General features: G+C 74.1%; 202 protein-coding genes and 1 tRNA gene (1 of these 203 cut by a window edge). 108 read left to right on the top strand and 95 right to left on the bottom strand.

Annotated elements, in window-relative coordinates; translation table 11 throughout:
- Together ACQZ2A_RS05350 and ACQZ2A_RS05345 are read left to right on the top strand one after the other, a co-directional pair.
- Window positions 1-421, top strand: the 3' portion of a protein-coding gene (locus tag ACQZ2A_RS05350; RefSeq protein ID WP_430208032.1) for a fumarate reductase/succinate dehydrogenase flavoprotein subunit. The gene continues 1580 nt to the left of window position 1, outside the view; the window shows 421 of its 2001 coding nt (coding positions 1581-2001); its start codon lies off the left edge, out of view; the stop codon is at window positions 419-421.
- A 49-nt stretch (window positions 422-470) separates the two neighbouring features.
- On the top strand, window positions 471-1208 hold the full coding sequence (locus tag ACQZ2A_RS05345; RefSeq protein ID WP_430208030.1) for a succinate dehydrogenase/fumarate reductase iron-sulfur subunit: 738 nt from the start codon (window positions 471-473) through the stop codon (window positions 1206-1208).
- A gap of 74 nt (window positions 1209-1282) precedes the next feature.
- Here ACQZ2A_RS05345 and ACQZ2A_RS05340 read toward each other — a convergent pair whose 3' ends face one another.
- From ACQZ2A_RS05340 to ACQZ2A_RS05330, 3 genes are all read right to left on the bottom strand, one after another.
- Window positions 1283-2212 (bottom strand): hypothetical protein, encoded by a 930-nt coding sequence (locus tag ACQZ2A_RS05340; protein ID WP_430208028.1) that lies wholly within the window; start codon window positions 2210-2212, stop codon window positions 1283-1285.
- Window positions 2209-2757, bottom strand: coding sequence for an RNA polymerase sigma factor (locus tag ACQZ2A_RS05335; RefSeq protein ID WP_430208026.1), 549 nt, complete (start codon window positions 2755-2757; stop codon window positions 2209-2211). Before ACQZ2A_RS05335 ends, ACQZ2A_RS05340 begins: the two co-directional genes overlap by 4 nt.
- Window positions 2758-2897: 140 nt before the next feature.
- Window positions 2898-3644 (bottom strand): CPBP family intramembrane glutamic endopeptidase, encoded by a 747-nt coding sequence (locus ACQZ2A_RS05330; protein ID WP_430208023.1) that lies wholly within the window; start codon window positions 3642-3644, stop codon window positions 2898-2900.
- Window positions 3645-3809: 165 nt separating this feature from the next.
- On the opposite strand from ACQZ2A_RS05330, the gene ACQZ2A_RS05325 reads away from it, so the two are divergent.
- The gene (locus tag ACQZ2A_RS05325; RefSeq protein ID WP_430208021.1) at window positions 3810-4559 is read left to right on the top strand and encodes a hypothetical protein; all 750 of its coding nucleotides are present in this window, start codon (window positions 3810-3812) and stop codon (window positions 4557-4559) included.
- A gap of 61 nt (window positions 4560-4620) precedes the next feature.
- Here the strand turns inward: ACQZ2A_RS05325 and ACQZ2A_RS05320 are convergent, their stop codons facing one another.
- Complete coding sequence (locus ACQZ2A_RS05320; protein ID WP_430208018.1) at window positions 4621-4806, bottom strand: hypothetical protein; 186 nt, start codon at window positions 4804-4806, stop codon at window positions 4621-4623.
- A 131-nt stretch (window positions 4807-4937) separates the two neighbouring features.
- Between ACQZ2A_RS05320 and ACQZ2A_RS05315 the strand changes: the two genes are divergently transcribed.
- Complete coding sequence (locus tag ACQZ2A_RS05315) at window positions 4938-5552, top strand: TetR/AcrR family transcriptional regulator (RefSeq protein WP_430208015.1); 615 nt, start codon at window positions 4938-4940, stop codon at window positions 5550-5552.
- A gap of 4 nt (window positions 5553-5556) precedes the next feature.
- Window positions 5557-6291, top strand: coding sequence for a hypothetical protein (locus ACQZ2A_RS05310; protein WP_430208014.1), 735 nt, complete (start codon window positions 5557-5559; stop codon window positions 6289-6291).
- A gap of 30 nt (window positions 6292-6321) precedes the next feature.
- Here ACQZ2A_RS05310 and ACQZ2A_RS05305 read toward each other — a convergent pair whose 3' ends face one another.
- Window positions 6322-6924 (bottom strand): DUF4126 domain-containing protein, encoded by a 603-nt coding sequence (locus tag ACQZ2A_RS05305; RefSeq protein ID WP_430208011.1) that lies wholly within the window; start codon window positions 6922-6924, stop codon window positions 6322-6324.
- A 274-nt stretch (window positions 6925-7198) separates the two neighbouring features.
- Between ACQZ2A_RS05305 and ACQZ2A_RS05300 the strand changes: the two genes are divergently transcribed.
- From ACQZ2A_RS05300 to ACQZ2A_RS05270, 7 genes are all read left to right on the top strand, one after another.
- Window positions 7199-7993, top strand: coding sequence for a GNAT family N-acetyltransferase (locus ACQZ2A_RS05300; protein ID WP_430208008.1), 795 nt, complete (start codon window positions 7199-7201; stop codon window positions 7991-7993).
- Window positions 7994-8053: 60 nt separating this feature from the next.
- Entirely contained in the window at window positions 8054-9853 is a 1800-nt protein-coding gene (gene metG, locus ACQZ2A_RS05295; RefSeq protein WP_430208006.1) for a methionine--tRNA ligase, read from the top strand.
- Window positions 9854-9910: 57 nt separating this feature from the next.
- Entirely contained in the window at window positions 9911-10711 is an 801-nt protein-coding gene (locus ACQZ2A_RS05290; protein WP_430208094.1) for a TatD family hydrolase, read from the top strand.
- A gap of 327 nt (window positions 10712-11038) precedes the next feature.
- Complete coding sequence (locus tag ACQZ2A_RS05285; RefSeq protein ID WP_430208003.1) at window positions 11039-12166, top strand: transglycosylase family protein; 1128 nt, start codon at window positions 11039-11041, stop codon at window positions 12164-12166.
- A gap of 85 nt (window positions 12167-12251) precedes the next feature.
- Window positions 12252-13124, top strand: a complete 873-nt coding sequence (gene rsmA, locus ACQZ2A_RS05280; protein ID WP_430208000.1) for a 16S rRNA (adenine(1518)-N(6)/adenine(1519)-N(6))-dimethyltransferase RsmA — start codon at window positions 12252-12254, stop codon at window positions 13122-13124.
- A 76-nt stretch (window positions 13125-13200) separates the two neighbouring features.
- On the top strand, window positions 13201-14130 hold the full coding sequence (locus ACQZ2A_RS05275) for a 4-(cytidine 5'-diphospho)-2-C-methyl-D-erythritol kinase (RefSeq protein WP_430207997.1): 930 nt from the start codon (window positions 13201-13203) through the stop codon (window positions 14128-14130).
- The gene (locus ACQZ2A_RS05270; protein ID WP_430207994.1) at window positions 14130-15950 is read left to right on the top strand and encodes an ABC-F family ATP-binding cassette domain-containing protein; all 1821 of its coding nucleotides are present in this window, start codon (window positions 14130-14132) and stop codon (window positions 15948-15950) included. Before ACQZ2A_RS05275 ends, ACQZ2A_RS05270 begins: the two co-directional genes overlap by 1 nt.
- Before the next feature lie 12 nt (window positions 15951-15962).
- Here ACQZ2A_RS05270 and ACQZ2A_RS05265 read toward each other — a convergent pair whose 3' ends face one another.
- Window positions 15963-16520 carry a PadR family transcriptional regulator gene (locus ACQZ2A_RS05265; protein ID WP_430207992.1) on the bottom strand — a complete coding sequence of 186 codons (558 nt, stop codon included), beginning with the start codon at window positions 16518-16520 and terminating at the stop codon, window positions 15963-15965.
- A gap of 71 nt (window positions 16521-16591) precedes the next feature.
- Between ACQZ2A_RS05265 and ACQZ2A_RS05260 the strand changes: the two genes are divergently transcribed.
- Window positions 16592-17383, top strand: coding sequence for a hypothetical protein (locus tag ACQZ2A_RS05260; protein WP_430207989.1), 792 nt, complete (start codon window positions 16592-16594; stop codon window positions 17381-17383).
- 11 nt (window positions 17384-17394) lie between these two features.
- On the opposite strand, the gene ACQZ2A_RS05255 is transcribed toward ACQZ2A_RS05260, so the two are convergent.
- Complete coding sequence (locus tag ACQZ2A_RS05255) at window positions 17395-17895, bottom strand: MarR family winged helix-turn-helix transcriptional regulator (RefSeq protein ID WP_430207987.1); 501 nt, start codon at window positions 17893-17895, stop codon at window positions 17395-17397.
- 88 nt (window positions 17896-17983) lie between these two features.
- On the opposite strand from ACQZ2A_RS05255, the gene ACQZ2A_RS05250 reads away from it, so the two are divergent.
- Window positions 17984-18793, top strand: a complete 810-nt coding sequence (locus ACQZ2A_RS05250; protein WP_430207985.1) for a methyltransferase domain-containing protein — start codon at window positions 17984-17986, stop codon at window positions 18791-18793.
- 29 nt (window positions 18794-18822) lie between these two features.
- Here ACQZ2A_RS05250 and ACQZ2A_RS05245 read toward each other — a convergent pair whose 3' ends face one another.
- Window positions 18823-19425, bottom strand: a complete 603-nt coding sequence (locus tag ACQZ2A_RS05245) for a TetR/AcrR family transcriptional regulator (protein WP_430208092.1) — start codon at window positions 19423-19425, stop codon at window positions 18823-18825.
- A 121-nt stretch (window positions 19426-19546) separates the two neighbouring features.
- Here ACQZ2A_RS05245 and ACQZ2A_RS05240 point away from each other — a divergent pair.
- The 4 genes from ACQZ2A_RS05240 to ACQZ2A_RS05225 all read left to right on the top strand — a co-directional run bounded on the left by ACQZ2A_RS05240 (window position 19547) and on the right by ACQZ2A_RS05225 (window position 22542).
- Window positions 19547-19625, top strand: a tRNA-Gln gene (locus ACQZ2A_RS05240).
- A 431-nt stretch (window positions 19626-20056) separates the two neighbouring features.
- Window positions 20057-20305 carry a hypothetical protein gene (locus tag ACQZ2A_RS05235; protein ID WP_430207983.1) on the top strand — a complete coding sequence of 83 codons (249 nt, stop codon included), beginning with the start codon at window positions 20057-20059 and terminating at the stop codon, window positions 20303-20305.
- 220 nt (window positions 20306-20525) lie between these two features.
- On the top strand, window positions 20526-21998 hold the full coding sequence (locus ACQZ2A_RS05230; protein ID WP_430207980.1) for an MFS transporter: 1473 nt from the start codon (window positions 20526-20528) through the stop codon (window positions 21996-21998).
- A 16-nt stretch (window positions 21999-22014) separates the two neighbouring features.
- On the top strand, window positions 22015-22542 hold the full coding sequence (locus ACQZ2A_RS05225) for a universal stress protein (protein ID WP_430207978.1): 528 nt from the start codon (window positions 22015-22017) through the stop codon (window positions 22540-22542).
- 6 nt (window positions 22543-22548) lie between these two features.
- Here the strand turns inward: ACQZ2A_RS05225 and ACQZ2A_RS05220 are convergent, their stop codons facing one another.
- A complete protein-coding gene (locus ACQZ2A_RS05220) occupies window positions 22549-23430 on the bottom strand; it encodes a LysR family transcriptional regulator (protein WP_430207975.1) in 882 nt (293 codons plus the stop codon).
- An 81-nt stretch (window positions 23431-23511) separates the two neighbouring features.
- Here ACQZ2A_RS05220 and ACQZ2A_RS05215 point away from each other — a divergent pair, with 81 nt between their 5' ends.
- The 3 genes from ACQZ2A_RS05215 to ACQZ2A_RS05205 are packed head-to-tail and all read left to right on the top strand — an operon-like array spanning window position 23512 to window position 27332.
- Window positions 23512-24810 (top strand): MFS transporter, encoded by a 1299-nt coding sequence (locus ACQZ2A_RS05215; protein ID WP_430207973.1) that lies wholly within the window; start codon window positions 23512-23514, stop codon window positions 24808-24810.
- A gap of 45 nt (window positions 24811-24855) precedes the next feature.
- The gene (gene glmU / locus ACQZ2A_RS05210; RefSeq protein WP_430207972.1) at window positions 24856-26331 is read left to right on the top strand and encodes a bifunctional UDP-N-acetylglucosamine diphosphorylase/glucosamine-1-phosphate N-acetyltransferase GlmU; all 1476 of its coding nucleotides are present in this window, start codon (window positions 24856-24858) and stop codon (window positions 26329-26331) included.
- The gene (locus ACQZ2A_RS05205) at window positions 26328-27332 is read left to right on the top strand and encodes a ribose-phosphate diphosphokinase (RefSeq protein ID WP_430207971.1); all 1005 of its coding nucleotides are present in this window, start codon (window positions 26328-26330) and stop codon (window positions 27330-27332) included. Before glmU ends, ACQZ2A_RS05205 begins: the two co-directional genes overlap by 4 nt.
- A gap of 158 nt (window positions 27333-27490) precedes the next feature.
- On the opposite strand, the gene ACQZ2A_RS05200 is transcribed toward ACQZ2A_RS05205, so the two are convergent.
- Window positions 27491-28045, bottom strand: coding sequence for a CGNR zinc finger domain-containing protein (locus tag ACQZ2A_RS05200; protein WP_430207970.1), 555 nt, complete (start codon window positions 28043-28045; stop codon window positions 27491-27493).
- An 88-nt stretch (window positions 28046-28133) separates the two neighbouring features.
- Between ACQZ2A_RS05200 and ACQZ2A_RS05195 the strand changes: the two genes are divergently transcribed.
- From ACQZ2A_RS05195 to ACQZ2A_RS05150, 10 genes are all read left to right on the top strand, one after another.
- The gene (locus ACQZ2A_RS05195) at window positions 28134-29105 is read left to right on the top strand and encodes a DMT family transporter (protein WP_430207969.1); all 972 of its coding nucleotides are present in this window, start codon (window positions 28134-28136) and stop codon (window positions 29103-29105) included.
- A 201-nt stretch (window positions 29106-29306) separates the two neighbouring features.
- Window positions 29307-29999 carry a 50S ribosomal protein L25/general stress protein Ctc gene (locus tag ACQZ2A_RS05190; RefSeq protein WP_430207968.1) on the top strand — a complete coding sequence of 231 codons (693 nt, stop codon included), beginning with the start codon at window positions 29307-29309 and terminating at the stop codon, window positions 29997-29999.
- Window positions 30000-30120: 121 nt separating this feature from the next.
- Entirely contained in the window at window positions 30121-30735 is a 615-nt protein-coding gene (gene pth / locus ACQZ2A_RS05185) for an aminoacyl-tRNA hydrolase (protein ID WP_430207966.1), read from the top strand.
- A 251-nt stretch (window positions 30736-30986) separates the two neighbouring features.
- Window positions 30987-32516: a sugar transferase gene (locus tag ACQZ2A_RS05180; RefSeq protein WP_430207965.1), complete on the top strand. Its 1530-nt coding sequence runs from the start codon at window positions 30987-30989 to the stop codon at window positions 32514-32516.
- On the top strand, window positions 32516-33301 hold the full coding sequence (locus ACQZ2A_RS05175; RefSeq protein ID WP_430207963.1) for a 3'(2'),5'-bisphosphate nucleotidase CysQ: 786 nt from the start codon (window positions 32516-32518) through the stop codon (window positions 33299-33301). Before ACQZ2A_RS05180 ends, ACQZ2A_RS05175 begins: the two co-directional genes overlap by 1 nt.
- A complete protein-coding gene (cysD, locus tag ACQZ2A_RS05170; protein ID WP_430207960.1) occupies window positions 33298-34209 on the top strand; it encodes a sulfate adenylyltransferase subunit CysD in 912 nt (303 codons plus the stop codon). Before ACQZ2A_RS05175 ends, cysD begins: the two co-directional genes overlap by 4 nt.
- On the top strand, window positions 34209-35465 hold the full coding sequence (locus tag ACQZ2A_RS05165; RefSeq protein WP_430207958.1) for a sulfate adenylyltransferase subunit 1: 1257 nt from the start codon (window positions 34209-34211) through the stop codon (window positions 35463-35465). Before cysD ends, ACQZ2A_RS05165 begins: the two co-directional genes overlap by 1 nt.
- 106 nt (window positions 35466-35571) lie before the next feature.
- Complete coding sequence (locus ACQZ2A_RS05160; protein WP_430207956.1) at window positions 35572-38964, top strand: PKD domain-containing protein; 3393 nt, start codon at window positions 35572-35574, stop codon at window positions 38962-38964.
- Window positions 38965-39176: 212 nt separating this feature from the next.
- A complete protein-coding gene (locus ACQZ2A_RS05155; RefSeq protein WP_430207954.1) occupies window positions 39177-40607 on the top strand; it encodes a hypothetical protein in 1431 nt (476 codons plus the stop codon).
- Window positions 40604-41464 (top strand): sulfotransferase family protein, encoded by an 861-nt coding sequence (locus ACQZ2A_RS05150; protein WP_430207953.1) that lies wholly within the window; start codon window positions 40604-40606, stop codon window positions 41462-41464. Before ACQZ2A_RS05155 ends, ACQZ2A_RS05150 begins: the two co-directional genes overlap by 4 nt.
- Before the next feature lie 28 nt (window positions 41465-41492).
- On the opposite strand, the gene ACQZ2A_RS05145 is transcribed toward ACQZ2A_RS05150, so the two are convergent.
- Together ACQZ2A_RS05145 and ACQZ2A_RS05140 are read right to left on the bottom strand one after the other, a co-directional pair.
- The gene (locus ACQZ2A_RS05145; protein ID WP_430208089.1) at window positions 41493-42440 is read right to left on the bottom strand and encodes a sulfotransferase family protein; all 948 of its coding nucleotides are present in this window, start codon (window positions 42438-42440) and stop codon (window positions 41493-41495) included.
- A 33-nt stretch (window positions 42441-42473) separates the two neighbouring features.
- Window positions 42474-43754, bottom strand: a complete 1281-nt coding sequence (locus tag ACQZ2A_RS05140; protein WP_430207951.1) for a glycosyltransferase — start codon at window positions 43752-43754, stop codon at window positions 42474-42476.
- Window positions 43755-44134: 380 nt separating this feature from the next.
- Between ACQZ2A_RS05140 and ACQZ2A_RS05135 the strand changes: the two genes are divergently transcribed.
- The 3 genes from ACQZ2A_RS05135 to ACQZ2A_RS05125 all read left to right on the top strand — a co-directional run bounded on the left by ACQZ2A_RS05135 (window position 44135) and on the right by ACQZ2A_RS05125 (window position 48810).
- Window positions 44135-45637: an O-antigen ligase family protein gene (locus tag ACQZ2A_RS05135; protein WP_430207949.1), complete on the top strand. Its 1503-nt coding sequence runs from the start codon at window positions 44135-44137 to the stop codon at window positions 45635-45637.
- Window positions 45624-47204, top strand: coding sequence for a flippase (locus tag ACQZ2A_RS05130; RefSeq protein WP_430207946.1), 1581 nt, complete (start codon window positions 45624-45626; stop codon window positions 47202-47204). The genes ACQZ2A_RS05135 and ACQZ2A_RS05130 overlap by 14 nt, the downstream gene beginning before the upstream one ends.
- A 286-nt stretch (window positions 47205-47490) precedes the next feature.
- Window positions 47491-48810, top strand: coding sequence for a hypothetical protein (locus tag ACQZ2A_RS05125; RefSeq protein ID WP_430207943.1), 1320 nt, complete (start codon window positions 47491-47493; stop codon window positions 48808-48810).
- Between the two features lie 76 nt (window positions 48811-48886).
- Here ACQZ2A_RS05125 and ACQZ2A_RS05120 read toward each other — a convergent pair whose 3' ends face one another.
- The 5 genes from ACQZ2A_RS05120 to mtrA form a co-directional block, all read right to left on the bottom strand.
- Entirely contained in the window at window positions 48887-50185 is a 1299-nt protein-coding gene (locus ACQZ2A_RS05120; protein WP_430207940.1) for a Wzz/FepE/Etk N-terminal domain-containing protein, read from the bottom strand.
- 181 nt (window positions 50186-50366) lie between these two features.
- Window positions 50367-51203 carry a sulfotransferase domain-containing protein gene (locus ACQZ2A_RS05115; protein ID WP_430207938.1) on the bottom strand — a complete coding sequence of 279 codons (837 nt, stop codon included), beginning with the start codon at window positions 51201-51203 and terminating at the stop codon, window positions 50367-50369.
- Window positions 51204-51788: 585 nt separating this feature from the next.
- Window positions 51789-53555, bottom strand: a complete 1767-nt coding sequence (locus ACQZ2A_RS05110; RefSeq protein ID WP_430207935.1) for a GerMN domain-containing protein — start codon at window positions 53553-53555, stop codon at window positions 51789-51791.
- Complete coding sequence (gene mtrB, locus ACQZ2A_RS05105) at window positions 53552-55222, bottom strand: MtrAB system histidine kinase MtrB (RefSeq protein ID WP_430207932.1); 1671 nt, start codon at window positions 55220-55222, stop codon at window positions 53552-53554. Before mtrB ends, ACQZ2A_RS05110 begins: the two co-directional genes overlap by 4 nt.
- A gap of 2 nt (window positions 55223-55224) precedes the next feature.
- A complete protein-coding gene (gene mtrA / locus ACQZ2A_RS05100; protein ID WP_430207929.1) occupies window positions 55225-55902 on the bottom strand; it encodes an MtrAB system response regulator MtrA in 678 nt (225 codons plus the stop codon).
- A gap of 109 nt (window positions 55903-56011) precedes the next feature.
- On the opposite strand from mtrA, the gene ACQZ2A_RS05095 reads away from it, so the two are divergent.
- Both ACQZ2A_RS05095 and ACQZ2A_RS05090 read left to right on the top strand, forming a co-directional pair.
- Window positions 56012-57610, top strand: a complete 1599-nt coding sequence (locus tag ACQZ2A_RS05095) for a sensor histidine kinase (protein ID WP_430207927.1) — start codon at window positions 56012-56014, stop codon at window positions 57608-57610.
- A gap of 17 nt (window positions 57611-57627) precedes the next feature.
- Window positions 57628-58284, top strand: coding sequence for a LuxR C-terminal-related transcriptional regulator (locus ACQZ2A_RS05090; RefSeq protein WP_430207924.1), 657 nt, complete (start codon window positions 57628-57630; stop codon window positions 58282-58284).
- Window positions 58285-58429: 145 nt separating this feature from the next.
- On the opposite strand, the gene ACQZ2A_RS05085 is transcribed toward ACQZ2A_RS05090, so the two are convergent.
- From ACQZ2A_RS05085 to ACQZ2A_RS05055, 7 genes are all read right to left on the bottom strand, one after another.
- Entirely contained in the window at window positions 58430-59338 is a 909-nt protein-coding gene (locus tag ACQZ2A_RS05085; RefSeq protein WP_430207922.1) for a type II secretion system F family protein, read from the bottom strand.
- A gap of 1 nt (window position 59339) precedes the next feature.
- On the bottom strand, window positions 59340-61346 hold the full coding sequence (locus ACQZ2A_RS05080) for a type II secretion system F family protein (RefSeq protein WP_430207920.1): 2007 nt from the start codon (window positions 61344-61346) through the stop codon (window positions 59340-59342).
- Window positions 61343-62749: a CpaF family protein gene (locus ACQZ2A_RS05075; protein WP_430207918.1), complete on the bottom strand. Its 1407-nt coding sequence runs from the start codon at window positions 62747-62749 to the stop codon at window positions 61343-61345. The genes ACQZ2A_RS05080 and ACQZ2A_RS05075 overlap by 4 nt, the downstream gene beginning before the upstream one ends.
- The gene (locus tag ACQZ2A_RS05070) at window positions 62746-63924 is read right to left on the bottom strand and encodes an AAA family ATPase (RefSeq protein ID WP_430207916.1); all 1179 of its coding nucleotides are present in this window, start codon (window positions 63922-63924) and stop codon (window positions 62746-62748) included. The genes ACQZ2A_RS05075 and ACQZ2A_RS05070 overlap by 4 nt, the downstream gene beginning before the upstream one ends.
- Window positions 63921-64700 (bottom strand): RcpC/CpaB family pilus assembly protein, encoded by a 780-nt coding sequence (locus tag ACQZ2A_RS05065; RefSeq protein ID WP_430207914.1) that lies wholly within the window; start codon window positions 64698-64700, stop codon window positions 63921-63923. Before ACQZ2A_RS05065 ends, ACQZ2A_RS05070 begins: the two co-directional genes overlap by 4 nt.
- Before the next feature lie 175 nt (window positions 64701-64875).
- Window positions 64876-65076, bottom strand: coding sequence for a Flp family type IVb pilin (locus ACQZ2A_RS05060; protein ID WP_430207912.1), 201 nt, complete (start codon window positions 65074-65076; stop codon window positions 64876-64878).
- Window positions 65077-65173: 97 nt separating this feature from the next.
- Window positions 65174-65353 (bottom strand): Flp family type IVb pilin, encoded by a 180-nt coding sequence (locus ACQZ2A_RS05055; protein ID WP_430207911.1) that lies wholly within the window; start codon window positions 65351-65353, stop codon window positions 65174-65176.
- A gap of 211 nt (window positions 65354-65564) precedes the next feature.
- On the opposite strand from ACQZ2A_RS05055, the gene ACQZ2A_RS05050 reads away from it, so the two are divergent.
- Window positions 65565-66986, top strand: coding sequence for a hypothetical protein (locus ACQZ2A_RS05050; protein ID WP_430207909.1), 1422 nt, complete (start codon window positions 65565-65567; stop codon window positions 66984-66986).
- Here the strand turns inward: ACQZ2A_RS05050 and ACQZ2A_RS05045 are convergent.
- Window positions 66983-68350, bottom strand: coding sequence for a hypothetical protein (locus ACQZ2A_RS05045; protein ID WP_430207908.1), 1368 nt, complete (start codon window positions 68348-68350; stop codon window positions 66983-66985). The genes ACQZ2A_RS05050 and ACQZ2A_RS05045 overlap by 4 nt on opposite strands.
- Window positions 68351-68407: 57 nt before the next feature.
- Between ACQZ2A_RS05045 and ACQZ2A_RS05040 the strand changes: the two genes are divergently transcribed.
- Window positions 68408-70615 carry a hypothetical protein gene (locus ACQZ2A_RS05040; RefSeq protein WP_430207906.1) on the top strand — a complete coding sequence of 736 codons (2208 nt, stop codon included), beginning with the start codon at window positions 68408-68410 and terminating at the stop codon, window positions 70613-70615.
- A 27-nt stretch (window positions 70616-70642) separates the two neighbouring features.
- Here ACQZ2A_RS05040 and ACQZ2A_RS05035 read toward each other — a convergent pair whose 3' ends face one another.
- Together ACQZ2A_RS05035 and ACQZ2A_RS05030 are read right to left on the bottom strand one after the other, a co-directional pair.
- Entirely contained in the window at window positions 70643-71086 is a 444-nt protein-coding gene (locus tag ACQZ2A_RS05035) for a GtrA family protein (RefSeq protein ID WP_430207903.1), read from the bottom strand.
- 137 nt (window positions 71087-71223) lie between these two features.
- Entirely contained in the window at window positions 71224-72954 is a 1731-nt protein-coding gene (locus tag ACQZ2A_RS05030; protein ID WP_430207900.1) for a hypothetical protein, read from the bottom strand.
- Window positions 72955-73155: 201 nt separating this feature from the next.
- On the opposite strand from ACQZ2A_RS05030, the gene ACQZ2A_RS05025 reads away from it, so the two are divergent.
- The 9 genes from ACQZ2A_RS05025 (at window position 73156) to ACQZ2A_RS04985 (ending at window position 82787) form a co-directional block, all read left to right on the top strand.
- The gene (locus ACQZ2A_RS05025; protein WP_430207899.1) at window positions 73156-74193 is read left to right on the top strand and encodes a glycosyltransferase family 2 protein; all 1038 of its coding nucleotides are present in this window, start codon (window positions 73156-73158) and stop codon (window positions 74191-74193) included.
- A complete protein-coding gene (locus ACQZ2A_RS05020; RefSeq protein WP_430207897.1) occupies window positions 74190-75191 on the top strand; it encodes a glycosyltransferase in 1002 nt (333 codons plus the stop codon). The genes ACQZ2A_RS05025 and ACQZ2A_RS05020 overlap by 4 nt, the downstream gene beginning before the upstream one ends.
- 11 nt (window positions 75192-75202) lie before the next feature.
- Window positions 75203-76282, top strand: coding sequence for a glycosyltransferase (locus tag ACQZ2A_RS05015; RefSeq protein ID WP_430207895.1), 1080 nt, complete (start codon window positions 75203-75205; stop codon window positions 76280-76282).
- On the top strand, window positions 76279-77430 hold the full coding sequence (locus ACQZ2A_RS05010; RefSeq protein WP_430207892.1) for a DegT/DnrJ/EryC1/StrS family aminotransferase: 1152 nt from the start codon (window positions 76279-76281) through the stop codon (window positions 77428-77430). Before ACQZ2A_RS05015 ends, ACQZ2A_RS05010 begins: the two co-directional genes overlap by 4 nt.
- Complete coding sequence (locus tag ACQZ2A_RS05005; RefSeq protein ID WP_430207891.1) at window positions 77427-78074, top strand: class I SAM-dependent methyltransferase; 648 nt, start codon at window positions 77427-77429, stop codon at window positions 78072-78074. Before ACQZ2A_RS05010 ends, ACQZ2A_RS05005 begins: the two co-directional genes overlap by 4 nt.
- A gap of 19 nt (window positions 78075-78093) precedes the next feature.
- A complete protein-coding gene (locus ACQZ2A_RS05000; protein WP_430207889.1) occupies window positions 78094-79542 on the top strand; it encodes an oligosaccharide flippase family protein in 1449 nt (482 codons plus the stop codon).
- Window positions 79535-80575 carry a glycosyltransferase gene (locus ACQZ2A_RS04995; RefSeq protein WP_430207886.1) on the top strand — a complete coding sequence of 347 codons (1041 nt, stop codon included), beginning with the start codon at window positions 79535-79537 and terminating at the stop codon, window positions 80573-80575. The genes ACQZ2A_RS05000 and ACQZ2A_RS04995 overlap by 8 nt, the downstream gene beginning before the upstream one ends.
- Window positions 80568-81212: an acetyltransferase gene (locus tag ACQZ2A_RS04990; protein ID WP_430207883.1), complete on the top strand. Its 645-nt coding sequence runs from the start codon at window positions 80568-80570 to the stop codon at window positions 81210-81212. The genes ACQZ2A_RS04995 and ACQZ2A_RS04990 overlap by 8 nt, the downstream gene beginning before the upstream one ends.
- Before the next feature lie 129 nt (window positions 81213-81341).
- Complete coding sequence (locus ACQZ2A_RS04985; protein ID WP_430207881.1) at window positions 81342-82787, top strand: hypothetical protein; 1446 nt, start codon at window positions 81342-81344, stop codon at window positions 82785-82787.
- Window positions 82788-82850: 63 nt separating this feature from the next.
- Here the strand turns inward: ACQZ2A_RS04985 and ahcY are convergent, their stop codons facing one another.
- Together ahcY and ACQZ2A_RS04975 are read right to left on the bottom strand one after the other, a co-directional pair.
- Window positions 82851-84299, bottom strand: coding sequence for an adenosylhomocysteinase (gene ahcY, locus ACQZ2A_RS04980; protein WP_430207879.1), 1449 nt, complete (start codon window positions 84297-84299; stop codon window positions 82851-82853).
- 158 nt (window positions 84300-84457) lie between these two features.
- Complete coding sequence (locus ACQZ2A_RS04975) at window positions 84458-85474, bottom strand: cation diffusion facilitator family transporter (RefSeq protein WP_430207878.1); 1017 nt, start codon at window positions 85472-85474, stop codon at window positions 84458-84460.
- A 42-nt stretch (window positions 85475-85516) separates the two neighbouring features.
- On the opposite strand from ACQZ2A_RS04975, the gene ACQZ2A_RS04970 reads away from it, so the two are divergent.
- A complete protein-coding gene (locus tag ACQZ2A_RS04970; RefSeq protein ID WP_430207876.1) occupies window positions 85517-86053 on the top strand; it encodes a YbaK/EbsC family protein in 537 nt (178 codons plus the stop codon).
- Window positions 86054-86066: 13 nt separating this feature from the next.
- On the opposite strand, the gene ACQZ2A_RS04965 is transcribed toward ACQZ2A_RS04970, so the two are convergent.
- Together ACQZ2A_RS04965 and ACQZ2A_RS04960 are read right to left on the bottom strand one after the other, a co-directional pair.
- Window positions 86067-87218, bottom strand: coding sequence for an SIS domain-containing protein (locus ACQZ2A_RS04965; protein WP_430207874.1), 1152 nt, complete (start codon window positions 87216-87218; stop codon window positions 86067-86069).
- A 47-nt stretch (window positions 87219-87265) separates the two neighbouring features.
- Window positions 87266-87472, bottom strand: a complete 207-nt coding sequence (locus ACQZ2A_RS04960) for a Trm112 family protein (RefSeq protein ID WP_430207872.1) — start codon at window positions 87470-87472, stop codon at window positions 87266-87268.
- Window positions 87473-87619: 147 nt separating this feature from the next.
- Between ACQZ2A_RS04960 and ACQZ2A_RS04955 the strand changes: the two genes are divergently transcribed.
- Window positions 87620-90619 carry a BTAD domain-containing putative transcriptional regulator gene (locus ACQZ2A_RS04955; RefSeq protein ID WP_430207870.1) on the top strand — a complete coding sequence of 1000 codons (3000 nt, stop codon included), beginning with the start codon at window positions 87620-87622 and terminating at the stop codon, window positions 90617-90619.
- A 25-nt stretch (window positions 90620-90644) separates the two neighbouring features.
- Here ACQZ2A_RS04955 and ACQZ2A_RS04950 read toward each other — a convergent pair whose 3' ends face one another.
- From ACQZ2A_RS04950 to ACQZ2A_RS04930, 5 genes are all read right to left on the bottom strand, one after another.
- Window positions 90645-92078 carry a phosphomannomutase/phosphoglucomutase gene (locus ACQZ2A_RS04950; protein WP_430207868.1) on the bottom strand — a complete coding sequence of 478 codons (1434 nt, stop codon included), beginning with the start codon at window positions 92076-92078 and terminating at the stop codon, window positions 90645-90647.
- A 59-nt stretch (window positions 92079-92137) separates the two neighbouring features.
- The gene (locus ACQZ2A_RS04945; RefSeq protein ID WP_430207866.1) at window positions 92138-93784 is read right to left on the bottom strand and encodes a pilus assembly protein TadG-related protein; all 1647 of its coding nucleotides are present in this window, start codon (window positions 93782-93784) and stop codon (window positions 92138-92140) included.
- Window positions 93781-94347, bottom strand: coding sequence for a TadE/TadG family type IV pilus assembly protein (locus ACQZ2A_RS04940; protein ID WP_430207864.1), 567 nt, complete (start codon window positions 94345-94347; stop codon window positions 93781-93783). Before ACQZ2A_RS04940 ends, ACQZ2A_RS04945 begins: the two co-directional genes overlap by 4 nt.
- Window positions 94348-94349: 2 nt before the next feature.
- A complete protein-coding gene (locus ACQZ2A_RS04935) occupies window positions 94350-94892 on the bottom strand; it encodes a TadE/TadG family type IV pilus assembly protein (RefSeq protein WP_430207861.1) in 543 nt (180 codons plus the stop codon).
- Between the two features lie 167 nt (window positions 94893-95059).
- The gene (locus tag ACQZ2A_RS04930; RefSeq protein ID WP_430207858.1) at window positions 95060-95431 is read right to left on the bottom strand and encodes a DUF3499 domain-containing protein; all 372 of its coding nucleotides are present in this window, start codon (window positions 95429-95431) and stop codon (window positions 95060-95062) included.
- A 61-nt stretch (window positions 95432-95492) separates the two neighbouring features.
- Here ACQZ2A_RS04930 and ACQZ2A_RS04925 point away from each other — a divergent pair, with 61 nt between their 5' ends.
- On the top strand, window positions 95493-95909 hold the full coding sequence (locus ACQZ2A_RS04925) for a metallopeptidase family protein (protein WP_430207855.1): 417 nt from the start codon (window positions 95493-95495) through the stop codon (window positions 95907-95909).
- A gap of 16 nt (window positions 95910-95925) precedes the next feature.
- Here ACQZ2A_RS04925 and ACQZ2A_RS04920 read toward each other — a convergent pair whose 3' ends face one another.
- The 3 genes from ACQZ2A_RS04920 to ACQZ2A_RS04910 are packed head-to-tail and all read right to left on the bottom strand — an operon-like array spanning window position 95926 to window position 100797.
- Window positions 95926-97401: a DUF5719 family protein gene (locus ACQZ2A_RS04920; protein ID WP_430207852.1), complete on the bottom strand. Its 1476-nt coding sequence runs from the start codon at window positions 97399-97401 to the stop codon at window positions 95926-95928.
- Window positions 97398-100517, bottom strand: coding sequence for a hypothetical protein (locus ACQZ2A_RS04915; RefSeq protein WP_430207849.1), 3120 nt, complete (start codon window positions 100515-100517; stop codon window positions 97398-97400). The genes ACQZ2A_RS04920 and ACQZ2A_RS04915 overlap by 4 nt, the downstream gene beginning before the upstream one ends.
- Window positions 100518-100548: 31 nt before the next feature.
- On the bottom strand, window positions 100549-100797 hold the full coding sequence (locus ACQZ2A_RS04910) for a WhiB family transcriptional regulator (RefSeq protein ID WP_204131598.1): 249 nt from the start codon (window positions 100795-100797) through the stop codon (window positions 100549-100551).
- Between the two features lie 226 nt (window positions 100798-101023).
- Between ACQZ2A_RS04910 and cofD the strand changes: the two genes are divergently transcribed.
- The 3 genes from cofD to ACQZ2A_RS04895 all read left to right on the top strand — a co-directional run bounded on the left by cofD (window position 101024) and on the right by ACQZ2A_RS04895 (window position 103891).
- A complete protein-coding gene (gene cofD / locus ACQZ2A_RS04905) occupies window positions 101024-102001 on the top strand; it encodes a 2-phospho-L-lactate transferase (protein ID WP_430207847.1) in 978 nt (325 codons plus the stop codon).
- Window positions 101998-103059, top strand: a complete 1062-nt coding sequence (locus tag ACQZ2A_RS04900; RefSeq protein WP_430207844.1) for a coenzyme F420-0:L-glutamate ligase — start codon at window positions 101998-102000, stop codon at window positions 103057-103059. The genes cofD and ACQZ2A_RS04900 overlap by 4 nt, the downstream gene beginning before the upstream one ends.
- Before the next feature lie 163 nt (window positions 103060-103222).
- Window positions 103223-103891: a hemerythrin domain-containing protein gene (locus tag ACQZ2A_RS04895; RefSeq protein ID WP_430207841.1), complete on the top strand. Its 669-nt coding sequence runs from the start codon at window positions 103223-103225 to the stop codon at window positions 103889-103891.
- Window positions 103892-103910: 19 nt separating this feature from the next.
- On the opposite strand, the gene ACQZ2A_RS04890 is transcribed toward ACQZ2A_RS04895, so the two are convergent.
- The 6 genes from ACQZ2A_RS04890 to ACQZ2A_RS04865 all read right to left on the bottom strand — a co-directional run bounded on the left by ACQZ2A_RS04890 (window position 103911) and on the right by ACQZ2A_RS04865 (window position 110686).
- Complete coding sequence (locus tag ACQZ2A_RS04890) at window positions 103911-104846, bottom strand: DNA-3-methyladenine glycosylase family protein (RefSeq protein ID WP_430207839.1); 936 nt, start codon at window positions 104844-104846, stop codon at window positions 103911-103913.
- A complete protein-coding gene (locus ACQZ2A_RS04885; RefSeq protein ID WP_430207836.1) occupies window positions 104846-105652 on the bottom strand; it encodes a methyltransferase domain-containing protein in 807 nt (268 codons plus the stop codon). The genes ACQZ2A_RS04890 and ACQZ2A_RS04885 overlap by 1 nt, the downstream gene beginning before the upstream one ends.
- Window positions 105649-106584, bottom strand: a complete 936-nt coding sequence (locus ACQZ2A_RS04880; protein ID WP_430207833.1) for a lysylphosphatidylglycerol synthase domain-containing protein — start codon at window positions 106582-106584, stop codon at window positions 105649-105651. Before ACQZ2A_RS04880 ends, ACQZ2A_RS04885 begins: the two co-directional genes overlap by 4 nt.
- A 10-nt stretch (window positions 106585-106594) precedes the next feature.
- On the bottom strand, window positions 106595-108478 hold the full coding sequence (locus ACQZ2A_RS04875) for a glycosyltransferase (RefSeq protein WP_430207830.1): 1884 nt from the start codon (window positions 108476-108478) through the stop codon (window positions 106595-106597).
- Entirely contained in the window at window positions 108471-109544 is a 1074-nt protein-coding gene (locus ACQZ2A_RS04870; protein ID WP_430207827.1) for a glycosyltransferase family 2 protein, read from the bottom strand. The genes ACQZ2A_RS04875 and ACQZ2A_RS04870 overlap by 8 nt, the downstream gene beginning before the upstream one ends.
- A 155-nt stretch (window positions 109545-109699) precedes the next feature.
- A complete protein-coding gene (locus tag ACQZ2A_RS04865) occupies window positions 109700-110686 on the bottom strand; it encodes a DNA topoisomerase IB (RefSeq protein ID WP_430207824.1) in 987 nt (328 codons plus the stop codon).
- Window positions 110687-110840: 154 nt separating this feature from the next.
- On the opposite strand from ACQZ2A_RS04865, the gene ACQZ2A_RS04860 reads away from it, so the two are divergent.
- Window positions 110841-111638, top strand: a complete 798-nt coding sequence (locus ACQZ2A_RS04860; protein WP_430207821.1) for an inositol monophosphatase family protein — start codon at window positions 110841-110843, stop codon at window positions 111636-111638.
- A gap of 10 nt (window positions 111639-111648) precedes the next feature.
- Here ACQZ2A_RS04860 and ACQZ2A_RS04855 read toward each other — a convergent pair whose 3' ends face one another.
- The gene (locus tag ACQZ2A_RS04855; RefSeq protein WP_430207818.1) at window positions 111649-113679 is read right to left on the bottom strand and encodes a hypothetical protein; all 2031 of its coding nucleotides are present in this window, start codon (window positions 113677-113679) and stop codon (window positions 111649-111651) included.
- Window positions 113676-114080, bottom strand: a complete 405-nt coding sequence (locus ACQZ2A_RS04850) for an adenylyltransferase/cytidyltransferase family protein (protein WP_430207815.1) — start codon at window positions 114078-114080, stop codon at window positions 113676-113678. Before ACQZ2A_RS04850 ends, ACQZ2A_RS04855 begins: the two co-directional genes overlap by 4 nt.
- 44 nt (window positions 114081-114124) lie before the next feature.
- Here ACQZ2A_RS04850 and ACQZ2A_RS04845 point away from each other — a divergent pair, with 44 nt between their 5' ends.
- Window positions 114125-114853, top strand: a complete 729-nt coding sequence (locus ACQZ2A_RS04845; RefSeq protein WP_430207812.1) for a TIGR03089 family protein — start codon at window positions 114125-114127, stop codon at window positions 114851-114853.
- 9 nt (window positions 114854-114862) lie between these two features.
- Here ACQZ2A_RS04845 and ACQZ2A_RS04840 read toward each other — a convergent pair whose 3' ends face one another.
- Complete coding sequence (locus ACQZ2A_RS04840; RefSeq protein WP_430207809.1) at window positions 114863-116701, bottom strand: peptidoglycan-binding domain-containing protein; 1839 nt, start codon at window positions 116699-116701, stop codon at window positions 114863-114865.
- Window positions 116702-117010: 309 nt separating this feature from the next.
- Here ACQZ2A_RS04840 and ACQZ2A_RS04835 point away from each other — a divergent pair, with 309 nt between their 5' ends.
- Together ACQZ2A_RS04835 and ACQZ2A_RS04830 are read left to right on the top strand one after the other, a co-directional pair.
- On the top strand, window positions 117011-117793 hold the full coding sequence (locus ACQZ2A_RS04835; RefSeq protein ID WP_430207806.1) for a CoA transferase subunit A: 783 nt from the start codon (window positions 117011-117013) through the stop codon (window positions 117791-117793).
- Window positions 117794-117796: 3 nt separating this feature from the next.
- Window positions 117797-118435: a CoA transferase subunit B gene (locus tag ACQZ2A_RS04830; RefSeq protein WP_430207803.1), complete on the top strand. Its 639-nt coding sequence runs from the start codon at window positions 117797-117799 to the stop codon at window positions 118433-118435.
- A 30-nt stretch (window positions 118436-118465) separates the two neighbouring features.
- On the opposite strand, the gene ACQZ2A_RS04825 is transcribed toward ACQZ2A_RS04830, so the two are convergent.
- Window positions 118466-120526 carry a SpoIID/LytB domain-containing protein gene (locus ACQZ2A_RS04825; RefSeq protein WP_430207800.1) on the bottom strand — a complete coding sequence of 687 codons (2061 nt, stop codon included), beginning with the start codon at window positions 120524-120526 and terminating at the stop codon, window positions 118466-118468.
- The gene (locus ACQZ2A_RS04820; protein WP_430207797.1) at window positions 120510-123215 is read right to left on the bottom strand and encodes an FG-GAP-like repeat-containing protein; all 2706 of its coding nucleotides are present in this window, start codon (window positions 123213-123215) and stop codon (window positions 120510-120512) included. Before ACQZ2A_RS04820 ends, ACQZ2A_RS04825 begins: the two co-directional genes overlap by 17 nt.
- 188 nt (window positions 123216-123403) lie before the next feature.
- Between ACQZ2A_RS04820 and ACQZ2A_RS04815 the strand changes: the two genes are divergently transcribed.
- Together ACQZ2A_RS04815 and ACQZ2A_RS04810 are read left to right on the top strand one after the other, a co-directional pair.
- Window positions 123404-124090 carry a glycosyltransferase family 2 protein gene (locus tag ACQZ2A_RS04815; protein WP_430207795.1) on the top strand — a complete coding sequence of 229 codons (687 nt, stop codon included), beginning with the start codon at window positions 123404-123406 and terminating at the stop codon, window positions 124088-124090.
- A complete protein-coding gene (locus ACQZ2A_RS04810; RefSeq protein ID WP_430207792.1) occupies window positions 124087-124461 on the top strand; it encodes a DUF2304 domain-containing protein in 375 nt (124 codons plus the stop codon). Before ACQZ2A_RS04815 ends, ACQZ2A_RS04810 begins: the two co-directional genes overlap by 4 nt.
- 18 nt (window positions 124462-124479) lie before the next feature.
- Here ACQZ2A_RS04810 and ACQZ2A_RS04805 read toward each other — a convergent pair whose 3' ends face one another.
- Both ACQZ2A_RS04805 and ACQZ2A_RS04800 read right to left on the bottom strand, forming a co-directional pair.
- Complete coding sequence (locus ACQZ2A_RS04805) at window positions 124480-125232, bottom strand: ABC transporter ATP-binding protein (protein WP_430207790.1); 753 nt, start codon at window positions 125230-125232, stop codon at window positions 124480-124482.
- Window positions 125232-126041, bottom strand: coding sequence for an ABC transporter permease (locus ACQZ2A_RS04800; RefSeq protein ID WP_430207788.1), 810 nt, complete (start codon window positions 126039-126041; stop codon window positions 125232-125234). The genes ACQZ2A_RS04805 and ACQZ2A_RS04800 overlap by 1 nt, the downstream gene beginning before the upstream one ends.
- Window positions 126042-126184: 143 nt before the next feature.
- Between ACQZ2A_RS04800 and ACQZ2A_RS04795 the strand changes: the two genes are divergently transcribed.
- Together ACQZ2A_RS04795 and ACQZ2A_RS04790 are read left to right on the top strand one after the other, a co-directional pair.
- Window positions 126185-127978 (top strand): CDP-glycerol glycerophosphotransferase family protein, encoded by a 1794-nt coding sequence (locus tag ACQZ2A_RS04795; protein ID WP_430207786.1) that lies wholly within the window; start codon window positions 126185-126187, stop codon window positions 127976-127978.
- Entirely contained in the window at window positions 127975-129768 is a 1794-nt protein-coding gene (locus ACQZ2A_RS04790) for a hypothetical protein (RefSeq protein ID WP_430207783.1), read from the top strand. Before ACQZ2A_RS04795 ends, ACQZ2A_RS04790 begins: the two co-directional genes overlap by 4 nt.
- Before the next feature lie 3 nt (window positions 129769-129771).
- Here the strand turns inward: ACQZ2A_RS04790 and ACQZ2A_RS04785 are convergent, their stop codons facing one another.
- Together ACQZ2A_RS04785 and ACQZ2A_RS04780 are read right to left on the bottom strand one after the other, a co-directional pair.
- Window positions 129772-131424: a glycosyltransferase family 2 protein gene (locus ACQZ2A_RS04785; RefSeq protein WP_430207780.1), complete on the bottom strand. Its 1653-nt coding sequence runs from the start codon at window positions 131422-131424 to the stop codon at window positions 129772-129774.
- A gap of 17 nt (window positions 131425-131441) precedes the next feature.
- The gene (locus tag ACQZ2A_RS04780) at window positions 131442-132926 is read right to left on the bottom strand and encodes an SDR family NAD(P)-dependent oxidoreductase (RefSeq protein WP_430207778.1); all 1485 of its coding nucleotides are present in this window, start codon (window positions 132924-132926) and stop codon (window positions 131442-131444) included.
- Window positions 132927-133051: 125 nt separating this feature from the next.
- Between ACQZ2A_RS04780 and ACQZ2A_RS04775 the strand changes: the two genes are divergently transcribed.
- Window positions 133052-134974, top strand: coding sequence for a DUF6541 family protein (locus ACQZ2A_RS04775; RefSeq protein WP_430207775.1), 1923 nt, complete (start codon window positions 133052-133054; stop codon window positions 134972-134974).
- Between the two features lie 4 nt (window positions 134975-134978).
- Here the strand turns inward: ACQZ2A_RS04775 and ACQZ2A_RS04770 are convergent, their stop codons facing one another.
- Window positions 134979-136133: a CDP-glycerol glycerophosphotransferase family protein gene (locus ACQZ2A_RS04770; RefSeq protein WP_430207772.1), complete on the bottom strand. Its 1155-nt coding sequence runs from the start codon at window positions 136131-136133 to the stop codon at window positions 134979-134981.
- Window positions 136134-136193: 60 nt separating this feature from the next.
- Between ACQZ2A_RS04770 and ACQZ2A_RS04765 the strand changes: the two genes are divergently transcribed.
- Window positions 136194-137213, top strand: coding sequence for a glycosyltransferase family 2 protein (locus ACQZ2A_RS04765; protein WP_430207769.1), 1020 nt, complete (start codon window positions 136194-136196; stop codon window positions 137211-137213).
- Between the two features lie 241 nt (window positions 137214-137454).
- Here ACQZ2A_RS04765 and ACQZ2A_RS04760 read toward each other — a convergent pair whose 3' ends face one another.
- Together ACQZ2A_RS04760 and ACQZ2A_RS04755 are read right to left on the bottom strand one after the other, a co-directional pair.
- The gene (locus tag ACQZ2A_RS04760) at window positions 137455-139779 is read right to left on the bottom strand and encodes a CDP-glycerol glycerophosphotransferase family protein (protein WP_430207766.1); all 2325 of its coding nucleotides are present in this window, start codon (window positions 139777-139779) and stop codon (window positions 137455-137457) included.
- 48 nt (window positions 139780-139827) lie between these two features.
- Window positions 139828-141345: an LCP family protein gene (locus ACQZ2A_RS04755; protein ID WP_430207763.1), complete on the bottom strand. Its 1518-nt coding sequence runs from the start codon at window positions 141343-141345 to the stop codon at window positions 139828-139830.
- A 132-nt stretch (window positions 141346-141477) separates the two neighbouring features.
- On the opposite strand from ACQZ2A_RS04755, the gene ACQZ2A_RS04750 reads away from it, so the two are divergent.
- Window positions 141478-142737 carry an LCP family protein gene (locus ACQZ2A_RS04750; RefSeq protein WP_430207760.1) on the top strand — a complete coding sequence of 420 codons (1260 nt, stop codon included), beginning with the start codon at window positions 141478-141480 and terminating at the stop codon, window positions 142735-142737.
- Window positions 142738-142848: 111 nt separating this feature from the next.
- Window positions 142849-144369 (top strand): LCP family protein, encoded by a 1521-nt coding sequence (locus ACQZ2A_RS04745; protein ID WP_430207758.1) that lies wholly within the window; start codon window positions 142849-142851, stop codon window positions 144367-144369.
- A 6-nt stretch (window positions 144370-144375) separates the two neighbouring features.
- Here the strand turns inward: ACQZ2A_RS04745 and ACQZ2A_RS04740 are convergent, their stop codons facing one another.
- On the bottom strand, window positions 144376-145281 hold the full coding sequence (locus tag ACQZ2A_RS04740; protein WP_430207755.1) for a serine hydrolase: 906 nt from the start codon (window positions 145279-145281) through the stop codon (window positions 144376-144378).
- Entirely contained in the window at window positions 145274-146170 is an 897-nt protein-coding gene (locus ACQZ2A_RS04735) for a LysR family transcriptional regulator (protein WP_430207752.1), read from the bottom strand. Before ACQZ2A_RS04735 ends, ACQZ2A_RS04740 begins: the two co-directional genes overlap by 8 nt.
- Window positions 146171-146274: 104 nt before the next feature.
- On the opposite strand from ACQZ2A_RS04735, the gene bla reads away from it, so the two are divergent.
- The 3 genes from bla (at window position 146275) to ACQZ2A_RS04720 (ending at window position 148816) form a co-directional block, all read left to right on the top strand.
- Entirely contained in the window at window positions 146275-147183 is a 909-nt protein-coding gene (bla, locus tag ACQZ2A_RS04730) for a class A beta-lactamase (protein WP_430207749.1), read from the top strand.
- A 98-nt stretch (window positions 147184-147281) separates the two neighbouring features.
- Entirely contained in the window at window positions 147282-147818 is a 537-nt protein-coding gene (locus ACQZ2A_RS04725; protein WP_430207747.1) for a PAS domain-containing protein, read from the top strand.
- Window positions 147815-148816, top strand: coding sequence for a methyl-accepting chemotaxis protein (locus ACQZ2A_RS04720; protein WP_430207744.1), 1002 nt, complete (start codon window positions 147815-147817; stop codon window positions 148814-148816). Before ACQZ2A_RS04725 ends, ACQZ2A_RS04720 begins: the two co-directional genes overlap by 4 nt.
- A 96-nt stretch (window positions 148817-148912) precedes the next feature.
- Here ACQZ2A_RS04720 and ACQZ2A_RS04715 read toward each other — a convergent pair whose 3' ends face one another.
- From ACQZ2A_RS04715 to ACQZ2A_RS04705, 3 genes are all read right to left on the bottom strand, one after another.
- On the bottom strand, window positions 148913-150373 hold the full coding sequence (locus ACQZ2A_RS04715) for a DUF222 domain-containing protein (RefSeq protein ID WP_430207741.1): 1461 nt from the start codon (window positions 150371-150373) through the stop codon (window positions 148913-148915).
- A 106-nt stretch (window positions 150374-150479) separates the two neighbouring features.
- Window positions 150480-150728 carry a hypothetical protein gene (locus ACQZ2A_RS04710; protein WP_430207738.1) on the bottom strand — a complete coding sequence of 83 codons (249 nt, stop codon included), beginning with the start codon at window positions 150726-150728 and terminating at the stop codon, window positions 150480-150482.
- Window positions 150729-150845: 117 nt separating this feature from the next.
- Window positions 150846-152012 (bottom strand): acyl-CoA dehydrogenase family protein, encoded by a 1167-nt coding sequence (locus ACQZ2A_RS04705; protein ID WP_430207735.1) that lies wholly within the window; start codon window positions 152010-152012, stop codon window positions 150846-150848.
- Between the two features lie 141 nt (window positions 152013-152153).
- On the opposite strand from ACQZ2A_RS04705, the gene ACQZ2A_RS04700 reads away from it, so the two are divergent.
- From ACQZ2A_RS04700 to ACQZ2A_RS04685, 4 genes are all read left to right on the top strand, one after another.
- Window positions 152154-154340 (top strand): FG-GAP-like repeat-containing protein, encoded by a 2187-nt coding sequence (locus ACQZ2A_RS04700; RefSeq protein WP_430207732.1) that lies wholly within the window; start codon window positions 152154-152156, stop codon window positions 154338-154340.
- 111 nt (window positions 154341-154451) lie between these two features.
- Entirely contained in the window at window positions 154452-155531 is a 1080-nt protein-coding gene (gene wecB / locus ACQZ2A_RS04695) for a non-hydrolyzing UDP-N-acetylglucosamine 2-epimerase (protein ID WP_430207730.1), read from the top strand.
- Window positions 155532-155541: 10 nt separating this feature from the next.
- Window positions 155542-156684, top strand: coding sequence for a glycosyltransferase (locus tag ACQZ2A_RS04690; protein WP_430207728.1), 1143 nt, complete (start codon window positions 155542-155544; stop codon window positions 156682-156684).
- Between the two features lie 8 nt (window positions 156685-156692).
- On the top strand, window positions 156693-158207 hold the full coding sequence (locus ACQZ2A_RS04685) for a lipopolysaccharide biosynthesis protein (protein WP_430207725.1): 1515 nt from the start codon (window positions 156693-156695) through the stop codon (window positions 158205-158207).
- Between the two features lie 18 nt (window positions 158208-158225).
- Here the strand turns inward: ACQZ2A_RS04685 and ACQZ2A_RS04680 are convergent, their stop codons facing one another.
- The 12 genes from ACQZ2A_RS04680 to ACQZ2A_RS04625 form a co-directional block, all read right to left on the bottom strand.
- Window positions 158226-159404 carry a glycosyltransferase family 4 protein gene (locus ACQZ2A_RS04680; RefSeq protein WP_430207722.1) on the bottom strand — a complete coding sequence of 393 codons (1179 nt, stop codon included), beginning with the start codon at window positions 159402-159404 and terminating at the stop codon, window positions 158226-158228.
- A gap of 37 nt (window positions 159405-159441) precedes the next feature.
- Complete coding sequence (locus tag ACQZ2A_RS04675; protein ID WP_430207719.1) at window positions 159442-161589, bottom strand: acyltransferase family protein; 2148 nt, start codon at window positions 161587-161589, stop codon at window positions 159442-159444.
- 52 nt (window positions 161590-161641) lie between these two features.
- Window positions 161642-162637, bottom strand: a complete 996-nt coding sequence (locus ACQZ2A_RS04670) for a Gfo/Idh/MocA family protein (RefSeq protein ID WP_430207716.1) — start codon at window positions 162635-162637, stop codon at window positions 161642-161644.
- Between the two features lie 2 nt (window positions 162638-162639).
- A complete protein-coding gene (locus ACQZ2A_RS04665) occupies window positions 162640-163728 on the bottom strand; it encodes a DegT/DnrJ/EryC1/StrS family aminotransferase (RefSeq protein ID WP_430207713.1) in 1089 nt (362 codons plus the stop codon).
- A complete protein-coding gene (locus tag ACQZ2A_RS04660) occupies window positions 163725-164324 on the bottom strand; it encodes an acyltransferase (RefSeq protein WP_430207710.1) in 600 nt (199 codons plus the stop codon). Before ACQZ2A_RS04660 ends, ACQZ2A_RS04665 begins: the two co-directional genes overlap by 4 nt.
- The gene (locus ACQZ2A_RS04655) at window positions 164324-165625 is read right to left on the bottom strand and encodes a nucleotide sugar dehydrogenase (RefSeq protein ID WP_430207707.1); all 1302 of its coding nucleotides are present in this window, start codon (window positions 165623-165625) and stop codon (window positions 164324-164326) included. Before ACQZ2A_RS04655 ends, ACQZ2A_RS04660 begins: the two co-directional genes overlap by 1 nt.
- Before the next feature lie 78 nt (window positions 165626-165703).
- Window positions 165704-167281, bottom strand: a complete 1578-nt coding sequence (locus ACQZ2A_RS04650) for a hypothetical protein (RefSeq protein ID WP_430207704.1) — start codon at window positions 167279-167281, stop codon at window positions 165704-165706.
- Window positions 167278-167823 (bottom strand): hypothetical protein, encoded by a 546-nt coding sequence (locus ACQZ2A_RS04645; RefSeq protein WP_430207701.1) that lies wholly within the window; start codon window positions 167821-167823, stop codon window positions 167278-167280. Before ACQZ2A_RS04645 ends, ACQZ2A_RS04650 begins: the two co-directional genes overlap by 4 nt.
- Window positions 167820-168425: a hypothetical protein gene (locus ACQZ2A_RS04640; RefSeq protein WP_430207698.1), complete on the bottom strand. Its 606-nt coding sequence runs from the start codon at window positions 168423-168425 to the stop codon at window positions 167820-167822. Before ACQZ2A_RS04640 ends, ACQZ2A_RS04645 begins: the two co-directional genes overlap by 4 nt.
- A gap of 86 nt (window positions 168426-168511) precedes the next feature.
- Entirely contained in the window at window positions 168512-169300 is a 789-nt protein-coding gene (locus ACQZ2A_RS04635) for a TlpA family protein disulfide reductase (RefSeq protein WP_430207695.1), read from the bottom strand.
- A gap of 2 nt (window positions 169301-169302) precedes the next feature.
- The gene (locus tag ACQZ2A_RS04630) at window positions 169303-169851 is read right to left on the bottom strand and encodes a MauE/DoxX family redox-associated membrane protein (protein WP_430207692.1); all 549 of its coding nucleotides are present in this window, start codon (window positions 169849-169851) and stop codon (window positions 169303-169305) included.
- 1 nt (window position 169852) lies between these two features.
- A complete protein-coding gene (locus ACQZ2A_RS04625) occupies window positions 169853-170914 on the bottom strand; it encodes an LLM class F420-dependent oxidoreductase (protein WP_430207689.1) in 1062 nt (353 codons plus the stop codon).
- Window positions 170915-171004: 90 nt separating this feature from the next.
- On the opposite strand from ACQZ2A_RS04625, the gene ACQZ2A_RS04620 reads away from it, so the two are divergent.
- Together ACQZ2A_RS04620 and ACQZ2A_RS04615 are read left to right on the top strand one after the other, a co-directional pair.
- Entirely contained in the window at window positions 171005-172174 is a 1170-nt protein-coding gene (locus ACQZ2A_RS04620; RefSeq protein ID WP_430207687.1) for a nucleotide sugar dehydrogenase, read from the top strand.
- Window positions 172175-172223: 49 nt separating this feature from the next.
- Window positions 172224-172679, top strand: a complete 456-nt coding sequence (locus ACQZ2A_RS04615; protein ID WP_430207684.1) for a CoA-binding protein — start codon at window positions 172224-172226, stop codon at window positions 172677-172679.
- A gap of 12 nt (window positions 172680-172691) precedes the next feature.
- Here ACQZ2A_RS04615 and purE read toward each other — a convergent pair whose 3' ends face one another.
- Both purE and ACQZ2A_RS04605 read right to left on the bottom strand, forming a co-directional pair.
- Entirely contained in the window at window positions 172692-173225 is a 534-nt protein-coding gene (gene purE, locus ACQZ2A_RS04610) for a 5-(carboxyamino)imidazole ribonucleotide mutase (protein WP_430207682.1), read from the bottom strand.
- Entirely contained in the window at window positions 173222-174394 is a 1173-nt protein-coding gene (locus ACQZ2A_RS04605) for a 5-(carboxyamino)imidazole ribonucleotide synthase (protein ID WP_430207679.1), read from the bottom strand. The genes purE and ACQZ2A_RS04605 overlap by 4 nt, the downstream gene beginning before the upstream one ends.
- Before the next feature lie 39 nt (window positions 174395-174433).
- Here ACQZ2A_RS04605 and ACQZ2A_RS04600 point away from each other — a divergent pair, with 39 nt between their 5' ends.
- Window positions 174434-174910 carry a GtrA family protein gene (locus ACQZ2A_RS04600; RefSeq protein WP_430207676.1) on the top strand — a complete coding sequence of 159 codons (477 nt, stop codon included), beginning with the start codon at window positions 174434-174436 and terminating at the stop codon, window positions 174908-174910.
- A gap of 18 nt (window positions 174911-174928) precedes the next feature.
- Here ACQZ2A_RS04600 and ACQZ2A_RS04595 read toward each other — a convergent pair whose 3' ends face one another.
- From ACQZ2A_RS04595 to ACQZ2A_RS04580, 4 genes are read right to left on the bottom strand one after another with little or no spacing between them, the layout of a single operon-like run.
- Window positions 174929-175912 (bottom strand): sensor histidine kinase, encoded by a 984-nt coding sequence (locus ACQZ2A_RS04595; RefSeq protein WP_430207673.1) that lies wholly within the window; start codon window positions 175910-175912, stop codon window positions 174929-174931.
- Window positions 175913-175918: 6 nt separating this feature from the next.
- A complete protein-coding gene (locus ACQZ2A_RS04590) occupies window positions 175919-176599 on the bottom strand; it encodes a response regulator transcription factor (protein ID WP_430207670.1) in 681 nt (226 codons plus the stop codon).
- Between the two features lie 13 nt (window positions 176600-176612).
- Entirely contained in the window at window positions 176613-177725 is a 1113-nt protein-coding gene (locus ACQZ2A_RS04585; protein ID WP_430207667.1) for an adenylate/guanylate cyclase domain-containing protein, read from the bottom strand.
- Between the two features lie 13 nt (window positions 177726-177738).
- On the bottom strand, window positions 177739-178506 hold the full coding sequence (locus ACQZ2A_RS04580) for a biotin--[acetyl-CoA-carboxylase] ligase (RefSeq protein ID WP_430207664.1): 768 nt from the start codon (window positions 178504-178506) through the stop codon (window positions 177739-177741).
- A 23-nt stretch (window positions 178507-178529) separates the two neighbouring features.
- On the opposite strand from ACQZ2A_RS04580, the gene ACQZ2A_RS04575 reads away from it, so the two are divergent.
- From ACQZ2A_RS04575 to ACQZ2A_RS04565, 3 genes are all read left to right on the top strand, one after another.
- Window positions 178530-180158: an acyl-CoA carboxylase subunit beta gene (locus ACQZ2A_RS04575; RefSeq protein ID WP_430207661.1), complete on the top strand. Its 1629-nt coding sequence runs from the start codon at window positions 178530-178532 to the stop codon at window positions 180156-180158.
- A 38-nt stretch (window positions 180159-180196) separates the two neighbouring features.
- A complete protein-coding gene (locus ACQZ2A_RS04570; protein WP_430207658.1) occupies window positions 180197-180415 on the top strand; it encodes an acyl-CoA carboxylase epsilon subunit in 219 nt (72 codons plus the stop codon).
- Between the two features lie 318 nt (window positions 180416-180733).
- Window positions 180734-181534, top strand: coding sequence for a DUF559 domain-containing protein (locus ACQZ2A_RS04565; RefSeq protein ID WP_430207656.1), 801 nt, complete (start codon window positions 180734-180736; stop codon window positions 181532-181534).
- Between the two features lie 98 nt (window positions 181535-181632).
- Here ACQZ2A_RS04565 and ACQZ2A_RS04560 read toward each other — a convergent pair whose 3' ends face one another.
- Window positions 181633-182292 (bottom strand): MOSC domain-containing protein, encoded by a 660-nt coding sequence (locus tag ACQZ2A_RS04560; protein WP_430207655.1) that lies wholly within the window; start codon window positions 182290-182292, stop codon window positions 181633-181635.
- A 28-nt stretch (window positions 182293-182320) separates the two neighbouring features.
- Here ACQZ2A_RS04560 and ACQZ2A_RS04555 point away from each other — a divergent pair, with 28 nt between their 5' ends.
- The 6 genes from ACQZ2A_RS04555 to ACQZ2A_RS04530 all read left to right on the top strand — a co-directional run bounded on the left by ACQZ2A_RS04555 (window position 182321) and on the right by ACQZ2A_RS04530 (window position 188250).
- On the top strand, window positions 182321-184063 hold the full coding sequence (locus ACQZ2A_RS04555; RefSeq protein ID WP_430207652.1) for a DUF885 domain-containing protein: 1743 nt from the start codon (window positions 182321-182323) through the stop codon (window positions 184061-184063).
- Window positions 184064-184158: 95 nt separating this feature from the next.
- Entirely contained in the window at window positions 184159-184764 is a 606-nt protein-coding gene (locus ACQZ2A_RS04550; protein WP_430207649.1) for a TetR family transcriptional regulator, read from the top strand.
- Window positions 184765-184822: 58 nt separating this feature from the next.
- Window positions 184823-186709, top strand: a complete 1887-nt coding sequence (locus tag ACQZ2A_RS04545; protein WP_430207646.1) for a Na+/H+ antiporter — start codon at window positions 184823-184825, stop codon at window positions 186707-186709.
- A 29-nt stretch (window positions 186710-186738) separates the two neighbouring features.
- Window positions 186739-187389 carry a Maf family protein gene (locus ACQZ2A_RS04540; protein WP_430207644.1) on the top strand — a complete coding sequence of 217 codons (651 nt, stop codon included), beginning with the start codon at window positions 186739-186741 and terminating at the stop codon, window positions 187387-187389.
- Between the two features lie 85 nt (window positions 187390-187474).
- Window positions 187475-187936: a hypothetical protein gene (locus ACQZ2A_RS04535; protein ID WP_430207642.1), complete on the top strand. Its 462-nt coding sequence runs from the start codon at window positions 187475-187477 to the stop codon at window positions 187934-187936.
- Window positions 187933-188250: a winged helix-turn-helix domain-containing protein gene (locus ACQZ2A_RS04530; RefSeq protein ID WP_430207639.1), complete on the top strand. Its 318-nt coding sequence runs from the start codon at window positions 187933-187935 to the stop codon at window positions 188248-188250. The genes ACQZ2A_RS04535 and ACQZ2A_RS04530 overlap by 4 nt, the downstream gene beginning before the upstream one ends.
- A 23-nt stretch (window positions 188251-188273) precedes the next feature.
- Here the strand turns inward: ACQZ2A_RS04530 and ACQZ2A_RS04525 are convergent, their stop codons facing one another.
- Both ACQZ2A_RS04525 and ACQZ2A_RS04520 read right to left on the bottom strand, forming a co-directional pair.
- Window positions 188274-189842: an acyl-CoA carboxylase subunit beta gene (locus ACQZ2A_RS04525; protein ID WP_430207637.1), complete on the bottom strand. Its 1569-nt coding sequence runs from the start codon at window positions 189840-189842 to the stop codon at window positions 188274-188276.
- Window positions 189839-191053: an acyl-CoA dehydrogenase family protein gene (locus ACQZ2A_RS04520; RefSeq protein WP_430207635.1), complete on the bottom strand. Its 1215-nt coding sequence runs from the start codon at window positions 191051-191053 to the stop codon at window positions 189839-189841. The genes ACQZ2A_RS04525 and ACQZ2A_RS04520 overlap by 4 nt, the downstream gene beginning before the upstream one ends.
- Before the next feature lie 101 nt (window positions 191054-191154).
- Between ACQZ2A_RS04520 and ACQZ2A_RS04515 the strand changes: the two genes are divergently transcribed.
- Entirely contained in the window at window positions 191155-191577 is a 423-nt protein-coding gene (locus tag ACQZ2A_RS04515) for a MerR family transcriptional regulator (RefSeq protein WP_430207632.1), read from the top strand.
- Here the strand turns inward: ACQZ2A_RS04515 and ACQZ2A_RS04510 are convergent.
- Window positions 191528-192187: a TetR/AcrR family transcriptional regulator gene (locus ACQZ2A_RS04510; RefSeq protein ID WP_430207630.1), complete on the bottom strand. Its 660-nt coding sequence runs from the start codon at window positions 192185-192187 to the stop codon at window positions 191528-191530. The genes ACQZ2A_RS04515 and ACQZ2A_RS04510 overlap by 50 nt on opposite strands.
- A gap of 88 nt (window positions 192188-192275) precedes the next feature.
- On the opposite strand from ACQZ2A_RS04510, the gene ACQZ2A_RS04505 reads away from it, so the two are divergent.
- The 3 genes from ACQZ2A_RS04505 (at window position 192276) to ACQZ2A_RS04495 (ending at window position 195463) form a co-directional block, all read left to right on the top strand.
- Window positions 192276-192719, top strand: coding sequence for an SgcJ/EcaC family oxidoreductase (locus tag ACQZ2A_RS04505; RefSeq protein ID WP_430207627.1), 444 nt, complete (start codon window positions 192276-192278; stop codon window positions 192717-192719).
- A gap of 1 nt (window position 192720) precedes the next feature.
- Window positions 192721-193416 carry a hypothetical protein gene (locus ACQZ2A_RS04500; protein ID WP_430207624.1) on the top strand — a complete coding sequence of 232 codons (696 nt, stop codon included), beginning with the start codon at window positions 192721-192723 and terminating at the stop codon, window positions 193414-193416.
- Window positions 193417-193522: 106 nt separating this feature from the next.
- On the top strand, window positions 193523-195463 hold the full coding sequence (locus tag ACQZ2A_RS04495; RefSeq protein ID WP_430207621.1) for a VWA domain-containing protein: 1941 nt from the start codon (window positions 193523-193525) through the stop codon (window positions 195461-195463).
- Here the strand turns inward: ACQZ2A_RS04495 and ACQZ2A_RS04490 are convergent.
- The 3 genes from ACQZ2A_RS04490 to ACQZ2A_RS04480 are packed head-to-tail and all read right to left on the bottom strand — an operon-like array spanning window position 195436 to window position 198150.
- Window positions 195436-196746: a protein kinase domain-containing protein gene (locus tag ACQZ2A_RS04490; RefSeq protein ID WP_430207618.1), complete on the bottom strand. Its 1311-nt coding sequence runs from the start codon at window positions 196744-196746 to the stop codon at window positions 195436-195438. The two genes, ACQZ2A_RS04495 and ACQZ2A_RS04490, sit on opposite strands and share 28 nt — an antisense overlap.
- On the bottom strand, window positions 196739-197188 hold the full coding sequence (locus ACQZ2A_RS04485) for a DNA-binding protein (RefSeq protein WP_430207616.1): 450 nt from the start codon (window positions 197186-197188) through the stop codon (window positions 196739-196741). The genes ACQZ2A_RS04490 and ACQZ2A_RS04485 overlap by 8 nt, the downstream gene beginning before the upstream one ends.
- Window positions 197189-197220: 32 nt before the next feature.
- Window positions 197221-198150, bottom strand: a complete 930-nt coding sequence (locus ACQZ2A_RS04480; RefSeq protein WP_430207613.1) for a PfkB family carbohydrate kinase — start codon at window positions 198148-198150, stop codon at window positions 197221-197223.
- A gap of 158 nt (window positions 198151-198308) precedes the next feature.
- Here ACQZ2A_RS04480 and ACQZ2A_RS04475 point away from each other — a divergent pair, with 158 nt between their 5' ends.
- Window positions 198309-200177 carry a vWA domain-containing protein gene (locus ACQZ2A_RS04475; RefSeq protein WP_430207611.1) on the top strand — a complete coding sequence of 623 codons (1869 nt, stop codon included), beginning with the start codon at window positions 198309-198311 and terminating at the stop codon, window positions 200175-200177.
- Between the two features lies 1 nt (window position 200178).
- Here ACQZ2A_RS04475 and kynA read toward each other — a convergent pair whose 3' ends face one another.
- From kynA to ACQZ2A_RS04460, 3 genes are read right to left on the bottom strand one after another with little or no spacing between them, the layout of a single operon-like run.
- Complete coding sequence (gene kynA, locus ACQZ2A_RS04470) at window positions 200179-201039, bottom strand: tryptophan 2,3-dioxygenase (protein ID WP_430207608.1); 861 nt, start codon at window positions 201037-201039, stop codon at window positions 200179-200181.
- Window positions 201040-201061: 22 nt separating this feature from the next.
- Entirely contained in the window at window positions 201062-201619 is a 558-nt protein-coding gene (locus tag ACQZ2A_RS04465) for an AAA family ATPase (RefSeq protein WP_430207606.1), read from the bottom strand.
- The gene (locus ACQZ2A_RS04460; protein ID WP_430207603.1) at window positions 201616-202650 is read right to left on the bottom strand and encodes a hypothetical protein; all 1035 of its coding nucleotides are present in this window, start codon (window positions 202648-202650) and stop codon (window positions 201616-201618) included. Before ACQZ2A_RS04460 ends, ACQZ2A_RS04465 begins: the two co-directional genes overlap by 4 nt.
- Window positions 202651-202735: 85 nt before the next feature.
- On the opposite strand from ACQZ2A_RS04460, the gene ACQZ2A_RS04455 reads away from it, so the two are divergent.
- From ACQZ2A_RS04455 to ACQZ2A_RS04420, 8 genes are all read left to right on the top strand, one after another.
- Window positions 202736-203686, top strand: coding sequence for a 1-phosphofructokinase family hexose kinase (locus ACQZ2A_RS04455; RefSeq protein ID WP_430207600.1), 951 nt, complete (start codon window positions 202736-202738; stop codon window positions 203684-203686).
- A complete protein-coding gene (locus tag ACQZ2A_RS04450) occupies window positions 203683-204690 on the top strand; it encodes a LacI family DNA-binding transcriptional regulator (RefSeq protein WP_430207598.1) in 1008 nt (335 codons plus the stop codon). The genes ACQZ2A_RS04455 and ACQZ2A_RS04450 overlap by 4 nt, the downstream gene beginning before the upstream one ends.
- Window positions 204687-206102, top strand: coding sequence for an FGGY-family carbohydrate kinase (locus ACQZ2A_RS04445; protein ID WP_430207595.1), 1416 nt, complete (start codon window positions 204687-204689; stop codon window positions 206100-206102). Before ACQZ2A_RS04450 ends, ACQZ2A_RS04445 begins: the two co-directional genes overlap by 4 nt.
- On the top strand, window positions 206099-207001 hold the full coding sequence (locus ACQZ2A_RS04440) for a hypothetical protein (protein ID WP_430207592.1): 903 nt from the start codon (window positions 206099-206101) through the stop codon (window positions 206999-207001). Before ACQZ2A_RS04445 ends, ACQZ2A_RS04440 begins: the two co-directional genes overlap by 4 nt.
- Complete coding sequence (locus ACQZ2A_RS04435) at window positions 206998-207762, top strand: ATP-binding cassette domain-containing protein (protein ID WP_430207589.1); 765 nt, start codon at window positions 206998-207000, stop codon at window positions 207760-207762. The genes ACQZ2A_RS04440 and ACQZ2A_RS04435 overlap by 4 nt, the downstream gene beginning before the upstream one ends.
- Window positions 207759-208793 carry an ABC transporter permease gene (locus ACQZ2A_RS04430; protein WP_430207586.1) on the top strand — a complete coding sequence of 345 codons (1035 nt, stop codon included), beginning with the start codon at window positions 207759-207761 and terminating at the stop codon, window positions 208791-208793. Before ACQZ2A_RS04435 ends, ACQZ2A_RS04430 begins: the two co-directional genes overlap by 4 nt.
- A gap of 58 nt (window positions 208794-208851) precedes the next feature.
- Window positions 208852-209841, top strand: coding sequence for an ABC transporter substrate-binding protein (locus ACQZ2A_RS04425; RefSeq protein WP_430207583.1), 990 nt, complete (start codon window positions 208852-208854; stop codon window positions 209839-209841).
- Window positions 209842-210104: 263 nt separating this feature from the next.
- Window positions 210105-211913: an acetyl/propionyl/methylcrotonyl-CoA carboxylase subunit alpha gene (locus ACQZ2A_RS04420; RefSeq protein ID WP_430207581.1), complete on the top strand. Its 1809-nt coding sequence runs from the start codon at window positions 210105-210107 to the stop codon at window positions 211911-211913.
- A gap of 1 nt (window position 211914) precedes the next feature.
- On the opposite strand, the gene ACQZ2A_RS04415 is transcribed toward ACQZ2A_RS04420, so the two are convergent.
- From ACQZ2A_RS04415 to ACQZ2A_RS04405, 3 genes are all read right to left on the bottom strand, one after another.
- Window positions 211915-212136 (bottom strand): hypothetical protein, encoded by a 222-nt coding sequence (locus ACQZ2A_RS04415; RefSeq protein WP_430207579.1) that lies wholly within the window; start codon window positions 212134-212136, stop codon window positions 211915-211917.
- Window positions 212137-212146: 10 nt separating this feature from the next.
- Complete coding sequence (locus ACQZ2A_RS04410) at window positions 212147-212425, bottom strand: antitoxin (RefSeq protein WP_430207577.1); 279 nt, start codon at window positions 212423-212425, stop codon at window positions 212147-212149.
- Between the two features lie 76 nt (window positions 212426-212501).
- Complete coding sequence (locus ACQZ2A_RS04405; protein ID WP_430207575.1) at window positions 212502-213914, bottom strand: NAD(P)H-quinone dehydrogenase; 1413 nt, start codon at window positions 213912-213914, stop codon at window positions 212502-212504.
- 150 nt (window positions 213915-214064) lie between these two features.
- On the opposite strand from ACQZ2A_RS04405, the gene ACQZ2A_RS04400 reads away from it, so the two are divergent.
- The 5 genes from ACQZ2A_RS04400 to map are packed head-to-tail and all read left to right on the top strand — an operon-like array spanning window position 214065 to window position 218800.
- Window positions 214065-215207, top strand: a complete 1143-nt coding sequence (locus tag ACQZ2A_RS04400) for an ABC transporter substrate-binding protein (RefSeq protein WP_430207574.1) — start codon at window positions 214065-214067, stop codon at window positions 215205-215207.
- Entirely contained in the window at window positions 215200-216093 is an 894-nt protein-coding gene (locus tag ACQZ2A_RS04395) for an ABC transporter permease (protein WP_430207571.1), read from the top strand. Before ACQZ2A_RS04400 ends, ACQZ2A_RS04395 begins: the two co-directional genes overlap by 8 nt.
- The gene (locus ACQZ2A_RS04390; RefSeq protein WP_430207568.1) at window positions 216090-216941 is read left to right on the top strand and encodes an ABC transporter permease; all 852 of its coding nucleotides are present in this window, start codon (window positions 216090-216092) and stop codon (window positions 216939-216941) included. The genes ACQZ2A_RS04395 and ACQZ2A_RS04390 overlap by 4 nt, the downstream gene beginning before the upstream one ends.
- Entirely contained in the window at window positions 216938-218005 is a 1068-nt protein-coding gene (locus tag ACQZ2A_RS04385) for an ABC transporter ATP-binding protein (protein ID WP_430207565.1), read from the top strand. The genes ACQZ2A_RS04390 and ACQZ2A_RS04385 overlap by 4 nt, the downstream gene beginning before the upstream one ends.
- 27 nt (window positions 218006-218032) lie before the next feature.
- The gene (gene map, locus ACQZ2A_RS04380) at window positions 218033-218800 is read left to right on the top strand and encodes a type I methionyl aminopeptidase (protein WP_430207563.1); all 768 of its coding nucleotides are present in this window, start codon (window positions 218033-218035) and stop codon (window positions 218798-218800) included.
- Here map and ACQZ2A_RS04375 read toward each other — a convergent pair.
- Both ACQZ2A_RS04375 and ACQZ2A_RS04370 read right to left on the bottom strand, forming a co-directional pair.
- Window positions 218787-219281: a DUF2306 domain-containing protein gene (locus tag ACQZ2A_RS04375; RefSeq protein WP_430207560.1), complete on the bottom strand. Its 495-nt coding sequence runs from the start codon at window positions 219279-219281 to the stop codon at window positions 218787-218789. The two genes, map and ACQZ2A_RS04375, sit on opposite strands and share 14 nt — an antisense overlap.
- Before the next feature lie 2 nt (window positions 219282-219283).
- Window positions 219284-219697: a MarR family winged helix-turn-helix transcriptional regulator gene (locus ACQZ2A_RS04370; RefSeq protein WP_430207557.1), complete on the bottom strand. Its 414-nt coding sequence runs from the start codon at window positions 219695-219697 to the stop codon at window positions 219284-219286.
- 180 nt (window positions 219698-219877) lie between these two features.
- Between ACQZ2A_RS04370 and ACQZ2A_RS04365 the strand changes: the two genes are divergently transcribed.
- The 6 genes from ACQZ2A_RS04365 (at window position 219878) to ACQZ2A_RS04340 (ending at window position 226517) form a co-directional block, all read left to right on the top strand.
- Window positions 219878-220717: a purine-nucleoside phosphorylase gene (locus ACQZ2A_RS04365; protein WP_430207554.1), complete on the top strand. Its 840-nt coding sequence runs from the start codon at window positions 219878-219880 to the stop codon at window positions 220715-220717.
- An 11-nt stretch (window positions 220718-220728) separates the two neighbouring features.
- Entirely contained in the window at window positions 220729-222405 is a 1677-nt protein-coding gene (locus tag ACQZ2A_RS04360) for a phospho-sugar mutase (protein ID WP_430207551.1), read from the top strand.
- Window positions 222406-222556: 151 nt separating this feature from the next.
- Window positions 222557-223042, top strand: a complete 486-nt coding sequence (locus ACQZ2A_RS04355) for a hypothetical protein (protein WP_430207548.1) — start codon at window positions 222557-222559, stop codon at window positions 223040-223042.
- A 105-nt stretch (window positions 223043-223147) separates the two neighbouring features.
- Window positions 223148-224137, top strand: a complete 990-nt coding sequence (gene deoC / locus ACQZ2A_RS04350; RefSeq protein ID WP_430207547.1) for a deoxyribose-phosphate aldolase — start codon at window positions 223148-223150, stop codon at window positions 224135-224137.
- Window positions 224138-224163: 26 nt separating this feature from the next.
- Window positions 224164-225612, top strand: coding sequence for an aldehyde dehydrogenase family protein (locus ACQZ2A_RS04345; protein WP_430207544.1), 1449 nt, complete (start codon window positions 224164-224166; stop codon window positions 225610-225612).
- On the top strand, window positions 225609-226517 hold the full coding sequence (locus ACQZ2A_RS04340) for an aldehyde dehydrogenase family protein (RefSeq protein WP_430207541.1): 909 nt from the start codon (window positions 225609-225611) through the stop codon (window positions 226515-226517). The genes ACQZ2A_RS04345 and ACQZ2A_RS04340 overlap by 4 nt, the downstream gene beginning before the upstream one ends.
- The last annotated feature ends 47 nt before the right edge of the window (window positions 226518-226564 follow it).

Raw genomic sequence — 226564 nt, 5'->3', positions numbered from 1 at the left:
CGAGCTCGGCAACATCATGTGGGAGTACTGCGGGATGGAGCGCTCCGAGGAGGGGCTGCTCAAGGCCATCGACCTCATCCGCGGTCTGCGCGAGGAGTTCTGGCGCAACGTGCGCGTCCTCGGCTCCGCCGACACGCTCAACCAGAGCCTCGAGAAGGCCGGCCGCGTCGCCGACTTCCTCGAGCTCGGCGAGCTGATGTGCATCGACGCCCTGCACCGTCGCGAGTCCTGCGGCGGCCACTTCCGGGCGGAGTCGCAGACCGAGGACGGCGAGGCGCTGCGCCACGACGACGAGTTCCTCTACGTCGCGGCCTGGGAGTTCACCGGCGGCGACGGCGACGGCGAGATGGGCCAGCCGGTGCTCCACAAGGAGGACCTCGTCTACGAGGCCATCGAGCTCAAGCAGCGGAGCTACAAGTGACGGCTCGCTGCCCGCACCACATCCCCGACACCCCCCGAGGACTTCGCGCATGAACCTCACCCTCAAGATCTGGCGCCAGGCCGGACCCCGGCACCCGGGCGAGATGGTCACCTACAAGGTGAAGGACATCAGCGAGGACATGAGCTTCCTCGAGATGCTCGACGTCCTCAACGAGCAGCTGAACGCCAAGGGCGAGGAGCCCATCGCGTTCGACTCCGACTGTCGCGAGGGCATCTGCGGCATGTGCGGCCTGATGATCTCCGGCGACGCGCACGGCCCCGAGAAGACCACCACCTGCCAGCTGCACATGCGCAGCTTCACCGACGGCGAGGTCATCACGATCGAGCCGTGGCGGGCCGACGCCTTCCCGGTGATCAAGGACCTCGTCGTCGACCGCGGCGCCTTCGACCGCATCATCCAGGCCGGCGGCTACATCTCGGCGAACACCGGCTCGGCCCCCGACGCCCACGCGGCGCCGGTGCCCAAGCCGCACGCCGACCGCGCGTTCATGGCGGCCGAGTGCATCGGCTGCGGCGCCTGTGTCGCCGCCTGCCCGAACGCCTCCGCGATGCTCTTCATGGGCGCCAAGGTCACCCACCTCTCCGAGCTGCCGCAGGGCCAGCCCGAGCGGATGGCCCGGGTCGTCTCGATGGTCGACCAGCACGACAGCGAGGGCTTCGGCGGCTGCACCAACGTCGGCGCCTGCTCGCAGGCCTGCCCCAAGGGCATCCCGCAGGACGTCATCTCCACGCTCAACAAGGACCTGCGCGCGGCCCTGCGCGGCTGAGCCCTCCTGGACGCTCCCGCGGCAGGCGCCACCGAGTGCGCGCCGCGGGAGCTTCTGCGGGTGGGGCCTCGGCGTCAGCCCTGCGGGGTGTCGGCGCCCTTCTCGACGACCTCGGCCGGCACCTCGTCGACCAGGTCGCGCGCGGTGACCACCGACGAGAACACGGTCCGACCGTCGATGACGTCGCCGGACTCGACGAACTCCGCCGTCGCCTCGTCGAAGCACAGGTACGAGACGCGCCCACCGCGCTCGGCGGTGGTGAAGGACACCCGCAGGCAGGGTCGACCGTCGCCGGAGCGGCTGCGCACGGCGCCGCTGACGTCGAGCCGCGACAGGGCGTCGACCAGCGCCCGCTGCACGGGCGGCGGCGCGTAGCCGACCCGCACCGCCTCCACGAGGTAGAGGAAGGGCGGCTCGTCACCCCCGCGCCCTCCGAGGCGGCGCCGCACGGTGCGCAACAGCTCCTCGCCGTCGTGCGGCAGGCCGGCCAGCGTCGACGGGCTGACGTCCGAGAGCGACCCGTCGGCGGCCTGGTGGTCGAACCGGTAGAAGTACTCCCGGCCGTCGTTCTCGGTGTCGTGGCGCCAGATCGTGCCGTCCGCAGCGGTCCAGCTCTCGAGCCGCCGGGGGTAGACGTCACGCCCGGGGGACCCGGTGATCCAGAACTCCCGGCCGTCGGGGTTGTCGACCGTCACCAGGTGCATGAAGCGGCCGGGGGCGAGGGGGGTCGCCGGGCGGGAGCCGGCCGTCACGGCGATGCGCCGGAGCGCCTGGACCGCCGCGTCCTCACGGCGCAGAGCCGCGGGGAGGGCGACGGCGCCGGTGGTGAGCGCGGCGACGCCGGCCCCGAGGAGCACCCGGCGGCGGACCCGGGGCCCGGGCAGCACGCGGCGCGGGTGGTCGTCGGCCAGCACCCGGGCGAGGACGGCATCCATCGACGGGTCGTCGGAGGGGTCGAGCACCGGGGCGTGACGGGTGAGGAGGTCGGTGGGCGTGGGGGTCATGGCTGCTCCAGGAGGGCGAGGAGGCGGGCGGTCTCGGAGGCGTCGTCGTGGGGACCGGCCGCGGACGCGCGGTCGAAGCGGGCGCGGGCCCGACTGAGCCGGACCGTGAACGCACGGGTCGAGCAGCCGGCGACGCGGGTGGCGTCGGTGTGCGACAACCCGTCCCACGCAACGAGGAGCAGCGCCTCGCGCTCGAGGTCGCTGCACTGCGCGAGGGCGGCCAGCGCGTCGTCGCGGCGCAGGACACCGTCCTCGGGGGAGGGGTCGGGACGGTGCCAGTGCGCGCGGACCGCCTCGAACCAGAGCGCCTCGGAGCGGCGGCGGCTGCGCCAGTGGTGGCGGGCGGTGTGGTGGGCGACGACGAGCAGCCACGGCAGCGCGGCCTCGGGCACCCGGTCCAGCCGCCGCCAGGCGACGACGAAGGTCTCGGCGAGGGCATCGTCGACCGCATCGGCCTCGACGTGCCGGCGGAGGTACCTGCGCACTGCGGGCGCGGTGGACCGGAAGAGGTCCTCGAAGCGGTCAGGTGTCCACGGTGGGCTCATACCCCGTCATGCCCCCTCGACCCCCGGATGTCACGCGCCGGGCGCCATCTTCCTCCCGCATCGGGACCTATTGCGCATGACCCACCTCCACAGGGCCTTACGACGCCCTCCGAGGTGGGTCTTGGGCAATACGTCGGGCGTCAGAGCCAGGAGACGTGCGGCTTGACGAGCGCGTACCCGACGAAGGCGACGACGTCGAGGACCGTGTGCGCGACCACGAGCGGCATCACCCGCTTGGTGCGCGTGTACAGCCAGCCGAAGAGCAGGCCCATGACGACGTTCCCGACGAACCCGCCGAAGCCCTGGTACAGGTGGTAGGTCCCCCGGATGAGCGCCGAGGTGACGATGACGCGCCACGTCCCCCAGCCGGCCTGCCCCCATCGCCGGAAGAGGTAGCCGACCATGATGGTCTCCTCGAGGACGGCGTTCTGCGCGGCGGCGAGGACGAGGATCGGCACCGTGAACCACGCGGCCCCGACGAGGTTGGCCGCGGCCACGGTCGCGTTGAGACCCACCGCCTTCGCGACGAGGTAGAGCCCGAGCCCGGGGATGCCGACGAGCGCCGCGAGCCCGAGGCCGCGCAGCAGGTCCTGCCCGGGCCGGCGCAGGTCGAAGCCCATCGTGTGCGGCTCGTCGGGGTAGTCGCGGCGCAGCAGGTGGATGGCCAGCAGCACCGGCACCAGTGCCAGCCCGATGCCGACGAGCTGGTAGGCGACGTCGAGCCACGGCCGGTCGGGCGTGACCGAGGAGTTCATCGCGGCGGTCTGCTGCGACAGGGCCTCGGGCCGGGTCAGCCGGTCGACGATGCGCAGCAGCGCGTAGATCGCGGACGAGCCGAGCGAGACACCGAGCACGAGCCAGGTCTCGGTGAGGTGCCGACGTCGCATGGCGGCCAGCGTAGGTGCCGGAGCCCGATGATCCGCCGGGAGCCCGCTGGACGTGGGCTGGGTGTCTGCTGTCGACGAGTCGCCGCGCCGAGGCCCATGCCACGGCTACGATGAGCCGCCGCCCCGCATCCGGGCGCCATCCACGACACCGGGGGACCCCACGCCATGAACCGATCTTTCGCCGCCGTCGCGGCCTCCACCGCCCTCGCCGGCCTGCTCCTCACCGGCTGCGGCTCGTCGGACGAGAAGACGCCGGCCGCCACGACCTCGGGCGGTGCGTCGACGTCGGCGTCGCCGAGCCCGAGCAGCACCGAGCCGGAGCAGCCCACCGTGGGCGACCTCTACAAGAAGACGCGCACCGCCTCGCTCGCCGCGAAGTCCGGCCGGGTCAAGGGCAGCGTCACCTCCGACGGGCAGAAGGTCACCGTCGACATCCGCGGCGCCGCCGACGGCAGCAACCAGCGCGCGGCGATCGGCATCGGCAAGGGCACCGCCGAGATCCTCACCGTCAAGGGCAAGTACTACATGTCCGGTGACGCGGCGTTCTGGAACGAGCAGACCGGCGACGCCTCCGCGGCCAAGCTGCTCGTCGGCAAGTACGTGGCGGTCTCCTCGAAGGACGCCAAGGACATCGGCGACCTCAGCCTCGGGAAGATCCTCGAGGAGATGTTCTCCGAGAGCGAGCTGAGCACCCTGGAGACCCTGACCTCGTCGGTCGAGACGCGCACGGTGAGCGGCAAGGAGGTCTGGGTGGCCTCCGACCCCTCCGGCGCCGAGATCTGGGTGGACCCGAAGACCTCGCTGCTCTCGAAGATCGTCATCACCGGCGACGACGCCGGCGAGGTGTCCTTCAGCGAGTGGAACGCCGCCAAGACCGTCACCGCTCCGCCGGCCTCCAAGGTCGTCACGCCCTGACGGGCTCCACCACTGCATGCGCGCGGGCGCCCCGGGACCTCCCGGGGCGCCCGCGCCGCTGTCAGTGGGCGGGGGTGAGCCGGTAGTACGCGGGGATGCTCAGGTGCTGCCGGCGGCGCTCCTCGCGGGTGCGCGTCAGGGTGGGCAGCACGACGGCGAGCAGCAGGCCGGCGACGACGACGCCGAGGACGACGCTCGTCCAGAGGAGGGTGGTGGCGATGGTGGACAGTCCGGTGATCGGTCCCATGACCGTCTCCTTTCTACGGATGTAAAGGATTCTACAGAAGTAGAACCTCCTTCGCCAGCCGGATGTTCCCGCCCCGCCCGTGGGGGTGCGTCCGGGCGTCCCCGTGGCCCGGGCCCGGCAGAATGGCCGCGATGCCGCCCTTCTCGCTCCCGCGCCCCGACGCCCGGCCGCCGGCCCCGACCGGTCGGCGGGCCGAGCTGCTCGCCGCCGCGGTCGAGGTCGTCGCCGACGCGGGCCTGCGAGGCCTGACCCATCGCGCGGTGGACCGGCGGGCCGGGCTCCCCGAGGGCACCTGCTCGGCGTACCTGCGCACGCGCGGTGCGTTGCTCGTCGCGCTCGCCGAGCACGTGGGCGGGGCGCTTGAGGACCGCGTCTCGGCCCTGTCCGAGGAGCTCGCCGACTGCATGGGAGACCCGGACGCCGTCGCCGCCGCCGTCACCGAGCTGACCCTCGGGTGGGTCCGCGAGCCCTCGCTCGTGCGGGCCCAGGCCGAGCTGTCGCTGGAGGCCGCTCGCCAGCCCGAGCTGATGGAGGTCTTCGAGCGCTGGCGCCGCGGGCTCCTCGCGACCGTCGAGGGTCTGGGGGAGCGGGCCGGTGCGCCGGAGCCGTCCGACGACGCGGTCGTCCTCGTCGCCGCCGTCGAGGGGCTGCTCGTCACCGCCGTCCGGCTGCCCGGCGCCGAGCGCGAGCCCCTGCTGCGGGGCGCGGTGCCGCGGCTCGTGCACTCCTTGCACGAGGCCCGGTGAGGGAGTGCGACGTCGGGGGGCGGTCGCGGCGGTGGTGCTCGTCGTCCTCGGGGGCCTCGCCGCGGGGTGTTCGGACCTGCGCCCGCCCCGTGTGCCGACCGCCTCGAGCACCGCGCCGGCGCCGGAGCCCTCACTGCCCTCGACCGCCGACGCCTTCCGGGAGGCGCGCACCTTCGCCCTGTCGGCCGGATCCGCCCACCTGGTGGGCACGCTCGGTGCCGGGCGCTCGACGGTGCGGGTGGACCTGGAGGGATCGGCGTCTGCCGCGAACGAGCGGCTCGTGCGGCGCGCGCCCGGCCGGGGCGTGGCGGTCGTGCTCGTCGTCGGCGACGGGCACTGGCTCGCCGGCGACGCGGCGTTCTGGCGCACCCGGACCCGTTCCGCGGCGGCGGTGACGGCCCGGGTGGGGCGCTGGCTGCCGGTGAGCGCGGCGCAGGCGTCGGCGGTCGGCCCCGAGCGGGTCCGCGACGTGCTGGCGACCGTCTTCTCGGCTCCCTCGGTCGCCGCGCTCGAGGGCGTCCCCGACCCGGTCGTCGCGACCGAGGTCGACGGACGACCCGCCTGGCTCCTCGGGTCCGAAGCACGCGGGGCCCGCGTGTGGGTGGCGGCCGACAGCGGCGGCGAGGTGCTGCGCATCGCGGTCTCGGGCGAGCGCGCTCTCGACCTCGTCGCGTCCGGCTGGGAGCGCGCGAGGACCTGGTCGGCGCCGGCGGCGGGCGAGGTGCCCGACCTCGGCTGAGGTCGGGTCGAGGCCGCGGCGACGACGAGGTCAGGGTCCGGCGTAAGACGGGGGCCGGCGCGAGCGCCGCCACTCCCGGACCCTCAGCCACATCCACACGAGCAGCCAGACCAGCAGCCCCAGAGCCACCACGACGAAGACCGGCGCCAGCAGCGCGACGACCGACAGGCCGACGGAGGCGCCGTCCTCGACCGTGGAGACGACCGGTCCGCCGAAGCCCACCGTCGCGCCGTTGACGATCGGGCGGGCGGCCATCTTCCCGGTGTGCACGAGGCCCGCGACGACCACGCCCAGGACGACCCCGACCCACGGGTGCTCCGACATCCACGTCGAGTTGTCCAGCTCGGAGGCGGCGTTGGTCGCGGCGAAGACGAGACCGCCCATGCTCGGGCGGATGAAGGTCTGGATGGCGTCGTTGACGGTGTCGACCGCCGGCACCTTGTCGAGGACGACCTCGGCGAGCAGGAGCACCGCGCCGACACCGATGGCCCAGCCGCTCTCCATCCACTCGTAGCCCACCGGCAGCGTGACGACATCGGTGAAGCGGGCGAGGAGGGCGACGACGAGGAACGGGATGTAGGCGTTGAGGCCCGCGGCGGCGGACAGACCCATCCCCGTGAGGGCAGCCAGCACGGCGACCTCCTGACCTGCGGCGACCGCCCGTCGCGGCCGCACCGTGAGCGGACCCCGCTCCGACGTCAGGGTAGCGCCGGGCGTTCCGTCGCGACGGGAGCTCGGCCCGCCGGCCGGGTGGGCGCTCGGACAGGCAGAACGGGTCCGACGCCGAGGGCTCCCGCACGGTCGTGGCCGCCACCAAGCGTTCTGCCTGTCGTAGCGCCCGTGCGTGGTCGGCGGCGGCCGGGGAAACGGGATGGCGGCCGGCGCCGCGCCGAGGCAGGATCCGGGCGTGACCGATGTCGACCCCGCCGCCCTCCTCCGCATCTACGACGACCAGCTGCGCACCGACGCCGAGACGCCCGGCGCGCAGGAGGTGCTCGAGCACGGCCCCCTGCGGCTCGCGACCTTCAACGGCGGGCGCGGCTTCATCAGCTACCGCGACCTCGGCGGCGCGGACGACGCCGGGGTCCGTCGGCTCGTCGCCGAGGCGCTGGAGCACTACCGGTCCCGGCCCGAGGTCGTCGATGTCGAGTGGAAGACCCGTGGGCACGACGACGCCCCGGGTCTGCACGACGCGCTCGTCGAGCACGGGTTCGTCCCGGGGGAGGTCGAGTCCGTCATGATGGGCGCCGCCGAGGGGCTGGCCGTCGACGTCCCCCTACCCGAGGGCGTCACGCTGCGGCAGGTGCGCTCCGAGGAGGACGTCCGGGCGATGAGCGCCGCCGCCGACGAGGCGTTCGAGGAGCCGGTGTCCGTGCGACGTGCCGACGACCTGGTCTTCCGGGTCTCGCGTGACCCGCTCATCGAGATCTGGGTCGCCGAGGCCGACGGGCTGGTCGTCAGCTCGGGTCGGCTCGAGCCGGTTCGCGGTACCGAGGTCGCCGGCGTCTGGGGCGGCTCGACCCTGCCCGCGTGGCGCGGCCAGGGGATATACCGGGCACTCACCGCTGTCCGCGCCCGGTCCGCCCTGCGGCTCGGGTACCGCTACCTGCACAGCGACTCCACCGAGTACTCCCGGCCCATCCTCGAGCGCTCGGGCCTGGTGCGGGTGACGACGACGACCCCGTACGAGTGGACCCGCTGACCGGGGCCCGCCCGGGTGGCCGCCGGAACCCGGTTGCGGCGCACGCCTAGGATTCTCGGCATGAAGGTCCTCTCCGCCGTCGCCTGGCCGTACGCCAACGGCCCCCGCCACCTCGGCCACGTCGCCGGGTTCGGGGTGCCGTCCGACGTCTTCAGCCGGTACATGCGGATGGCCGGGCACGACGTGCTGATGGTCAGCGGCTCCGACGAGCACGGCACGCCCATCCTCGTGCTCGCCGACCAGGCCGGCGAGACCCCGCGTGAGTTCGTCGACCGCAACCACGCGGTCATCGCCGGCGAGCTCGCCGACCTCGGCTGCTCCTACGACCTCTACACGCGCACGACCACGGCCAACCACTACGGCGTCGCCCAGGAGCTGTTCCGCCAGGTGTGGCAGAACGGGTACATGGTCGAGCAGACCACCCAGGGCGCCATCTCGCCCTCCACCGGCCGCACCCTGCCCGACCGCTACATCGAGGGCACCTGCCCGATCTGCGGCTACGCCGAGGCCCGTGGCGACCAGTGCGACAACTGCGGCAACCAGCTCGACCCCACCGACCTCATCGAGCCCCGCAGCCGGATCAACGGCGAGACACCGGACTTCGTCGAGACCCAGCACTTCCTGCTCGACCTCCCGGCCCTCGCCGACGCGCTGCGCGCCTGGTTGGAGGAGCGGGACGCCTCCGGCACCTGGCGCCCGAACGTCATCAAGTTCAGCCTCAACATCCTCGACGACATCAAGCCGCGGGCGATGACCCGCGACATCGACTGGGGCATCCCCGTGCCGCTCGACGGCTGGCGTGACCTGCCCACCAAGCGCCTCTACGTCTGGTTCGACGCCGTCGTCGGCTACCTGTCGGCGTCGGTCGAGTGGGCCCGCCGGCTCGGCGACCCCGAGCGCTGGCGCGAGTGGTGGAACGACCCCGAGGCCCTGTCGTACTACTTCATGGGCAAGGACAACATCACCTTCCACTCCCAGATCTGGCCCGCCGAGCTGCTCGCCTACGCCGGGAAGGGTTCTCGCGGAGGCGAGCCCGGCGCCTACGGGGTGCTCAACCTCCCCACCGAGGTCGTCTCCAGCGAGTACCTGACGATGGAGGGCCGCCAGTTCTCGACCTCGCGCGGCTACACGGTGCTCGTCCGCGACGTCCTCGACCGCTACGGCCCGGACGGCATCCGCTACTTCATCTGCGCCGCCGGCCCGGAGAACCAGGACGCCAACTTCACCTGGCGCGAGTTCGTGCAGCGCAACAACTCCGAGCTCGTCGCCGGGTGGGGCAACCTCGTGTCGCGGACGGCGGCGATGGTCGCGAAGAACTTCGGGGAGATCCCGCAGCCGGGCGCCCTCGAGCCGGTCGACGAAGAGGTCCGCGCGGCCGTGGTCAACGGGTTCGGTTCCGTCGGAGGGCTACTCGAGCGCCACCGGCAGAAGGCGGCCCTCGCCGAGGCCATGCGCGTGGTCGGCGAGGTCAACGCCTACGTCTCGCGCACCGAGCCGTTCAAGCTCAAGGGCGAGGACCAGCGCGAGCGCCTGGCCACCGTGCTCCACACGCTCGTCCAGTGCGTCAGCGACCTCAACACGATGCTCGCGCCGTTCCTCCCGCACGCGGCCAACCGGGTCCACACGGTGCTCGGCGGCGAGGGCGAGCTCGTCCCGATGCCGCGCCTCGAGACCGTCGCCGGCCTCGACGCCGCCGACGAGGGCCGGGAGTACCCCGTCATCACGGGTGACTACTCGGCGACCCCGCGGTGGGAGTCGCGCCCGGTCGTCGTCGGCACGCCGATCAGCAAGCCGGCCCCGGTCTTCACCAAGCTGGACGAGTCGGTCGTCGACGACGAGCTCGCGCGCGCCGGCGCCTGAGCCGTGACGTCCCAGCCGAGCCGTCGAGGGGAGCCCGAGGCGCCCGACCCGTTACCGATCGCGGTCGTGGACAACCACACCCACCTCGACATCAGCCGCGAGGGCGCCGAGGTGGCGGTCGACGACCTCGGGCCGGTCCTGCGGGCAGCGGCGGCCGTCGGGGTCGACCGGGTGGTCCAGATCGGGTGCGACCTGCCCGGCGCGGAGTTCGCGGTCAACGCTGCCGAGCGCTACCCGTCCGTCCTCGCCGGCGTCGCCCTGCACCCGAACGAGGTCCCCGACCTCGCCGCGGCCGGCCGCCTCGACGCCGCGCTGGCCCGCATCGAGGAGCTCGCCGCCCACCCGCGCGTCCGCGTGGTGGGGGAGACCGGGCTCGACCACTTCCGCACCGGCCCGGAGGGGCACGCCGTGCAGGAGGAGTCCTTCCGGTGGCACGTCGACCTGGCGGAGCGCACCGGCTTGGCCCTGCAGATCCACGACCGCGACGCGCACGCCGACGTGCTCCGCGTCCTCGCCGACGCCGGGGCACCCGACCGCACGGTGATGCACTGCTTCTCCGGGGACCTCGAGATGGCCCGCGAGTGCGTCCGGCGCGGCTACCACCTGTCCTTCAGCGGCACCGTGACCTTCAAGAGCGCCAAGGACCTGCGCGACGCGCTCTCGGTCGTGCCCCTCGAACTGCTGCTCGTCGAGACCGACGCCCCGTACCTCACGCCGCACCCCTGGCGCGGGGCGTCGAACAGCCCGGTGCTCGTGCCGCTGACCGTGCGCGTGATGGCCTCGGTGCTCGGGGTCGCCGTGCCGACGCTGTGCGAGGCGCTCTCGGAGAACGCCGAGCGGCTCTACGGCCCCTGGTGACCGCCCTGGGCGCCGGGCGCGCCCTCCGCATCGGTGAACGGTCGGTTCGTGCTCGGATCCTGTGACCGGTGTGACTGGTGTGATGGATGAGGCGGTGACGGCGTCTCACCCTGAGAGCAGCGCCGTTATCGAAACTTGACCTTTGGGTGGTGCCTCCTGCACGGTGGAGGCTGATGGCCGGGGCCGGAAGCCCCGGACGTCACGGACCGAGCGCCTTTTCGCAGTGCCGCGAGAAGGTGCTTTCGTCCGCTCGGCCCCCTCGCGGCCGAGGCCCACGAGGCTGGCGTCCGGCACCGGTGCCCGGGACGTACCACCCCTGGAGTCCTCTTGCTCTCGCGTTCGATCCGCCACGCCGCCCAGGGCGCGGCCGCTCTCGCCGTCGCCGTCGGTTCCGTCGGTGTGGCCCACTTCGACAAGGCGGTCGCCCTCACGGTCGACGGGTCGCCGCAGTCGGTCCACGTCTTCGGCTCCACCGTCCGCGACGCGCTCGACAAGCAGGGCATCCGCGTGGGTGAGCACGACGTCGTCGTGCCGTCGCTCGACAGCGACATCGGCGACGGCGACCGGATCTCGGTCCGCTACGGGCGCAAGCTCGTCGTGACCCAGGACGGGCGGACCAAGGAGTACTGGACCACCGCCACCACGGTCGATGCCGCGCTCCGTGACCTCGGCGTGCGCGCCGACGGCGCCGTCCTCAGCGCCTCCCGCTCGCAGCCCCTCGGCCGCGGCGGCCTGGCCCTGGCCGTGACGACCCCGAAGAAGGTCACCGTCGTCGTCGACGGCAAGGCCCGCACGGTCTCCACCTCGGCCCCCAAGGTCTCCGGCGTCTTCGGGCAGCTCGGCGTCAACCGCAACGCGACCGACATCGCCGCGCCGGGTCTGGACACCCCGGTCGCCGACGGCATGAAGATCGTCCTCAAGCGCGTCGTCACGAAGACGAAGACCTCCACCGAGGCCGTCCGCTACTCCACGACGAAGCAGTCGGACTCCTCGATGTACGAGGGCACGTCCAAGACCGTCACGCCCGGGAAGAACGGCTCGCGCAAGGTCGTCCGCGAGCTGCGCTACGTCGACGGCAAGCTCACCTCCACCACGGTGCGGTCCGCGACCACGGTCTCGGCGCCGAAGAACGCCGTCGTCAAGGTCGGCACCAAGGCCCGCCCGTCGACCCCGCCGCCGAGCGCGGGCAACACCAGCGGCGCCGGCCTCAACCTCGCCAACGAGGCGATGTGGGACCGCATCGCCCAGTGCGAGTCCAGCGGCAACTGGAGCATCAACACCGGCAACGGCTACTACGGCGGCCTCCAGTTCGCGACTCCCTCGTGGCTGGCCAACGGCGGCGACGACTTCGCCCCGCGCGCCGACCTCGCCTCGCGCGCCGAGCAGATCACCGTGGCCAACCGGTACTACGCCAAGGCCGGCCTGTCCCCCTGGGGCTGCGCCCACGCCGCCTGACGCGACCCACCGGCACGACGAGCCGCCCGCCACGGACCCCGGGGCGGGCGGCTCGCGTCGTGGAGCGGTGCCGGCCCTCGCTAGGGTGACGGCCGTGACCGACGCCCCCGACGCCGCGCTCCTCGGCGCCGCCGAGATCCGCGGCCTCGCCGAGCGCCTCGGCATCCGCCCGACCAAGCAGTGGGGGCAGAACTTCGTCGTCGACGGCAACACCGTGCGCCGCATCGTCCGGGTCTCCGGGGTCGACGCCGACGACGTGGTCGTCGAGGTGGGGCCGGGGCTCGGGAGCCTCACCCTCGCGCTGCTGCCCGCCGTGCGCCGCGTCGTGGCCGTCGAGGTCGACCCGACCCTGGCCCGCGCCCTCCCGGAGACCGTCGCGCAGCACGCCCCGGGACTCACCGACCGCCTCGAGGTGGTCCCCGCCGACGCGCTGGCCGTCACCGCGCTCCCCGGACCGCCCCCGACCGCGCTGGTCGCCAACCTCCCCTACAACGTGTCCGTGCCGGTCGTCCTCCGGATGCTCGAGCGCTTCCCGACCCTGCGGACGGTGCTCGTCATGGTCCAGCTCGAGGTGGCCGAGCGGCTCGCGGCCGGCCCCGGCTCGCGCACCTACGGCGTCCCCAGCGTCAAGGCCGCCTGGTACTCCGACGTCCGCCTCGCGGGCACGGTGCCCCGCAGCGTCTTCTGGCCGGTGCCCAACGTCGACTCCGGCCTCGTCGCGCTCACCCGCCGCGAGCCGCCGGTGACCACCGCCACCCGCGAGGAGGTCTTCGCCGTCGTGGACGCCGCCTTCGCCCAGCGCCGCAAGACCCTCCGGGCGGCGCTCTCCGGGTGGGCCGGCTCGCCGGCGCGGGCCGAGGCGGCGCTCGTCGCGGCCGGCATCGACCCGCGCACCCGTGGCGAGCAGCTCGACGTCGCGGCCTTCGCGCGCGTCGCCGCGGCCCGGGAACCCTCCTGAGCGCCGCCGACGGACCGGTTGGGACGCAAGGAGTCCCAGCCCGCTCCGCCCCTGTGCGTCTGACTAGGGTGAGGCCATGACCTCGGCCCCGCTCGTGCCCGGCCCCGTGACGGTGCGCGTCCCGGCGAAGGTCAACCTCGAGCTGCTCGTCGGCCCGCGCCGCGAGGACGGCTACCACGCGCTCTCCAGCGTGTACCAGGCGCTCAGCCTCTACGACGACCTCACGGTCGGGGAGGCCGACGACTGGGGGGTCACCGTCTCGGGGGCGCTCGCCGACGGCGTGCCCACCGACGACGACAACATCGCGCTGCGTGCGGCCCGCCTCGTCGCCGACCGCTACGACGGCGAGCCGGTGCACATCTCCATCCGCAAGGGCATCCCCGTGGCGGGCGGGATGGCCGGCGGGTCGGCCGACGCCGCCGCCACGCTCGTCGCGCTCGACCACCTGTGGGACCTGGGGCTGGACCGCGAGGAGCTCGAGGGGCTCGCGGCCGAGCTCGGGAGCGACGTCCCGTTCCTCGTCGCCGGCGGCACCGCCATGGGCAGCGGCCGCGGCGAGCTGCTCGCCCCCGTCCTCGCCCGCGGCACCTACCACTGGGTCCTGGCGCTCGCCGACGGCGGCCTCTCGACCCCCGCCGTCTACGCCGAGTGCGACCGGCTCCGCGAGGGCACCGACGTGCCCGAACCCGTCGCCACGCCGGCGCTGATGGCGGCCCTGCGCACGGGGGACCCGCACGAGCTGGCGCCCCAGCTCGTCAACGACCTGCAGGAGGCCGCGGTCAGCCTGCGCCCCGACCTCGGCGAGGTGCTCTCCTCCGGGATGGAGTACGGCGCGCTCGGCGGCGTCGTCTCCGGCTCGGGCCCCACCGTGGCCTTCCTCGTCGAGGGCACCGAGGCCGGCATCGACCTCGCCGTCGCGCTCACCGCGAGCGGGTCGGTCCGCGACGTCCGGCGGGCCAGCGGGCCGGTGCACGGCGCACACGTCATCCACCACCGGGTCGACTAGTGGCCAGCCTCGTCTCCGTCGAGCGCGCCTCCCTGGCCCTCGGCACCGCCCAGGTGCTCGACGCCGTCTCCCTCGGGGTGAACGGCGGCGACCGCATCGGCGTCGTCGGCCGCAACGGCGGCGGCAAGACCACGCTGCTGCGGGTGCTCTCCGGCAGCCGCGCCCCGGACGACGGCCGGGTCGCGCGCACCGGAGGCCTGCGCATCGGGGTGCTGTCCCAGGAGGACACCCTCGATGCCTCGGCCACCGTGCGCGACTCCGTCCTGGGGGACCTCGCCGAGCACGAGTGGGCCGCCGACCCGCGCGTGCGCGACGTCCTCGTCGGCCTGCTCGGCGGCCTCGACGCGCCCGTCGTCGGCGGGATGGAGGCCACCGTCGGGCCGCTCTCGGGCGGGGAGCGGCGTCGGGTGGCACTCGCGGCCCTGCTCGTCGACCGACCCGACCTGCTGCTCCTCGACGAGCCGACGAACCACCTCGACGTCGAGGGCGTCGCCTGGCTGGCCGAGCACCTCGCCGGCTCCTACGCGCGGCCGGACACCGGCCTGGTCGTCATCACCCACGACCGGTGGTTCCTCGACGCCGTCGCGACGCAGACGTGGGAGGTCGAGGACGGCCGGGTGCACCAGTACGAGGGCGGGTACGCGGCCTTCGTCCTGGCCAAGGCCGAGCGCGAGCGGATGGCCGGCGTCATCGCCGACCGCCGCGACAACCTGCTGCGCAAGGAGCTGGCCTGGCTGCGGCGCGGCCCGCCCGCGCGCACGAGCAAGCCGAAGTTCCGCATCGACGCCGCCAACGCGCTCATCGCCGACGAGCCGCCGGCGCGCGACGACGTCGAGCTGATGCGCTTCGCCTCCACCCGGCTCGGCAAGGACGTCGTCGACCTGCTCGATGCCCGGCTCTCGGTCGGCGACCGTGTGCTCCTCGAGCGCTTCACGTGGCGGCTGGGCCCCGGCGACCGGGTGGGGCTGGTCGGGGTCAACGGCGCCGGCAAGTCGACGTTGCTGCGCGCGCTCGTGGGCGAGGTGCCGCTGGCCGCGGGGAAGCGGAGGGTCGGCATCACGGTGCGGATGGCGGTCCTCACCCAGGAGGTCCGCGAGCTCGACGCCTGGGCCGACCGGCGGGTCATCGAGGCCGTCGAGGACGTGCGCTCGGTCGTGCGGCTCGGGCGCAAGGAGCTCTCGGCCTCGCAGCTCGCGCAGCGCCTGGGCTTCACCGGGCCGCGCCAGCAGACCCGCGTCGGCGACCTGTCCGGTGGCGAGCGGCGCCGGCTCCAGCTGACCCGCCTGCTGATGGACGAGCCCAACGTCCTGCTCCTCGACGAGCCGACCAACGACCTCGACATCGAGACGCTCACCTCGCTCGAGGACCTGCTCGACGGCTGGGCCGGCACCCTCGTCGTCGTCTCGCACGACCGCTACCTGCTCGAGCGGGTCTGCGACCGCCAGCTCGCGCTGCTCGGCGACGGCGTGCTGCGCGACCTCCCGGGTGGGGTCGAGGAGTACCTCCGGCTGCGCCACGAGCTCGTCGAGCGCGGCGGCGGGACCCGCGAGGTGCCCGCCACGGGTGAGGCCCCGGCGCCCGCCGCCCCGGCCGCCGGACCGAACCCCGCCGCGGCGCGCGAGGCCCGCAAGGTGATGGCGCGGGTCGAGAAGCAGCTGGCGCGGCTGGCCCAGCGCGAGGACCGCCTCCACGCCGCGATGGCCGAGGCCGCCACCGACCACGAGCGGGTGCTCGGGCTGAACCGCGAGCTGCGCGAGGTCGTCGACGAGCGCGAGGTCCTCGAGCTCGAGTGGCTCGAGGCCGCCGACGTCGTCGGCTGACTCGGCGCGGGTTCAGGGGCGGTCGGCGGCGGTGAGCTCGGCGAGCATCCAGTCGCACCACTCCAGCGCGGCCCGCCGCGTCAGCACCCCGCCGACGAGCGTGAGCCGGCTCGCGAAGTCGGGGGCCGCCGGGTCGTGGGCGGCCGCGACGCCGTCGAGCGTCGCGAGGTCGGCCTCGTAGGCCGCGAGCCGCTCGGCGTGGCCGGCGCGCACCCGGCGCACGAGGTCGGTCGCCGCCTCGGCGTCCACGAGCCACACCGACCACAGCCGTAGGACCTCGAGGTCGCGGACCGGCTGGGGCTCGAGCTCGGCGGCGACCCAGGTCCGCAGCGCCTCGGTGCCGACCGCGGTCGGACGGTAGCGCTTGGTCGCCCGCGGCCCGCGGCCCGGCACGACCTCGTGCTCGACGAGGCCGTCGGCCTCCAGGCGGGCCAGCTCCGGGTAGACCTGGCTGTGGCCCGCGGTCCAGAACCAGCCGACGGGGCGCTGCATCCGCCGGGCCAGGTCGTAGCCGGTGGACGGCCGGCGGGCGAGCAGCCCGAGCAGCGCGTGGCCGAGGTCCGAGGGCATGGACGCAGGCTAGTGCCATATGTCAGAGTCGACATATGCGATGGGGCGGGTGGGCGACGGGAGTGCTGGCGATGGCGGTCCTCGGGGGGTGCGCGGGCGGCCCCGGGGCCGGGAACGGGCCGGGAGACGGGTCCTCGCGCGGACCGTCGCGCACCGTCACGCCGCTGCCCACCGCGGCCCCGGCGACGGTCGCCGAGCGCTGCTTCGTCGACGGGCCGGGCGACCTCGAGCCCCTGGAGGCCGCGGACGGGTCGGCGCTCACCTCGGTGGCGTACGGGGCGGGCACGGTGGCCGTGGTGCTGCTGCACCAGACCGGCGCCGGCGGGCTGTGCGGATGGGTGCCCTACGCGCGCTGGCTCGGCGAGCGCGGGGTGCTGGCGCTGGCCGTCGACGACTGCGTCCACGGCGCCTCCCGGTGCACCCCTGCGCTCACCGGCGACACCCGCGGTCAGGTCGCGGCGGCGGTCGACGCCGCCCGGGCGCGCGGGGCATCCGCGGTGGCGGTGGTCGGGGCGTCGATGGGCGGGGCCCGCGCCCTCGGGGTGGGTCAGGCGGCCGGCGCGGACGCGGTCGTCGACCTCTCCGGGCCGGACCGCTGGCAGGGGGTGCCGGACGCCGTCGAGGCGGGGCGGGCCACCACCGTGCCGCTGCTCGTCGTCTCCTCGGACGGCGACACGGGCATCGACGGGGGCGTCCTCGACGACGCGGTGGCGGCGTCACCGGCACGGGTCGCGGACCGGTGGCGCCTCGAGGGCGACCGGCACGGCTGGGACGTCGTGACCGACGGGGTCGGCAACGACGCCACCGTCTCGTCCGAGGGCGGACGCGTGCTGGCGTGGGTGCGGGCGGCCCTCTCCGGCTGAGGGGGGCCGGGTCAGCCGGTGCCGGACTCGAAGGGCCGCAGGAGCCGGCGCAGCAGGTCGGCGAGCAGCTCGCGCTCGGCCGGCTCGAGCTCGGAGAGCAGGTCGCGCTCGTGGGCCAGCAGCTCGGCGAGCGCGGAGTCGACGACGGCCATCCCGTCGCGGGTCAGCCGGACGAGCACGCCGCGCCGGTCGGCGGGGTCGGGGTGGCGCTCGACGAAGCCGCGCGCCGCGAGCCGGTCGACCCGGTTGGTCATCGTCCCGCTCGTCACGAGCGTCTCGCTGACCAGCTGGCCGGGGCTCAGCTCGTGGGGGTCGCCGGTGCGGCGCAGGGCCGAGAGCACGTCGAACTCCCACGAGTCCAGGCCGGTGCCGGCGAAGGCGCGACCGCGGGCGAGGTCGAGCCGACGGGCCAGGCGGGAGATGCGCGAGAGCACCTCGAGGGGGGTGACGTCGAGGTCGGGACGCTCCCGGCGCCACGCCGAGACGATACGGTCGACGTCGTCAGCGGGCATGCGGCGATGCTACTCCCCGTCAAGTTTCTTGACATCGAGATACATCACGCGGCACGGTGGCGGCAGCACGTCTCGTCGAGGAGGACGCATGAGGAGCAGCCCCAGCTGGGACCCTGCGGCGTACGGCCGCTTCGCCGCGCAGCGCGCCCGGCCGCTGGCCGACCTCGTGGCGCAGGTGGGTGCCGATGCCCCGGGGCTCGTCGTCGACCTCGGCTGCGGCCACGGTCCGGCCACGCTCTCGCTCGCCGCCCTGTGGCCGGAGGCGCGCGTCGTCGGCGTCGACTCGGCCGAGTCGATGATCGAGGCCGCCACCGACCTCGACACGGCCGGGCGCGCCGAGTGGGTCCAGTCCGACCTGCGCGCGTGGGACCCCGCGTCGCTCGGCGGGGCGCCCGACGTCGTCGTCACGAACTCCACCCTCCAGTGGGTCCCGGGCCACCTCGACCTCGTCGACGCCTGGGTCGACGCCCTCGCGCCCGGGGGATGGTTCGCGCTCCAGGTGCCCGGCAACTTCGACGCCCCGAGCCACCGCCTGATGCGCGAGACCGCCGAGGAGCACCCGCGCGGCGGCGAGCTCACCGCGGCCCTCGACGTCCCGTCCGTCGGGGAGCCCGCCACCTACCTGCGCCTGCTGACCCGCCTCGGGTGCTCGGTCGACGCGTGGGAGACCACCTACGTCCACGTCCTCGACCCGGAGGCCGAGGACGAGAACCCGGTCCTCACCTGGGTGACCGCCACGGGGCTGCGCCCGGTGCTCGACCTGCTCGACGACGACGAGGAGCGGGCGGCCTTCCTCGAGCCCTACGGCGCGGCGCTGCTCGAGGCCTACCCGCGCACCTCGGCCGGCGTCCTGTTCCCGTTCCGCCGGGTGTTCGCGGTGGCGCACAAGGACTCCTGAGCGCCGGCGCCACGGCGTCGCGCCCGGGGTCAGTCCTCGCGCGACGTGAGGGTCGGCTTCGGCTCGAGCCCGGTGAGCCCGTTCCAGGCGAGGTTGACGACGTGCGCCGCCACCTCGTGCTTCTTGAACTTGCGGTTGTCGAGCCACCACTGGCCGACGAGCGCGATCATCCCGACGAGCATCTGCGCGTACATCGGCGCGGCCTTGGGGTCGAGGCGGTGCTCCTTGAACTGGGCGGCGAGGATGTGCTCGACCTGGCTCGCGATGTCGCTCATGAGGCTCGCGAACGAGCCGGTGGCCTGACCGGCCGGGCTGTCCCGCACCAGGATCCGGAAGCCGTCGGCGTTGTTCTCGACGTAGTCGAGCAGGGCCAGGGCGGCGCGCTCGACGATCTGGCGCGAGGAGGTCCCGGCGTCGAGGGCGGAGGTCACGCCGCTGAGCAGGGCCTGGATCTCGCGGTCGACGACGACGGCGTAGAGCCCCTCCTTGCCGCCGAAGTGCTCGTAGACGACCGGCTTGGAGACACCGGCCGAGGCGGCGATCTCCTCGATGGTGGCGCCCTCGAAGCCGCGGTCCGCGAAGTGCTTGCGGCCGATGCCGACCAGCTGCTCGCGGCGCTCGCGCCCCGTCATCCGGGACCGCGAGGTCCGTCCCTTCTTGGCCCCCGAGTCGTCACTCACCGTGACATTGTGCCGTGCGCGGGGGTGGCCGGCGCTCCACTACCCTCGTCGGAGCCGCTCGTGAGGGCGGCGGTCCCCGGTTGGTCTGCTGGTAGGGCCCGCCTGACTTTGAATCAGGACAAGCGACGTAGGTTCGATTCCTACCCGGGGAGCCGCGCTGCGATCGCGCGGAGCGCGACCGCAGCGACGCTCCCCGGGTGGAACCAGGGAGCGGCAGCGCGGCACCGAGGAACGAGGTGCCGCGCGGACGCGGCGCCTACCCGGGGAGCCGCGCCGCGATCGCGCGGACGCGGCGCCTACCCGGGGAGCGCGGCCCGGGCGCGGCGTGGAGCACGACTTGCCGCCGGGCAGTGGAGCAGCCGTCCACCAACTGACACATTCGTCGGTTGTCGTCACTCGGGGGGCACCAGCGCTGGGGCGCGAGGGGCTGGTGGGGCCCGTGGTGCTGGTGGTGCACGCGAGCCGGCCCGGCATCGACCGTTCGGCCGATCCGCCGGTCAAACGTTCGGTCGGGATCTTCCCCTGCGGGCTGCCGAGTCGGCAGGATGGTGGTACACGCCACACACCGCGGGGAGCAGGGGCCATGAACCTCGAGATGATGACGCAGACGCTGCGATGGACCTTCTGGTCCTTCGTCTACCTCGCGGTGGTGATGTTCGCCCTCGTCCTCTGTCTCGGGTCGATGGCACCGTACCTCCCGATCTGGGCGCGCTGGGCCGCCTTCGGCGTCTTCGTCGTCGGCATCCTCGCCGACGTCCGGGCCAAGACGCACCCGTCGCCGCGGCGTCCGCCCGCCGCCGGCGAGTCCGTCCCGGTGCGCAGGCGTTCCTGACCCTGCCCCCACGCTGCCGCCGCCCCTTGCTGAATCCCTGCTGAGGGGGGCGGCGGCGCCTGTGTGAACGCCCCTGCACCGGAACCTCCGTCGGTGCAGGGGCGGGTCTACGTTCGCAGGTGGCCCGCCCCACGACGGCCCGCCGCCGGTGGCGGCGCGGACGCGCGAGGGGGACCACCGCCCGGGTCCCCGGGGGGAGGACCGCGAGAAGGGACGTGCCGTGACGACGGCGGAGACGACGCAGGACAAGCCGGTCAGGAGCCTCATCCCGGCCCGCATGCACGACATGCCGTGGGTGAAGTTCCACTGGCTGGTGATCTTCGGCCTGGGGACCGCGTGGATCCTCGACGGGCTCGAGGCGCAGATCGTCGCGGCGGGCGGCTTCGAGAAGTCCCTCGACATGAGCGCAGCGGACGTCGGGCTGGCCGGCACGGTCTACCTCGTCGGGCAGGTGTTCGGCGCCGTCCTCTTCGGCCGGCTCACCGACACCCTCGGGCGCAAGAAGCTCTTCACCCTCACCCTGGCGCTCTACCTCGTCGCCGCCGCGGCCGCCGGCCTCGCCCCGAACATGTGGATGTTCCTGCTCTTCCGGTTCATCTCCGGCATGGGCATCGGCGGCGAGTACTCCGCGGTGAACTCGGCCGTCGACGAGCTGATCCCCGGGCGCTTCCGCGGCCGCGTGGACCTCGCGATCAACGGCACGTACTGGGCGGGCGCGGCCATCGGCGCCTTCGCCTCGACGATCCTGCTCGACACCGAGCGTTTCGACCAGAACCTCGGCTGGCGCATCGCGTTCTTCATCGGCCCGATCCTCGGCCTCGGCATCATCTACCTGCGCCGGCACATCCCCGAGAGCCCGCGCTGGATGGTCACCCACGGCAAGGGGGAGGAGGCCGAGAAGGTCGTCTCCGCCCTCGAGGACGAGGTGCGCGCGGCCGGCAAGGAGCTGCCCGAGCACCACGACGACGACGCGATGTGGATCAAGCCGCGCGAGGGGCTGACGCCCAAGCAGCTGCGGTACGTGTTCTTCTCGATGTACCCGACGCGCACCGTGCTCGGGGCGACCCTGATGATCACGCAGAGCTTCCTCTACAACGCGATCTTCTTCACCTACGCCCTCGTCCTGCAGAACTTCTACGACAAGACGCCGTCGCAGGCCGCGCTCTACTTCTTCCCGTTCGCCATCGGCAACCTGCTCGGGCCGTTGCTGCTCGGGCCGCTCTTCGACACGGTCGGGCGACGCCGGATGATCACCGGCTGCTACGCCTTCGCCGGTGTCGTGCTGGCGATCTCGGCGTGGCTCTTCCAGCAGGACGCGATCTCGGCGGGCATCCACACGGTGTTCTGGTGCGTCGCGTTCTTCTTCGCCTCGGCCGGCGCGTCGGCGGGCTACCTCACCGTCTCCGAGATCTTCCCGCTCGAGGTGCGCGGGCAGGCCATCTCCTACTTCTTCGCCATCGCCCAGGTGTTCGGCGCCATCGGCCCGGTCTTCTACGGCTGGCTGATCGGCGACGGCAAGGACCGCACGCCGATGTTCTACGGATACCTCATCGCGACCGCGATCATGCTCGTCGGGGCCGCCGTCGCGTGGGTGTGGGGTGTCGACGCCGAGAACAAGTCCCTCGAGGAGATCGCGCCGCCGCTCACCAGCTACGACGAGCAGGGCAACGAGACCGTCAAGCTCCCGGTGTGAGAGAGGCAGGTTCGCGATGACCGAGCACGTCTACACCATCGTCGTCGGCGTGAGCCCCGGCTCGGCCTCGCCCACGGCGCTGCGCTGGGCGCACGAGCAGGCGACCCTGCGCGGAGGCCGGGTCGTCGCGGTCCGGGCCTGGCGCACCACCGGGCCGCAGGCGACGCCGTCGGGCACCACCGCGACCCGCGTGCCGTCGAGCGCCGCCACCGAGGCCGAGGCGACGAGCCGGCTCGTCGCCGACGTCTCGGGGGTCCTCGGCGACGACCACGGGGTCGAGCTGCGCGTCGTGCGCGGCGACCGGCGCCGCGCCCTCCTGGACGCCGCCCGCGACGCCGACCTGCTGGTCGTCGACGCCCCACGATCGATGGCCTCCGCGCCGCTGTTCGCGCACCGGCTGGTCTACGCGGCGCCCTGCCCGGTCGTCGTCATGCCGCCTCGCATCTCGGGCGAGCCGGAGACGGCCCTCGAGAAGGCGGGGTGGGCCGCGGTCCGGGCCGCCGGGAGCGCCGGGCGCCCAGGCCTCGGCACCGTCCGGGACTGACCGCGCTCAGAGCCCGCCGCCGCGGCGCCGGTCCCGGACGAACGCGAGCAGGCGGGCGGCCGGGGGCGCGAGCTCGTGGTCGGCGCGCCACGTGAGGCCGATGGTCCGTCGGGCGCGTGGGGCGTCCAGGGCGATGCCCACGCTGCCGCTGGCGCCGGCGAACTGCTCCGGCACGAGCGCGATGCCGAGCCCGGCCGCGACGAGTCCCTCGATGGTCGCGAGGTCGGCGCTCTCGAAGGCCACGTCCGCGGTGACGCCGGCCTCGGCGAGCAGCGAGTCGACGATCGTCCGGAAGCCGAAGCCGACGGGTGTCGTCACCAGGCCCTCGCCGGCCAGGTCGGCCACGCGCAGCCGCCGGCGGCGGGCCCACCGGTGCGACGGTGGCACGACCACGACCAGGCGCTCCTCCTGGAGCGGCAGCCAGGCGAACGGTCCGTCGGGACGCGGGGAGGTGACGGCCAGCTCGGAGGTGCCCGAGCGCAGGTCCGCGAGGATCTCGTGGTTGGGCTCCTGACGCAGCACGACGCGCACCCGCGGCGCCTCCTCGTGGAAGGCGCGCAGCAGGCGCGGGACGAGCGAGGTCGCCATCGAGTCGAGGAAGGCGAGGCGGACGACCCCACCCTCGGGGTCGAGCCGGCCGTCGACCTCCGCGCGGAGCCGCCGCCACCGCTCCGTCACCTCGCGGGCCGCCTCGACGACGAGCCTGCCGTCGGGCGTCGTCACGACGCCGTGGGGGAGACGCTCGAACACCCGTGTCCCGAGCTCGGTCTCGACGCGGGCGACGGTGCGCGAGAGCGTGGGCTGGCTCGTGCCGAGGGCGGCCGCGGTGTCGGTGACGTGGCCGAGGCCGTCGAGGGCCACGAGCCACTCGAGGTCGCGCAGGTCCATCCCGACATCATACGGATCACGCATCGACAGACGACATGGACGACATTGGACGTATCGCCCCTGCGCCCGCACCGTGGACGGATGACCACCGAAGCGCCGGAGGCGCCGGCGACCGCTCCGCCGGCCACCCACGCCGGACACGAGGCCGGCAGCCCCGAGCACCGACGCGTCGTCCTGGCGCTCTTCGCCGCCGGCATCGCCACCTTCGTCCTGCTCTACTCCACCCAGGCGCTCTTCCCGCTGCTCGCCGACGACTTCGGGGTCTCGCGCGCCGCGAGCACCTGGTCGCTGTCCGCGACGACGGCGGGGCTGGCCCTGGCCCTGCTCGTGGTGGGGCCGGTCTCGGACCGCGTCGGCCGGACCCGCATCGTCCACCTCTCGCTCGCGGCGTCGACGCTCGTCGCGGCGGCCTGCGCACTGGCGCCCACGTGGCCGGCGCTCGTCGGGCTGCGGGCCCTCCAAGGGGTGGCCCTCGCCGGGCTGCCGGCCGTCGCCACCGCCTACCTGCGCGAGGAGCTGCACCCCTCCACGCAGGCCCGCGCCGCCGGGCTCTACATCGGGGGCACCGCCGTCGGCGGGATGGCCGGGCGGCTCGTCACCGGTCCCGTCGCGGAGGTGGCCGGGTGGCGGTGGGCGCTGGCGGGCGCCGCCGCGCTGGGCCTGGGCTGTGCCGTCGTCGTCCGCCTGCTGCTGCCACCGTCGCGGGGGTTCGTCCCGGCCGGTGCCGGCGCCCGGGCCGCCCTGCGTCGGGCCCGGCTCGCCGTCTCCGACCCCGCGCTCCTCGCGCTCTACGCCGTCGGCGCGTGCGCGGTCGGTGCCTTCACGGCCGTCTTCAACACGATGGGCTTCCGCGTCGAGGGAGCCCCGTTCCACCTGGGCCTGGGCGCGGCCAGCCTGCTCTTCCTCGTCTACCCGGCCGGCACCGTCGGGTCAGCGCTCGCCGGCCGGCTCGCCGACAGGTGGGGCCGGCGGGCGGTGGCCCCGGTCGGGGTGCTCCTCGCCCTCGCCGGCTTGGCGCTGACCCTCTCCGACCGGCTCGCCGTGGTCGTCACCGGCGTCGCCGTGCTCACCGCCGGCTTCTTCGTCGTGCACGGGCTCGCGAGCGGATGGGTGCCCGCGCGGGCGCACGCGGGCCGGGTCGCCGCCGGGCAGGCGGCCTCCTTCTACCTGTTCTCCTACTACCTCGGCGCCTCGGGGTTCGGCGCCCTCGCCGCCCACCTGTGGGCCTCCGACGGGTGGCCCGGGGTCACGGTGCTCGCGGCATCCCTGCTCCTCGCCGGTGGGCTGCTCACCCTCGCCCTGCGCCGCCTGCCCGTCCTCGCCGCCGCCTCCGCCGGGGTGCCCACCCTGGCGGCCGGGGGACCCGCGCCGCGGCGGTAGCATGGCGCCCGGCCCGTGGCACCGACCTCACCTGGAGCACAGCGCGTGAACGCGACCCGACCGGCCGCCGTCATCGTCCTCGCCGCAGGCGAGGGGACGCGGATGAAGTCCTCGACCCCCAAGGTCCTCCACCGCATCGGCGGGACGACCCTCCTCGGCCACGCGGTCCGCGCCGCGCGCGCCACGCAGGCCGAGCACGTCTCGGTCGTCGTGCGCCACGAGCGCGACCGGGTCGTCGAGTTCTGCACCTCCTTCGACGCCGGGCTCGTCATCGCCGACCAGGACGAGGTCAAGGGCACCGGGCGCGCCGTCGAGTGCGGCCTCGACGTCCTCCCCGCGGACCTCGCCGGCACCGTCCTCGTCACCTACGGCGACGTGCCGCTCCTCAGCGGCGAGACCCTCGTCGCGCTCACCGAGGCGCACACCGCGTCCGGCAGCGCCGTCTCGGTCGTCACCGCGCACCTGCCCGACCCCACCGGGTACGGCCGGATCGTCCGGGACGCCGACGGCCACGTCGCGCGCATCGTCGAGCAGAAGGACGCCAGCGAGGACGAGCGCGCGCTCACCGAGATCAACTCGGGCATCTACGCCTTCGACGCCGCGCTGCTGCGCGAGGCGCTGGCGCGGGTCGGCACCGACAACGCGCAGGGAGAGAAGTACCTCACCGACGTCGTGCAGATCGCCCGCGAGGACGGCCGGGCGGTGGGCGCGCACGTCATCGACGACCCGTGGCAGACCGAGGGCGTCAACGACCGCGTGCAGCTGGCGGCGCTCGGCAAGGAGCTCAACCGCCGCGTCTGCGAGCAGCACATGCGTGCGGGCGTGACCATCGTCGACCCCGCCACGACGTGGGTCGACGTCGACGTCACCATCGGCCGCGACACCACCGTGCTGCCCGGCACCCAGCTGCTCGGGGCGACGAGCATCGGGGAGGGCGCGAGCATCGGCCCGGAGGTCACGCTCACCGACACCGAGGTCGGCGACGGCGCCGAGGTGACCCGCGCGGTGGCGAACCTCGCGGTGATCGGCGACGGCGCCACGGTCGGGCCGTACTCGTACCTGCGGCCGGGGACCCGGCTCGGCACTCGGGGCAAGATCGGCGGCTTCGTCGAGACCAAGAACGCCGACATCGGCGAGGGCGCCAAGGTCCCGCACCTCACCTACGCCGGCGACGTCACCATCGGCGAGGGCGCGAACATCGGGGCGGGCACGATCTTCGCCAACTACGACGGCGTCGCGAAGCACCACTCCACGGTCGGGGCGCACAGCTTCGTCGGGTCGCACACGGTCGTGGTCAGCCCGGTCCACGTCGCCGACGGCGCCTACGTGGCGGCCGGCAGCGCCCTGACCCAGGACGTCGAGCCCGGCCAGATCGCGGTGGCGCGGGGGCGCCAGCGCAACGTCGACCGCTGGGTCGAGCGCGCCCGGGCGGGGACGCGCACCGCGGAGGCCGCCGCGCGCGCCCGCGCCGCACAGCAGAGCCCGGACACCGACCCGACCCCGGAGGACCCCACCCCGTGAGCAAGGACACCCGACCGCCCTCGGCCAACATCCGGAAGCGGCCCAAGAAGCAGCTGATGGTCTTCTCCGGTCGGGCCAACCCCGGTCTCGCGCAGGAGGTCGCGGCCCAGCTGGGCACCGAGCTCGTGCCGACCAGCGCCTACGACTTCGCCAACGGCGAGATCTACGTGCGCTTCGAGGAGTCGGTGCGCGGCTCGGACGCCTTCGTCATCCAGAGCCACACGAGCCCGATCAACGAGAACATCATGGAGCACCTGCTCATGGTGGACGCGCTCAAGCGGGCCAGCACCAAGCGGATCACCGTGGTCATGCCGTTCTACGGGTACGCGCGCCAGGACAAGAAGCACCGTGGCCGCGAGCCGATCTCGGCCCGCCTCGTCGCCGACATGTTCAGGACGGCCGGCGCCGACCGGCTGATCTGCGTCGACCTGCACACCGACCAGATCCAGGGCTTCTTCGACGGGCCGGTCGACCACCTCATGGCCATCCCGGTGCTCTCCGAGTACGTCGCCCGCAAGTACGGCGACGAGCACCTCGCCGTCGTCTCGCCGGACGCCGGTCGCATCAAGGTCGCCGAGCAGTGGTCCAAGCGGCTCGGCGGCGCCCCGCTGGCCTTCATCCACAAGACCCGCGACATCAACCGGCCGAACGAGATGGTCGCCAACCGCGTCGTCGGCGACGTGCGCGGCCGCGTCTGCGTGCTCGTCGACGACATGATCGACACCGGCGGCACCATCACCAAGGCCGCCGACGCGCTGATGGCCGACGGCGCCAAGGACGTCGTCATCGCCGCGACGCACGCGATCCTCTCCGAGCCGGCCGTCGAGCGGCTGCAGGCGTGCTCGGCCCGCGAGGTCATCGTGACCAACACCCTCCCGATCCCGCCGGAGAAGGAGTTCGAGGGCCTGACGACGCTTTCGATCGCGCCGCTCATCAGCGCGGCCGTCAAGGAGGTCTTCGAGGACGGCTCGGTGACGAGCCTCTTCGGCGGCCGCGCCTGACCCCGGCCGCTCCAGCCCGGAGCCGTCCACGAATCGTCGAATGTGTCGATTCATGGACGGGGGTGCCCGGCCACACGTCCACGAATCGTCGAATGTGTCGATTCATGGACGGGGGTGCCCGGCCCCATGAGTCGGCGGCCGCGCCTGACCCCCGGCGCTCAGGCCTCGGCGGCCTTGCGGGCGCGGTAGGCCGCGACGTTCGCGCGCGTGCCGCAGGTGCCGTCGCAGAACTTGCGGGACCGGTTGCGGGACAGGTCGATCACCAGGTCCTCGCAGTCCTCGCCGGCGCACACCCGCAGCCGGTCGACCTCGTCGGCGCGGATGACGTCGACGAGCGCCATCCCCACCTCGACGCGGACCCGCTGCTCGAGCGGGGCGTCGTCGGACGTGGCGTGCACGTGCCAGCCGAGCGCGCCGTGCCGCACGAGCCGGGGGAGCGCGCCGCCCTCGGCGAGCAGGGCGTTGGCCTCCGCCACCAGGGCCTCGTCGCGCAGGGACCACAGCCGGCGCAGCCGGGGACGCAGCTCGTGGACGGCCTCGAGCTCGGCCGCCGACGACGGCCGCCGGCCCGTCCACTCCCAGCGGTCGAACCAGGCCCGCAGCGCGGCGAGGTCGGGGAGCTCCTCGCGGTCCTCGGCGCCGAGGCCCGGACCGGTGTTGGCCAGCGCCGCGGCGTGCGCGAGCGTGACGTCCGTGTCAGCAGTGAAAACCATCTTGACTCCTGACAGGTGAAGGCCCTAGCGTCATGACCGTCACTATACGTCGGTCCTTACACGAGGGCCGGGACCCCAGGAGGACGACGTGGTCGAGGCGATGCGCCGGCGGATGGGGGTGGGCCTGCTCGCCCTCGTCCTCTCGAGCGCGGCGTTCGGCACCTCGGGGCCGTTCGCCAAGGCCCTCATCGAGGCCGGGTGGTCGCCGGGCGCCGTCGTGCTGCTCCGCATCGCCGGCGCCGCGCTGCTGCTGCTCCCGGTCGGGCTGTGGCAGGTCCGGCACCGGCTGCAGGACGTCGTCCGCGAGCTGCCGCTCGTCGTCGGCTACGGCTGCCTCGCCGTCGCCGCGGCCCAGCTCGGCTACTTCCAGGCCGTCGAGCGCCTCGCCGTCGGGGTCGCCCTGCTCATCGAGTACCTCGGCATCGTCCTCGTCGTGCTCTGCGTCTGGGCCCTGACCCGCCGCCGCCCCCACCGGCTCACGGGCCTCGGGATCGTGCTCGCCCTCGTCGGGCTGGCGCTCGTCCTCGACGTCACCGGCCAGCGCACCCCCGACCTCGTCGGGGTCGCGTGGGGCCTCCTCGCCGCCACCGGCCTCGCCGGGCACTACGTCCTCGCCGCCCGCGAGACCACGCTGCCGCCGTTCACCTTCGCCGGGCTCGGGCTGGGGGCCGGGGCCGTCGTCCTCGCGGCCCTCGGGCTCCTGGGCGTCCTCCCGATGCGGGCCGGCGCCTCCGTCGTCGACGTCGCCGGCCTCGACGCCCCGGCCTGGCTGGCCCTGGCCGAGCTCGTCGTCGTCGCGGCCGCGGTCGCCTACGTCCTCGGGGTCCTCGGCGCCCGCCACCTGGGCTCGACCCTGGCCTCCTTCGTCGGGCTCACCGAGGTGCTCTTCGCGGTGCTGTTCGCCTGGCTCGTGCTGGGCGAGCTCCCCGGTCCCTGGCAGCTCGTCGGCGGTGTCGTCATCCTCGCGGGAGTGGCCGCCGTGCGGCTCGGCGAGCGGGCGCAGGCGGAGGAGAGCGAGCACGACGGCGCCGATTTCGACCTTCCGTCCCCCGTCGCCTAGACTCTCCGGGTTGCCTCGGCGAGGGACGTCGCACCGGACGCTGGAGTCCGGCCGGGCCGCAGGGCCCGCGACCATCCGTGATCGACGCTGGCGGTACGCAGACCCACCGGGTCCGCGGGCCGTTCGCGCGCCGGTTCGGTGCCACGCCCCGCGTCGAGGACGCACAGACCGTTCCACGACCCACCCCCAGGAGCCATCCACATGTCCGACAACACCAAGCTCGCCGCCGAGCTGCGCACCCAGTTCGGCAAGGGCGCGGCCCGCAAGATCCGCCGCGACCACAAGATCCCCGCCGTCATGTACGGCCACGGCACCGACCCGGTCCACATCACCCTCCCGGGCCACGAGTCGATGCTCGCCCTCAAGCACACCAACGCCCTGCTGACCCTCGTCATCGACGGCAAGGAGCACCTGGCCCTGGCCAAGGACGTGCAGCGCGACCCGATCAAGCCGGTCATCGAGCACGTCGACCTCGTCGTCGTCCGCAAGGGCGAGAAGGTCACCGTCGAGGTCGCCGTCCACCTCGAGGGCGAGGCCGCCCCCGAGACCGTGGTCACCACCGTCATGGGCACCGTCGAGCTCGAGGTCGAGGCGACCAACATCCCCGAGAACCTCACCCACTCGATCGAGGGCGCCGAGGTCGGCACGCAGGTCCTCGCCTCCGAGCTGGAGCTGCCGAAGGGCGCCACCCTGGTCACCGACCCCGAGGCGCTGGTCGTCAACATCACCCAGCAGATCACGGCCGAGGAGCTCGAGGCCGAGCTCGAGGAGGCCGAGGCCGAGGCCGGCATCGAGCGCGAGGAGTCCGACGAGGAGGCCGCCGAGGCCGCCGAGTCCGCCGAGGGCGAGGCCGCTGCCGAGGGCGAGCAGGAGAAGTCCTCCGACGAGGGCTGACCCCCTCCTCCCACGCACTCCCCGACGGGGCCCGGTCCGCACGGACCGGGCCCCGTCGCCGTCCCCGGGCGAGCCCGGCGGCGACGGCCGGGCCGGTGCGGGCGGACCCGCGCCGGGTGGCATGATCGACGCCGTGAGCGACTCCGGACCCTGGCTCGTCGTCGGCCTCGGCAACCCCGGGCCGCAGTACGCGGGCAACCGGCACAACGTCGGCGCGATGGTGGTCGACGAGCTCGCCCGCCGCTCGGGCACCACGCTGCGCACCCACAAGGCGCGCGCGCACGCGGCGCAGGTGCGCATCGGCACCGGCCCGGGTGGGGTCCCCGGGCCCGCCGCCGTGGTCGGCGTCCCCTCCTGCTACATGAACGAGTCCGGCGGGCCGACCAAGGCGCTGCTCTCCTTCTTCTCGGTCCCGGCCGAGCGCCTCGTCGTCGTCCACGACGAGCTCGACCTCGACGCCGGCACGGTCCGGCTCAAGCGCGGTGGGGGAGAGGGCGGCCACAACGGGCTGCGCTCCATCTCCTCGTCGCTGGGGACCAAGGACTACCACCGGGTGCGGGTCGGCATCGGGCGCCCGCCGGGCCGGATGGACCCCGCCGACTTCGTGCTGCGCGACTTCTCGCCGACCGAGCGCAAGGAGCTGCCGTTCCTCCTCGACGAGGCGGCGGACGCGGTCGAGCAGCTCGTGACGCTCGGGCTGCTCGATGCCCAGCAGCGCGTGCACGCCCCGCGCTGACCGACGGTCCGGTGACCGGCGGGAACACGGCGCTTAACACGGCGTGAACGTCTTCTGGACCGTTTCCTGACGAGTTTCTCCGAAAGCACTACCCGGGTGGGGCCGATGTGCCTAGACTCCGCTCAGACGCCGAACCGGGTGCAGGGCCCGGGGCGACGTGAAGAACGGCGGAGATGCCGGCCGGAGTGCAGGGGTCCGACGTCATCGTCTCTCTTCGAACACCAACGTTGATTGCAGGGGTCGACGGTTCGATGAGCATTGCTCAAGGTACTGGCGCGCGCCCGTGGGTCTCCCCACGAGGCGCGGCACACATCGATCTGGCCAGCTACGGCCACGCCCGGGTCAAGACCGGGCTCACCACGTGGGAGCGCACGCACCGCCGCTCCGTCGTCCTCGTCGACGCCGGGGCCGCCCTCTTCGGGGCGCTCGTCGGGATCGCGGGGCGCAACGCCCTCCTCGGTGACCGCGTCGGCCTCTGGGGCTCCAGCGACTCGGTCCGCCTCACCCTCCTCGTCGCCGCGGTCGCCTGGATCGGGCTGCTCGCCCGCAACGGCGCCTACGCCACCCGGTACGTCGGGGCCGGCACCGAGGAGTACCGCGCGGTCACCCGCTCGGCGCTGGGGCTCGTGGCGCTGGTCGGGGTGACCTCCTTCGCCTTCCAGCTCGAGTTCTCCCGCGGCGTGCTGCTCCTCATGGTGCCGGCCACGGCGGGGGCGACGCTCCTCGGTCGGTACGCGGTGCGCCGCCGCCTCGTGCACCAGCGCAACGCCGGGCTGCACCTGCGCCCGACCCTCGTCGTCGGCGACGCGCGCACCGCGCTCGACGTCGCGCACCGCATCGAGGGCGACCCCGCCACCACGGGCATGAAGGTCACCGCCATCTGCGTCAGCGACCTCCACGACCCGGTGCTCGCCACCGAGAACACCCGCGGCTTCCTCGTCCTCGGCACCGAGGCCGACACCCTCGGCGTCGTGGACCGGATGGACATCGCGGCGGTCGCCGTCGCCAGCAGCCCCACGATGGCCGGTCACACGCTGCGCCGGCTCGGCTGGGCGCTCGAGCAGCGCGACGTCGACCTGCTCGTGGCGCCCGGCGTCGTCGAGGTGGCCGGGCCGCGGCTGACGATGCGCCGCGCCGCCGGCCTGCCGATGCTGCACGTCGAGCGCCCCGTGCAGAGCGGCTGGCGCTACGCGCTCAAGCTCCTCTGCGACCGCCTCATCGGGTTCGCCGGGCTCGTCGCCATCAGCCCCGTCCTGCTCGCCATCGCGCTGCTCATCAAGCGCGACAGCGCCGGGCCGGTGCTCTTCCGCCAGGACCGCGTCGGCGAGGGCGGCCGCGTGTTCTCGATGTACAAGTTCCGCACCATGGTCGTCGACGCCGAGGCCCGGCTGGCCGAGCTCGAGCTGCACAGCGAGGGCAACGACGTCCTCTTCAAAATGCGCCGCGACCCCCGCATCACGCGGGTCGGCGAGGTGCTGCGTCGGTTCTCCCTCGACGAGCTGCCGCAGCTGCTCAACGTCGTGCGCGGCGAGATGTCCCTCGTCGGCCCGCGCCCGCCGCTGGCCGCCGAGGTCGACCGCTACGAGAGCGACGCCGTGCGCCGCCTCCGGGTGCGCCCCGGCATGACCGGCCTCTGGCAGGTCTCCGGCCGCAGCGACCTCTCCTGGCTGGACTCCGTGCGCCTCGACCTCTGGTACGTCGACAACTGGTCGCTCGCACTCGACGCGCAGATCCTGTTCCGCACCGCCAACGCCGTGTTCCGAGGCCGGGGGGCCTACTGATGACGACCACCACCGGGGCGGGGTCGGTGCTCGACGCCGACCACGCGCTCGCCAGGGACCTGGCCGTCGAGGCGGGCCGGCTGCTGCTCGACCTGCGGGGCTCCTTCACCGGCGATGCCGCCGGGCTGCGCGCCGAGGGTGACCGCCGGTCCAACGAGCTGCTGCTCGCCCGGCTGCGCGCCGAGCGCCCCGCCGACGCCGTGCTCAGCGAGGAGAGCGAGGACGACCACGTCCGGCTCGACAGCTCGCGGGTGTGGATCGTGGACCCCCTCGACGGCACGCGCGAGTACGGCGAGGTCCCGCGCGACGACTGGGCGGTGCACGTGGCCCTCTGGGTCGACGGCGCGCTCGCGGCCGGCGCGGTGGCCCGCCCGGCGCGTGGTGACGTCGTCGCCACCGACGCCCCGCCCGTGGTTCCCGACCGTGCCCCCGGCCCGCTCCGGCTGGCGGTGAGCCGTTCCCGCCCACCGGAGTTCGTCACGGCGCTCGCCGAGCACCTCGACGCCGAGCTGGTCCCGATGGGGTCCGCCGGCATCAAGGCCACGGCGGTCCTCGACGGCACCGTCGACGCCTACGTCCACGCCGGCGGCCAGTACGAGTGGGACTCCGCCGCGCCCGTCGCGGTGGCGGCCTCCGCCGGCCTGCACACGAGCCGCACGGACGGATCGGCGCTCACCTACAACGCCGCCGACCCGCGACTGCCCGACGTCGTCGTCGCCCGCCGCGAGGTGGCCGAGACGGTCCTCGGGGCCATCCGCACGATCGAGGGGGGACGGAGCGCATGACCGGTCCGCACCAGTACCAGCTGAGCCACCTCCAGGCCCTCGAGGCCGAGGCCATCTTCATCATCCGCGAGGTCGTCGCCGAGTTCGAGCGCCCCGTGCTGCTCTTCTCCGGCGGCAAGGACTCCATCGTCATGCTGAAGCTCGCCGAGCGGGCCTTCCGTCCGGCCCGCATCCCCTTCCCGGTGCTCCACGTCGACACCGGCCACAACTTCCCCGAGGTGCTCGAGTACCGCGACCGGCGGGTCCGCGAGCTCGGCGTCAACCTCGTCGTCGCCTCGGTCCAGGACGCCATCGACGCCGGCACCGTGGTCGCACCCCCCGACGGCACGCGCAACCGCATCCAGACCCCCGTCCTCCTCGACGCCCTCGAGCAGGGCCGGTACACCGCGGTGTTCGGTGGCGCGCGGCGCGACGAGGACAAGGCGCGGGCCAAGGAGCGGATCTTCTCCTTCCGCGACGACTTCGGCCAGTGGGACCCCAAGAACCAGCGCCCCGAGCTCTGGAGCCTGTACAACAGCCGGATCCACCCGGGCGAGAGCATCCGCGTCTTCCCGCTCTCGAACTGGACCGAGCTCGACATCTGGCACTACATCCAGCACCAGCGGGTCGACCTGCCCTCCATCTACTTCGCCCACGACCGCGAGGTCGTCGACCGCCAGGGGATGCTCTACGCGGTCAACGAGTTCATCGAGCCGCGTCGGGGCGAGGCGGTCGTCAAGAAGCGGGTCCGCTACCGCACCGTCGGGGACGCCAGCCTGACCGCGGCCGTCGAGAGCGACGCCGACACCGTGGCCGCGGTCATCGACGAGGTCGCCTCGACGCGCATCACCGAGCGCGGGGCGACGCGCGGCGACGACAAGTTCAGCGAGTCCTCCATGGAGGACCGCAAGCGCGAGGGGTACTTCTGATGGACATCCTCCGGTTCGCGACCGCCGGGTCGGTCGACGACGGCAAGAGCACCCTCATCGGGCGCCTGCTCTACGACACCAAGACCGTCTTCCAGGACCAGATCGACGCCGTCGAGCGGGTCAGCCGGGAGCGCGGCGAGGACCACACGAACCTCGCGCTGCTCACCGACGGCCTGCGCGCCGAGCGCGAGCAGGGCATCACCATCGACGTGGCGTACCGCTACTTCGCCTCTCCCAAGCGCAAGTTCATCATCGCCGACACCCCGGGGCACATCCAGTACACCCGCAACATGGTGACCGGCGCCTCCACCGCCGACCTCGCCCTCGTCCTCGTCGACGCGCGCAAGGGTCTCGTCGAGCAGAGCCGGCGGCACGCCTTCCTCGCGACCCTGCTCCAGGTGCCGCACATCGTCCTCGTCGTCAACAAGATGGACCTCGTCGACTGGTCGCAGGAGGTGTTCGAGCGGCTGCGCGAGGAGTTCGTCGGCTTCGCCACCAAGCTGCGCATCCCCGACCTCGAGGTGATCCCCGTGTCCGCGCTGCGCGGCGACAACGTCGTCGAGCGCTCCGAGAACATGCCCTGGTACACCGGCGCCAGCCTGCTGCACCACCTCGAGAACGTCCACGTCGCCAGCGACCGCAACCTCATCGACGTCCGGTTCCCGGTGCAGTACGTCATCCGGCCCCAGTCCGACGAGTACCACGACTACCGCGGGTACGCCGGACAGGTCGTGGGCGGCGTCCTCAAGAAGGGCGACGACGTCATGGTCCTGCCGTCGGGGTTCACCTCCCGCATCGCGGCCGTCGAGACCGCCGACGGCGAGGTCGACGAGGCCTACCCCCCGATGTCGGTCACGGTGCGCCTCGAGGACGAGATCGACATCTCGCGTGGTGACATGCTCTGTCGCCCGCACAACATGCCCACCGTCACGCAGGACATCGACGCGATGGTCTGCTGGATGGACGAGACCGCACCCTTCCAGGTGGGACGCAAGTACGCGCTGAAGCACACGACCCGCACGGCGCGCGCCGTCGTGCGCGACCTCCAGTACCGCCTCGACGTCAACACGCTTCACCGCGACGAGGACGCAACCGGCCTCTCCCTCAACGAGATCGGCCGGGTTCGGCTACGCACCACCGTCCCGCTCATGTGCGACGACTACGGGCGCAACCGGAACACAGGGGGCTTCGTCCTCGTGGACGAAGGCACCAACCGCACCGTTGCCGCGGGGATGATCGCCGATGCCAACCGCTGAGCGCGGTCCGGCAGGGGACGCACACCTCGAGCAGCCAGCACACAGCCAGCGGGCGCAGGGCCCGACGGAGCCGCCGCGGCGGCAGAGCACACGCAGGAGCCGTCCCATGAGATTCCGATCCTTGGTGGTCACCGTCGCGATGACCCTCGCGACCGGTGTGATCGCCAGCAGCACACCGGCGCAGGCGACGCCGGACCCGGCGTCTCCGCCGACGCCCCGCGCCATGCCGACCGAGATCCCCTCGGCGACCACGCCGGGCATCACCGTCGGTACCAAGGCCATGTCGTTCGCCGAGGTGGGGGACAAGATCTTCGTCGCGGGGACGTTCACCGAGGTCGGGGGTCAGTCCCGCTCCGGGCTCGCGGCCTTCGACCGCGTGACCGGCGCGCTCGACGCGACGTTCAACCCGACGATCCTCGGCCAGGTGTACGCCGTGACCCCGGGTCCGAGCGCGAACACCATCTACGCGGCCGGCATCATCCGCAACGTCAACGGCACCCCGCTCAACAAGGTCGCGCTCCTCGACGCCACCACGGGTGCGCCGATCGCCGGGTTCAAGCCGCCGGCCATCGACCAGGCCGTCCAGGACCTGAAGTTCCGGGCCGGCAACCTCTACCTCGCCGGTGACTTCACGACCGTCGGCGGGGCGCAGCGGCTGGGGCTCGCGAGCCTCAACCCCACCACCGGCGCCCTGACCGACGCCCTGCGCGTCGACCTCACCGAGCACCACAACACCGACCCGACGCAGGTCCAGAAGGCCGTCGGCGGCAAGTCCCTCGACATCACGAAGGACGGCAGCCGGCTCGTCGTCATCGGCAACTTCCGCAAGGCCAACGGTCTCGACCGCGACCAGGCGGTGCAGATCAACCTCACCGGCACCTCCTCCTCGATCGACCCGTGGCAGACCAACGGCTTCAAGCCGCTCTGCTACAACTTCGCCAACGACTGGACGGTCCGCACCGTCTCGCTCTCGCCCGACGGCAGCTACTTCGTCATCGGCTCCGGCGGCGGCGGCGGGCCCGCGATCGGCACCCTCTGCGACACCGCGACCAAGTGGACGACGCGCAACCCCGTCGTCGACGCCAAGCCGGAGTGGGTCTCCTCGGCCGGCGGCGACACGATCTGGGCGGTCGCGGTCACCGACAGCGCCGTCTACGTGGGCGGCCACCAGCGCTGGATGAACAACACGCTCGGCAACGACTTCGCCGCTCCCGGCGCCGTCCCGCGCTCCGGCCTCTCCGTCGTCGACCCGCTCTCGGGCGTGCCGATGAAGTGGAACCCCGGTCGCGTCCCGCGCGGCACCGCGGTCTTCGGGATGCTCGCCGCCCGCGACGGCATCTGGATCGGGTCGGACACCGACTACATCAGCATCAACCCGGCCTACAAGCGCCAGAAGCTGGCCTTCTTCCCCTACAAGGGCGGCTACACGGCGACGGCGACCACCACGCCGACGCTCCCGGCCACCGTCTACGACGGTCGGGGTGGGCTCGGCTCGGCCACCAACGTCCTCTACCGCGTCAACGCCGGTGGCCCGGCCGTCGGCTCCGGTGACTCCGGCCCCGACTGGGCCGCCGACGACGGCTTCGACAGCCCGTACCGCAACTCCGGCAGCAACGGTGCCGGCTGGTCGCCGGCCGCCACGTACGACCCCTCCGTGCCGGCCACGGTCCCGACCGCGCTCTTCGACTCCGAGCGCTGGGACCCGGACGGCGCCCCGGAGCTGCAGTGGTCCTTCCCGGTGACCGCCGGGGTGCCCGTGTCGGTCAACGTCTACTTCGCCAACCGGTGCGACTGCACCGCGGGTGCGGGGCAGCGCATCTTCGACATGTCCATCGACGGCGCGCTGAAGATCGACGACCTCGACCTCTCGGGCCAGGTGGGCCACAACCGGGCCACGAAGCGGTCCTTCCCGATCACGAGCGACGGGACCGTCAACATCGACTTCACCCACGTCGTCGAGAACCCGCTCGTCAACGCGATCGAGATCGTCCGCACCGACGTCACCCCCGGCCCGGTGCAGACCGACTCCCTCGCCTCCTGGCGCTTCGACGGCACCACCGCCGGCCCCGAGAACCTCTCGGCGTCGGGCATCGACTGGTCGACCGTCCGCGGCGCCTTCACGGTCGGGGACAAGCTGTTCTACGGCACCGCCAGCACGCTGATGACCGCCTCCTTCGACGGGCGCACCATCGGCACGCCGGTCGCGGTCAACCCCTACCACGACCCGAAGTGGAAGGACTGGCCGAACGGCAGCGGCGGCACCTACGACGGCAACACGCCCAACTTCTACGGCGAGCTGTCCTCGGTCCGCGGCATGTTCTACACGAACGGCAACGTCTACTACGCCAACGGCGGGACGTCGCTGCGGTCCATCCCGTTCTCGCCCGACAGCGGCATCGTCGGCCCGGTCTCCTCGAACGTCTCCTCGTCGATGAGCTTCGCCGACGTCGGCGGGATGTTCGTCGCCGGCTCGACGCTGTACTTCGTCAAGCGCAGCACGGGCGACCTGTGGTCGATCGGCTGGACCGGCACGACGACGACCGGGTCCGAGACCCGCGTCGACGGCCCGAGCACGGGTGGGCGCAACTGGAACGGTCGGGCGCTCTTCCTGGGCAACCCCGCGGCCAACAAGGCGCCGGTGGCCGCGTTCACCTCGTCGTGCACCGGCCTGACGTGCTCGTTCGACGGCTCGACGTCGAGCGACCCCGACGGCACCGTGACCGGCTGGTCGTGGGCCTTCGGTGACGGCACCACCGCCACCGGTCCGTCCGTCTCGCGCACCTACGCGTCGGGCGGGGCGAAGTCGGTGACCCTCACGGTGACCGACAACGCCGGCGACTCCGACTCGGTCACCAGGACGGTGAACCCGGTGGCGGCACCGGCCGGGACCGGGTTCGTCGCCCGGTCGGCCACCACCGACGCCGCGGCCACGGTCAAGACCCTCCCGGTCCCGGCGCAGACCCAGGCGGGCGACACGATGCTCGTGCACTGGGTCGGCGACCCGGCGTCGACGCCGACGTCCGACCCGGCGGGCTGGACCCGTGTGCGCACGGTGAACATCGGGACGGCGCTGTCGTCGGTCGTCTGGACGAAGCAGGCCGTGGCCGGTGACACCGGCGGCTCGGTCTCGCTGACCCAGCCGGTCTCGCGGCGCACGACGGCCCAGCTGCTCGTCTACCGCGGGTACGGCGGTGTGGCCGCCTCGGCCTCGACGACGGACTCCGGGACGGCGACGCACCTGACGCCGGCCCAGCCGGTCCTCGCCGGTGACTACGTCGTCGCGCTGTTCGCCGACCGGTCGACCACCACGGACTCGTGGACGCCGGCCGGTGGGCAGACCGCTCGGGGCTCGGTCCTCGGGACCTCGACGACGCGGTACTCCACGTTCGTCTCGGACGCCGGAGCCCCGTCCTCGGCGGGCACCGACCCCGGCACGAGTGCCGTGGTCAACGCCCCGTCGCTCAAGGGCATCGGCATGAGCGTGGTGCTGCGTCCCTGACGTCGGGCCCGACCGCCCCGGCCCCTCCCTCGGGGTCGGGGCGGTCCTCGTCCCGGCGGGCGTCGCGCGGACCGGACCCGGTCCGGCGCCGAGCACGCCACACCTACACTGGGGGAGGGAGACGCCGTGAGGGGGCCCTGCTCCGCCCGACCCCGCACCGGGTGCACCCCGAGCCCAGGACGACGCCGACGAGGAGCGAGAACCGACCGGCCATGACCCGCTCCCGCCGCACCGCACTCGTCGCCGCCCTGGTCGGCGCCCTCGTGGCGCTCGCCGGGTGCACCGAGGAGCCGTCCCCGGCCCCGGTCCCCTCCGCGACGCACACGACGACGCCGCTCGGGGCCAAGTGGGTCTGGGCCGAGTTCGACCGCGTCAGGCCCGCCCTCGCCGCGCTGCGCGGCGGGCACACCTACGTCGAGGTCGTCCTCTGCGACGTCCAGCCACGCCGGGGGCAGTTCGACTGGTCGGTGCCGGACTCCTACGTCCAGCGCGCCCGCGAGATCGGCATCGGCAGCCTCGTCAAGCTCCGCACGGGTCGCTGCTGGGCCACCCCCGGGCAGACGAAGTACGCCCGGGGACAGGGCGTCACGGAGTCGGCGATGCCGGGCGACATGGCGGTCTACACCGACTTCGTGCGCCAGGCCGTGCAGCGGTACTCCGCCCTGGGCGTCACCGAGTACGCCGTCGAGAACGAGGTCAACAGCCCGAGCTTCTGGGACGGCACGCCGCAGCAGTACGCGACCCTCGCGCGGACCGCCGCCCGTGCGGTGCACGACGCGGACCCCGAGGCGCGCGTGGTCGACGCCGCGGTGAGCAGCGCCGGGACGGGCTACGCCGTCGCCTCCGCGCTGCTGGACGCCGGCCGCGACGACGAGGCGGTGCGGACCTACCGCGCCTACTACGAGCGCCGGTTCGGCACCCGGGACGGAGAGGCCTCCATCGACGACGTCTCGGACGTCGCCGGGCTGCGTGCCGAGCTGGCCCGCCCCGGCCCGGCGTCGATGGTCCGCTTCACGGACACCATCAACGACCTCGTCGCCGAGGGGGTCTTCCAGGTCCGCCAGGTCCACTTCTACGAACCGTGGCAGGCCCTGCCCGCGACCCTCGCCTACCTGCGCTCGGTGACGCCCGCGTCGGTGCCGCTGGAGATGTGGGAGCTCGGCCTCTGGGACGACGACCGCTCGGTGCAGCCGTCCGCGCGCACGGCCGAGGTGGTCAAGGCCACCGTCATCGCGCTGGCCGCCGGGGTGCAGAAGGTGCTGTGGCTCCCGTTGCAGGACAACCCGTCCGGGCGCCTGGGGGCGACCCTGCACGGTCTCGTCACGGCGTCGGGCGACGTGCGCGGCTCGTTCAGCGCCTTCGCCCTGCTCGCGCGGGCCGCCGCCGACGGCGCCGCGGTGGCCCCGGTCGGCCGGGCCGGCCTGGCCGGCGCGACCTTCGGCTCGACCCGACCGACCGTCGTCACCTGGGCCACGGGGGCCCGGGTCCGCTTGCCCTCGGTGCCGGGGTCCTCGGGGACGGTGCTCGACGGCGCGGCCACCCTCACCGACACCACCGGCGCCGCGGCCACCACGGTCACCCGCCAGCCGGTGCTCATCACGACCAGCGGAGCACCCGACGCCCTCGAGGAGATCACGCAGTGAACGACCCCCGGACCGTGACGCCCCCCGCGGGCGCCCCCTCCGTCGACCCGTCCCGGCTCGTCTTCGTGGGCGGGCTCCACCGCAGCGGGACCACGCCGTTCGCCCGGATCCTGGCCCGGCACCCGGACGTCAGTGGCCTCGAGGGCACCGGCGTCATCGAGGACGAGGGCCAGCACCTGCAGTCGGTCTACCCGCCGGGGACCACCTACGGGGGCTCGGGCCACTTCGCGCGCGACCCGCGCGCCCACGTCACCGAGTCCAGCCCGCTCGTGTCACCGGAGAGCGCCGAGCGCCTGCTCGCCGCCTGGACGCCGTACTGGGACCTCGGCCGGTCCCGGCTCGTCGAGAAGTCGCCCCCGAACCTCACCAAGAGCCGCTTCCTCCAGGCGCTCTACCCGGGAGCCCGGTTCGTCATGGTCGTCCGGCACCCGGTGACGGTCGCGCTGTCCACCCGCAAGTGGACCCACTTCCTCTCGCGCGACCCCCGCAAGTTCGCCACCCTGAGCGACCTGGTCGAGCACTGGCTCCTCGCCCACCGCATCCTCCGGGAGGACCTGCCGCACCTCGAGCACGTCCACGTCGTGCGGTACGAGGACTTCGTGCGCGACCCCGACACGACCTTCGAGGGCGTGCGCGCCTTCCTCGGCCTGGCCGGCCCCATCCCCACGGACACCGTGCGGGGCGCGGCCAGCGACGTCTACGAGCGGACCTGGGCCTCCTACCGCCGGCCCTGGCGGCCGGGCAGGGTGCAGCGCGCGCTCATCACCCGGCGCTTCGGCGCGGAGATCGCCGGCTACGGCTACGACCTGGACGACCTCATGGCCTTCGACCCCGCCCGCTCGCCGCTGCTGGGGTGAGCCGACCCGCCGGGGCCGGTACCCGGCGTCAGCCCCGGGCCCGGTACCCGAAGCGACGCAGCCCGGGGGCGCAGAGCAGGGTGACCGCCCAGCGCTGCAGCGCCGGCATCGCCGTGCGCCACTCGTCGTCCCGGCGCACGCGCACCGCACCGGCGTCCAGCCGGTCGGGGTTGCCGGCCACCGAATGGGTGGGCGCCAGGTGGATCGCCGACCCCTCGACGAGCCCCTCGGGGACGCTCGTCCCGAGCGCCTCGGCGATCCGGGCCAGCTCGGCGGCGGGGTCGTCGACGAAGTCCTCGTAGCGCACGGTCATCCGTCGCTCGGCCGGCCACCACCGCGGGACCATGAGGTTCCACAGCACCCAGATGACCGAGCTGCGGACCACGGAGATGCGAGGCATCCGCGCGCTGTCGGCGGCGTCGCGCGTCGCCTTGCTGCGGCGCCAGGAGAAGGCCGTCGCGCGGGGGTCGCGCACCACGTGGACGAGGAAGACCTCCACGCCGGGGAGCCCGTCGAGCAGCCGCGCGTACGGGGGGAGCTTGGAGGAGTCGACGATCGCCTGCTCCGCACCGGGCCGGGCGGCCAGCGCGTGGTACAGGTCGCCGATCACGGGGTCGTCGGGGTGGGGGAGGACCTCGGGGCGACCGCGCAGCCGTCGCAGCTCCATGGCCGGCACCGAGCGGACGCGGAGCCGGGCGTCGATCCGCTCGGCGGTGCCGGCGGGGTCGAGGTCCCCGTGAGTGGACGCGACCTCGGCCATCACGTCCTGCCAGAAAGGACACTCCGAGAACGGTTTCCCGCATCCGCAGAGATGGTTCGCCGCGGCTCCGCGGCCCCAGGTGTAGCGCGCCTCGCCGACGGACAGGCAGCCGGGCAGCTGGCCGATGACGTTGCTCACGAGCGTGCTGCCGCTGCGCCCGGTGCCCGCGACGAACGCGACGCGGGCGACGCCGCGGGTGGACGGTCGGGCGGGCAGCTGGTCGGCCGGCCTGGTGGCGTCGGCGATGGCTCAGCCCTCCGTCGTCGTGTGCGCGCGGCCGCGCTCGCTGGCCCGGCGCGCCTCATCATAGACAGCGGCCAGACCCGCGAGATGGACCTCGCCGGTGAACTCGGCCGTGAAGCGCTCGCGGGCGCGGGAGCCCATCGCCCGGGCGCCGTCGGGGTCGGCGGCCAGCCCGCCGAGCACCCGGGCCAGGGCCTCAGCGTCGTTCGGCGGGACCAGGTGCCCCTCCACGCCGTCGCGCACCAGCTCGGGCATCCCCCCGAGGTCGGTCGCGACGACCGGGGTGGCCGCGGCGAACGCCTCGAGGATGGTCATCGGCTGGTTCTCGTACCAGCGGGAGGGGACCACCATCGCCACCGAGCGCCGCACGAGGTCGGCGACCTGCGCCTTGTCGAGCCGCCCGTGGAAGTGCACGCGTCCCGGCGCCACCTGCGCGGCGAGGGCCTCGAGCTCGGCGCGGGAGGGTCCGTCCCCGGCGACGTCGAGCCCGATGCCGTCCGGCGCGCCGCCGACCGCGCGCACGAGCGTGTCGACGCCCTTCTCGGGCGAGAGCCGCCCGGCGAAGACGAACCGGGCGCCCGCGCCGGGCCCGGCGGGCGGCGACGGGACCGGCGCCTCCTCGCCGCCGGAGACGACGTTGGCCAGGGTGACGATGCGCTCCGGGGCCATCCCCGCCCGCACCATCACCTCGCGGAGGAAGTGGCTCGGGCTGACGAAGCGGTCGACCGCGTCGTAGGCGTGCAGCCGCCGGTGCAGCCCGGACTCGAGCGCGAGGACCGCGCTGGCACCGAGCGACCCGGACTTGCAGCGTTCGCGGACGGCGTTGAGCGTGCTGCCGCCGACGCAGCGCTCGCAGACCGCGCCGTGGCTGAGCATCTGGTAGCTCGGGCAGGCGAGCTTGTAGTCGTGCAGCGTCATCACGGAGGTGATGCCCCGGGCGCGCACCGGCCTCAGCACGGACGGCGAGAGCTGGTGGTAGACGTTGTGGAAGTGCACGACGTCGGGCCGGAAGCGGTCGAGCGCGCGGGCCAGCCCCCGGCCGCTCGCGGGCGACCACACCATGCGGGCCGAGGCGGCGAGGCCGGCGAGCCCGCCCGGTGCGGGCTCGAGCTCGACGTGGGGCGCGAAGGTGTCGGCGAGCGGGAGCCCCGGCAGGTTGTCCGGGTGGTCCATGCCCCAGTACTCCACGTCGTGCCCGGCGGCCCGCTGGAGCTCGCTGAGGTCGAGCAGGTACCCCTCGGCGCCGCCGCGGCGGTAGAGGAACTTGTTGACGTGGAGGATGCGCATCGGCGGTCCGGTCCCTGACTTCCGTGGTGCGGATGGCTCGGCGCCCCGGCGCGGGCGCGGCGCCCGGCGCGGGCGCCACGTCCATCCTGCCCGAGCGGCCCGGTCACCGGGCGCGTTCGGTGACCCGACACACCCCCACCTGCGAGAACGCGCCCCGCGTCGCTCGGCGGGCGACGGCGGGACGGGCCGGATCCCGGCGATCCCGCCCCTCGGCGGAGAAGGGTCCGTACAGTAGTCTGCAGCGAGCCGGTCAGGGCGCAGGGGACACGTGCGACCGGCGGTCCCCTCGTGCTGGTCGGCGCGTGCCGCCTTGACCGATCGACCCGCGACGGCCCGGCGCCCCGGCCCCCGGGGTCGCCCCGGCCGGTGAGGACCCCGCCGTGACCCTCGAGCTCTCCCCCGTGCTGAGGCGTCCCCTCCCGCCCACCCTCGACCCGCGCTGGAACCGCACGGTGACCGTCGGGCTCGTCCTGATGGCCGTCGTGGCCTCGATCCTCAGCGGGTACGGGCTGGTCTCCGGTCAGAGCCGGATGGCCGTCCTCCCGCTCGTGGCCGTGGCAGGGCTCGGCCTGGTGGTCGTCGCGTTCACCCGGTTCAGCTGGTTCGTCCTCCTGCTGCTCGTCGTCCGGGCCAGCACCGACGTCGTCAGGTTCAGCGGGAGCGACGCCGGCACGACGGCCTCGAACACCGTCACCGCCCGCGGCCTGGACCCGTCGAGCATCATCGGGGTGCTCTTCCTCGTCTTCGCCCTGCTCTGGCTGGCGGCCAGCTTCTACGAGCGTGGCTCGCTGCGCTTCTCGGTCGTCAGCACGATGCTCCTCGCCTTCCTCGTGGCCGGGGCGCTCAGCGTGCTCGGGTCCGACCACCCGCAGGCCAGCGCGCTCCAGCTCGCCCGGCTGACCTCGGCCGTGATGATGTTCGTCGTCCTCGAACGGCTCATCACCGACCGGGCGATGCTGCGCAGGGTGCTCACCGCCTGCTTCCTCGCGCTCGTCGTGCCGCTGGCGTACACGGTGCTCGGGCTGTTGTCGGGGGACGCCTCGAGCGAGGTCAAGGGCGGGTTCACCCGGCTCACCGGCACCTTCACCCAGTCCAACGACTACGCCCGCTTCCTCACCTTCCTGCTCCTGCTCGGCGTGGCCGTCCTGCCGTACGTGGGCAGGCGGGCCAAGCGCCTGCTCGCGCCGCTGCTCGCGGTGGCCGGCGTCTTCCTCCTGCTCACCCTGACCCTGGGGGCGATCGGCGCGGCCGCCGTGGGCGTCGGGATCATCGCCCTGGTCCAGCGGCGCACCCGCCTGCTGGCCCTGCTCGCGGTCGGCGGTCTCGGCGCGTTCGCCGTCGTGCCGGGGCTGGTCGGCCGGCTCACCGAGAGCGCGGCGACCGAACAGCTCGGCGGCGGGGCCACCGGCAACTCGCTGTCCTGGCGCCTCGGGTACTGGGAGAGCCTGCTGTCGGTGAACAAGGCCAACCCGGTCACGGGCATCGGGCTCAACGCGACGCAGTACTACACCGAGTCGGCCAAGCAGCCGCACAACGACTACCTCAGCGCCTACGTGGAGACCGGCATCATCGGCCTGGTTACCTACCTGGGGCTCGTCGCCGCGATGCTCTTCGTGGCCGCGCGGGCGGTCCGGCGCACCGAGAAGCACACCCTCGAGTGGGGCGTCGCGGTCGGCGCGGTCGTCTGCATCGTCATGTTCGCGGTGATGAGCGTGGCCGCCAACGTCATCCAGAGCCTGGCGAACTTCTGGTACGTCCTCGCCATCACCGCCTGTGCCTCGGCCGCCGGGGCCCTCGGCCCCGCGCGGCGGCGCGCCCGGGACGACGACGCGAGCGCCGACGCCGGCGCGGGGCGTGCCGAGCCCGCGCATGCGGCGGGCTGACGTCCCGGTCCCGGCCCCGGCCGGGACCCCCGACGTCGCCGACGACGGGCGGGGCGGCGGAGGCGGGGGCGACGACCTGCGCCGGATGGCCCGCGGCGGCGGGCTGAACATCGTCGGGGCCGCCTTCAGCCAGGGCTCGCTGTTCGTCATCATGCTCGTCCTGGCCCTCACGACCTCCGGGGCCGACGTCGGGCGCTACTCGATGTGCTACGCGCTGCTGACCATCCTCACCCTCGTCGCGCTCGGCGGCGTCCGGGCCACGCTCACCCGCTTCGTCGCGATGCGCCTCGCCGACGCGGACCCCGGCGCGGTCCGCGGCACCGTCCGGCTCGGGATGGCGGTGGCCGTCGGCGGGGGCCTCGCGGTCTCCGGCGCCCTGGCCCTGTGCTCCGGCTGGGTCGCCGGCGTCCTCCAGGAGCCGGGGCTGCGCGACGGCATCCTCCTCGTCGCGCTGGCCGTCGGCGCGGCCACCGTCCAGGGTGCCGCCCTGGCCGCGACCCAGGGCTGGCGCAGCCAGCGGGCCTTCACCCTCATCGGCCAGGTCCTCGACCCCGGGCTGCGCGTGGTGCTCACCGCGCTCGCGCTCTGGCTCGGCCACGGCCTGATGGGCGCCCTCTGGGCCCTGGTCATCTCCACGTGGACCGCCGGGCTGCTCGCGGTCGTCGTCCTCGTGCGCCGGATGCGCCAGGTCGAGCCGGCCCGCCCCACCTACACGCCGCGCCCGATGGCCTCCTTCGCGGTGGTCAGCTGGGGCTCGACCCTCGCGACGACCGGGCTCGTGTGGACCGACACCCTCATCCTCGGGCACCTCACCTCGGCCGAGGACGTCGGCACGTACACGGTCGCCACGCGGCTGGTGGGGCTGGCCATCTTCGTCCTCAACCCCATCAACTCGGCGTTCGTGCCCTCGGTCGCCCGCCTGCACCACCTCGGCGACCGCGACGGTGTCGACCTCGCCTACGGCGCCGCGAACCGCTGGATCATCCGGCTGTCCGTCCCGGCGTTCATCCTCCTGCTCGTCTTCCCGGCCGAGCTCCTGGGGCTCTTCGGCGGTGGGTACGCGGCGGCGGCGGCCGTCACGGTGGTGCTCGCCGTCGGGCAGCTGGCCAACGCGGCCGCCGGGCCCTGCGGGTCGGTGCTCAACATGACCGGCCTGGTCCGGATCAGCCTGGTCGACAACGTGGCCGCCCTCGTCCTCAACGTCGTGCTCAACCTCGTCCTCGTCCCGCGCTTCGGCGTGCTGGGGGCGGCGGTCGCGTGGACGGCATCGCTGCTGCTCGTCAACGCGACGAAGTGGCTGCAGGTGCGTCGCATCCTCGGCATCCGGGCGCGGGGGACCGGGACGGTGGCCACGCTCGTCGCGGCCGCCCCGGCCGCCCTCGTGGCGGTGCTCCTCGGGCTGGCCGTCGACGGCACCACCGCGACGCTCCTCCTGGCGGCACCCGCCGTCGTGGTCGTGTACCTCTCGGTCCTCCTGCTGCGGGGGCTCGAGGCCGACGACCGCGCCCTCCTCGCCGGCCTCCTGAGGCGCCGGAAGGGGCGTGCGGCAGGGGTCGCACCGTCCTGAGACGAACGGTCCTCAGGGAGCGCACAGCGGACGAACGTGCAGGTCAGGGTGGGTGCGGCCGGGAGCGCGGACGAACGCCGCGCCATCCGGATCGTTCGTTTCCCCGTCACCGGGCCGTCATCCTCAGTACTCTGCGAATCCCCTGCCCGTCGGAGTCATCACCCCTGTGACGGCGTTCCCTGCCCGCCGTGGCCCGTCCACGAGCCGGTGACTCCCACGACCGAAGTGAAGATCACCCATGCCGAAAACCTCTGTGAAACCGGCAGCCGTGCTCGCATGCACCACCATGCTCGCACTCGCCGCCTCCGCCCTCTCCACCGCCCCCGCCAGCGCGTCCCCCGCGGGCGCCGCCACCCTCGCCTCGGGCGCCGCGGCGGCCACCCCGGCGAGCACCGGCGTCCGTCCGGCCCTTCCCACCGGCACCCTCCGGACGGTCACCGTCAGCACGACCGCCCAGCTCAAGAGCGCCATCGGGTCCGCGGCGCCGGGCACCGCCATCCTCGTCCGCAAGGGCAGCTACGTCGGCCCCTTCGACATCCTGAGGTCCGGCACGGCCAAGAACCCCATCTCCGTCCAGCCCTACGGTGATGGCGCCGTGACCCTCACCGCCAGCCTCGCGATGCCGAGCTGCGGCGCCACCGGCCCGGACATCAACCGCACCGTGCGCTTCCGCCAGGCCGCCTCCTACTGGGCCTTCCAGAACCTCAACATCTCCGGCGGCGTCTACATCCCCGGTGCGGGCGTGCAGCACGCCTACGCGTGGATGCAGAAGTCGATCAAGAACAACGACTGGCGCACCCTTCGTGCGGTCCCCGGCCGCGGCACCAACGACGCGGTGGCCGCGCGCAGCGCGATCTCGTACGTCGCGGCCAAGGCCGGTGCCACCCTCAAGCCGGTCGACGGCGTCCAGCTCATCGGCAACACGATCACCCGCAAGGGTGTCCACATCACGATGTCGCGCTACGGCGTGATCAAGAACAACACGATCAGCGACATCGCCTGCGGCGTCGGACCGGGGATCTGGTTCGGCACGTACAGCGACGGCTGGACGGTCACCGGCAACTCCCTCGCCCGCATCGCCGCCTCCACCGTGAAGCACTACATGCAGGAGGGCATCCGCGTCGACAACGGGTCGAACTACAACGTCATCGACCGCAACCGGATCGCCGACCTGCCGGGCGACGGGCGGGCCTTCACGACCGACCAGACCGCCTCGTACAACCGGTTCACCTACAACACGGCGAGCAACATCGCCATCGGCTTCAACGACCAGATGGCCGGCTGGGGCAACCTGTGGGACCACAACACGGTCACCGGCTACCGGTCGGCGGGCATCGCCTTCCGGATGATGGACGCCCCCCTGCGGACGCCGTCGATGGCCACCAGCACCAACGCCTCGACCGTCACGTGCAACACCCTGAGCGGCACCGGCGCCGGCCTGCAGATCGGCGCGATGATGAAGTCGAAGGTCGCGGACAACCGCATCACCTCGACCAAGCTCGGCCCGTACGTGGCGTCCTACTGGGTGGCCCAGGGCAACACCTTCAACGGCAAGGCCGCGGTGCCCACCACCGGCGCGACGGCCATGCGCACCGGGGTCTGCTGAGGCGGACCGCCCGAACGCCGGAGGGCCGGCCGACCACATGGTCGGCCGGCCCTCCGGTCGTGCGGGGCGGGGCGGGTCAGGCGTCCACCATCGAGGGCGTGCGCTCGGTGCTCGCCTCGTGCTCGGGCTCCTGCTCCTCGTTCGCGCGCTCGCGGGCCGCGGCCCGGGCGGCCGCCCGACGGGCCTTCTTCGAGGTGCGGGCCGGACGCGGGTGCGTCGGGGGGGCCGTGGAGGAGGCCGGCTCCTGCGACCCGGCGTCCGGGCGGTCCTCCTCCGCCGTCGCCGGGACCGCGTCGGGGGCCGACGCGGGAGCCACCTCGTCGGCGGACTCCTCCTCGGCGGTCACGACCTCGGCGGGTGCCTCCGCGGTGTCGTGCGCGGCGGGCTCGGCGGGGACGGTGTCGGTGGCGACGTGCTTGCCCTCGAGCTCGCGGCCGGACTGCTGGCGGCGGACCGCGGCGATGAACTCGAACAGGGCGATGACGATGATCGCGAAGAGGACCGCGGCACCGGCGACCGGGACGACGAGCTTGACCGTGCTCGCCCCCGTGCGGTCCGGCTCGGCGTCCGTGGTCGTGATGACCTCGGGGTCGGCCGCCGCGGCGGCCTGGACCTGGACCTTGCGCTGGTCGCCGAGGGCGGACTGGTAGGCCTCGTTGGCCAGCGTCTGGGCGTTGACCAGGGTGTTGTACTGCGGCAGCGTGGCGCCGATGGTCTGCGCCTGCTTCTGGGCGGAGGCGATCGAGCCACGGATCAGGCTCGCCGCGCTCTTGTCGCCGCTGGCCGCGTAGGTGGCCTGGGTCTGCTGGAGCCACGTCACCTGGCTGATGGCTGCGGTGTACGCGGCGGAGGGCTCACCGACACCCACCTTCGTGACGTAGTCGTTGACCGCCTTGTTCGCGGCGTCCACGCCCTTCTTGGCGGCGTCGGCCTGGAGGCCGGCGATCTTGCCCTGCGCGGAGTAGATGTTGACCAGGGCGTTGGTGGCCAGCGCGTGGGCCACCTCCGAGGAGGTCTTCTGGTCCTCGCCGCTGTAGGTGAGCGTCACGTTGCTGCTCGCGCCGACCTGGGCCACCGAGACGTTGTCGGTGAGGTCCTCGGAGCTGGCCCCGGTCTCCGTGGCCGTCTGGGCGATCACCGTGGGATCGGCGGCGCTCGCCGCGAAGGCGCTGACGAACTGGTCGATGGCCTGCGGCCCGGTGAACTGGCTGTACTGGGCACCGACCAGGCTCGGGGTGAGGACCGTGGCGGTCGCCGAGTAGGTGCGCGGACTGAGGAGGCCGTAGGTCAGGGCGGCGCCGGCGGCCAGCACCGGGACGAGGACGAGGATCCACAGGCGTCGGCGGGCCACCTTGAGGTAGTCGGCGATCTCCACGGGCACACTCCCTGCTAGGCGAACACGTCTCGAGGGATGTGGACACGGCCCGCGTCCGACGCGGTTCCCTGCACGTAGCCCTTCGACCATGGTAAATGGTCTCCGGCGCCGCGGCAGGGGCTTGGCCCGGATCGTCCTCAGGAACGGCCGCCCGTCCGCTCCGTGGGACGGGCCGTGCGCCTCAGGGCTCGGGCCAGCGCCAGTCCACGCCCGGTAGCGCGTAGAGCTCCTCGTTGCGGGGCGCGTAGTACTCGCGCAGCCGTTGGAGCGTGGCCTCGGGCACGTCGGGACGCGTGGCGGTGGCGTTGAGCGGCACGAGGTGGTCGAGGTGCACCGGCTCCAGCCCGAGGAAGCGCCACGCGGTGGCCAGCGTGCCGTTGGGGTCGGCGAACATCTGCTCGCTCTGGAGCACGAGGACGTCCTCCGGCGCGAAGAGGGTGTGCAGGTGCGCGACCTGCTCCGCGTAGTGGCCGCGGTGCAGGTAGCTCCAGTGGCGGTAGGGATAGCCCTCGTAGGTCACGTCCTCGCGAAGGCGCTCGACCTCGCCCGCGAGCCGCGACTCCTCGAGGTCCAGCGCCCGCTCGAGGGACTCGTTCTCGTGGCCCCGCTCGACCTCGTACCGGTAGTGGCTGAGGAGCCGGTCGACCGGCTCGCGCAGCACCGCGATGAGCTTGACGTCGGGGAGCTCGGCCTTGATCCGCTCCGCGGCGAGGGGGTGGAACATGTAGTACGGGCTGGCCTCGCCCGTGACGCGGAAGCCGGCGTCCGTCTTCTCGAAACGGCTCGCGTACCACGCCCGCCCACGACGGAAGTTGGTGTCGAAGTAGTGGGTTCCCTTGCGCGCCAGGCACGGTGCGACCTCAGGGTGCTGCTCCAGCCAGTCCGCGAACGAGGTCGAGCCGCCCCGCTTGGTCCCGACGACGAGGTAGTCGGGCCGCATCCGCGAGCCCGCGCGGGGCATCGGCCGCAGCGGGGAGAGGACGTTCGCGACCTGTTTGCGCAGTGAGGTGGCGGACATGGGACTCCTCGTGCTCGATGGACCGTGACCCGCCTGCCCGGAGGACCACCCCTGCCGGTCCGGGGCGCCGGTGGGTGTGGCCCCGGCGTCCCGTCCGTGTGCGTGGGGCCCCGCACCGCGAGGCACCCGGATGTCACGACTCTAGGGGGTGGGGCGCTGCGGCGCAGGCGAGTCCGGGACCCGATTCCCCCGAAGCCTTACCGTCGGCGGCCGGAGGCAGTAGATTGGGCCCGTTCGGGACAGGGAGCAGGGCCCTTCCCCGGGTGCCGTCGGTCACCGCGCGCGAGCGCGGGGCCGACGGATCCTGTGGTGCCCCGCATCCGGTCCACCGGTCTTGCAGGGGACAGGTGAAGGATGATGGGCGCACTCGTGGCGCAGGGCGGTACGCCGCCGACGGAACGATCCGGGCGCAGGGCATCGCGTCCCCGGTGGCGGGGGGGGGGGGGGGCCGCCCCGCCCCCCCCCCCCGACCCGCTGCCGGAGGTGCGCCATCGCCCGAGCCTCACGGCACCGTTCTTGCGGCACAAGGGAGGCGCCGGCGGCTGTGGACGACGGCGGACGCGCCGGCCCCCTGGGGACGACCGGTCAGCCGGCGGCCGGGGCGAGGTCGGCGGCCGGGCCGCTGTCGACCCAGCGCACCCCCGAGCGCGAGAACAGGCGCTCCTTGGTCGTGAGGACGTACAGGTCGCGCTCGCCCCCGGTGGCGGCGACGTCCCGCGCGCCGGGCAGCACGCTCAGGCCGGCGACCGAGCCGTCCACGGACAGCACGACCGGGCGCGCGGTGGCGCCGGACCCGGACACGGTGGCGAGCTGCTCGCCGTCGAGCCAGGCCAGGCCCCGCGCCGAGGTGAGCGGCGCCGCGAGCCGCAGCGGCGCCGCGAGCCGCTCGGGTCGCTGGCCCGACCCGCGGACGATGCCGGCGAGGTCGAGGGTGGGCCGGGTGCCGTCGCTGCGGGTGGACAGCACGACGATGCGGTCGCCGTCGGCCGCCGGGCGGGCCTGGAGCACCCGTCGCCCCGCGAGCCAGTCGGCCCGGACCGCCGTGGCCCGCGCCGCCTCGGGGTTCGCCGGGTCGACCCGGGTGTCGACGACGAAGAGGCGGGCCGTGCCGTCACCGACCCCACCGACCCAGAGGAACCCGCGGCGGTCGTAGGCCGGGGCGCCGAGGGTCGTGCCGAAGCCCGGGACCTCGTAGCGTGTGGTGCCGCGCCAGCGCGAGAGACCGTCACCGGAGGCCGAGACCGCGGCCAGCTCGCCGCCGTCGGCGGACAGCGCCAGGTGCGTGTACTCCGCCGGCACCTCCGGGAACGCTCCTCCGGGGGCCCCGCCCGACCGGCCCTGCTGGCGGCCACCGGCCGAGGGGTCGAAGACCGTGACCGCGGCGCCGCGCCGCACGACCGGTTTGGTGGTCGAGGCCGACGAGGTCTCCGCGGGGAAGCCGATGCGGCTCAGCGAGTCGACCGGTCCGTCGGTGCCGTCCAGGTCGACGGCCACCCCGTCGACGGCCAGCTGGACGGCCGTCACCGTCGGGTCCTGCGTGAGGGTCGTGAGGAACTGCGCCCAGAGGTTCTGTCGGGTCGTGGTGTCCGAGGAGAGGCGGCTGGCCACCAGGTTGACCGACGCGACACCGTCGCGGTCGACCGAGACCGCGTCGCCGAGCAGCCGGGACCCCGACGGGACCGCGGTGGTCCCGGCCCCGACGAGGTGCTCCGGCACGGGGTCGAGCTGCGCGCGCGCCAGCCGGGTCGTCAACCGGTCCAGCGGGAACCACCGCACGTCCGGCACCGTCGCCCGCCGGCTCGTCGAGACGTAGTGGAGGGCGAAGGGCTGGACCAGCCGCGGCACGTCGCTCTGCGAGATCCACCGGCCGAAGCCCTCCGGCAGCTCGGCGATGCGCCACTGGCCGCCGACCGAGGTGAGCGAGAAGGTCGCCGAGACGGTGGCGCCCGCGGCCGCGGCCGTGAAGCGCCCGCCGGAGTCGACCCTGCCGGTGGTGCGGGCGGTGACGCGCACGGTCGCGGGGTCGAGGAGCGTCGTCGTGCGCGGCTGGTCGTCGGCGAGGAAGACGATCGTCTCGTCGGGGTCCCAGCGCTCGACCGGCTTGCCGGTGAGGAACTTGCGGGCGTTGTCGTACACGCCACCGCTGGCCGCGCCCGCCTGGAGGAAGCCGCGGACGATGGCGTCCTGGCTCGCGCCGACGCCGGGCCCGGGCGGCAGGAAGCCGAGGTCCGGCGCCCGGCCGGAGCCGACCTCGAGCCCCGGCTCGACCTGGCCGTTGCCGGTGAGCCCACCGCAGCCCGCGAGGAGCAGCGCGGCCACCGCCACGCCGAGCACGCGCAGGCGGCGGCTCACGTGGCGTCCGCGGGGCTGAGCGGCAGGGGGGAGGCGTGCAGGCTCTCCCCCGCGTGGCGCGGCAGGGTCAGCCGGAAGCGCGAGCCCTCCCCCGGCTCGCCCCAGGCCTGCAGCCAGCCGTTGTGCAGGCGGGCGTCCTCGAGCGAGATCGAGAGGCCGAGGCCGGTGCCCCCGGTGGTGCGGGCCCGGGCGGGGTCGGCCCGCCAGAACCGGGTGAAGACGTTGGCGGCCTCGCCCGGCCGCAGCCCGACGCCGTGGTCCTCGACGACGACACCGACCGCGTCCTCCCCCACGGCGACGTGGACGTCGACCGGCCGGCCCTCGCCGTGCTCGACCGCGTTGACGACGAGGTTGCGCAGGATGCGCTCGACCCGCCGCTCGTCGATCTCGGCCTCGGCGGCCTCCTCGGGGGCGTGCACGACGATGGTGCTGCCGCGCCGGTCTGCGAGCGGGCGGGCCGCGGCGACGACCTTCTCGACGGTGCCCCGCAGGTCGACCGGCTCGAGGTCGAGGGCGGCCGCGCCGGCGTCGAACCGGCTGATCTCGAGCAGGTCGGCCAGGAGCGCCTCGAAGCGGTCCAGCTCGCCGGCCAGCAGCTCGGCGGAGCGCGCGACCGGCGCCTGGAAGTCCTCGCGCGAGTCGTGGATGACGTCGACGGCCATCCGGATCGTCGTGAGCGGCGTCCGCAGCTCGTGGGAGACGTCGGAGACGAAGCGCTGCTGCACCGCCGAGAGCCCCTCGAGCTGGCGGATCTGGCTCTGCAGGCTGTCGGCCATGTTGTTGAACGACGTCGCGAGCACCGCCAGGTCGTCCTCGCCGCGGGCCGGCATCCGCTCGTTCAGCCGGCCGGCCGAGAGCCGCTGGGCCACCTCCCCCGCACGCCGCACCGGGGTGACGACCTGCCGGGTGACGACCCACGCCACCGCGCCGACGAGCAGGGTGAGGATGACGCCGGCGACGAGGAAGGCGTTGCCGATGAGGTCCATCGTCGCGACCTCCTGCTCCATCGGGTAGATGAAGTAGAGGTCGTAGGGGCCCACGGTGTTCGGCAGGTCGACGACGCTGCCGACGATGACCGAGGGGACGTCGCGATCGCCGATGCGCACCTCGGTGAGCTGCGACTGCTGGCGCCCCGGGGACGCGGCCACCCGCTCGCGCAGCTGCTCGGAGACGGCGTCGATGCCGACCGAGCTGACGCTCGAGAGGGTCCCGATGGCGACGTCGCTGTCGTTGCCCCCCGAGCGGGTCATGACGACGTAGCGGCTGGGGTCCGGGCCGGGCGCGGCGAGGAACTTCTCCATGATGTCGCGCGCGGCCCGCGTCAGCTCCTCGGCGGACGTCGCCCGCGAGGCGTCCCACTGCGCCTGCGCCTGGGCGGTCAGCGACAGCGCCTCGTACTGCGAGGTCTGGACCCGGCTGCGCTCGAGCCCGCCGGCGATCTGGGCGTGCAGGACCGAGCCGAGCACGGTGACGACGACGAGGCCGAGGAGCATCGTGGTCGCGACGACGCGCAGCCGTAGCGACTGGCGCCAGCGGCGGCGGGCCCCGACGAGGCGGGAGCGCAGCACGGCGGGGAGGGAGCCGGCGCCGGAGCGCGGCGGGCCGACGCGCCCCGCGGGGGCGGCGGGGGCGCCCGGTCCGACGCCGACACCGGCGGACCCGGACATCCTCAGGCCTTGCCCGCCTTGTACCCCACGCCGCGGACCGTGACGACGATCTCCGGGTGCTCGGGGTCGTGCTCGATCTTGCTGCGCAGGCGCTGCACGTGGACGTTGACGAGCCGGGTGTCGCCGGCGTGCCGGTAGCCCCAGACCTGCTCGAGGAGCACCTCGCGGGTGAAGACCTGCCACGGCTTGCGGGCCAGGGCGACCAGGAGGTCGAACTCGAGCGGCGTGAGCGAGAGCGGCGTGCCGTCGCGGACGACCGAGTGCCCGGCGACGTCGATGGCGAGGTCGCCGATGGACAGCCGCTCGGGCGCCGGGTCGTCGCCGCGCCGCAGCCGGGCCCGCACCCGCGCGATGAGCTCCTGGGGCTTGAACGGCTTGACGACGTAGTCGTCGGCGCCGGACTCGAGGCCGACGACGACGTCGACGGTGTCGGTCTTGGCGGTGAGCATGACGATGGGGACCCCGGACTCGGCCCGGATCTGGCGGCACACCTCGAGCCCGTCGGTGCCGGGCAGCATCACGTCGAGCAGGACGAGGTCCGGGCGGTAGCGCCGGAACGCGTCGATGGCCTGGCCGCCGTCGGCGACGTGCTCGGTCTCGATCCCCTCACCCCGCAGCACGATGCCGAGCATCTCGGCGAGCGCCAGGTCGTCGTCGACGACGAGCACACGACCCTTCACTCCGTCCCCGTCCTTCCCCGAGCGCTGACAGGAAGCCATCATCACACAATCGGCTGTCGCGTCCCGCGAAACGCAGGAGTCCCAGCGCCCACAGCCGTACCCTGTGGGCGTGGTGCACACCCTCGGGCTGTCGCGGCTGGACGCGTCGGCCACCATCCGGCTCGCGTTCGCGGTCCTCAGCCTCTTCCTCGGCGTGGCCTCCGGCCACCTGATCCAGGCCCTGCCGTGGCTGCTCGCCGTCATCGTGCTCGACCTCGTCGTGGGGTCCCTCGACCGGATGCCCATCTCCCGCCAGGGCCTGCTCGACACCGTCGTGCTCACCCTGCTCTGCCTGTCGGCCGCGGCCGCCGGTGCCGGCTACGCGCTCGTCCAGCTCGGCGCCGCCCTGCTCATCCTCATCCCGGCCTACCACGCGGGTACCCGGTTCGGGCGGGTCGGCTACCTCCTCACCGGGGTGGTCGGCAGCCTCGTCTACCTCATGGTCGCCTCGAGCGACATCGCCGGCGACAGCGGCCTCCAGGTCGGGCTCGTCGCGTGGCTCGCGGCGGCGCTGGTGCTCGGCGCGCTCGGCGCGTGGAACCAGCGGCTGGCCTCCGAGCAGGGGTACGAGGTCTCGGACCCTGCGGCGCGCGAGGCGATCCAGCTCATCCAGCGCCTCCACGACCTCTCCGAGGAGATGGCCACCGGCCTCGACGCCCCGGCCGGCGCGACCCTCGCCCTCGACCTGCTGGCCGCCGAGGTGCCCTCGGCCCGCAGCGCGGTGCTCGTCGCATCCGACTCCGAGCACCTCGTGCCGGTGGCCCTGCGCGGCTCGACCCGCGCGCCCTGGCACCTCGCCGAGGCGATGTCGGACCTGCTCGCGCAGAACTCCGCGAGCTGGCGCCCGACCGAGATCCCCTTCGCCGACGAGATGGGGCGGCGCAGCGCCCTCGTCGTGCCCTTCGCCTACGGCGCCGGCCCGACGACGGTCGTGGTCGTCGAGCGCGGGGTGGACCACCCCTTCACGCCCGACGAGCGCAAGGCCGTCTCCGAGGTCACCCGCCGGCTCGCCCCGACCGTGCAGGCCGGTCTCCTCTTCGGCAACCTGCGGCAGTACGCGAGCCTCGAGGAGCGCAACCGCATCGCGCGCGACATCCACGACGGCATCGCCCAGGAGCTGGCCGCCCTCGGGTACGGCCTCGACGCGCTGCGGATGCAGGCCGGCCCGCCCGGGCAGGGCATGCGCGACCAGCTCGACGCCCTGCGCGAGCAGCTGAGCGAGGCGATGGCCGACCTGCGCCTGCACATCACCGACCTGCGGGTCGCGGAGCGTCCCGGCACCGGGCTGGGGGCCGTGCTCGGGGCCGCGGTCCAGAGCTTCGGCTCGATGACCGGGGTGCGCACGACCATCACCGTCAGCGAGGGCCGGCGCCGCCTCGACCCGCGGGTCGAGATGTTCGTGCACCGCCTCGTCATGGACGTGCTGGCCGACGCGCAGGCCTCCGGGGCCCGCAACGCGTGGGTCAGCCTGACCACCTCGGTGGTCGGTCCGGCGGTCGTCGACGTGTCCCACGACGGCGACACGCGGCGGGCGCGGCGCTCCTACCGCAACACCACGCTGGACGAGCTGGACGGGACACTCGTGGTCCGCAACGAGCCGAATGGTCGCACCACCGTTAACCTGACCGTCGAGGAGCCGTCCACCGCGGGTGCGCTCCGGGCCACCTGACCCTGGAGGAGAACACCGTGACGATCAGCGTGGTGCTCGTGGACGACCACGCGGTGGTCCGCGAGGCCGTCGCCGGCATGCTCGGCGCCCAGCCCGAGATCAGCGTCGTCGGCCAGGCCGGCTCGCTGGCCGAGGGGCGGGCGCTGTTCGACCGGCTGCTGCGCACGCCGCCGCCCGGCAAGGTCGTGGCCGTCATCGACGTGACCATGCCCGACGGCAGCGGCCTGGCCCTCGTGCGCGCCGTCCGCGAACGCTCCCGCGACATCGGGCTCGTGGTCCTGACGATGCTCAGCGACGACTCGACCCTGCTCGAGGCCCTCGACGCCGGCGCCTCGGCGCTGGTGCGCAAGAGCGCGCCCGCGGACCAGGTGCTCTCGGCGGTGCGCCGTGCCGCCGACTTCCCGCTCGAGTTCTCCGCCAGCGGGCTCGCCGAGGCGATGCGCCGCCAGCACGAGACGCCGCAGACGACGCTGACCAGCCGCGAGACCGAGGTCCTGAAGCTCCTCGTCGAGGGCGCGTCGGTGGCCCAGGTCGGCCGCCAGCTCTTCATGAGCCCGTCGACGGTCAAGACGCACATCGGGAAGATCTACGAGAAGCTCGGCGCGCACAACCGCGCCAGCGCCGTCATCGCGGCGGTGCGCCTCGGCCTCGTGGCCGACGTCGACCGCACCTGACCACAGCCGGCGCATCGTTAGGTTCCGCGCCGTCACGGTGATGACGCGGAAAGCCGTCCGATGACGCGGTTGTACCCGCGTCCGGCGCCATCTTCCGCGTCATCCCGGTGACGGCGCGGATGCTCCGGCCGTCACGCCGGACCGGTCACATGCCGGAGAAGGCGTCGATGATCTGCAGCGCACCCGGACCGATGATGACGATGAACAGCGCCGGGAAGATGCAGAGGAGCAGCGGGAAGAGGATCTTGACGGTCACCTTCTGCGCCTGCTCCTCGGCGCGCTGACGGCGCACCACGCGCATCTCCTTGGTCTGCTCGCGCAGGACGCCGGCGATGGGCAGGCCGAGCCGGTCGGCCTGCACCAGCGTCGACACGAAGTTCTTCAGCTCCGGCGCCGTCGTGCGCTCCCCGAGCGAGGAGAAGGCCTCGCCGCGGGACTTGCCGATCTGCATCTCGGACAGGACCCGGGCGAACTCACCGGCGATCGGGCCGGTCACGGTCCGGGCCACCTGGAGGATCGCGGCGTCGAAGCCCTGACCGGCCTCGACGCAGACGGTGAGCATGTCGAGCGCGTCGGCGAGGCCCTTGCGCATGTCCTGCTGGCGCTTCAGGCCGGCGTTGTAGACGAGCAGGTCGGGCAGGAAGAACCCGGCGGTCCCGGCCGCGAGGGCGACGAGCAGGCCCTTCGCGGTGAAGCCCATGAGGGCCAGCACGAGCACGATCCCGACGATGAGGCCGAGACCCTTGGCGCCCATGACGCGCTCGACGGTCCAGGCCTTCGGGTTGCCGGCCCGGTCGAGGTTGCGGGCGATCCGCCCACCGGTGCCGGCCGGCGAGATGCGGGCCGAGAAGCCGCGCAGCCGCTCGAGCATCGGGGCGAGGAGGCGCTCCTGCACCCCGAGCTCGTTGCGGGCGACCTCGTGGACGGTCGGCCGGTGGTCGAGCAGCTCGAGGGAGCGGGCCACACCGGTCGAGCTGTTGGCGCCCAACCCCACGGCCAGCACGAGCAGGACCAGCGCGAGGCCGATGAAGACGACGGCGAGCAGGAGGATCACGTCACACCTCGATCTTGACGATCTTGCGCATCCAGAGGATGCCGAGCCCGATGGCCACGATCCCGCCGCAGAGCATCATCAGGCCCAGGGTGCGGGTCCACAGCATGCTCACGTACTCGTAGTTGGCCCACATGCTGTAGAAGAAGATGCCGATCGGCAGCCCGACGAGGGCGTACGCCGACAGGCGACCCTCGGCCGAGAGGGCCTTGACCTGGCGCCGCAGCATCTCGCGCTCGCGCAGGGTCGCGGCGGTCGTCCGCAGCGTCTCGGCGAGGTTGCCACCGACCTCGCGCTGGATGCGGATGGCCATCGTCGTCCAGCGCATGTTGTGGCTGTCCATCCGCACGGCCATCTTGTCCAGCGCGTCGGAGACGTCGGCGCCGATGCGGGCCTCGGCCAGCGCCCGGCTGAACTCCTTGGCCGCCGGCTCCGGGGCGTCCTTGGCGACCGAGTCCAGCGCCTGGAGCAGGCTGAAGCCCGACGCCAGCGAGGTCGCGACGAGCATCATCACGTCCGGCAGGACGGACTCGAACTTGCGCGTGCGGCGCTTGGCGAGGAAGCGCAGGACGAACGGCGGTGCGAGGGCGCCGATCACGACGCCCACCAGCCCGCCGATCAGGGGCATCGACCCGAGCAGGAGGATGCCGCCGGCGATGCCGATGACGACGGCGACGAGGCGCATGACGAGCCACTCCCCCGCGCGCCAGGGCAGGTCGGCGCGCACGAGCAGCTCCATCGTGCGGGTCGTGGACTCGCGGCCCTCCATGAAGCTCTCGCCGACGGAGACGATCTGCTCGCTGATGGCCGAGGCGTTGGCCGTCTTGCGCTGCACCGTGCGGGCCTTGCCGAGGCCATAGTCCTCGATGGCCGACAGGCGCTCGCTGCGCCGGCTGCGGAAGACGGGCCCGGCGAAGGCGACCGCGAGCACGAAGACCCCGAGGAAGACGATCGCCACCGCGGGGACCAGCAGGGTCGGGGACAGCGCGGTGATGCTCGCCAGGGCGGCCGGCTCCTCGTCGAGCGGCGGGGCGGTGAACGTCCCGTCCTCCTCGGGGACCTCGACCGGTGCCGTGTCGCCGAGGTCCAGCTCGGAGGTGTTGCGGAAGGTCTTCCCGGAGGCGGTGCCGTCGACCGCGAGGGTCTGCTCGCCACCGACGTCCGCGGGGCGGGTGATCGTCAGGCGCACCTGGGAGTCCAGCGCGACGGCGGCCGCCGAGAACGCGGCGGAGACGGCGGCCCGGTCCGTGGCGTCGGCCACCGACCCGCCGCCGACGTCGGCGAACTTGCGGAGCACGGCGACGTTGGCCTCGCCGGAGTTGAAGGAGACGACCTCGGCGCGCACCTTGGCCCGGCGCAGCGCGGTGAGGGCGGCCTGGCGCTGCGCCTCGGAGGCGGCGTCACCGCCCTCGGCGCCGGCGACCGTGTCGCCGCCGTCGCTGAGCAGCAGGATGCTGCGTTCCCCCGAGGTGCCGAGGCCGCGGACGGCGTCCTGCACACCGCGGTACAGCGAGGTCTCGCCGCCGGAGCGCAGCGCGTTGACCGCCTTGGCCACGCGCGCCCGGTCGGTCGTCGGCGCGACGTCGATGCCGGAGGTCGAGGCGAACGAGACGACGCCGACCTTGACGTCCTTCGGCACCTCGGCGAGGAACTTCGCGACGCCGGCGCGCACGGTGGCCATCCCGGAGGCGCCCATCGAGCCGCTGGTGTCGATGACGAGCATCGTCGAGCGCGGCTGCTTGGAGGGCTCGGAGACGGCGACCGGCACGATCCGGCTGCCGAAGGTGGCGGTGACGCTCTTCCAGTCGACCTTGACCGCGCTGCGCGGGCGCAGCACGAGGGTCGCGGTGACGGTGTCCTTGGCGACGCGGACGTTGCTCAGCGTCGCGGGGATGTCGTCCGCGGCGGACGCGGACGGCGCCGCGAGCACGGGCACCACGAGCGCGGCGAGCACCGCGAGCACGGCCGCGACCGCGGACGGCCGGCGGGTGCGGGCGGGGGTGGTCCTCACGTGAGCCTCGCCCCCGGGACGAAGAGCTGCGGGGAGACCGCGACCCCGAGGTCCTGGAGGTCGGTGAGGAACTTGGGGCGCAACCCGGTCGACATGAGCGTGCCCTTGAAGCGCCCGTTCTCGTCGCGGCCGGCCGACCAGTCGAAGGTGAAGATGTCCTGGAGGGTGACGACGTCGCCCTCCATGCCGACCACCTCGGTGATGGCGACGATGCGGCGCGAGCCGTCCTTGAGGCGGGCCTGCTGGACGATGAGGTCGACGGCGCCGGCCACCTGCTCGCGGATCGCCCGCACCGGCAGCTCGACGCCGGCCATGAGCACCATGGTCTCGAGGCGGGAGAGCGAGTCGCGCGGAGTGTTCGCGTGGACGGTGGTGATCGAGCCGTCGTGGCCGGTGTTCATCGCCTGGAGCATGTCGAGCGCGGCGCCGTCGCGGACCTCGCCGACGACGATGCGGTCGGGGCGCATGCGCAGGCTGTTCTTCACGAGGTCGCGGATCGCGATCGAGCCCTTGCCCTCGATGTTCGCCGGGCGGGACTCGAGGCGCAGCACGTGGTCCTGGTGCAGCTGGAGCTCGGCGGCGTCCTCGATGGTGACGATGCGCTCGTCCTCGGGGATGAAGGAGGAGATGACGTTGAGGGTCGTCGTCTTCCCCGAACCGGTGCCGCCGGAGATGATGACGTTGCGCCGCCCGACGACGCAGGCCTTGAGGAAGTCGCGCACGCTCGCCGTGATCGTCCCGAAGGCGATGAGGTCGGCGTCGGTGTACGGGTCCTGCGAGAACTTGCGGATGGTGAGCATCGCGCCGTCGAGGGCGATCGGGTTGATGACGGCGTTGACGCGCGAGCCGTCGGGGAGGCGGGCGTCGACGAGCGGGCTGGCCTCGTCGACGCGGCGGCCGACGCGCCCCACGATCTTGTCGATGACCCGGCGCAGGTGCGCCTCGTTCGAGAAGTGCGTGTCGACGCGGTAGAGCTTGCCGCTGCGCTCGACGTAGATCATGTCGGCGCCGTTGACCATGATCTCGGAGATGTCCGGGTCGCGCAGCAGCGGCTCGAGCGGGCCGTGGCCGAGGATCTCGTCCGAGACCTCCTGCGCGATGCGCGTGCGGTCGGCGTGCGAGAGCGGCGTCTGCTCGGCGTCGATGGTCTCCTGCAACGTGGTCCGCACCTGCTGGGCCAGCTCGGCCTCGGGCAGGTGGGGGTCGTACAGGCGCGGCCCGAGGCTGTCGATGAGGGCCTGGTGGACCCGGCCCTTGACCTCGGAGAACGGGTCGACGACCCGGCGCTTGGCGACGTGCCCCGGGCGGGGTGCCGGGCTCGAGCCGCCGGCCGACGGCGTGGCCTGGGCGGTCGCCGCGGCCTGGGCGCGGCGGACGCTGTCGAGACGGTCGGCGAGGCTCATCGACGGCTCCTGAACAGGCCCTTGCGCGCGTGGTGCTCGGCCGCGTCGGCCTCGTCACCGGCGCCGTGGGCGCGGATGTGGGACTCGACGAGCTCCTTGATGGCGACGGTGACCGGCGCCTTGGGGTCGTCGAGGACGATCGGGACTCCCCGGTTGACCGACGCGGGGACGGTCAGGCTGTTGGGGATGTTGACGGCGATGCCGGTCTTGATGGCCGACTCGACGTCCTCGGGCCGCAGCCCGACCTTGGTGTCGGCCTTGTTGAGGACGATGATCCGCGCGTCCTTCGGGCTGCCGATCATGTCGAGGGTGTCCAGCGCGACGCGCAGGTTCTTCACCGCGGGGATGTCCAGTGTCGCGATGAGCACGAGCGCGTCGGATACGTCGATCGAGGCGAGGACGTGCTCGGTGAACGAGGGCGGGGTGTCGATGAGGACGTAGTCGTAGTGGCGCCGGGCCACCTTGATGATCTCGGCGACGGTCGGCACCGGGATGCGGTCGGCGTCGCCGGGGTCGTTCGGCGCGCAGAGCACGTCCAGGCCGCTGGCGTCGTGGCGGGTGACGAGGCTGCGGATGGCCTCCTCGTCGATGTTCCCGGACATCGAGACGGCGTCGAAGATCGACTGGTTCGGCACCAGCTGGAGGCTGATCGCGACGTCCCCGAAGGACAGGTCGAGGTCGATGAGCAGGGTGCGGGCACCCTCGCTCGCCAGCTGCACCGCCGTGTTGGTCGAGAGCGTCGTCTTGCCGACGCCGCCCTTGGCCGAGAACACGGTGATGACCTTGCCCTCGCGGGAGGCGCCACCGGAGGCGTGCCCGACGAGGCGGGAGGTCAGCTCGCGGCTGCGGCGCAGCGCGTCGGCGATGGCGGTGTGGTCGTCGCCCGAGACGACCTCTCGCACACCGGCCCTCAGCGCCTGCGACAGGGTCGTGACGTCGATCCGGTTGCGCAGGAGGATGACCCCGAGCTCCGGCCGGTCGAGGCGGGCGGCCTCGGACAGCTGGCAGGCGTCCTCGAGCTCGACGTCCGCGCCGATGACGACCTGCTCGACCTGGGGGTTGTCGTGCAGCGCCCGGGCCACCATGCCGGCCGAGTCGAGCGACGTGGTGTCGGGACCCAGGGCGAAGCGGTACCGCTCCAGGCTGGTGGGGTCGGGGTCCCAGAGGATGTTCACCGGACCTTGTCCTTCAACATCGTCAGGTCGCTCACCGCGAGGTTCGGGTCGATCTTCAGCTCGGACCCGCGCAGGCCGGCGTAGAGCGTGTAGTTGTTGACGCCGTGGACCAGGCGCGCGGCCTGCTCGGGCGTCACCTCGAGCGTGACGAGGAAGCTGGCGGCCTGCTGGGCGGCCTCACCCTCGCCGGTCGGCTGCACCGGCGTCAGGGAGGCGTCGCCCATGGCGATCACCTTCACGTTGTCCAGGAGGATCGAGGTGCCCGAGCCGAGGTCGGTCTTGGACGTGTCGCCGCTGGACTGCTTCTCGAGCTTGGCCAGCTCGTAGGTCATGAAGATCGTGAGCATCGAGCCGGGCCGCACGAAGTTGCCGACCCGGGCGGGGTCCTGCAGCTGCACGGAGACGGCGAGCTTGCCGGCGCCCACCTGGAGCGCCTTCTCACCGAGCGGGGTCTCACCGAAGCCGGCGGCCAGCACGTACTGCCCGGGCGCGATGTCGGTGAGGGAGACCAGGTCGCTGTTGTTCTCGTCGACGGTCTCGAGCGCACCGACCGGCTTGGCGCGGGCCGCCACGTCGGTCTGGGTGACCTGACCGAGCCGGACGGCGTCCTTGAGGGTGGTGCCGGCCGGCACGACCGAGGTGGTCACGTAGACCTTGGCCGGGCTGGCCGCCGCCACCGCGCGGGCGTCGGCACCCCGGGCGTAGACGAGCACGAGGACCGCGCCGACGAGGGCGATCACAGCAGCCGCGAGGATGGCGAGGATTCGACGACCCATGGGAAAACCGTGTCCTTACAGAGGTGGAGGGCAGCGCCGGGCGCGGCCCGGTTCGTGCGGAGGGCGGCGGACGGAACCGGTTCGGTTGCTCGTCCTGTGCGGCGCACGGGCCGGGGTGGGGCTGGTGCGTGGGTGGGTGGGTGGTGTGCGTCCGGACGCCGGCCTCGGGATGAGGTCAGAAGCTGGTCGCGGCGTTGGTGAAGATGAGGGTCAGCTTGCCGCCGAGGACCATCACCGACGCCACGATGACGATGGCGATGAAGGCCAGCATGAGTGCGTACTCGACGGCGGTCGCGCCGCCCTCTCGACGGGCCCGCAGGACCGGCGCGAGCCGGGAGCGGACACGTGCGGAGGTCCGGGAGAGGCGTGAGCTCATCAGGGGTGTCACCTGTCCTTCGGAAGTGGATCGGGGCGCCGGCCCTGTCGGTGACCCGACGGTGACCGACGCCCCGACCTGTGGCGATCCGTTCGGATCAGATGCTGGTGGCGACCGAGTTGAACATCGTCTTGAGGTTCGTGCCCAGGAGGGCGACGGCGACGATGATGACGACCGCGATGAGCGCGACCATGAGGCCGTACTCCACGGCGGTGGCGCCCTTCTCGGAGCGCATCTCGGCGATCTTGAACTGGAGCTTGACGAGAGCCTTGGTCATGACGGTGGTGCCTTTCGGGATGTGGAGGATGCTGTCGAGCAGGCACAACGTTCGCAGAGCACCGCTCCGGGCGACATGGCCCGATGGGGTCTCCTTCCGCCGCCCGATCGTCCGCGGCGGGTCAACCGTTCGGACGATCGCCCCGGAGGCCGTCGCCGGCCACCTCGTGCGATGCTCGACCTCCCGCCCGCAGGACCCCCCGGAGTGACGCATGACCGTGCCGCACGAGCGCCACGACGTCGGCGACGGCGAAAAGCGTTCCGGCGCAGCGACTCTCTGGTTCCTCTGGATGCTCGTCGCCGTCGTGGTCGCCCTGTTGCTCAGGCTGCGCACCACCGTCGACCTCGACCTCTGGCTGCACCTGCGGGTGGGTCGCGCCCTGCGTGACGGCGTGTTCTTCCAGCAGCTGCCCGATCCGCTCGTCGTGCTCGCCGACCGGCCGTACGTCCCGACGCAGTGGCTCTCCGAGGTCGTCGGCAGCGTCGTCGAGCAGGGTCTGGGCGTAACCGGGATCCACCTCCTGCGCTGGCTGGCCCTCGTGGTCGTGGCTGCTGCGGTGCACCGGACCGCGCGGCGGTGGGCCGGCCCCGGTGCCTCGGTGACGGTCACGCTCGCGGTGCTCTTCGGCACCGCCGCCGGGTGGGGCGAGCGGCCGCAGCTGCTGGGCCTGGCACTCCAGGCGGTGGTGCTCCTCCTGTGGTCCGGCACGCTCGCGGACGGCCGGGCCCGGTGGGCGCTCGTCCCGGTGACCTGGCTGTGGGCGCTCTGCCACGGCTCGTGGCCGATCGGGCTGGGTGTCGGTGGCCTCGTCGTGCTCGCCCTCCTGCTCTCCCCCGGACGCCGCGCCGTGGCCTGGCGTCCGGTGGTGGCCGTCCTGGTCGCCACCGCCGTCGTGCCCGCCCTCACGCCGCTCGGGCCCCGCCTGCTCCTCGAGCCGTTCGCCGTCGGCACGGCGGCCCGCGCGACGGTCAACGAGTGGCAGTCCCCCTCGCCGGGGAACCCGCTGCTCGTGACCGTCGTCGTCCTCGCGGCCTTCGTGCTGTTCCGCTGCCTCCGCCGCCGGCCGCTCGACCTGCCCGCCGTCCTCCTGGCCCTGTCCGCGGTCGTGCTCGCCGCGTGGTCGGTGCGCACCATCGCGGTCGGCGCGCTGCTGCTCACCCCGGCGCTCGCCCGCGCCCTGGCGCCGGCCGTGCCGGTGGCCCGCCGTCGCGCGGAGGTGTGGCCGGCGCTCGCCGCCGCGCTCGCCGTGCTCGCCGTGCCCGGTGTCGTGCTCGGTGGGCCCGACGCGGGACCCCTCCCGGCGCGGGTCGACGCCGCCGTCGCCGCCCTGCCGCAGGGGGCGCGGGTCGCGGTCGAACCCCGCGCGTCGGGCTGGGTCCTGTGGGCGCACCCCGGGGTGGTGCCCCTGCGCGACCTGCGTGCCGAGGTCTACACGGAGCCCACGGCCCGGGCGTACGAGGACTTCTTCGCCGCCCGCCCGGGGTGGCAGCGCTACGCGGACTCGCACGACGTCGGCGCGCTGCTCGTCCGCCGCGGTGAGCCGATCGACACCGCGCTGGCCGCCGACGGTGGGTGGCGGTCGGCCGGGGAGGCCGACGACTGGGTGCTCTGGGTCCGCGGGGCGGCGCGCTAGCGCACCCGCTCGAGGACCACGATGTCCCCGAGGTCGCGGACCGTGCGCCACGTCCCCGAGGCGGAGGCCGCCCGCACCTGCCCCCTCGGGACGACGACGACCTCGACGTCCGCCGACCTCGGCACGACGCCGTCGTGGAGGAAGTCGAGGAGGTCGGCCTGGACCGAGCGGGGGAAGGCGTCGATCGGGTTGGCGGCCCAGACGGTGACGCCGTCGCGGGCCAGGGTCTCCGCCAGCGGCTCGACGGCCAGGACCGGCCGGCCGGCGGCCACCTCGCGGACGGTCGCCACGAACCGCTCCCCCGGTGCGCCGGCTGCCGGTCCCCGGACGACCAGGGCGAGGGCGCCGGCGAGGGCCGCCGCGACCAGCGCTCCGGCGGTGAGCATCCGGCCTCGGGAAGGCGGTGGCGGCGACGCGAGGTCGTCGGAGGGTGGCGTGCGGGGGCGCATCGCGGCCGCGGCCAGGAACAGCACGAGCCAGACGCCGTTGCGAGCCGCCGAGGCGGTGCCGAGCGCCAGCCCGGCCGCGGCGGCCCACTCCCACAGGGGTGGCCGGCCGCGCGCCGCGAGGAGGAGGAGGACGAGCGCGGCGAGGAGGAGGGCGACGTCGAGCGGGTGCCCGAGGTCGACCCTCGCCCAGAGGTCGGTGCCCCGCGCAGCGGCCTCGTTGCCGAGCGCCGAGACGTAGTAGGCGGGCGTCGCCGCCCCCGCGGAGGTGACGACCAGCGAGAGCGCGCAGCCGAGGCCGACGCCGACGCGGCGCAGGAGCGGACCGCCGCCCGGGGAGAGCACCAGGAAGACCCCGAGGACCGCGAGGCCGACGAGCACCGCACCGTGCAGGTTGCCCCAGACGAGGTAGAGGGGCACGAGCCACCAGAGCCCGCGGCCCGGCGCCCGGTGCTGGCGACGCATCAGGGCCACGGCGAGCACGAACGGCAGGAGCGAGAGCGACGGGAGCCGGGTGACGACGAGCGCCGAGGCCGCGCCGACGACGACGAGCGTGACGACGAGGGCACCCCGGCCCTCCGAGCCGCCGAGGCGGCGACCATCGGCGAGGACGGTCAGGAGGACGGCGGTGACGACGACGAGCTGGAGCGCGGCGAGGGCCACCGTCCCCAGACCGTCGACCGCGGAGAGGAGCAGCTCGGCGAGGACGATCGGGTTGTGCCAGTCGGCCTGCGGCGCGCTGGCGAACGGGATGCCGTCCGGCACGGCGCCGTCGGCCCGGACCCGGTCCCCGAGGGCGACGACCCACAGCAGGTCGGCGCCCTGGACGACGAACCAGGAGAGCACGGCGACCCACGCGGCGACGGCGACGTCGGCCCACGGGAGGGGGCGGGGCGGGCGGGCGGCGGTCCGCGACATGACGGGATTCCTCGAGCTGCCGGGGTCGGAGCGGGGGCTCGACCATAATCGACCACCATGACCCGAGCGCCCGCGACACCACCGCGGCTCCGCCGTGAGCTGCCCTGGCTGGCGGCGACCGCCCTCCTCGCGTTCGCCGTCGGTGCGTGGTCCCTCCGGTTGTGGGAGTGGGACCCCCGCGTGCCGTTCGCGCTCGGCATGGACCACACGCAGATCTCGATGCAGCTCAAGGACCTGCACGACCACGGGTGGTACTGGCGCAACCCCGACCTCGGGTTCCCGCTCGGGCAGAACGGATCGTTCTTCCCCGAGCTCAACGTGGTCCACATGCTCGCCATCAAGGCCCTCGACGTGGTGCTGCCGGGCACGTTCGCGGCCGGCGGCGTCTACTTCGTCCTCTCCTTCCCGCTCACCGGTCTGACCGGTTACCTCTTGGCGCGCAGCCAGGGCCTGTCCCGGGCGGCCGGTCTCGTGATCGGTGTCCTCTTCGCCAACGCCCCGGGGCACGCCGAGCGGTACGGGCACCTCTACCTCGCGCAGTACTGGGTCGTCCCGGTCGCCCTGTGGCTCGTCCTCGAGGTCGCGCGCGGCCGAGCGCTCCTGTCCGCCAAGGACTCCGGGACATCACGCTGGCGCGGTGCCCGCACCTGGGTGACGGTCGCCGCGGTGCTCGTCGTCGGGCTGAGCGGGGTGTACTACGTGGCGTTCACCCTGGTGCTGCTGCTCGTGGCCGCGGTCGGTCGCCGGGTCGCCGGCACCCCGGCGGACCTGCTGCGCGGGCTCGCGGTCATGGCCGGCCTCGGCGCGTGCATCGCACTCCCCCTCGCCGCGGCACGGGTCGGCATCCGCGGCGACCTCGTCACGGGGCGGGTCCCCGCCGGGCGCAACCCGGCCGAGTCCGAGGTGTACGCCGGCAAGCTGATGGACCTCGTCCTGCCCTGGCCCGACCACCGCGTGCCGGCGCTCGAGTACCTGAGCTTCGCCTACCGCACCGCCACCCGCGCGACGGTCGAGACCTCGGCCCTCGGGGTCGTCGGGACCGCCGGCATGGTCGGCCTGGCGGTCATCGGGCTGCTCGCCCTGCTCTCCGGGCGCCGGGCCGCCGCCGACCACACCCGCTGGTCGGGACTGATGCTCGTCGCGTTCCTCTTCTTCACCGTCGGGGGGCTCGGCTCCTTCGTGGCGGTCTTCGCGACGCCGCAGGTGCGCACCTGGTCGCGCATGTCGCTCTACGTCCTCGTCCTCGCCCTGCTCGCCGTCGGCTCGTGGCTGACCCGGCTGGAGCGGCGGCGCGGTGTCCTCACCGCCGGGGTGGTGGCCGGTCTGCTCGTCGTCGTCGGCAGCCTCGACCAGACCAACCCGGCGGCCGCCCCCGACCACCGCGCCAACGCGCGGGAGATGGCCGGGCTCCGTTCCTACACAGCCGGGCTCGAGCAGCGGGTCGGCTCCGGGTGCGGGGTCTTCCAGGTTCCGGTGCTCCCCTACCCCGAGACCCTCGGCCCCCAGCGGATGGAGGGCTACGACCAGCTCAAGCCGTACCTCGCCTCCGGTGACCTCCGGTTCAGCGTCGCCGCGATGCGGGGCACGGCGGCCGCCGAGTGGATGAACGCCGTCGACACCCGGGACCTCGGCGCCCTGGCCGCCGACCTCCGCTCGCTCGGCTTCTGCGCCCTCGAGGTCGACATCGAGGGGTTCGCGCCCGAGCAGGACCCGTCGGCGCGGCTGACCTCGGCCTGGGGCGAACCGGCGGCCCGCACCCCCGACGGCACGTTCGTCGCGTGGGACCTGCGCACCGCCGGCGCTGCCGGTGAGGGTGACTCCGCGCGCCGCACGGCGGTCCTCGAGCCGGTCGTCGTCTCGGTCGGCGGCTACGAGCCCGAGGAGGTCGACGGGACGCTCGGCCAGTACCTCGGTCCGCTGGGCGGACTCTCCGTCGCCAACCCGGGTGCGCCCGAACGGGTCACCATCGGGATGGACGTGCGGGGCGTCGGCGCGGCCTCGCGGGAGGTGACCGTGCTCGACGGCGCCCGGGAGCTCGCTCGGGTCACCGTCTCGGACGAGCGCGCCACCCGCCTCTCCGTCGTCGTCGACGCCCCCCGGGGTGCGACCAGCCTCTCTGTCCGGGTCTCCGGCCCCGCGGACAAGGACCTCACGGGTGAGCGCGTGACAACCGCGTTCGTCAGCGGCCTCACCGTGACCGCCGGCGACGGCCGACGTGCCGTGTCGCTCCTCGACCAGGTCGACACCGGCTGGGTCATCCCCTGACCCGACCGCCGGCGGGCGCGTAGGCCGTCAGGCGCGCCGGCGGAAGGTCACCCGCAGGTGGCCGAGGAAGGAGAGCCCGACGACGAGGACCAGGACGAGCAGCTGCGCCACGAACGGCCGCAGACCGAGCGCCTCCACGCACAGGGGCACGCCGACGATGCTCGTCAGGGCCCCGGACCACCACACGCCCAGGAAGGTGACGAGCTGGCGCCCGATCGGCCCGGTCGCCTGGAAGACCAGCCCGCGGTAGGCCGGGAAGGCGAAGACGATGGCGGCCAGCTGCGCGGTGACGAGGGCCAGGAGGTAGTGCGCACCGAGCACCAATCCGCCGCCGAGCACGGAGAGGTAGACCACCTGGGTCACCCCGCCCACGACCCCGTAGCGCAGGACCGTCGGCAACGCCGCCCAGGTGCGGCGGACCCGACCGAGGTCGGGGGTCACGGGCACGGGGGCCAGGGTCGGCTGGGCCATCGGGCTCCTCGGGACGGGGGTGGCGCGGTCCCGGGCACGCTACGGCCGGCGCCGCCCTCCGCCGCGGGTGCGGCGTCCGAACGGTCCGTTCGGCCGACCACGACGACCCGGTCGGCAGGGCCTCGGCGCGGCGTGGGTCAGTCGGTGGGGACGGTGACCACCCGCAGGTCCGGCACGCACGCGTAGCGCGCGCGCACGTCGGCCTCCGGCCGGTCGGTGAGGACGGTCGGGGTCGCCGCCGCCTGCAGCAGGGCGCACTCCTCCTCGACGCTCGCCGAGTGCTGGAGCGTGTCGGACGTGCGCTCGCCGGACCGGTAGGCGTCGAGCAGGATGCGGGTCACGGCGTCGGTGACGAGGACGCCGTCGGACCAGACGACCTGGGCCCGCTCCGCGCCGGGCGCCGCGAGCAGTCGGAGGACCGTCGCGCCGTCGCTCGAGCGCCAGGCGCCGGTGAAGGCGCCCCACGGCGCCACGAGGGCTCCCACGGTGCAGGCCGCCGCGACCGTCGCGAGGAGCCCGCGGACGACGACCCGGCCCGAGGACGACGCGTCCCGTTCCCACGTCAGCGCGCCGACGACGGCGAGCGGGGAGAGCCCGAGGACGGTGGTGTGCCACAGGAGCTTCGCGGGGTAGTACCGCGTGACCGGGATGCCCAGGCGGAGCGCCAGCACGACGGCCGTGAGTGCCGGGAGCGCACAGAGCAGGAGCGGGACGACCAGCCCGCGGTCCTTCCGGTGCGCCACCACCAGACCGGCGGTCGCGACGAGGCCGAGGACGAGCAGCCACAGCGGCACCGGTGCCTCGACGTCGGCGACCACCGCGTGCCCGACGCCCACCGTCTCGACCACCGCGGTGAGCGGGGGCAGCGACACGGCACCGGCGAGCAGCGCGAGCCCGGCGACCGCGGCGACCGACCGGGGCCGCGCCGCCCGGGTGCGCCGGATCCACGCCCACGACGCCGTGAGCGCGAGCAGCCCCGACACCGGGAGGAGGAGCTGCCAGGTGTGGCTCATGACGAGCACCCCGCCCCACGTCGTGAGCAGGGCGGTGACCGATGCCGGCCGGGCGAGCACCTCCCGCAACCCGACGGCCAGCAGCAGGGCCGCGGTGAACGTGCCCTCGAAACCGAGGGCCTGGTAGCTGCCGAGGAAGGCCGGCCACAGGGTGGCGGCCCCCGCCAGCGCCGCCGCGACGGCCGCCGCGCGGGGGCGGACACCGACGCGGTGGGCGAGGGCCGCGGTGAGGGTGGCGGTGGCCAGGGTCAGGGCCACGGACAGCAGCCAGCAGAGCGCCGACATCACCGACACCAGCCCGAGGAGGTCGGTGCGTGGGCCGGTGGGCCCGGTCAGCGACCAGACCAGGGTGACGAGCGTGTGCCACCCGCGGGGGTAGTTGCGGGCGGAGTAGTCGAGGGCGCCGTGGGCCCGCTCGTCGGCGACGAGGACGACGTTGCGCACGTGGTCGCCGCCGAGGAACCACTCGACCCGCGCGGCCGTCGGCAGGGCCAGGCTCCCCAGGAGCAGCGCGAGGAGCAGCAGCGCGGGCGCGGCCACGAGCAGGCCCCTGCCGACCGCGGCCCACCGCACCGGCGACCTCCCCGACCGCGCCGACCCCGCCGACCGCTGATGCAGCGCGAGGGCGACCACCGGCGCGAGGGCGAGGACCAGCGCGACCACGCTCCCCGAGCGCGTTGCCAGCGGCCGCAGCCCCAGCAGCTCGGCGGCGGTCCCGACGACGACGACGCTCGCGAGGAGCACGACGAGCAGGGCCGGGCCGTCGGCGAGCGGCGCGGCGACGTCCCGGTCCTCCGGTGTCGGCGCGCCGGTCGCGGGCTCGGCCCCCACGGGCGCGGTGACGCGGCTGCTCATCAGCGCGAGCATAGGCACGACGGTCCGCCGGCGCCGCACATCGCGCCGCCCGCGAGGTGGGCGACCGGCGCCGACCTCGTCCGTTCGGCCAGTCCCCCGCGACATCCGGCCCGGACCGGCGGGCCGCTCCTGTACGGGCTCGCGGGCACCGCACTAGCGTCGCGGACGTCCGATGAACCCTCGACCTGCGGAGCGTGCCGCGTGAGCACCGACGAGAGCGCCCCCCTGCGCGTCGCGGCGATCGTGCCGTGCCACGACGAGGAGCTCGCCGTCGGGAAGGTCGTCAGCGACCTGTACGAGGCGGTGCCGGGGATCTCCGTCTACGTGTACGACAACCGCAGCACGGACCGCACCGCCGAGGTGGCGGAGGCCGCCGGCGCCGAGGTCCGCTTCGAGGGTTGCCCCGGCAAGGGCAACGTCATCCGCCGGGCGCTGGCCGACATCGACGCCGACGTCTACGTGATGGTCGACGGCGACGACACCTACGACGTCTCGGCCCTGCCGGAGATGCTGCGCACGCTCGCCGAGGGGCCCTACGACCAGGTCACCGGGGTGCGGGTGGCGGCGGACCGCGGCGCGTACCGCTCGGGTCACGAGCTCGGCAACCGTGCCTTCAACCGCGTCGTGTCGACGATCTTCGGGCGGCCGGTCACCGACATGCTGAGCGGCTACCGGGTCTTCTCGCGGCGCTTCGTCAAGTCCTTCCCGGCGACCTCGCGGGCCTTCGAGATCGAGACCGAGCTGACCGTGCACGCCATCAACACCCGCGTGCCGCAGGCCGAGGTGCCGGTGGGTTTCCGCGACCGTCCGGAGGGCTCCGAGAGCAAGCTGCGGACCTACCACGACGGCGTCCGCATCGCCCGGATGATCACCCGGCTGCTGCACCACGAACGGCCGCTGGCCCTCTACTCGGTGCTCTCGGTCCTGACCGCGTTGCTCGCCGTCGGGCTGGGCGTCCCGGTCGTCGACGAGTACCTGCGCACCGGTCTGGTCAACCGCTTCCCCACGGCCTTCCTGGCCTCCTCGCTCGTCATCGTCGCGTTCATCGTGCTCGTCGTCGGGATCCTGCTCGACGGGCTGCGGAAGGTGCGCCAGGAGGCGACCCGTATCGCCTACATGCGCGAGCCGGCTCCCCGGCGGGTCGCCCGGCCGGTCCGCCGGGAGGCGCCCGCGCCCTCGTCCGTCCCCGCCGCTCACGTGCCCACGTCGTTCGCCCGCCGCGCCGGGCAGCCCGTGTGAGCACCGCGGTCGTCGTCGTCGGGTTCGGTGACGAGCCCGTCCTCGACGCCTGCCTGCGCTCGGTGCTCGCGCAGCTCGGGCCGCACGACGAGGTGGTGCTGGTGGACCACGGCATCACAGCTGTGCCGTCCGTCGAGGGGGTCCGCACGGTCCGGCCGGAGCTCAACGGGGGCTTCGGCGCCGGGTGCGCCGCAGGCGTCCTCGCGACCACGGCCGAGCTGCTGGTGTTCGTCAACTCGGACGCCGTGCTGCGCCCGGGCGCGCTCGCCGCGCTGTCCGAGCGGGCCCTCGACCGCGGAGTCGGGCTCGTCGGCGGGCTCGTGCTGCTCACCGACGGCGGCGAGACGGTCAACTCCGCCGGCCTCCCGGTGCACCTCAGCGGGCTGAGCTGGTGCCACGGGTACGGCGAACCCGTTGCGGCGCACCTGCGCCCGCGGGGTCTGACGTCCGTGGCCGGCGCGCTGTTCGCGTGCCGGCGCGAGGTGTGGGAGCGGCTCGGCGGGATGGACGAGGCGTACTTCATGTACCACGAGGACACCGACCTCAGCCTCCGCGCGCACCTCGCCGGGCTCGAGGTGGCCTACTGCCCCGAGGCCGTCGCGGAGCACGCGTACGAGTTCTCCCGCAACGCCCGCAAGATGTTCTTCCTCGAGCGCAACCGGTTCCTGACCGTGCTCGGCGACTACCCGACCCACCTGCTCCTGCGCGTCCTGCCGGTCCTGCTCGCCCTCGAGCCGCTGTACCTCGTCATCGCCCTGCGGGACGGCTGGGCCGGCGAGAAGGTCCGGGCGTGGTGGTGGCTGCTGCGGCACGCGGGCACGGTGCTCGGCCGACGCCGTCGCGTGCAGGCCGCCGTCGTCGACCGTCGGGCCCTCGACGCCCTGCTGACCCCCGCCATCACCCAGAGCCAGCTCGAGCGCCCGGGTGCCCTCGAGCTGCTCAACGGGGTGCTGCGCGGGTACTGGCGCCTCGCGCGCCCGCGACCGGTGGCGTCGTGAGCACCCCACCCGTGTCACAGCGACCCGGTGTCGTCGTCCTCGCGGCGTACCGGCCCGACCCCGTCCTGTTCACCCGCCAGCTGGTGTCCGTCGCGGAGCAGACCCGCACGGACTTCCGTTGTCTCGTCGGGGCCGACGGTGGGCAGGCGGAGGTGCGTCGGCTCGTCGCGGAGGCGGTCGGCGACGACCCCCGCTTCGAGGTCCTCGGATGGGACGACAACCTCGGCTTCTACCTGAACTTCGAGCGGCTGCTCGCCGCGGTGCCCGAGGACGCAGGATGGGTGGCGCTCTGCGACCAGGACGACCGGTGGTACCCCGACAAGCTCGACCGGCTCCTCCCCCTTCTCGACGACGCCGACCTCGTCACCGGGCAGGCCCGGGTGGTCTCCTGGCCCAGCGGGGAGGTCCTCCTCGAGCGCACCGGCCGCTGCGTCGTCGAGGCGGACGACCTGCTGTTCCAGAATCAGGTGACGGGGGCCTTCACCGTCGTGCGCAGGCAGCTCCTCGACATCGCCCTCCCGTTCCCGCGCCTGCACACGGTGACCCAGCTGCACGATCACTGGCTCGCCCTGTGCGCGGTGACGACCGGCCGCTACACCGTCCTTGACGAGGCGGTGCAGGACTACGTACAGCACGGTGGGAACCAAGTGGGGGAGATCGCGACCCACCGGGGCTGGACACCTGCGCGGTTCCTCCGCCGCGTCATCGAGCTGGGTGACACCTACGAGGGGGGCCACTCGCTCGTCCAGTGCGCCCGCGCCTGCCAGGTGCAGTCGTTCGAGTGGCGCCGCCTGGTGCTGGACACGCTGCGGGGGCGAGTCGGGGTCCTCCCCGAGTCCCTCGAGCGGGAGTGGGGCCGTCTCGCTCCGGCCGCATCCGCGTGGGCCGTGGGGGCGCAGCTCTGGCGAGCGACCCGGTCACCCGACACCTCACCGTGGGTCGTGGCCACCTTCCTGCCGGGCATCCCGTACGAACTGTTCCGCCGACGCCGGGCGCGCCCGGCGGCCGGTCGGCAGACCGCGGGACCCACCTCGTCTAAGGTCGAACCCGTGACCCGAACCCGCCAGGTCGGCCGGAGCACGTCCCGATGAGCGACGCGCGTCCCCTGCACGTCGGCCGGCCGAACCTCGGCCCGCGCGAGGTCTTCGACCGCTACGTCGACCGGATCTACTCCGGTGGGTGGCTGACCAACGACGGTCCCCTCGTCCGCGAGCTCGAGGAGGAGGTCGCGGCGCGCACCGGCGTCCGGCATTGCGTCGCCATGTGCAACGGCACGGTGGCGCTCGAGATCGCCGTGCGCGCCCTCGGTCTCGAGGGCGAGGTCGTCGTTCCCGCGTTCACGTTCGTCGCGACGGCGCACGCCCTCTCCTGGCAGGGCATCCGGCCGGTCTTCGCGGACGTGGACCCGCGGACGCACACCCTGGACCCCCGCAGCGTCGAGGCCGTGATCACCCCGCGTACGACGGGCATCATCGGCGTGCACCTGTGGGGACGCCCGGCCGACGTCACGGGGCTGCAGGACGTCGCAGACCGGCACGGGCTGGCCCTGATGTTCGACGCCGCGCACGCCTTCGACTGCACCGCCGGGGGCCGCCCGGTCGGCGGCGCCGGCCGGGTCGAGGTCTTCAGCTTCCACGCGACGAAGTTCTTCAACACCTTCGAGGGCGGCGCGCTCGTCACCAACGACGACGAGCTCGCGCACACGGCCCGGCTGATGCGCAACTTCGGGTTCGCGGGGTACGACACGGTCGTCCACCCCGGCACGAACGGGAAGATGTCGGAGATTGCGGCGGCCATGGGACTGACGAACCTGCCCGGTCTCGATGCGCTCATCGACGCCAACCGCGCTGTGCACGAGTCCTACTCGCGAGCGCTCGCGGACATTCCGGGGGTCGAGGTCCTACAGCCCGACCCGCTCGAGCGCAGCAACTTCCAGTACGTCGTCGCGGTGGTCGAGGACGGTGCGGAGGCGAGGGATCGTGCCGTCGCCGCACTGCACGCCGAGGGCGTCCTCGCACGCCGCTATTTCTGGCCAGGGGTCCACCGCATGCAGCCGTACGCCTCCTGGGATGGTCCGGCGCCGTCGGTTCCGGTCACGGAGTGGGTCGCAGACCGGGTCGTCGTCCTCCCGGCCGGTCCGGGGGTGACCCCCGACGACGTCAGCACCGTACGGCGCGTGATCGCGAGCGCCGTGGACGGTGCGCCCACCCCCGACCGACCCGCCGCGGCGCGACGATGAGCACCCGGTCGCGCATCGCCGCCGACGCCATCGAGCAGGCCGTCTGGCGCGCACGCGCCCTCCCCGTGCGGGCCGGCTCGTTGCTCGCCCCCGGAACCATGGTCCGGCGGGCCACCGGCGCCCGTAAGGTCCACCTCGGCTGCGGACCGCACCTTCTCGACGGCTGGGCCAACCTCGACATGGGCGGCCCACCCGGTGTCGTCCGCTTCGATCTCAGCCGGCCCCTGCCCTTCCCCACCGGAGGGCTCGTTCGTATCTACACCGAGCACTTCGTCGAGCACCTACGACGCGAGCAGGTCGAGGCCCTCTTCCGCGAGTGCGCACGCACGCTGGCCCCGGACGGTGTCCTGCGCGTCAGCACGCCCGATCTTCGGGTCCTCGTGGCGGCCTACCTCGAGGGGCGGACCGGCGACTGGTCGGACATGCAGTGGACCCCGGCCTCTGCGTGCGACCTCCTCAACGAGGGGATGCGCCTCTGGGGGCACCTCTACGTCTGGGACGAGGAGCAGCTCACCGCGTCGCTGCTCACCGCCGGCTTCTCCCGGGTCGAGCGGGTCCGGTGGCGCGAGAGCGAGCACGAGGACCTGCGCGGTCTCGAGAGCCGTCCCGACCACGACGACCTCATCGTCGAGGCCCGCCCGTGAGGGGTGGCGTGACGCGGGGATGAGCCGTCGGGTCGCCTTCGTCGCCACCGTGGGTAGCGGGGCCGAGCTCGTGGTCCGCCAAGGCGGCCAGTTCGTCATCCTCCTCGTCCTCGCGCGGCTGGCCACGCCCGCCGACTTCGGCACCGTGGCGCTGCTCGGCGTCGTCGTCGGCGTCGCGGTCGTCGTCGCGGACGCCGGTCTCACCACCGCCCTGCTCCAGGCGCCGGAGGTCTCCGACGCGGACCTCGACACCGCCTTCTGGACGACCGTGGCCGCCGGCTCGGCCCTCACCGTCCTCGGCGTCGCGGCCGCCGCTCCGCTCGCCTCCGCCGTCGGCCGACCCGCCCTCGGGGGCACGGCCGCGCTGCTCTCCGTCGCTGTGCTCGGCTCGGCGGTGGGCCTCGTGCCGTCGGCGGTCCTCGTGCGCCGCAGGGCGTTCGGCCGCCTCTTGGTCTCCGGCGCCGTCGGCGTGCTGCTCGGCGGAGGCATCGCGGTGGTGGTCGCTGCCGTTGGCCGGCCGTTGCTCGGGCTGGCCCTGCTCGCGGTCCTCGTGCCGTGCACGACCGGAGTGCTCACCCTCATCCTCAGCGGGCTGCGTCCACGGCTGCGCTGGGAGCGGGCCTCAGCGACCCGGCTGCTCGGTGCGGGGCGCTGGGTACTCGCGGCGAACGTCCTCGACGCCACCTTCCTGAGAGTCCAGGTCGTCGTCCTCGGTGCACTGTTCGGGCCGGCGGCGCTCGGGCGCTACCAGCGCGCAGACTCGACCCAGCAGATCGCTGCGGACACGACCTCGACGGTCGTCGGCCGCGTCGCACTCCCCCTCTTCGCCGCGTCCGCGCACCGTCCCGACCTCGTCCGAGCGGGGTACCTCACGGGCGTCCGGTCCGTCACGGCGGTCACTGCGCCGGTCATGGCTCTGCTCGCCGCGCTCTCGACGCCGGTGCTCGAGACGGTCTTCGGCGCCCAGTGGTCAGGGGCCGGTCCGTTGCTCTCGGTGCTCGCCGTGAGCGGCCTGCTGTACCCGCTGCACAGCATGGCCATCAACGTGCTCTACGCGATGTCGCTGAACCACAGGGTGTTCCGCATCGACGTTGTCAAAAAGGTCCTGGCCCTCGCCGCCCTGGCCGTCGGTGCAACCTTCGGGGTCACCGGGGTGGCGTGGGCCCAGGTGGCTTTCAGTGTCGCGGCGCTCGTCGTCAACGGACTGGCCGTCCGCGCCGCGGTCGACCTGGCGCTGGGCGACCAGGTGCGCTCGGCCGCGGCTCCCGCGGCCGTCGCCGTCGCCGTCGGGGTGGGGGTCCATCTGGTGGCCCGCGCCTGGGAACCGGCAGCCTGGGTCGAGGTCCTCGTGCTCGGGGCCTCCGGTGCGCTCCTCTACCTCGTCGGTGCGGTGGTGCTGCGCGTCGGCGCGGTCACCGACCTGCTCGCCCTCGCACGTCGCCCCGCTCAGGAGGTCGCCGGTGCCTGACGACGCCCCGGTGGACGTGAGCGTGCTCGTCCCCGCCTACAACCACGAGCCGTACGTCGAGGCGTGCCTGGACAGCGTCCTCGCCCAGCGCTTCGACGGGACGCTCGAGGTCGTCGTCGGCGAGGACCACTCACCCGACGGCACCCTCGCCGTCGTCCGCTCGGTTGCCGCCCGAGACCCGAGGGTCCGGGTCGTCACCGACGATCGCAACGTGGGAATGCACGCCAACAACAGCCGGCTGCTCCGGGCAGCGCGCGGACGGTACGTCGCGTACTGCGAGGGGGACGACCTCTGGCACGATCCGACGAAGCTGCAGCAGCAGGTCGCACATCTCGAGGCGCACCCGGAGCTGTCCGGGGTGCACTCCGACGTCGACCACCTCGTGGGGACGCGCCGGGGGTGGGTCCGCCGCGTCGGCGTCTGGTCCGCCGCCGCTCCCGACCGGCGGCCGGTCACCACGCTCGAGGACCTGTTGCGCCGCAACGTCGTCCAGACCTGTTCCGTCGTGATGCGACGCGAGGCCATCGTCGACTACCCGGATTCCGCCCTAGCAGCCGCCACCTACGCGGTCGAGGACTGGCCGATGTTCCTCCACGCCACCTCCCGCGGTCCGCTCGGACTGCTCGACGCCTCGCTCGCCACGTACCGCCGTGTGGAGGGCTCGGTCACCAACGCCGGTGCCGACGCCAACCATCGGAGGATCGCCGACCAGCTGCGGATGCTCACCGACGCGGCTGCGCTCCACCCGGACCTTGCCGCCGCCGCGCAAGAGGGCCTGACCCGTACCGTCGACGACCTCGTGCTCCACGCCGTCCTCGCCGGCCGCCGCGACCTGCTGCAGCGCGCCCTGGTCGCCGCCGATGAGCGCCTCCGAAACCCGACCGCCAGCACCCGCGCGGGCCGGGTGCTCGCCGCCGTGCCCGGGCTGCTCGCCTTCGTCGCCGCCACAGGACGGATGGTGCTGGCCGTCGCCCGGCTGCGGGCCTACCGTCGAGACGTGCGCGCCACCCCCGACGGAGGACCCGATGAGTGACCCCCTCGACCGGCTGCTGGTCTTCGGCGCAGGAGGGTTCGGCCGGGAGGTGGCCTGGCTGGCTCGCCTCGCGCACCCGGGTGTCGAGCTGACCTTCGTCGTCGACAGGCCCGAGTACGCCACCGGGCCGGTCGACGGCATCGAGGTGCGCCTCGTCGACGACCTCCCGGTGGGCTCGGGTATCCCCTATGTCGTCGGCATCGGCGACCCCACGGCCCGACGTCGTGTCGCCGAGGCATGCGACGCGCGGGGGCTGAGGGCCGTCCCGCTCGTGCACCCCGGTGTGGACACCTCGGGGCGCCTCGAGGTCGGCGAGGGCAGCATCCTCTGCGCCGGTGTCGTCGTGACGACCGGCATCGTCATCGGACGGCACGTGCACCTCAATCTCAACAGCACGGTCGGCCACGACTGCGTGCTCGGTGACTTCGCGACCGTCTCGCCGGGGGTCAACATCTCGGGCCAGGTGCGGCTGGGCACCGGGGCGTTCATCGGCACCGGCGCCGCGATCATCGACGGTGACGCCGGCGCTCCTCTCGTCGTCGGCGACGGCGCGGTCGTCGCCGCCTGCGCCTGCGTGACCCGCCCGGTCGAGCCGGGCGCCCTCGTCGCCGGGGTGCCGGCCGTTCGTAAACGCTGAGCGGCTCCTCCCCCTCGGCCCCTGCGGGTTCTCCCGGAACGGCCTTGGCGGCCCGGCACCCCCCGGTAGCATCGGCGCCGGGCCGACCACGGGGGACGGCGGCGGTCGGTCACCGGGGAGGGGTCGTCGATGTCTGACGTGGTGGCGCGGCGTGCCGAGGGGTGGGGACCGCGAGGCCTGCTGTGGGCGCTCGCCCCGGTCCTCCTCGCCGTCCCGCTCCTCCTCGCGCCGCTGCGCGCGCCGGTCGCCGGCTCGGACGAGGGGCTGCTGCTCGTGCACCCCGACTCGGTCGCTCGCGGCCAGGTGGCCCACCGTGACTTCGCCACCGTCTACGGACCGATGACCTACTGGGTGCTCGCCGCCGCGTACCGGGTGTTCGGGGACGACCTCGTCGTCGAGCGCTCGGTCGGGGTCGCCTACCGGGTCGTCATCGCCCTCGCCGTCGTGCTGCTCCTGCGGCGCTGCGTCCCCCCGGTGGCGGCGTCGTCGGCCGGGCTGGCCTCGGTGGTCCTCGCATCGGTCCACGCCCCCCTCGCGTACGCGTACCACGGTGCGGTGGCCGCCGTCCTCACCGGCCTGGTGCTCCTCACGTCGGACCGGACCGTGGCCCGCGCCCTCGGCGGCGTGGCCATCGGCCTGGCCGCCTCCTTCAGGCCGGAGATGGGGCTGCTGGGCCTCGCGGCCGTGCCGCTGCTGCGCGGCCGCGCCCTCGGTCCCCCGGTGCTCGGCTGGGTGCTCGGGCTCGCACCGCTCGTGGGGCACCTGGTGGTCGGGGGCCGGAGCGTCCTGGACGACGTCGTCCTCGGCCGGGCGGGCGTCAACTCGCAGGTCAGGCCGCTCAGCGCGCTCCTCGTCTCCGCCGCCGTGGTCCTCGTGGGAGTGGCGGCGCTCCTGTGGCTGCACGGCCGTCGCGCCGGAGACCCTGCCGTCCGCGCCCTGGGGGTCCTCGGCGTCCTGCTCGTGCCGAACATGGTGCAGCGCCTCGACATCCCGCACGTGATGTGGCCGGCATCGGTCGTGCTCGCCGCCGGGACCGCGGTCCTCGTGGCCCGCGTGCCGTGGCTGCGGGCCGGTCCGCTGCGCTGGGTCCCGGGACTGTCCGCTGCCGGGCTCGCCGCCGTGCTGGGCGTCCCGGCGCTCCTGCAGGCCGCGCCGGTCGTGCACCACGACGGCCGCTCGATCCACGTCGCGCCCGCCCAGGTCGGGCCGGTGCAGCAGGTCCTCCGGACGGTCGACGAGGTCAGCGGGCCCTCCGACGTGGTGTTCGTCGGCGCGCAGGACCTCAGCCAGCCGGTGCTGCCCTCGAGCTGGCTCTACCACCTCCTCCCGGCCCACCCCCGTCCGTTCCGCTACGAGGAGTTCCTCCCCGGCCGCACGGAGCAGCACGGGTCGGGGCTGGTCGAGGACCTGCGCGCGTCCGACGTCCTCGTGCTCGAGGACCTGGACGAGCTGGGGACCCGGCTGGCGCCGTACGTCCCCCGCGGGCCCGAGGCGGCCAACGACGTCGTCCGGCGCGAGTTCCGCCCGGTCGCACGGCACGGCGACACGCTGGTCCTCGTGCGTCGGGACCGCTGACCCCCGGACGCGGCGAGGGCCGCCCGGACGTGTCCGGACGGCCCTCGCGTGCGCGGGTGCTGCTCAGTAGCGGTAGTGCTCCGGCTTGTACGGGCCGGCCACGTCGACACCGAGGTACTCGGCCTGCTCCTTGGTGAGCTCGGTGAGCTCGACCCCGAGGGCCTCGAGGTGCAGCTCGGCGACCTTCTCGTCGAGGTGCTTCGGGAGGGTCTTGACCTCCGGCCTGCCCTCCTCGTCGACGTACTCGTCGGTCTTCGAGAACAGCTCGATCTGGGCGATCGTCTGGTTCGAGAACGAGTTCGACATGACGAACGAGGGGTGGCCGGTGGCGTTGCCGAGGTTCATCAGGCGGCCCTCGGACAGGACGATGATCGAGTCGCCGTCCTCGAAGGTCCACTCGTGCACCTGCGGCTTGATCTCCTGCTTGGCGATGCCGGGGACCTTCGCGAGGCCGGCCATGTCGATCTCGTTGTCGAAGTGGCCGATGTTGGCGAGGATCGCCTTGTTCTTCATCTGCTGCATGTGCTCGGCGGTGACGACGTTGAAGCAGCCCGTCGAGGTGACGACGATGTCGGCCTGGTCGACGACGTTCTCGAGCTTGGCGACCTGGTAGCCGTCCATCGCGGCCTGGAGCGCGCAGATCGGGTCGATCTCGGTGACGATGACGCGGGCGCCCTGGCCGCGCAGCGACTCGGCGCAGCCCTTGCCCACGTCGCCGTACCCGGCGACGACGGCGACCTTGCCGCCGATGAGGACGTCGGTGGCGCGGTTGAGGCCGTCGATGAGCGAGTGGCGGCAGCCGTACTTGTTGTCGAACTTGCTCTTGGTGACCGAGTCGTTGACGTTGATCGCCGGGAAGAGCAGCTCGCCGGCCTCGGCCAGCTGGTAGAGGCGGTGGACGCCGGTCGTGGTCTCCTCGGTGACGCCCTTGATCTCGGCGGCGACCGTGGTCCACTTCTGCGGGTCCTGCGCCATCGTGCGCCGGACGAGGGCCTTGAAGACGCCGAACTCCTCGGTGTCCTCCTCGGTGGTGGGGGGCACCTGGCCGGCGGCCTCCCACTCCTTGCCCTTGTGGACGAGCATCGTGGCGTCGCCGCCGTCGTCGAGGATCATGTTGGCGCCCTGGCCACCCGGCCAGGTGAGGATCTGCTCGGTGCAGTCCCAGTACTCCTCGAGGGTCTCGCCCTTCCAGGCGAACACCGGGACGCCCTGCGGGTCCTCGGGGGTGCCCTTCCCGACGACGATGGCCGCGGCGGCCTCGTCCTGCGTGGAGTAGATGTTGCAGGAGGCCCAGCGGACCTCGGCGCCGAGCGCGGTGAGCGTCTCGATGAGCACCGCGGTCTGCACGGTCATGTGCAGCGAGCCGGCGATGCGCGCGCCCTTGAGCGGCTGGGCGTCGCCGAACTCGGCGCGCAGGGACATCAGGCCGGGCATCTCGTGCTCGGCGAGGCGGATCTGGTGGCGACCGGACTCGGCGAGCGAGAGGTCGCGGACCTTGTGGTCAACGGACATGCGTGAGCTCCTCGGAGACATCGTGTGTACGAGTTGACCGGCGTCGCCCATCTGGGCCGCGCAGTGCGAGGGTCATCACCCAGGCCGGTAGTGCGTCGATCAGGATACCAAGCGGGGCGTTGCGCACCCAACCGCCGGCGCCCCGGTTCGACACGCGCTCAGCCGCGGGAGGCGTCCTCGACGGCCGACTCCTGGCGGTCGGCGCTCCGGCCCGGCCCGTCGACGCTGGGGGTGCCGGGGGCCTGGTCCAGGTCGGGCTCGAGGTAGATCACGAGCTTGAGCTGCGGCACGCTCTCGCGGGCGGCGCGCTCGGCCTCGTTGATGGCCGCGATGACCTCGGCCGCGCTGTCGGTCTCCCCCACCGCGAGCTTGGCCGCCACCAGCAGCTCGTCGGGGCCGAGGTGCATCGTCCGGCTGTTGATGACGCGGTCCACGACCTCCGGGGACTCCAGCGCGGCGAGGATGCCCTTGCGGACCGGCTCGGAAGCGGACTCGCCGACCAGCAGCGAGCTCATCTCGACGGCGAGCACGGCGGCGAGGACGACCAGGAGCAGGCCGATGGCGCCCGACCCGAGTCCGTCGAAGACCGGGTTGGCGGTGACCAGGGTGAGGCCGACGCCGGCGAGCGCGAACCCGAGGCCGATGATCGCGCCGAAGTCCTCGAGGAGGACCACCGGCAGCTCCGGCGACTTGGTCGTGCGGATGAAGCGCACCCACGAGCGGCCCCGGCGGATGGCGTTGGACTCGCGCACGGCGGTGCGCAGGCTGAACCCCTCGAGCACCATCGCGACCAGCAGGACGACGACGGGGACCCACCACCAGCGCGACTCGAACGGGTCGTAGTCGGTCTCCTGCGAGGCCTCCCGGATCTTCTCGTACGCCTCGTAGAGGGCGAAGACGCCACCGAGGACGAAGAGCATGATCGCGACGATGAACGAGTAGACGTAGCGCTGCTGGCCGAAGCCGAAGGGGTGCTCGAGCGTGGCCTCGCGGCGGGCCCGCTTGCTGCCGACGAGGAGCAGCACCTGGTTGCCGGTGTCGGCGAGCGAGTGCACGGACTCGGCGAGCATCGAGGAGAACCCGGTGAGGAGGAAGGCCACGAACTTTGTGACCGCCACGCCGAGGTTGGCCAGCAGGGCCGCCAGGATCGCCGCACGTCCGCCTTCGCTCGCCATGGGGCCGATCCTAGGGACCGCCGGTCGGCTAGCGTCGGCCGCATGCCGAGCTCTCGCGGAACCCTCGACTGGTCCCCCGCCGCCGGGCGCGCCGAGCTGCTCGCGCCGCCCGTCGCCGCCGTCGTCGGCGCTGTGCCGGGCGCGCTCGTCGCTCCCATCGACCCCGACGTCGCCGACACCGCCGCGTTCTGCGAGACCTACGACGTCGCCCTCGCCGCGAGCGCCAACTGCGTCGTCGTCGCGGGGAAGCGGGCGGGCGTCGTCACGTACGCGGCCGTCATGGTGCTCGCCACCGAGCGGGCCGACGTCAACGGCGCGGTCCGCCGCCACCTCGACGTCCGCAAGATCTCCTTCGCGCCGATGGACGACGCCGTGGGTCTCACCGGGATGGAGTACGGCGGGATCACGCCCGTCGGCCTGCCCGACGACTGGCCCGTGCTGGTCGACGAGCGCGTCGTGGCGGCCGGCGAGGTGGTCGTCGGGAGCGGGCTGCGGCGCAGCAAGCTGCTGGTGACGGGTGCGGACCTGCTGGCGCTGCCGGGTGCGCAGGCCCTGGCCCTCGCCCAGCCGGCGGGCTGACGCGCGCGGTCGCTCAGGAGGTGCGGTCGCGCAGGTCGGTGACGTGCCGCGAGACGCTGGGGTCGAGGCCCAGGCCGAGGGCCAGGTAGGTGGCCGCGAAGTCGGTCAGGCCGATGAGCGAGGCGAGCCGCTCGACGGGGTGGCCGGCCCGCGCCTCCTGCTCGAGGACCACCGCGCCCGAGGCCCGCGCCGCCTCGACCACGGCCTCGGCGAGGGAGGCGCCGGCGGGCTCGAGGGCGGGGTCGCGCAGCGCGAGCAGGCCGAGCCGGGGCACGGCCGGACCGTCGAGGTAGGGGTCGGCGAAGATGTCCCCTCCGCTGCCGCGATGGTCGCCGAGGCCGCTGCCGAAGGGGCCGTCGAGCGTGGCGACGACGGAGGCGGCGGCATCGGGCAGGGCGCCGTGGGTGGCCGGCACACGGGCCGTCCGCGACAGCATCTGGGCGGCGCGGCAGGCGGCGACCCCGGTGAGGGCACCGTCGCCGAGCACGACGGGCACCGTGCCGTCGAGGCCGGTGGCGAGGACCTTGGCGGGGTTGACGAAGGACTCCGAGGACGGCCGGCACTCCTCGGCGACCTCGTCGAGGACGTCGGCGACGGACTCGAGGACCGTGCGCGAGCAGGCCGCCAGCCCGAGGGTGTCGGCGGCCAGGAGCACCGGCGTGAGCAGCGACCACAGCGCGGTGCGGGAGGACGGCGCCGGCAGCGCGACGTCGACGTGGACCCCTCGGGCCCGGGCCGCGACCTCGGCGAGCGGTGAGTCGGCGGCGCCCACGGTGAGCAGCGAGGCCCCACGCCGGGCGGCCTCGGCGGCGAGCGCCAGCGGTCCGGCGGCGCGCCCCGACTGGGACACGGCGACGACGAGGTCGAGCGGCCCGACCCATCCGGGCAACGGGGCGTCGCGGCGCGCGGAGACGGGGACCGGGGAGCCCGGCTCGGCAAGCAGGTCGAGGACGTCGCCGACGACCGCGGAGCCCCCGAGGGCCGCGACGAGCACCGACCGGGGACGCTCGCCGCCCCCGACGCGCTCGATGCCGGCCTCCTCGGCGGCGACCACGGCGCGGCGCACCTGCGCCCCGGCCGAGGCCAGGGAGCGCAGCGTGTCGCGGGAGTCGAGGGCGCCGAGCGCCTCGACGTCGTCCAGCCGTGTCTCGTCGACCCACGCCATCGTGCGCAGCTCCTCGGGTCGGGGCCCGCGGGTGGCGGGCCGGGGGTTCAGGCCGGGCGGCGCGCCTCGTCGACGAGCAGGACCGGGACCCCGTCGTCGATGCGGTAGGCGAGGCCGCAGGTGTCACTGGTGCACACGAGCTCGGGGCCGGTGGGGCCGGTGTCGTCGCGCAGCTCGCTGCGGCACGCGGGGCAGCGCAGGATCTCGCGCAGCCACGGCTCGAGGTGGGAGCCGGGTCCGGCGGGCTGGCTCATGGGGTCCTCTCGGGAGGGCGACTCGGGCGCCCCGATCCTCGCACACGCGGCGCCACCGGGCAGCCCTCCCCCGGCCCGCCGTGTTGTGGGTGCCGCGGGTCCTGCCTAGGGTCGCAGGAGACGACACGAGGGGAGGCCCGGTTCCTGGTGCAGCTGCAGATCCTCGGACGGGTGTGCCTGTCCACCGATGCCGGGCCGGTGCGCCTCACCGAGCTCGAGCACGGCCTGCTCGCGCTGGCGGCACTGCGCGGGCACGTCGAGGTGGACTCGCTCGCCGAGTGGCTGTGGGACGGCGAGCCGCCCAGCTCGGTCCGCAACCGGGTGCAGGCCCTGGTCTCGGGCATCCGCCGCAAGGCCGGCGCCGGCCTGCCCGTCGTCGTCACCGACGGCCGCGGCTACCGGCTCGGGGACGGCGTGCTCGTCGACCTGGCCACCTGGACCCGCGAGGTCACCACCGCCCGCACCCGCCGCGGCACCGACGCCGACGCCGCCCTGGCCCACTACGACGCCGCCCTGGCCCTCGGTGAGGACCCGCTGCGCGGTGCGCCCGGGACGGGGGCCGTCGAGCTCGAGCGCTCCCGGCTGCTCCAGGAGCGGCTCGCGGTGGTCGAGGAGCGGCACGACACCGCCCTGGCGGCGGGGGCCCACGAGGGCCTGGTCCCCGCCCTGGAGGCCCTCTGCGCGCACCACCCGTACCACGAGCGGTTCACCGCCCTGCTGATGCGCGCCCTCGCCGCCACCGGCCGGCAGCACCGGGCCCTCGAGGTCTTCCACGAGACGCGGGTCCTGCTCGACACCGAGCTCGGGGTGCGCCCGTCCGAGGCCCTCGTCCAGGCCCAGCGCGCCGTCCTGGCCGGGTCCCCGGCCGGCTCGCCGGCGGTCCTGCGGCTGCCGGTGCCGCGGACCCTCCCCCGTCGCCCCGACGGCTTCGTCGGCCGCACGGCCGAGCTGGCCGCGGTCGTCCGGGCGGCCGACGGGCTGGCCCGCGGCCCGGTCGTCGTCGCGGTCACCGGTCTGCCGGGCTCCGGCAAGTCCGCGCTGGCCCTCGAGGCGGGGCACGCCCTGCGCGAGCACTTCCCCGACGGCACGCTCTACCACGACGGCGCGAACGCCCCGGGCGGCGTGGGCGTGGACGCGGTCGTCGCCGCCTTCCTCCCCCTCCTCGGGGTGCACCCCGAGGCGGTGCCCGCCTCGGCCCCGGCCCGCAGCGGGATGCTCCGCTCGCTCCTCGACGGGCGCCGCGTCCTCGTGGTCCTCGACAACGTCGCCGGTGAGGAGGCCGGCTCGCGGCTCGCCGACCTGCTGCCCGCCGCGCCGGGGTCGATGGCGCTGGTCACCTCGCGCCGCGCGCTCGACGCCGTGGGCACGCGGCACCGGGTCCGGCTGCCCAGCCTCGACCCCGCCTCGGCCCGCACCCTCCTCGAGGCGCTCGTCGGCCCCGACCGGGTGGCCCGCTCCCCCGAGGCGGTGGCCGACGTCGTGCGGCTCACCGGCGCGATCCCCCTCGCCCTGCGACTGGCGGCGGGTCGGGTGGCCCAGCGCCCCGACCTCGGCCTCGACGACCTCGCGGAACGGTTGCAGCGCAAGTGGTCCGGTGCCGGCGCCGACGAGATCGCCGTGCTGCACGCCAGCCTCGACCGGCTGCTGGAAGGGCTGGCCCCCGAGGCGCGGGAGGCGGTCGACGCGCTCGCCCACCTCTCCGCGGATGCGGTGAGCGGATGGGTCGTCGAGGCCGTGACGGGCGACCACGTCCTGGGGGACGCCGCCCTCGACGCGATGCTCGAGTACGGCCTCGTCGAGCCCGTCGTCCGCGAGGACCACGACACGCAGTACCGCCTCCACGACCTCGTCCGGTCGCACGTCCGCGGCCGCACCGGGCGGGGGGCCGAGCACGGCGTGGACGGCGCGGACCACCCGGCGAGCCGGCGCGAGGCCGAGGTCGTCGCCGAGGCGGCGGTCGCCCGCTCGGCGGTCTTCCTCGAGGACCGGCCCCACCGCTTCCTCCCCGTCGCCGCCCGGCCTTCGGGGCTCGCCGCACCCGACCCGCTGCCCCGCACCCGGCGCCGGTCCCGCCGCTTCTTCCGCACCGAGACACCGCTGTTCGTGGCGCTGGCCCGTTCGGTGGCCGATGTGCGGCCGGACCTGGCGTGGCGGCTCCTCGCCGACTCCGCGCTCGGCACCGACGCCTCGAGCGACCTGCACGCGTGGTTCGAGGCCGAGCGGGAGGTCGACGCCTCGCTGCGGGAGGACGACGACGGGCGGCTCGGCGCGGCCTCCCTCCTCCTCTGCCGGGCGTGGCTGCTCCAGGACCGCCGATCGGTCTCGCGCGAGGCACGCGAGCTGGCCGAGGCGGCCCGGCGCCGGCTCCTCCTGCTCGGGGCCTCGGAGGCGGCCGCGGCGGCCTCGCTCGTCAGCAGCCAGGCCTCCACCTCGCTCGGGCACCGGGCCGAGGCCGAGGCAGCGGTCCGTGCCGCCGAGTCCGTCCTGACCCGGACCGGCGACCCGAACCTGGCCGCGTGGGCGGCGATCGCGCGGGGCACGCTGCACAACGACTACGACGAGATCGAGGACGCGGCGCGCGAGTTCACCCGTGCCCGCGACATCCTCCGGAGCTCGCCGCGCACCGTCGCCTACGCCCTCGCCACCCTCGAGCTCTCCCGCTCGCGGCGGCGCACGGGAGAGCTGGCCGCCGCCACTCTGCTCGTCGACGAGGCCCTCGAGCTGCTCCTCGAGATCGAGGGCGTGCATATGTACTCGTACGCCCTCGACGCCCGGGCCGAGGTCAGCCTGGCCGCGGACCGGCCGGAGCAGGCGCTCGACGAGTCGGCCACGGCCCTGGCCCGCGCGTCCGCCGCTCGGGACGCCTTCCTCACCGCGCGGGCCCGGCGCACCCACGCGCGGGCGCTGCTGGCCCTGGGTCGCCTCGAGGACGCGGAGACCGCCCTACGCACCGTGGTCGAGGAGTTCACCGCCCTGGACCGCCCGCTGAGCGTGGCCTTCGCCTACCAGGTGCTCGCAGCCGTCCTCGACGCCCGGGGCGACCCGGTCGGGGCGAGCGAGGCGCTGCGCCTCGAGCAGGCCGCCCTACGACGCGCCACCGCCTCACGCACCGACGCGCCGCAGCGGCGCAGCCCCGGACCCGCCTGAGCCGGTCGCGGGCGGCTGCGCGGGGTCAGCTCCGCACGATGGCCAGGACGGCGTCGCGCACCCGCTCCATCGTCGCGGCGTCCGCGGCCTCGACGTTCAGCCGCAGCAGGGGCTCGGTGTTCGAGGCGCGCAGGTTGAGCCACCACATGGGGTCACCGTCGCCGCCGTCGTGCACGAGGGTCAGCCCGTCGAGCCGGTCGACCGTGACACCCTGCTGCTCGCCCCACGCGAGGACGGCCTCGGTGGCCGCAGCGGCGTCGGACACGGTCGAGTTCACCTCTCCCGAGGCCGGGTAGCGGCTGAGGTCGGCCATCAGCGCGCTGAGGGGTGCCGGCTGCTCGCCGAGCGCGGCGAGCACGTGGAGGGCGGCCAGCATCCCGGTGTCGGCGAACCAGAAGTCGCGGAAGTAGTAGTGGGCGCTGTGCTCGCCGCCGAAGACCGCACCGTGGCGGGCCATCTCGGCCTTGATGAACGAGTGGCCCACGCGGGTGCGCACGGCCCGGGCCCCGGTGGCCTCGATGACCTCGGGCACCTGGGCCGAGGTGATGACGTTGTGCACGACCGCGACGTCGGCGGCGTCGGCGCCCTCGGCCACGGCGCGCGCGACCTCGCGGCGCGCGATGAGGGCGGTGATGGCGCTGGGGCTCACCGGCTCCCCGCGCTCGTCGACGACGAAGCAGCGGTCGGCGTCACCGTCGAAGGCCAGCCCGAGGTCGGCGCCGTGCGCCACGACCGCGGCCTGGAGGTCACGCAGGTTCTCGGGCTCGAGCGGGTTCGCCTCGTGGTTCGGGAAGGTGCCGTCGAGCTCGAAGTACAGCGGCTCGACGGCGATCGGGAGCTCCGGGAGGCCGGCGCCGGTTCCGAGGACCGCGGGCACCGTGAAGCCGCCCATGCCGTTCCCGGCGTCCACGACGACCGTGAGCGGCCGGATGCCGGAGAGGTCGACGAGGCCGCGCAGGAAGCCGGCGTAGTCGGCGAGCAGGTCGCGCTCGGTCCGCGAGCCCGGCGTCGCGACGGCCTCGGGGGTGACGTCCCCGTCGAGGATGCGCTCGGCGAGGGTGCGGATGTCGGCGAGCCCGGTGTCCTGGCCGACGGGCCGAGCGGCGCTGCGGCACAGCTTGATCCCGTTGTACTGCGCCGGGTTGTGGCTGGCGGTGAACATCGCGCCGGGCAGCTCGAGCGCACCGCTGGCGTAGTAGAGGCCGTCGGTGCTGCACAGCCCGACGAGCGTGACGTCGAGGCCGCGCGAGCAGACGCCGTCGGCGAAGGCCTCGACGAGCGCCGGGCCGCTGTCACGCATGTCGTGGCCGATGACGCAGCCGGGCGCGCCGTCCGGGCCGATGACGACCTCGGCGAACGCCACACCCAGGGCGCGGGCGACCTCGGCGTCGAGCTGGTCGGGGACGGTGCCGCGCACGTCGTAGGCCTTGACGAGGTCGGCGAGGGAGCGAGCGGTCATGGCCGACGAGCCTACGGGAGACCCCGGCCCGGACAGGGGGTGGGCCGGGGTCTCCGAGGTCACTCGACGAGGCGGATCGGGTCGCCGTCCAGGGTCGCGCTCCACGACGTGGTGTCGGTGGGGTTCGAGCCCGTGCCGTAGTTGAACTCCAGGCGCACCCAGCACCCCGTCGGCGAGGAGTCGGTGCACGAGTACGTCGACGGGATCGGGACGGTGATGGTCTGCCATCGCCCGTCGAAGGTGCTGCTCACGGGCACCCTGCAGTTGGTCAGCGCCCCGTTCACACGCCCCTTGCCGACGCACCCGGAGAAGTTGCCACCGGTCTCGGTGGGGGGCACGACACGCACGTAGCTGGTGCCGCTCGCCGCGCCGTCGCCGATGTCGAAGAGGTTGACGTTGAAGAACTGGCCGCTGGAGTTGGTGGGGATGCGGGCCAGGTAGAAGGTGGTGATGCTGCTCGGGGTGTTGGCGAAGAGCGCCATCTTGCTGAAGCCCGCGACGGCGATGTTGTCCTTGTCCCCGCCGCTGCTGCCGTAGGCCCGCAGCGAGAACCGGTTGTGACCGCCCTGGCTGCCGTTGCCCAGCCCGTTGGTCTGCACCTGGACGGCGTACGTCCCGGCCGGCGTCGTCCCGGGCTTGGTGCAGAGGTTGACCCACTGGCGGAAGTTCTGCGCGACGTCCGGGCGGCTCGTGTAGGCCGCCGTCGTCTTGTCGAGGACGGTCGAGAGGTCCCCGTTGTAGGGCTGGAAGGTCTTTGGCGCACAGGTGCCGGACATCTCCGGCCACGCGGCCGGCTCCCACGGGTTCGTGCCCGGCGAACGCACCGTGAACTTCACCTTCGCGAGTCCGCTGCCGCTGAACGAGGAGTCGCCGGTGCACCAGTCGCCGGCGCCGACCTGGTAGCGGACCGACGGGTTGGACACGACGGTCTTCGAGGCCGGGAGGGCCGCGGCAGCCGCGAGCTTGTTCGTCGTGGTGCTCGTGCAGGTGGCGCCGGTGACGACCTCCGCCGGGTCGAAGGCCTCGATCGTGAGGTTGTTGACCGCCTGCCGCAGGGTGACGGTGTAGATGTAGCCGTCGTCGTCGTAGTCGTTGTTGTTCCCACTCGTGCAGCCGTCGGAGGTGCTGCTCGAGCAGGCGTCGTTCTGGAAGGCGTCTCCCTGGACCTTGTCGACGGCCTCGCTGCCGACCATGGCGAAGAAGTTGCCGGCAGCAGAGCAGTTGCTGCTGATGTTCGACCCGGGGTCCGGGTCGTCACCGAACCGGTTGCACGGGCTGCCGAGCGGCACCGGACCGGCGAACTCGGCGATGGCGTGCCGGGAGACGGTCGTCGTCGGGGTGCCGAGGAGGCCACCCAGGATGTTCGGCACGGTGCTGCTGATGTCGACCCGCAGCCGGGTCGAGCCGCCGGCCAGCGACGGGGCGACGATCGTGTTCGCACCGCTCGTGAAGTCGTTGGCGGTGGCGTACTTCCGGGCCTCGTTGTAGGCCGCCGTCCGGTCGTCCGGCAGCTTCGTGACACCGGCCAGGGCGGCGGCGTCCGCGGCGCGCTGGGCCCGCTGACCCTCGAGGTACCAGTGACCCACGTCGACGGCGAAGGCGGAGAAGCCGAGGAGCACGATGAGCAGCAGGCCCGAGGCGACGGCCACGTAGCCGCGCTCGTCGCGCCGCTGCGAGCGGCGGCGGGGCAGGTGCGGGCGCCTCATGGCTTGCACGTCTGGGTCTGGGGCTTGGGCTCGAACCGCAGCACGGCGTTCTCCTCGATGGTGATCGAGCTGAAGACGAACTTGGTGAAGGCGGTGTGACGCACCTTCATGTACACACCGACGCGGTCGGGGGCCGTCGTGGCCGTCTGCGCGCAGGCGTTCTGGTCGACGGCGTTCCAGTTCGAGTACGTCGGCGCGAACTTGGTCCCGTTCCAGGTGAACTTGACGCAGGTCGTGCAGCTGGCGAACTTGGTGATATTGGTGTTGCCGGCCGGCCAGACGTCCGTCGGGTTGGCCTTGTAGACCCACAGCTCCTGGACCTGGCCGCGGTTGAAGACCGTCCCCTCCGCCGCGACGCTGTCGGCGGCGTCCTGGGCGTAGGTGCTCATGCGGGGCTCGGCCGAGGCGGTGCGCACCCCGGCGCGGACCGCGCTGGAGACCGACAGGTAGTCCTTGAAGAACATGCCGAACTCGATGATGCCGACGATTAGCAGGATGAACATCGGCGTGACGAGGGCCGCCTCGACGGCCACGGCTCCGCGCTCCCGGCGGCGGGTTCCCATGCTCACACGCCCACGCAGGTCTGGGTCGACGGGATCTGCTCGAGCCGCATGGCGACGTCCTCGGTGATGACCTGGTTGTTGGCGAACATGACCGGCGCCTTGTTCGTGTACTTGACGAGCACCCCGACGGTGTCGATCGTCGTCCCCGAGCAGGCGTTGCGCAGGGTCCACACGCCGGTCCCGGCGTTGACCGTGCCGGGCGCGGTCACGGTGAACTTGACGCACCCCACGACCCCGCAGGAGGTCGGGACGTAGAGGGTGTTCGTCGCGGTGTTCGCCTTGTAGACCCAGATCTCGGTGATCCGCGTCCAGTCGAGGTCGGTCATGGCGGATGCGGCCTGGGTGGCGGTCACCTTCGCGAAGTTCGCGTTGAGCGGGTCGGCGGAGCCCATCCGCGCCCCGGCCCGCGCGCCGGAGGAGACCGAGAAGGTGTTCTTGAAGAAGATCGAGACGTCGATGACGCCGGCGAGGATGAAGAACAGGAACATGAACGTCAGCGCGGCCTCGAGGGCCACGGCACCCCGCTCGTCACGGCGGGCTCCCACGGCACGACGGCCGAGGGGACGCGGACGCAGCCGGTGCACGACGAACCTCTTTCCCTGCGCGAGATCTGGGCGGAACCGACGCTAGGGCGCGCCCATTCGGCGCGGGAGGGGTCGCAGGGGTGGATCGTCCGAACGGCCGACGAGGTCGGTCCGTGTGGGTGGGCCGCTCAGGCCTCGGCGCTGCCCCGCAGGACGCGCAGGTGCCCCCGGCGGGCGACCTCACCGGTGACCGGCGGCTCGGCCTGGGGCACGGCGGCGGCCGGCCGCGGGCGCCCGGCCTCACGGACGGCGTCGGCGAGCGCCAGCAGGTCGTCGGAGGAGGGCTCGGGCTCGGGGTACTCCGTGGCCAGGCGCAGGACGTCCCACCCGCGGGGGGCCGTGAGTCGCGTCGCGTGCTCGGCACACAGGTCGTAGGTGTGCGGCTCGGCGTACGTGGCGAGCGGGCCGAGGACCGCCGCGCGGTCGGAGTACGCGTACGTGAGCGTCGCGACCGCCGGCTGGCGGCAGCCGGTCTTCGTGCACTTCCGCGACAGGTTCACGCCAGAGACTCTAGGCGGCGGCTGCGACATCCCCCGGCAGGCACGCCGTAGCATCGCCGGGGTGACCGCCCGCCGCCGCGACCGCCACGGCCGGGGCCATCGCGGACCCCTCGCCTGGCCCACCGTCCCGTCGATGACGACCCGCCGCCAACGCTTCGACGACCTCGTCCTCGACGCCGCCGACCGGATGCGGCCGCACCTCGGGACCCGGTACGCGGGAACGGAGTTCGCCGTCCAGGACGTGCCCCCCACCGATCCCGCGCCGTGGGAGGAGCAGGTGGCGCCGCTCGGGCGGCTGCTGCGGGCGGGCGCCGAGCGGACCGACCGCGTCGTCGTCTACCGCCGGCCGGTGGAGGCGCGCGCGCACGACGAGCAGGACCTTGCCGACATCGTGCGCGAGGTCGTCACCGAGCAGGTGGCGGCGCTCCTCGGCGTGCCGCCGCGCGAGCTCGACCCCGACGCCGACCCGGACGCCTGACCACCCGGGCCGGGAGTCAGGGCAGGGGGAAGGCCCGGCTGACCGGCGAGGTGACGGCCACCGGCTCGAGCGGCACGACGGACAGCAGGAGGTTCGCGCCGGTGCCGGCCGTCGAGACGAGGCCGCCGCGCAGGCTGCCGGAGCCGCCGGTGCGCTCGACCCAGACCGCCGAGGCGCCGGCGAGGTCGACGTCGACGGCACGGTCGGCGAGCAGGCTGACCGAGCGGGCACGCTCGTCGCCGCCGACGACGAGCGTCACCTCGGCCGTCGAGGCGCCGCCGGTGCTCACGAGGCGCAGCACGCGGCTCACACCGCTCGTGGCGGGGAGCGCGGCGCCGCCGACGGAGGCGATCGAGGGAGCCGAGACGGCCCATCCGATGTCCCCCGGCGCCCTGCCCGCGCCGACCTCGGTCAGCACCCCGGCGACGACGGGTGTGTCGGACCGGACGACGACGGAGTAGGCACCCGCGGGGAGCTTCGGGAGCGCCAGCTCGGCCACGCCCTGGGCGCCGGCCGTCACGACGGTGTCGGCCGAGGTGGTGACCGGCCCGTCGCGGCCGATGACGGTGACGCTGGCGACGGCCTCCTCGTCGGTGGGCGAGACGACCCGCAGCGTCGCCTTCCCGGGGCCGACGACGGCGGCCGGGACGACCTGGACGGTCGAGGCGGCGTCCGCCGGGACCACGGTCTCGACACCGCGGGGCGTGCTGCCGTCGATCCAGCTGTCGGTGAGGGTGGCGTGCAGCCCACCACCGGTGGCGACGACGTGCACCGCCGGGGCGCCCTCCTCCCCCGCGACGGCGTCGAGGAGGACGGTGACGCGCCCACCCGGGGAGACGGTCTCGGTCCGCGGCTCGGCCACCGGTCCGGTGGCCCCGTGGACGGTGACCTCGGCGGTGACCGGGTTGCCGCCCGGGTTGACGAGGACGAGCCGCTCCTGGCGGCCCGCGCCGGCACCGCCGCCGAGCAGCCACAGGTCGGACCCCGCCGCGAGGCACGGCGTGGTGACCAGGCCGCGCCGGTCGGAGCGGGTGGCAGCCCACTCCTGCATCCCGACGACCGCGGGCGCGAGGGAGCCGGTGGCCCGCAGCGCGACCGGGCCCGAGCGCGGGAGGCTCGCTGCCGCGGCGTCGGGGCGAGCGGTGAGCCGGTCGAGGCGCACCGAGCCGGCGGTCAGCTGGGCGGCACCCCTGCCGCCGGCCGGCACCGGCAGGAGCGAGTCGGGGCCCGCGGCGGCCGCCACGCGGCCCCCGACACCGACGTCGTCGATGCCCGCGACACCGCTGAGCTCGTTGCCGGGGCACATCGTGTCGATGCTCGTGGCGAGCGCCGTGGGCGCCACCGGCGCCTCGCGCATCCCGCTGGCCGCGGCGAGGTCGAGGGTGGCCCCGTGCGTGGTGGCGAGCCAGACGAGGCCCGCCGCCGCGCCGGCGCCGAGGACGACACGGGTCGCGGCCGGCACGGCCGGGTGCAGGCGGGACAGGGCGCTCATCGGGTCACCATCCGGGTCTCGCGGCGGCCGAACGGGATGGCCAGGAAGCCGAGCACGGCCAGGGCCAGCAGCTGCCCGAGGTGCCACCAGCGCTGCGGGTCGGTGAGGGTGACGGTGAGCTCACCGCGCCCCGGCGGCAGCTCGTAGGTGGGCGAGGCGGCACCGGCGACCGGCTGGAGCACCCGCCGGTCGACCTCGACCACGGCGTGCTCGGCCCAGCCCGGGGGCTCGGCGACGACGAGCCGGGCGCCCTCGGGGGCGTCGACACCGGTGGAGGTGGCGCCGTGCATCCCCGTGGTGACGACCAGCCGGGTCTCGCCGGCGGCGGTCTCCATCCGCAGGCGTGGCGGCGCGACGAGCGACTCGGAGCTCTTGCCGGTGGGGCTCAGCCGCCACAGCTGCCAGCCGTCGCGGGGTGAGATGCGCTGGAGGCCGTCGGTGGCGTCGAGGCGGCGGACCACCTCGGGGACCTGCTCGCCGCGCACGGCGAGGAGGTCGGCGGCGCCGGCTCCGACGAGCTGCTCGCTCCCGGGGACCGCACCGAGCAGGCCGGTGACGTCGCCGGACACCGCGGTGTCGGCGGCCGTGGCCGACGGCAGCGCGCGCACGAGGCGGGCGTCCTCGCGGCCGACGAAGCGGTATGCCGCGCCGCGCTCGCCGGGGACGACGAAGAGCGCGCGGGTGGCGAAGGCCCCGGCGGACTGGTCGACGGCGACGGCGGGTCGCGGGTCGCGCCAGGGCGCCAGCGAGGTGCCCAGGGTGGCGAGGACGACGCCCCCGACGACGGCGAGCACGGCGGCCACGGCGGCGCCGGCGACGAGCCGTGGCAGGACGGCCGCCCGGCCGCGGAGGCCGGCCACGGGCAGGGCGTCGAGGCCGTGGGCGAGGGCCAGGACGAGGACGAGGACGACCGGCAGGAGCATCGTGCCGGCCCACGGCGTGATGGCCTCGCCCGCACGGTCGCTGCCCGACGGGACGGTGCCCAGCCGCAGGCGGGGGGCCGCCAGCGCGAGCGCGAGGAGCACCGGGAGGAGCAGGGCGAGCGCGGCGGGGGCGCCGCGCCAGGACCGGCCGCGGACGAGCCCGAGGACCCCGGCGACGACCAGCGGGACCGCGGTCCACACGAGCGGGGCACCCGCGCCGCCGGCGTCGAGGAGCGCCAGGCGCCAGGCGGCCGGCGCCTCCCCGCCCCACTGCGCGAGGCCGGTGCCGGCGACGACGGCCGGCCACGACGCGGCACCGGCAGCCAGCACCCAGGGGGCGAGGACGGCGGTCGGCACGAGCGCGGCGACGAGGGCGTGCACCCGGACCCGGCTGCGGACGAGCGCGAGGACGAGGGCGAGGAGGACGACGAGGCCGGCGAGGACCGGCGCGAAGGCCCCGAGCAGCGTGGCGCCCAGGGCGGTGGCGAAGGCGCTCGTGGCGGTGGAGCGCCGGGTGGCCACGAGCCACAGGCCGGCGGCGGCACCCGGGAGCAGGACGAGCGCGACGACCGCCCCGAGCCGGCCCTGGGCGACGGCGGCGGCGGCCGGGCCGGAGCAGGCCCAGGCGACGGCGCCGAGCGTGCGGACCCAGCGCCGCGTCGCGACCACGCGCAGGGCGAGGTAGGCGGAGGCGGCGGCGGCCGGCATCGCGAGGAGCACCAGCAGCGCGACGACCGCGCCGCCCGGCGACACCGGGGCGGGGACGAGGGGCAGGTGGTCGAGGACCCAGGCCGGGGCCGCGAGCAGGGCGCTCGCCGGGCCGGACTGCTCCGGACCGCCGAGCCCGCCGCCGGACCAGCCGTCGCGCCAGGCGTGCCACAGCCCGGCCGGGGTGGCACGCGCACCGACGAGCTCGCCGCCGACCAGGCCGTTGCCGAGCCCGGTGACGACGCCGAGGCCCAGCGAGCGGCCGGCCGCGACGGTGGCGGCCAGCGCGACGAGCACCGCGACCACGCCGGGGTGCCGCACGACCTTGACGACCCACGAGCGCGGGTTGAGGTCGGCGGCCTCGTCGCCGATCGGCGCCTGCGGCGGGACGAGCGCGTGGTGGACGGAGTCGCCCCACGACGTGAGCACGGCCCGGCGCGGCTCGAAGACGGCCCGCAGGTCGCGGCGGCGCACCTGCGGGCGATGCCGGGTGCGCCAGCGTGAGCGCCAGCCGCGGACGGGGTCGAGGGAGGTGAGCGAGGCGACCTCGGCCCACGCGGCCCGGGGACGCTTGAGGAGCAGCAGCCCGAGCGCCGCCAGCACCGAGCTGACCGCCACCCAGAGCGCGAGGAAGGGCGTGGACCACCAGGGGGCGCGGGCCATCGCGACGCGGCGGGCCGCGCGGCGGCGGGCGCCGGTGGTGGCCGTGGCGACGGCGACCCCGGCGCGCGAGCGCACCCGTGAGCCGGGGACGACGACGACGCGCCGGCCGCTGGACTGGGCCCGCCAGCCGAGGTCGAGGTCGGCGCCGACGTCGCCGAAGCCGGCCTCCCAGCCGCGCAGGCCGACGAGGAGCTCACGCTCGACGAGGGAGCCGGCGAAGGGGACGGCGAGGACGTCGCTCGTGGTGTCGTACTGGCCCTGGTCGGGCTCGCCCGGCTGGGGGCGGGACAGCAGGCGACCACCACGGGTCGTGCGGATGCTCACCGCACGCAGCCGGTGCGGCGCGTCGGCGTCGACGTGCTTGGGGCCGACCACGCCGGTGGAGGGCGAGCGGCGCCAGGCATCGACCAGCCGGACGAGGGCGGAGGGCTCGGGGTGGGTGCCGACGGGCAGGAACCACAGGAGGGTGGGGGCGCCGGCGGCCGGCTCGTGGTCGAGGACGGCGCGGTAGGCGGCGCGCCGGGCGGCCCAGCGCGGGTCGGTGGGGACCACCGTGACCGCGAGGTCGCGCGCGCCGGAGGCGAGGACGTCGGCGAGCGAGCGGCCGGCGTCGGGGTCGCCCTCGGGGAGGGCGGCGCCCGCGGTGCGGTCGAGGACGAGGACCTCGTCCGGGCGCAGGGTCTGGGCGTGCAGCGCCTCGAGGACCTCCCGGACACCGCCGGGGTCGCGGTGGGTCACGACCAGGGCCGTGACGACGGGAGGCGCCGCGCCGGAGGAGGAGGCCGGGGCGGTGTCGGAGGGGCGCGGCGGGGCCAGCGTCATGAGGTTGCGGTCGGCAGGGGGACCCCCTGCGTCAGACCGCGCGCTTCTTCAGCTTGCGACGCTCGCGCTCGGACAGCCCGCCCCAGATGCCGAAGCGCTCGTCGTTGGCGAGGGCGTACTCGAGGCACTCGGAGCGGACCTCGCACCCGACGCAGACCTTCTTGGCCTCGCGGGTGGAGCCCCCCTTCTCCGGGAAGAACGCCTCGGGGTCGGTCTGCGCGCAGAGCGAGCGCTCCTGCCACGACAGCGCCCCCTCCTCGGGCTCGACGTTCCCGAGCATCCCCTCGACCAGAAAGAGCTCGTGCATTGGTTCCTCCTCGACCTCGACCCGTGCACACCGGCCGTTCGCTCCGGGGTACATGCATGGAATTACACGCGTGTCATGCCACGCTCGTCAAGCCGTTCGGTGTTATCGGGCGGATTTCTCGCGATCCGGTGCGTGTGGTACGCGAGTGACGCGGGTGCCTGATTCGGTCCGGGGCGGTCCGGCTGGGAGACTGCGACCCATGCGCATCACCGCTCTCGCCGGCGGGGTCGGCGGCGCCCGGTTCGTTCGCGGACTGCGGCACCACCTCGACACCACGCCCGGCCTCGAGGACTCCGAGGTCACCGTCGTCGCGAACACCGGCGACGACATCACGCTCTTCGGGCTGCGCGTCTCCCCCGACGTCGACACCCTCCTCTACACCCTCGGCGGCGGGGTCGAGGAGAGCCAGGGCTGGGGCCGGGAGGACGAGTCGCACGTCGTCCAGTCCGAGCTCGCCGCCTACGGCGCCCTCCCCCAGTGGTTCACCCTCGGCGACCGCGACCTCGGCACGCACGTCGTGCGCTCGCAGTGGCTCGGGCAGGGCGTGCCGCTCTCCGAGGTCACCGCGCGGCTCGCGGCCCGGTGGGGCCTGCCGGAGCGGCGCATCCGCCTGCTGCCGATGACCGACACCCCGGTCGAGACGCACGTCGTCGTCGGGGACGAGGACGGCTCGGAGCGGGCGATCCACTTCCAGGAGTGGTGGGTCCGCCACCAGGCCTCGCTGCCGGCGCGGCGGTTCGTGGTCGCGGGCCTCGACCGCGCGGCGGCCGCGCCCGGGGTGCTCGACGCCATCCGCCAGGCCGATGTCGTGCTCCTGCCGCCGAGCAACCCGGTCGTGTCGATCGGCATCGTCCTCGGGGTGCCGGGGGTGCGGGACGCCCTGCGCGGCACCGCGGCCCCCGTCGTCGGTGTCTCGCCGCTCATCTCCGGCCGGCCGGTGCGCGGCCATGCCGACGCCTGCCTGCGCACGGTCGGTGTCCCGGTGACGGCCGCCGGGGTGGCCGGGCTCTACGAGGACCTCCTCGACGCCTGGCTCGTCGACCCCGCCGACGCCGACACCGTCCTGCCGCGGGCCCGGGTCGAGGCCTTCGACGGCCCGCTGCTGATGACCGACGTGGAGGCGACGGCGCGCATCGCCGAGCACGCGCTGCGCCTGGCCACCGCGGTCACGGCGTGAGCCGGGGGGCGGTCCTCGAGGTCGTCGCCCTTCCGGGGGTGCCCGAGGTCGTCGCCGGGGACGACGTCGCGGGACTGCTGCTCGAGGCGCTCGGGCGGGCCGGGCTCCGGCTCGAGGACGGCGACTGCCTCGTGGTGTCGAGCAAGGTCGTCTCCAAGGCGCTCGGGCTGACCTGGGCCGGTGCGCGCGAGGACGCCGTCGACGCGCACACCCGGCGGGTCGTGGCGGAGCGGGCCGGCGCGACCGGCGGCGTGACGCGGGTGGTCGAGGCGGCGGCCGGGCCGGTGATGGCCGCCGCGGGCGTGGACGCCTCGAACACCGGGCCCTCCGGCGCCGTGCTGCTCCTACCCGAGGACCCGGATGCCGAGGCGGCCCGGCTGCGGGCCGCGCTCGTCGCGGGCGCCGACCTGGGCGCCGACGCCGCGCTCGCCGTCGTCCTCTCCGACACCGCCGGTCGCCCGTGGCGGGCCGGCCAGACCGACTTCGCGCTCGGGGCCTGCGGGCTGGCGGTCCTCGACGACCTGCGCGGTGGCGTCGACCACGACGGACGGGCCCTGGCCGTCACCGCGCGCGCGGTGGCCGACGAGGTCGCCGCCGCGGCCGACCTCGTCAAGGGCAAGGCCGACGGCGTGCCCGCCGCGCTGCTGCGGGGGCTGCCGACCGGATGGTTCGCGCCTGCCGGCGCCGAGGGTGCCCGCTCGCTGGTGCGCACCGGACCCGGCGACTGGTTCGCCGTGGGGCACGTCGAGGCGCTGCGCGGGGCGCTCGGGGTGGCTGCTGGGTCGGCGGACTCGCTGGCGGTGGGCATCCGGTCCGTGGCGCCGGAGCCGCTCGGGGACCGCGTCGCCCGGGTCGTGGCCCTGGCCCTGCACGACGTCGAGGACGGCTCGGCGGACGTGTCCGTCGGTGACGCGGTGGCCGAGCTCGTGCTCGCCGCGCCCGACCCCTACGACGTCGGCCGGCTCGTCGTCCGCGCGCAGGTGGCGGCGGCCTCGGAGGACCTCGTGGCCGAGGTCGTGGCCCGCGGCCCCGCATCGGTCACCCTCCGCCTCACCTGAGTCCGCGCTCGGAGGGCACCCACCGCGGAGGATCCTCCGGGTGATCACCCCGACGATCCTCCGCGGGAGGACGGATTCGGCGTTGCCACGGGCGGCCCGGCGCGGGAGGATGCTCGCCAGGCCGGCGGGCCCTCGCCGTGCCGGACGCAGGGGGGAGCCGACGATGGCCGCACCGACCGACCCGCACCACACGATGAACCACGTCATCCACCGCGCGCTGCGGCGCGACCTGGAGCGGCTCGAGGTGGTCACCCGTGAGCCCCTCGACGACGCCCGCCGTGCGGCGGTGTGCGCGCACGTGACGTGGCTCCTCGACTTCCTGCACCACCACCACGTGTCCGAGGACGAGGGCGTGTGGCCGCTCCTGTTGCGGCGCCGCCCGGACCTCGCGCCGATGGTCGAGGAGATGAACGCCGAGCACGCGGTCCTCGCCGCCGGTTCCGACCGCCTCCGGGCCGCGGCCGCGGAGCACGCGGCCGACGGCTCCGACGCCGCACGCCGGCGCCTCCACGACGCGGTCGTCGGGATGCAGGAGGCCACCCTCCCCCACCTCGAGCACGAGGAGGCCGTGGCGATGGTGCCGCTCGTCGAGTCGCTCTCCCCCAGCGACTGGGACGACCTGAGCCGCAACCACTTCCGCAAGGGCCTGTCCTTCGCCGACTCCGGCACCTCGCTGATGTGGGACCTCGACGACGCCGACGCCGCCACGGCCGCGACGGTCCGCTCGGAGGTGCCGGGGCCCGTGCTGTGGCTCCTCACCCGGCTGTTCGGCGGCCGCTACGACCGTGCCGCCGCCGTGCGGTGGGGGCCGCTGGCCGGCACGCGCGCCTGAGCGGGCGCCGCGACGCGGGTCAGCGGCCGCGGGTCGGTAGGTGGGTCGGCAGGGTCATCCGCGGTCCGCGCCGTGGCCGGTGGTGGCCGCCGAGCTCGAGGAGGCGCTGCACGCGGTACCGGTGCCCGCGCCACGGCTCGAGCAGCGCCTCCAGCGCGTCGTCGTCCTGGGGCGTGCCGGTGAGGGCCCAGGTCATGTCCTTGGCCACGTGGTAGTCGCCGAAGCTCACCTCGTCGGGCAGCCCGAGCGCGCGCTGGGCCACCTCGGCCCACGTCCACCGCCCGATGCCGGGCAGCGCCGTGATGCGGGCGCGCGCGGCGGCGGCGTCCATCGACACGCACTCCTCGAGCCGCCCGGCGTAGCGGACCGCCGCGGCCACCGTGCGCGCGCGCTGCGGGTCGACGCCCGCCTCGAGCCACTCCCACGACGGCACCGCGGCCCACCCGGCCGGCGTCGGGGGAACGACGAGGCGCAGCTCCTCCCCCGGCCCGGGCGCCGGCTCCCCGAAGCGCCGCACCAGGCGCCGGTACCCCGCGAAGGCCTCCTTGCCGGTGACCTTCTGCTCGATGACCGAGGCCACGAGGTTCTGCACGACCAGCCCCGAGCGCGGCACCCGCCACCCCGGCCGCCGCCGCCACTCCTCCGCCACGAGCGGGTGCAGCGAGGCGTCGAACCCGGCGGGGTCGTCCCCCTCCCCCACCAGCGCGGGCACCTGCTCGAGCATCCAGCCCGCCCCGGGGCCCCACGCCCGGGCGCCCACCTCGGCGGAGGCGCCACCGACGACGGTGAGCCGCAGCGTGACCGGGCCGTCGGGGGTGCGCCAGGCGAACCACCAGCCGGCGTCGTCGCGCCGGCTCGTGGGGTCACCGGCGCCGCGGCGGAAGATGCCGACGACGGCCCCGAGCGGCACCGGGCGCGCGGCCCGGACGACCCGCTCGGCCCCCTCCCCGGACATCAGCGCACGTGGCGCGGGGCGACCCGCAGCGCCGGGCCGGCCGGCGTGACGCTCCCCTTGAACGCGGCCCAGACGTAGGTGGGCACGAGCGGCAGGCCGGCGGCCAGCACGCGCTCGGGGACGCGGGCCGTCCAGGCGGGCACGTTGTCGCCGGCGGAGAAGGCGGCGGGGTCGGCGAGCACCGGGAGCGTGTAGTCCCAGACGTCGAACGCGCCGAACAGGCGGCGCAGCCCGCGCGGTGTGTAGTAGTGCTCGTAGTACTGCTCGCCCTTGCCGGTCAGCTGCATGTACCGGTCGGCGGCGCGCTGCGGCAGCCACGACAGGAACGGCAGCCGGTGGTGCGGCTCGATGACCTGCCACCGGTGTCCCACACCGAGGTACAGCAGACCGCCCGGCCGCAGGACGCGGTGGATGTCGGCGACGACGGCCTCGGGGTCGACGACGTGCTCGTAGATGTGGTTGAGCACGACGACGTCGACGGAGCCGTCGTCGAAGGGGAGGTCCTCGCCGCGCGCGAGCCGGAAGTCGACGCGCTCGCCGAAGCGGGCCCGCGCCTTCTCCAGGCCAGGCTCGTCGATGTCCACGCCGGTGGTGGTGGCGCCCGCCAGGGCCAGCTCGTCGGCGATGAACCCCGCCGAGCAGCCGACGTCGACGGCGACGAGCCCCTCGAGCGACTCCACCCCGAGGGCGTGCCGGACGACGGCGATCAGCTTGGCCGCCTTCTGGCGCCGCGCCTGCTCGTCGAGCATCTTGGCCATCGACTCCGAGTAGGCGAGCTGCTCCTCGCGCTCCGGTCGCTCGCTCATCCCTGGGATCCTAGGAGGTGGTGCCGACGTCCCCACGACCAGGCCGCGCCCGCGCACAGCAGGTCGGCGACGATCGCGAGGAACCGGGCGACGACGACGACCGCGGTCGCCGCACCGACCGGCATGAAGGTCACGAGCACGAGCCCCAGCACGCCGTCGCGCACGCCGACGCCGGCGGGCACGAGGACGGACAGCTGGCCGACGGCCGAGGCGAGGGCGAAGCCGCAGACCACCCCGACGAGCAGGTCGGCGGTGGACGCGTCCGGCGCCAGGGCCAGGACGAGCACCGCCACCCCGAGCCCGGCGACCACCCAGGCCCCGGCGAACCACAGGCAGGTGAGGAGGATGGCCCGCCCGCTCAGCGCGTGCTCGAGCGGCTCGCGCCGCAGGATGCGCAGCCCGAGCGCGAGCAGGGCGTTGAGCAGGCGCGGCCAGAGCAGCACGCCGCCGAGCAGGGCGGCGCCGACGAGCACCCACAGTGTGACGGGAGACCCGCCGCGCGCCAGCAGCCGCGGCAGCGCGACGACCCCGACGAGGCTGCCGACGAGGATGGCCAGCAGGATCGAGAGCAGCCCGGTGACCGCCATCCGGCGGCGCGGCACGCTCAGCCGCGCGCCCATCTCGGCCTGGGCGAGGACGGTCCACACCGACCCGGGCACGTACTTGCCGAGCTGCCCGACGAGGAAGATGCTCGCCGCCGGGGCCGCCGGCAGCCGGGTGCCGAGGTCGGCGAGCAGCACCCGCCACCCGAACAGCGTCGCCACCGGGGCCGCGGTGGTGAGGACCAGGGCCAGCAGGAGGGCCGGCCAGCTGATCCGCCCGAGCTCGCGGGAGACCTCGTCCCAGTTGCGGGCCAGCGCCCACGCCACGGCCGCCAGCACGAGCACGAGCAGCCCGTAGCGGACGCCGACGAGGAGGCGGGAGCGGGTCATCGGCGGCCCGTCACCGGCGCCGGAAGGTGAGTCGCAGGACGGCGTACGCGGGAGAGCCGTTGTCGCCGAACGCGATCCGGGCGTCCCGCATCCGACCGAGGACGTCGCCGTCGACGTCGCCCACGAGCGTCAGCCCGAGGTCGTCGGCGCGGGCGAGGATGCCGCGCACGTCGGCGGGACGGACCGCGAACTCGGGGTCGTCGTCGCCGATGGGCACGGTGAGCAGCAGCAGGCCGCCGGAGCGCAGCGCCCACGACGCCTGACCGACGACGACGTCGACGTCGGTGGCCGTGCACCCGCCGGGGTGCAGCCGGGCCACGACGTCGAGGCTCGCGGTGTCGACGTCGAGCACCTCGACCGCCGCCCGGGGACCGGTGAGCTCGAGCTCCACCGGCGCGAAGCCGAGGGCCCGCGCCCAGCGGGAGAAGGGGCTGGCCGAGCCGGACTCGTCGACGACCACGGCCGTGCGCGAGCGGTCGTCGAGGACGCGCACGAGGGCCGACACGGCGCCGAGCGCGGCCCAGGCGGCCACCGGGTCCTTGGCGCGCGGCAGGCCGAGCGCGCGGGCCACGTCGGCGGCCTCGACGGCCTCGGCGTCCACGGTCAGCAGGTCGGTGGCGCGCAGGCCGTCCGGCAGGTCGGCGGGCCCGAGGTCGAGGACCGGCCCGCGGCGAGCCCGCCACACGGCGGCCACCGAGCGCACGCGCGCGACGGGGTTCATAGGGACGACGGGTGCGGGCTCGTCGTCGTCGAGCACGCCCGATGGTCCGGCGGCCAGCGCCTCGAGGGCGCCGACGTAGTTGGCCCACGGCCCCGAGAGGTCGGGCTCGCGGACCTCGGCGGCCAGCGCCGCGGCCGCACCGGGCTCGGCGAGCCGCCGCAGCGCCCCCACGAGCGCGTCGCGGTCCGAGGGCGGGACGAGCAGCCCGTCGACGCCGTCGCGGACCTGGCCGGGGAAGGTCCCGACCGCGGTGGCCAGCACCGGCACGCCGTGGCGCCGGGCGAGGAGGACGTTCTGCGAGGCGGTGGCGGCGCGGTACGGCAGCGCGACGACGTCGTGGCGGGCCATCAGCCCGGCGATGCGGTCGGCCGGCACGTAGCCGCCGTGCACCTCGACGCGGTCGCGCAGCCGGGGGTCGGCCGCCAGCTCGCGGACGCGGCGGCCGGCATCGCCCCACAGCTCGCCGGCGACGGTGAGCGTGGGCCCGTCGACCTCGCGCAGCGCCTCGAGGAGCAGGTCGACGCCCTTGTAGTCGCGCACGATGCCGAGCGCGAGCAGCCGGACCGGACCGTCGTGCGCCGGGCGCTCCTCGCGCGGGCCACCGGGCAGGTGCGGCGGCAGGTCGACCTCGCGGACGCGCGAGGCGCCGAGGTCGGCGGCGACCCGGGCCTGCTCGTCGGAGTGGACGACGACCGCGTCGGCGCGCCGCAGCAGCGCCCCGACGAGCTGCCGGTCACCGGGGTTGGCCTCGTGGGGCAGGACGTTGTGGGCGATGACGACGGCCCGCGGACCGCGCCCTCCCCCACCGGCGCCGGCCGCCCGCAGCAGCGCGAGGTGCGCGGGGACGACGGCGGGCACGACGTGGACGAGCACGACGACGTCGACGTCACGCAGCCGGCGGCCGACCCGCACCCACGTGTCCGGGCGGGCCCAGGAGAGGACGCGCAGGGTGCGCGGGAAGGGGTCGACGTCGGGGGCGCCGCCCGGTACGGCCTGCTCGCCCGGGTAGAGGAACGAGGGGTAGAGGTGGCTCCACGACACGAGCGTCACGTCGTGCCCGGCCTCGGTGAGCTCGTGCGCCAGCGTGGTCGTGTGCGCCGCGACGCCGCCCTTGAACGGGTGCGTGGGGCCGACGAGCGCGACCTTCAGCGCCGCGCCCGACACCTCAGACACCGTCGCGCGAGCGCACGACGAGGTCCGAGAGCAGCGCGAGGGAGCCGATCATGATGCCGCTGACGACGAGGAGCACCGTGCTGGCCGGGAAGTAGAACGGGTGGCGCACCATGTCGACGACCGCCTTGACGACTCCGATGCCGACCAGCCACAGGGCCGGCGGCATGAGCACCTTGAGCGGGTCGAAGTACATGACCATCCGCAGCACCTGGAGGATGTAGCGGTACGCGTCGTTGACGAAGTGGAACTTGCTGACGCCGGCGCGCTTGGCGTAGCTCGTCTCGACGTACTTGATGTCGTGCTGGTTCGAGAGGAACGCGATGGTGATCGTCGTGACGCACGAGAACCCGGCCGGCAGGAGGCGCAGGTAGGGCAGCGAGACGTCGCGGCGGAAGGCGCGCAGGCCCGAGTTGAGGTCGGGGATGCGGGTCTTGGTCAGCCACTCGGCGATCTTGCGGATCAGCCACTTCGCCGGGACGCGGGCCCACTTGTGCGTGCCCTCCTCGGTGGTGCGGGCGCCGACGACCTGGTCGTAGGTGGGGTCGTCGCGCAGGACCCGCACGAGCTCGGGGATGCGCTCGTTCTCGTAGGTCATGTCGGCGTCGGTCCACACGACGATCTCGCCGCGCGCCTGCTGGGTCCCGATGCGGCGGGCGGTGCCGGAGCCGCCGTTGCGCCGGAACGGCAGGACCCGGATGTGCGGGTAGCGGGCCTGGGCGCCGCGGAGCACCTCGAGGGTGTCGTCGGTGCTGGCGTCGTCGATGCACAGGATCTCGTAGGTGAGCTCGGACTCCTCGAGCACCCGCGAGCAGCGGTCGATCTCCTCGAGGACGTGCGCGCCCTCGTTGTAGCAGGGCAGGACGACGGTGACGTAGGGGGCGGGGCCGGGGCCGTCGGGGCCGTCCTCGATGACGTAGCCGCCGCTCGTGCGGGGGCGGACCGTGCCGCCGGTGGAGGGGTCCGCGCCGCGGCCGGCGAGCTCGCCGGTGCGCACGTCGATCTGCTCGGTGGGGGCCGCGTGGAGGGCGTCGTGGTCGGCCGCCGGGGCCTGCGGGTGCTCAGTCATATCGCCCGCGAGCCTACCGGCGCGGCGGCGCTGCCCCGTCCGCGACCGGCGGACGACACGGTCGCCGCGTCACCCGCCGGATCCCGCACGGCAACGCGTCGCCCGGATGCTCCGTGTCGTCGGCCGGCAACGAGGACCGGGGGCGCCCCCGCCCCTCAGGCGCGGTCGATGAGCCGCGCCACCGCCTTCTCGATGGCCGCCTGGCGCTTGCTGTCCTCGCGGTACCGCGTGCGCAGCGTGGCCGCGATGGTCACGCCGTCCTCGTACTGCTCGATGACCCGGGGGTCGATGTAGGACTTCCGGGCGATCGTCGGGGTGTTGCCGAGGTAGGCCGAGACCTCCTCGACCGCCGCCTTGACCGCCCGCTTCTGCGACGCCGCGGTGTCGCCCTTCTCCGGGGACTCCGCGAGCGCCACGGCGGCCAGCACCGTCGCGTGCCAGGTCCGGAAGTCCTTGGCGGTGAGGTCCTCGGCGATCATCTGCGAGATGTACTCGTTGACGGCCGCGGCCTGCAGGTCGGCCCACCTCGCCTCGCCGCGGTAGGCGAGCAGCCGGGTCGAGCCACCGCGCCGTCGGCGCATGTAGTTGAGGGACTCGATGACCTGCGGGTCGCTGACGGTGATCGAGTGCTCGATGCCGGACTTCCCGACGAACGAGAACACCAGGTCGGTGCCGACGCGGCGCACGTGCCGCCGCTCGAGGGTGGTCAGGCCGAAGGACCCGTTGGCGTCGGTGTAGGCGTCGGACCCGATGCGGAAGTACCCGAGGTCGAGCAGCCGGGTCGCGGTGGCGGCCGCCCGCGCCAGCGGCATCCCCTCGGCGGCGAGGTCGTCGATGATCCGCTCGCGGGCCTTGGCCAGCCGCGTGCCGGCGGCCTTGACCCGGTCGAACTTCAGCTCGTCGCGCTTGGCCCGCCAGTCCGGGTGGTAGAGGTACTGGCGCCGGCCGGCGGCATCGGTGCCGATGGCCTGGATGTGCCCGTTGGCGTGGGGACAGATCCAGACGTCCTGCCACGCGGGCGGGATGGCGAGCGAGCGGATGCGCTCGACCTCGGCCTTCGGCAGGGCCTCGCCCCCGGCGTCCCGGTACGAGAAGCCCTTGCCGGCCCGCTTGCGCGTCCACCCCGCCGACCGCGGGGACACCCGCCGCAACCTCGCCATGGCGCGACCCTACCCATCGGACGCACGCGCCAACCGGCAGGTGAGCGGCTCGGCGGCAGGCGGCCCGGCTCGACACCGGACCGGTTCGCGCGTCGGCGTTTTGGTCGGCCCGCGCACGGTGTGGAACCGTGGGCCCATGCCCGGCCTCTCGACCGACGCCGTCGCCGACCTCCTGCGCGAGGTCGCCGCCGAGGTCATCACCCCCCGGTTCCGCTCGCTCGCCGACGGCGAGGTGATGGAGAAGAACCCCGGCGACCTCGTCACCGTCGCCGACCGCGAGGCCGAGGTCGTCATCACCCGGCGACTCACCGAGGCCTACCCGGACGCCGTCGTCCTCGGCGAGGAGGCCTACGCGGCCGACCACACGCTGATGGACCGCTACCTCGCGGCCGGGCACGCCTTCACCGTCGACCCCGTCGACGGCACGAAGAACTTCGTCCACGGCTCCCCCGACCACGCGGTCATGGTCGCCGAGACCGTCGACGGCGAGACGGTCCGCGCCTGGATCCACCAGCCCGAGCACGGCCGGACCTGGGTGGCGGAGAAGGGGTCCGGCACGTGGCGCGATGGCGAGCGGATGCGCACGACACCCGTCGCCGAGGACCGCGAGCCGGTCGGCGTCACGTCGATGTGGGCGCTGCGCGACCACGCGCTCGAGGGCCTGCCCGCGATGCGCCTGTCGTGGGTCTGCTGCGGCGTCGACTACCCGAAGCTCATCGAGGGCGAGGCCGACTACATCGTCTACTCGCGCTCCAACCCGTGGGACCACGCGCCGGGCACGCTCCTCGTCACCGAGGCCGGCGGCGCGGTCGCGCACCCCGACGGGTCCGCCTACGGCCCGCGCTCGCTGCGCCCGGGCCTCGTCGTCGCGGTCGACGCGCACCTCTGCGGCGCCGTGCGGCGGCGCGCGCAGGACGCCTTCGCCCGGCTCTGAGCCGTCGGGCTCAGCCCGCCGGCACCTCGGCCACCGAGACCCGGATGCCCCCGAGGTCGGTCTTCCGTGGTGGACGGTCGAGGGCGTGCTCCTCCTCGGGGAAGCGGATGTCGACGACGGAGCGGGGCGTCAGACCCAGACCCTCGATCGCCTCGGGGCCGTCGGCGGCCAGCACCACGAGCCGGTGCCCGGTGGAGGACGCCCCGCGGGCCAGCTCCGCCACGAGCGCGGCGAGCCGTGCCGGGTCCTTGCGCACCGGCGTCGTCGCGACGAGGTAGGGCACGCCGCACATCCCCCGCACGGTCTGCGGCCACTCCGACGAGGCGCGGCTGTCGATGCCCAGCACGACGTCGTCGGGGCGCAGCTGCGCGCAGACGTCGTCGACCGCGGCGAGCGACCCGCGCTCGACCCCGACGCCGCGGAACGGCCACGTGGCGAGCACGGCCGGCACGCCCACGGCCAGCACGGTGACCACCGCGACCACCGGTGTCCCCCACCCCTTCCCGGATGCGGCGAGCCGGCGCGCACCCCACGCCGCCGCCACGACGACGAGCACCACGACCAGCGGCAGCGCGATGAGCAGCCGGCGGTCGGCCCACGGGTGGTCCGGCGTGATGCCCGGGCGCAGGAGGGTGAGGACGCTCGAGGCCGCCGTGACGACGAGGACCGGCGCCCAGGCGACGAGCCGTCCCTCGCCCAGCCGCCCCAGCGCCCGCCGCACGAGCAGCGCCAGCGCCACGAGGGCGACGACCAGCGCCACCCAGCCGAGGTACCAGGAGAGCCAGTCGACGGTGTGCTCCGCGTAGGTGCGTCCGCCGTCGACGGGCAGGCCCTGCCGGCGCTGCATCCCGGCGACGTAGCGGGCCCCGGGGTCGTTCGGGTCCTGCCGGACCGTCATCCACCACGGGCGGCTCCACAGGCCGAGACCGCCGACGACGACGAGGCCGGCGACGACGTCGGGCAGCCGGCGCACCAGCCCGCCGGACAGCCGCCGGCCGCGGCGCCACAGCCACAGCGCGCCGAGCGACCCGGCCAGCACGACGACGAAGATCGCGAGCAGCGGCAGCAGGCTGGCGTGGATGTCGCCCAGGTACCGGTACGACAGCCCGACGGCCAGGGCCCAGGCGACGACGGTCGTCCCCACCAGCCCGAGGACCAGCGGGCGCACCCAGCGCTGCCCCAGCGCCGCACCGATCGCGAGGAACGGCACCAGCAGGAGCACCTCGCGCAGGGCGTCGACCCGGGCCAGGGCGGTCCCGCCGACGAGCACCCCGGCGAGCAGCGCCAGCCGCCGCGACCGCGCATCCTCGTCGTGCTGCACGGCCAGGGTCAGCGCGAGCAGGCCGCCGGCGAGGGTCAGCAGGGCCAGCTGCTCGGAGTACGTGCCGCGCGCGGCGTTGAGCACCGGGAACAGCACGGCGGTCAGGCCGGTGGCGGCCACGCCCCACCACGGCCCCGCGACCTGCGCGGCCAGCAGCCCGACGAGCAGCAGGGCCAGCGCCATGACGAGCGCCGGCAGCAGCTGGGCGAGCCCCGGTCCCCCGGCCCACACGCCGAACCCGTAGACGACGGCCGGCGCCATGAGGAACTGCGGCTGCACGGCGGGGTCGTCGGGCGACCCGACCTGGTAGAACGCGGCGCTGGCCACCGAGACGTCGCCGCGCTCGAAGGCGGCCGCTCCCCCGACCACCGACACGTCGACGGGCACGACCCGCTGGTGCGTCGCGGCGAGGCTGACGGCGGCCTGGAGGTTGCTCGCGGCGTCCCGCCGGGGCAGGACGTGCTCGGAGTGGGTGACCCCCGCGTAGACCGCGAAGCCGGCGACGACGGCGACCATCGCGAGCGCCGCACCGGGGGTGAGGCGCACCACCGGCAGGCCCCGGACGGCGAGGCCCGCACCGACGGCCACGAGCAGCGCCAGCGGCCAGGCCACCCAGGGCGTCCACCAGCCGACGGCGGCGAGCACGCCCCCGACGGCCGTCACGCCGACCACCCACAGGCCCGCCGCGAGCGCCGGGGCCGTGACGGCCCGACCGGTCACGAGCCGAGGCCGGCGATGTGCTCGATGATGCCCGTCGTCGAGACCGAGGGCGTCCGCGGGAGGTAGACGACCTCGCAGGCGTCGGAGACCCAGTCGAACTTGCCGGCCCAGTCGTCACCCATGACGAGGACGTCGGCACCGTGCTCGACGACGTAGTCGCGCTTGGCCTCGAGGGACTCCTCGACGAAGACCTCGTCGACCACGCGCAGCGCGCGCACGATCTCCATCCGCTCGTCCTGCGTGTACACGGGCGGGCGGCCCTTCTTCGACACGTTGAGCGCGTCGGCCGAGACGCCGACGACGAGCCGGTCGCCGAGGGCGGCGGCCCGCTCGAGGACCCGGACGTGGCCGACGTGGAAGACGTCGAAGGTCCCGAAGGTGATGACGGTGCGCCCACTCATGGTCAGCGAGCCTAGTCGGTGGCCGCGTTGCTACCGTGCGGGCGATGGCCTCCCCCGCACGCACCCCCTCCGCCCTCCTGGCCCGCCTCGTCGCCGCCGACCCGGGGCGCCCCCGCATCACGGTCTACGACGACACCGACGGCCCGACCCGCGGCGAGCGCGTCGAGCTCTCGGCCCGCGTGCTGGCCAACTGGGTCGCCAAGGCCGGCAACCTCCTCCAGGACGAGCTCGACGCCGGGCCGGGGACGGTCGTGCGCCTCGACCTGCCGCCGCACTGGCGCACGCTCTACTGGGCGTTCGCGGCGTGGTCGGTCGGCGCCTGCGTCGAGGTGGCCGACGACGGAGCGGAGCCGTCCGGCCCGGTCGACGTCGTCGTCACCGACGACCCGACCCGCGCGGGCGGCGTCGAGCACGTCGTCGTCGTCACGCTCGCGGCGCTGGCCCGCCGGGCCGTCGTCGACCTGCCGCCCGGTGCGCTCGACGAGGCGCACGACCTCGCGACGCACGGCGACGTCCTCACGCCGTGGGACGAGCCCGACCCCGCGGACCCGGCCCTGCGGACCGGCGACGGGGAGACCGCCTTCGGGGACCTCGTCCCGGACGAGGCCCGGACCGGCCGCATCCACACCGCGACGACGAGCAGCGCCGAGCTGCTGCGCCTCGCCCTCGCGGTGTGGGCCGCCGACGGCTCGCTCGTGCTGACGCGTGGCACACCGCAGCCGGACGCCCTCGCCGCCAGGCTGGCGAGCGAGGGCGTCACGGATCAGGCGTGAGCCGGGCGGTCAGCGCCCGCGGGCCTCGACGGCCTTCCAGGTGAGGGTGGCGACGACACCGGTCTGCGCCAGGTGCGCGGCCTTCTGCGCGGCCTTGACCGCGGCCTCGGTGGCCGGCCCGTAGGACCCGTCGGCGGTGATGCGCAGCGCCTTCTGCAGCGCCACGACGGCCGCGCCGCGCGAGCCGCGCTTGAGGACCGTGCCCCAGTACGGCAGCAGCGGGTGCGCCGAGCGCTCGACGGCGTCCCAGGTCGCCCGGTCCACGACTCCGGTCGCCGGCAGCTTCGCGGCCCGCTGGAGGGAGACGACGCGGGCCTGGGTGGCCGGGCCGTAGCGGCCGTCGACGGCGAGCCCGCCGAGGGCCTGCTGCAGGACACGCACCGCGGTGCCGGAGGAGCCGACCCGCAGGGCGGTGGCCTTGTACGCGGTGAGCGTGGTGGTGGTGGACGACGCGACGGGCGCGGGTGCCGGGGCGACCGACGGCTTCGGCGCGGCGACGGAGGCGGTCCCCCCGGCGAGGACCTTCCAGTCCTTGGCGTCGATGACGCCGTCGACCGGCAGACCCTTGGACTTCTGCCACACCTTGACGCGGGCGAGGGTCTTGGGCCCGAAGGAGCCGTCGGCGACGAGGCCGCCGACCGCCTTCTGCATCGCCGTCACGGCCACGCCGCGGCTGTGCAGCCGCAGGACGATGCCGGAGTACTTCGAGAGGGCGCTGGTGGTCGGGGTGGACGTCGAGGTGGTCTTCTTGCCCATGAGGGCGTTCCAGACCTTGCCGTCGACCACGCCGTTCTGCGCCAGGCCCTTGGACTTCTGGTACGCCTTGACCCGGGCCTCGGTGGCCGGGCCGAACGAGCCGTCGACGCTCAGCTTCCCGACCGCCTTCTGCAGCACCTTGACCGCCTCGCCCCGGGAGCCGCGGCGCAGCACGGTGCCGGCGTACTTGGCGAGCGAGGACGAGGTCGAGGTCGACCCGGAGCCGGCCGGGGTGCCGGGGGTGGCGCCGACGAGCGCCTTCCAGACGCGGCTGTCGACGATGCCCGTCGCGCTGAGGCCCTTGCTGCTCTGGTACGCCTTGACGCGGGCCTCGGTGGCGGGGCCGAACGAGCCGTCCACCCCGATGCCGCCGATGGTCTTCTGCAGCACCTCGACCGCCTTGCCCCGCGAGCCGCGGCGCAGGACGACGTTGACGTAGTCCTTCGGGTTGTTCGACGTCGGCTGCGCACCGGGGGGGCCGGTGAGGTAGCTCGTGACGGCGGTGCCCGTCCACCAGGAGGTGCGCTTGACCGCGCCGTCCCAGGTGAAGGAGAGGTGGATGTGGTCGGTGTGCGGGGAGGAGCCGTGGTAGTCGGTCCAGCCGCGCTCGGGGGCCCAGGCCTTCCACTGCTGCCGGTTCCAGATGATGTAGTTCACGCCGAACCGGCGGGCCATCGCGCCGGCGCGGCCCTGGGCGTCGGGCGCCGCGAGCCAGCGGGTGATGGCGTTGCCGAGCGCGAGGTCGGCCGGCTTCTTGGCGTTGAGCATCCAGTCCATCGCCCGGCCCTCGCCGTGCTCCTGGTCGCACTTGCGCAGGACGCCGTAGACGTGGGCGCCGTACGTCGCGTTCAGCAGCTTGGCGAAGGCGACCGGGCCGGGCTGGTCCTCGGTGAGGCACAGCGTGCCCGGCTGGTACGGCGGGGCGACGTCGAGCGCGGACGGCAGCGCCCGGCTCGGCTTCGGCAGCGGGATGCTCGCCGCCTGGGCGGTCCCGCCGGCGAGCGGCAGGGCGATGACGGAGGCCGACAGCGCGCCGAGGGTGCGCACGGGGACACGTCGCAGGGTCGACGCGTCGGGGCTGGGCAGGGTCACGCAGGGCTCCATCCACGGGTGGCGCGTCCGGGGCAGGGGTCCGGACGCACCCGGGAATCCGTGGTCACAGACGTCACACCCGCCACCACCGGATCACCGGACACACCTGTTCTCCCACTGAGCGTCCGGGGTGCGCAACCGTTTCCGTCGAATTACACACGTGTACTTGTCACTTTCCGGCCGTTCGACCGACGACCGAGCCGGGTCCGGGTGTCCGACAGGGGTGGTCGCCCGACCCGCCTCCTGACCGGACCTGTGTGCCCGGCACCCGTGGTCGGGCCCCCGGCGCCCCGCGCTAGGGTGCCGAGCATGGACAAGGTCGTCGCCACACCAGCCGAGGCCGTGGCCGGGATCTCCGACGGGGCGACCCTCGCCGTCGGTGGGTTCGGGCTCTGCGGCATCCCCTCGGTCCTCATCGCCGAGCTCCACCGAGCCGGCACGAGTGACCTCGAGGTCGTCTCCAACAACTGCGGGGTCGACGACTGGGGGCTCGGCATCCTCCTGCAGAGCAAGCAGATCCGCCGGATGGTCTCGAGCTACGTCGGGGAGAACAAGGAGTTCGCCCGGCAGTACCTCGAGGGCGAACTCGAGGTGGAGCTCACCCCGCAGGGCACGCTGGCCGAGCGGCTGCGCGCCGGCGGCGCCGGCATCCCCGCGTTCTTCACGCCCACCGGCGTGGGCTCCCAGGTCGCCGACGGCGGCCTGCCCTGGCGCTACGACCACGAGGGCAACGTCGCGGTCGCCTCCCCCGCCAAGGAGGTGCGGGTCTTCACCGGCGCCGACGGCGCCGAGCGTGAGTACGTGCTCGAGCACGCGATCGTCGCCGACTTCGGCCTGGTGCGCGCCTGGAAGGGCGACCGCCACGGCAACCTCGTCTTCGACAAGTCCAGCCGCAACTTCAACCCGCTCTGCGCGATGTCCGGCCGGGTCACGGTCGCCGAGGTCGAGGAGCTCGTCGAGCCCGGCGAGCTCGACCCCGACGAGGTGCACCTGCCCGGCATCTACGTCCAGCGCGTCCTGCCGCTCACCCCCGAGCAGGCCGCGGACAAGCGCATCGAGAAGCGCACCGTGCGCGCGACCCAGGAGGCCTGAGCCATGCCGCTGACCCGTGAGCAGATGGCCGCCCGCGCCGCCGCCGAGCTGGAGGACGGCGCCTACGTCAACCTCGGCATCGGCCTGCCGACCCTCGTGCCGAACTACGTGCCCGACTACGTCGAGATCGTCCTGCAGTCCGAGAACGGCATCCTCGGCGTCGGCGCCTACCCGACCGAGGACGCCGTCGACCCCGACCTCATCAACGCCGGCAAGGAGACGGTCACGGTCCGCCGCGGCGCCTCCTACTTCGACTCCGCCCTGTCCTTCGGGATGATCCGCGGCGGCAAGGTCGACGCCGCCATCCTCGGCGCGATGCAGGTCTCGGCCACCGGCGACATCGCCAACTGGATGATCCCCGGCAAGATGGTCAAGGGGATGGGCGGCGCGATGGACCTCGTCCACGGCGCGAAGAAGGTCGTCGTCCTCATGGAGCACGTCGCCAAGGACGGCTCGCACAAGATCGTCGACGAGTGCAGCCTGCCGCTCACCGGCAAGCAGGTCGTCCAGCGGATCATCACCGACCTCGCCGTCATCGACGTCACCGACGACGGCCTCGTCCTGCGCGAGCTCGCCCCCGACGTCACCGAGGAGCAGGTCCGCGAGGCGACCGGCGCCCCGCTGACCGTCGACCTCGCCTGAGGGTGCCGGCGCGCACCTCCGCCGCCGCCCTCAGAGGAGGAGCCGGGAGAACATGTTCCACCCGGTGCCGACCTGGCGGGGCGCCGTGACGCCACCGGCGCCGTTGCCGGGAAGCACCCAGAGCCGGCCGTCGGCGGTGCGCCCGAGGACGTCGTTGCGGCCGTCGCCCGTGAAGTCCCCGATGGCTGTGAGTGCCGTGTACCTCTGCCATCCGGTGGCCACGGTGCTGCGCGGCAGCTTCCAGCCGCCCGCACCGTTGCCGCGGTAGAGGTAGGTCACCCCGGCGGGCGTGCGGGCCAGCAGGTCCGGCGCGCCGTCCCCGTCGAGGTCACCGGGGCTGAGCACCGCGTCGAAGATGTTCCACCCCGTGCCGATCTCCGAGCCGGTCCCGGGGACGAACCCGCCGGTTCCGTTGCCCCGGTACAGGAACAGCCGACCGTCGGAGGCCCGGCGGGCCAGCAGGTCGGTGGCGCCGTCCCCGTCCCAGTCGCCGACGGGGACGACGAGGTTGTGCACGGTCCACCCGCTGCCGATCTGCCGGGCGGTCCCGAAGGTCCCGGTCCCCGTCCCGGGACGCAGGAAGAGCCGTCCGCTCGTGTCCTGCAGCAGGAGGTCGGAGACGGGGCCGGCGTCCCAGGTGCCGGCGGTGAGGACCTTGGGGAACGCGGTGAACCCGCTCCCCTGCACGATCGGTGCCTTCCACCCACCGGTCCCGTTCGAGGGGTAGACCCGCAGGGCCCCGCCCGAGGACTCGACGGCCAGCAGGTCGGCGCGCCCGTCGCCCGTGACGTCGCGCGGGTACGAGGGCGAGGAGGCCGGGACCTGCGGCGTGAACCAGTGGTGCTTGAGCCCCACCCGGGACGCGAACGAGGTCCCGGTCGTCGCGACCGACCCCGAGGCGCCCTGGACCGTGATGCCGAGGACGCGCCCACCCTCGGCACCGAGACCGGTGCGCGAGGTGATCCGCAGGGCCTGGAGGCGCCCGACCGACGGGTAGGCGGCCTCGATGGTCGAGATCGCCACCGTCGTGTGCCACGTGTGGTTCGGGTTGCTCGAGACGGCGTCCCACGGGTCGGCGACGGCCGCGAGGTAGGGCTTGCTGCCGGTGTTGGTCCAGCCGCCGCTCGACGAGCTGAACTGGGCGTAGACGACCTGCCCGCCGTAGAGCAGCACCCGGCCCGCCGTGGCCCTGACCGCGGCGGAGGACGAGGCGTACTCCTTGGCCGAGCCGCCGACCCGCGTCCCCGGGAAGACCTGGCTGCGGGTGTCGTCGTAGACGTCGTACCAGGCCCGGTCGATGGGCAGGAACTGGCGGTGGTACTCGGCGAACGAGCGCGCCGCGACCGCCTGGGCGCTCAGCGCGGCCGACGGCCACGACGCGGGCGACTCGTTCGGCACGACCGAGAGGAGGTAGTCCTCCATCGGGAGGGCGACGACCGGCACGAGCGACTCGGCCCCGGCCGAGCCGATGAGCGTGCCGCGCACCTGGCCGCGGTAGACGACCTGCGTCGAGCCGCGCAGCGTGGTGACGGTGCCGCTCGTGGGGTTGAGGAAGGCCGCCGTGCCCGGGACGGTCGCCGTGGACCACAGGCGCCACGTCGAGGAGCCGGCGGCCTGGTACTCGAGGCGGAACCTCGTCCTCGTCCCCGAGACCTTGGTGGCCGGCGCGAGGCGCCACATCGTGATGGTGCTCCCGCCGGAGGTCGTCCTCGCGAGCTCGGCGGAGGCGCTGAGGTCCCAGGTGACCCGCAGGCCCGCCGCGGGCAGCGCCTGCACGGTCGAGCCCAGCGAGGCGACCCGCACGCGCAGGGTCGGGTTGGGGATGGAGCCGACGGTGGTCCCGGTGTAGTACTTCGCCACGATCTGCTGCCAGGTGGCGCCGGCCTGGGCGCCACCGAGCGCGCCGTACTGCGACATCCCGTTGCCGTGGCCCCAGCCGTGGCCGAGGAACTCGATGGTCCTCCCCGCGGGGCGGGGGTAGACCTCGTCCGCGGAGGCGGCGGGCGCGGCCACGAGGCCCGCGGCGAGGACGACCACCCCCGCGACGAGCACACGGACACTGCGCCGCAGGCGCTCAGCTGATGACGACACCGGGGGCCTCCTGGGGAGATCGGACGAGCTGGCGGGGGCGGAAGCCCCCCGAACGGTTGCCGGGGTAGACGTAGAGCCGGCCGGCGGAGGACTGCCCGACGACGTCGTTGACGCCGTCGCCGGTGAGGTCGCCGGTCCCGACGATGCCCACGAGGTCGGTCTGGCCCGTGAGCACGGTGCTGTACACGGTGAGCGCACCCGGCCCCGTCCCACGGTAGAGCCGGATGCTTCCGTCGTCACGCAGGACGACGACGTCGGCGTTGACGTCGGCGTTCACCGCGCCGGTCGCGGTGATGCTCCGGGCGCCCTGCCACCCCGTCCCGATCGGGAGGGACCACGCGAAGCGGAAGTCGCGCGTCATCGCGTAGACCTTGAGGGTGCCGTCGGGCAGGCGGCCGACGAGGTCGGGCACACCGTCGTTGGTGTAGTCACCGACGGGCTGGATGAGGTTCAGGCCGCCCCAGCCGGTCCCGATGCGGGCGCTGACCCGCGCGAAGGACCCGTCGCCGCGGCCGCGCAGCCCGACGAGGTCGCCCGCGGTCGTGCGGGCCACGGCGTCGGCGTAGCCGTCTCCGTCGACGTCGCCGACGATCCGCACGAGGTTCGCGTCGGCCACACCGGTGCTCATCCGCAGGGGCGCCGGACTGAAGTCACGCTGCCCCGTGCCCGGGTACATCCGCAGGTCGCCCGTGGCGCCGACCCGGCCCAGCACGTCGGGGACGCCGTCCCCGTCCCAGTCGACGCGGGCCGAGAGGGAGTCCAGGCCGCCCCAGCCGCTGCCGAAGGTGTTGACGCGCGGCAGGTGACCCGCGACGTCGGCGTAGTAGGAGCGCATCCGGCCGTCGGCCTGGCGGGTCAGGAGGTCGCCCCCGTTCCCGTCGCCGTCGAGGTCGGCCGACATCAGCTGGTCCAGGCCGGACCATCCGGCGCCCCAGCGCACCGGGGCCGTCACGCCGCCGTCGCGGGTGCCCCGGTGCAGCTCGAGGACCTGGGTGGCGGTCGTGATGGTGAACAGGTCGCCGACACCGTCGCCGTCGACGTCACCGGCGTCGACGACGCTCCGGTAGGCACCGAACCCGGTGGCGAGGACGCGCGCCGAGGTGAACCAGCCGGCGCCGTCGCCGACCTGGAGGACGAGTGCCCCGTCGGTGCGGACCACGAGGAGGTCGCCCCGTCCGTCACCGGTGCGGTCGCCGGTCGCGACGACCCGCGTGATGCCGCCCCACCCGGAACCGCGCTCACGCATGGCGAGGAAGCCGCCGGCGCCGTTCCCGGGGTACACGCGCAGCGCGCCGGCGCTCGTCGCGGCGACGACGTCCGGGCGCCCGTCGCCGGTGAGGTCGGGGGTCGGGGTGATGAGGCGCAGGCGGTTCCAGCCGGTGCCGATCCGCACCCCGGGGCGCACGGGCGTCGGCGAGGCGGAGCGCAGGACCTGCAGGTCACTCCCCGCCGTGGGGCCGGAGGACGTCCCGTCGGTGCCGGCGAGCAGGTCCGGTGTCCCCCCGCCGTCGACCGAACGGTGCACGGTCGAGGGTGGACGGGTGCCGAGCCGGCCCGCGACGGCCGTGCGCAGCCAAGGGATCCTGTCGTAGAGCCTCGCCCCCGGGCACGAGGTCTGGTTGGCGTCGCGGTGGCCGGAGATGCGCTCGAAGGACTTGTCGGCGATGACGACCCGGCCGGTCGCGGGGATGCCGTGGACCGAGAACTTCCACGCGAACAGGTTGGCCAGGGCCGTGGTCACGGCGGCGGGCGGTGTGGCCGACGTGAAGTCACCCATGACCGACGCGCCGAAGGAGCCCGAGTTGTACCCCTGGGCCTGCGCCCCGACGACGGCCTTGTCGACCCCGCCGGCCCGCCCCTCCCAGATGCGACCGAACCGGTCGACGAGGAACTGGTAGCCGATGTCGTTCCAGCCGCGACCGTTGACGTGGAAGTCGTAGATGCCCCGGATGATGCCCGGGACCTGCGCACTGCTGTAGCTGTTCGTGCCGACCGTGTGGTGGACGAACCCCGCCTGCACCTGGCCGTAGTCCGGCGTGCTGCGCTTCAGCGACTCGTCGGCGCCCCAGTCCTTCCGGGTGTGGATGGTGGGCCGGGCGGTCGCGGCGGAGGCGCTGCCGGGCACCGCGTCGCCGACGCCCGCGTCGGCCGCGGAGGTCCCGGGGTCGACGAAGAACACCTCGACCTTCGGCGCCGTCGCCCGGTCGGTGACGACCCGCACCTGCGCGTCCTCCCCGTCGACGACCACCGGGAGCGTCGACCCGCGTGACGACCTCGCCTCGGCCGTGCCGGGGTCGGGACCGTGCTCGTCCTCCTCGACGGGCATGTCCTCCCAGGACTGCCAGACGCCCTTCTCGCGGACCCGGATCTGCACCGAGTCGCCGCCGCCGAGGGCACCGGGCGCCCAGGTGGCGCCGACGACGGCGAGGTCCGCGTCGACCCGGTGGGGTTCGGTGATCGCCCCGGCCCGGGTGCCGGACGGGAGCCGGCCCCCGAGGTCGCGGGTCGCGACCCGTGTCGGGGCGACCTGGTCGTGGTGGGTGACCACGGGTGCCGGGCGGGCGGTCGCCGTGCTCGCGGGGCCGACGACCGCCACCGTGACGGGGGCGAGGAGGGCGACGGCGAGCGCGACGGCGAGGCGGCGGGTCGTGCGGTGCGGGGACGGGCGCAGAACGGGACGCAGGGTCATGACGGACTCTCGGGGAAGCGGTGCAGGGGGCCGCGACCGAGGACCGCCGGCCGACCGGGAGGGTTTCCCACACGTCACAACGGTCACTCGACCACCGGCAGGTTAACCCGGGGCCCGGCGACCCGCCCGGCGATCGGGGAATCCGCCGGTTTCGGTGCACGGGCGGCGGGCCCCTAGGCTGTGTGCCGATGAACGCGGCCCCGACACCCACCGACGACGTCTGGCTCGTCATCCCCCTCTTCAACGAGGGGGAGGTCATCGGCGACGTCGTCCGCGACGCACGGTCGACCTTCCGGCACGTCGTGGTCGTCGACGACGGCTCCGCCGACGACGGGGCCGAGCAGGCCGCCCGCGCCGGTGCGGCCGTCGTCCGGCACCCGGTCAACCTCGGGCAGGGCGCCGCCCTGCAGACCGGCTTCGAGTACGCCCTCGGCCGACCGGGGATGCAGTGGGTCGTCACCTTCGACGCCGACGGTCAGCACCAGGTCTCCGACGTCCTCGAGATGCTCGAGCAGGCCCGGGCCCAGGACCTCCAGGTCGTCTTCGGGTCCCGCTTCCTCGACGACCGCACGACGCCGGGGTGGGCCAAGAAGGTCGTGCTGCGGCTGGCCGTCGGGTACACGAACATGACGACCGGCACCAAGCTCACCGACGCCCACAACGGCCTGCGCGTGCTGCGCCGCGACGTCGTCGAGCGCCTCGACATCACCCAGAACCGCATGGCCCACGCGTCCGAGATCGTCGCGCAGATCGGCGCGATGCACGTGCGCTACGGCGAGAGCCCCGTCCACATCCTCTACACCGACTACGCCCGCTCCAAGGGCCAGTCGCTGTGGAACTCCGTCAACATCCTCGTGGAGCTGATCCTGCGATGAAGATGGTCCTCATCCAGGTCCTGCTGATCGCCGTCGTCATCGCGGTGGTGGCGCGGATGTTCCGCTCGCGCGGCGCCCGGGCCCAGGCGATCCGCCGCATCGGCCTGCTGCTCTTCGCCGGGTTCGCGGCCATCTCGATCCTCTTCCCCGACGTGTGGAGCCGGCTGGCCCGCATCGTGGGGGTCGGCCGAGGCACCGACCTCGTCCTCTACGCCCTCGTCGTCGCGTTCCTGTCGTTCACCGTGACGACCTACCTGCGCTACCGCGAGCTCGAGACGAACTACACCCGCCTCGCGCGGCGCATCGCCCTCGACTCCGCGACGTCGGAGCAGGGCGAGCGACCCACCCCACCGGCGCCCCCGACCGTCTGACCCGGGAGGGCCCGGACCTCAGGACCCGGTGGTCCCCTGGTCCTCGTTGTACTGGGTGAGCACCTCGTCCATCGAGCCGTCCATGACGAGCCGGCCGGAGCGCAGGTACAGGGCGCGGTCACCGAAGCGGCGCAGGTCCTTCTCGCTGTGGCTGACGAGGAAGAGCGTGCGCCCCTCGGCGAGCAGGCCCTCCATCCGGTCGTAGCACTTCTCGCGGAAGGCACGGTCGCCGACGGCGAGGACCTCGTCGACGAGCACGATGGGCTCGTCGAGGGTCGTGACGACGGCGAAGCCGAGGCGGACCTTCATCCCCGAGGAGAAGTGCCGGTAGGGCGTGTCGAGGCCGTCGCGGACCTGCGGCCCGGCGAAGTCGACGATCTCGTCGAAGCGCTCCTCGATGGTCGCCTTGTCCAGGCCGTGCAGCCCTCCCATGAGGTAGATGTTGTCGCGGGCGGTCAGCTCGCCGACGAACCCACCGGTCAGCTCGATGAGCGGGGCGACGCCACCCTCGACGGTGACGGTGCCCTCGTCCGGCAGCAGCACCCCGGCGAGCATCTTCAGCAGCGTCGACTTGCCGCCGCCGTTGCCGCCGACGACGCCGACGGCCTCGCCGGGCATGATCTCGAAGGAGACGTCGCGCAGCGCCCAGAAGGTCTCGCGGGGTGCCCCGCTGCGACCGCGGAAGAGCATCTCGCGCACCTGCATCCGGCGGCGGCGGGAGCGGTAGAACTCGATGCCGAGGCCGTCGACGGAGATGACCGGGGACGCCATCAGATCTCCTTGAGGACGGGACGCTCGAGCCGGCGGAAGACGGTGACGCCCACGACGAGCAGGACGACGGAGACGACCGCGGCGGTGGCGATCGAGCCCCAGACGATGGCGTAGCGGTCGTGGCGGAAGAAGCCGGCCCGCATCATCTCCAGGACGCCCGTCAGCGGGTTGAGCCAGGTGATCTTGTCGTACGGCTCGGGGACGAGGTGCGTCGTGTAGATGACGGGCGTCGCGTAGAAGAGCATCCGCAGGACGATCCGCACGACGCGCTGCATGTCGGTGACCAGCACCGTGATCGGCGCCAGGATCAGCCCCAGCCCGAGCAGCGAGACGGCCTGCACCACGATGGCCAGCGGGAACATCACCAGCCAGCCGTTGAGGTGGGCGTCTCCGCGCACCAGGTAGAACAGCAGGAAGGCCAGCAGCACCGGCAGCGAGAAGAGGAACTCCACGCCCTTGCTGGCGATGACCCGCACCACCCAGATCTCGCGCGGCAGGTTGGTCGAGCGCACGAGCTTGGCCTCGGAGAGCAGGGCCCGGCTCGTGTCGGTGAGGGAGGCGGAGAACCACTGCCAGCTGAGCAGGCCGATGACGAGGAAGAGGAAGTAGGGCTGGTGGCCGAGGTCGCCCCGCTTGAGGATGTAGACGAAGACGACGAAGTAGATGAGCGACATCAGGAGCGGGTCGAGGACGGTCCAGACGTAGCCGAGGGCGCTGCGCGCGTAGCGGACCCGCAGGTCCCGCACCACGAGGGTCGACAGGACGCTCCGGCGTTCCCACAGCGCGCGGGTGCGGCGAACGAGTTCCATGGCTCCTCGGGGGTGCTCGGGGTGGCGGGTGCCGACGGGACACGCTACCCGGCGTCGGGGGTCCGCCCGCGGAGGAGGCGGTCGCCGTCCCCGACTACCATCGGGGACGGCCCGACCCGACCCCTCCGAGAGGTTCCAGCCCCATGCAGTCCCTGCGGGACCCCGCGGTCCGCACCGCCGCCGTCGGCGCCCTCCTCTGGGCCCTCGCGGTCGTCGTCGCGGGCACCGTGGCCGTCCTCGACCTGCCCGCGGTCGGCCTGCTCGCCGTCCTCGCGATCTACGTCGGTGACGCCCTCGTGCAGGCCGGTGACCCCCGGGTGGCCGCCTGGCTGGCCGACCGCGAGATGGCCCCCCTGCAGCGCGCCATGCTCCGCGACGCCGTGGCGGTCCTCGCCTGGCTGCTGGCCACCGCTCCCCCGGCCCCGGTCGTCACCCTCGTCGTGCTCACCGTGCTGGCCGTCCCCGCTGCCCACCTGGGCTACCGGGTCCTCACGAGCCACCACGCCTCGGTGCGCCGGGGCCGCATCGCCTGGCGGAACCTCGACGTCGACGGCGAGCGCGAGGGCCCGCTCCGCCTGCCCCCGATCCTGCCCGCCATCGGTCCGCTGCGCGGCCGCGTCGTGCTCCTCGCGAGCGACGTCTTCGTCGTGCTCGGGCTGTGGGGTGTCGTCGCGGGGGCCGGCGACGTCGTCCTCGTCGTCGGGGCGGTGCTCACCCTCCTCGCCCTGCTCGCCTGCCTGGCCGCGGGCGTGCGTCGCAGCCTCGCCGTGCGGCACCTGCCCTCGGCGAGGCAGGACAACGCCCGGCTGCGGACGGCGCTCGAGGAGTACGCCCCCGAGGTCGTCGTCTACTTCAGCGGCCCGGTCGGTACGACCTACCAGCTCAACGTCTGGCTCGAGGCCCTCGAGAGGGTGCGCCGCAGGGTCCTGGTCGTCATCCGCGAGCGCCACCACCTCGAGGACCTGCTGCCCTCGACGCTCCCCCTCGTGGTCACGACCAGCGCCACCCAGGTCGAGTACGTCCACACCGACTCGGTCCTCGTGGCGCTCTACCCCACGACCGTCATCCGCAACAACCACATGATCCGGCTGCCCGGCGTGCGGCACGTGTTCATCAACCACGGCGACGGCGACAAGGCGGTCACCTACAGCCCCCTGCACCGGGTCTTCGACGAGATCTGGGTCGCGGGGCAGGCCGCCTGCGACCGCTACCTCACCAAGGGCGAGGGCGTGCGCCCCGACCAGCTCCTCGTCGTCGGGCGCCCCCAGCTCGCGCACGTCGCGCTGCGCCCCGCCCAGCCGGCCACCGACCAGGTCACCGTCCTGTACGCCCCCACGTGGGAGGGCAACTTCGACGACGTCGACTACTCCTCGGTCGCGTCGATGGGTGTCGAGCTGGTCCGCGAGCTGCTGCGGGCCGAGCCGCCCATCCGGGTCCTGTTCAAGCCGCACCCCGCCACCGGCAACCGCCGCTCCGACGCCGCGGCGGGACGCGCCCAGGTCACCGAGATGGTGCGCCGCTCGCCGCGCGGCGTCCTCGTCGGGCCCGGCCCGGAGGCCCTCTACGACGCCTTCAACACCTGTGACGTCCTCGTCGCCGACGTCTCGAGCGTCGTCGCGGACTTCCTCGCCTCGCGCAAGCCGTACGTCGTGACCAACCCTCGCGGGCTGGACCCCGAGACGATGCAGCACGACTTCCCCTCGACCTCGGGCGGCCCGCTGCTCGCGCGGGGCAGCGGTCGGGTCGTCGAGGAGGTGCGCGCCGCCGTCACCACCGACCCGTTGCGCGAGCGCCGCGAGCGCCTCGCCACGTACTTCCTCGGCGAGCCGTCCGCCGACCCCGTCGGGGTCTTCGCCGACGAGGTCGACGCCGCGTGCCTGCGGGCCGCGGCGCGCCACGACCACGCGCTGCAGGCCGGGCGGGAGGGGGCCCGGTGAGACGCGACGTCCTCCCCCTGCTCGCCGTCACCGCCGCCGGGCTCCTCCTCGGCGTGCTCGCGCTGCTGCTCTCGGGCACGCCGGCCGCCGGCGGCCCGCTCCTGGTCGCGGCGGCCCTGGTCGCCGTCGTCGTCGAGGCGGCCCTGCAGCGCCGCCCGCCGGTCCTGCGCTCGCTGGAGTCCGCGCAGGTCGGTGCGACGGTGCGGGCCGGCGCGCGCGACGCCCTCCTCGTCGGCTTCGCCGCGGTGTGGCTCGGCACCGACCGCGACGCCTTCCTCGTGCTCGCCGGGGCGGTGGGCCTGGTCTGGCTGCTGCGCGGCGCCACCGAGGTGCTGCGCCACGACACGGTGCTCCGGCGCGAGCAGCGGGTCTCGTGGCGCAACCTCGACGTCCCCGCGGCCGGCGTGGCCCGACCGCTCGCACCCGGGCTGCTCGGCGCCCGCGACGTCGTGCTCTCCGTCGTGCTCGTCCTCCTCTCCGCGGTCGCGGCCGCCCGGGCTCTCGGCGCCTCCCTCGAGGTGCTCTGGGCCGGGTGCGGCCTCGCCGTCGCCGTCGCGGCGGCGCTCACCGCCCTGGCGGTCACCGACGCCCTGCGCGTGCGCCGCGAGCCCGGCCCGACCCGGCTGGCCACCCTCGTCGGCGAGCGGCTCGCCGAGCTCGACGCCGAGGTGGTCTTCTACTACAGCCGGCCCGAGGCGGTCGGCTACATCGCCAACGTCTGGATGCCGGTGCTCGAGCAGCTCGACCGGCGGGTCGTCGTCCTGGCCCGTGAGCAGTACAACGCCGACCTCGTCGAGACGACCCGCCTGCCCCTCGTCTGCGTCACCGCGGCCACCGACATCGAGCGCGTCGTGCCCCCCTCGGTCCGGCTCGCGATGTACCCCTCGAACGTCGCGACGAACTACCACCTCATCCGGGTGCCGGGCATCGTCGACGTCTTCGTCGGGCACGGCGACAGCGACAAGGGCGGGAGCGCGACGACCCTGACCCGCATCTTCGACGAGGCCTGGGTCAGCGGTCCCGCCGCCCGCGAGCGCTACCACGTGGAGCAGGTCGGGGTCCGTGACGACCAGATCCGCGAGATCGGGCGGCCCCAGCTCGCCGAGATCGAGCGGGTCATCGCCCGGGCGGAGGACGACGACGAGGACGTCGACACCGAGGCGCTGACCACGGTCCTCTACGCACCGACCCGCGAGGGGTTCTTCGCCACCTGGCAGTACTCGTCGGTGCTGGCGCAGGGGGCCGGGATCCTCGAGACCCTGCTCGCGATGCCCCGCGTCCGGGTCCTCTTCAAGCCCCACCCCGGCACCGGGACCGACGACCCCGCGTTCGGCGCCGAGGTCCAGCGCCTGCTGCGCCTCGTGCGCTCCGCCGGCGGTCCGCACGAGGTGGTCGAGTCCACGGAGGGCCTGTACGCCGCCTTCAACCGGGCCGACGTGCTCGTCAGCGACATCTCCAGCGTCATCACCGACTTCCTCGCCTCCGGCAAGCCCTACGTCGTCACCGACCCCAGCGGCGGTGCGGTGGAGGAGTTCCGGCTGGCCTTCCCCTCGGCCCGGGGTGCCTGGATCCTCACCGGTGACGGCTCGGGCGTGCGCGAGGCGGTCGAGGACGCGCGGGGTCGGGACCGGTACGCCGCCGAGCGCGCCGCCACCGCCGCGCACCTGCTCGGGGACACCTCCGGCGACCCCGTGGCCCGCTTCGACGCCGCGATCGACGCGGCCGTCGAGGCGGTCACGACCCGCCAGCGGGTCCAGGCCGCGGCCGCTCGCACGGGGTCGCGCCCCTGACGCTCAGCCGCGTCCGAGCAGCGCCCTGACCACGCGCCGCACCCGCGGGTGACGGGCCAGCACGGCCCGGACGCCGGTGGGCTGCTGCGGGGGGCGCGGGGCCTTCGGGCGGTGCACGCCGTGGCGCACGCTGAGGTTGCCGTGCTCGGTGACGTACAGCTCGATGCGGCGCTCGCCCTCCCCGGTGCTCGCGAGGACCGCGCCCGGCTCCGCTCCCTCGGGCGCGGCGAGCCGCCGGATCATCGACCACCCGCCGACCCAGAGGCGGACCTTGAGGTCGAGCGGCTCGGTGGGGGCGAGCTCGCGCAGCAGCGCCCCGGTGAGCGTGGCCGTGCCGGTGCCGCGTACGACGAGGGACCCGGGGTCGCCCGCGAGCGGCTCCGCGCGCACCTCGCCGGTGGTGTCGACGAACCGCTCGTCGAGGCTGCCGCGCTCGACGACGAGGCCGTCGAACCGGGCCGCGGCGACGTCGCGGGTGGCGTCGCGGACCTCCGGGCGGCGCACGACGTCGGGGGTGCCCGCGGGCACGCACAGCAGGAGCCGGTCGTCGTCGGCCTCGAAGGCCAGCGGCCGTCCGTCGCGGTGCTCCATGGTCATGGTCACCGAGAAGGTGACCGCGTCCTGCGAGGTCCCGACCCCGGTGGTCACGAGCCGCCCGACGACGTCGACGTCGGACTCCGCGAGCGGCTCGAGCGCGTCGAGGTCACCCGCCCGCAGCAGCGCGGAGCGCATCCGGACGCGCACCGGCAGGTGCTGGTCCACCGACGGTGGGACGGTGCTCGCGGTCAGCTCGCCGATGGCGTCGAAGAGCTCGCGACGGCGTTCCGGCGTGTACTTGAGGAAGCGCTTGTCGGTGAGCCGCATGAGCATCTTCGTGTCGTACCAGTGCGCGAGCAGGCGGTCCCGCAGCTCCGCGTCGGGCACGGCGTCGTGGACCACGCGCAACGTCGCGTGCAGGCTGCTCAGGTAGTAGTCGGCACCCGACCACTCGTCGTAGGACGCGTTGGTGCTGCCGTCGGGGTCCTTGCGCTTGGTCCAGACGTAGCAGGGGAAGCCGGCGTAGACGGCGATGCGCTCGGCGGCGACGAAGGACTGGATGTTGAAGAGGTGGTCCTCGAGGCGGAAACGCCCCTCCCGGAACCGGATCCCGTGGTCGGCGAGGAACTGGCGCCGGTAGAGCTTGTGCGGCGTGAGGATGCCGAGGATCGGGTCGCGGCCGAGACGGGCGTCCGGCACGTCCCGCCGGAACACCTCCTTGGACACGATGCGGCCCCGGCCCACCTCGCGGGCGACGAGCACGTCGGCCCGGTGCTCCGAGGCGAAGGCGTGCATCAGCTCGAGGCCACGCTCGGGGATGACGTCGTCGTTGTCGGCGTAGAAGACGTACTCGCCGCGGGCGAGGTCGGTGCCGACGTTGCGCGGGCGACCGGGCCACCCCGAGTTCTCGATCCGCGTGTAGGTGAGGTGGGGCGCGCGCTCGCACTCGGCACGCAGCGACTCGCCGGTGCCGTCGGTGGAGCCGTCGTCGACGAAGACCACCTCGAACTCGCCCGCCGGCAGGCTCTGCGCCTCGAGGGACTCGAGGAGGAAGCGGATGTTCGGGCCCGGGTTGTAGACCGGGACGACGACCGAGACCTTGGGCTGGGGCTGGGGCACCGCGACCGCCTGCGTGCTCAGCCGGCGGACGCCGCGTCGGCGCCGTCGGGCATCTCGTCGTGGGGTTCGGTCTGGTGCATGTCGTCGGCGACCTGCGCGCTCAGCTCGTGGCTGGCGAACGGGTCGGCGCGGCGGACGTCGATGACCGCCCCGGTCTGCGGGGAGAGCATGACCCGCAGCGCGGCCCGGGCCACGGTGCGCGAGTCGAGGAGGGTGTCGGCCGGCTCGGCGCCGAAGGCCTTGCTGCGCATCGGGGTTCCCGTGCGCTCGGGGTTGACGCAGTTGACCCGCACGCCGTCGCCCGCCCACTCGTCGGCGAGGGCCTGGGTGAGGTTGACCGTGGCCGCCTTCGCCGACGAGTACAGGCTGTAGCCCGAGCGACCGCGCGTGTAGGAGCTCGACGTGAAGAGCAGCAGCCCACCGGAGGTCTCGCGCAGCCAGGGGTAGAACTCCTGGGCGATGAGGATGGGGGCGATGTAGTTGATCTCGGTGGCCGCGTAGATCGTGTCCTCGCTCGTCTCCTCGAGCGTGCCGCGCGGGAGCACGCCGGCGGTGTTGACGACGAAGTCGATGCGGCCGGTGTCCTCGAGGACCTGCTCGCGCGCCCGGCGGATGTCGGAGCGACGCTCGACGTGCGTGCGGGTCGAGGACCGGCTGAAGGACCGCACGTCGGCACCGAGCTCGGTGGCGAGCTCGACGATGTCGGCGCCGATGCCGTAGCTGCCGCCGAAGACGACGATGGTGCGGCCCTCGAGGGCGGCGCGCATCTCGTCGTCGGAGCGGTCCTGCGGCAGGTCGTGGCTCGTCAGCTGGAAGAGCTTGTCGGCGAGGTAGACGTCGATCGGCTCGGTGACCTTCATGTTCCGCTCGTCGCCCTTGACGACGTAGATCGGCACGTCGGGCTGGTAGCGCAGGACGACGGTGCAGTCGTCGGTGGCGGTGAAGTCGGGGTCCTGCGCGGCGACCTCGTACGCGCGGGCGATGACCGAGCGGCGGAACCCCTGCGGCGTCTGGCCGCGGCGCAGCATCGCCCGCGGCGGGACGTCCCGGATGACCTCGCGCTCGTCGACCTCGATGATCGTGTCCGCGGACGGGATGGCGGTGTCGACGGCCTCGTAGTGCTCGAGGGCGGCGACGCACTCCTCGATGATCCGCTCGCTGAGCAGCGGCCGGACGGCGTCGTGGAAGAGGACGTTGCACTCCTCCTCGCCGATGGCCTCCAGCGCCCGCACGGTCGTGCCGTTGCGGGTGTCGGCGCCGGGGAGGATCCGCGTGACCTTCGAGTACCCGCCCTTGTCGACGAGCTCCTGCACGGGGTCGAGGTGCCCCGGCGTCATCATGACGATCACCTCGTCGACGAGCGGGCTCGCGTCCAGGGTCTCGATGGTGTGCTCGATGATCGGTCGCCCGGCGATCTTGATCAGCTGCTTGGGGATGCTCAGTCCGACCCGGCTCCCCACGCCTCCGGCCAGGACCACGGCGACGGTCCGCAGTTCACTCACGCGCCGACCCTACCGGGGCGGCGACGGCCCCCGGGAACCCGCCGCGGGAGCGGCCCCGGGGCCGACGCCTAGACTCCCGCCATGCTCCAGCACGGTGTCCTGCCCCGCCCCTGCGAGCCCGCACCGTGATCTCACCGGCCCCGGAGACCTGGCTGAGCGCCGCCCCGGTGCTGGCGGTCGCCGTCCTCCTGCTCCTCGTGCCGGGGGCGGTCGCGCTCCGGCTCGCCCGCGCCGACGGCCTGCTCGCCCTCGGCGCCGCCGGTCCGCTCACGGTCTCCACGCTCGTCGTCGCCGGCGTCCTCGCCGGGGGGCTGGGTGTGGCGTGGACCCCGGCGACCCTCGGGGCGAGCGTGCTCCTCCTCTGGCTCGGCGGGGCCCTCGTCGGGTGGCTGCGCAGACGGCGGGAGTCCGGGGGCGGCCGGTCCCCGGTCGACGGCCGGCTCCTCGCCCTGGGCCTGGTCGTGGCCGCGGTCGTCGGCGCCTGGCCGCTCATGGCGGCCATGGGCCTCCCCAACTCCCTTCCCCAGCAGCCCGACACGATCTTCCACGTGGGCACCATCCAGTCGATGGTCCGGGCGCAGGACGTCTCGACCCTCCACGCCGTCGGCTTCACCCGCCCCGGCGCCACGGGCTACTACCCCGCCGCCTTCCACGCCGTCGCCACGACCCTCGTGCAGCTGACCGGGACCCAGGTCGACGTCGCGGCCAACGTCGTGGCGCTCGTCGCCGGGGCCGTCGTGTGGCCGGCCGGCGTCGCCCTCCTCGCGGCGGTCCTCCTCGGCCGCCGCTCCCCCGGGGTCGCCATCGCACCGGTCGTGTCCGTCGTCTTCACGGCCTTCCCGGCCTGGTTGTCCGGCTACGGGGTCCTCTGGCCGAACCTGCTCGGGCAGGCGCTCCTGCCGGGCGCGCTCGCCGTGGGGCTGCTCCTCCTGCGGGACCCGCGCCGGGGCTGGTGCTGGGTCCTCTTCCCGGTCCTCGTCCTCGGCCTGGGGGCCGCCCACCCCAACACCGTGTTCGGTCTCGTGGTCCTCGGTGGGATCGCGCTCGGCTGGCGGCTGCTCGTCCTCACCGCCACCGCCGAGCGACCCCGCTCCCGCCTGCTCGCGGGGGCCGCCGCCGTCGTGCTGCTGCTCGGCACCGCCGCGGTCTGGCTGGGCGGGGCCCGGGTCGCGACCTCGATGCGCGCCTCGAACCCCGCCGGTCCGGAGGCGTCCTGGCGCGAGGGCGTGCGGGACGTCCTCCTCGCCTCACCCCGGAGCTCGCCCGAGCTCTGGGTCACCGGCGCGCTCGTCCTCGTCGGTGTCGTCCTCACCCTGCGCCGCGCCCGGACGGCGTGGGTCCCGATGTCGTGGCTGGCGCTCGCCGGGGTCTACCTCGCGCTCGTGGCCGTCGACTCGAACCGGACCCGCCTGCTGACCTGGCCCTGGTTCAACAACTCCCCCCGGCTCGCCGGCCTGCTCGTCGTCCCGATGGTCCTGCTCGTGGTGGCGGCCCTGGCCGCGCTGGCCCGGGCCGGCCGCGGCAGACCCGTGGCGCCCTGGCGCACCGTGGCCGTCCTGGCCGCCTTCCTCGCCGTGACACTCGGGGGCAACGCCGCGGCCCGCGCCCAGATCCTCGAGTTCTACTACCCCGCCGAGGACCGGCAGACCTGGGTGAGCCGCACCGAGCTCGAGGCCCTCGACTCCCTCGGCGAGGAGCTGCCCCGGGGTGCCGTCGTCGCGGCGAACCCGTGGAGCGGCGGGTCCTACCTCGCGCTCGTCGCCGACGTGCAGATGCTCTTCCCCACCGAGAAGACGCTGCCGGGCGACCCGGTGCAGAAGCTCCTCGGCAAGCGCCTCGACCAGGCGGTCGAGGACCCGACGGTGTGCCGCGCGGCCACCGACCGCCGGGTCGGGTGGGCGATCACGGGAGGGAGCCCCGCCACGAGCGCCCGGAGCGCCCGCACCGCCTACGCCGGCGTCGACGGTGTCGACGGAGCCCCCGGGTGGGAGAAGGTGCGCACCGCCGGGCCCTACACGCTGTACCGCTTCGCGGGCTGCGGGGGCTGACGGGTCAGCTGTCGAGGGCCGCGAGGACCGCTGCCCGGAAGCGCGCCGTCGCGGCACCGGGCGAGGTGTCGCCGAAGTAGTGCTCGACCAGCGCGGCCCAGTCCTCGGGCATCCGCCCCTGCAGCGAGCGCAGCAGCGTGGGCGCCGAGGCGGCGTCACCGGCCGCCAGGCGGGGCACGGCCGCGAGCAGCGGCGAGTCGCCGGCCGGCGGCACCGCCGGACCGGGGTCGGTGACGACGAGCGGCTTGCCGGTGGCCGCCCAGTCGTAGGCGACCGAGGAGACGTCGGTGACGCACACGTCGGCGAAGCGCGCCTGCCACCCGTAGCGCCCGGTGTCGACGAGGTGGTCCGGGGCGGTGACGAGCGCGCGCACCTCGTGGTCGGCGCGCCGGTACGCCGCCGAGGTCGTCCCGGCGCGCGGGTGCGGCCGGTAGATGACCCGGAACCCCCCGTCCTCGACGAGCGCCCGGACGAGGGCCGGCCCGTGCGTGCGCACCGAGCCGTACGCCATCGCCGGACGGTCCCCCTCCCACGTCGGGGCGTACAGCACGCGGGGGCGCCCGTCCGGCGCCCAGTCCGGCGCGCCGGGTGGGACGTGGTCGAGCTGCGGCCGGCCGACCATGGGGGCGCGCACCTGCGCGTCGTAACCGCGCAGGACCCGCTGGAGGCGCTCGCGCCCGGCCTCGCCCGCCACGAGCGAGAAGTCGTAGGCCTTGTTCTGGTTCGAGATGCTCGAGTCCTTGTCGCTCTCGCCGTGGCCGAGGTAGACGTGGACCGGCTCGGGGAAGCGCAGCATCCGGAAGTTCCGCTCGAGGTGGTTGACGTACAGGACACCCCGCAGCCCGTCACCGCGCACGAGCCGTTCCAGGTCGGGCGCCCCCTTGGCGAGGCGCACCGGCAGCGGCGTGGCCTCCATCACCGCGCGGGCCCCGTCGGCCCGGGTGCAGACGAGCACGAGCGGCACGACCTCGTCGAGGTCCTCGAGGACGGGGAGCCAGTCGGCGAGCTGGTACAGCTCCACCGGGCCGCCCGCGAAGAAGACCGCCACCGGGTGCTCGGGCAGCGTCCGCCGCGCGGCGGAGCGGGCGGTCGCGTCGGCCCGCCACCAGTTGCTCGCCTGGACCCGCAGGGTGCGCGCGACGTGCCCGATCGTGCTCATCGAGGGGAGCATACGGGTCGGGTAGCGTGACCTCCCCGCATCCCCGACGACAGGTCCGCCGTGCCCGCCCCGAGCGTCTCCTACCTCGTCCCGGTCCTCAACGAGGCCGCACGGCTCCCCGACGCGGTGCGCGGGGCCCTGGCCCAGGACTACGCCGGCGCCCAGGAGGTCGTGGTGGCGCTCGCGCCGTCCACCGACGGCACCGCCGAGGTCGCGGCCCGGCTGGCCGCGCAGGACGAGCGGGTCCGCGTCGTGGACAACCCCGCCACGGACATCCCCGCGGGCCTCAACCGGGCGCTGGCCGCCTCCACCGGTGAGGTCGTCGTGCGGGTCGATGCCCACTCGGCGCTGCCCGAGGGGTACACGCGGCGGATGGTCGAGGTGCTGCTCGAGACGGGCGCGGCGAACGCGGGCGGCATCATGCGAGCCGAGGGCCGGACCCCGCTCCAGGAGTCGGTGGCCCGGGCCTACAACAGCGGGCTGGGCCTCGGCGGCGGGGTGCACCACGCCGGCGAGTCCCCCGGTCCGGCCGAGACCGCCTACCTCGGCGTCTTCCGCCGCGAGGCGCTGCTGGCCGTCGGCGGCTACGACGAGTCGCTCCGGCGCGGCGAGGACTACGACCTCAACGTCCGGCTGCGCGACGCCGGGTACGACGTGTGGTTCGTCCCGGACGTCGAGGTCACCTACTGGCCGCGCGAGTCCTGGCGCCCGCTCGTCCGCCAGATGTGGGCCACCGGCGTGTGGCGCGGGGAGATGGTGCGCCGCAGCGGCCGCACGCGGGTGCGCTACCTCGCGGCGCCCGCGGTCGTCGTCGGTCTCGGGGCGAGCGCCGTCGTCGCCGCGTCGGGCCTGGACCGCCGCCACCCGCTGCCGTTCGCGCTCGCCCACCTCGCGCCGGTCGCCTACGGCGGGTTCCTCGCCTACGCGGGCGCCACGGCCGGGGCGACAGGTCTGCGCCCCCGGCTGCGCGACGCCGCCGTGGTCGCCACCATCCAGGCCTCGTGGGGTGCCGGGTTCCTCAAGGGCGTCACCCGGGGTGCTGGCACGACGGTCGACCGCTCGCGGGTGCGCCGGGGCTGAGTCTCGCCGGTGCCCGACGGCCCCGCCGGTGTGCCATGACACGACGACACCGCAACCTCACCCCGGCACCGCAGCCCGACCCCGGCACCGCAGTCCGACCCCGGTAGCACGGAACCACCCCGAATCCGCTTCGCCGGTGCCCGACCGCCCCGCCGGTGTGCCATGACACGACGACACCGCAACCTCACCCCGGCAAGGCAGCCCGACCCCGGCACCGCAGCCGACCCGGCGACGGGAGACGTCAGCGGCGCGGGAGGGTCCCGAGCGCGAGCAGCCGGGCCACGACCCGCTGGGAGGCGTGGCCGTCGTCGAGCGGGTTGAAGTCCGCCCGCCACCGGGCGTAGCGGGTGGCCCAGCGGGCGCGTTCGTCGGGCTCGTCGGCCCGGGCCACCGCGGCCGCGACCTCCTCGGTGGTGCGCACGAGCGGCCCCGGCGCGCGCCCGGCGAGGTCCCAGGCGAAGCCACGCACCTCGTTCTCGTAGTGCTCGGCGTCGGCGACGTGGAAGACCATCGGCCGGCCGGTGGCGCTGAAGTCGAACATCACCGAGGAGTAGTCGGTGACGAGGACGTCGGCGAGCGCGAGGAGGTCGCTGACGTCCGGGTGGGCGGTGACGTCGAGGACCCGGTCGGCCGCCACCTCGGTGCGCAGGCCGAGGGTGCGGGCGTGGCCGCGCACGAGCACGGTCCACCCCTCCCCGAGGTGCTCGGCGAGGGCGACGGGGTCGAGGGGGTCGGGTCCGTCAAGCGCGTCGTCGCGCCAGGTGGGGGCGTAGAGCACGACGCGCGGCGTGGCGACACCCAGGGCGGCCCGCGTCTCCTCCCCCGACGAGGTGACGACGAGGTCGTTGCGGGGGTATCCGAGGGTCCACATCGGCCGGACGACGGCGTAGCTGCGCCGCAGGGCGCGAGCGCCGAAGTCGTTCTGCGCCAACATCGCCGACCATCTCGTCGACTGCTTGACGACGGCGGCGAACAGGCGCGGCGTGCGGTCGCGGCGGCCCAGGGCGATGCGCTTGAGCGGCGTGCCGTGCCACGTCTGGAGGACGAACTGGTCCCGCCGGGGGCGCCACGAGTCCTCGATCCAGTCGTTGAGCACGAGGAGGTCGGCGCGGTCGCGGGCGGCCCGCCACTCCGGGGTGCCGACCCGCACCGCGGTCGCGCCCTCGGGCACCTCGACGCCGTCGCGCGCCACCGACCAGACGCGCTCGACGCCCGGGGCCACCCGGGCCAGCTCGCGGTCGATGGCCGCCGGGTTGCAGGAGACGTTGCGGCCGTGGAAGCTCTCGAAGAACGCGACGCCGCCGACCGACGACGGTGCCACCGTGGGCGCGCCGGTGCCGATGACGGCGTCGACGCGGTCGACGACCCGGGCGGCGGACCGGCCGTCGCGGTGCTCGTGGAAGCGGTCGGCCAGGGCGCGGGAGAACGCCAGCGCCTCGTCCCGCCCGGGCGAACCGGGCCAGCCCTCAGTGAGCCGCTCGAGCGCCTCGGGCCACGTGGCGGCGACCCGGCCCCCGGTGGTCACGGCGTACGGCTCGTAGAGGCCGTGCCGGCGGCCGTACTCCTCGACGTCGGGGGCGAGGAAGACCAGCACCGCCCCCGTGGCCGCCGCGTCGACGACGATCGAGGAGTAGTCGCTGACCACGGCGTCGGCGGCGGGCAGCACCCGCAGGACGTCGGGCTCGGCGCGCGCGTCGAGCAGCCGGACCGCCTCGGACCGGTGGCTCCAGTCGCCGACGGCCAGCGGGTGCGGGCGCACGAGCAGCACGGCGTCGTGCGCGGCCAGCCACTCCTCGATGCCCCGCCACTCCTGCGCCGTCGGGACCACCGGGTCGGCGGCACCGTCCCGCCAGGTCGGCGCGAGGAGGACGACCCGGCGCCCGCCGAGCGCGCCGACCGCGGCCTCGACCCGGGCCCGGGCCGCGGCCCGCCGCTCGTCCTCGGGGCCGCGGAAGAGCACGTCGGTGCGCGGCTCGCCGAGGACCTCGACGCGGGAGGCATCAGCCCCGAGCGAGGCCGCTATCCGCGGCACGACGGTGGCGGACGAGACCGGGATCAGCCCGATGCGCTCGCCACCGCGGCGGTACATCGCCGCGAGCAGCCGAGGCACCGGGCCACGGTCGCCGACCACGGGCAGGCGCATCGCGGCGGGGCTGTCGAGGTGCATCCGCTTGAGCGGGCTGCCGTGCCAGAGCTGGAGGACGAAGGCACCACCGGTGCCGAACCGGCTGGCGTCCCCGAACCCGTGGGTGAGGACGACGACGGCGGCCCGGGTCGCCGCCCGGAAGGCCGCGAACGAGCCGTGCGCGAGGACCCGGACGCCGAGGGCGCGGGCGTCGGCGGCCTCCTGCGGGGTGCGGGCCAGCCAGGTGACGCGGTCGGCGCGGCCGCGCGCGACGAGCTCCTCGACCAGCGCCCGGGCGCCGTCGTGCACGCCGTACGCGCTGCCGACCACCCAGGTGCCCGGCCGGCGCGGCACGAACCGGGTCACCAGGTCACCAAGGGCGTAGCGCGGGAGCCAGAGGACCTTCTCGACGTTGCGTCGGGCAAAGGCGGTGTCGGGCACGGGCGCCATCATTGCGCATGCGCCACGGGCGGCACGGGCGGCGCCGGGTCAGCCGGCCGAGCAGACGGTCGCGAGGTCGCCGGTGTTGGCGTCGGGGTCGGTGCCGGGCCGCTCCATGACCGCGGGCGTGGAGGCCTTGGGCTTCGGGGCGGCCGCGCTCTTCGCCGGGGTGCCGGCCTCGGGCTTGGTCGTCGACGACGTCGTCGGCGGCGCGCTGGTGTCCTCGGACGCCTCGATGGCCTTGGCCACCGTCGAGCGCACGACCTGCGGGTCGTAGTCCCACGGCTTGATGAGCGGCGGGACGAAGTTCACCGCGGTGATCTTCTCCTGCTTGGTCTTCACCGCCACGTCCGCGAGGCCGGCGAGCGCCTCCTGCGGGATGTCGGTGCGGAAGACGCCCTTCGTCGCCGCGGCGAGGTCGCCGAAGTTCAGCAGCACCGTCTTCGGGTCGAGCTGCTTGACCAGGGCGGTGACGACGCAGCGCTGGCGCGCCATCCGCTCGTAGTTGGTCGACTGCGTGCGGCTGCGGGCGTACCAGAGGGCGTGGAAGCCGTCGAGGTGCTTGCGGCCCGGCTCGATCCAGTCGAAGATCTCGCGCGACCCGCCGCCCATCGGGGTGCGCCGCTGGACCGTGATGTCGAGGCCGCCCACCGCGTCGACCAGGCTGCTGAACCCCTTGAGGTCGACCATGACGTAGTACTGGATGTCCAGGCCGGTCAGGCTCTCGACCGCCTCGCGCGTCGCGAGCAGCCCGGGGTCCGGTGTGCCGGCGGGGAAGCGGTCGGCGTGGTCGTGGCCCCAGGTGTACAGGGCGTTGAGGAGGCACTCGTCGCCGCAGGTCCACCCCTCCGGCATCAGCCCGGCCATCACCGACCCCGGGCGGAAGTGGATGTTCTCGGTCTCGCGCGAGAACCCGAACAGGACGGCCTTGCCGGTCTCGGCGTCGACGCTGGCGAGCTGGATGGAGTCCGGGCGCAGCCCCACGCGCCCAGCCCCGCTGTCGCCACCGAGCAGCAGCACGTTGTAGCGGCCGTCGACGGCCCCCGCCGCCTGGCCGGTGCCGAACACCGAGGTCATCGCGGCGCGCGCGGTGCCGACGGTCGAGCCCAGCCAGCCGACGAGGCCGGGCACGAGGAGCAGGACGAGCAGGAGGACGAGCATCCGCTGCCGGTCGCGGGCCGGGAGCCGGTCCGGGCGCCCGAGCCGCCACGCGTCGACGAGCAGCACGACCCACAGCACCGCGAGCGCGACGAGCAGACCCTGGAGGACGAGCAGTCCGAGGCTCGAGGTGACCAGCGCCAGCACGGCCGCGCGGTCGAGCAGGCCGACGAGGACGAGGAGGATCGCCGCGGCGATGACACCGGCCCACACGCGCAGCGCGAAGCGGCCGAGCGGGCGGCTGCCCGCCGCGACCTGGGCGCTGCCGGGGAGCACGAGGGTGAGCAGCAGCAGGGTCACCGCGCGGCGGCGCTCCCGGCCGCCGGCGCCGCGCCCGCGCGTGTCGACCCGGACGGCGTCGGGATCGACGCGCCGGTCGAGCACGCCGGTACCCCGTTGCTCTCCCATGGTGAGCCAGTATCGGCAGGGTCGGCGTGGGCGTGGTCGAGGCGCGCCGGGGCCGGGGGGACCGGCTCGGACCGCCCGTGCGGGCCCAGCCGCCATACTGGGTGGTCGCACCGAGAGGACCGGGAGCCCACGATGACCGCTGACGACCGCGCCCGTCCGATCCCCCAGGGGTCGGCCGGTCGGTCCGACGACGACGTGTACACGGTCGACACGCGTCGCCGCGGCCGGGCTGCGCCCTCCACCCCGCGCGCCGGCCGCCCCCGGGCTGCCGCGCCCCCGCCGGCCCCGCCGGCGGGCGGCTACGACGAGTACGGTCGCCCGCTCCCGAGCGGTGGGGCACCCGGTGGCCGCCCGCCGGGGACCGGTCGACCGCTGCGCGAACCCCGCGAGCCGCGCGGCCCCCGCCGACCCCGTCGCGCCCGCCGGGTCCTCTCCCTCGTCGTGCTCCTGCTGGTCGGGTGGGTCGCGTTCACCGCGGTGGCGCCGTGGCACGCGTGGTCGACCGTCAGCCGCGAGGACACCGAGCCCTCCGGGGAGCGCCCCGCCGCCGGCGACGGCAACACCTACCTGCTCGTCGGCTCGGACAGCCGCGAAGGACTGAGCGCCGCGCAGAAGAAGGCCCTCGGCACCGGCAGCGCCGAGGGCCGCCGCACCGACTCGATCATCCTCGTCCACGTCCCGTCCGGCTCGGGCAAGCCGGCGCTCATCTCGATCCCCCGCGACAGCTACCTGCCCATCCCCGGCAAGGGCAAGAACAAGGTCAACGCCGCGTTCGCGCTCGGCGGCCCGAAGCTCCTCGTCCAGACCCTCGAGCAGGCCACCGGCCTGCGCATCGACGGCTACGTCGAGATCGGCTTCGGCGGGTTCGCCACCGTCGTGGACAGCCTCGGCGGCGTCGACATCTGCGTGCCGCGGAACATCAAGGACGCGAAGGCGCACCTGAACGTGAAGAAGGGCTGCCAGACCCTCGACGGCGCGACCGCGCTGGGGTACGTCCGCGCCCGCTACTCCGACCCCAAGGGTGACCTCGGCCGCGCCGAGCGCCAGCGCCAGTTCCTCGGGGCCGTGACGAAGAAGGCCGCGACGCCGGGCACCGTGCTGGTCCCCTGGCGCTGGTGGGGCTTCACGCACGCGGCCGCCTCGAGCGTGTTCGTCGGCGAGGACACCTCGCTGCTCGACGCCTACCGCATCCTGTCGACGATGCGGAAGGTCTCCTCCGACGAGGCGCTCAGCCTCGTCGTGCCTGTCTCGGACCTCAACGCCAGCACGAACGCGGGCTCCTCCGTGCTGTGGGACGACCAGCGGGCCAAGGACCTGTTCGGGATGCTGCGCGACGGCACCCCGCTGGAGTCGCCGCCCGAGGGCACCGACGGCAAGCCGACCGGCGGCTGACCCCTCCCGGCACCCCGCCGGCGCTCTCAGGGGACGCCCAGCCCCGGCCGTTAGACTCCCGGGGTCCCGCGCCCGCGGGACCCCCACGAGCACCCCGACGAGAGGACCCAGGTGGACGGCGCCGCGCACCGCGGGGGCGAGCACGAGCCCGACCCGCACGACGCCTTCCCCAGCCGGCGCGAGGTGCACGGCACGGGTCGCCGCCCGTGGCGCCGCCGGCTGGCCATCGCCCTGGTGCTCGTCGTCGCCCTCGGGGGCGCGGGCGTCGCGTACGCGACGTGGCGGCTGAACGCGAACATCACCAAGGTCGACGTCTCGAAGGCCATCGGCACCGACCGCCCCACCCAGGCCGCCCAGGCCCGCGGCGCGGTCAACATCCTCCTGGTCGGGTCCGACACCCGGGAGGGCAAGGGCAACGACGCCATCGGCAAGGTCGTCGAGGACCCGGGCCAGCACTCCGACACCAACCTGCTGGTGCACCTGTCCAAGGACCGCACCTGGGCCACGGTGGTCTCGATCCCCCGCGACTCGATGACCAAGGCCCCGCCGGAGTGCTCCCCCACCGCCCCCAAGGACCAGTGGGTCACCCGGCAGTGGAACCACAACTACAAGATCGGCGGCATCGGCTGCCTGATCCGCACCCTCGAGGGCAACACCGGGGTGCGCATCGACCACTACGGCGTCGTCGACTTCCGCGGCTTCCAGTCGATGGTCCAGGCGCTCGGCGGCGTCGAGGTCTGCACGACCGAGGCGATCGACGACCGCGAGTCGGGCCTGCGGCTCAGCCCCGGCACGCACACCCTCAAGGGCAAGCAGGCGCTGGCCTACGTGCGCACCCGCAAGTCCGTCGGTGACGGCTCGGACCTCGGCCGCATCCAGCGCCAGCAGGCCTTCCTGTCCTCGATCGCCCAGAAGGCCACCTCGAGCCAGCTGCTCTTCGAGCCGACCCGCCTCTTCGGCTTCCTCGACGCCGCGACCAAGTCGCTGACCACCGACCCCGAGTTCGGCCTCGGCACGATGAAGGACCTCGCCGAGAGCGTGCGCGGCATCGGGCTGAAGAACATCGAGTTCGTCACCGTGCCCAACGAGGTCTACCCGAACGACGAGAACCGCGTGCAGTGGCAGCCGTCCGCCGAGCTCATCTGGGAGTCCTTCCGCGAGGACCACCAGCTCGGGCGCAAGCCCAAGCCCGGCGCCACGCCGTCGCCGAGCGCCACGCCGCTCAGCGTCTCCCCCGATGCCGTCCGCGTGCAGGTGCTCAACGGCTCCGGCGCCTCCGGCCTCGCGAGCCAGGCCGCCGCCGCCCTCGGGGTGCAGGGCTTCCGCGTCACCGGCACGGGGAACGGCGAGTCCCGCACCGGCACGCTCGTCGAGTACTCCACCGGCCAGGAGGAGGCCGCCCGCACCGTGGCCGCCGCCTTCCCGGGGGCGAAGGTCGAGGAGGCCACCGGCCTCGGCCGGACCGTCCGGGTCACGATGGGGGCCGGCTCGAAGAACGTCGTCGAGGTCGAGAACCGCACCGGCACCAAGGCCCTCCCGAAGCAGCCCGTCTCGGCCCCGACCCCGGCGCCCACCCCGACGCCGACCATCTCGGCCCGCGCGGCGAACGCCGACATCTGCAAGACGTCCTGACCCCGGTCACCGCACGAGGTCGTGCACCGCGCGGGCGGCCGCACCGAGGGCCGCCTCGGCCGCGGGCTGCACCGAGGCCGGGACGCTCGACGTGCTGAGCGCCACGACGACCACCCGGGCCCCGTCGGCGTGCTCGACGACCCCGGCCTCGTGCCGCAGGTTCAGCAGGGTGCCGGTCTTGGAGGCCCACCGCGCGTCGTCGGAGGACAGGTCCGGTGCGAGACGGTGCCGGATGACGTTGCCGCGCAAGTGTTCCCGCAGCCGTTCGGCCACGAGGGGATGCAGCCCGCGCCCGGTCCACACCACCTCGAGCAGGTCGGCCGCCGATCGCGCGGTCAGCACGTTGGTGCGCGCGACGTCGAGCTGCCGGACGGGGTGCCCCCGGGCGGGGGTGCTGCCGCGGATCGCCAGCGTGTGGGCCAGGTGCCCCTCGTGGACCGGGAGCCGGTCGAGCGGGGTGTCGGACAGGTCGGCGAAGGGGTGCCGCACCACCATCGGGGTGATCCCGAGGTCGGCGAGGTCGGAGGACACCTCCTCGGGAGGCACCAGGCGCAGCAGCGCGTCGGCGGCGGCGTTGTCGCTGACGGTGAGGGCCATCCCCACGAGGTCGTCGACGGCGACGCGGGCCGGGTGGCGGAAACGGCCGAGCCCGGGCGTCACCTCTCCGGGGTCGCCGGCGGGCACCTCGACCGGCATCGCGCCGTCGAGCCGGCCGTCCGCCACGCGGGTGCACACCGCGAGCGTCAGCGGCAGCTTGGCCAGCGACGCGGCCGGGGTGAGGACGTCGGCGTCGAGGTCGGCCTCGCGCCCGGAGCGCAGGTCGCGGGCGAGCAGCCCGGCCCGGAGCCCGGCGTCGGCGAGGTCGTCGCGCAACCGGGCGAGCACGCCGGAGCGGCCCGTCCGCTCAGCCACCGGTCACCCTCCGCGCGCCGAGTGCGGCGCCGAGGTCGCCGGCGACCGCCGCCAGCAGGGCCCGGACGTCGTCGCCGCTCTCGCCGACGAGCCGGTACCCCCGGACGAGCTCGACGCCGGCGAGGGGCCGCCACTCCAGACCGAGGTCCTGCGCCTCCAGGGCCGAGCACAGCAGCAGGTCGTCGTCGGCGAGGACACCGGCCAGGGCCGCGGTCCGGCTGCCGTCGACGGGTAGCTGCCCCGGCAGCAGCCCCGCGGCGGCCCCGGCCCGCACGAGCACGTCGCGCACGTGCGGCACGTCGTCCTCGGGCGCGGTCCGCAGCCGGGTCCCGGCGAGCGCGTCCGGGTGGCCGCGTCCGCGCCGCGAGGTGCGCAGCCGCTCGAGGCGCACGGGCCCCTCCCCCGGCACCCGCCCGCCCACGCCGAGCGGGACCGTCCAGGTCGCCTCGTCGCCCGGGGCGGGGAGGAGGGCGGTGCGCACGGCCTGGCGGGCGACGAGGTCGGCCCGGGCCACCGGCCCGGCGGCCAGCGGCTCGACCCGCAGGCCGGCGTCCCGGCCGCCGGCATCGAGCACCGCGAGGTCACGCACGGCGCACGCCTCGGGGACCGCGAGGGTGAGCGGTCTCCGGCGGGCGCGCTCGGCGTCGAGCTCGAGCTCCTCGGCGAGGGCGACGAGCCTGCGGGCGGTCGGGACCAGATCGCGACCGAGCGGCGTGAGCACCGCCCTGCGGGCGGTCCGTTCGACGAGGGCCCCTCCGAGGTGCTGCTCGAGGGCCGTGAGCCGGCGGCTGGCCACGGACTGCGCGATGCCCAGCGCCCCGGCCGCCGCGGTGACGCTCCCCCGCTCGTCGAGCTGCGCGAGCACGCGACAGGCGGCGAGGAGGTCCACCCCGCCACCGTACGGCGCCCCGCCCCCACGACCCATGCCGGATCGGCATCGGTCCGCGCGTTCGCGCACTCGTCCGCATGAGTCGGGCGCCGCAGGGTGGGCGCATGACCACGACGACCCGACGTGCCCTGACCACCCTCCCCCTGCTCGCCGTCCTGACCCTGGGGTCCGGCGCAAGCGCCCCGGCCGCGGCCCCGGCCGCGCCCCCGAGCGCGACCGCGCACGCCGGCGACCGCGCCTTCACCGCCCTCGAACGCACGCACGGCGCCCGCCTCGGCCTCACCGCGGTCGACACCGGCACCGGCCGGGTCGTCTCGTGGCGCGGCGGCGAGCGCTTCCCCTTCGCCTCGACGAACAAGGCGTTCATCGCAGCGGCGGTGCTCGACCGGGCGAGCGACGCCGAGCTCGACGAGGTCGTCCACTACACGCGGGCCGACCTGCTGGAGTACGCCCCGGTGACCAGCCGCTTCGTCGACACCGGGATGACGGTGCGCGAGCTGATCGACGCCTCGATCCGGTACAGCGACAACACCGCTGCCAACCTCCTCGTCGCGCGGCTCGGGGGCACGACCATGGTCACGTCCTGGCTGCGCGCCCACGGCGACCGGGTGACGCGGGTCGACCGCCTCGAGCCGGAGCTCAACGAGGCACTGCCGGGCGACCCACGGGACACCACCACGCCGCGCCAGTTCGCCGACAACCTGCGCGACACCGTCCTCGGACGGGACCTCGAGGTCGGGGACCGCACCCTGCTGCGCGACCTCATGCTGAACTGCCTCACCGGGGACGGCACCGTGCGGGCCGGGGTCGACCCGGCGTGGCCGGTCGCCGACAAGACGGGGACGGCCGAGTACGGGGTGCGCAACGACGTCGCCGTCGTCTACCCCGCCGGGCGCGCACCCGTCGTCGTCGTGGTCCTCACCCGCACCGACCGCGCGGACGCCGCGCCGGACGACGCGCTGGTCGCGGCGGCCACGCGCGAGGCCGTCACGCAGCTCACGGGTCGGCGCTGACGAGGCCCACGTCGTTTCTTGACCGGATCTTTCTCGACCTGCCCGCGGCGCGACCGATGGGAGGGCTGACCACCAGCCATCCCGGAGAGGGGTTCCCCATGACGCGCACGGCGCCCAGCGGTGTCGAGCGGACGTTCGGTCGCGACGAGATCATCGTGACCAAGACCGACCTCCAGGGTCGAATCACGTACGCGAACGAGGTGTTCTGCCGAGTCTCGGCCTTCGACGAGGCCGACGTCATCGGCAAGCCGCACAACCTGATCCGTCACCCGGACATGCCGGCCGGCGTGTTCAAGCTGCTCTGGGACCGGCTTCAGGCCGGTCAGGAGCTCTTCGCCTTCGTCGTCAACGTCGCCGGTGACGGAGCCCACTACTGGGTCTTCGCGCACGTCACGCCGACCTTCGACGCGCACGGCACCATCATCGGCTACCACTCGAACCGGCGGCTCCCGAGCCGTACGGCCCTGGGCACGATCGTGCCCCTGTACCGGGAGATCCGGGCGCACGAGGCCGGCTTCAGCCGCGCCACCGATGCCTCGGCCGCCGGGCTGTCCTTCCTGCACGAGCGCCTCGCGGGGCTCGGCATGACCTACGACGAGTGGGTCTGGTCGCTCGTCACGGAGGTTGCGGCATGAGCATCGTCAGCAGGCGCGAGCGCGCCCCACGGAAGCAGGCCGCGAGCGGCCGTCGTCCCGAAGTCGAGGTGCTCCGCGACGCGCTCGCCGAGGCCCACCGGGTGGCCGCGGCCGCGGCGAAGGGCGACTCCGAGGCCCGGTTCACGAGCATCGACGGCGAGGAGGCGCACCCCGAGGTCGTCGGCCTCCGGCTCGCGCTCAACGACTCCCTCGACCGCACGGACGCCTTCGCACGGGAGGTGACCGGGGCCCTCGAGGCGATCAACGAGGGCCGCTACTACCGCCAGGTGCTGCCGGCGGGCCTCATGGGCTCGTTCCTGCGCGGTGCGCGCGCCATCAACGCCGCCCGTGACGCGATGATCGAGTCCGACGGCCGGGCCAAGGCGGCCGTGACCGAGCGGCTCGAGCTGGCCGACCAGTTCGAGCAGACGGTGCTCGCCGTCGCCGAGCAGGTCGCCGCAGCCTCGACCGAGCTGTCGGCCACCGCCGCCAACCTCGGCCGCTTCGCCGAGGACGCCGTGCGCCAGGCCGACGACGCCACGGCGACGATGGCCAACCTCGACGGGTCGTCGCGGGAGATCGAGAACGTCATCGCCTTCATCTCCTCGGTGGCGGCGCAGACCAAGCTGCTCGCCCTCAACGCCCAGATCGAGGCCGCCCGGGCCGGCACCGCGGGCCGCGGCTTCGACGTCGTCGCCTCCGAGGTCAAGTCGCTGGCCGAGACCACGGCGAAGTCGACCGAGGACATCACGAACCAGGTGCAGGGGATGATCGACGTCTCCGGCCGCAGCACCACCGCGATCAAGTCCGTCCAGGGCATGGTCCGGGAGATGTCCCCGATGGTCGACGACCTCCGCTACGCCGTCGACGGCAACAGCGAGGCCGGCGCCCAGTCCGCCCACGGGCTCGACCCGCGGATCGGCCAGGGCCTGGCCCAGATGGCCGAGATGCTGCGGGGCGAGGTCGGTACCTTCCTGGCGGTCATGCGCCAGGCGTGACCCCGCGACCCGGCCCGCGTGGAGGCGTGCCGGACGTCGGTGGAGCAGTGCAGGTCGAGCGAACGTGTGTGAACCCGCCGGGGATCCCCGGCGGGTTCACACGCGTTCGCGGGGGCCCGACACGCGGTGCTGGGGTTCGGTGGTGCGGGTCCGGCCGTTCGGGCCGTGCCAGGTGATGGTGCCGTCGGGTGACATGACGGGTCGCCAGCGGCCGAGCTGCTTGAACCGGTGGTGGCGCCGGCAGAGGTCTTCGAGGCCGGTGGGCGTGGTGGTGCCGTCGGGCCAGGCCGTGACATGGTCCAGGTCGCAGCGTTCCGCGGGCCGGGTGCAGCCCCACATCCGGCACGTCCCGTCGCGGGTCTTCACGAAGTCCGTGATCGCCTTGGTCGGCCTGTACGCGCTGGTGGTCAGCGAGGCCAGGGTGCCGGTCTCGGCCTCCAGGACGGCCCGCGCGACCTCCATCGGGAGGACCTTCAGCAGGTTCGCGAGGGTGGCCGGGTCGACCCACCCGAGGTTCGGGAGGTGCGTGCCGGAGACCGCGAATCCCGGTGAGACCTCGGCCATGGTGTCGGCCCGGTCGCAGAACGACTCGGGCGACATCGTCACCCACGAGAGCTCCTCGCGGGTGGCGGGGTCGAGGTCGCCGTAGCGGGTCTCGACCCCGGTGGTGTGGTCGATCAGGGTGTCGTCGTCGTCCCAGTCCACCCGGAACCGCTCACCCCGCATCGGCTCCGGTGCAGGCTCGTTCGTGACGACCGGAACCCCGAGGGTGACCTGCGCGGTGACGCTCACGCTCCGCAGCACCAGGTCGGTCAGGGCGTCGGCGCGGGACTCCGGCACCGACAGCGAGTCATCGACCTGCCGGTACTCACCGGCCAGCTGCTCGACCGCCGACCACATCGCCGCCGAGGTCGCGGTCGGGAGCGAGGCGAACCACTCCGACAGGCCGTCCGCGCCGGGGCACACCTCCACCCGCCGCCCCGTCTTCGTCAACGCCACGTGCGCCGCGACCTGGTCCGCCGCCACCCGCGTGGCCACCCGCCGCGCCTCGGACATCACCCGCGCCGGGTCCAACGCCGCCAACCGGGGCGCGAGCTCGGCATCCACCCGACCGCACGCCTCCACGTCCAGACCGGCGCAGGCGTCGACGATCTTCTGCGCGGTGATGGTGCCCACGGCGCCCTCGACCAACAGCGCGCGCGTGCGGGGGAAGCGCTGCCCCAGCACCGCCCCGAGCGTGACCTTCCGCCCCGCCACGCCTTCGGTCAGGCCGGCCTCCAGGCAGAACATCACCCCCGACATGCCGTCCACGAACCCCACCGGGTGCACCCGCTCCGCCGGGCCATCCCCCGACAGCCGCGTCTCGAACCGCGCACCCCACGCCGCCGACACCGCCACCAGGGCATCAGCACTGTTGGCCAGTCCCTGCGCCTCCCCGGCGAGCGCGAATGCGTCCTCCGACGACAGCCCGTGACCGGACTCCACGAGCTCACGACCCAGCCGCGCGCACTCATCGCGCAGTGCCGCGATGCGGCTCGAGATCGTCCCCCTGTCCATGCCTCATCGTACCGAACAGACGTACGATCGACAAGGGCTTACACAGACGAATTTGGCTGCACCACAGACATTTCGGCTCGGACCCCGGAGCTCGTGAACCAGCGCGTCAGTCTATCTGCGAGGCCTCGCACCGCGCCGCCAGCAGCTCCCAGAACCGGTCGGGGTGCGTGGTCGCGACCGGTCCGAAGAACCCCTGGAACACTCCGCGCACGACGTCGGCGTCGAGATGCTCCAGGCCCAAGAGGGCCTCCGCCTCGGGCAGGTACTCGTCGTCCGGCGCACCGAGGGCGACGAGGCCCTCGGGGTCGGCCTCGGCGAGCGCTCGGCACAGCGACTGCAGGGTGGGACGGGTCATCGGGTCTCCTCGGAAGGCACCGGGGCGCGTCAGGGTGACCGCCCGCTCCAAGTACGCCGCCACGTCGTGGCGCACGCCCACCGCGCCGGACGACGCCACCGCGCCCCGACCCCCGCCTCAGCCCTTGAGCAGCTGGCGCGCCATCACGATCCGCTGGACCTGGTTGGTGCCCTCGTAGATCTGGGTGATCTTGGCGTCGCGCATCATCCGCTCGAGCGGGAAGTCGCGCGTGTACCCGGCGCCACCGAGCAGCTGGACGGCGTCGGTGGTCACCTGCATCGCGACGTCGCTCGCGTAGGCCTTGGCGGCGGCGCCGAAGAACGGGAGGTCGGCGTCGCCGCGCTCGGACTTGGCGGCCGCGACGTAGACCAGCTGGCGGGCGGCCTCGAGCTGCATCGCCATGTCGGCGAGCATGAACTGCACGCCCTGGAACTCGGCGATGTTCTTGCCGAACTGCTTGCGCTCCTTGACGTAGGCCACCGCCTGGTCGAGGGCACCCTGCGCGATGCCGACCGCCTGCGCGCCGATCGTCACGCGGGTGTGGTCGAGGGTCGCCAGCGCGATCTTGAGGCCGGCCCCGACCTCGCCGACGACGCGGTCGCCGGGGATGCGGCAGCGGTCGAAGTGCAGCTCACGGGTGGGCGAGCCCTTGATGCCGAGCTTGCGCTCCTTCTCACCGAAGGAGAACCCCTCGTCGGACTTCTCGACCACGAAGGCCGTGATGTTGTTGCCGCGCGGACCGTCGGGGTCGGTGACCGCCAGGACCGTGTAGTACTCGGACACACCGGCGTTCGTGATCCAGGACTTCTGGCCCGAGAGCACCCAGTCGTCGCCGTCGCGCACGGCCTTGCACTTCATGGCGGCGGTGTCGGACCCCGCCTCGCGCTCGGAGAGGCCGTAGGAGAACGTCGACTCCCCCGCAGCCAGCGGCGTGAGGTAGCGCTTCCTGACCTCGTCGGACCCGGCGATGACGAGCGGCATCGAGCCCAGCTTGTTCACGGCGGGGATGAGCGAGGACGAGGCGCAGACCCGGGCGACCTCCTCGATGACGAGGCAGACCGCGAGCGCGTCGGCGCCGACCCCGCCGAACTCCTCGGCGACGTGCGGCGCGAAGAAGTCCGAGGCGACGAGCGCGTCGTGGGCCTCCTGCGGGTAGCGCGACTCCTCGTCGACGGCCGCCGCGAACGGCGCGATCTTGTCCTCGGCCACCGCACGGACCGCCTCGCGGATCGCCTCGTGGTCCTCGGAGAGCCGGTAGGTGTCGAAGTCGCGGTTGCCAGTCATGCGGGACACGTTACTCGCGGGTACGAAAGCGCCGACGACCCACCTCCTGCGAGTTTTCGCACAAACCGTGGTCGCGGCGGGCCCCGCCGTCCTACATTGCCCTCGGCAGCCGCCATCACCTGACCCCCCGGGGGACGTCCCATGACCACCACCTCTGCACGCGGCCGCGCCCGCGTCCTGCTCGCCGCCGCCGTCGCCGGCACGCTCGTCGCCGGCGCCGTGAGCACCACGCCGGCCGTCGGCGCCGCCCGCCCCGCCGACCCCCGAGCCGACCTCGTCCGGGCCCTCGCGGCCGACGACGCCTCCACCGGGGGGCGCGTCCTCGGTGCCGCGCACGCGTCGGCCGCCCCCGGTGCCCGCAAGGCCTCCCGCACCCTCGAGGCGCCCGGCGCCGCCGGCGTGGCCCCGAGCACACCGTCGGTCGCCGCCACCTGCGACGCCATGAAGGTCGGTGTCACCCAGACCCTCGACCGTACGTACGTGGTCTGGAACCCCGTCGACAACGCCACGAGCATCAGCGTCTCCCGCCAGCGCTTCGGGGGCAGCGCCCGCACCATCGGCTCGGCGCTCCCCGGAGGCACCACGAGCTTCCGCGACACGGGTCAGAACCCGATGGGCTCGGCCGCGTGGTTCGTCACCGCCACCGTCGGCAGCGCGAAGGTCACCTGCCGCACGCCGTCCGACGGCGGGTGGTGGTCGATGAGCAGCGTGGACGGGACCGGTTACCCCGACCTCTTCTTCGCCGGCAACAGTGCGGTGTACGAGCAGGACGAGTTCGGCTTCGCCTTCAAGGCCTGGGACGGCGCCATGGCGCGCCCGACGTTCTCGGCCGACGGCCGCCTCGTGGCCGGGCTCGAGGGCACCGGTGCGGGCACGCAGCTGACCGTGCGGGTGGCCCGCACGGGGGCGGTCCTCTGGCGGGTGGCCTCCCCGGCCGGGACGGCCCTCGACGAGCCGGCCTTCTCCCCCGACGGCCAGCGCATCGTCGCCGGCGCCGTCGACCCCACCGACGCCTCGGTCTCCAAGGGGCTCTACACCATCCCGGTGTGGGGCACCCACACCCCACGGCTCGTGCCGTCCTCGGCCGGCCTCTCCACGCCGGACTGGGTCGACAGCCTGCTCGCGACGCCGTCGACCACGCTCGTCGCCGCCGACCTCGCCCCCGGCGGCGGGCTCGTGCGCGTCGACGCCTCCACCGGGGCGCGCACCCTGCTCGCCGGGACGGGCGGCGGTATCGACCCCACGGGCCTGCGGGACGGCTCGATCCTCTTCGCGACGAACACCTCGACCGAGGCCACGGTCAAGGTCCTCGCCCCCGACGGCACCATCGACACCCGCCAGACCTACCCGAGCAGCGACGTCCGGTGGCCGGTCATGACGCCGGACGGGACGGTCTACCACTTCATCCGCTACCCCGACCCGGACCCGAACAACGCGGGCGGGTTCCTCTGGTCGGTGTTCGCGGTCCCAAACACGCCGAACGCCGTCGGTGAGGCGACCTTGGTCGGCGGCACCTTCGACGGCAGCTCCCCGGGCTTCCAGGGGTTCGACCTGCGCACACCGTTCTCGGCCGGCAGCTCGGACTTCGGCGGCTCGGCCAACCACGACATCATCGCCCGGTCCAGCACCGGTGTCCTCTACTCGTATCCGCTCTCCGCGGACCTGAACCAGGACTTCGAGCCGCGCGGTCGGATCGGCAGCGGCTGGAACGTCATGCGCCAGGTCGTGACCATCGGCGACCTGAACGGCGACCGGCACGGCGACCTCGTGGCCGTCGACTCCAGCGGGAACCTGTGGTTCTACCCGGGCCGGGGCGGGTTCGCGATGGCCAGCAGGGTCAAGATCGGCACGGGGTGGTCGTCCTACGCGGTGCTCGGCACCGGCGACTTCGACGGTGACGGCCGCGCCGACCTCATCGCGCGCGACTCGGCCGGCCGCCTCTGGCTCTACCCGGGCAGCGGCACCGGAGGTGTCCTCCCGCGCCGGCAGATCGGCAGCGGCTGGAGCATCTTCAACGCGATCATCGGCCCGGGCGACTGGAACTACGACGGCCGGACCGACCTCCTGGCCCGCGACCGCTCCGGTGTGCTCTACCTGTACCCGGGCAACGGCAGCGGCGGGTTCGGGACGCGCAGCGTGCTCGGCAGGGGCTGGGACGCCCGGTTCGGCTTCGCCGCCGTGGAGGTCTGGGGCGGCGTCAACGCCCTGTTCACCAAGACGAGCACCGGCCAGCTCCTCGACTACGACAGCGTCGGGGACGGCGTGATGAACAGCAACTACGTCTTCCTCGTCGGAACCGGCTGGTCGTCCTACACCATCACCGGCTGAGTCGGAGCCGGGCGGTCCCGTGGTCGCGACGGGTGGCCCGCACCGCCTCGGGCGTGCGGGCCGCCGTCGTGGATTCGGCGCGGGTCCGGGCCCTCGGTACAGTCCGTGTCCGTGAAGGTGCTCAGCGTCGTCGGCGCACGTCCCCAGTTCGTCAAGCTCGCCCCCGTCGCCACCGCCCTGCGCGCGGCCGGCCACGAGCACGTCATCGTCCACACCGGGCAGCACTACGACGTGGCCATGTCCGACGTGTTCTTCACGGACCTGGGCATCCCCGCGCCGGACACCCACCTCGCGGTGGGCTCGGACACCCACGGGCGCCAGACCGGGGCGATGCTCGCCGCCATGGACGGCGTCCTCGAGGAGCACCGCCCGGACTGGGTCCTCGTCTACGGCGACACCAACTCGACCATCGCCGGTGCGCTGTCCGCGGTGAAGATGCACCTGCCGCTGGCCCACCTCGAGGCCGGCCTGCGGTCGTTCAACCGGCGGATGCCCGAGGAGCACAACCGGGTGCTCACCGACCACGCCGCCGACCTGTGCCTGGCCCCCACCGAGGTCGCCCTGGGCCACCTCGCCGCCGAGGGCCTCGCCGACGTCAGCGTGCTCGTGGGTGACGTCATGACCGACGTCCTCCTGACGGTCCGCGACGCCGTCGCCGGCACCGAGAACGTGCTCCCCGGCGGGGTCGACCCGGCGCAGCGCTACTACGTCGCCACGCTCCACCGCGCCGAGAACACCGACGACCCGCAGCGGCTCCGCGCCATCGTCGACGAGCTCGCCGGGCTCGACGCCCCCGTCGTCCTCCTGGCCCACCCCCGCCTGCGGGCCCGTGCCGCCGAGCAGTCGCTCGACCTCTCGCGCGGCGCCGTCGTCGCCACCGACCCGCTCCCCTACCCGGCGCTCATCCGGGCCGCCATGGACAGCGCCGGGGTCATCACGGACTCCGGGGGGCTGCAGAAGGAGGCGTTCCTGCTGCGGGTGCCGTGCACGACGGTCCGCACCGAGACCGAGTGGACCGAGACGGTCGACCTCGGATGGAACGTCCTCGCCGGCGGGGTGTCCGGTCTCGCGGAGGCCGTGGCCCGCCCCGCCCCGCAGGCCACGGACGCCACGCCGTACGGGGACGGGCACGCGGCCGAGCGGGTCGCCACGGCCCTCGAGGCGGCCGGTCGCGGCCGCGCGCTCGCGTAGGATCGCCGCCGTGCCACGCCCCCGGATCCTGTGCATCTCGCTGTCCCCGATCGCACGCGACGCCCGGGTCCTGCGCCAGCTGCGCGTCCTGCGCGAGCACGGCGACGTGACCACCGTCGGCTACGGGCCGCTCCCGGACGGAGCCACCGACCACGTGTCGGTTCCCGAGCAGCTGAAGACGCTGCCGCAGACGCCGGTCGGTGCCCTCAAGCTCGCGCTGCGCCGGTTGCGCAGTGCCGAGCTCGACGCCCCCGCGGTGCGGTACGCCCTCGCGGCCCTCGACGGGCGCCGCTTCGACCTCGTCGTCGCCAACGACGCCCGCGCCCTCGCGCTGGCCTTCGCCGTCTCGGGCGACGCCCCCGTGTGGGGTGACATGCACGAGTGGGCCCCCGGCCAGCGCGACCAGTACTTCGTGTGGCGGCACATGGTGGCGCCGTTGATGGACCACATGTGCCGCACCTACCTCCCGCGCTGCGCGGCCGTGACGACGGTGGCCGAGAGCCTCGTCGCCGAGTACGACAAGGTCTACGGCACGACCGCCGGGCTCGTCCGCAACGCACGCCCCTGGGAGGACCTCGAGCCCTCGCCGATGCTCGACGGCGGCCGGATCCGGTTGGCGCACAGCGGTGGAGCCGAGCCCAACCGCAACCTGCGCATGCTCATGGAGGCCAGCCTCGAGCTCGAGCACACCTCGCTCGACCTCTACCTCGTCCCGGCCGGCGACGGCGGCGCCTACCTCCGCGAGCTCGAGGAGCTGGCCGCGACGAGCGAGCGCCTCACGATCCACCCGCCCGTCGCGCCCTCCGAGCTGCCGAGCGCGCTCAACGCGTACGACGTCGGGGTGTTCTCGCTGCCGCCCGACAACTTCAACATGGCGAACTGCCTGCCCAACAAGCTGTTCGACTTCCTCCAGGCGCGGCTCGCGTTCGCCGTGAGCCCCTCCCCCGAGATGGCCCGGTTCGTCACGGCCAACGACCTCGGCGTCGTCTCGACCGACTACTCGAAGGAGTCGTTCGTCGCGGCCCTGCGCGAGCTGACCCCCGAGCGCGTGGCCACGGCGAAGCAGGCGGCCCACGACCACGCGCGCACGCTGAGCGACGAGACCGACGTCGCCACGTCGCACGCGCTCGTGCGACGCCTCCTCGGGAGCTGACCCCACCCGTGGCGACCGCAGGTCCGGGAGGCGGGTGGCGCGACCTCCTGCGCCCCCTGCGCCTCGACCGCGAGGCGCCACCGCGCTCGCTCGCCAAGGACAGCGCCCTGAGCATGGTCGGCCTGCTCGCCCAGGGCGGGCTCCGCTTCGTCACGAGCTGGCTCGTGGGCCGTCTGGCCGGCCGCGCGGTGCTCGGCGCCCTCCAGTCGGCGATGTCCACGGCGAGCCTCCTCGCCCTGCTCGGCCCCACCTCGGTGGGCAGCGCGGCCTCGAAGTACCTCGCGCGGGCCCGGGCGACCGGCGACCGCGACGAGCTGCACGCCGTCGCGGTGCACCTGAGGCAGCGCGCGGCCGTCCTCTCGCTCCTCCTCGGTGGGGTCGGCGTCGCCTTCTGGGTCGTCTACGACGGGGGCCGGTGGGTCGACGGCCTCTGGGTGGGCCTCTTCACCGCGGCGTGGTCGGGCTACAGCTTCACGCGCGGCGTCCTCTTCGGCACGGGCCAGGTGCGGCGGGCCACCGCCTGGGACCTCCTCAGCGGGATCGGGGGCGTCGTCGTCCTCGTCGTCGCGCTGCTCCTCGGCCTGCGCGGCCCCGCGCTCCTCGCCCCGCTCGTCCTGTCGTACACGGCCTACGTCCTCGCCAGCTGGCCACGGGTCGCCCGGGCCGAGCGCACCCCGCTCGCCCGCCCCCTGCGCCGCGAGCTCGACGAGTTCGTCCTGCTCGGGATCACCGGGACGGTCGCGAGCGCCGGGTTCCTCCAGGTCGCGATGATCGTCGCCAAGGGCACCGGACCCGAGGACGCCGGACAGTTCGCGGCCTCGATGGCCACCGCCACACCCGCCTCGCTGCTGGCCGTCTCGTTGAGCCTGGCCCTGTTCCCCTCCCTCGCCGAGTCGTGGGCCCGCGGCGACACGGCGACCTTCCTCGACCAGACCGACCGGGCCGCACGCGTCCTCCAGGTCGTCATGGTGAGCATCCTGGGCAGCCTGGCCATCTGCTCGCAGCTCATCATGGCCTTCGTCTGGGGTCCGAAGTTCGACCCCGAGAGCCCCGTGCTGCCTGCCCTCCTCGTCGCCATCACGATGACGACCGTGGCCGTCCCGAGCGTCAACGCCCTCGTCACCCGCTCGCGCCGCCTCATGCGGGTGACGACCGGTGCGAGCTTCGCGGGCCTGTGCACCGGCGCCCTCGTCTGGTGGCTCCTCGGCCCCTCGAGCGCCGTCGACGTCGCAGTCGGCTTCCTCGCCGGCTCCGTCGTCAGCGGCGCCGTGCCGCTCCTCGCCGAGTGGAGGGTCGGGCGGCACCGCTGGGGCTGGGTCGTCCTGCGCCTGCCGCTCGCCGTGCTGCTCGTCGTGGGGGCCGTCGTCGGCCAGCGTGCGCTCGGCCTGCCGGTGTGGGCCGAGCCGTTGACCGCGCTGCTCTTCGTCGCGGTGTGGTGGGTCCTCTGCCGCCGCGACCTCGCCCTCGTGCCGCTGGGTCCGCTCGCCCGGTTCCGGCGGCGCCCCGGCGACGACGTGGCCTGAGACCCGCGGCCCGCCGGGTCAGCGGGTGCGGTGCACCGCGTCGAGGGTGGCGGAGGCCGCCGACCTCGCCGCCGCGCCGAGCGAGGCGTTGGCCTCGGTCCAGTCGGCGAGCCGCGTGGTGCGCTCGGGCGTGCGCTGCTCGCGGACGGCCGCGGACATCGCGGCCGCGACGGCCTCGACCTCGTAACCCGGAGCCCACCCCAGGCGCTGGCTCGTCACGAGCTCGCGCCCCGCGCCCTCGCCGGCGAAGACCACCGGCGTTCCGCTGCCGGTGGCGGCGTAGATCTTCGTGGGCTTGGCGAAGTCGTAGCCGAGGCCGGGGCGGATGGAGACCAGGCCGGCCGCGGCGCCGCGCATCGTCGAGGCGACGACCGCGGGCGGGACCACCCCCCGCAGCTCGACGGCGCCCGGCACCGTGCGCTCGGCCAGGGCCCGGAGTGCGGCCTGCTCGCTGCCCTGCCCCATGAAGACGATCCGCGCGTCGGGGTGCTCGCGGCGCACGAGGGCGAGGGCCTCGACGAAGACGTCGGCGCCCTGCCACTCGGACATCGTTCCGGCGTAGGCGAAGTAGGGCCCGGCCTCGCCGGCGTCGGGACCGTCGGGGGTGAAGACCGAGGTGTCGACCCCGTTGCCCACGAGGAGGATGCGCTCGGCGGGCACGCCGAGCAGCTCGAGGCGCTCGGACACCCCCTCCGAGACGGAGAGGACGAGCACGGCGCGCCGCAGGACGGCGGCCTCGAGGCGGCGCAGCAGGGAGACGACGACGCCGGGTGCCCCCGCGCTCGCGGCGCCGTCGGACCAGACGTCGGCGGCGTAGTAGACGTAGGGCCGCCGGTGGAGGGCGGCGACCAGCCGCACGACGAGCCCGGTGGTGGGCGGCGGTTCGGCGACGTAGAACGCCGGGGGGCGCCGGGCGAGGAGGCGCACCAGCGCCGGCGCGTCGAAGCTGAGGTAGTGGACGTACCCGCGCACGTTGCCGTTCTCGTCGCGGAGCACCGGCCAGCGCGAGACCCTCAGGGCCCCGTCGTGGGTTCCGCCCGCGGTCTGGAGGACCTCGGCGGGCGGGCGGGTCGTCACGACCTCGACGGAGCAGCCGAGCTCGGAGAACGAGTCGGCGAGGACGCGCTGGCGGAACGCGGCCGCACCGACCTCGGGTGCGAAGAGCCGGGTGACGAGGCGGACGACGGGGGCGGGCACGCCCGCGACCCTACCGACCGGGGCGGGGCCCTCCGGGTCAGGGGACATCGACGACCTCCTGGAGCCGGGCGAGCGCGGCGGCCGCGAGGGAGCGCGCGTAGGTCGCGGTGAGGTGGCTCTCGTCGCGGAAGACGAGGACGTGGCCGATGACGGGGGCGCAGCGGGTGTCGGGGCAGACGAAGTCGTTGAGGTCGAGCAGGTGGACCCCCTGCTGGCCCTTCGCGGCGGCCGTGACCGTGGGGGCCGCCAGCGAGAGGGCCGTGGACCGCTCGGTCGCGCAGGTGGTCAGCGACCCCTCGTTCGCCGAGACGCACTCACCCATGTCGAAGCCGGGCCGCGGGGTGTCGGCGATGGGGACGACGCTCGCCCCCAGCGCGACGAGGCGGGCCCAGGACTCACGGAACCCCTTCTCGACGGCCGCGTCGGAGGCAGCCTGGTCGAGGACCCCGCCACCCTCGTTGACGAGGTACGACGTCGAGGAGGTGAGGACGAGGTCGGGCCGCTCGCGCGCCATGATCCGCTGCACGTCGGCGTTCCAGCCGGCACACCCGGCGTACGGGCGGTCGTCCTTGCCGTAGGCGATGCTCGCGTCGACGAGCGGGCAGCTCGACTTGGTGTAGACGAGCAGGCGCCAGCCGCGCTGGTCGGCGAGGGCCCGGAAGGTCGGCACCCACTGGGCGGCGTGCGAGTCACCGAGGAGGGCGACCGTGTAGTCACCCTTCGGGTCCCCGTAGGTGCACCCCACGGCCTTCGGCGACGGGTTGTCCTGCACGTGGCACCCGTCGGGGTAGCTGCTGGGGATGTCGTCGCGCACCGTGGCCGCCGGCGGCGTGAAGCGGCCCGGGTCGTCGACGGCGCGCCCGGCCGCGGACCCGCGCGGGTCACCCGTGCCGAGGACGGCCGCCCCGGTGGCGTTCGCCGGGGGCCGCGCGGCATCGCGCTCCCAGAGCGCGGCCACGCCGACGAGCGCCAGCCCGGCCGTGAGGGACAGCGCGGTGCAGGCCGCCCCCATCGACAGCGACCAGCGGCGCAGGTCGCCGGTGCTGGAGCGGCGCTGGCGCACCGGCTCCTCGACGAAGCGGAACGACAGCCAGGCGGGGATGACCGACAGCGCGACGACGGCGACGCCGACGGTGGGGTCGAGGTGGCCCGGTCGGTCGAGCAGCAGCGCCGTCGCGACAACGAGGACGGGCCAGTGCCAGAGGTAGAGCGAGTACGACAGCTTCCCGATCTGCTGCATCGGGCGCGGCCGCAGCACGGCGACCGGCCCACGGGGACCCGCGACCGGCCCGACGGCGATGACCGCGGCCGTACCGAGCACGGGGAGGGCGGCGACCCATCCGGGGAAGGGGTAGGTCTCCTGGAGCAGGACCATGGTCGCGGCGACGACGGCCAGCCCGGCCCAGCCGACGGCGGCGGCGACCCGGGGCGCGATGAGCCGCGCCAGCGCCGGGCCGAGGACCGCGACGAGACCACCCACCGCCAGCTCCCAGAGACGGGTCGTGGTGACGAAGTAGGCCTTCTCGGGCTCGGCGGAGGTGTAGTGCACCGACCAGAGGAAGGACGGCACGGCGATGAGGGCCAGCCCCCACGCGACCGGCCCCGTCGTGGAGGCCCGCCGGCGTGCGAGCAGCCCGATGAGGGCGAGGACCAGCGGCCAGAGGATGTAGAACTGCTCCTCGACCGCCAGCGACCAGAAGTGCAGCACCGGGCTGGGCGCGTTGTCGGCGGCGAGGTAGTCGACCGACCCCTCGGCCAACCGCCAGTTGATGACGTAGAGCGCGCTGGCGACGATGTCCCGCCCGACCTCGGCCGCCCGGATCCGCGGCAGCAGGACGAGGGTGGCGAGCGCCACCACGACGAGGGTGACCGAGGCCGCGGGCAGCAGCCGCTTGGCCCGGCGGGCGTAGAACCCGAGGAACGAGATGCGCCGGCGCTGCTGCAGCTCGCGGGCGAGCAGCCCGGTCATCAGGTACCCGGAGATGACGAAGAAGACGTCGACGCCGACGAAGCCACCGGGCAGGAACGGCAGGCCGGCGTGCCACAGCATCACGCTGACGACGGCGATGGCCCGCAGCCCCTCGATGTCCGGCCGGAACCTCGACCGGTCGACCGCCGGGGCCGTCGTGCCGGGCTCGGCCGGGGCCGTGCGGACGCCGGCCGCGCCGGTGCTCACCTCGTCCACGGCCGGTCCTCCTCCGCAGCGCTCGACGACGCCCGGGGGGCGCCTCCGAGGATCACGACACGTCGAGGGCGACGGTGGTACCCGTCGCGGCCGACTCGAGGCAGGCCTCGGCGACCCGGACCGTGCGCAGGCCCTGGGCCATCGTCACGATGTCGGCGTCCTGGCCCAGCACGGCGTCGCGGAACTGCTCGTGCTCGGTGCGCAGCGGCTCGGGCTTGGCGATGGCGAAGCGGACGACGTCGCCCTCGGAGACCCCGCGGAACTTCGAGATCGCGTCCCAGGCCTGCTCGGTCTTGCCGTTCGCGTGGAAGGTGAGGTCGGCCGTCAGGGTGTCGGCGACGAACGAGCCCTTCTCGCCGGTGATGACCGTGAGCCGCTCCTTGAACGGGGTCAGCCAGTTGACGAGGTGGTTGGTGATGGTGCCGAGCGAGAGCTGGCCCACGACCGAGACCATGTCCTCGTGCTCGCGGCCCGAGCGGTGCGTGGTGCGCGCGGCGACCGAGACGAACTCCTGCTGGGTGACCCAGGCGGTGAGGTCGATGTCGTGGGTGCCGAGGTCCTTGACGACGCCCACGTCGGCGATGCGCGCCGGGAACGGGCCCTGCCGGCGGGTGATGACCTGGTACACCTCGCCGAGCTCGCCGGCCTCGATGCGGGAGCGGGCCTGCTGGAGGGCCGGGTTGTAGCGCTCGATGTGCCCGACGGCACCGACGAGGCCCTGGGCCTCGAAGGCCTCGGCGACGCGCGTGGAGGACGCGGTGTCCTGGGCGAGCGGCTTCTCGATCATCGCGTGGACGCCGGCCTCGGCCAGCGCCAGCCCGATCGCCTCGTGGTAGACGGTGGGCACCGCGACCATGCAGTAGTCGAGGCCGTGGCCGATGAGCGCCTCGATGTCGGCCTCGACCGGGCGCCCGCCGGAGACGCCGTGGACGTCACCGCCCGGGTCGGCGACGGCGACGAGGTCGACACCGGGGAGGCTGGCCAGGACGCGGGCGTGGTGGCGCCCCATCATCCCGAGGCCGATCAGGCCGGCACGCAGGTTCGCCATGCTCAGGCACCTGCCTTCGCGAGGGTGTTGACGGCCTCGACGACGCGCTCGAGGTCCCCCTGCGAGAGCGAGGGGTGCACGGGCAGCGAGAGGCACTCGGCGGCGGCCCGCTCGGTCTCGGGCAGGTCGACGTCCACCTGGAAGGGGGCGAGGCGGTGGTTCGGGACGGGGTAGAACATCCCCGAGCCGATGTTGAACTGCTCCTTGAGCGCCGCCGAGAAGGCGTCGCGGCCCTCGGGCACGCGGATCGTGTACTGGTGGTAGACGTGCACGGCACCGTCGGCCACCGGGGGCACGGTGACGCCCTCGAGGTTCGCGTCGTAGAAGGCCGCGTTCGCCTGGCGCTGGGCGGTCCAGGCGCCGACCTTGGTCAGCTGGACGCGGCCGATGGCGGCGTGGATGTCGGTCATGCGGTTGTTCAGGCCGACGACCTCGTTGTGGTACTGCTTCTCCATCCCCTGGTTGCGGTAGAGCCGCACGAGGCGCTCGACCTCGGCGCTCTCGACCGAGACCATGCCGCCCTCACCCGAGGTCATGTTCTTCGTCGGGTACAGCGAGAACATCGCGAAGGTGCCGAAGGCCCCGACCGGGGTGCCGTTGAGCGAGGCGCCGTGGGCCTGCGCGGCGTCCTCGAAGATCTTGAGGCCGTGCTTCTCGGCGACCGCGCCGAGGGCGTCCATCTTGGCCGGGTGGCCGTAGAGGTGGACCGGCATGATGCCCACGGTCCGCTCGGTGACGGCGGCCTCGACCGCGGCCGCCGACAGGCAGAAGTCGTCGGCGTCGATGTCCGCGAACACGGGGGTGGCGCCGGTGAGGGCGACCGAGTTGGCGGTGGCGGCGAAGGTGAAGGACGGGACGATGACCTCGTCGCCGGCCTTCACGCCGCTGGAGAGCAGGCCGAGGTGCTGGCCGGAGGTGCCGCTGTTGACGGCGACGCAGGCGCGGCCGAGCCCGAAGTGCTCGGAGAACTCCTGCTCGAACGCCGCGACCTCGGGGCCCTGCGCGAGCATGCCGCTGCGGAGCACGCGGTCGACCGCCGCCCGCTCCTCGTCGCCGATGAGCGGCTTGGCGGGCGGGATGAAGTCGTTCACTGCGGGTCCTCCGTGAGGGTCTCTGCGGTCTCGGTGTAGGTCCGGCCGGTGCTGGGGCACACCCAGCTGCCGTCCGTGGGTCCGGGCTCGAGCGGGACACCGGCCCGCCCGACCCAGCGGATGCGCCGCGCCGGGACACCGGCGACGAGCGCGAAGTCGGGGACGTCCTTGGTGACGACCGAGCCGGCCGCGACCATGGCCCAGCGGCCGACGGTCACCGGGGCGATGCACACGGCCCGGGCCCCGATCGAGGAGCCCTCGCGGCAGGTGACGCCCACGGCCTCCCAGTCGTCACCGCGCTTGAGGGTGCCGTCGGGGGCCACCGAGCGCGGGTAGTGGTCGTTGGTGAAGACGACGGCGGGCCCGACGAACACGCCGTCCTCGAGGACGGCCGGCTCGTAGACGAGGGCGTAGTTCTGGAGCTTGCAGTTGTCGCCCATCCGCACGCCCGTGCCCACGTAGGCGCCCCGGCCGACGATGCAGTTCGCACCCAGGACGGCGTCCTCGCGGACCTGGGCCAGGTGCCAGACCGAGCTGCCGTCACCGATGCTCGCGGACTCGGCGACGTCGGCGGAGTCGACGACACGCACCGCCATCAGGCGACCTCGGCCTGGCCGACGACGAGGAAGCGCGCCTCGGGGAAGCGGTCGCGGTCCAGGACCCTGCGGCCGTCGACGACGACGGTGGCACCGGGGAGGTCCTCGGCGCCGAGGTCGCGGTACTCGGCGTGGTCGGCCTGGAGGACGACGAGGTCGGCGGGCTCGCCGAGGGCGTACGGCTCCCAGCCGAACGCGGTGATCTCGTCGGCGGAGTACATCGGGTCGTGGACGAGCACCTCGGCCCCGGCGTCGCGCAGGGCGGCGACGGTGGCGAAGATCCCCGAGAAGGCGGTCTCCTTGACCCCACCGCGGTACGCGGCGCCGAGCACGACCACGCGCCGGCCGGTGATGTCGCCACCGGCCGCACCGATGGCCAGGCCCACGGTGTAGGCGGGCATCGACGCGTTGGCCTCGCGGGCGGCCCGCACGACGGTGGCGTCGGGGTCGTTCCAGAGGTAGAGGCGCGGGTAGACCGGGATGCAGTGCCCACCGACGGCGATGCCGGGGCGGTGGATGTGGCTGTAGGGCTGGCTGTTGCTCGCCTCGATGACCTGGTGGACGTCGATGCCGTGCGAGGCGGCGAACGCGCCGAACTGGTTCGCGAGACCGATGTTGACGTCGCGGTAGGTGGTCTCGGCGAGCTTGGCCATCTCGGCGGCCTCGGCCGAGCCGAGGTCCCAGACGCCGTTGCCGCGCTCGAGGTCGGGGCGCTCGTCGAACTGGAGGGCCTGCTCGTAGAAGTCGGTGGCGCGGGCCGCGCCCTCGGCGGACAGGCCGCCGACGAGCTTGGGGTACTTGCGCAGGTCGGCGAACACGCGACCGGTGAGGACGCGCTCGGGCGAGAAGACGAGGTGGAAGTCGGTGCCCTCGGTCAGGCCCGACCCCTCCTCGAGCCGCGGCTTCCAGCGCGTCCGCGTGGTGCCGACGGGCAGCGTGGTCTCGTAGACGACGAGCGTGCCGGGCTTCAGGCCCCGGGCGATGTCGTCGGTGGCGGAGTCCATCCAGCCGAAGTCGGGGCGCGCCTCGTCGTCGACGAAGAGCGGGACCACGACGACCACGACGTCGCTCTCGGCCACGGCCGCCGCGGTGTCGGTGGTCGCCGTGAGCGCCCCCGACCCGACGACCTCGGCGAGGTACTCGTCGAGGTGCGCCTCACCGGGGAACGGCTCGGTCCCCGCGTTGACGGTGGCGACGGTCCCCTCGTTGACGTCGGCCCCACGGACCTCGTGACCCGAACGGGCGAACTGGACTGCGAGCGGGAGGCCGATCTTGCCCAGCCCGACGACGGTGACCCTCACCGACACTTCCTTTCCTTGCGAAACGACGCGACCGATACTAGGGCCTCACCCCCCGGGTGGCCGATTCGCGGGATCGGGTCAGGCGGTGATCGTGCCGCCCTCGAACACCCCGGTGGAGGTCCCGTCGGCGTTCGCGACGACGTGGGCGAGCGGGAAGCCGTAGCGCCCGCCGGCGCCGCCCGCAGCGGACCACTGGTCGAGCACGGCCCCGTGGACGGCGTACCCGGCCCCGCCGGTGCGGGCCCAGATGCCGCCCCGCTCGAAGGTCTGGCTCGTCCCGCCGGGGACGTCCGCGACCGGGGCCGACGGGAAGGCGAGGACGCCGCCCTCGCGCCCCACCTGCTGCCACGCCACCCACATCGCCCCGAGGACGGTCGTCGGCGTGGTGCGCGGCCCGTCCGTGATGCAGCCGCGCTGGAAGCGCTGGATCCAGGCCCCGGTGTAGAGCGGCTGCACGTCGGCCACGGGGTAGCCGAGGACACCGGTGCCGCGGTTCAGCGCGGTCCAGGTCGTCCAGCGCGGACCGTAGACGACGGCCGGCGGGGTGGCCGTGCTGTTCGTGATGCAGCCCTTCTGGAAGAGCTGGATCCACGACCGGTCGGCGCGCACCTCGACCGCGGCCGTGGGGTAGCCCAGCACGCCCTTCTCGCGCTTGGTCGCGACCCAGAGGGTCCAGCGCGCGCCCGTGACGGCCCACGCGCCGGTGCCCGGCGTGTAGACGAGTCCGCCCTTCTGGGTGACGTGCAGCCAACCGGTCCCGGGCAGCCCGTTGATCCGCGCCCCCTTCGGGTAGCCGAGCGCGGCCGGACCTCCGGCCTTGGCGTAGGCGGCGTCGGCGAAGGTCGACATCGCGACCGCGCCGCTGGCCTTCGTGTACCAGATGCGCCCGCCCTTGAAGGCGATGTAGCGACCGACCCCGTCGGCCGCGGGACGGATGGGCCCCAGCGACGCGCCGAGGAAGGACCCCTGGGCCCCCATCGAGGCGTACAGCTTCTCGAGCGGGCCCCAGGCGGGCAGGTAGGCCGAGCTGTGCTCGGCGGTGGAGTCGCTGCGGAACGAGGTGGTCGAGCAGCTCGCCCACCGGTACGGGGGCACGCACGACACGACCCGGCAGTGCACGCCGCCGCTGCACGCGATCTGGGTGTTGCACTGGCCGTAGCGGAAGGCGTTGCAGCAGTTGCGTCGCTGGTCGCAGGTGGCGGTCGAGCCGGTGGAGCACGAGCAGCTCCAGCACCTGCTGTCGCAGAGGTGGTCGGAGCACCCGCTGGTGCAGGACTTGCAGGTGGCGTTGCAGTCGACGATGTAGCGGTAGCCGCCGCCGCACCAGGAGGAGTCGGCCGCCTTCCACCACCCGGCGGTGAAGCTGCCGGGCGGGCAGGCGTTGAGCCCCTTGTTCACCGTGGCGCAGAAGATCGACCAGCCGGACGAGGCGGTGTTGGCCGGACCGCAGATGGTGGCGTAGGCCGTCTGCGGCCGCAGGGCGTAGGCCTTGGGGTCCGTGACCAGGGCGGACCCGGCCACGGCCGCCCCGACGAGCACGCCCCGCCGGCCGACGCCACGGCCGCGGGCCAGCCGGTCGATCAGCCCGACGACACCGCGCGGCCGCCCGATCACCTCGTCGAGGGTCGCCCGGGACCCGGCCGGTGCGGTGGTCACACGACCACCCCCCGCCGGCGCATCGAGGCCGCCGACTCGGCGCCCAGGGTGCGGACCACCCCCGCGGCCCGCGGCACGCTGGCCATCCGCCGGCTGTGCTCGCCGATGACCGTGTAGAGGCAGAAGGCGCGGTCGGCGACGCTGAAGAAGTGCTGGCTGGCGCTGCGGCCGGGGAGCTGGCGGAACATCCGGTTCGGGGAGAACTGCGAGGGGGCCAGGCGCGGCCAGCCCGAGCGCTCGAAGAGCCCGGTGCCGGCGAGGTCCGACCCGTACTCGACGAGGGCGATGAACACGTCCTCCCCGGTGAGCAGCTCGACGAGGCCGGCGCCGAAGTCACCGGTGCCGGACGGGATGGCGCGCGAGCAGAGGTGGGCGACGGGGAGGGTGCGCTCGACCGGGGCGGCGTCCCGTCCCGCGGACGCGGCCGGCGGGGCGATGCCGCGTGCCGAGAGGACGGCGTCGTCGTCGCCGGGCCGCCGGCCGATCGCCGCGGACCAGCCCGTGGGGACCTCCACCGAGAGGCCGTACCCGCTGCGTCTCATGCCACTCCGCCCAACGCCGTCCACGCGAGGGCCGAGGCCCCAGCCAGGAGCCCCACCCTAGCGACGACCTCGGCCGCCGGCGCGCCGAGCTCCACGCGGCGCAGGACGGCCCAGAGCGCCTCGCGGTCGTGCACCCCGACCATGCCGACGAGCGGGAGCGCCCGGACCAGCCCGAAGACGAGGCCGAGGAGCGCCCCGACCCACGGGGTGCCGCCGAGCGCGGCGAGGACGAGCACGGCGTAGGTCGTCGAGCTCGTGACGATCGTGACCACCCCGACCCCGAGCTGCGCCCCGAACCCCGCCCCGACGACCCAGCCGCGGTACCGGCCGATCCACGCCTCGTCGACCTGGCGACGCCAGGACGGGAGGCGGCTCCCCCCGACCCGGGCGTCGAGCAGCAGGCCGAGGACGAGCAGGGCCGCCGCGAGGCCGACCCCCGCGGGCGACCAGCGCCACCGCTCGGGCACGGCCGCGCCGAGCAGGGCGGAGAGCAGCCCGACGAGGGTGCCGCCGAGCGCGGAGGAGAGGACGTAGGCCGTGGTGGTCAGCCACCAGCGGGAGGCGCGGGCCCGCTCACCGAACGGGCTGATGCTCGCGAGCATCGACTCGCCTCAAGGGCTCCAGGTGGCGCGCAGCGCGGCCAGCACGGCCATCGGCAGACCGGCCGCGAGGACGACACCGAGCACGCTCACCCGCGCGGACCGTCCGGCACGTCGGGGTCCGGCGGCGTGTGCAGGCTCGGGTGGCCCGGCGTGATGCCCGCCGCGAGCAGCTCGGCATCGATCCGGCCCAGGTCGTCGCGGTCGCCGCGGTCGAGGATCCCCGGCCCCGACCGGCCGGCGGCGGCCCGGGCGTGGGCGCTCTCGTCGACCGCCTGGGCGAGCAGGTCGCTGACCGCCGCCCAGGAGGTGGCCGAGCCCTCCCCCGTGACGACGCCCTGCTCGACGAGGACGAAGTACGGCGAGCCGGGGATGTCGTAGTCGGCCCACGCGGCGCTCGAGGCCACGACGCTCACGCCGGGGCGGGCCAGCCGGGCCAGGACGGTCGGCGACTCGTCGGGGGCGTCCTTGACGACGACGACCACCCGCGCGTCGGCGGGTGCCCGGGTCGTGGCGTCGAGCTCCTCCCAGAACGTGAGGCAGACGCTGCACCCGGAGGAGAGGAACGCGAGGAGGACCGGCCGGGGGCCGTCGACCTCGACCGCCGCGTGCCCGCCCTCGAGGTCGACGCCGACGACGGCGAAGGAGGTGCTCGAGGAGGCCCGGGTGGCCGGGACGACGCCCGGCTCGATCTGCACGGGCACCGCGCCGGGCGGACCGCCGTGGCCCGCTCCCCCGCCCGCCTCGTCCTCGAGGTCCAGCCCGGCCCCGAGCTCGTGGAGGGCCTTGAGGATGAGGGCGTGGCTGCGCAGGAGCCCGAGGACGAGGACCCCGAGCAGCGCGATGGCCACCCCCTCGGCGACGACGACCCAGACCATGCTCAGACCCTCCTCGTGCTGGCGCTGCGGACCGCGCGCCGGTCGACCGACGGCAGGACGGCCATGACCTGCCAGGCGAGGAACCCGACGAGCGCGACGAGGGCCAGGCCCCCTGCGGCGGTCCCCGTGCCGACACCCTGCCACGGGTCCGCCGGGGCCGCGACGGCGACACCGGCACCCACGAGGGCGGCGGCCCCGGTGAGCGCGGCGTGGGTCCACGTCGGCGGGGTGTCCGCCTTCCCGAAGCAGCCACAGCTGGAGAGCACGCCGCCGCGGAGCAGCGCCCGGGCGACGAACGCGGTGAAGCCCGCGTAGAGCACCGCCACGGCGGCGCCGGTCACTCGCGACGGCACCACGACCGCGGCCACCCCTGCGAGCACCTCGACCGCGGCGAACACGCGCACGCCGACCGCCGGGGCGGGCAGGCCGGTCGAGCGCAGCGCCCGGACGAGGTCGCCCGGGCGCACCACCTTGGGGGCGCCGGCGAGCACGAGCAGCGCCGCGGCCGCCAGGAACGGCACCGCGAGCACGGACCAGGCGCCGCCGGTCACGTCACTGCCCGCGCAGCAGGTGCCAGAGGTGCCCGTGCTGCTCGCGGTCACCGAGCTCGGGGAGCACCTCGCGCTCGAACAGCTCGACGCCGGAGAGGTCGTAGGCCTGCTCGACGAAGTAGGTGATGGCGTAGGTCATCCCCCGCCGCTCGAGGTCCTTCAGGCGCTCCACGACCTGCTCGGGCGTGCCGACGAGCGGGCCGGTCTCGAAGGAGCGGACGGTGTCCTCGACGACGTCGGCCGGCAGCCCGGCGGACGCGTAGTGGTTGCGAATCCACCCCAGCCGGTCCTGCACCTCGCGCTCGTCGCGGCCGATGACGACGTTGTAGTTGGCGCTGCGGACGATCTCGCCGAAGTCGCGGCCGACGTCGCGGCAGTGCCTCTCGAGGACCTCGCTCTTGTGCGAGAAGCCCTCCGGTGAGCCGTCGAAGTTCGTGTAGTCGGCGTACTCGGCCGCGATGCGCAGCGTCTTCCTCTCCCCGCCGCCGGCCACCCACATCGGGATGCCGTTGGCCGCGCTGCCCGGGAGCGAGGTGCCCTGGAGCGGCTGCGGGAAGCACATCGCGCCGTCCACCTGGTAGTGCTTCCCGTCGAGGGTGGCCCGGCCGGTGGTCCACATCTGGCGCATGACGTCGACGCCCTCGCGCAGCATCGCGAGCCGCTCGCCGGCCCCGGGGAAGCCGTAGCCGTAGGCGCGCCACTCGTGCTCGTACCACCCGGCACCGATGCCCATCTCGAGCCGGCCCTCGGAGACGACGTCGACGGTGGCGGCGACCTTCGCGAGGTAGGTGGGCTCGCGGTAGGCCATGCACGTGCACATCTGGCCGAGGCGTACCCGGCCGGTGACGCCGGCGAAGGCGGCCATCAGGGTCCACGCCTCGTGGACCGCGGCCTCGGTGGGCCGCGGGACCGGGTGGACGTGGTCGTACACCCAGATGGAGGACCAGTCCTCGTTCCCGTCGGCCCGGCGGGCCAGGCCGGCCATGACGCCCCAGTGCTGGTCGGCGTCGATGCCGACCAGGTCGTGGCGCCAGCCCTGCGGGATGAACAGTCCGAACTTCATGCGCTCTCCTGAATGGTGGGGTCACCCGATCATGCCGCAGGGCCCGGACGGTGGGGGCGCCGCGGTCCGCCCCGACCGTAGGCTGCCCCGGTGGCACACACCATCTGCGTGGTCGGCACCTCCTACGTCGGTCTCTCGCTCGCCGTCCTCCTCGCCCGGCACCACGACGTCGTCGCGTACGACATCGACGAGCGCCGGGTCGAGATGCTCCGCGCCGGCCGCAGCCCGATCTCCGACCCGGACATCGAGGAGCTGCTGGCGGCCGGTGGGCTGCGCCTGCGCGCGACGACGGACAAGGAGGAGGCCTACCGGGGCGCCGAGTTCGTGGTCGTCGCGACGCCGACCGACTACGACCCGGCGACCAACTACTTCGACACGAGCAGCGTCGAGCAGGTCGTCGCCGACGTGCGGGCCATCGAGCCCTCGGCCACGGCGGTCGTGAAGTCGACCGTGCCGGTGGGGTTCACCGCCCGCCTGCGGGAGCGGCTCGACACCGAGCGCGTCGTCTTCTCCCCCGAGTTCCTGCGCGAGGGTCGTGCGCTGCACGACAACCTCCACCCGTCGCGCATCGTCGTCGGCGACCGCGGCCCGGCCGGCGAGCGGTTCGCCCGGCTGCTGGCCGACGCCGCCCTCGACGATGACGTGCCCGTGCTGCTCACCGACAGCACCGAGGCCGAGGCGATCAAGCTGTTCGCCAACACCTACCTCGCGATGCGCGTCGCCTACTTCAACGAGCTCGACACCTACGCCGCCACCCACGGCCTCGACACGCGCCAGATCATCGACGGCGTCGGGCTCGACCCCCGCATCGGGACGCACTACAACAACCCGAGCTTCGGCTACGGCGGCTACTGCCTGCCCAAGGACACCAAGCAGCTGCTCGCCAACTACGCGGACGTGCCGCAGACCCTCATCCAGGCCATCGTCGACGCCAACACCACCCGCAAGGACTTCGTGGCCACCGACGTCCTGGCCCGCGGGCCGCGCGTCGTCGGCATCCACCGGCTGATCATGAAGTCCGGGTCCGACAACTTCCGCAGCAGCAGCGTGCAGGGCGTCATGAAGCGGCTCAAGGCCAAGGGCGTCGAGGTGCTCGTGTTCGAGCCCGAGCTCGACGCCGACGCGTGGTTCGGCTCGCCGGTCGTCGGGCTCAAGGAGCTCAAGCGGCGCTCGGACGTCATCGTCGCCAACCGGCTCACCGAGGACCTCGCCGACGTCGCCGACCGCGTCTACACGCGCGACCTCTTCGGCGGGGACTGACCCGCCCACCTCCCCCCGGCGGACCGACGGGGGGAGCATGATGGCCGCCATGTCAGCGCTCAAGCACCAGAACGACCCCGACCTCGTCCGCGAGCTCCTCATGGACCCCGGCATCTGGGTCGTCGTCGGCCTCTCGAACAACCGGGCCCGGCCCGCGTGGTCGGTGTCGCGGTGGATGACCTTCGAGCTCGGGACACCGATCATCCCGGTGCACCCGAAGGCCGAGACGGTGCACGGCGCGCAGGGCTACGCGTCCATCGCCGACATCCCGGACCAGGACCTCAAGGTCGTCGACTGCTTCGTCAACTCCTCGAAGGTCGGTGCCGTCGTCGACGAGGCCATCGCGCACAAGGACCGCCTGCAGCTCGACGCCATCTGGATGCAGGTCGGGGTGGTCGACCAGGACGCCGCCCGCCGCGCCCGGGACGCCGGCCTCGACGTGGTCATGGACACCTGCCCGAAGATCGAGTGGCCCAGGGTGCGCGGCGACGGCATGCAGCGCTGACGCGCGCGACGCTCAGGCGTCGCGACGGGCGCGCAGCGCCGCGCCCTTGGCGTGCGCCTGGTCGCGCAGGGCGGTACGGAACTCGCCCATCGCGGCGCGCAGCCGCTCGGCCTCGGGCCCCTCGCCGGCCCCGAGGATGCGGGCCGCCAGCAGGCCGGCGTTGCGGGCGCCCCCGACCGACACGGTGGCCACCGGCACGCCGGCCGGCATCTGGACGATCGAGAGCAGGGAGTCCATCCCGTCGAGGTACGTCAGGGGGACGGGCACGCCGATGACCGGCAGCGAGGTGACCGAGGCGAGCATCCCGGGAAGGTGGGCGGCGCCCCCGGCGCCGGCGACGAGGACGCGCAGCCCGCGCCCCTCGGCGGAGCGGCCGTACTCGAGCATCTCCTCGGGCATCCGGTGGGCCGAGACGACGTCGACCTCGCAGACCACGCCCAGCTCGTCGAGGGCGGTGACGGCGGCCTCCATCACGGGCCAGTCGGAGTCCGACCCCATGACGACGCCCACCACGGGCGCCCCTGCGGCGAAACGCTGCTCGGTCATTCGGTGACCACTCCTCGGATGTAGTCGGCGGCGTGGCCGGCCCGCTCGCGCAGGTCGGCGAGGTCGTCGCCGGTGACGGTGACGTGGCCGATCTTGCGACCGGGGCGCACGCCCTTGCCGTACAGGTGCACCTTCAGCCCGGGGTCGCGGGCCATCACGTGCCGGTACGTGGGGTAGAGCTCGGGGTAGTCGCCGCCGAGCACGTTGGCCATGACCGTCCACGGCTCCAGCGGGCGGGGCGAGCCGAGCGGCAGGTCCAGAACGGCCCGCAGGTGCTGCTCGAACTGGCCGGTCACCGCGCCGTCCATCGACCAGTGCCCCGAGTTGTGCGGACGCATCGCGAGCTCGTTCACGACGAACTCCCCGCCCTCCAGCTCGAACATCTCGACCGCCAGCACCCCGGTGACGCCGAGCGCGCCCGCCACCCGCAGCCCGGCCTCGACCGCGCGGGCCGACAGCTCGGGGTCGAGGTCGGGCGCCGGGGCGAGCACCTCGGTGCAGATGCCGTCGGTCTGGACCGTCTCGACGACCGGCCACGCGGCGGCCTGGCCGGACGGGCTGCGGGCGAGGAGGACGGCGAGCTCGCGGCGGAACGGGACCCGCTCCTCGAGGAGCAGGCCGGTGCCGGCCTCCTGCGCGCGGGCCAGCCAGTCGGTCAGCTCGTCGGCGGAGGACACGACCGCCACGCCCTTGCCGTCGTAGCCGCCGCGCGGGGTCTTGGCCACGACCGGCCAGCCCACCTCGGCGCCGAAGGCCTCGACCTCCTCGGCGGTGTCGGCCCGCACCCAGCGCGGGCACGGCACCCCGAGGTCGGTGAGCCGCTCGCGCATCGCCAGCTTGTCCTGGGCGAAGCGCAGCGCGTCGGGGGTCGGGTGCACGGGGACGCCGGAGGCGACGAGCGCGGCGAGGACGTCGGCGGGCACGTGCTCGTGGTCGAAGGTCACCACGTCGCAGGCCTCGGCGAAGCGCAGGACGTCCTCGGTGTCGGTGTGGTCGCCGACCGGTGAGCTCGGGACGACGAGGGCGGCGCTGGCGTCCGGGGCCTCGGCGAGAACGCTCAGCGTGAGGCCCAGCTCGGCGGCCGGGCCGGCGCACATCCGGGCGAGCTGGCCCCCACCCACGATGCCGACGACGGGGAAGCCTCCGGGGGCACGACGTGGGGTGGTCACCCGGACGATGCTAGCGACGGCTCTGTATAGGCTGCGTGGGTGACCGCCCAGGACGCCCCGTCACGGGGTCCGATCTCCCGCGCCCTCGAGGCCGCCCGGGGTGCGGTCGACGTCCTGTACCGCGAGGTCATCAAGTTCGGCGTCGTCGGGGCGGTGGCCTTCGTCATCGACCTCGGCCTGGCGAACGTCCTGTGGCACACGGTCCTCGAGGACAAGGTCACCACCGCCAAGATCATCTCCGGAGCGGTCGCCACGCTCTTCGCGTGGATCGGCAACCGGCAGTGGACCTTCCGGCACCGTCGCAGCCGCCCCGTCCACCACGAGGTCGCGCTGTTCTTCGGCGTCAACATCGTGGCCCTCGGCATCTCCGCCGTCACCCTCGCCGCCTCGCACTACGCGCTGGGCTTCACCACCCGGCTCGCCGACAACGTCGCGACCGTGGTCGGCATCGGGCTCGGCACGCTGTTCCGCTTCTGGGCCTACCGTCGCTGGGTGTTCTCGCACGAGACCCTCTGACGGCCGGCCCGGGCGGGCTCAGCCCTGGCTGACCGAGAGGAAGAGCGCGAAGACCGGCGGCGCGGCCCGCGCCAGCTCCAGGCGCCCGCCCGCCGCCTCGGCGAGGTCGCGCGCCAGCGACAGGCCCAGGCCGGAGCCGGACGAGGACACCGAGCGCTCGAAGATGTGCGGGGCGAGCGTCGGCGACACGCCGTCGCCGGCGTCGGAGACCTCGATGACCACCGACGGCCCCGCCCGGCGGGCGTTGACCTCGACGGTGCCGCGCCCGTAGGCGAGCGAGTTCTCGAGCAGGGTCGTGAGGATCTGGCCGAGCGCGACCGGCGTGGCCTTGACGACGAGCCCGCGCTCACCGCTCACCTTCACGCTGCGCCGGGCGCCCGCGAAGGCCGGCTGCCACTCGCGCTGCAGCGAGGCGAGCACCGAGTCGAGGGAGACCGACGGGTTGGCCTCGGCGCCGTGCCGGGTACGGGTCATCAGGTCGTCGACGACCTTGCTGAGCCGCTCGACCTGACCGATGGCGATCGTCGACTCCTCCGCGACGACCTCGAGGTCGTCGGTGAGGTTGATCTCCTCGAGCCGCATGAGCAGGGCGGTGAGCGGCGTGCGCAGCTGGTGCGAGGCGTCGGCGGCGAAGTCCCGCTCGGACGCGAGCCGCTTGGCCCCCTGCTGCGCCCCGCGGATGAGCGCGGCATCGAGCGTGTCGACCTCGGTGATGCCCGAGTGCAGCGGGACCGGGCGGTCGCCCTGGTTGAGCCGGTCGACCCGCTGGTGCAGCGTCCCGAGGAGGGTCGAGAGCCGCGAGGCGCTGCGGTCGGCGACGTAGACCGAGCCCAGGACCGCGACGGCCAGCGCCGCGACGACCGCGACGCCCGGCACGACCCAGGTCGCGGGGTCGTCGGCGACCGGCACGTGGCCGGTCCCGATGACCACCGCGGCGACCGTGACGCTCAGGCCCGTGATGACCGCTGCCTGGACGGCGACCCCGAGGACGATGCGGCGCACCGGCGCTCAGTCCTCCGGCGCGTCGAAGCGGAACCCGAGACCGCGGATCGTCGTGATGTACCGCGGATGGGCCGCGTCGTCACCGAGCTTCCGGCGGAGCACCGAGATGTGCATGTCGAGGGTCTTGGTCGAGCCGTACCAGGCGCTGTCCCAGACGTCGCGCATGAGCTTCTCGCGGGAGACGACCTTGCCGGCGTTGGCGACGAGCACGCGCAGCAGCTCGAACTCCTTGCCCGTCAGCTGGACCTCCTCGCCGCGGAGGAAGACGCGCCGGCCGTCGGGGTCGATGTCGAGGAGCTGGTCCTCGTCGCTCTCGGCGGCCTCGACCACACCGCGCCGCAGCAGCGCCCGGGCGCGGGCCAGCAGCTCGGCGAGGCGGAAGGGCTTGGTGACGTAGTCGTCGGCGCCGGCGTCGAGCCCGACGACGGTGTCGACCTCGTCGGCGCGGGCCGTGAGCACGAGCACCGGCACGGTCGAGCCCTCCTGGCGCAGCCGGCGGCACACCTCGAGGCCGTCCATCTTCGGCAGGCCGAGGTCGAGGACCAGCAGGTCCGGGGAGCGCAGGGCGTGCTCGAGGGCGGACTCGCCGTCGGTGCACACGTCGACCTCGTACCCCTCGCGCCGCAGCGCACGGGCGAGCGGGTCGGAGATGGCGGGGTCGTCCTCGGCCAGCAACACCTTCGTCATGCGGCGATCGTAGTCACGAAGTCGCGTTCGGCACGGCGGGACGTCGCCCGAGGGGCGCGCGTCGCAGCTCGTGGAGGGTGACGACCCCGATGCCGCGCAGCATCCGCCGGCGCCGCTCGACCGCGGTGAACCCCGAGACCGAGCCCAGCGCACGCGCCATGTCCTCGTCGACGTAGACGGTTCCCGAGGGGGTGACGGCGGTGATGCGGCTCGCCTTGTTGACGGTGACCCCGAAGACGTCCCCGAGGCGCGAGACCACGCGCCCGTGCGCCAGCCCGACGCGCACCGGCGGCAGCAGCTCGTCCTCGGCCATCGCGTCGACGAGGTCCAGGGCGATGGCCGAGGCCGCGGCGGCGTCGGTGTGCACGAAGAGCACCTCGTCCCCCACGGTCTTGATGACCCGCCCGCCGTGCTCCGCGACGACGTCGCTGGCGAGCAGCTCGAAGTGCTGGACGAGCCGGGCCAGCTGGCGCTCGCTCATCCGGCGCACGAACGAGGTGAACGCGACGAGGTCGGCGAACCCGACGGCGCGCACGGGGGCCGAGGGGTCGGACCGGACGGCGGGGTCGGCGTCGGCGAGCATGCGCTGGATGGCGTTGGTCAGGTGCCGGCGCCAGACGTAGACGAGCAGCGGCTCGATCTCGTCGATGGTGCGGGCCAGCAGGTTCGCGGCGTCGGCGGCGATCCCGGGCTCGGGCACCGAGCGGGTGTCCTTGCCCTCGAGCCCGTCGAGCGGGTCGGGGGTGAGGGTCTCGGCGACGAGCTGGGTCTGCCAGACCGCGAGCCGGTCGGCGGTGCGGGCGAAGGCGCGGGTCATCCCCAGCGCGAGCTCCTCGCTGACCCGGCCGGCGCGGACCATCTCGGTGACCCGGCGCAGGGCCTCGCGGTCGGCGTCGGTGAACATCGCCTCGTCGTCCTCGACGACCTGGAAGCCCATCGCGTGCCAGAACCGGCGCGCCTCGGCAGGGTCGACGCCGGCGCGCTCGCTGACCTCGGCCCGGGCCATCGAGGCCGAGCGCCCGAGGAGGGCCCGCTCGACCCGCCCGGCGAGGTCGTCGGCGGCCGGCTCGGGGGGCGGCAGGGCCTGCTCGTCGCGAGGGGTCTCCCCCGGCTCGTCGTGCGGCATCCCACCTCCTCGGTCAGCGCGGCCGGACGTGGACGACGTCCCCGGCCGAGACGCTCGTGGTCCGCCCGTCGGTGCGCACGGTCAGTCTGCCCTCCGCGTCCACGCCTGTCGCCCTGCCCCGTCGGACGGTTCCGTCGGGTGCGTGCACCTCGACGTCCTGCCCGACGGTGCCACAGGCGTCGCGGTAGGCGGCGACCGACGGCCCGGCGGGGCCGGTGTCCTCGCGCAGGACCGCCGCGAGGTGGTGCAGGTAGGCGGTGAGCAGGGCCGCGCGGTCGACACCGGGCGCGCCCGCGGCGCGCAGCGAGGTGGCGGTCTCGAGCGGCAGGTCCTCGCGTGCCGTGTCGACGTTGACGCCGGTGCCGACGACCACGCCGTGCGGCGTCCACTCGCAGAGCAGGCCGGCGAGCTTGCGGTCGCCGTCGGCGGGGACGAGGACGTCGTTGGGCCACTTGAGGACGGTCCGGACCCCGGCGACCTCGGCGACGGCGCGGTGGAGGGCCAGGCCCGCCAGCAGCGGCACCCATCCGGCCCCCGACGGCGGCTCCGCCACGAGGACCGACACGGCGAGGGCCGTGCCGGGGGTGGTGGTCCACGCGCGGCCGAGGCGCCCGCGCCCCGCCTCCTGCACCTCGGCGACCACGACCCGCCCCGGTCTCGGGTCGCGGCGGAGCTCGTCGTTCGTCGAGCCGAGGGTCTCGAAGACCTCGACGGGCAGCCACGGGTCGCCGGGTGTGACGGACACCGCGCCGAGCGGTCGTCCGAGGGCCTTGTCGCTCACGGCCCCAAGGCTAGGCTCGGAGCATGGCGAGCAGCGACCTCCACACGATGGGCGGGACCGACGTCCCCCACGACATCGACACCACCACGACCGCCGGGAAGCTCGCCGACCTCAAGCGCCGCGTGGCCGAGGTCGCGAACGCCGGGTCGGAGCGGGCCGTCGAGAAGCAGCACGCGCGCGGCAAGAAGACCGCCCGCGAGCGCCTCGAGCTCCTCCTCGACGAGGGCTCGTTCGTCGAGATGGACAAGTACGCCCGGCACCGCTCGGTCGCCTTCGGGCAGGACAAGAACCGGCCGTACGGCGACGGCGTCGTCACCGGCTACGGCACGGTCGACGGGCGCACCGTCGCCGTCTTCGCCCAGGACTTCACCGTCTTCGGCGGCTCGCTCGGCGAGGTCTTCGGCGAGAAGATCGTCAAGATCATGGACTTCGCCATGAAGGTCGGCTGCCCGGTCGTCGGGCTCAACGACTCGGGCGGGGCACGCATCCAGGAGGGTGTCGTCTCGCTCGGCCTGTACGGCGAGATCTTCCGCCGCAACGTCCACGCCTCGGGGGTCGTCCCGCAGATCTCGCTGATCATGGGCCCGTGCGCCGGCGGGGCGGTGTACTCCCCCGCCGTCACCGACTTCACCGTGATGGTCGACCAGACCTCGCACATGTTCATCACCGGCCCGGACGTCATCAAGACCGTCACCGGCGAGGACGTCGGGTTCGAGGAGCTCGGCGGCGCCCGGACGCACAACACGAAGTCCGGTGTGGCGCACTACATGGGCACCGACGAGGACGACGCCGTCGAGTACGTGCGAGCACTGCTCTCGTACCTGCCGAGCAACAACATGGAGGACCCGCCGGTCTTCGGCGAGGAGAACGACCTCGAGGTCACCGACGACGACCGCTTCCTCGACACGATCGTCCCCGACAGCCCGAACGTGCCGTACGACATGCACCAGGTCATCGAGAAGGTGCTCGACGACGGCGAGTTCCTCGAGGTCTCACCGCTGTTCGCGCCGAACATCATCACCGGGTTCGGGCGCATCGAGGGCCGCTCGGTCGGTGTCGTGGCCAACAACCCGATGCAGTTCGCCGGCACCCTCGACATCGACGCCTCCGAGAAGGCCGCGCGCTTCGTGCGCACCTGCGACGCCTTCAACGTGCCGGTCCTGACCCTCGTCGACGTGCCGGGCTTCCTCCCGGGCACCGACCAGGAGTGGGACGGCATCATCCGTCGCGGCGCCAAGCTCATCTACGCCTACGCCGAGGCCACCGTCCCGCTCGTCACCGTGATCACCCGCAAGGCCTACGGCGGCGCGTACGACGTCATGGGCTCCAAGCACCTCGGTGCCGACATCAACCTCGCCTGGCCGACCGCGCAGATCGCCGTGATGGGCGCGCAGGGTGCGGTGAACATCCTCTACCGCAAGGAGCTGAAGAAGGCTGCGGAGAAGGGGGACTCGGTCGAGGAGGCGCGCGCGAGCTTCGTCCAGCAGTACGAGGACGCCCTGGCCAACCCCTACGTCGCCGCCGAGCGCGGGTACATCGACACCGTCATCACCCCGTCGAACACCCGGATGAACGTCACCAAGGCGCTGCGGGCGCTGCGCACCAAGCGCGAGTCCCTGCCGCCCAAGAAGCACGGGAACATTCCCCTATGACCTCTTCGCAGGCTCAGAGCTCAGGGGGACCCGGCCCTGTGACGGCAGACGACTCGCAGCAGCCCGCGATCCGGGTGCACGGCCCGGCGACGCCCGAGGACGTCGCGGCCATCGTCGCCGTCCTGGCGGCGGCCGGTGGCGGAGGCGAGCCCGAGCCGTCCCGCGACCCCTCCACCTGGGCCTCGCGCGCGGCTGCCACCCGGGGCCCGCTCCCCCACGGCCCCGGCGCCTGGCACACCACCTACCGCCACCGCTGACCCACTGGCCGAGCCCGGCCGACCACCCACTCGGCCCCACCCCGGGCGTCCCACAATCGTCGAATGTGTCGATTCTTGGACACCGTCCACTGATCGACGAATGTGTCGATTTTTGGACACCGCACCGGATGCTCCAGCTGACCTGTGGATGACCGCCGCCGGCCCTTCGAACGGTGACAGGCTCGGAGGATGCACGAGCCGATGCACCCGACGTGGCCGTTCCTCGCCACCGACGCCGGCCTGCTCGGCATCCCCCAACGCCGGCTCAGAGGGCCGTCCTTCCGCACCGTGCTCCACGGTGTGCTCGTCGATGCGCGGGTGCCGGACACCGTGGTGACCCGCGCACGCGCCGCGCTGCTCCTCGCGCCGGATGGTGCGATCCTGAGCCACTGGACGGCGGCCCGCCTCTGGGGAGGTCGCGTCCCCGACAACGACTTCGTCCACCTCTCGTTCATGCGCCGGGTGCGGTGGCGTGTGCGGGGCATCAAACCTCACTGCTTCACCCACCGCCTCGATGTCCTCCGCCGTCACGGCTTGCCCGTGACGTCGCCCGGACAGACGTTCTGTCACATGGCGCGCTTCCTGGGGCTCGTCGACCTGGTCGCTCTCGGCGACAGCCTGGTGCGGAAGGGCCGGATCACCACCGACGAGCTCGTCGCCTACGCCGAGGACTGGGTCGGGCAGTACCGGAGCGAGGCCGTCGACGCGGCACGTCAGGTGCGCGAGGGCGTCGACTCCTCACCCGAGACCGCCCTGCGCCTGCTGATGGTGCTCGCAGGTCTGCCCGAGCCGACGGTGAACGTCCGGATCCGGCGGACGGATGGCAGTGTGCGGTTCCGGATCGAGCTCGCCTATGAGGACCACCAGCTGGCGATCGAGTACGACGGTCGCTGGCACGCCGAGCCCGAGCAGAGCGCGCACGACGCAGCCCGACGGGAAGAGCTGAACCGGTCGGACGGCTGGCACTTCGTCGTGGTCACGGCAGATGAGCTGTATCAGGACCAGGAGTCGTTGCTGGTGCGGTTGTGGGACGAGCTGCGTGCCGCCGGGATGCCGGTGCCCCCTCACCCCGAGGACGCCTGGCGCCATCACTTCCGCGTGCAGCGAGTTGCCGCCTGACGTCCACGAACTGACACATTCGTCGATTGCTGGACGTCCACGAACTGACACATTCGTCGATTGTTGGACGTCGACGTGTCCGGAGGTGGCGGAGCGCGTCAGGTATGGCGGGCGGTGACGCGCTCGAGCTCGGCGAGCTCCCGGCCCTCGAAGGCACCGGACCCGATGGCCGCGCGGGCGGCCGCGACGTCGCCGAACCACGCGGCGAGGACGACGGGGACCGCGACCCCGTGCTCGGGTCGGGACACGACCTCGATGGCGTCGCCCACCGTCACCGTGCCGGGTTCGACGACGGCCAGGTAGGCGCCGGACCGGCCGTGGGCCACGAACCGCTTGACCCATCCCTTCTCGCCCATCCACGCCGCGAAGTTCGCGCACGGCACGCGCGGACCGGTCACCTCGAGCAGCACCGGCCCCACCCGCCAGCGCTCCCCGACGATCGCGGCGTCGACGTCGAGGCCCTCGGTCGTGAGGTTCTCCCCGAAGCAGCCGTCGGTCAGCTCGCGACCCAGCTCGCCGGACCAGAGGTCCAGCTCCTCCCGGGCGACGGCGTAGAGCGCCTGGCGCGACCCCCCGTGGTGGCGGCCGTTGAGGACGTCGTCACCGACCGCTCCGCTGCCGAGGCCGGTGCCCTTCGGCCCCGGGTCCCGGACCTCGACGGAGCCGACCGGGCGCTTGTCGATGCCGGTCCGGCGCCCCTTGACCCCGATCCCGCTCCGCCCGACCCCGACGTTCACCGACCGCACCCGCGCACCCATCCCCCGAGGGTAGGCACCCTGACCGGCAATGGGGAGGAGGGCGACGCCGGGCTCGGGTAGCGTCCGCCGGGTGAGCGAGACCACCGACGCCCAGCCCACCCGCCGGCCCACTGCCGTCGACGCCGTCGCCGACGCGCACTTCGACGCCGTCGTCGCCCTCAGCCCGATCGAGGCCACCTACCTCGGCGTCCCGGGCCACGAGGCCGAGCTCGACGACCTCTCCCCCGAGGGGTACGCCGCGCACGCCGACCTGGCCCGCGACACCCTCGCGCGGCTCGGCGCCACCGAGCCCGTCGACGACGTCGACCGGGTCACCGTCGCGGCGATGCGCGAGCGGCTCGGGCTGGTGCTCGAGACGCACGAGGCCGGGTACGACCGGATGGAGCTCAACGTCATCGCCTCCCCGCTCCAGGGCGTGCGCGACGTCGTCGACCTGATGGCCACCGAATCCCAGGAGGACTGGGCGACCATCGCCGCGCGCCTCGCGGAGGTGCCGCGCGCGCTCGAGCAGTACGCCACGACGCTGCGCGAGTCCGCCGACCGCGGACTGGTCACCCCGCGCCGCCAGGTCGAGGCGTGCATCCGGCAGTGCGAGGACCTCACGACGTCCGACGGCTACTTCGCGACCTTCCTGGCCGGCGCCCGGGCCGGTGACGCGCCCCTCGACGACGCCGTCGCCGCCGACCTGCGCCGCAGTGTCGAGGCCGCGGCCGGCGCGTACGCCGACGCGGCGCAGTGGCTGGCGCGCGACCTCCTCGACCGGGCTCCCGAGTCCGACGCCGCGGGCCGCGAGCGCTACCAGCTGGCGTCCCGGTCCTTCCTCGGTGCGAGCGTCGACCTCGAGGAGACCTACGCCTGGGGCCAGGAGGAGCTGGCCCGCATCACCGCCGACATGGAGGCCACCGCGCGGCGCATCGTCCCGGGCGGGTCGGTCGCCGACGCCATCGCCCACCTGGACGCCGACGAGGCCTACGTCCTGCACGGCACGGACGCCCTGCGCGAGTGGATGCAGGTCAAGGCCGACGAGGTCATCACCGACATGGCCGACCGGCACTTCGACATCCCCGGGCCGGTCCGCAGCATCGAGTGCCGCATCGCGCCCACCCAGACCGGCGGCATCTACTACACGGGCCCGAGCGACGACTTCTCCCGCCCCGGCCGGATGTGGTGGTCGGTGCCGAAGGGCGTCACCGAGTTCGGCACCTGGAAGGAGCTGACCACCGTCTACCACGAGGGTGTGCCGGGTCATCACCTCCAGGTGGCGCAGACGGTCTACCGCCGCGAGCTGCTCAACAAGTGGCGCCGGATGATGTGCTGGGTCAGCGGGCACGGCGAGGGCTGGGCCCTGTACGCCGAGCGCCTGATGGCCGAGCTCGGCTACCTCGAGGACCCCGGCAACCTCCTCGGGATGCTCGACGCCCAGTCGCTGCGGGCGGCGCGCGTGGTCATCGACATCGGTGTGCACTGCGGCTTCGAGGCCCCGGCCGAGGTCGGCGGCGGGGCGTGGACCTACGACAAGGCCTGGGAGCTGCTCACCCGGCACGCGAACAACGACGAGGCCACGCTGCGCTTCGAGCTCGACCGCTACCTGGGCTGGCCGGGGCAGGCCCCCAGCTACAAGGTCGGCGAGCGGCTCTGGCTCCAGATGCGCGACGAGGTCGCTGCGCGTGACGGAGATGCGTTCTCGCTCAAGGACTTCCACCGCCGCTCTCTCGACGTCGGCTCGGTCGGGCTCGACGTGCTGCGCGAGGCGGTGCTCGCCCGCCCCTGACGCCGCGCTCCTCGGGGCTTCCGCCGCGCGGTCGGGCGGGACCATACTGTCCGTGTGTCCTCGCCGGTGGTGCGGCGGGGCTCGGAGGAGGACGGGTGGCCCGTGCGCGAGGTCGTCGCCCCGCGGGGAGCAACACGCGGGAGGCGATCGCCGCCGCCGCCAAGCACCAGTTCGCCGAGCTCGGCTACCCGCGCACCACGCTGCGCGCCGTCGCCCGTGAGGCCGACGTCGACACCCGCCTCGTCACGCACTACTTCGGAAGCAAGCAGAACCTCTTCATCAGCGTCGTCGACTTCCCCTTCGACCCCGAGGCCCTCGCCGACGGCGTCCTCGCGCAGGGCCCCGAGAACGCCGGCCGGCGCCTCGCCGAGCTGACCATCCGCACCCTCGAGGACCCCGCGGCCCGCCAGCCGATGACCGGCCTCCTGCGCGCCGCCGCGTCCGAGGACGAGGCGGCGATGCTGGTGCAGCGCATCCTCACCGAGCGGATGCTCACGCCGCTCGCCCACCTGCTGGGCGGCGACCGCCCCGAGCTGCGGGCGGCGCTCATCGGCGCCCAGCTCACCGGGTACCTGTTCGCCCGGTACGTCGTGGCCCTGCCCGGCCTCGCCGACGCCGACGTTTACGAGCTGGGCGAGGTCGTCGGCCCGGTGCTCCAGCACTACCTCACCGGCCCGCTGAGCACCGTCGACCCCGGCTGAGCGTCCGCGGGCGGGACCCGTCCCCCACGACGTCCTCCGAGGGGCGAGAATCGACGACGTGGAACAGGCCGTGCTCGTCGTCGCCATCGTCCTCGTCGTCATCGTCGTCAGCCGCCTGGCGGGTCCGCGGAACATCCCCGTGCCCATCGCGCTGCTCGGCGTCGGGGCGATCGCCTCCGTCCTGCCGCAGGTCCCCGAGGTGCGCCTCTCCCCGGAGGTCGTCCTCTTCGGGCTGCTGCCGCCGCTGCTGTACTCGGCCGCGCTGTCCAGCTCGCTGGTCGACATCCGCGCCTTCCGGTCCAAGATCCTCAGCCTGTCCGTGGGGCTGGTGCTGTTCACCGCGGTCGGCGTGGCCCTCGTGGCGACCTGGCTCATGGACATCGACTTCGCGCTCGCCCTGGCCCTCGGCGCCATCGTCGCACCGCCGGACGCGGTCGCCGCCACCGCTGTCGCCCGCCGGATCGGGCTGCCCCGCAAGATCACCACGATCCTCGAGGGCGAGTCCCTCCTCAACGACGCGACGGCCCTCGTGACGCTGCGGACGGCCCTGGCCGCCGCCGGTCTCTCCGCGCACGGCGCGGAGCCGGCGGGCATCAGCTTCGGCTCGGTCGGCCTCGACCTCGTCGTCGCGGCCGTGGGCGGCGTGGCCTTCGGCGTCGTCGTCTACCTGGTCGTGGGGTGGCTGCGCCGGCGCCTCACCGAGGTGCCGGCCGACACCGCGCTCTCCTTCATCGTGCCGTTCGCGGCCTACGCCCCGGCCGAGGTCGTCGGCGCGTCCGGCGTGCTCGCCGTCGTCACCGCCGGCCTCCTGCTGGCCTACCGGGCGCCGGTCCTGCAGTCGGCTCCCTCCCGCCTGGCGGAGCGGATCAACTGGTCGAGCGTCACCTTCGTCCTCGAGAACGCCGTCTTCCTGCTCATCGGCCTCCAGGTGTGGAGCCTCGTGCAGGACACCCGCGACGGTGAGCTCGGCACCGGTCGCACGCTGGCCGTCGCGGCCGCGGTGCTCGTCACCGTGCTCGTGCTCCGCCCGGTCTGGCTGCTCGGCCAGGCCGCCGTCCAGGTCCTGCGCGGCCACGCGGACCGGCGGCAGGTGCTCGGCTGGTCGCTGGTCAGCGGTTGGGCCGGGATGCGGGGCGTCGTCACGCTCGCGGCGGCCCTGACCCTCCCGGAGGACACCCCGATGCGTCCCGAGCTCGTGCTCATCGCCCTCGTCGTCACGGTCGGCACGCTCGTCCTGCAGGGGACGACGCTGCCCGCCCTGGCCCGCGCGCTCGACGTCCGGGGCCCGGACCCGCGCGAGGACGCGCTGCAGGAGGCGACCGTCCTGGGTGCGACCACGGGCGCGGGCCTGCGCGCCCTCGAGGACGACCCGACCAACGACGCCGAGGTGGTCGAGGTCATCCGCCAGCAGGCGAGCGACCGGGTGAACCGCAGCTGGGAGCGGCTCGGCACCCTCGGCCCCGGCGAGCGGGAGAGCCCCGCCGAGGCACGTGCCCGCCTGCGCGTGGAGATGATCCAGCACGAGCGCGACGAGCTGCTGCGCATCCGGGCCGCCGGGCAGGTCGACCACGCGGTCCTCACGAGCGTCCTCGGCCAGCTCGACGCCGAGGAGACCGCCCTCGGATGGGCCGCGACGCGCACCGCGGGGGTCCGCGAGTCGGTGCTCCGCCCACCGGAGCGGGTCGCGGGGGCCTGCGACCACCTCGCGGACGACGGTGCGCCGCACCCGCCCTCGGAGACCGACGGCTGCCCGGAGTGCCGCGCCGAGGGGCTGACGTGGGTGCACCTGCGCTCGTGCACCACGTGCGGGCACGTGGGGTGCTGTGACTCCTCGGTCGGCCGGCACGCGAGCGCCCACTTCGCCTCCTCGGGGCACCCGGTGATGCGCTCCATCGAGCCCGGCGAGGCGTGGCGCTGGTGCTTCGTCGACGAGGTGCTCGGCTGAGCCGGGGCGCCGCCGTCTACGGTGGCGCCATGCCCGCCACGACGCTCCTCCTCGCCTCCGCCTCCCCCGCCCGCCTCGCCACGCTGCGCTCGGCCGGCGTCGAGCCGCTCGTGCGGGTCTCGGCGGTCGACGAGGACGCCGAGGTCGCCGCCGCCGAGGCCGCCCACGGCACCCTGGAGGCGGCCGACGTCGCACTGCTGCTCGCCCGCGCGAAGGCCGAGGACGTCTCCGCCGCGCTCGGCGACGAGGCGGTCGCCGACCTGCTGCTCGGCTGCGACTCGGTGCTCGAGATCGACGGCGAGGTGCACGGCCGTCCCGCCGACGCCGCCGAGGCCGTCGCCCGCTGGCACCGGATGCGTGGGCGTTCCGGCGTCCTGCACACCGGGCACTGGCTGCTGGACCTGCGCGACGACGACGAGGGTGGCAGCGGCGGCATGGTCGGCGGAACTGCTTCCACCACAGTGCACTTCGCCGATCTGACCGACGACGAGGTCGACGCGTACGTCGCCACCGGGGAGCCGCTGCGCGTTGCCGGGGCGTTCACCCTCGACGGGCTGGGGGCACCGTACGTCGCCGGCATCGAGGGCGACCCGAGCAACGTGGTCGGCGTCTCGCTGCCGCTGGTGCGCGAGCTGGTCGCCGAGCTCGGCCTCGCGTGGCACGACCTGCGCACCCCGTGAACGGTCACGCGGCAAGTACTTGACAGGGTGGAAAGTACTTTCGTAGGGTCGAGGCATGCACACGACCCCACGGGAGGGAACCCCCATGAACGACATCACGCCCCAGCAGGCCCGCGAGCAGCTCGCCCACGCCGAGGCCGCCACCGGCCGCCGCGACGCCGAGCGCCGCATCCACGCCCTGGCCACCGCCGGCTTCGGGCTCCTCGTCGGCGCTTTCCTCGCCGTCTCGCGCGTCACCGAGGACACGCGCTACGAGTCGGTCGTCATCGCCTTCTACGTCCTGCTGCTCCTCGCCCTGACGACGTGGCAGACCCGGGGCGCTCGGGCCTGGCCGCGCAACACCCGCCGCACCAGCTGGATCGGGCTTGGCGTGACGATGGTCCTCTTCCTCGCCGCGATCATCGCGTTCAACGTCCGCGAGGCCCAGCAGGAGCTCGACGGCGTGCCGCAGACCGAGAACGTCGGGCTGCTCGTGCTCGCCGGCCTGGTCGTCGCCGCGCCGATGGTGCTCGCGGCCGTGCGCATCCGCCGCGGGGGCACCCGGTGAGCACCGACGGCGCCACGCGACCGGCCCACGCGCGCCACCGGCTCGACGACGTCATCCACGCCCCGGTCCGCTTCAGCATCGTCGCCACGCTGGCCGGGGTGGACGAGGCCGAGTTCGCGCTCGTCCGCGACGAGGTCGAGGTGTCGGACTCGGTGCTGTCCAAGCAGGTGTCGACGCTCGAGCAGGCCGGCTACGTGAAGGTCCGCAAGGGCTACGTCGGCAAGCGGCCGCGGACCTGGTTGTCGCTGACCCGGACCGGGCGCACCGCCTATGACGGGCACCTGGCCGCCCTGCGCGAGATCGCCGGCGCCTGACCAAGTCGAGTGAACGCCGACCGTCAGACCGGCGGGACGTCGCGGCGCTTGGTCGCGAAGTGCCGGTCCCGGCGGGCGGCGTACCGCAGCCGGTGCAGCAGCTCGGCCCGCAGCTCCTCGGGCTCGACGACCTGGTCGACGACGAGGTCGGCGGCCAGCCGCTCGAGGTCGACGTCCTCGAGGTACTCGGCCCGCCGGGCCTCGACGAACGCGTCACGTGCCTCGGTGCCCTCGGAGGCCTCGACCTCGGCGATCTTGTTGGCGTACACCGCGTTCACCGCGGCCTCGGGCCCCATCACCGCGATGCGGGCGGTCGGCAGCGCGATGGTGGCGTCGGGGCCGAAGCCGGGCCCGCCCATCGCGTACAGCCCTGCGCCGTAGGCCTTCCGGACGACGACGCAGAACTGCGGCACGGTGGCCGAGGCGACGGCGGAGACCATCTTCGCCCCGTGCCGGATGATGCCGCCGCGCTCGACCTCGGAGCCGATCATGAAGCCGGGGACGTCGGCGAGGTAGACGAGCGGGATCGAGAACGCGTCGCAGAGCCAGATGAAGCGGGCGGCCTTGTCGGCGGAGTCGGTGAAGAGCACGCCACCCTTGACGGCCGAGTTGTTGGCGACGATGCCCACGGTCTCCCCCGCCATCCGCCCGAAGCCGACGACGAGCTCGGGCGCGAAGAGCGGCTTGACCTCGAAGAAGCTGTCGTCGTCGACGAGCCCGTCGATCAGGCCGTGGACGTCGAACGGCTGGCTCTCACGCTCGGGCACGCTGGCCCGGGTGAGCGGCTCGGCCGGCTCCTCGGGGTGATAGGTCGGCAGCGGCGAGCGCCACGTCTCCGGGAGGTAGGAGAAGTACAGCCGCGCGAGCTCGATGGCCTCGGTGTCGTCGGCGGCGAGCAGGTCGCCGACGCCGGAGACGGTGCAGTGCATGCGCGCACCACCCATCTCCTCGAGGGAGACCGTCTCGCCGACGACCATCTCGGCCATTCGCGGGCTGCCGAGGTACATCGAGGCATTCCCCTCGACCATGATGATGACGTCGCAGAAGCTCGGGATGTAGGCACCGCCCGCGGCCGACGGCCCGAAGAGGCAGCAGATCTGGGGCACCTTGCCGGACAGCGCGACCTGGTTGTGGAAGATGCGCCCCGCGCCACGCCGACCCGGGAACATCTCGACCTGGTCGGTGATGCGGGCGCCCGCGGAGTCGACGAGCCAGAAGACGGGAAGCTCCTCGCGCAGAGCGGTCTCCGTGGCCCGGACGATCTTCTCGACGGTGCGCGCACCCCACGAGCCGGCCTTGACGGTCGGGTCGTTGGCGATGACGACGACCGGCCGGTCGTCGACCGTGCCGCGCCCGGTGACCACGCCGTCGGCCGGCAGCCCGGCCGCGCGCGAGTTGGCGTAGCGCCCGTCCTCGACGAAGGACCCCTCGTCGACGAGCAGCGCGATGCGGTCGCGGACGTAGAGCTTGCCCTGGCCGGCGAGCTTGGCGGCGGCCTTCTCGATCGGTGCGGCCGACGCCGCGTGGGCCGCCTCGAGGCGGGCGCGGACGTCGGCGACGCGCGGGTCGGTGGTCACGGGGTCGGTGCTCATGCCGGGAGGCCGAGCCCCTTCGCGAGGACCATCCGCTGCACCTCGGAGGTGCCCTCGCCGATCTCGAGGATCTTGGCGTCGCGGTAGAAGCGGGCCACGGGGTACTCCTCCATGAAGCCGTTGCCGCCGAAGACCTGCGTCGCGATGCGCGTGGCGGTGACGGCCGCCTCGGACGTGTACAGCTTGGCCTTCGCGGCGGCCTGCTTGACCTCCTCGACCGAGCGGCGACCGGCCTCCTGCTCGTCCTTGAGCCACGCGGCGCGGTAGGTGAGCAGGCGCGCGGCGTCCTCCATGACGGCGAGGTCGGCGACGGGGAACGCGACACCCTGGTTGACACCGATCGGGCGCCCGAACGCGGTGCGGCTCTTCGCGTACGCGGCCGCCTCCTCGCGCATCCGGGTGATGAGGCCGAGGGCGAGCGCGCTGATGGCGATGCGGCCGTCGTCGAGGGTCTTGAGGAACTGGTGGAAGCCGCGGCCGCGCTCCCCGAGGAGGTTGCCCTCGGGCACGCGGCACCCGGCGAACGAGAGGCCGTGGGTGTCGGAGATGTTCCAGCCCATCTTCTGGTACGCCGGCTCGACGGTGAATCCCGGTGTGCCGGAGGGGACCATGATCGCGCTGATCTCCGGACGGCCGTTCTCGAGGGTGCCGGTACGGGCGGTGACGGTGACGACCGAGGTGATGTCGGTGCCCGAGTTGGTGATGAACGCCTTCGCGCCGTCGACGACCCACTCCCTGGCAGAGCCAGGGGCCCGCCCCGTCGCGTCGTCGAGGACCGCCTTGGTGCGCGTGGCGCCGGCGTCGGACCCGGCGTCGGGCTCGGTGAGGCCGAAGCCGGCGAGCGCACGACCGGCGACGAGGTCGGGAAGGAAGCGCTCCTTCTGCTCGTCGGAGCCGTAGGTGAGGATCGGGTTGATGCCCAGGCCCACCCCGGCCGAGAGCGTGATGCCGATCGACTGGTCCACCCGGCCGAGCTCCTCGATGGCGATGCACAGGCTCGTGAAGGCGCCGCCGTCGGCGTCCTCGAGCGAGCCACCGAAGGCCTCCGGCACGACGAGCCCGAAGAGGCCGAGCTCGCCCATCCGCGGCACGAGGTCGGCCGGGAAGTGGTGCTCGCGGTCCCACTGCGCGACGTGCGGCTCGACGGCCTCGGTGGCGAACTCGCGGACGACCGCCCGGAAGTCCTCGTGGTCCTTGCTGAGCTCGTACATGGGGCGCCCCTTCGCGCTCGTGGCACCGGCCCCGGGTCGCGGCGGCCGGCAGGTGGTCACGTTCTTGACGTTGACGTCAACGTAAAGCAATACTCGCCTCCGTGACAAGCCCGAGCACGGCGCCAGCGGCCGCCCCCACCGACGACGCGTCCCGCACGTGGACCATCGCCGAGGTCGCCGACGAGTTCGGCGTCACCCACCGCACCGTGCGCCACTACGAGGACCTCGGGCTCATCTCCCCCGAGCGGCGCGGCACCACCCGCGTCTACCACCGCCGCGACCGCACGCGGCTCGGGCTCGTGCTGCGCGGGAAGCGCCTCGGGTTCCCGCTCGAGGAGATCCGCACGATCATCGACCTCTACGACGCACCCCGTGGCCGGCGCAGCCAGCTCGAGTACGTACTCGCGCAGATCGACGAGCGCCGCGAGGACCTCGAGCAGCGCCGCCGGGACCTGGAGGCGGCGCTCTCCGAGCTCACCGAGTTCGAGCGCCGCTGCCGCTCCGACCTCGACCGGCTGGCCTGAGCAGCAGGTCCTCGAGGCACGCGAGCCACCAGTCCTCGACCTCGTCGGCACTCCACCCGCCCTCGCGCACCGCCACGTCGTAGCTGTCGAGCGAGACGACCATCGCGTAGACCGTGAGCGCACGCTCCACGTCGACCCCGGTGCGCCACACCGAGGCCGGCCAGGTGGAGAGCACCCGGCGTCGCTGCTCCCCGCCGCGCCGCCGCCCCTCGTCGTACGCCTCGCCGAGCTCGGGGTGCTGGCGCCGAGCCTCGCCGAGGACCCGCAGCACGTCGCCACCCCTCTCGAAGAGCCGCCGGTCGAAGCCGACGAACGTCGCGAGCTGGCCCCGGGGGTCGCCCTCCCGCTCGACGAGCTCGGCCGCCGCGCGCCGGACGTCCGCCCCCTCCTCCGCGGCGTCGACGAGCGAGACCGCGAGCCCGGCCTTGCTGCCGTAGACGTTGTAGACGGTCGCCTCGGAGACGCCGGCGGCCTCCGCCACCGAACGCACCGTGGTGCCCGCCCAGCCCGCGGCGACGAAGCGGGCGCGGGCCTCGCGGGCGATGGCGGCACGGGTGTGCTGCGCCTGCTGCTCGCGCAGCTCGGAGCGGTAGGTCCTCGACGAGCTCATGGAGACCACTGTACAGAATCGCTGAGTCGGTCTATATTCACTGAGCATCGCTTGATCCAATCAAGACCAACTCACCGAAAGGCACGACATGACCACCGCCACCACCACCCCACCCCGGACCACGGCGGTCCCCCTCGCCGGGGCCGATCCCGCGACCCTGGCCGACCGTCTCGTCACGCGCCTGGCCCGGGCGTGGAACGCCGGCGACGGAGAGGCCTTCGCCTCGGCGTACGCCCCGGACGCCACGTTCGTGAACATCCGCGGCGAGCACTTCCGCGGTCGGGACGTCGTCGCCGCCGGGCACGCCGGCATCTTCGCGACGATCTACCGAGGCAGCCACACCACGATGCAGGTCGTGGAGTCCCGACTCCTCACGGACGACACGGCGCTCGTCGTCATCCGCAGCACGCTGCGGGCCCCCACCGGGCCGCTCAAGGGCACCCACAGCTCGCGCATGACCCACGTGCTCGTCCGCCACACCGACGGCACCTGGCTCGTCGCCGCGTCGCACAACACCCTCGAGGAGGGCTGAGATGACCACCCTGACCTCCCCGGCTACCCGCACCGACCACCCCGCCGGTCGCCGCCGTCCCCGCCGCTGGGCCGCCACGGCGACGCTGGGCCTCGGTGGCCTGCTCCTGGCAGCCGGCGGCGGCCGGCACCCCCAGGGCTCCGGCGCCACCGTGCAGGAACACCTGGCCTCGATGCTCTCGGCACCGACCTGGGGCGTCTCCCACGCCCTGCTCGTCGCGGGCACCGCTCTCGGGGCCGTGGGCCTGACCCTGCTGGCCCGCTCCGGGTCGCTGACGCGGCGGACCCGCCGCTGGAGTGCGCTCACCGCCGCCGGCTGGGTGTTCGGGACCGTGGAGATGGTCGTGCACCTGCTCGCCGCGGGCGACGCCCACCACCTGGAGCACGGCGAGGCGACGCCCGTCCTGGACCTCCACGTCCTGCTGTCGGTCGGCGCGACACCCCTCACCGGGCTGCTCCTCGCCGTGCTCGCCGTGCTGGTGGCCCGCGACGAGAGGACCTGGCCCGCACGGCTGCTGGCGGCACCGGGTGTCGTCGGCGGGCTCGGGTACGGGGTCGCGGCCCCTCTCGTCGTCGTCACGGACGACGTGGCCTGGACGGCCCTCTTCCCCCTCCAGGCGGGGATGGCCCTCTGGCTGGTCGGCACGGCACTGCGCCTCGCCCTGCGCCGGACCGGCCGAGACGTCGAGGCACCCTGACCTGGCCGTCGAGCCGGTGCGACCGCCTACGCTGGCGGTCGCACCGGATTGACGTTCGCGATCGCGAACAGTATGTTTGCGATAGCGAACACCAGGGGAGGAACCGATGCCACACCACCGCACGTCCCGCCTCGCGGCCCTCGCCGCGACGCTCGCCCTCGTCACCGGGGTCGCCCTCGCGGCACCGAGCCACGCCGACGACCCCGTCCCGGGGCGGCTCCTGCTGATGCTCGACGCCTCGGGCTCGATGAAGAAGCCGGACCCGTCGGGCCTGACCAAGATCGAGGCGGCCAAGAAGGCACTCACCGCGGTCGTCGGGGCCCTGCCGGAGGGCAGCCAGGTCGGGCTGCGCGTCTACGGCGCGACGGTCGACAGCAACGGGAAGCCGACCAAGGCCGCGTGCGCCGACACCCAGAACGTCGTCCCCGTCGGCGCCCTCGACCGCCCGGCCCTCACGAAGGCCGTCTCCCGCTTCACGGCCGTGGGTGAGACGCCCATCGCGTACTCCCTGCAGCAGGCCCTCGCCGACCTCGGGCCGACCGGGAAGCGCAACATCGTCCTCGTCTCCGACGGCGAGGAGTCCTGCGTGCCCGACCCCTGCCCCACGGTCAAGAAGCTGGTCGCCGACGGCGTCGACCTGCAGATCGACACGGTCGGGTTCGCCGTCTCGGGGAAGGCCCGCGCGCAGCTGCAGTGCATCGCCGACGCCGGGCGCGGCACCTACTACGACGCGAAGGACGCCGACGCCCTCTCCGCCTCGCTCGGCAAGCTCTCGCAGCGCGCCCTCCGGCCCTTCACGGTGAGCGGGACGCCCGTGGTCGCCACCGAGACGGCCGAGACCGCACCGGTCCTGCGGCCGGGGCAGTACACCGACTCCTTCGCGCTCGGCACCGCGCCCCGGTACTACGAGGTGCAGCGGGCGGCCGGCTCGACGATGCGCCTCTCCCTCACCGCCCGACCGCCCGCCAACCCCGACGACTACTCCACCGAGCGGCTCGACGTCACGGTCACCACCGCGGACGGGAGGCGCTGCGGCAACGACAACGCCCTGCGCTTCGACCCGGGCCGTCGCACCGAGGCGGTCGTCTCCCAGATCCGCGTCGACGGTCCGAAGGACGACTCCGACACCGACCCCTGCCACACCGCGACCTCGCTGCGGGTGAGCGTCGACCGGCCGAAGGGCGTCGACCAGGCCGTGCCGGTCGAGGTCGTCTACATCGAGGAGCCGGCCGTCACCGGTGCCGACGCGCTGCCGCCCACCCTCGAGCCGACCGGGGTCGAGCCCTTCATCGCGCCGGCCTCTGGCGCGGGCGAGACGGTCGTCGGCGGCGGAGGGTTCTCCGACGCCCTGACGCTGACGCCCGGCACCTACCGGGACACCATCCTGCCCGCCGAGCAGATCTTCTACCGGGTGCGCCTCGACTGGGGCCAGCGCGCTGCGCTCACCGTCGACGCCCCCGAGCCCGGCGAGAAGCTGACCCTCGGGTCGACCTCGTACACAGGCTTCGCCGTCGACGTCTACGCGCCCGACCGCGCGGTGCTCACCCGCACCTCGGGCGAGCCCCGCAACGCCGGGTCGCTCGGCCCGGCGGGAACCTCGCTCCAGCTCACCGAGTACACGCCCGAGGTGCGCTGGGCGAACCGGCGCGCCTTCGGCAACGGGGCCTACTCGTTCGTGCAGCTGCGCAAGGCGTCGCTCGCCGGCTACCACTACTTCGCCGTCGGCCGCACGTACGAGCCCGACGGCGAGGACAGCGCGGCCCCGGTCGACATCCGCCTCAGGGTCTCGGTCGAGGGAACACCCACCGGCGCACCGCAGTACGCCGGCGCGGTCTCGACGTCCGGACCGTCCGCGAGCCCCTCCCCCACGCCGTCGACGTCGGCCACGCCCGTGGCGTCCGGCCCGGCCCGCGAGGAGGACGACGGCAGCCCGTGGCCGCTCGTCGCGGGGGGCGGTCTCGTGGCGCTCCTCGGCGCCGGCGGTGTGCTCTACGCGCTGCGCCGCGGTCGGGCGACGGCTCAGCCGCCGGGCGGGTCCCAGGCGTAGCGGCCGTCGGGTCGCTGCCGGCAGACCACGGGGTCGCCGTCGACGGTCTCCTCGCGCAGCCCGACGTCGCTGAACGAGCACTCCTGCCCGACGGCCACGACGACCGTGCCCACCGAGACGCTCCCCTGCGTCGTCGACGGCGTGGGCGACGGTGTGGCCGCGCTCGGCGTCGGCGTGCCGCTCGGCGTGGCGGGTCCGGACGAGCCGACGGACGGGGACGGGGTGGTGGACGGCCCGGGGCCGCCGTCACGCCCCACCGCCCACCACGTGACGCCGCCGCCCAGGAGGGCGACCGCGAGGATCGCGGCCACCAGCGGTCGGCGGGCCCCGGTCCGGTTCGGGGACAACGCGTCCGACGCACGCGGCGCGGGCGTCGGCGGCTCCGCCGCGGGAGGCAGGGTGGGGGTCGCGACCCGGGTCGGCAGGTCGTCGTCGGGCTCGACGCGCACCTGGGGTCGGCCGTCCCCGAGCGGCGGCACGTGGGTGAGGACCTCGACCTCGCCGAGCGCCGCCTCCGACCACGCGAGCGCGGGCACCGCCAGCAGCTCACGGGCTGCCCGCGCCGAGGACGGTCGCGCCGACGGCTCGGGGTCGGTGAGGGCCTCGACCGCCGCGCGCAGGGCATCGGGTGTCCCCATGGGCAGCGTGGCCGCTGCCGGGTCGCTCGGGCGGGTGCCGGTGAGCAGCGCCCTCGCGACCTGGCCGGCCGCGTAGAGGTCGACCGCCGGGGTGGGGTCGGCGCCCAGCTCCGCCTCCGGTGCGATGTAGCCCGGTGTGCCGGTCACCCCACCGGTGTGCGTGAACCGGGGCACCCGGTCGTCGACGGCGATGCCGAAGTCGGTGAGCAGGGCGTGCGGCCGGCCGGTGCCGGTCGCCACCAGCAGCAGGTTGGCCGGCTTGACGTCGCGGTGCACCATGCCGGCGCCGTGCACGGACTCCAGCGCCGAGAGCAGCTGGCGCAGCAGCTCGGCGACGAGCACCGGTGGCAGCGGGCCGTGGTCGCCGACGAGCGTGGCGGCCGACCCGCCGTCGACGACCGGCATCGTGAAGAGGACACGGTCGTCCTCGCCCGCCCAGCCGAGCGGGGTGAGGACGTGCGGGTGCCGGACCCGCACGGCCTGCTCGCGGACGAACCGCAGGAGCGAGACGGCGTCGGACTGCTTGAGCACCTTGGCCGCGACGACCCGCTGCTCGCGCCGGTCCCACACGCGCCAGACCGAGCCCATCCCCCCTTCCCCGATGAGGTCGACGAGCTCGTACCTCCCGGCGAACACCTCACCCACGGGCAGCGAGGTCCGCGGCCTGACGGAGGAGGTCGGCGAGGGGCGCCGAGCGCACCTCTCCCGCGGCGGCGAGCAGCTCGTCGGCGGGCACCACCCGGGCGAGCGCGCGGGCCGCGGCCGTGGCGTCGGAAGCGGCGTCGCCGGTGAGGGTGGGCTGCTCGGCCCGGATCTGGGCGAGCCGGGTCGCGACGGCGTCCGCCGGCAGCCCGGACGCCTGGCGGGCGAGGGTGAGGACGGCCTGGAGCCGGTGCACGACAGCGGGGTTGCCGATCTTGACCCGCTGCCCGCTGAGCAGCTGCGAGAGCATCGGCGCCGAGAGGCCGAGCACCTCGGCGAGCCGGCCCTGGGTGAGCCCGAGCGCTCCGGTGGCCTCGGCGGCGAGCTCGGAGAGCGGCGCCCCGTAGAGGGTGCGCTGCTGCTCGAGGGCGTCGGCCGGGCTCACGCGCGCCAGTCTGGCACGGGCCGCGGACCGGTTCAGGCCGGACGGCCCGCGAGGAAGGCGTCGATCTCCGCGCGGGTCGGTGCGGTGTCCGGGCCGCGGCGGGTGACCTTGAGGGCGCCCGCGGCGTTGGCCCGGGCCGCCGCCTCCGTCCACGACAGTCCGGCCGCGCGCTCGGCGAGCAGCACCCCGGTGTGGGTGTCGCCGGCGCCGTTGGTGTCGACCGGCCGACGCGGATGGCCCGGGACGAAGACCTGCTCGGACCCCTCACGCACGAGGCAGCCGCGCGGCCCGTCGCGCACGATGGTGACGGCGTCGGGGCGCAGCATCCCGGCGACGACCTGGACGGCCTCGCGGATGCCCCGCACCCCGGCCAGCGCGTCGGCCTCGTCGGTGTTGCCGGTCCAGACGTCCGTGCGGCGGAGCACGGTGTCGCGGACGGCCGCGTCCACCTCGACGAGCGCGGCGCCGGGGTCGAGGACGACGACGACCCCGTCGGGCAGGGACGTCAGCCACGCGACGAGCGGGTCGCGGGTGCGTCCGAGCAGGCTGTAGCCGCTGACGCAGACGAGGTCGCCCGGCCGCGGCTCGCTCGTCTGCAGCGACTCCGGCGTGATGGTGCGCTCCGCGCCGAGGGTCGTGACGAAGGTCCGCTCGGCGGTGGGTTCGACGAGGACGACGCAGACCCCGGTGTCGACGTCCGGGACGGGCGGCGCCGACACCTCGACGCCGTCGGCCGCGAGCGCGGCGCGCACGATGTCGCCGTTCGGGCCGGTGCCCACCGCCCCGGCGTGCACCGCGTGGGCGCCGGAGCGCGCGGCGGCGAGGAGGATGGTCACCGCTCCCCCGGCGTAGCGCCGGTAGGACTCGGCCATGACGTTCCCGCCGCGGGCGGGCAGGGCCGGGATCTCGAGCACCGCGTCGACGAGGGCCTGGGCGGTGTGGATGACACGGGGGGCGGCCATGCGCCGACCCTAGCCGCGCCCGGACACCGTCCGGTTGCGGGTTCCCGCGATCCGGCTCGTCCTGCGGCCGCCCACTCGCGAGGATGGGCGAGAGGACTTGACGTTCGCGATCGCGAATAAGTAGATTCGCGATCGCAAACATCCGGAGGGGACCCACGATGACCATCCGCACGACGCCGCGCCGCGCCGCGGTCACGGCACTCCTGGCGCTCGGCGGCCTCGTCGCCGCGGCCGCGCCCTCACCGGCCGCCCCCGCGCCCACTCCGGGGCCGGCCGCGGCGAGCAGCGTCCTGCTCCTCCTCGACGCCTCCGGCTCGATGAAGCGGCCCGACCCGTCCGGCCTGACCAAGGTGGAGGCCGCGAAGAAGGCCCTGACCGGCGTCGTGCGACGGCTACCGGAGGAGACGCGGGTCGGGCTGCGGGTCTACGGCGCCCGGGTCGACGGCGGCGGGAAGCCGACGAAGGCCGCCTGCGCCGACACCCGGCTGGAGGTCCCCGTCGGGCCGCTCGACCGCGTCGCCCTCACCACCGCCGTCGGCCGGGTCCGCGCGGTCGGCGAGACACCGATCGCCCTCTCGCTCGAGCAGGCCCTCGACGACCTCGGACCCACCGGCAAGCGCACCGTGGTCCTCGTCTCGGACGGTGAGGAGTCCTGCGTCCCCGACCCCTGCCCCGTCGTGCGCCGGCTCGTGGGCGCCGGCATCGACCTGCGCATCGACACCGTGGGCTTCGGTGTGGGCGCCGCCGCCCGCCGGCAGCTCCAGTGCATCGCCCGGGCGGGCAACGGCACCTACTACGACGCGGCCGACGCCGACCAGCTGACGGCCGACCTGGCCCGCATCTCGGTCCGGGCCGCCCGGGCCTTCACCGTCTCGGGCACACGGGTCACGGGCACGCCCGCGCCGTCGGGCGCCCCGGATCTGACCGCGGGGCAGTACGTCGACACGTTCACGACCGGCGCCGGCGCACGGCACTACACGCTGCGACGCACCGTGCCCGGCTCGACCCTCCACGTCTCGGTGTCCGCCCGCCCCGCGGTCGACCTCGACGGGGGTGGCTACAACGCCGAGGACCTCCGGTTCCGCGCGACCGCGCCGGACGGCACGTCGTGCACGAACCTCCCGGGCCGGGCCGAGCGCCTCGGCCTGTCCTCGCTCGCCTACGTCGTCGCCGACTCCATCGCCCTCGACGGCGGCCACTCCGAGGGATGCGGCACCGCTGTGTCGCTCGACCTCGAGGTGGACCGGGTCGCCGGCGGGAAGGACCCCGTCGACGCCGAGCTGCTCGTCCTCGAGGAGCCGCCCGTCGACGGCGCCGACGCGCTGCCGGACCCCGCACCGGTCCCCACCCCCGAGCCGGCCCGCTCCGACGGGACGCCGCAGGAGGTCGTCGGAGGGACCACCTTCTCCGACGCCACGCCCCTGTCGGACGGCACCTTCACCGAGACCTTCGTGGGCGGCGAGACGATCTTCTACCGCTTCCCGGTCGACTGGGGACAGGGCGTGCGGCTCACCGTCGACTCGGTCCGCCCCGTCGGCGGGGGCAGCGCGAGCGGGCCCCTCTACGACGTGCGGCTGTACGACCCCACGCGCGGCAACGTCCGCTCGGGCAGCGACCCGCTCCAACCGGTGGGCGCCGAGGACCGACCGGCGGTCCGCGAGCTGGCGCCCGTGCGCTACCGCAACCGCGAGGAGCTCGCGACGAGGTTCGCCTCGCTCGCCGGCCAGTACTACGCCGCCGTCTCCGTCCCCTCGCTCGACGACTCCGCGGCCGTCCCGATGCGGGTCACCTTCACCCTGGAGACCACGGGCGAGCCGGCGGGGGCGCCTCGGTACCGTGCGGCGGCGGCCGCACCGTCCGTCGGGGCCTCGTCGCCGGCGGCCACCACACCCGCCGCCGCCGCACCGAGCCGGCCGGACCGTGCCACCGACGCAGGACGTGGGTGGGTCGCCTGGGGTGTCGGCGCGGCCCTGCTGCTCGTGGCGGGGGCCGCCGCCCTGGTCGCCAGGGCGCGCCGACGGGCCTGACTCACCCGACCTGCGTGCGCACCTCGTAGAGCTCGGGGAAGAAGGTGAGGTCGAGGGCGCGGCGCAGGAAGTCGACGCCGCTCGACCCGCCGGTCCCGGTCTTGTGGCCGATGGTCCGCGTCACGACCTGGAGATGACGGAAACGCCACTGCTGGAACAGGTCCTCGACGTCGACCAGCTCCTCGCAGGTCTCGTACACGCCCCAGTGCTCGTCCGGTGCGGCGTAGACGGACGCGAAGACGGCGACGAGGTCCGGGTCGAGCCGGTACGGCTGTGTGACGTCGCGGTCGAGGACGGACGCGGGGACGGCGTACCCGCGCCGCGCGAGCAGCCGCAGGAACTCGTCGTAGAGCGTCGGCTCGGCGAGCAGCGAGGACAGCCCGCCGTGGGCGCGCGCGTCGTGCTCGAAGACGCGGAGCATGTCGGCGTTCTTGTTGCCGAGCAGGAACTCGACCGCCCGGTACTGGTCGCTCTGGAAGCCCGAGCTCGTCGCGAGGAAGGGCCGGATGAGCGAGTACTCGCTCGGGGTGAGGGTGGCCAGGACGTCCCACATGTCGACGAGCTGGCGTTGCACGTGCTTGACCCGGGCCAGCCGCTTGAGGGCCGGCGCGAGCTCGTCGGATGCGAGCAGCGTTCGCGCCGAACGCAGCTCGTGGAGCAGGAGCTTGAGCCAGAGCTCGGACACCTGGTGCTGCACGATGAACAGCAGCTCGTCGTGCTGCACCGGCTCGCTGCGCGGGTGCTGCGCCGACAGCAGGGTGTCGAGGTCGAGGTAGGCGCCGTAGGACATCGCGGTCCCGAAGTCCCGCAAGATGCCTTCCTCCAGCGCCCGCTGGGCCCGGTCGACCGCGTCGTCGCTCATGGGCGCCATCGTGCCACCGCCCTCACGACGGCGACGACCACCCCGCCAGCACGCGCGCGGCCAGCTCCTCGGGGCCTGCCGGCCCGGTGTCGAGCAGCAGGTCGACGGAGTCGGGCGCCACGACCACCCGCTCGGGCTGCCGGCCGGCCTTGGCGACGTCGCGCGGCAGGCCCCGCGCCGCGACCCGCTCGACCACGACGGCCGGGTCGACGTCGAGCCAGCAGGTCGTGACGTCCGACGCCCCGGTGGCCCTCCCCCAGGCGCTCCACGTCGCGCCCGTGGCCTCCCGGGTGAACGGCGCGACGACGACCACGTCCACACCGGCAGCGATGCAGTCCGCGGACACGTCTGCGAGACAGGCGTACCGCGCATCCCGCAGCGCCGCGTACCGGGGCGCGTCGAGGTCGGCGGCGTCACCGGCCGACGCCGCGACGGCGTCGACGAGCGGCGTGGTCACGCTGTCGAGGTCGACGAGCGCCGCGCGGGCGGCCCGCGCGACGAGCCGCCCGACGGTGGTCTTGCCGGCCCCGGGAGCACCCCCTACGCAGAGCAGGCGCCCGGGGCGGGCGGCATCGCTCATCCGGCGGAACCCACCGCGCCCCGGTACCACTCCGGCCCGATGAGCCCGGCGACCTCTTCCTGCTCGACCGGCGTGTACGCGGGCGCGCCGCGGCCGTCGAGGACCTCCGCGAGCTCGTCCAGCCGGCGGGCCGCGAGGTCGGCGCCGTCCTGCCGGGCGGCCGCGTCCATCCGGCCGACGGCGTCGCCCCAGATGGCCCGGCCGGCCATGAAACCGCTGCACCCGTGGTCGGCCGCGACGTCGAGCTGGGTACGGAAGCCCTCGTAGGTGACGCCCGCCGACAGCAGGACCCAGGGCCCGTCGATCGCGGAGTCCAGTGCGGCACAAGCCTCGTGGGCGGCATCGAGGTCGGTGAGGTCGAGCACGGGGAACTCGACCTTCATGATGTCGGCCCCCGCCTGGCGGAACGACCGCGCGGAGGCGAGCACGCTGCTGCGGCGGACCGCCTGCACGGCGGGGTCGGAGGTGTCCTCGTCGCCGACGGGGAACCACAGCGGCTCGACGACGAGCGGCAGCTGGTGCGCCCGGCACTGCGCGGCCGCCTCGGCGACGACGGCGTGCTGCTGGGCCACGACGGCCTCGTCCTGGTCCTCGCGGTGGAAGACGACGAGCTTGGCCGCGTCGGCGCCGAGGTCCGTGAGCACCGAGGGGTCCCAGCCGGGCCGCAACCGCAGCTCGGTGTCGAAGCCGATGGCGCTGTCGGGGCGGTAGTAGAGGTCCTCGATGCCGCTGATGACGCCCACGTGCCCGGGCACCGCGCCGGCCGCCACGGCCTGGCCGAAGCTCCACACGGGGTCGACGAGGACGGACGTGGAGTGTTCTGCGAGAACGCGGATCATGTCGAGCTTGGACTCGACGACCTCCTCGAAGGAGACGGCCGAGAGGTCGTCGTCGAAGAGCTTGAGGTAGTTCTCGGGGTGGTCGATGGCCATCGTGCGGATGTGGCCCTGTGCGTCGCAGATGCGCGACAGCCGGCGGTGCAGGCCGATGGTGGACGGGCTGGGGACGCGGGGTGTTGACAGCGCTGTCATGTCGCCATACCTTACGGATCAGCAGGTTCTCCGACAAGAGTCGGAACTGATGACAGCGCTGTCGCTCTGGGCGAGGAGGCCCCCTGTGCTGGTCGTGACCCCCAACACGTGCATCGACGTGACGACGTGGCTCACCACGCTCGCGCCGGGCACCGTGAGCCGCTCCTCCCGCACGGTCTCGACCGCGGGCGGCAAGGGCGTCAACGTCTGCCGCAGCCTGCGCGCCCTGGGCCGCGCGCCGCGGCTGGTCGGCCTCTCCCCCGCCGACGACCCCCGCCTCGAGCAGCTGCTCGCCGCCGAGGGCACGCGCTTCGCGCCGGTCCCGCACCGCGGCCAGGGGCGCATCGCGATGATCTTCCTCGAGGACGGCGGGCGGGTCACGGTCGTCAACGGCCGCGGTCCCGAGCCCGAGGACTGGGACCCGTCCTCGTTCCTGCCGCGGGTGCGCGCCGAGCTCGAGGGCGCCCCGGCCGTGGCGTGCTCCGGCTCGCTGCCCCCCGGTCTCCCCGACACCACGTACGCCGAGGTGGTCACCGCCGCGCACGAGCGCGGCATCGAGGCCTGGGTCGACGCCGCCCCCGCCGTGCTCGCCGCCACCCTGCCCAGCGGCCCGGACCTGGTGAGCCCCAACGTCGGTGAGGCCGAGGCGCTCCTCCACGGCCGCACCGACGAGCACGTCGAGGAGTCCGGCGACGACCTCCTCGACCGCTGCCTCGAGGCCTCCCGCGAGCTCCACGCCCGCGGCGCCCGCCGGGCCGTCGTCACCGCCGGGTCGCACGGCGCCGCGCTGACCACCGCGGACGGCACGTGGTGGCTCGGGGCCGCGCGCGTCCCCGTCGCCAACCCGATCGGCGCCGGCGACTCCTTCCTGGCCGGCACCTCGGCCGCCCTCCTCGACGGCGCCGGCGACGTCGAGGCCGTCCGGCACGGGATGGCCGTCGCCGCGGCCGCCGTGCAGCACGAGCAGGGCGGCATGCTCGACGCCGCCCTCGTGGGCCCGGCCCTGCTCGCCCTCCCCGAGGCGGTGCTCGCATGAGCCGCCCGACCATCTACGACGTGGCCCGCGAGTCGGGCTACTCCATCAAGACCGTCTCGCGCGTCATCAACGAGGCGCCGAACGTGCGCAAGGAGACGGTCGAGCGCGTCCGCGCGGCCATCGAGATGCTCCAGTACCACCCCGACCCCGCGGCGCAGCGGCTCGGCGGCGGCAAGCTGCCGACCATCGGGGTCCTCGTCGACTCCATCGACGACCCGTTCTTCGCCCAGGTCGTGGCGGTCATCGAGGCGCGGGCGATGGAGGTGGGGATGGACGTCCTCGTCGCCTCGACCGGCATGGACGAGAACCGCATGCGGATGCAGATCCAGCGCCTGGCCCGGCGCGGTGTGGCCGGTCTCGTGGTCGCCCCGTTCGGCGACGGCCGGCACGTGGCCGAGGCCCTGCCCGACGACGTCCCCGTCGTCGTCGTCGACCGCAAGTGCGGCGTCACCGACAAGGACGTCGTCCGGGTCACCGACGAGCAGGGCGCCACCGACGCCGTCCGGCACCTCGTCGCGCGCGGCCACCGCAGGATCGGCTTCCTCGGCAAGGTCTCGGCCTTCGACACGCTCCACGACCGGTACACCGGCTACGAGAAGGCCCTCACCGAGGCCGGCATCACCGTCGACGCCCACCTCGTCGAGACCCGCGCGTGGACCGCCGACGAGGCGTACCCGTACGCCCTCGCGATGCTCGCCACCGCCGACGCCCCGACCGCCGTGTTCGCCGCCTCCCCGATGATGGGCCTCGGGGTGCTGCGCGCCCAGCAGCGGCTGCACCGGCAGGACGTCGCGCTCGTCATCTTCGGCGACTACCCCGTCGCCGAGCTGATGACGCCGCCCACCACGGTCGTCGACCAGCGCCCGACCGCGTTGGCGGACACCGCTTTCGACCTCCTCGCCCGGCGGATCCAGGACCCCTCGGCGCCGGTCATGGAGACCGTCCTGCCCACCCTGCTCGTGCCCCGCGGCTCGGGCGAGCTGGCTCCGAGGGTCGAGCCGTGAGCGCCGTCGACCTGGGCTTCGACCTCGGCACGACCGTCACCAAGGTCAGCGCCGTGGCCGACGACGGGCGCCGCCTCGTCGACCACTCCGTCGCCACCGACTGGCGGGAGACCGGCGAGGGCCGCGTCGACCGGACGCCCGCCTCGGTCGTCGAGGCGGTCGAGCTGCTGCTCGCCGAGGTCGCCGCCGACCTCGAGCCGGGCACCACGGTCCGCTCGATCGGGTTCACCTCGATGGCCGAGGCCGGCGTCCTCGTCGACGCCGCCGGGCGCGAGCAGTGCCCGGTCATCGCCTGGTACGACCCGCGCGGGTCGGCCCAGGCGGCCGCCCTCCCCGCGGACCTCGCTCGTGACTTCCCCGCCCGCACGGGCCTGCCGGTCAGCCACGTCGCCTCGTTCTTCAAGCTGCTCCACCTGCGGGACGAAGGGCTCGACCTGCGCGGTCTCCAGTGGCTCTCGGTGCCCGAGTTCGTCGTCCTCCGCCTCGGCGGCCGGCGGGTCGCCGAGCTCTCGCTCCTCGGGCGCACCGGCCTCCTCGACGTCCACACGAACACCCCGTGGCAGCCGGCCCTCGACCACCTCGGCGTCGGGCCGGACCTGCTCCCCGAGATCGTCGCCGCAGGGGCACCGGCCGGTACCGTGCGCGCCGACCACCCCGTCGCCGCCGTCCGTGGCGCGGTGCTGACCGTCGCCGGCCACGACCACGCCGTGGCCGCCGCCGCGACCGGCTGTGGCGCACCGGGATCCGCCCTCGACAGCTTCGGCACGGCCGAGGCCTACCTCGCCTCCGCGTCCCACGTCCCCGACCCCGACGTCGTCCGCGACCTCGCGCTCCGCGGCATCTCGGTGTACCCGCACACCGTCCGCGGCGCGACCGGCTTCATCGGCGGCACGCGGACCGGCCTCGTGCTCAAGCGCGTCCAGCAGGTGCTCGACGCCGAGCACGACCCGGCGCGGGCCGCCCTCGACGAGGCCACCCTGCGGCTCGCCCCCGGCGACACCGCCGACGTCACGGTCACCGGCTACGCCATGGGCGACCACGAGGTCGAGATCCTCCTCGGCTCCGAGGCCCACACGCCGGCCCACGTGTGGCGGGCCGCCATCGACGGCGGCACGGCCCGCGGCATCGAGCACCTCTCGGTGCTGCGGGGCGCGGGTGTCGCCGTCGACCGGCTCGTCGTCGCCGGCGGGTGGACCCGGATGCGCTCCGTCCTCGCCGCCCGCCAGGACCTCGCCCCCGTCGTCGAGGTCTCGGCCGTCGACCAGCCCGGCACGTGGGGCGCGGCGCGCTTCGGCGCCTGGGCCGCCCAGCACGCCGAGCAGGCCGGCCCCGACCGGCGACCCCCCGCGGAGTGGTTCACCGACCACCTCGCCCCCGAACCCCGACAGCCCATCCAGGAGGCACACGCATGACGACCACCGGACTCGACGCCATCGCCACCGAGGCAGGCACCTTCGCCGTCCTCGCGATGGACCAGCGCGGCACCCTGCGCCGCATGCTCGACGCGGTCGGCCGCGCCGGCACCACCGACGAGGAGATCGTCGCCTTCAAACGCGACAAGATCGCCTCCCTCGCGGGGAGCGCGTCCGCCTTCCTCGTCGACCCCACCTACGGCCTGCCCGGCGCCCGGGCCGCCGAGACGAGCGAGCCGTTCGGCCTCCTCCTCGCGGCGGAGCCCTCGAGCCGGGGCACGCACGACGGCGAGCCGACCGTCGCCCTCGACCCCGCCCAGGACGCGGCGTGGGTGCGCGACAGCGGAGCCCACGCGATGAAGTTCCTCGTCCAGGTCCGCGCCGACCGCCGACCGGGCGCCGACGGCCGCGACACCACGGCCGAGGCCGTCGAGGTGATGCGCACGCTCGTCGCCGACTGCGCCTCGGTCGGCGTCCCTTCCGTCATCGAGAACCTCATCTTCCCGCTGGCCGGTGAGGAGCCGCTCTCCCCCGAGGCGCGGGCGGACGCGATCATCGAGGCCGCGGTCCTCATCGACCAGCTGAACCCGAGCCTCCTCAAGCTGGAGTACCCGGGCAGCCCCGAGGCGTGCCGCCGTCTGGCGGAGCGGATCTCGGCACCGTGGGCCGTACTGTCGGCCGGCGTCTCGTCCGACGAGTTCGCCGACGTGCTGCGCGTCAGCTGTGACGAGGGCGGCGCCAGCGGGTTCATCGCCGGCCGGTCGGTGTGGCGCGAGACGGTCGCGATGGACCACGCCGAGCGCGTCGCCTTCCTCTCCGACACCGGCCGCCGCCGCCTCGACGAGTACCGCTCGATCATCGAGGGCCGGGCCCGCTCGTACCGGGAGGCGGCCGCATGAGCCCCCGGTTCGAGGCCACCGGGCTCCGGCGCAAGTTCGGCCGCGTGCAGGCCCTCGACGGAGCCGACTTCGACATCGAGGCCGGCGAGGTCGTCGCCCTCATCGGCGACAACGGCGCGGGCAAGTCCACGCTCGTCAAGGCCCTGACCGGCAACCTCGACCTCGACGCGGGCGAGGTCCGCTTCGAGGGGCAGCCCGTGCACTTCGAGACGCCGCAGGACGCCTCGCGCCTCGGCATCGAGGTCGTCCACCAGGACCTCGCGCTCGCCCCCCACCTCGACGCCGCGCAGAACATGTTCCTCGGTCGCGAGGTGATGCGCCCCGGCGTGCTCGGCCGGCTCGGGTTCATGGACACCCCGCAGATGCGCCAGCGCTCGGCGCAGGCCTTCACCGAGCTCGGCTCGGCGGTCCGCAGCGTCGTCGTCCCCGTCGGGGCGATGTCCGGTGGCCAGAAGCAGACCGTGGCGATCGCCCGCGCGGTCGCGTGGGCCGACAAGGTGCTCTTCCTCGACGAGCCCACCGCCGCCCTCGGGGTGGTCCAGACCCGCAACGTCCTCGACACCATCAAGAAGGTCCGCGACCGCGGCCTGTCGGTGGTGCTCATCTCGCACTCCATGCCGCACGTGCTCGAGGTCGCCGACCGCGTCCAGGTGCTGCGGCTCGGCCGGCGCGTGGCCACCTACCGCGGCGCCGACACCAGCGTCGAGGAGCTCGTCGGTGCGATGACCGGCGCGCTCGACCCGAAGGAGGGAGCCGCGTGAGCACCCAGACCAGCACGGCCAAGCCCACGTCCACGATCGAGACCACCGCGAGCCACGGCAGCCTCGCCGAGCGCGTCAAGAGCATGCAGTCGGTGTGGATCCTCGGCGTCCTCGTCGTCATCGTCGCGGTGTTCGGCGTGCTCTCGCCGAGCACGTTCCTCACGACGGGCAACCTGACGAACATCGCGCAGAACGTGTCCATCTGGGCCGTGCTCGCCGTCGGGATGACCTTCGTCATCATCACCTCCGGCATCGACCTGTCCGTCGGCTCGGTGCTCGTCGTCTCCTCGGTGGTCTCGGCCAAGGTCATGGAGTCGATGGGCGACACCGGGTGGTCGACCGCGCTGATCGGCCTCGTCCTCGCCGTCGTCGTCGGCGTCTTCTGGGGGGCGCTCAACGGCTTCCTCGTCGCCCGCGCCAAGGTGCCGCCGCTCATCGTCACCCTCGGCACGCTCTCGGTGGCGCTCGGCGTGGCACAGATCCTCACCGGCGGCCTCGACATCCGCTCGGCCCCGCAGGTGCTCCAGGACAACATCGGCTACGGCCGGCTGGCGGGCATCCCCGCGATCACCATCATCGCGCTGGTCATCGTCGTCATCGGCGGGATCATGCTGCACCGCACCCGGTTCGGCCGGTACACCTACGCCATCGGGTCCAACGAGACCTCGGCGCGCCGGGTCGGCATCAACGTCGACCGCAAGCTCGTCCAGATCTACGCGCTGTCCGGCTTCCTCGCCGGCATCGCCGGCATCCTCTCGCTCGCCCAGTACGGGACGACGACGATCGCCGGCCAGTCCCTCACCAACCTCAACGTCATCGCGGCGGTCGTCATCGGCGGCACGTCCATCTTCGGCGGCCAGGGCTCGATGTTCGGCTCGATGGTCGGCCTCTTCATCCCGGCGGTCCTCCAGTCCGGGTTCGTCATCGTCGGCGTCTCCCCGTACTGGCAGACGGTCGCCGTGGGTTCCATCCTCATCACCGCCGTCTACGTCGACCAGCACCGCCGCGCCGCCGCGGTGCGCGGAGGCTGACGGTCTCTCGAACAGCAGTACCCGACAACGAAGTCACCCCATGAGAAAGGCACGACCCATGCGAAGCACCCTCAGGCTCACCGCAGCCGGACTCGGAGCAGTCCTCGCCCTCGCGGCCTGCTCCACCGGCGCACCGACGTCCGACTCCTCGGCCGGCTCCGGTGGCGGTGGCAACGACAACAAGAACATCGCCTTCGTCCAGGGCGTCGCCGGCGACGAGTTCTACATCACCATGCAGTGCGGCATCGAGGCCAAGGCCAAGGAGCTCGGCTACACGGTGACCACGCAGGGTCCGCAGAAGTTCGACCCGACCCTCCAGAAGCCGATCGTCGACTCGGTCACCGCCTCGAAGCCGGCCGCGCTGCTGGTCGCACCGACCGACGTCCAGGCGATGCAGGCCCCGCTGCAGCAGGCCGCCGCGGCCGGCATCAAGGTCGTCCTCGTCGACACCACCGTCAACGACCCGTCCTTCGCCGTCTCCGAGATCAGCTCGGACAACGTCGGCGGCGGGAAGGCCGCCTTCGACGCCATCAAGGCCGCCAAGCCGCAGGGCGGCAAGGTGCTCGTCATCTCTACCGACCCCGGTGTCTCGACGGTCGACGCCCGCGTCAAGGGCTTCGAGGACGCCACGAAGGCGGACAGCGCTTTCCAGTACCTCGGCGTCCAGTACAGCCACAACGACCCGGCGACGGCGGCCAACCTGGTCTCCTCGGCGCTGCAGAAGGACCCCGACATCGTCGGCATCTTCGCGACGAACCTGTTCTCGGCCGAGGGCTCGGCCACCGGTGTCCGGCAGGCCGGCGCCAAGGGCCTGACCATCGTCGGCTTCGACGCGGGCCCGAACCAGATCAAGGCCCTCGAGGACGGCACCGTGCAGGCGCTCGTCGCGCAGCAGCCGAGCACGATCGGCACCGACGGTGTCGAGCAGGCCGTCGCCGCCCTGACCGGCAAGTCCGTCGAGAAGACGATCCAGACCGGCTTCTCCATCATCACCAAGGACAACCTGTCCGGTGAGGGTGGCCAGGCGGCCTACAAGTCGACCTGCTGACGCGGGTCCCCCGACCGCGGGGCCGCCACGAGCCGTGAGGGGCCGTGGCGGCCCCGCTGCACGTGCGGATGCGGGCCGGGCGTGCGCCGCACACCGTGCCTCCCCGGATCCCGGTCGCATCCGTCGTGCGGCACGGCCCGGACCCGGCCGGTCGGGAGCGGCAGCCCGGCTGCTCGGACGACTCACCGTGTCGCTCGGGGTGTGAGGGAGCCCTCGCCCGAGCCGCCCGACCCCCCGCGCGGCGGAGCGCTAGAGTCCGAGACATGCCGATCAGCAAGGTCCTCATCGCGAACCGGGGCGAGATCGCCGTGCGCATCGCCCGCGCCTGCAAGGACTCGGGCATCGCGTCCGTGGCCGTGTACGCCGACCCCGACCGCGACGCCCTCCACGTCAAGGTCGCCGACGAGGCGCACGCCCTCGGTGGCAGCACGCCCGGCGAGTCCTACCTCCTGCAGGACAAGCTCATCGAGGTCGCGAAGGCCGCCGGTGCCGACGCCGTGCACCCCGGCTACGGGTTCCTCGCCGAGAACGCCGACTTCGCCCAGAAGGTCATCGACGCCGGCCTCATCTGGATCGGTCCCGGCCCCGAGGCCATCGACTCCCTCGGCGACAAGGTCAAGGCGCGGCACATCGCCCTGGCCGCCGACGCGCCGCTCGTCCCCGGCACCAAGGACCCCGTCGAGGGCCCCGACGAGGTCGTCGCCTTCGCGCAGGAGCACGGCCTCCCGGTCGCCATCAAGGCGGCCTACGGCGGCGGCGGCCGCGGCCTCAAGGTCGCCCGCACCCTCGAGGAGATCCCCGAGCTCTTCGACTCCGCCGTCCGCGAGGCCGTCACCGCCTTCGGCCGCGGCGAGTGCTTCGTCGAGCGCTTCCTCGACCACCCGCGCCACGTCGAGACCCAGTGCCTCGCCGACCAGCACGGCAACGTCGTCGTCGTCTCCACCCGCGACTGCTCGCTCCAGCGCCGCAACCAGAAGCTCGTCGAGGAGGCGCCCGCGCCGTTCCTCACCGAGGAGCAGCACACCGAGCTGCTGCGCGCGTCCAAGGAGATCCTCCGCAAGGCCGGCTACGTCGGCGCCGGCACCTGCGAGTTCCTCGTCGGGCCGCAGGGGGACATCAGCTTCCTCGAGGTCAACACCCGCCTCCAGGTCGAGCACTCGGTCTCCGAGGAGGTCACCGGCATCGACCTCGTCCGCGAGCAGTTCCGCATCGCGAACGGCGAGGCGCTGGACTACCCGGACCCCGAGCCGCACGCGCACTCCATCGAGTTCCGCATCAACGGCGAGGACGCCGGCCGGAACTTCCTCCCGGCCCCCGGCACGGTCAGCACGCTCGTCGTGCCGCAGGGCCCCGGCGTGCGCTGGGACTCCGGCATGGTCGAGGGCGACACCGTCGCCGGCGCGTTCGACTCGATGATCGCCAAGCTCGTCGTCACCGGGCGCACCCGGCAGCAGGCGCTCGAGCGCTCGCGCCGCGCCCTCGCCGAGCTCGTCATCGAGGGCATGCCCACCGTCGTCCCGTTCCACCGCAAGGTCGTCGCCGACCCCGCGTTCGCCCCGGCGGACCCCGACGAGGCGTTCACCGTGCACACCCGGTGGATCGAGACCGAGTTCGACAACGACATCGAGGCCTACGCCGGCCCGAGCGCCGACGCCCCGGAGGCGCAGGAGCGCCAGACGGTCGTCGTCGAGGTCGGCGGCAAGCGCCTCGAGGTCTCCGTGCCCGGCGGCCTCTCCTTCGGCGGTGGCGGCGGCGGTCACACCGGCGGCGCGCGCAAGAAGGCCCCGCGCCGCTCCGGTGGCGGGTCCGGTGGCGCTGCGGCGTCCGGCGACTCCCTCACCGCGCCGATGCAGGGCACGATCGTCAAGGTCAGCGTCGAGGAGGGCGCCACCGTCGCCGCGGGCGACCAGGTCGTCGTCCTCGAGGCGATGAAGATGGAGCAGCCGATCACCGCGCACAAGGCCGGCGTCGTGACCGGGCTGAAGGCCGAGGTCGGCGCCACCGTCACCAACGGCGCCGTCATCTGCGACATCACGGACGCGCCCGACGCCGAGGCCCCCGCCGACGCCTGACCTAGCCCAGGTCGCGGCGGGGCTGCGGGTCGTCCCCCGTGCCCGGCGCCGGGTTGGGCGCCACCGGCGACGGGTCGGCCGGGTCGTGCGGGTGCCACGGCTCCACGGGGTCGGGGTCGAGGGTGTCCGGCGCGTCGGGGTCGACGGGGTCGGGGACCTCGGGAGCGCCCGGTAGGTCCTCGTCGGGGAGGTCCGGGTGCTCCGGACCCGGCTCGATGCTCACCGCGGGCCGCTCAGTGCGTGGGGCCGGAGGACGGCGGGGGCGGCGGGGGAACCTGGCCACCGCCGGTCACGCCGGGGCCTGCGGCACCGCCCTGGGGCGGAAGGCCGAGGCCCTTGCGCACGGCGTCGCTGCCCTTGCCGACCTTGTCGGCGTGCTGCGGCCCGGCCTTCGAGCGCACGAAGCCCTCGACCTTCCCGATGGCCTCGTCGGCCTTCTGCGGGTTGTTGCGGGCGTAGTCCTTGACCTTCGTGACGGCGGCGATGAGCGCCGCGGCGCGACCCTTGGCCATGTCGTCCTCCTCGGATGGGGTGTCTGACAGGTCAACCCATCCTGCCCGTGCAGAGTTCCCGACGGGGCCCGCGGTGTCAGGCGATCGGGTGCAGCCGGCGCGCGGCCTCGGCGACCGACCCCGAGAGCGAGGGGTAGACGGTGAACGTCGAGGCCACCTGGTCCACGTTGAGCCGGTGCTGCACGGCGAGCGTGACCGGGAAGATCAGCTCGGAGGCCCGCGGCGCGACGACCACTCCCCCGACGACCGCCCCGGAGCCCTTCTGCGCGAACAGCTTCACGAAGCCGTCGGTGATGCCGAGCATCTTCGCGCGCGGGTTGCGCGCCAGCGGCAGCATCAGCACCTCGGCGTCGACGCGGTCCTCGTCGACGTCCTTCTGGGTGATGCCGACGGTCGCGATCTCGGGGTCGGTGAAGATGTTCGCCGAGACGACGCCCAGGTTGAGCGGCGCCACGGCGTCGCCGAGCGCGTGCGACATCGCGATGCGGCCCTGCATCGCGGCCACGGAGGCCAGCGGGAGCACGCCGGTGCAGTCGCCGGCGGCGTAGACACCGCGCACCGAGGTGCGCGAGACGCGGTCGACGGCGACGTGGCCGGAGGGCAGGAGGTCGACGCCGACCTCCTCGAGGCCGATGCCGTGGGTCAGCGGCACGGACCCGACGGCGAGCAGCGCGTGGCTGCCGGTCACCTCGCGGCCGTCGACGAGCCGGACGAGCACGCCGTCGGACGTGCGCTCGACCGAGGCCATCCGCGAGCGCCCGAGCACCTCCATGCCGCGCTTGCGGAAGACGTCCTCGATGACGGTGGCGGCGTCGGGGTCCTCCCCGGGGAGCACGCGGTCGCGCGAGGAGACGAGGACGACCTCGGAGCCGAGCCCGAGGTAGGCCTGGGCGAGCTCGGCGCCGGTGACGCCGGACCCGACGACGACCAGCCGCTCGGGCAGCTCGCGCAGGTCGTAGATCTGCTGCCAGGTGAGGATGCGCTCGCCGTCGGGGACGGCGGTGTCCATCACGCGCGGTGCCGCGCCGGTGGCGACGAGGACGACGTCGGCGCCCAGCTCCTCGGTGCCGTCCTCGCCCTCGACCCGCACGGACGTCGGGGAGGTCAGCGAGCCGGCCCCGTCGACGACCCGTACCCCCACCTCGCCGAGGCGGGTCCGGATGTCGCGGCTCTGGGCCCGGGCCAGGGCGACGACGCGGCGGTTGACCTCGGGGAGGTCGGCGACGGCGTCGGTGACCTCGTCGCCCTCGTGGTCCTCGAGGTGGACGCCGAGGTCGGCGACGGTCTCGAAGCCGCTCATGTAGTCGGCGGTCGAGATGAGGGCCTTGCTCGGGACGCAGTCGGTGAGAACGGCCGCTCCCCCGATGCCGGTGCGCTCGACGACGGTGACGTCGGCCCCCAGGTGGGCCCCGACGAGGGCGGCCTCGTAGCCACCGGGGCCCCCGCCGAGGATGACGACTCTGCTCGACCGCGCGCTCACGGCCCCCATCCAACCACCCCGGCGCAGGTCACGATCCGGCCACCCGGCACGACGAAGTGGCAATGGTCCCTTTCCGAACCACTATGTGTGCGCCTAGGGTGCGAGCGGGACCGTCGACCGGTCCCCGGCGCTCTCGCCGTCCCTCTCGAGGAGGTCCACATGTCCCGTCCCCTCGGCAGCCGGGCCGGTGTGCTCGCCGCCGCCGGCCTGACCGCTCTCGCCCTCGTCGCCTGCTCCCCGCCCACCGAGTCCGGGTCCGGCGACACCGCCTCGGGCGGCGGGTCCTCGGCCAAGACGGCCACCTCCGCCGAGGAGCTCGGCGGGATGGACGCCCTCGAGGCCGCCGCGAAGAAGGAGGGCGCGCTCAACGTCATCGCCCTGCCCCCGGACTGGGCCAACTACGGCGAGGTCATCAAGGCCTTCCAGGCCAAGTACCCCGACATCAAGGTCACGAGCGACCAGCCGGACGCCAGCAGCGCCGACGAGATCGCCACCGCCAAGCGGCTCAAGGGCCAGTCCGGCGCGCCGGACGTCTTCGACCTCGGTGCCGCCGTCGCCCTGGCCAACACCGACATGTTCGCCAAGTACAAGGTCGCGACCTTCGACGACATCCCCGCCGACTTCAAGGACGCCGACGGCACCTGGGTCAACGACTACGGCGGCTACATGAGCATCGGCTACGACTCGGCCAAGGTGCCCGCCCCGACGAGCGTCAAGGACCTCCTGAAGGCCGACTACAAGGGCAAGGTCGCCCTCAACGGCAACCCCACCGAGGCCGGCGCCGCGTTCGCGGGCGTGCAGATGGTCTCGATCGCCGAGGGCGGCAGCGCCGGTGACCTCACCAAGGGCGTCGACTTCTTCAAGCAGCTCAAGTCCGCCGGCAACTTCCTGCCGGTCGACCCGACCGCCGCGACCGTGGAGTCCGGGCAGACCCCGCTCGTCATCGACTGGGACTACCTGAACGCCGCGTACTCGGCCAAGCTGCCGACCTGGAAGGTCGTCGTGCCGAAGGAGGCCGTCGTCGCCGGCTACTACTACCAGGCCGTCAACGCCGACGCCCCGCACCCGGCCGCCGCGCGCCTGTGGCAGGAGTTCCTCTACAGCGACGAGGGCCAGAACCTCTGGCTCAAGGGCGGCGCCCGACCGGTCCGCTTCGACGCGATGGAGAAGGCCGGCACGCTCGACAAGGCGGCCGCGGCGGCGCTGCCGGCCGTCGAGGGCACCCCGGTCGTCCCGACCCAGGCCGACTCCGACAGCGGCAAGAAGTACCTGGCCGACAACTGGGCCAACGCGGTTGGCTGACACGGCGACCGCTGCCCCCACGGGGGCGCTGCGACGGCTGCGGCCGTCCGGCGCCCTCGCGGGGGTCGTGCCGTTCTTCGCGTACACGACCGTCTTCCTGCTGATCCCGACGCTCGTCGTCGTCATCGGCGCCTTCCTGGACGGCTCGAACCGGTTCACCCTCGGCAACCTCGAGGGCCTCACCTCGCCGTCCGTGGTCCGCGGCCTGGTGCAGTCGCTGGTCCTGTCGGCGGTCACCTCGCTCGGCGGGGCGGTCATCGGCGGCCTCCTGGCGTACGCGGTGAGCACCGCTCGGGAGGGGTCGGTCACCAAGCGCTTCTTCACCTCGCTGTGCGGCGTGCTCGCCCAGTTCGGTGGTGTCGCACTGGCGTTCGCGTTCATCGCCTCCTTCGGCAGCACCGGCCTGCTCACCGTGCTGCTCGGCAAGGTCGGCATCAGCACGGGCACCGGCTTCTGGCTCTACGAGTGGGACAGCGGCCTGATGCTCGTCTACCTGTACTTCCAGATCCCGCTGATGCTCATCGTCTTCCTCCCCGCGGTCGAGGGGCTGCGCCCGCAGTGGCGCGAGGCCACCGAGACCCTGGGCGGCACGACGTGGACGTACTGGCGCCGGGTCGCGGCGCCGATCCTGCTCCCCTCGTTCGTCGGCGCGACGCTGCTGCTCTTCACGAACGCGTTCTCCGCGTACGCGACCGCCAAGGCGCTGGTGTCGCAGGGCTCGCCGCTCATCCCGCTGCAGATCGGCAGCACCTTCACCTCCGAGGTCATCCTCGGCCAGGAGAACCTCGGCAAGGCCATGGCGCTGGCCATGGTCGTCGTCGTCGCGGTCGCCATGGCGCTGTACGCGTGGCTCGACAAGCGGTCCAGCCGCTGGATGCAGCGATGAGCGGGCAGCGGGCCCGGTTCCGGCGCAAGCAGGCCCTGCTGCGCTGGGCCGTCCTCACCGTCGTCCTGCTCTTCTTCGTCCTGCCGCTGCTCGGCATGCTCGACTTCACCACCCAGGGGCCCGGCGGACAGGGCCGGACCCTGGAGACGTGGCGCACGCTCGCCGACGTCAGCCGGATCTCCACCGACTACCCGGCGCTGCGCGAGGGCTTCCTCGCGTCCGTCGGGCTGGCGGTCGTCACGCCCGTCGTCATGCTCGTGCTCCTCGTCCCGACGATGACGTGGGTGCGGCTGCGGCTTCCCGGTCTCTCCCGCACCGTCGAGTTCGTCTGCCTGCTGCCGCTCACGGTGCCGGCCATCGTCCTCGTCGTCGGGCTCACGCCGGTCTACGCGTGGGTGTACTACCTGCTCGGCGACTCCACGCTGTGGCTCGGGCTCGCCTACGTCGTCCTCGTCCTGCCGTACGCGTACCGGGCGCTCGACGCCGGGCTGCGCGCCATCGACGTGCGCACCCTCGCCGAGGCCGCCCGCTCCCTCGGCGCCTCGTGGACCACCGTGATGTGGCGGGTCATCCTGCCCAACCTGCGCACCGCCGTCCTGTCGGCCTCGTTCCTCTCCGTGGCGCTCGTGCTCGGGGAGTTCACCATCGCGAACCTGTTCTCCAAGAAGAACCTCCAGGTGGCGATGTACGAGCTCGGCAAGTCCGACGCGAAGATCTCGGTCGCCGTCGGGCTCGCCTCGCTCGTCTTCGCCTTCGTCGTCCTCTTCGCGATGTCGTTCGTCGGCAGCGGTCGGGCCGGCACCTCCCCGTTCTCCCGCCTCCGTCGCCGCAAGGAGCCGACCGCATGAGCGCCACCGCCACCGCGCAGGGCACGCCCGTCCAGCTGACCGACCTGCGTCGCGTCTACGGGGGCGTCGCCGCGCTCGACGGGCTGACGCTGCACCTCGAGCCCGGCGAGCTCGTCGCGCTGCTCGGGCCGTCGGGCTGCGGCAAGACCACCGCGCTGCGCTGCCTGGCGGGCCTCGAGGACCCCGACTCCGGGACCATCGAGGTCGGCGGTCGGGACGTCACCGGAGTCCCGACGAACAGGCGCGACATGGGGATGGTCTTCCAGGCCTACAGCCTCTTCCCGCACATGACCGCCCGGCAGAACGTCGAGTTCGGCCTCGAGCTCCGGGGCCGTGACAAGGCGGCACGGCGCGCCCGCGCCGCCGAGATGCTCGAGCTCGTGGGGCTGGCGCAGCACGCCGACAAGTACGCCCACCAGATGTCCGGCGGCCAGCAGCAGCGCGTCGCCCTGGCGCGGGCGCTGGCCATCGAGCCCCAGGTGCTGCTGCTCGACGAGCCGCTGTCGGCCCTCGACGCCAAGGTGCGCACGCAGCTGCGTGACGAGATCCGGCGCATCCAGCTCGAGGTCGGCACGACGACGCTCTTCGTCACCCACGACCAGGAGGAGGCGCTCGCCGTCGCCGACCGGGTCGGGGTGATGTCGGTCGGGCGGCTCGAGCAGCTCGCCGCCCCCGCCGAGCTGTACACCTCGCCGCGCACCCCGTTCGTCGCCGACTTCGTCGGGCTGACCAACCGGATGCGGGCGCGCGTCGAGGGCGGGCGCGCCCACGTCCTCGGCGGCAGCGTGCCGTTGCTCGACGGCTCGGCGACCGGGCCGGACGTGGTCGTCCTCGTGCGGCCGGAGGGGGTCACCGTGGCCCCGGCCGAGGGCGGGACGGCCGGCAACGCCTCGGTCGTCAGCGCGAGCTTCCTCGGCGGCCACGGGCGGGTCATCGCCCGGACCACCGACGACGAGCTCGTCACGGTGCAGGTGCCGAACACCGACGTCACGCGCTACCGCCCCGGCGACCCGGTCGTGCTCGGCTCGCGCGGCGACGCCGCGCTGGCGGTCGCCGCCGACTGACCCGGCCCCTCGGGAGAGGATGGCCCCATGATCGAGATCCTGGGGCCCTCCGAGCTCGCCCGTGGCCGCGAGGCCGGCGCGCTCGTCGCCGACATCCTGCGGACCCTGCAGGGGCGGGTGGCCCCCGGCACCAACCTGCTCGAGGTCGACCGCTGGGCTCGGGAGATGATCGAGGCGGCGGGGGCGGTCTCGTCCTACGTCGACTACGCCCCGAGCTTCGGGCGCGGGCCGTTCGGGCACCACATCTGCACGTCGGTGAACGACGCCGTGCTGCACGGCCTCCCGCACGACCGCGTGCTCGCCGACGGCGACCTGCTCTCGCTCGACCTCGCCCTGTCGGTCGGCGGCATCGTCGCCGACTCGGCCCTGAGCCTCGTCGTCGGGGACGCCCGGCCGGCCGGCGCGCAGGCCCTCGTCGACGTCACCGAGGAGGCGCTCGCCGCGGCCATCGCCGTCGCCGGGCCGGGCGTGCACCTCGGGGACGTCTCGCACGCCATCGGCTCGGTGCTCACCGGCGCCGGCTACTCGGTCAACACGCAGTTCGGCGGGCACGGCGTCGGCTCGACGATGCACCAGGACCCGCACGTCTCGAACACCGGCCGGCCCGGCCGCGGCTACCGGCTGCGGCCCGGGCTGCTCATCGCCATCGAGCCGTGGGTGATGGCCGACACCGACGAGCTCGTCACCGATGCCGACGGCTGGACGCTGCGCAGCGCCACCGGGTGCCTCACTGCGCACAGCGAGCACACGGTCGCCATCACCGAGGACGGGGTCGAGGTCCTCACGGCGCGCTGACCGCGGGCGCCGGGGTGGCCCGGCGGGCCAGCCGGTCCCCCACGACGACGAGCGCGGCGGTGACGGCGGCGAGCACGAGCAGCGCGGTCACCGCTCCGAGGGGCTGGTCCACGGCGAAGGTCGGGATCATCCGCTTCGGCACCGCGACGGCGAAGACCATCGCCACGGCCGACCCGATCCAGCTGCCGATCATGTTGCCCTGGTGGGAGCGGACGTCGCCGCGGCGGATGGCGAGGACGCCGAGCGTGACGGTGACGAGCGTGACGAGGCTGAGGATGTGCAGCCAGCTGAAGGCACCGTCGCGCAGGTGCCGGATCCAGAACGAGGAGAGCGCGGTCCACAACATGAGGCCGACCCACACGCGGCCGAGGTGACGGTGGCGGGCATCGCCCTTGCGGCGCGAGAGCTGGACGACACCGAGGCCGACCGAGACGAGTGCGGCGGCCACGTGGGAGGTGAGCAGGAGGGTCCAGGCGTGCACGGTCAGTCCTTCCGGAGGGCGGTGGAGATGGTGGTGACGACGTGGAGGAGGTGGTCGGGGTCGGCCCCGACCGCCCGGACGGCGTCGTCGAAGCGGTCCCCGAGGACCTCGCTCGAGGCCCTGAGGCGGGTGACGCCCTCGGGGGTGAGGGCGAGCTCGCGGCGGTTGCCGTGCGCGCGGCCTACCTCGAGGAACCCGTCGGCGGCGAGCCCGGCGACCATCCGGCTCGTCGCGGCCTCGCTCGTGCCGAGGGCGTCGGCGAGCTCGCGCTGGGTGGGGCGGTCGAGCCGGGAGACGGTGAGGACGGCGAGGTAGCGGCGGTAGGTCAGGCCGATGCCCGAGCGGGCGAGCAGGGTCTCGGCGCGCCGGTCCATCAGGGCGACGAGGACGTGGAGCTCGTGGGCGAGGCTGGCCATGCCGCAAGACTTGCACATGCAACTTGCATCCGCAAGTCTCCTCCCGATCGGCTCCCACCTCGCACGTGCCGGGTTATCGCTGTCGCGTCCGGGACCGACAGCGATGACTCCGCACGTGCGCGAGAGGTGACGGAGCCGGGGGCGGTGCGCGCCGCCCGCGGCCGTCGCTACGCTGCCCCGGTGACCGACACCGCCGCCGCCCACGACCTGTCCGACCCGAGCACCGACCCGTTCGCGGTCGCCGAGGCCGCCGCCGCCGTCATCCGCGAGCGCACGGGGGTGGAGCGCCACGACGTCGCGCTCGTGCTCGGCAGCGGCTGGGGCCAGGCGGGCGACCTCATCGGCGAGACCGTGACGACCATCGAGAACACCGACGTCCCCGGGTTCGGCAAGGCCGCCGTCGCCGGGCACAGCGGCTCGATGCGCTCGGTCGCGATCGGCGACACCGGGCGTCGCGCGCTCGTCTACGGCACCCGCACCCACTTCTACGAGGGCCGCGGCGTGCGGGCCGTCGTCCACGGCGTGCGCACCGCCGCCGCCGCGGGCTGCTCGACGATCGTCATCACCAACGGCTGCGGGGGGCTGAACCCCGACTGGGCGCCCGGCACCCCGGTGCTCATCAGCGACCACATCAACCTCACCGCGCACTCCCCCATCGAGGGCGCGACCTTCGTCGACCTCACCGACCTGTACTCCCCCCGACTGCGCGGCCTGGCCCGCGAGGTCGACCCGACCCTCGACGAGGGCGTCTACGTCCAGTTCCGCGGGCCGCACTACGAGACCCCGGCCGAGGTGCGGATGGCCAAGGTGCTCGGCGGCGACCTCGTCGGGATGTCGACCTCGCTCGAGGCCATCGCGGCCCGCCAGAGCGGCCTCGAGGTGCTCGGCGTCTCGCTCGTGACGAACGCGGCGGCCGGCATCAGCGAGACGCCGCTGAGCCACGAGGAGGTCCTCGAGGCCGGGCAGGCCGCGGCCGAGCGCTGCGGGCGCCTCCTCGCCGACGTCGTCGGCCGCATCTGAGGACGGCCGCCGTGAGCACGACGACCGACCTCGACGCCCTCCTCGCCGCGGCCCGCGCCTGGGCCGCCGACGACCCCGACCCCGTCACCCGCGCCGAGCTCGAGGGACTCGCCGAGCGCGCCGACGCCGGGGACGACGCCGCCCGCGACGAGCTCGCCGACGCGATGTCGGGGATGCTCGAGTTCGGCACCGCGGGCCTGCGCGGGAAGCTCGGCGGCGGGCCGAACCGGATGAACCGCGCCGTCGTCATCCGGGCCGCGGCCGGGCTCACGGCGTACCTGCGCACGGTCGCCGACGAGCCGTTCGTCGTCGTCGGCTTCGACGCGCGCACCAACTCCGACGTCTTCGCCCACGACACCTGCGCGGTCGTCACCGGGATGGGCGGGCGGGCCGTCGTCCTCCCCCGACCGCTGCCGACGCCGGTGCTGGCGTACGCGATCCGCCATCTCGGCGCCGACGCCGGCGTCATGGTCACGGCGTCGCACAACCCGCCGCAGGACAACGGGTACAAGGTCTACGTCGGCGACGGCTCGCAGATCGTGCCGCCGGTCGACGGGCTCATCGCGGCCGAGATCGCCCGGGTCGAGTCCGTGGCGTCGGTGCCGCGCGCCGAGGACGGCTGGGACACCCTCGGCGACGACGTGCTCGAGGCCTACCTCGCCGACGTCGTCACGGTCGTCTCCCCCGACAGCCCCCGCGACCTCACCGTCGTGCACACGGCGCTGCACGGCGTCGGGTCCGAGACGGTGCAGCGCGCCTTCGTGGCGGCGGGGTACGCCGCTCCCCTCCCGGTCGCCTCCCAGGCCGAGCCCGACCCGATGTTCCCCACGGTCTCCTTCCCGAACCCCGAGGAGCCCGGCGCGATGGACGCCGCCCTCGAGCTCGCCGAGCAGACCTCGCCCGACGTCGTCGTCGCCAACGACCCCGATGCCGACCGCTGCGCCGTGGCGGTGCCCGGTCCCGGGGGGTGGCGGATGCTGCGCGGCGACGAGGTCGGTGCGCTGCTCGGGTCCCACGTGCTCGCTCAGGGGGTCGAGCAGGACTCTCCCGAGGCCGTGTTCGCGAACTCCATCGTCTCCTCACGCTTGCTCGCGACGATGTGCCGCGCCGCCGGCGTGCGCCACGAGGAGACGCTGACCGGCTTCAAGTGGATCGGGCGCGTGCCCGGCCTGCGGTACGGGTACGAGGAGGCGCTCGGGTACTGCGTCGACCCCGGGCACGTCCGCGACAAGGACGGGGTCTCGGCGGCGCTGGTGGTCGCCGAGCTCGCCGCCACGCTCAGGGCCGAGGGGCGCGGCCTCGTCGACCGGCTCGACGACCTCGCCCGCGAGCACGGCGTGCACGCCACGGACGCGCTGTCGGTGCGGGTCGAGGACCTCTCCCTCATCGGCCGCGTGATGGACCGGCTTCGGGCCGAGCCGCCGACGTCGGTGGCCGGCGTCGAGGTGGCGCGCATCGACGACCTCGCCCGCGGTGACGGCGGCCTGCCGCCGACCGAGGGGCTGCGCTGGTACCTCGTCGACGACTCGCGCGTCATCGTCCGCCCGTCCGGCACCGAGCCCAAGCTCAAGGTCTACCTCGAGGTGATCGAGCCGGTCAGCGACGACGACCTCGCCGGCGCCCGCTCGCGCGCGGCCACCCGGCTGGCCGCCCTGAAGGCCGAGCTCGAGGTCGCCACCCGCCCCTGACCTGCGGTTATGGTGGATCGGTGACCTCGCAGGACGGCACCGGTCCGACCGATCCCGCCCGCCGGCCCGCCGGCCCGTCGGCCGGAGGGCGGTCGCGGCGGGAGCGGCCTGGGCCGTCCCGGTCATCGCGGTCGGCGCCGCCGCACCCGCCGTGGCCGCCTCCCTCTGCCCGGTCATCCCCGCCTTCGCCGACCCTGCCTGGCGGCTCACGACGAGCGGCACGAGCGTCTCCGGCAGCGGGGCCGCCTCGTTCAGCGGAGGGACGTTCGAGCAGACCCTCGACGCCGCGCGGGGCACCACGTTCACCGCGACCGCGACGACCTCGGTCTCCGTGGTCACGGGGACGATCTACACCTTCGTCCTCAGCTACCGCGCCTACGTCACCAACGCCCAGCCGATGCGCACCTACCTCGACGTGGCCGGCGTCCCCCTGACCGGTCTCGCCCTGGTCGACACCGCCGTCCTGAGTGTCAACTCGGGGGCCAACCACAACGTCGGCTCGAGGACGGCCGTCCACGTCGCCACGACGACGGGCACGGTCAACCTCGCGGTCCGCACGGTCGTGAGCACGCCGTCGGGCGGCGCCACGGCGGGTGACGACATGCTCGTCCACCCCCTGGTGCTCACCTGCACCTGACGGGGGTCGGACTGGCGAGACCTGACGACAGGGCCCCGACCGCGTCGTCCGGAGGTGCCCGCTCCGGGGTCGGGGAGGCCCCCGCGACCCCCGTACACTCTCGGGGTGAGCACCGCGACCGACCTCGACCCCACGGCGCGCGCCCGCGACATCCTCGGGGTGTCCCGCCTGACGAACTCCGCCCTCACCGGCTGGCTGCACGGCCTGCCCGGGGTGGACCAGGTCGGCTGCGAGGCCCGCGCCGCGGCCCTGTCCACCCGCTCGATCAAGACGACGAGCAAGGCGTGGGCCATCGACACCGCCATCTCGATGATCGACCTGACGACCCTCGAGGGTGCCGACACCCCGGGCAAGGTCCGCGGCCTGGCCACCCGCGCGCTCGTCCCGGACCCCAGCGACCTGTCGACCCCGAGCCCGGCCGCCGTCTGCGTCTACGGCGACATGGTGCCGTTCGCCCGCGAGGTGATCGGCGACCGCGCCGTCAACATCGCCGCCGTGGCCACCGCGTTCCCCAGCGGCCGCGCCAGCCGCGCCGTCAAGCTCGCCGACACCCGCGACGCCGTCGAGAACGGTGCCGACGAGATCGACATGGTCATCGACCGCGGGGCCTTCCTCGCCGGCGACTACCTCTCGGTCTTCCGCGAGATCGCCGAGACCAAGGAGGCCTGCGGCGACGCACGCCTCAAGGTGATCATGGAGACCGGCGAGCTGGTCACCTACGACAACGTCCGCCGCGCCTCGTGGCTCTCGATGCTCGCCGGCGGCGACTTCATCAAGACCTCCACCGGCAAGATCTCCCCGGCGGCGACCCTGCCCGTCACCCTCGTGATGCTCGAGGCGGTCCGCGACTGGCGCGACGCCACGGGCGAGCAGGTCGGCGTCAAGCCGGCCGGCGGCATCCGCACGAGCAAGGACGCCATCAAGTTCCTCGTCACCGTGTCCGAGGTCGCGGGCGAGGACTGGCTCTCCAACGAGTGGTTCCGCTTCGGCGCCTCGAGCCTGCTCAACGACCTCGTCCTCCAGCGCCAGAAGATGACGACCGGCGCCTACTCCGGCGCCGACTACGTCGCCGACGACGCCCCCAGCGGCTACTGACCCACCCCGAACCGGCAAGGACACCGATGCCCACCTTCGAGTACGCGCCGGCCCCCGAGTCCCGGGCGGTCGTCGACATCGCGAGCAGCCACGGCCTCTTCATCGGCGGCGAGTTCGTCGAGGCCACCGGCGGGAAGCCGTTCAAGACGGTCAACCCCGCCACCGAGGAGGTCCTCTCCGAGGTCTCCGAGGCGACCGCCGACGACGTCGACGCCGCCGTGCGCGCCGCCCGCAGCGCCTACACGCGCGTCTGGTCGCGGATGAGCGGCGCCGACCGCGGCAAGTACCTCTACCGGATCGCCCGCATCCTCCAGGAGCGGGCTCGCGAGTTCGCCGTCCTCGAGACCCTCGACAACGGCAAGCCGATCAAGGAGAGCCGCGACGTCGACGTCCCGCTCGCCGCGGCGCACTTCTTCTACCACGCAGGATGGGCCGACAAGCTGGGCTACGCGGCGCTGGGCGAGAACCCCCGCCCCGTCGGGGTCGTCGGCCAGGTCATCCCGTGGAACTTCCCGCTGCTCATGCTCTCGTGGAAGATCGCGCCGGCGCTCGCCTGCGGCAACACGGTGGTGCTCAAGCCGGCCGAGACCACGCCGCTCACCGCGCTGCTGTTCGCCGAGGTCTGCCAGCAGGCCGAGCTGCCCCCGGGTGTCGTCAACATCGTCACGGGCGCGGGCGCCACCGGGCAGGCCATCGTCGACCACCCGGGCATCGACAAGCTCGCCTTCACCGGCTCGACCAACGTCGGCAAGATGATCGCCCGCTCGATCGCCGGCACCCGCAAGAAGGCCACGCTCGAGCTCGGCGGCAAGGGCGCGAACATCATCTTCGACGACGCCCCGGTCGACCAGGCCGTCGAGGGCATCGTCAACGGCATCTTCTTCAACCAGGGCCACGTGTGCTGTGCCGGCAGCCGGATCCTGGTGCAGGAGAACGTCGCCGACGAGGTCGTGCGCCGCCTGAAGCGCCGCCTCGGCACCCTGCGCGTGGGCGACCCGATGGACAAGAACACCGACGTCGGCGCGATCAACAGCCGCGCGCAGCTGCGGCGCATCGAGGAGCTCACCGCGGCCGGGGCCGCCGAGGGCGCCGAGCGCTGGGACTCCGGCTGCGAGCTGCCGGGCACCGGGTTCTGGTTCCGCCCCACCGTGTTCACCGAGGTGAGCCAGTCGCACCGCATCGCCCAGGAGGAGATCTTCGGGCCTGTCGTCTCGGTGCTGACCTTCCGCACCCCGGGCGAGGCCGTGGCCAAGGCCAACAACACCCCGTACGGGCTCTCGGCCGGCATCTGGACCGAGAAGGGCAGCCGCATCCTCTGGATGGCCGACCAGCTGCGCGCCGGTGTGGTGTGGGCCAACACGTTCAACAAGTTCGACCCCACCTCGCCGTTCGGCGGGTACAAGGAGTCCGGGTACGGCCGCGAGGGCGGCCGCCACGGGCTCGAGGCCTACGTGAAGACCGGTGGTGACCTGTGAGCGCCCGCGTGGACGTCCGCAAGACGTACAAGCTCTACATCGGCGGGAAGTTCCCCCGCTCCGAGAGCGGCCGCTCCTACGAGGTGATGGCCGCGCCGTCGGGTCGGCGGGCGACGCCGCGCTTCCTCGCGAACGCCGCGATGGGCTCGCGCAAGGACGCCCGCGACGCCGTCGTCGCCGCCCGCAAGGCCCAGCCGGGCTGGGCCGGCGCCACCGCGTACAACCGAGGCCAGGTGCTCTACCGCGTCGCCGAGGTGATGGAGGGCCGCCGCGCGCAGCTCGTCCAGGACGTCCGCGACTCCGAGGGCCTGACCCCCGCGCGCGCCGACGCCGTCGTCTCGGCGGCCATCGACCGGTGGGTCTGGTACGCGGGCTGGTCGGACAAGTACCCGCAGGTCCTCGGCGGACTCAACCCCGTCGCCGGGCCGTACTTCGACATCTCGGCGCCGGAGCCGACCGGGGTCGTCGCGGTGCTCGCGCCGCAGGCGTCCTCGCTGCTGGGGCTGGTGTCCGTCGTCGCGCCGGTCGTGGTGTCCGGCAACACCTGCGTCGTGCTCGCCTCAGAGGACCGGCCGCTGCCGGCGATCGACCTCGCCGAGTGCCTGGCGACGTCGGACGTGCCGGGCGGCGTGGTCAACGTCGTCACCGGGCGGACCGCCGAGGTGGCCCCTTGGCTGGCGTCGCACCGCGACGTCAACGCCATCGACCTCACGGGCGCCGCGGGTGCCGCCGGTGTCGAGTGGGGTGACCTCGAGCTCGCCGCCGCCGAGAACCTCAAGCGCGTGCTGCGTCCGGGTGGCTCGGGCGCCGAGGCCGTCGAGCCCGACTTCGAGGCCACTCCGGACCTCTCGCGGATGACGGCGTTCCTCGAGACCAAGACCGTCTGGCACCCGAAGGGCCGCTGACCCCGCGGCTCCTCCCGCGAACGTGTGTGAACCCGCCGGGGATCCCC

This window comes from Phycicoccus avicenniae (assembly GCF_050496545.1).
Lineage (GTDB): Bacteria > Actinomycetota > Actinomycetes > Actinomycetales > Dermatophilaceae > Phycicoccus > Phycicoccus avicenniae_A.
This window is presented reverse-complemented; position numbering and strand designations above follow the sequence as displayed.

Excerpts from the sequence above, each read along its gene's own strand:
- ACQZ2A_RS05345 (WP_430208030.1), top strand. The coding sequence starts at position 471 with ATGAACCTCACCCTCAAGATCTGGCGCCAGGCCGGACCCCGGCACCCG.
- ACQZ2A_RS05340 (WP_430208028.1), bottom strand. The coding sequence starts at position 2,212 with ATGACCCCCACGCCCACCGACCTCCTCACCCGTCACGCCCCGGTGCTC.
- ACQZ2A_RS05335 (WP_430208026.1), bottom strand. The coding sequence starts at position 2,757 with ATGAGCCCACCGTGGACACCTGACCGCTTCGAGGACCTCTTCCGGTCC.
- ACQZ2A_RS05330 (WP_430208023.1), bottom strand. The coding sequence starts at position 3,644 with ATGCGACGTCGGCACCTCACCGAGACCTGGCTCGTGCTCGGTGTCTCG.
- ACQZ2A_RS05325 (WP_430208021.1), top strand. The coding sequence starts at position 3,810 with ATGAACCGATCTTTCGCCGCCGTCGCGGCCTCCACCGCCCTCGCCGGC.
- ACQZ2A_RS05320 (WP_430208018.1), bottom strand. The coding sequence starts at position 4,806 with ATGGGACCGATCACCGGACTGTCCACCATCGCCACCACCCTCCTCTGG.
- ACQZ2A_RS05315 (WP_430208015.1), top strand. The coding sequence starts at position 4,938 with ATGCCGCCCTTCTCGCTCCCGCGCCCCGACGCCCGGCCGCCGGCCCCG.
- metG (WP_430208006.1), top strand. The coding sequence starts at position 8,054 with ATGAAGGTCCTCTCCGCCGTCGCCTGGCCGTACGCCAACGGCCCCCGC.
- ACQZ2A_RS05275 (WP_430207997.1), top strand. The coding sequence starts at position 13,201 with ATGACCTCGGCCCCGCTCGTGCCCGGCCCCGTGACGGTGCGCGTCCCG.
- ACQZ2A_RS05265 (WP_430207992.1), bottom strand. The coding sequence starts at position 16,520 with ATGCCCTCGGACCTCGGCCACGCGCTGCTCGGGCTGCTCGCCCGCCGG.
- ACQZ2A_RS05260 (WP_430207989.1), top strand. The coding sequence starts at position 16,592 with ATGGCGGTCCTCGGGGGGTGCGCGGGCGGCCCCGGGGCCGGGAACGGG.
- ACQZ2A_RS05255 (WP_430207987.1), bottom strand. The coding sequence starts at position 17,895 with ATGCCCGCTGACGACGTCGACCGTATCGTCTCGGCGTGGCGCCGGGAG.
- ACQZ2A_RS05250 (WP_430207985.1), top strand. The coding sequence starts at position 17,984 with ATGAGGAGCAGCCCCAGCTGGGACCCTGCGGCGTACGGCCGCTTCGCC.
- ACQZ2A_RS05245 (WP_430208092.1), bottom strand. The coding sequence starts at position 19,425 with ATGACGGGGCGCGAGCGCCGCGAGCAGCTGGTCGGCATCGGCCGCAAG.
- ACQZ2A_RS05235 (WP_430207983.1), top strand. The coding sequence starts at position 20,057 with ATGAACCTCGAGATGATGACGCAGACGCTGCGATGGACCTTCTGGTCC.
- ACQZ2A_RS05225 (WP_430207978.1), top strand. The coding sequence starts at position 22,015 with ATGACCGAGCACGTCTACACCATCGTCGTCGGCGTGAGCCCCGGCTCG.
- ACQZ2A_RS05220 (WP_430207975.1), bottom strand. The coding sequence starts at position 23,430 with ATGGACCTGCGCGACCTCGAGTGGCTCGTGGCCCTCGACGGCCTCGGC.
- ACQZ2A_RS05215 (WP_430207973.1), top strand. The coding sequence starts at position 23,512 with ATGACCACCGAAGCGCCGGAGGCGCCGGCGACCGCTCCGCCGGCCACC.
- ACQZ2A_RS05200 (WP_430207970.1), bottom strand. The coding sequence starts at position 28,045 with ATGGTTTTCACTGCTGACACGGACGTCACGCTCGCGCACGCCGCGGCG.
- ACQZ2A_RS05190 (WP_430207968.1), top strand. The coding sequence starts at position 29,307 with ATGTCCGACAACACCAAGCTCGCCGCCGAGCTGCGCACCCAGTTCGGC.
- pth (WP_430207966.1), top strand. The coding sequence starts at position 30,121 with ATGATCGACGCCGTGAGCGACTCCGGACCCTGGCTCGTCGTCGGCCTC.
- ACQZ2A_RS05180 (WP_430207965.1), top strand. The coding sequence starts at position 30,987 with ATGAGCATTGCTCAAGGTACTGGCGCGCGCCCGTGGGTCTCCCCACGA.
- ACQZ2A_RS05175 (WP_430207963.1), top strand. The coding sequence starts at position 32,516 with ATGACGACCACCACCGGGGCGGGGTCGGTGCTCGACGCCGACCACGCG.
- cysD (WP_430207960.1), top strand. The coding sequence starts at position 33,298 with ATGACCGGTCCGCACCAGTACCAGCTGAGCCACCTCCAGGCCCTCGAG.
- ACQZ2A_RS05165 (WP_430207958.1), top strand. The coding sequence starts at position 34,209 with ATGGACATCCTCCGGTTCGCGACCGCCGGGTCGGTCGACGACGGCAAG.
- ACQZ2A_RS05160 (WP_430207956.1), top strand. The coding sequence starts at position 35,572 with ATGAGATTCCGATCCTTGGTGGTCACCGTCGCGATGACCCTCGCGACC.
- ACQZ2A_RS05155 (WP_430207954.1), top strand. The coding sequence starts at position 39,177 with ATGACCCGCTCCCGCCGCACCGCACTCGTCGCCGCCCTGGTCGGCGCC.
- ACQZ2A_RS05140 (WP_430207951.1), bottom strand. The coding sequence starts at position 43,754 with ATGCGCATCCTCCACGTCAACAAGTTCCTCTACCGCCGCGGCGGCGCC.
- ACQZ2A_RS05130 (WP_430207946.1), top strand. The coding sequence starts at position 45,624 with ATGCGGCGGGCTGACGTCCCGGTCCCGGCCCCGGCCGGGACCCCCGAC.
- ACQZ2A_RS05125 (WP_430207943.1), top strand. The coding sequence starts at position 47,491 with ATGCTCGCACTCGCCGCCTCCGCCCTCTCCACCGCCCCCGCCAGCGCG.
- ACQZ2A_RS05115 (WP_430207938.1), bottom strand. The coding sequence starts at position 51,203 with ATGTCCGCCACCTCACTGCGCAAACAGGTCGCGAACGTCCTCTCCCCG.
- mtrB (WP_430207932.1), bottom strand. The coding sequence starts at position 55,222 with ATGTCCGGGTCCGCCGGTGTCGGCGTCGGACCGGGCGCCCCCGCCGCC.
- ACQZ2A_RS05075 (WP_430207918.1), bottom strand. The coding sequence starts at position 62,749 with ATGAGCCTCGCCGACCGTCTCGACAGCGTCCGCCGCGCCCAGGCCGCG.
- ACQZ2A_RS05065 (WP_430207914.1), bottom strand. The coding sequence starts at position 64,700 with ATGGGTCGTCGAATCCTCGCCATCCTCGCGGCTGCTGTGATCGCCCTC.
- ACQZ2A_RS05060 (WP_430207912.1), bottom strand. The coding sequence starts at position 65,076 with ATGAGCTCACGCCTCTCCCGGACCTCCGCACGTGTCCGCTCCCGGCTC.
- ACQZ2A_RS05055 (WP_430207911.1), bottom strand. The coding sequence starts at position 65,353 with ATGACCAAGGCTCTCGTCAAGCTCCAGTTCAAGATCGCCGAGATGCGC.
- ACQZ2A_RS05050 (WP_430207909.1), top strand. The coding sequence starts at position 65,565 with ATGACCGTGCCGCACGAGCGCCACGACGTCGGCGACGGCGAAAAGCGT.
- ACQZ2A_RS05045 (WP_430207908.1), bottom strand. The coding sequence starts at position 68,350 with ATGTCGCGGACCGCCGCCCGCCCGCCCCGCCCCCTCCCGTGGGCCGAC.
- ACQZ2A_RS05040 (WP_430207906.1), top strand. The coding sequence starts at position 68,408 with ATGACCCGAGCGCCCGCGACACCACCGCGGCTCCGCCGTGAGCTGCCC.
- ACQZ2A_RS05035 (WP_430207903.1), bottom strand. The coding sequence starts at position 71,086 with ATGGCCCAGCCGACCCTGGCCCCCGTGCCCGTGACCCCCGACCTCGGT.
- ACQZ2A_RS05030 (WP_430207900.1), bottom strand. The coding sequence starts at position 72,954 with ATGAGCAGCCGCGTCACCGCGCCCGTGGGGGCCGAGCCCGCGACCGGC.
- ACQZ2A_RS05010 (WP_430207892.1), top strand. The coding sequence starts at position 76,279 with ATGAGCGACGCGCGTCCCCTGCACGTCGGCCGGCCGAACCTCGGCCCG.
- ACQZ2A_RS05005 (WP_430207891.1), top strand. The coding sequence starts at position 77,427 with ATGAGCACCCGGTCGCGCATCGCCGCCGACGCCATCGAGCAGGCCGTC.
- ACQZ2A_RS05000 (WP_430207889.1), top strand. The coding sequence starts at position 78,094 with ATGAGCCGTCGGGTCGCCTTCGTCGCCACCGTGGGTAGCGGGGCCGAG.
- ACQZ2A_RS04990 (WP_430207883.1), top strand. The coding sequence starts at position 80,568 with ATGAGTGACCCCCTCGACCGGCTGCTGGTCTTCGGCGCAGGAGGGTTC.
- ACQZ2A_RS04985 (WP_430207881.1), top strand. The coding sequence starts at position 81,342 with ATGTCTGACGTGGTGGCGCGGCGTGCCGAGGGGTGGGGACCGCGAGGC.
- ahcY (WP_430207879.1), bottom strand. The coding sequence starts at position 84,299 with ATGTCCGTTGACCACAAGGTCCGCGACCTCTCGCTCGCCGAGTCCGGT.
- ACQZ2A_RS04975 (WP_430207878.1), bottom strand. The coding sequence starts at position 85,474 with ATGGCGAGCGAAGGCGGACGTGCGGCGATCCTGGCGGCCCTGCTGGCC.
- ACQZ2A_RS04970 (WP_430207876.1), top strand. The coding sequence starts at position 85,517 with ATGCCGAGCTCTCGCGGAACCCTCGACTGGTCCCCCGCCGCCGGGCGC.
- ACQZ2A_RS04965 (WP_430207874.1), bottom strand. The coding sequence starts at position 87,218 with ATGGCGTGGGTCGACGAGACACGGCTGGACGACGTCGAGGCGCTCGGC.
- ACQZ2A_RS04960 (WP_430207872.1), bottom strand. The coding sequence starts at position 87,472 with ATGAGCCAGCCCGCCGGACCCGGCTCCCACCTCGAGCCGTGGCTGCGC.
- ACQZ2A_RS04950 (WP_430207868.1), bottom strand. The coding sequence starts at position 92,078 with ATGACCGCTCGCTCCCTCGCCGACCTCGTCAAGGCCTACGACGTGCGC.
- ACQZ2A_RS04945 (WP_430207866.1), bottom strand. The coding sequence starts at position 93,784 with ATGAGGCGCCCGCACCTGCCCCGCCGCCGCTCGCAGCGGCGCGACGAG.
- ACQZ2A_RS04940 (WP_430207864.1), bottom strand. The coding sequence starts at position 94,347 with ATGGGAACCCGCCGCCGGGAGCGCGGAGCCGTGGCCGTCGAGGCGGCC.
- ACQZ2A_RS04920 (WP_430207852.1), bottom strand. The coding sequence starts at position 97,401 with ATGAGCGCCCTGTCCCGCCTGCACCCGGCCGTGCCGGCCGCGACCCGT.
- ACQZ2A_RS04915 (WP_430207849.1), bottom strand. The coding sequence starts at position 100,517 with ATGACGCTGGCCCCGCCGCGCCCCTCCGACACCGCCCCGGCCTCCTCC.
- ACQZ2A_RS04910 (WP_204131598.1), bottom strand. The coding sequence starts at position 100,797 with ATGCTCGGGAACGTCGAGCCCGAGGAGGGGGCGCTGTCGTGGCAGGAG.
- cofD (WP_430207847.1), top strand. The coding sequence starts at position 101,024 with ATGCGCATCACCGCTCTCGCCGGCGGGGTCGGCGGCGCCCGGTTCGTT.
- ACQZ2A_RS04895 (WP_430207841.1), top strand. The coding sequence starts at position 103,223 with ATGGCCGCACCGACCGACCCGCACCACACGATGAACCACGTCATCCAC.
- ACQZ2A_RS04890 (WP_430207839.1), bottom strand. The coding sequence starts at position 104,846 with ATGTCCGGGGAGGGGGCCGAGCGGGTCGTCCGGGCCGCGCGCCCGGTG.
- ACQZ2A_RS04885 (WP_430207836.1), bottom strand. The coding sequence starts at position 105,652 with ATGAGCGAGCGACCGGAGCGCGAGGAGCAGCTCGCCTACTCGGAGTCG.
- ACQZ2A_RS04880 (WP_430207833.1), bottom strand. The coding sequence starts at position 106,584 with ATGACCCGCTCCCGCCTCCTCGTCGGCGTCCGCTACGGGCTGCTCGTG.
- ACQZ2A_RS04870 (WP_430207827.1), bottom strand. The coding sequence starts at position 109,544 with ATGACTGAGCACCCGCAGGCCCCGGCGGCCGACCACGACGCCCTCCAC.
- ACQZ2A_RS04860 (WP_430207821.1), top strand. The coding sequence starts at position 110,841 with ATGCCCGGCCTCTCGACCGACGCCGTCGCCGACCTCCTGCGCGAGGTC.
- ACQZ2A_RS04850 (WP_430207815.1), bottom strand. The coding sequence starts at position 114,080 with ATGAGTGGGCGCACCGTCATCACCTTCGGGACCTTCGACGTCTTCCAC.
- ACQZ2A_RS04845 (WP_430207812.1), top strand. The coding sequence starts at position 114,125 with ATGGCCTCCCCCGCACGCACCCCCTCCGCCCTCCTGGCCCGCCTCGTC.
- ACQZ2A_RS04835 (WP_430207806.1), top strand. The coding sequence starts at position 117,011 with ATGGACAAGGTCGTCGCCACACCAGCCGAGGCCGTGGCCGGGATCTCC.
- ACQZ2A_RS04830 (WP_430207803.1), top strand. The coding sequence starts at position 117,797 with ATGCCGCTGACCCGTGAGCAGATGGCCGCCCGCGCCGCCGCCGAGCTG.
- ACQZ2A_RS04820 (WP_430207797.1), bottom strand. The coding sequence starts at position 123,215 with ATGACCCTGCGTCCCGTTCTGCGCCCGTCCCCGCACCGCACGACCCGC.
- ACQZ2A_RS04815 (WP_430207795.1), top strand. The coding sequence starts at position 123,404 with ATGAACGCGGCCCCGACACCCACCGACGACGTCTGGCTCGTCATCCCC.
- ACQZ2A_RS04810 (WP_430207792.1), top strand. The coding sequence starts at position 124,087 with ATGAAGATGGTCCTCATCCAGGTCCTGCTGATCGCCGTCGTCATCGCG.
- ACQZ2A_RS04805 (WP_430207790.1), bottom strand. The coding sequence starts at position 125,232 with ATGGCGTCCCCGGTCATCTCCGTCGACGGCCTCGGCATCGAGTTCTAC.
- ACQZ2A_RS04800 (WP_430207788.1), bottom strand. The coding sequence starts at position 126,041 with ATGGAACTCGTTCGCCGCACCCGCGCGCTGTGGGAACGCCGGAGCGTC.
- ACQZ2A_RS04795 (WP_430207786.1), top strand. The coding sequence starts at position 126,185 with ATGCAGTCCCTGCGGGACCCCGCGGTCCGCACCGCCGCCGTCGGCGCC.
- ACQZ2A_RS04770 (WP_430207772.1), bottom strand. The coding sequence starts at position 136,133 with ATGAGCACGATCGGGCACGTCGCGCGCACCCTGCGGGTCCAGGCGAGC.
- ACQZ2A_RS04755 (WP_430207763.1), bottom strand. The coding sequence starts at position 141,345 with ATGGGAGAGCAACGGGGTACCGGCGTGCTCGACCGGCGCGTCGATCCC.
- ACQZ2A_RS04750 (WP_430207760.1), top strand. The coding sequence starts at position 141,478 with ATGACCGCTGACGACCGCGCCCGTCCGATCCCCCAGGGGTCGGCCGGT.
- bla (WP_430207749.1), top strand. The coding sequence starts at position 146,275 with ATGACCACGACGACCCGACGTGCCCTGACCACCCTCCCCCTGCTCGCC.
- ACQZ2A_RS04725 (WP_430207747.1), top strand. The coding sequence starts at position 147,282 with ATGACGCGCACGGCGCCCAGCGGTGTCGAGCGGACGTTCGGTCGCGAC.
- ACQZ2A_RS04720 (WP_430207744.1), top strand. The coding sequence starts at position 147,815 with ATGAGCATCGTCAGCAGGCGCGAGCGCGCCCCACGGAAGCAGGCCGCG.
- ACQZ2A_RS04715 (WP_430207741.1), bottom strand. The coding sequence starts at position 150,373 with ATGGACAGGGGGACGATCTCGAGCCGCATCGCGGCACTGCGCGATGAG.
- ACQZ2A_RS04710 (WP_430207738.1), bottom strand. The coding sequence starts at position 150,728 with ATGACCCGTCCCACCCTGCAGTCGCTGTGCCGAGCGCTCGCCGAGGCC.
- ACQZ2A_RS04705 (WP_430207735.1), bottom strand. The coding sequence starts at position 152,012 with ATGACTGGCAACCGCGACTTCGACACCTACCGGCTCTCCGAGGACCAC.
- ACQZ2A_RS04700 (WP_430207732.1), top strand. The coding sequence starts at position 152,154 with ATGACCACCACCTCTGCACGCGGCCGCGCCCGCGTCCTGCTCGCCGCC.
- ACQZ2A_RS04670 (WP_430207716.1), bottom strand. The coding sequence starts at position 162,637 with ATGGCGAACCTGCGTGCCGGCCTGATCGGCCTCGGGATGATGGGGCGC.
- ACQZ2A_RS04660 (WP_430207710.1), bottom strand. The coding sequence starts at position 164,324 with ATGGCGGTGCGTGTCGTCGACTCCGCCGACGTCGCCGAGTCCGCGAGC.
- ACQZ2A_RS04645 (WP_430207701.1), bottom strand. The coding sequence starts at position 167,823 with ATGAGACGCAGCGGGTACGGCCTCTCGGTGGAGGTCCCCACGGGCTGG.
- ACQZ2A_RS04640 (WP_430207698.1), bottom strand. The coding sequence starts at position 168,425 with ATGCTCGCGAGCATCAGCCCGTTCGGTGAGCGGGCCCGCGCCTCCCGC.
- ACQZ2A_RS04635 (WP_430207695.1), bottom strand. The coding sequence starts at position 169,300 with ATGGTCTGGGTCGTCGTCGCCGAGGGGGTGGCCATCGCGCTGCTCGGG.
- ACQZ2A_RS04625 (WP_430207689.1), bottom strand. The coding sequence starts at position 170,914 with ATGAAGTTCGGACTGTTCATCCCGCAGGGCTGGCGCCACGACCTGGTC.
- ACQZ2A_RS04615 (WP_430207684.1), top strand. The coding sequence starts at position 172,224 with ATGTCAGCGCTCAAGCACCAGAACGACCCCGACCTCGTCCGCGAGCTC.
- purE (WP_430207682.1), bottom strand. The coding sequence starts at position 173,225 with ATGACCGAGCAGCGTTTCGCCGCAGGGGCGCCCGTGGTGGGCGTCGTC.
- ACQZ2A_RS04590 (WP_430207670.1), bottom strand. The coding sequence starts at position 176,599 with ATGACGAAGGTGTTGCTGGCCGAGGACGACCCCGCCATCTCCGACCCG.
- ACQZ2A_RS04585 (WP_430207667.1), bottom strand. The coding sequence starts at position 177,725 with ATGCCGCACGACGAGCCGGGGGAGACCCCTCGCGACGAGCAGGCCCTG.
- ACQZ2A_RS04575 (WP_430207661.1), top strand. The coding sequence starts at position 178,530 with ATGGCGAGCAGCGACCTCCACACGATGGGCGGGACCGACGTCCCCCAC.
- ACQZ2A_RS04560 (WP_430207655.1), bottom strand. The coding sequence starts at position 182,292 with ATGGGTGCGCGGGTGCGGTCGGTGAACGTCGGGGTCGGGCGGAGCGGG.
- ACQZ2A_RS04555 (WP_430207652.1), top strand. The coding sequence starts at position 182,321 with ATGGGGAGGAGGGCGACGCCGGGCTCGGGTAGCGTCCGCCGGGTGAGC.
- ACQZ2A_RS04540 (WP_430207644.1), top strand. The coding sequence starts at position 186,739 with ATGCCCGCCACGACGCTCCTCCTCGCCTCCGCCTCCCCCGCCCGCCTC.
- ACQZ2A_RS04535 (WP_430207642.1), top strand. The coding sequence starts at position 187,475 with ATGAACGACATCACGCCCCAGCAGGCCCGCGAGCAGCTCGCCCACGCC.
- ACQZ2A_RS04525 (WP_430207637.1), bottom strand. The coding sequence starts at position 189,842 with ATGAGCACCGACCCCGTGACCACCGACCCGCGCGTCGCCGACGTCCGC.
- ACQZ2A_RS04520 (WP_430207635.1), bottom strand. The coding sequence starts at position 191,053 with ATGTACGAGCTCAGCAAGGACCACGAGGACTTCCGGGCGGTCGTCCGC.
- ACQZ2A_RS04510 (WP_430207630.1), bottom strand. The coding sequence starts at position 192,187 with ATGAGCTCGTCGAGGACCTACCGCTCCGAGCTGCGCGAGCAGCAGGCG.
- ACQZ2A_RS04505 (WP_430207627.1), top strand. The coding sequence starts at position 192,276 with ATGACCACCGCCACCACCACCCCACCCCGGACCACGGCGGTCCCCCTC.
- ACQZ2A_RS04500 (WP_430207624.1), top strand. The coding sequence starts at position 192,721 with ATGACCACCCTGACCTCCCCGGCTACCCGCACCGACCACCCCGCCGGT.
- ACQZ2A_RS04495 (WP_430207621.1), top strand. The coding sequence starts at position 193,523 with ATGCCACACCACCGCACGTCCCGCCTCGCGGCCCTCGCCGCGACGCTC.
- ACQZ2A_RS04480 (WP_430207613.1), bottom strand. The coding sequence starts at position 198,150 with ATGGCCGCCCCCCGTGTCATCCACACCGCCCAGGCCCTCGTCGACGCG.
- ACQZ2A_RS04475 (WP_430207611.1), top strand. The coding sequence starts at position 198,309 with ATGACCATCCGCACGACGCCGCGCCGCGCCGCGGTCACGGCACTCCTG.
- kynA (WP_430207608.1), bottom strand. The coding sequence starts at position 201,039 with ATGAGCGACGACGCGGTCGACCGGGCCCAGCGGGCGCTGGAGGAAGGC.
- ACQZ2A_RS04465 (WP_430207606.1), bottom strand. The coding sequence starts at position 201,619 with ATGAGCGATGCCGCCCGCCCCGGGCGCCTGCTCTGCGTAGGGGGTGCT.
- ACQZ2A_RS04460 (WP_430207603.1), bottom strand. The coding sequence starts at position 202,650 with ATGACAGCGCTGTCAACACCCCGCGTCCCCAGCCCGTCCACCATCGGC.
- ACQZ2A_RS04450 (WP_430207598.1), top strand. The coding sequence starts at position 203,683 with ATGAGCCGCCCGACCATCTACGACGTGGCCCGCGAGTCGGGCTACTCC.
- ACQZ2A_RS04440 (WP_430207592.1), top strand. The coding sequence starts at position 206,099 with ATGACGACCACCGGACTCGACGCCATCGCCACCGAGGCAGGCACCTTC.
- ACQZ2A_RS04435 (WP_430207589.1), top strand. The coding sequence starts at position 206,998 with ATGAGCCCCCGGTTCGAGGCCACCGGGCTCCGGCGCAAGTTCGGCCGC.
- ACQZ2A_RS04425 (WP_430207583.1), top strand. The coding sequence starts at position 208,852 with ATGCGAAGCACCCTCAGGCTCACCGCAGCCGGACTCGGAGCAGTCCTC.
- ACQZ2A_RS04420 (WP_430207581.1), top strand. The coding sequence starts at position 210,105 with ATGCCGATCAGCAAGGTCCTCATCGCGAACCGGGGCGAGATCGCCGTG.
- ACQZ2A_RS04410 (WP_430207577.1), bottom strand. The coding sequence starts at position 212,425 with ATGGCCAAGGGTCGCGCCGCGGCGCTCATCGCCGCCGTCACGAAGGTC.
- ACQZ2A_RS04405 (WP_430207575.1), bottom strand. The coding sequence starts at position 213,914 with ATGGGGGCCGTGAGCGCGCGGTCGAGCAGAGTCGTCATCCTCGGCGGG.
- ACQZ2A_RS04400 (WP_430207574.1), top strand. The coding sequence starts at position 214,065 with ATGTCCCGTCCCCTCGGCAGCCGGGCCGGTGTGCTCGCCGCCGCCGGC.
- ACQZ2A_RS04390 (WP_430207568.1), top strand. The coding sequence starts at position 216,090 with ATGAGCGGGCAGCGGGCCCGGTTCCGGCGCAAGCAGGCCCTGCTGCGC.
- ACQZ2A_RS04385 (WP_430207565.1), top strand. The coding sequence starts at position 216,938 with ATGAGCGCCACCGCCACCGCGCAGGGCACGCCCGTCCAGCTGACCGAC.
- map (WP_430207563.1), top strand. The coding sequence starts at position 218,033 with ATGATCGAGATCCTGGGGCCCTCCGAGCTCGCCCGTGGCCGCGAGGCC.
- ACQZ2A_RS04370 (WP_430207557.1), bottom strand. The coding sequence starts at position 219,697 with ATGGCCAGCCTCGCCCACGAGCTCCACGTCCTCGTCGCCCTGATGGAC.
- ACQZ2A_RS04345 (WP_430207544.1), top strand. The coding sequence starts at position 224,164 with ATGCCCACCTTCGAGTACGCGCCGGCCCCCGAGTCCCGGGCGGTCGTC.